Raw genomic sequence first — 180,492 nt, 5'->3', positions numbered from 1 at the left:
GGCCAGGTGGTCACTCGCGTACCCTCGTAAGGTCTACCGCTGACAGCGGCGCCTTTCGGCCTGCCCGCCTTCGAGTGCCGGGTGTGGGTCAGGCTGCCTCGTCGCGGTGGCACCGACGACCGATCGCCGCAAGACCAGGAGAACGACTGCCGTGAGCAAGGGCAAGCGCACTTTCCAGCCGAACAACCGTCGTCGCGCGCGGACTCATGGGTTCCGGCTGCGGATGCGGACGCGCGCGGGCCGCGCGATCCTGGCGGCCCGCCGTCGCAAGGGCCGCAACCAGCTCTCCGCCTGACGACGTCACAGCCTGCGACGACGGGGCGCGGCGTGTTACCAGCCGACGCTCGTCTGCGGCGTAGCGACGAGTTCCGTGCCGTGATGAGGGGCGGCGTCCGTGCCGGGCGCCGCCGTTTGGTGCTGCACCTGCTTCTCTCTCACGGCGAGAGCAGCAAGGCGGGCTTCGTCGTGAGCAAGGCCGTGGGCAACTCCGTCGTCCGTCACCGAGTCACACGGCGACTCCGGCATCTTGTCGCGCAAAGGCTCGGAACCTTACCCGAGGGCAGTGCGTTGGTCGTTCGAGCACTACCTGCGGCCGCCACCGCATCGAGTACGGAACTCGGTGCGGACATCGATGCGGCACTGAGGCGGTTGGGACTGTCGTCCCCCCGCGACAACACTGGATCAACGGCGTGAACAGAGACCAGCCGGCCGGCGCTCACCCGGTCGAGGAACACGACACCGCCGCGCCGAACCGGCCGACGCCGGTGGCGTGGGTCCTGCTGCTGCCGATCCGCTTCTACCGCAAGGCGATCTCCCCGTACCTTCCCCCGATGTGCCGGTTCTATCCGAGCTGTAGCACCTACGCGGCCGAAGCCCTCACTCGCTTCGGAGCCGCCCGCGGCACATACCTCGCCGTGCGCCGGTTGCTGCGCTGCGGACCGTGGACCCCACCGGGGCGAGACCCGGTTCCCGAGAAGTTCAGCTTCCGGTACCAAGGCCCTGGTATGTCTACCGAGGAGTAGCTCTAGTGCTCGACTTCATCTACTACCCTGTGTCGGCCATCCTGTGGTTTTGGCACAAGGTGTTCGGTTTCGTCTTCGGTGAAGACAACGCCATCGCCTGGATCCTGGGCATCGTCTTCCTGACCTTCACGGTCCGCGGGCTGCTGTTCAAGCCGTTCGTGAACCAGGTGCGGTCGATGAAGAAGATGCAGGACTTCGCGCCTGAGGTCAAAAAGATCCAGAAGAAGTACGCGAACGACCGGCAGCGCCAGGCGATGGAGATGCAGAAGCTCCAGAAGGAGCACGGCGTCAACCCGCTGGGCAGCTGCCTGCCGATGCTGCTGCAGATCCCGGTGTTCATCGGTCTGAACTGGGTGCTGCGCAACTTCACCCCCGGTGCGGAGTCGAACTACGTCTTCGGTGCCAAGGACGTCGCCTCCTACGTCGACGCTCAGATCTTCGGTGTCAACCTCGGCGACGCCATCAACCACCTCGGGATGATGGGCGGCAGTGGCGAGCCCGGTTGGCACTGGGACGTCGCGCCGGTCGCCGTGCCGTTGATGATCGTGGCCAGCATCGCCACGCACTTCACCGCCCGCCACTCGGTGGCCAGGCAGAACCCCGCGTCGGCGACTCAGCAGACCGCGGTCATGAACAAGCTGACGCTGTACATCTTCCCCGCGGGTGTTCTCGTCTTCGGTGCCTTCTTCCCCATCGGTCTGTTGATCTACTGGCTCGCCAACAACATGTGGACCCTGGGCCAGCAGCGCCTCGTCTACACGCGGATCGACAAGGAAGAGGAAGCCAAGAAGCAGGCCGCCAAGGAGAAGCGGAACACCCTCGCACCGAAGCCGGGTCAGAAGCCGCAGGCCGGCCAGAAGCCCCAGGTTGGTCAGAAGCCGCGGCCGGGCCAGAAGCCCGCGCAGAAGCAGGCCTCGAAGTCGACCCCGCAGTCGACGCAGTCGAAGCAGCAGAACTCCAGCGACAACACCAAGAACGGCAAGTCCCCGAAGGGCAGCGGCAGCAGCGTGCGCGGTGGCGCCTGGGCGAAGAACGGCGGGAATCAGCAGAAGCCCGCAGGCCAGGGCAAGAAGGCACAGGGACGCAAGCGGCGCTGACCCGGGGCTGGAAGGAGAGACGACATGTCCGATACGGCCGAGGTGGTCGGCGCGGGGCAGAGCGACACCGCGCCCGCGGCGGTGAACGACACGGACGACAACGAGGATCTGTTGGTCCGTGAGGGCGATATCGCCGGTGACTACCTGGAGCGCCTGCTCGACATCCTCGATTACGACGGGGACATCGACCTCGATGTCGAGGCGGGCCGCGCGGTGGTGAGCATCGACGGCGGTGACGACCTCGACAAGCTGGTCGGCCCGCGAGGCACGGTACTCGAAGCGCTCCAGGAGCTGACCCGCTTGGCGGTGCAGCAGGAGACCGGCACGCGGAGCAGGCTGATGCTCGACATCGCCGGTTGGCGCGCGGCGCGTCGTGAGGAACTGCGCGAGCTCGGGCGCTCCACCGCGGAGTCGGTCCGTGACTCCGGTGAGCAGATCCGCCTCCAGCCGATGAGCCCGTTCGAGCGGAAGATCGTGCATGACGCGGTGGCGACCGTGGACGGCGTCACGAGTGAGAGCGAAGGCGAGGAGCCGAAGCGCCGGGTCGTGGTGAAGCCCGAGTAGCGTTTCCGGCACTCATTCGCGGACAGCGGCCCGTCAGGCGAGACCTGGCGGGCCGCTTCGCGTTTCACGTGAAACACGGGCTGTCCGCGTGGCGGGGCGGCCGCAGGGGACAATCGACGCCAGCCTGTTTCACGTGGAACGGCCGTCCGGGAGGAGTGTCATTGGAGTCTGAAGGCGCTGAATCCACGATCCCGTCGGAGGCGCGGCACGTCTTCGGGGAGCGCTTGGCGCTCGCCGCCGAGTTCGTCGACCTGCTCGCATCACACGGAGTGGAGCGAGGCCTGATCGGCCCGCGAGAGGTGGACCGGCTGTGGGAACGCCACGTGCTCAACTCGGCTGTGCTCGGTGAGCGCATCCCGGAAGGCGGTCGGGTCGTCGATGTCGGCTCCGGTGCCGGCTTTCCCGGAATACCTCTCGCCATCGCGCGTCCCGATCTCGATATTGTTCTCCTCGAACCCATGGCTCGCCGCGTCGATTGGCTCACCGAGGTGGCCGAGGCGCTTTCTCTCTCGGTGAGCATCGAGCGTGGCCGCGCGGAGGAGAAGGTGGTGCGACGCCGGATCGACGTTGCCGATGTCGTGACCGCCAGGGCGGTCGCGCCGTTGGCTCGGCTGGCTGAATGGTGCATGCCGCTCGTCCGTCCCGGCGGCTCGCTACTCGCGTTGAAGGGACAGACGGCGGCCGAGGAGATCGAACGGGATCGCTCCGCCGTCCGCAGGGCCGGAGGCGGCGAGCCCAGGATCGTGCGGTGTGGTGCGGGAGTTCTTGGGACGCCGACCACCGTGGTTGCCATCGAACGGGTGGAGTCGGGGTCATCCGGAGTTGCGCGGAAACGCGGACGGAAGAAGCACTGAGAGGATTGGCTCAGCGAATGACGATCAGTACGGAGCGGCGGATGTTCCACGTGAAACAGCGCGGCACGGCGGCGGTACGGGGTGGTGTGCGGTGAGCTCCTCCCCCGACACCGGCCTCGGCGGCACCCCGATCGCCGAGGAGGCAGTGCGCGCGGCGCGCGTCCTTCACCCCGACACGAACTTCATGCCCCGGCCGACTCGGCGACGTGTCATCACGGTGGCGAATCAGAAGGGCGGAGTCGGCAAGACGACGAGCACGGTGAACCTCGCGGCCGGCCTCGCGCTCCACGGTGTGCGAACCCTGGTGATCGACCTCGATCCCCAGGGCAACGCCAGCACGGCGCTCGACGTGGACCATCGCTCCGGAACACCGTCCGTCTACGAACTCCTGCTCGGCGAGGTGTCGCTGGTCGACGCGGTCCAGGCGAGCACCCAGTCGCAGGACCTGCTCTGCGTTCCCGCGACGATCGACCTCGCCGGTGCCGAGATCGAACTCGTCTCCATGGCGCAACGCGAGGCCCGCCTCAAGGAAGCGCTCACCAGGGAGGCGCTCGACACGCTCGGGGTCGACTACGTCTTCATCGACTGCCCGCCGTCGCTCGGCCTGCTGACCGTCAACGCCCTCGTGGCCGCACACGAGGTACTCATCCCGATCCAGTGCGAGTACTACGCGCTGGAAGGTCTGGGGCAGCTTCTGAACAACATCGAGCTGGTGCAGCGACATCTCAACCAGACGCTCAGCGTCTCGACCATCCTGCTGACGATGTACGACGGGCGTACGAAGCTGGCCGACCAGGTGACCCAGGAAGTCCGCAGGCACTTCGGTGACGTCGTGTTGCGCACCGTGATCCCGCGGAGTGTGAAGGTGTCGGAAGCGCCGGGCTACGGGCAGACCGTGCTGGCCTACGACCCGGGTTCCCGTGGAGCGATGAGTTACCTGGACGCGGCGCGTGAGGTCGCCGAGCGTGGATCGAGCAGGGAGCGACGACAATGAGCGAACGCAGAGGTGGACTGGGGCGCGGCCTGGCCGCGTTGATCCCCACGGGTCCCACCGACTCCGGCGACGGCGGCGGCAGGGGCGGTACCAACGGCATCGCCGCGAAGCAGTCCGACACGGGCTGGTTCGCCGCCAACGGTGCGGTGACCGCCAAGGGGGGTGAGGTGTCCGGCGCGGTCTACCGCGAGGTGCCCGTCGAGGCGGTGAAGCCGAACCCCAAGCAGCCGCGGCAGGTTTTCGACCAGGACGCTCTGGCGGAGCTCGAACACTCGATTCGGGAGTTCGGGCTCATGCAGCCCATCGTGGTCCGGCACCTGACGGGTGACGAGTACGAGCTCGTCATGGGTGAGCGCCGCTTGCGTGCCGCGCAGCAAGCGGGGCTCGACGTGATCCCGGCCATCGTCCGCAGCACCGCCGACGAGGCGATGTTGCGTGACGCGCTGCTGGAGAACATCCACCGCGTTCAGTTGAACCCGCTGGAGGAGGCCGCTGCCTACCAACAGCTTCTCGACGAGTTCGGTGTGACGCACGAGGAGCTGGCTTCTCGCATCGGCCGGAGCCGTCCCGTCATCACGAACACGATCCGGCTCCTGCGGCTCCCCCTGCCGGTGCAGCGCCGGGTGGCGGCCGGGGTGTTGTCCGCAGGGCACGCCCGCGCTCTGCTCTCGTTGGACGACGCTGACCGTCAGGAGGAGCTCGCCGCGCGGATCGTGGCGGAGGGACTCTCGGTGCGAGCCACCGAGGAGGCGGTCACGCTCGCCAAGGGCGAGTCGAAGCCCAAGCCGAAGAAGGCGGCCCGCAAGCCGATGAACATGCCGGGTGTGGACGCGCTGGCCGAGCGGTTGTCCGACGCCTTCGACACGCGGGTGAAGGTGGATGTCGGCCGCCGTAAGGGGCGCATCGTGGTCGAGTTCGGTTCGGTGGACGATCTCGAACGAATCGTCGCCCTGATGGCCCCGAACCAGGCGAAACGGACACTCAAAACCGATGACCGATGACACCGGGACGTTTCGTCACGGTGACGGTTTACGGATCGGCCGTGGAAGCGACTGCGGCCGATCAACTCCCCCGCTGAACGGCCCGCTGCACGAGATCGACGAACACCGAGCCGAGTGAGGTACCCGCGGCCTCGAACGCCATCGGAACCGTGGACGTCTCGGTGAGCCCGGGCGACGAGTTCACCTCCAGGAAGAAAACGGTGCCGTCCTCGGCGACGATCGCGTCGGTGCGGGAGATGTCGCGCAGACCCAGCAAGGAGTGAGCACGTACGGCGAGCTCCTGCACCGCCTGTGCCGTCTCGTCGGGCAACCGCGCGGGCGCGAAGAAGTCGGTGAGTCCCGCCGTGTACCGCGCCGTGTAGTCGTAGACACCACCCTCCGGGACGATCTCCACCGGCGGCAGTGCCTCCGTTCCCCCGTCCCGTTCGACCACGGCTACCGCGACCTCGACACCGTCCACGAAGCGCTCGGCGAGCACCGTGTCGCCGTAGGCGAAACAGCCCACCATCGCGGCGGGCAGGTCGGCCGCGTCCCGGACCACCTGCGCGCCGAGTGCCGAGCCGCCCTGGTCCGGCTTGAGGATGAGGGGAAGGCCGAGGCGTTCCACCATCGCGTCAAGCACCGGTTGAGCGCCCAGCTCGCGGAACGTGCTGTGCGGCAACGACACCCACTCGGGCGTGGCGAAGCCCGCGTTCTGGATCAGTGCCTTGGCGATGGGCTTGTCCCACGCCTTGCGGCACCCGCGGGAACTGGTTCCCACGAACGGCACACCCACCATCTCCAGAACGGTCTGCACCGAGCCGTTCTCCCCGGACCCGCCGTGCAGGGCGACGACCGCGGCATCCGGCTTGTCGTTGCGCAGGCGGTCGAGCAGTCCGGCGTCGGTGTCCCACTCCTGCACCGTGAGGCCCTGGTCGCGCAACGCAACGGACAGCCTGCGGCCTGACCGCAACGAGACGTCTCGCTCGTGCGACAGTCCGCCTGCGAGAACGGCGACAGTACCCTCGACCAACGCGGGACTCCTCGGGTTGCTGGAACGTGTGGGTGAAAGGGATACGCGCGGCCGCGCCGCCGCGACGTCAGGCCGTGTCGGGACCGGGGAACTGCGGACCCGACACCGCGCGGGTGGACACGCTACCGAAGGTGCGCATGAGTTCCATTTCGGACTCCAGCACACCGGCGAGCCTGCGGACACCCTCGCGGATGCGCTCGGGGGTCGGATAGCAGTACGACAGCCGCATCTGCCTGCTGCCGAAGCCGTCGGCGTAGAAGCCGGTGCCGGACGCGTACGCGACACGAGCCGTCACCGCTCGGGGCAGCATGGCCTTGGTGTCGACGCCCTCCGGCACGGTGACCCACACGTAGAAGCCGCCTTCGGGCCGCGTCCACGTGCACCCGGCGGGCATGTGCTGCTCCAGCGCCGCGAGCATCGCGTCGCGGCGCTCGCGGTAGTTCTCCCGGAAGGTCTTGATCTGACCCTTCCAGTCGTGGGTGGAGAGGTACTTCGACACGACGAGCTGGTTGAGCGTCGGCGGGCACAGGGTGGCCGATTCGGCTGCCAGCACCATCTTCTCGCGCACGGCGTGCGGAGCGAGCACCCAGCCGACGCGCAGGCCGGAGGCGAACGTCTTGGAGAACGACCCGAGGTACACGACGTTCTCGGGTGCCATCGAGCGCAGCGACGGGTAGGTCTGTCCGTCGAACCCCAGCAGGCCGTACGGGTTGTCCTCGATGATGAGGACGTCGTGCTCCGCGCAGATCTCGACGATCTCCGCGCGCCGCTCGACCGAGAGTGTCACGCCCGCGGGGTTGTGGAAGTTCGGGATGGTGTACAGGCACTTGACCCGACGGCCCTGCTTCTCGGCCTGCGAGAGTGCCTCACGCAGGTTGTCGGGCACCAGCCCGTCGTCGTCCATGGCGACGTGCACGACGTTCGCCTGGTAGGCGGCGAAGGAGCCGAGCGCGCCGACGTACGACGGCCCCTCGGCGATGACCACGTCACCGGGGTCGCAGAACAGCCGGGTCACCATGTCCAGACCCATCTGCGAACCGACGGTGACCACGACGTCGTCGGGGTGCGCGGAGATGCCCTCCAGCGCCATCACGTCGCAGATCTGCTCGCGCAACACCGGCACGCCCTGCGCGGAGCCGTACTGCAGCGCCACGAGCCCGTCCTGCGCCACGACCTCCGCCATCTGGTTCGACAGCGAGTCCAGCGGTAGCGCCGCGAGGTTGGGCATACCGCCTGCCAGGGACACGACCTCGGGACGGCTGGCCACCGCGAAGAGCGCTCGGATCTCGGAGGCCGTCATACCGGCGGTGCGCGCGGCGTAGCGGTCGATGTGTGGATCGAGGTTCTGCCGACCCGGTTCGGAACCCGGCCGTGCCGGTTGCGGAGGCTGGGAGGAAGTCATGGACACATCGCTTCCGCTTCGTGAAGGTTGCATGTCGTTCGGGGCGTCCCCGCTGAAGGCGTGAGTCGAGTGTAACTTCAGTCCCTCGTCGGCTCCCGGGCTTGGCGGGGCTTCTCACAGACCCATATGCTCATGCGGGGCTTTCGGCGGTCGACGCGCGCTGCGCGGGCCGCGTTCGACCATGGTTCTCTTTCTTTGGGAGGTTCGGTGTCGCGACGCGTCGTCGGCGTCACGCTGGACAACCTGGAGCAACTCCCGCGCAAGTGCAGACGCTGCGTGTACTGGGAGGTGGCTCCGCACCTGAAGGAGCAGGCCGAGCAGTTCGGCGAGACCGAGGTGGAGAAGGAAGCCTGGGTGTCGTCGGTGCTGCTCGAGTGGGGCTCGTGCGGGCGGATCATCTACAGCGGCGAGCTCCCGGTGGGGTTCGTGCTGTACGCACCGCCGAACGCCGTGCCCAGGTCAGGTGCCTTCCCCACCTCTCCACCGGGTGCGGACGCCGTACTGCTGACGGCGTTCCACGTCCTGCCCGAGTTCCGTGGCAGCGGGCTGGGGCGGGCCCTGGTCCAGGCCGTCGTCGCAGACCTGACGCGCCGTGGCGTGCGGGCCGTCGAGGCGTTCGGGGACGCGGCTCCGGAGAACGCGGGCGACGAGCACGTCTGCGTCGTTCCCGCCGCGTTCCTGCGGAGTGTGGGGTTCAAGACCGTGCGCCCTCACCACCGCTGGCCGAGGCTGAGGTTGGAACTGCGAGCGGGCATCTCCTGGAAGGCCGACGTCGAGGCCGCTCTGGAGAAGTTGCTCGGGCAGGTCAGTGTGACGACCGCTGAGCCGAGCCCCGTCCGGACATAGCGAAGTTACCCACAACCTGTGGATAACTTGGCGAGTTATCCACAGGTTGTACACAGGTGGGCTGTATCCATCCACAATTTCACCCACCTGAGGTGGACAACTGCGGTGGTTACTCGGCCCTGAGCAGTTCGTGGGCGAGAACGTCGGCGAACGTGAACGTGCCCGTGGGCTGGTCGTTCTCCCCCAGCAGGTACAGCCGCTTCACGGCGATGAGGATGCCTTCGGCCACCACGTCGCGGAACGCCGGGTCCGAAAGCCGCTTCCGGTCCTGGTCGTTGGTGAGGTAACCGATCTCCATGCGCACGGCCGGGCAGCGGGTGCGGGTGAAGATGTCCCACGTCTTCGGGTGGGTGCGGCAGTCGAGCATGCCCGTGCGCGCTGCGAGTTCCCGCTGGATGTAGCCGGCCAGCAGCTCCCCCACCGTGGACGTCGTGCCGTTGCCCGTGCCGAAGTGGAAGCTCGCCACGCCCTGTGCGTGCGGCGAGCGGTTGCCGTCACAGTGCAGCGACAGGAACAGGTCCGCACCGGCGTCGTTGGCGAACTGTGCCCGCTGCAACTCCGAGGGGCTGTGGTCCGGGCCACGCGAGATCAACGCTTCCATGCCCGTGGCCTTCATCCGGCCTTCCAGCCTGCGTGCGAGGTCCCAGACGATGGTCGACTCGTTGACCCCGCCCACCGACACACCCAGGTCGGGACCACCGTGGCCGGGGTCGATGACGATGCGTTTGCCCCGCAGGCGGGGTCCGGCCCTCCGTAGGTGCTCCTGCTCGCGCAGGAAGACGGGCCGGCCACCACGCGCGCGTGGCGAAAGCTGTCGCAACGCCCGCACGGTCGCCGGACCGCAGATGCCGTCGACCACCAACCCGTAGTCCCGTTGGAAGTTCTTCAAAGCCCGTTCGGTCTGAGGTCCGAACCCGCCGTCAGGTCGGCCCGCGTCGTACCCGAGTTCGGTCAGCCGCTCCTGCAGGGCGAACACGTCGTCGCCGTGCACGGGGGACGACACGAGATACGCCAGCGGCCTGCTGCCGAGGTGGTAGGTCGAGCCGCGTAGCGCTCGGTAGGTGGCGGGGCCGACCACCCCGTCCGTGATGAGCCCGCGTTGCTGTTGAAACGCGCGGACGGCGTGCTCGACCGACAGGTCGAAGAACGGTCCGTTTCCGTTCACCTCGTTGCTGGACGGAAGGAGTTCCAGCGCCGACAGCATGGACCTGATCTCGGCGACTTCCGGTCCGGTGTCGCCGCGGCGGAGTACCCGCATGCACTCCTCGCTATTCCTTGGGCACCTAGTGCGCTCGTGGTTCGTGCAGATTTCGTGGGCCTGGGGCCTTGCCCTCTCTATTGTGCCGTGAGGACGGAGCGTGAGGACGAAGGGCTACTTCGTCTCGTAACCCACACGGATGGCCGAACGAAAGAAAACCCGGGAGCGCCACCGGATGGGCGCATCCCGGGTTTTCGAGGCTGCCGGGCCTGATGGTCGGGTCCTACTGCAACACGTCCGCGAGGTCGGCCAGCAGGGCCGCCTTCGGCTTGGCACCGACGATCTGCTTCACCGGCTTGCCGCCCTGGAAGAGGATCATGGTGGGGATGGACATGACCTGGTAGTCCCTGGCCGTGTTCGGGTTCGCGTCGGTGTCGAGCTTCGCGATCCGGAGCTTGTCGCCGTGCTCGGCCGCGATCTCCTCCAGCACCGGTGCGACCATCTTGCACGGTCCGCACCACGTCGCCCAGAAGTCCACGAGGACCGGCTTGTCGTGGGTCAGCACCTCGTCAGCGAACGTGGCGTCGGTCACCGCAACGGTGTTCGTCATCATCTCTCCTGTCGTGGTCGGGGTCAGTTGGCACGAGCGGCGTATCCGCCGCCGACGAGTTCGGTGCTCTCGTTCGCCTCGGCGACATCGGCGTTCTCGGCGAGCCAGCGCTCCGCGTCGATCGCGGCCGAGCAACCCGAACCCGCCGCCGTGATGGCCTGCCGGTAGGTGCGGTCCACCAGGTCGCCTGCGGCGAACACGCCGTCGAGGTTGGTGTAGGAGCCGCGGCCCTTCGCGAGCACGTAGCCGTCCTCGTCCAGCTCCACCTGGCCGCGCACGAGGTCGCTGCGCGGGTCGTGGCCGATGGCCAGGAAGAAGCCCGTGACGTCCAGGGTGGACTCCTCGCCGGTCACGGTGTCGCGGAGCTTGACCCCGCTCACCTTGCCTTCGCCGAGCACCTCGGTGACCTGCGAGTTCAACTGCCATTTGATCTTCTCGTTGGCGCGGGCCCGCTCCAGCATGATCTTGGAGGCCCGGAACTCGTCGCGGCGGTGGATGATGGTGACGCTGCGCGCGAACTTGGTGAGGAAGGTCGCCTCCTCCATCGCCGAGTCGCCGCCACCGACCACCGCGATGTCCTGGTCTCGGAAGAAGAACCCGTCACAGGTCGCACACGACGAGACACCGCGGCCCAGGAGGTTCTGCTCACCGGGGACGTGCAGGTACCTCGGCGCCGCTCCCATCGCGAGGATCACCGCGCGAGCCGCGTACCGCTTGCCGTGGGCGGTGACGTACTTGACCGGCCCCGTGAGCTCCAGCTCCTCGACGTCCTCCTGCCGGAGGTCGGCGCCGAAGACCTTGGCCTGCTCCCGCATCTCCTCCATGAGATCGGGGCCCTGGATGCCGGAGCGGAACCCGGGGTAGTTCTCGACCTCGGTCGTGGTCATCAGCGCGCCGCCGTACTGCGTTCCTTCGAACACCAGCGGTTCCAGCTGCGCACGGGCCGCATAGACCGCGGCCGTGTAGCCCGCGGGGCCGGACCCCACGATGATGAGGTTTCGAATGTCTTCCGTCACCTACGCCCTCCGCTTCGACGCCGCTGGATCACTGCCTACTCACCCTGGTCAACAGCATCGTAGGCGGGACTGTTCCCGGCATCTCACGTGGCGGAAGGCGACACGTGTCTCCTTCAACCCTGTCGGCCGACGGTCTCGTCCATCAGCAGGCCGGGGTTGCCGGGCCCGCAGTCGGGGGCCAGCGCCAGCAGCCTGAACTGGCCCAACTCCCCCGTGGTGAGCAGCACGACGACGGCTTCGTCCCCGTCGACGGTGACAGGGCGGAACCCGACCGGCTGCACTGCGGAGTCGATGCCGTTGGCCTCCAGGCACGCGTCGAGCCGCTGCTCGCCGCCCAGGGGGCCGAAGTCGCGGACGTTCACGATCTGCCCGACGGCCGCGGAGAGGTTCCCACTGTCGACCGGCAACGGGGGTGCGCCGCCGACGTCGGACGACTGGGACGGCGGGGACGGCTGAGCCAGCTCGCTTCCGTTCCGGTCGCCCGTGCCGGGGATCACCACGAGTGCCGCGGCGACCACGGCTGCCGCCGCGGTCAGCAGGCCCGCGCCCCAGCCGAGACGCTTCTTCCGCCTCGCGCGCGCGGCGTCGAGACTCACCACGGCACCTGAGCCCTCCGCGGGCGGCTGTGCCTGCGCTGCTGGCTGTGCCTGCGCTGGTGACGCCTGGGTCTGCCGTTCCCGCTCCAACGCGGCGTCGATGCGGCTCGCCACGTCAGCGGGCATGGGTTCGACGTCCAGGGCGGCGAATCCGGAGAGGTCGGCCCTGGTGGACTCCAGCGCCTCGATGATCGCCCGAGCGTCCGGGTCGGCGTTCACCCGCGGCCACAGTTCGGCCGCCTCCCGCTCGTCCAGAGCCCCCGCGTGCAGGTCGGCGAGCACGTCGACAGACCATGGGGGACCGACGAGCCCGCCATGCCCCCTGCTCTCGTCCGTCATCGTCCCTCCCCGTGTTTGCTTTCGTGAGTTGGGACGTCACCCTCGTTGCTCGGGTTCCGTAGATGACCAAGAAGTTTTGCGAGCTTCGCCCTTCCCCGGGCGCAACGACTCTTCACGGTTCCCTGCGCGATTCCCAACAGTTGTGCCGTCTCGGCGACGGAGTACCCCTCCACGTCAATCAACACGATGGGAGCTCGCTGCTCTTCCGGCAACTGGTCGAGTGCTTCCTTGATGACCATCCGGGTCTCGCGTTCCGACATCGAGTCGCGCGGTACGGCGGGCTCGTGGTGGGAGGTGTCCGGCAACGGCACCGTGGGCCGGGCCTGCCTGCGTCGTACCCGATCGAGGCAGGCGTTGACCACGATCCGGTGCAGCCACGTCGTCACCTGGGACTCGGCACGGAAGTTGGAGGCGGCGCGGAACGCGGAGATGAACGCGTCCTGGAGTGCGTCGGCCGCTTCCTCGGGATCACGGACTGTGCGCAGGGCCACAGCCCACATCCGGTCGCGATGTCGCCGGACGAGCTCGTTGAAGGCGTGGGGATCTCCAGCCGAGTGCGCGGCTATCAGATCGGCGTCCGTGGGCGCTGCAGCGGTCACTCGCCAGAGCGTACTAAGTTGATGACCCGCTGTTCAGGCCGGACCTCGTGCACCGACCGGGAGCGCGCCGTCATTTCGACGGTAGGAACGACACTTCCGCGAGCCGGGACTGGAACTGGCCTTCCTCGCCCGACAGGGTCTTGATCCACACGATGACGTACTGGCTGGACGCGGAATCGTCGAGGTCGAGCTCGGTGGTGTCGCCCTTCAGCGTGCCCGAGGCCACCGTCCGCGTCTCGTCCAGTGAGGGTTGCGGCGAGTCGGCGACGCGGATCTCGACCTCCGTACCGGGAGTGTCGGAGACGACCCGCACACCGCCCAGATCGATCGGCTGGTCGAAGGCGGCGAGCAGTCCCACTCCCGTCTTGAAGGCCGGGAACTGCTGCATGTACTCGTCGGTCTGCCAGGCGGTGCTCTCGTCACCGTCGACGGCGTTGGGGGCGTCCGCCTCGCCGTCACCCTCGCCCTCGGGGTTGTAGACGCTCACCTCGGTGGGCGCGACCGGCTCGCCCAGCGAACCGCCCTGGTCGCCACCGTCACCGCCGTCACCACCGTCACCCTCGCCCTGACCGCCCTGCTGCTGGGTGGTGCTCTGCTCGGCGAGGTTCACGGGCGGGCCCGACGGCGGGTCGTCGCGGAAGAAGCTGATGGCCATCATGCCCACCCAGGCGAGCGCCATGACGGCCGCGATGACGAGCGCACTCACTCCGAGCGCGAGCTTGCGCCGGCGAGCGGCGTCCTTGACCGGCTTCTTGGTGGTCCACACCGTGCCGTCGGGATCGACGTTCTCCGACGGCTTGCGGGTGCGCTCCTCGGCCGAGGCCACCTTGTCGAGCACGCGCAGGATGGCGGCGCTGGTGCGGATGCCACCCTGTCCGCCGTCGGAGACCGTGCGCACCGCCAGTGCCGACATCTCCTGCGGCACCCGCGGTTCGAGCACGTGCGGCGGGACGAGTTGTCCGCTCGGGTCGCGGGGCGCCGGCGGGATCGCGGGCGGGCCACCCGGAAGTGCCCACCGCCCGGCGAGCAGCAGGTACAGCACGGCTCCGAGAGCCTTCACGTCGTCGCGCAGCGTGGTCTGCGGTGGTGGGGCGGGGAAGGCGAGGCGGAGCCTGCCGTCCGGGGTGACCCGGAGCCGCTGCGGGTGGTCGATACCGAGCACGAGTCCCGACTGGTGGGCCCGCTCGACGGGCTCGGCCAGCGCCTGCACCATCCTGGCGGCGGTGCTGGGTGGGATGCGCTTCTCGTTGACGAGGTCGATGAGGTCGGTACCTTTGGTCCACTCGGACACGACGATGCCCAGAAGTCCCTCGCTGGAGCTGATGCCGTTGCCGAGCGTCAGCACGTCCAGCACCCGCGCGACGCTGGGATGCGTGAACTTCGCGGTGTGTGCCGCGCGTTCGAGCGTTCTCCGGCCCTGCCGGGCCGCTTCCACGTCGGCGGGGTCGCCGACGAGGATCGTGAGGGCGACGTCTCTGCGGAGCTGGCCGTCGCGGGCTCTCCACAGGTGGGCGCCGCCGCGTTCGTCGACGCCGAACTGGGCGAGCAGGCGGTAACGGCCGTCGCCGACGACACCCCCGGGTGCCAGCGATCCACCGTGTGTTCGGATGCCCACTCGGTCGCCCTCCCCCTGCCGATTCGCCTCGCACAGTGCTTGGAACGAGGGTACGTGAACGGCGCCGGTGACCGTGTGGCATCCGTGCCGAGCGGGTTAACCGCGACGAAGCAAAGCGGATATTCGACGCGTGACGGGCGCGAGCTCGTCGACCTTCAGCGCGATCAGCACGCCGAACGACACCGCGATGCCGACGACACCCTGGAGGACGAGGGTCACCCACGCCTTTCCGATGGCACCGAAGGCGTCGGGAACGGGCAGTGCCACGAGCGCCGCCGCGAGTGCCCCGAGGCCGCTCGCCACCACGGTGAACAGGATGACGCCGAGCACTCGCCTGCTCCGCAGGTTGCCGAGCTTGACCCACAGCCACACCTGGCCCATGACGGCACCCACCACGAAGACCAGCGAGTTCACCATCATCACGCCGAGCACCACGTTGACGGGGTCGAGAATCGACGCGGCGAGGTACAGCAGCGGGATCTTCACCGCCGTCATCACGCACATGATGAGCGTCGGCGTGCGCGAGTCCTTCATGGCGTAGAACACGCGCATCTGGAGCATCACGAGCGCGTACGGCACCAGGCCGAACGCCGAAACGGCCAGCGCCTGGCCGAGCCGCTCCGCGTCCTCCACCGAGCCCTTGCCGAGCGCGAAGAGGGCGACACCGATCGACGGACCGGCCACCGCCATGACGGCGGACACGGGCATCAGCATGATCGTGGTGATGCGTGAGCCGTACGACAGGTCGCCGACGAGCTTGCGGTGGTCGTTGTCGGCGGCGGCCCGGCTCATCTTGGGCATGAGCGCGGTCAGCAACGACACCCCGATGACGCCGTAGGGCAGCTGGAACAGCAGCCACGCGTTGGAGTAGATCGACGGACCGCCTGCCGCGCCGCCGGTGAGCACGCGGGTGTTGACCACCATGCCGATCTGGCTCACCGCCACGTACCCCAGAATCCAGGCGGCGAGCCCGCCGAACTCCTTGAGCCGTTCGTCGATGCCGAAGCGCCACTTGAACCGGAACCCGGAACGGCGCAGCGCGGGGACGAGGAACATGGCCTGGGCCACCATCGCCGTGAGCACCCCGATGCCCAGCACGAGGACCTGGGGCTCCGTCATGCGGGTCGGCACGATGGTCGGATCACCCGGCACCAGCGCGAACGTCCCGATGGTGGCGAAGATGACGAGGTTGTTGATCACCGGTGCCCACTGGGCGGGGCCGAAGATCTGCTTGGCGTTGAGGACGGCCGACAACACCGCGAAGAGTCCGTAGAACAGCAGGCCGGGCAGCAGCAGGTAGGCGAACCACGTCGCCAGTTGCGGGTCGGCGTCCCCACCGTCGTCCATCAGCAGCCCGGTCAGCCACGGTGCGCACGCGGTCGAGACCACGGTCCCGACACCGAGCACGGTGATGGCCAGCGTCAGCAGTCGCTGGGTGTACGCCTCACCACCGTCCTCGTCGTCCTGCGACCGCACGAGCAGTGGCACGACCACACTGGTGAGCACACCGCCGAGCAGCAGCTCGTTGATGATGAGCGGCAGCGTGTTGGCGACGGTGAACGAGTCGTAGAGCACGCCGAGCGTGGCGACCCACGCCAGCATCACCTTCCACGCGAAGCCGGTGATGCGGCTGGTGAGCGTGGCGATGGCCATGCGGCCGCTCGCCTTCGCCAGCGACGGCGCCTTCTGCTGGTCGTCCTTCGGGCGGTCGAGCTGGACCTCGGGAAGCCGTTCCCCGATCGGTTCCGCCGCGATGCGCGGCATCATCCGGGTCGCGAGCTCGTCGTAGGGCCGCAGTACGTCGGGGTCGGCCGCGGGCCAGCGCACTCCCGGCGGGATACCGCGCTCCCTCGGGATGAAGAGCGTGCGTTCGCTGTCGGCCGGCGGTACGGGTCGCCTGCGCTGTGACTCCTGTCGCCACGGCCTCATCGGCTGGCGGCGTGGCTGCGGTGAGCGACCACGCCGGGGAGCGACCGGAGTGGGCCGCTCGTGCGGGACACCGGCGTGCGGCGGCCCGGGAGGGTTCGGGGGATGACCGCCGGGCGGGCCGTGCCCCGGCGGCGGCACGGGCGGCGCCGGACGTTGTTGCGCGGGCGCGGGCGCGGGCGGCGGTCCGCCCTGCGGGGGCCGGCCGGCCGGGACGCCCTGCGGCGGCCCCGACGGAACTGACGGAACCGGCGGAGCCTGGGACGCAGCGCCCTGACCGCCCTGACCGCCCTGTGGCCCCGGCGGAGGTGGCGAGGGCAGGTGCCGGGTATGCGCAGGCTGGGCCGGCTGTGGTGCCTGCGGTGCTTGTGGTGGCTGTGGTGGCTGTGGTGGCTGTTGTGGGGCCCTGCCGGGAGGCGGCGGTGTGTTGTCCCGCCGGTCCGGTGGCTGGTACCGGGGCAGCGGCCCGTTCTGTGGTGGTTGGGGCGCAGGCCCGGGCCGCCGAGGAGGCACGCGCTCCGAACGCGCGGGCCCGCCCCCACGCTCGGGCGGGTTGCCCGACTGTTCGTCCAACGCGTGCCCTATCCGTCGGTGGTCAGCTTCGTCGATTCAGGGTAGACGGATTCGCGGCATGAGCTCAGCCGCGTTCCTCCCCACGGGTCTTCACCCGACGGTATATCTGTCGCCCGGAGAGGAACACCAGGGCGGCGCCGGCAGTGGCGGTCAGCACGACCGTGACCACGCCGAACTCGGTGGACATGAGTTCCATGCGGGCGGTGTGCCCCAGCGTGGTGCCGCCGGGCGTGGCCAGCGACACGTTCACCATGAAGCGGCCCGATCGCAGCGTCTCGGCCGGGATGAACCGGCTGACACTGCTGTTGGCGGCCAGTGGCGTGTCCTCGATCCTCGACGGCCGCAGGCCCGGGCTGTTGGTGAGCTTGATGCGAACCGTCACCGCGACCGGAAGGTCGTTGCGCAACGTGACCGGAAGCGGACTCGATCCCGAGGCCAGCGACACCGGTTGTGACGGTGTGGTGACGGTGACCCTGCCGCTGAGCTGCCGCACCTCGCTCGCCGCGGCCTCGGTGGCGTCGCGTCGGCCACGGGTGTCACGCCACGACGCCGACGTCGCCCGGATCACGGCGTTGTGCAGTGGCCTGAGCAGGTTGACCGGATCGTACTGCCGGGTGGGGTCGACGGACATCGCGCTGCTGAGGTCGGCGACGGTTTCCTCCACCCGCGACAAGGTGGCGAGCACGTCCTCCGGCAGCTCGGTGGGCTCGGAGGCCCCGTTCCGGTGGCCGCCTCCGGGGAGCCCGGTCCCGCTCTGCGCGCCCTCGGCCGTACCGGCTTCGAGTGCCTCGGACATGGACACCAGGTGCACCAGTTGCCTGCTGTGGAGCTGGGTGAGCGAGTCGAGCATCGCGCCGAGATCACCCTGGGTGACGTTCCAGTCGTGCGGGGGCGCGACCAGGACGGTGCGGCCTTCGGCTTCGTCGGACAGCCCGCCGCGCAGCGCGATGGCGGCGACGGCGTTCTGCGTGGCGACTCCCGGTTGTTCCCCTGCCGTGTCCGAGCCGCGCGCGGACGCGTGCCCGAACCCGGCTGCCACGAGGGAGTCATACGTGGCGACCCGGACACCGAGGTCGGGATGGTCGCCCGCCTCCAGGTCACCGGGCCCGGTGATCACCGTCGTGGTGCCCGCGTCGGCCGCGGCCCTGACGGCGGTGGGCGTCAGCCCGCCACGGGGCCACAGCACACCGGGTGCCGGTTCGAGCCGCAGCAGGTCGAGAATCGTCGCGCCGTTGGTGACCGCCTCCCCGACCAGGTCGAAGTCGGTCTCGACCTCCGCGAGCGCGCTGAGGTCGGCATCGGCGTACGGGATCTCGACGACGCAGTGGTTGGCCACCAGGGCGCGGAGGTCGTCGAGCCATCGGCGGGCGCTCTCACTGCCCTTGCCCTCGACGGTGCCCGACCCGGTGCGGACCAGGTAGCCCCGCGTCATGGCGTTGACCGTCTCCAGCAGGTCGGGGTCGACCGCGAAGCACAGCGACCCGAAGAGAGCCGAGTCGGTACGCCTGCTCTCGGCGGCGGCCACCACCGCGTGCAGCCGCCCGCCCTGCGCGAGTTCGCCCGCGAGGGTGTCGTCGGAGAGCACGACCTTCCCGTCGTGGGGGGCGGAGACCACCTTCGGTTCGCGCGCCGCGATCGGCCACAGCACCGACACGGACGCGGGCGTGCTCCCGCTGACGTCACCCAGCACCGGCAGCAGCAGGTTCACGGCGGCGAGCCGGGCGGGGCCTCCGTACGCCGGTGTGCCGTTGACGTTGAGCAGCAGCGGATACACCCCCGGCTGCGTCAACCCGAGCTGGGCGAGCGGAGCCGTGATGCGGAGCTGGGCGCTGTCGCCCGGCCCCAGCCTGCGGGGCACTCCCACCCACTGTGACCTGCCCGATTCCGACGGCGGGGGCTCGGCCAACGTCTGCGCGAGCTGCGCTGCCGTGGCCTGCCGCTGCCCGACCTGGATGCGGCTCACGATGTCCGACACGGGCCGGTCACCGACGTTGGTCACGGTGGCGACGACCCTGACCTCGGTGTCGCCGGTGCCCACCAGGCGGGGGGTCAGCTCGTCGACCCGCACCCGCAACAGCCGCTCCGAACCCGAAGGCTGGGCGAGGGCCGAGGGCAGACCCGCCGAACCCGGCGAGCCGGGCGCGGCGAACAACGCCTGCCCGGCGAGGAACAGCAGTGCCAGACCGAACGCGGCGAGCTTTCTCACGGCTTGCACTTCCCGTCGCACATCAGCCCATCAGTCCCCATCAGTCCCCATCAGTCTTCGCGTCCTTCTCGAAGAACTCGCGTGCTCTGCGCACCAGCTTCCGCTCGTCCGAGTAGGCGAGAGTCGAGTCGAGCTCGGTCAACGGAACCCACGCGACCTCGGTCACCTCGACGTCCTCGTCGGAGAGCTCACCGCCGTCGGCCTCGAGCAGGAAGTGGTGGACGGTCTTGTGGACCCGGCGTCGTTCGGCGACGAACCAGTAGTCGATCGTGCCGAGTTCTCGCAGTACGTGGGCCGAAATTCCGGTCTCCTCCTTCACCTCACGCACTGCGGTCTGCTCCGTGGTCTCGCCGTCCTCGATGTGTCCCTTCGGCAGGGACCACAGCAGTCTGCCGTGCCGGTCGAGCCGGCCGATCAGGACCGCATGGCGTCGCTGGCGGTCCACGACGAGGCCACCCGCGGACGTCTCGTTCACCGTGGTCAGCCGTGTCCTACGGCGGCGCCGGGACCGGCGTCCCGGTTTCGAGCCGCCGGAGCGACCGGCCGATCCAGGCATGCTGCGATGCTAGAGCAATCGACACGTCGCCTACCCTGGCTTGGCGTGTCCATGTCGATCCGGCCGTGTAGTAAGGGGAACCCTTGGGCAGTCAGACCACGGTGAACGAGCGCAACAGCAACGCGTCCGCCGCGCGGCGGCTGACGGAGGCGAAGCGCAACGCCGTCGCCGAACTGATGCGTGTCTCCCCGATCGCCGATGAGCTCGCCACCTCCTTCGCCGCCGCCGGACACCGCCTTTACCTCGTGGGCGGGAGTGTGCGGGACGCGCTGCTCGGCCGCCTCTCCACGGACCTGGACTTCACCACCGACGCCCGGCCCGAACAGGTGCAGCGCATCGTGTCGGGGTGGGCCGACGCCGTGTGGGACACCGGGATCGAGTTCGGCACGGTGGGGGCCGCCAAGCACGGCACGACGTGCGAGATCACCACGTTCCGCGCCGACACCTACGACCGGGTCGGCAGGCGCCCCGAGGTCGCGTTCGGCGACACCATCGAGGGCGACCTCGTGCGCCGCGACTTCACGGTCAACGCCATGGCGGTGGAGGTGGCGACGAAGTCGTTCGTCGACCCGCACGACGGGCTCGCCGCGCTCGCGCGGCGGACGCTGGACACGCCCGCGACGCCTGAGGAGTCCTTCGCCGACGACCCGCTGCGCATGCTGAGGGCCGCGCGGTTCGTCTCGCAGCTCGGGTTCGAGCCCGCGCCCAGGGTCGTGAAGGCCATGACCGACATGGCGGGCGAGATCCGCCGCATCACCGCGGAGCGGGTTCAGGCCGAGCTGTCGAAACTTCTCGTCGGCCGCGACCCGCGCAAGGGCATCGAGCTCATGGTGGAGACGGGGTTGGCCGACCACGTACTCCCCGAAGTGCCCGGCATGCGTCTCGCCATCGACGAGCACCACCAGCACAAGGACGTCTACCAGCACTCGCTGACCGTGCTGGAGCAGGCGATCGACCTGGAGACCAGCCACGAGCCGCGGTTGGAGCCCGACCTGGTGCTGCGGCTGGCGGCGTTGTTGCACGACATCGGCAAGCCCGCCACCCGGCGCTTCGAGCCGGGCGGGGGCGTGAGCTTCCACCACCACGAGGTGGTGGGCGCCAAAATGGTGCGCAAGCGTTTGCGCGCTCTGCGGTACCCGAAGGACGTCATCAACGACGTCTCCCAGCTCGTGTTCCTGCACCTGCGTTTCCACGGCTACGGGCGAGGCGAGTGGACGGACTCCGCCGTGCGCCGGTACGTCACGGACGCCGGCCCCCTGCTGTCCAGGCTGCACAAGCTGGTGCGCGCCGACTGCACCACCCGCAACCGGCGCAAGGCCGCCGCGCTCCAGCGTTCGTACGACGACCTGGAGGCGCGTATCGCGCGCATCGCCGAGGAGGAGGACCTCGCGCGGGTCCGGCCCGACCTCGACGGCAACGAGATCATGCGCATTCTCGGTCTGGAGCCCGGACCGCTCGTGGGCAGGGCCTGGAAGCACCTCAAGGAGCTCCGGCTGGACCGGGGGCCCCTCGACCACGACGAGGCCGTGGCCGAGTTGCGCCGATGGGCGGCCGAGGTGGGGATCGACGTCCCCGGCGAGTAGACCCATGCCCTCTAGCTCAGCGGTTCCAGGGCTCCGCTCTCGACGTGCTGGCCGACCGCCCGAGGCAGCAGGTAACCCACGCCTCCGCCGGGCAGCGGACCCCAGGGGCGCAGCACTCCGCTGAGCACTCCGATCGGCCGCACCACGCGGTAGCGGCGCCGTTCGGACTCCCGCTCGAAGGTCAGTGACGTCTCGGCGAACGGCGTGTCCTGTGGGTGCACGAGGTTGCCCGCGTCGTTGCCGTATCGGTCGACCACGGTCCCCGCCGGAAGGGTGAGCAAACGCTTGCGCCGGTAGAACGGCAACGGAGGTTCGCCACGAAGCGGCAGGATCGGCCAGTCGGTGGCGTGCTGCGGGTCCTCCGCGTCGGAACCACCGGGAGCACTGGCGGCACTGTCGGATGCCGGCTCGGGCCGGGCGCGGCCGGGAAACAGCAGCAGCGCGCCGAGCATGGCCTCGGCCGCGGCCTGCACCCGGCGGAAGTAGCGCGGTTCGACGGGCTCGCCCTCGGAGTGGAGCGCGACCTCCCATCCCCGCGGGGTGCGGCGCAGGCACCACACGCCGTCGACGGCTTCGCCGATTCGGTAGGCGCTGTCGGCCACGCCGAGTTCGGCGAGGCGCTCCCGCAGCATCCGCAACACCTCCGAGGCCCGCAGGGCCCGCTCCGGTTCCTCGCCTCGGGCGACGCGGCTCACCGGGTCGGCCGAAGCGAGATCGCGCGTGGACTGAGGGGGCCGGGGCGCGCCGAGGACGTCCGCCTCCGCGGTGGCCCGCACCTGAGGCTCGACGTAGGGCACCGCGAAGCCGCTCGCGTGGATGTGGTCGAGCAGGTCCGGCTCGGGAGGCACGCCGTACTTGCGCAGGTAGTGCGGCACGGCGGCGGGCCAGATCCACGTGCCGTCGGTGTGGAACGCGTCGGGCACGTTGGGGGGGCCCGGCACGAAGAGGTCGGGCAGCGCGCCCGGCTTGGTGTGTACCACCGGAGCCCGGTACAGGTAGTTCAGGATGTCGCGCACCTGCTCCGGGGGCACGGGCGCACGGTTCACCACCGGCTTCTCCCCCGGGGCGTGGCCGTCGACCACCCTGGCGTGCCGGAACCGCACGTCCAGCGGCAGCCCCGCCTTCGCGGCGAGCCATCGCGGCACGTTCTCCCTGGGGAAGTACCGGAGCTCCACGTCGTAGCTCGCGGCCGTCCTGCGGTCGTCGGGGCCCAGCCGCCACGCGGGTTCGGTGTCGGAGTCGTAGTCGAAGTCGAAGTTCGACGCGGAGTCGAGGGTGTAGGTGCCCTGGAACCACGTGCCCGCGTCGGGCTTGTACATGGCCGAGCGGAGCTGGGAGAACAGTTGTCCCAGTTGGGGCGGAGCCGACAGGGCCACGATCACGTCGTCGGCGACGGCCCTGACCTCGAGCTCGGAGTAGTCGCCGATCTGCCGGAACTGTGCGGCGACCCGTTGCCAGCCTGGGGGGAGGAACGAGCGCAGCGTGTGCCCGACGGCCCGCAACAACAGGTCCACGTCCCCGCTGCCGGGTTCGCTGCGGGGAGTGTTGTCGTCGGAGAAGTCGTGCCGTTCCTGCCACAGCGCGGTCAGCGCCTCGTCCTCGTCGGTGGTCGTGCTGAACCCCGAGAGCCCGAGGTCCTTCGCGACGTCCTCGTCGGTGCCCGCCCAGCGCAGCGTCAGCTCCGCCTCGGCGGAACGCGGCTCGATGCGGTACGGCTCGTCGTCGTAGAGGCAGTAGGTGTGCAGGGAGAAGGTGGCTGGCGCCTCCTCGGCCGACACCACCCTGGCAGGCCTGCCGTCGGACGTGGCATCGAAGCCCTCGGGCGTTTCCTCGCCCTCCGGGACGACGAGCAGAACGGTGCCGTCGGTGGTGGAGCGGTTGGCGCGGAAAATGCGACCGTCCCACAGCGCGTACAACGCATCGGGCCGGTCGGCCACCTCGACTCTGTAGCGCACGGTTTCCCCCTCGATCAGTGTGTCCCCCGTGACTTCACACGCTTTTTACCGTGCCTCGGGGTCGCGGTGTAGCAGGGTGCCGCGGATGTGAGCAATGAGTTAGCCCGGACCTCAACCTATCGGGCACGCCGGGCGCGCTTCGGCGTCGGTCTCGGGGGCTTCGGCGGACTCGGCGGACTCGGCGGCGGGCTCGAAGGACCCGGTGGCGCGAGCTGCCCGGTCGGCGGGTCGAGTTCCCGCGGCCTGCCGATTCCCGCCGCGTGGACGAGGTCGAGGACGGTCCTGGCCAGTTCCGCCGGGTCGGTCCGGTCGAACACCTCGGGCACGAACTCCAGGTCGCTGAGTTCACCGTTCGGGCCGATGGTGGCGCTCACGAGGCCGTCGGCCGAGGTGACGGTGATCGCTGCCGTGTTGCCAGCCGTGGTCACGAGCGAGGAGCCTAACGCTTGCCCGGGTTGCGCCGATGCGGCGATACCGTCCCCTCGGCGGGGGCACGGAGTGGGATCATGGAGAACGTGAGCGCAGACGCCATGGTGGAGCCGGGGACACTGTTGGTCGCTGCCCCCACGATGTTCGATCCCAACTTCCGCCGGACGGTGGTGTTCGTGATCGACCACCGTGCCGAGGGCACGCTCGGCGTCGTGCTGAACCGGCCCAGCGAGGTGGGTGTGCACGAGGTGTTGCCGCACTGGGGTGACCACGTCGCCGAGCCGCGGTCGGTGTTCGTGGGCGGGCCGGTGGAGAAGAAGACCGCGTTGTGCCTCGCGGCTCTCCGTACCGGCGAGACGGCGGCCACGGTGCCGGGAGTGATCGCGGTTCGAGGCCCGGTCGCGCTCGTGGACCTCGACTCCGATCCCGACCTGCTGGCCACGAAGGTGCGCGGGCTGCGGGTGTTCGCCGGGTACGCGGGGTGGGACGCGGGGCAGCTCGCCGGTGAGATCGAGCGTGGCGACTGGCTCATCGTGCCCGCGTTGCCCGGCGACGTTCTCGCGACGCCGATGCGCGACCTGTGGGGGCACGTGCTCCGCAGGCAGGGGCTGCCGACCGCGCTGCTGGCCACGCACCCGGGAGACCTCCAGCGCAACTGACGTCCCTCGCTCGACAGTGCGGGGGATTCCTGACAGCGCTTATGTAAGCCCTGTTACAGTGCTGTCATGAACTCTCCCGATCCCACCGGTGAAGAAGGCTTCTGGCGGCCACTACGGCGGCTCCAGGACGTCATGGACGACGAGATCGCGCGGCTCTACGCCGAGCGCGGCGTCTCGGTGCGGCCCCGGCACACCATGCCGCTCATCCGGCTGGGCAGGCGCGGGCCGATGACCATCCGGGAACTCGCCGAGGCCGTCGACGTCACCCACTCGGCGATGAGCCAGACCATCGCCGTCCTCAAGCGGGACGGGCTGGTGAGCACCCGGCCCGGCACCGACGCGCGGACGAAGGTGGTGGAGCTGACCGACGCCGCCCGTGAGCTGCTGCCGTTCCTGGAGGCCGAGTGGCGGGCCACCGAGGAGGCGATCGCCGAACTGGACGCGGAACTGCCGTACTCGCTGGCCCGCGCCGTTCGTGACATGGAGCGGGCGCTACGCGCACGGTCGTTCCGCGATCGGGTCGCCGAGCGACTCGCCCGAACCGAACAGCGGCCGTCGTGAGCGTGCTGGAGCGTGTCCTCGACGTCCGGCCGCTGCGGACGAGCCCCGCGTTCCGTCGACTCTGGGTGAGCACGTCCTTCTCCACGGTCGGCCACCAGCTCGCCGTCGTGGCGGTGCTGGCGCAGTCCTGGGAGCTGACCGGCGACCCCGTTGCGGTGGGTGCCGTCGGCCTGGCCCAGGCGCTGCCGATGATGGTGGGCGGGCTCGTCGGTGGGGTGCTCGCCGACGCGCTCGACCGGCGTGGACTCGTGCTCGCGACCACTGCGGGGCAGGGGGTCGCCGCCGCCGGACTCGCCGCGCAAGCGTTTGCGCAGCTCGGTTCGTTCTCCTTGCTTCTGGCGCTGGTGGGGTTGCAGTCCGGCTGCGCCGCGCTCGGGGCACCGGCCCGGCGGACGTTCGTCGTCACACTGTTGCCGGGGCAGCAGGTGGGAGCGGGGCTGGCGTGGACGAACCTGAGCTTCCAGGCGGCGATGCTCGTCGGGCCCGCACTGGGCGGGGTCGTCACCGCGGCGTGGGGATCCGGTGCCTGTTACGCGGCCGACGCCGCGAGCCTCGTGATCGCCGCGTACGGCGTGCTGCGCCTTCCCGCCATGCGGCCCGCCGGGGAGACGCGCGTGCGACCGAGGACGGTGGTGCAGGGGCTGACCTTCGTCGCCCGGACGCCGGTGGTCGCGGGTGCGTTCCTCACCGACGTGTGCGCCACCGTGCTCGCCATGCCCATCGCGTTGTTCCCCGCGCTGAACGACGAGCGCTTCGCGGGCGACCCGAAGACACTCGGGCTGTTCCTTTCGGCCATCGCGGTGGGTGGCCTGGCGGCCGGATTCCTGTCCGGCTCGTTCACCAGGCTGCGTCGACTCGGGATCGTGCAACTCGTCGCGGCGGCGGTGTGGGGCGTGGCGTTGACTGGCTTCGGTCTCGCGACGCCGTTGTGGCTCGCACTCGCGTGCCTCGCGGTGGCCGGTGCGGCCGACACGGTCTCGGTGGTCTCGCGTGGAGCGCTCGTACAGCTCGCGACGCCGGACTCGCACCGCGGTCGCGTGAGCGGAGTGGAGTTCGTGGTGGGCGCGTCCCTGCCCGATCTCGGCAACTTCCGGGCGGGCGCGGTCGCGGGGGTCGCGTCACCGGCGTTCGCCGCGGTGTCGGGCGGGTTGCTGTGCCTCGCCGGTCTCGGCGCGTTGGCGGTGGGCAACAGGTCGTTACGCCGGTTCCGGACCGGGGCGCCGGAGCAGGAGCCCGACCCGGTGGGCTGAGCGTGCCGGCACTCGTCCCCGCTCGCCGCCGCGCGTCAGCGCAGGACGCCGCAGCCGCCTCCACCGCTGCACGCGCAACCGCCGCAGCCCGCGGGCTCGACGGGGGCGGGCACGGCGCTCGCGGCCCGGTGCCCGAGAACTCCGCCACCGGCCACGAGGACGAACACGGCGACCACGCCGAAGGTCGCGGCGAGCACCGCGCCGAGGGTGTCGGGCATCGCCAGCACGGCGGCACCCGCCAGCACTCCGACGGCTCCGGCGACCATCGTGGGCAGGCCCGCCACGCGGTTGGCCACGCGGAACGCCTCGTCACTGCGCATGGTGGCGTCGGTCCGCACTCCCGCGCCACGCGAGCGGGGAAGCTTCTCCCGCCAGCCGAGGAAACCGCCCCAACCAACCAGGACGCCGAGCAGTGCGGGAATCAACGCGAGCACGAACACGCCTTCAGAGGATACTGGCCCGCCGACCGGTCGAGGTGGTGTGCCGACGTGCTGTGGCCCACGGCACCGAAGACTTCGCCGACCTCCGGAAACCCCGGTGTGCAGGGCGGTTAGCATGTGAGGTGGTGAAGACAGCACGCTCGCTCCTCGACGGGCCGCGCTGACCGGCAGACCGGGTCGGCGCGGCGAACCCCTCACGCCTTCGGGCTTGAGGGGTCGCGTTGTTTTTGGAGGCGGGTTCGCAGGAGGATCACGATGACGGACGGAACCGAGGCGACCCCGGCACACCGTTACACGGCGGAGTTGGCGGCGCGGATCGAGAAGCACTGGCAGGACCACTGGACCGAGCACGGCACCTACCACGCACCGAACCCGGTGGGTGCGCTCGCGCAGGAGGAGCCGGTGCCGTCGGACAAACTCTTCGTGCAGGACATGTTCCCGTACCCGTCGGGGGCGGGCCTGCACGTCGGACACCCGCTGGGCTTCATCGGCACCGACGTCTTCGCACGCTACAACCGCATGGTCGGCCGTAACGTGCTCCACACGATGGGCTTCGACGCGTTCGGGTTGCCCGCCGAGCAGTACGCGGTGCAGACGGGCACGCACCCGCGCACCACCACCGAGGCCAACATCGAGCGGTACCTGGAGCAGATCCGCAGGCTGGGACTCGGGCACGACGAGCGCCGACGGATCGCGACCACCGACGTCGACTACTACCGCTGGACGCAGTGGATCTTCCTGCAGATCTTCAACGCCTACTACGACACCGAACTCGGCAAGGCCCGGCCGGTCTCCGAGCTCGAGAAGGCCTACGCGGAGGGGCGCCGCGCCACGCCGGACGGCCGGCCCTGGAGTGAGCTGTCGCGCAAGGAGCAGCGCGAGATCATCGACTCCCAACGGCTGGTGTACCTGTCCGAGGCGCCGGTGAACTGGGCTCCCGGCCTCGGCACGGTGGTCGCGAACGAGGAGGTCACCGCGGACGGCCGCACCGAGCGCGGCAACTTCCCGGTGTTCCGGCGCAACCTGCGCCAGTGGGTGATGCGCATCACCGCGTACGCCGACCGCCTGATCGACGATCTGGACCGGCTCGACTGGCCGGAGAAGATCAAGACGATGCAGCGGAACTGGATCGGCCGCTCGCGCGGCGCGAACGTCCGGTTCCCCGCCGGTGAGCACACGATCGAGGTGTTCACCACGCGCCCGGACACCCTGTTCGGCGCCACCTACATGGTGCTGGCGCCGGAGCACCCGCTGGTGGACGAACTGGTCCCCTCGGCGTGGCCCGGAAACGTCGACGAGCGGTGGACCGGCGGCGCCGCGACCCCCGCGGAAGCCGTGGCCGCGTACCGGCGCGAGACCTCGCGCAAGTCGGAGCTCGACCGTCAGGAGAGCAGGGACAAGACGGGTGTGTTCACCGGCGCCTACGCCACCAACCCGGTGAACGGCAAGCGGATCCCCGTGTTCGTCGCCGACTACGTGCTGATGGGCTACGGCACCGGCGCGATCATGGCGGTGCCCGCCCAGGACCAGCGCGACTGGGACTTCGCGACGAAGTTCGGGCTGGAGATCGTCCGCACGGTGCAGCCGAGCGAGGGCTTCGACGGCGAGGCGTTCACCGGCGACGGTGTGGCCGTCAACTCCGCCAACGACGAGGTCAGCCTGAACGGACTGGGCGTCGACGAGGCCAAGGCGACGATCACCGAGTGGCTGGAGCGGAAGGGCTACGGCGAGGGCACGGTCCAGTACAAGCTGCGCGACTGGTTGTTCGCCAGGCAGCGCTACTGGGGTGAACCCTTCCCGATCGTCTACGACTCCGACGGGACGCCGATCGCGCTGCCGGAGGACCAGCTCCCGGTCGTGCTGCCCGAGGTGGACGACTACTCGCCGAAGACGTTCGACCCCGAGGACGCCGACGCCGAGCCGGAGCCACCGTTGGCGCGGGCCACCGACTGGGTCGAGGTGAGGTTGGACCTGGGTGACGGGGAGAAGACCTACCGCCGCGACACCAACGTGATGCCGCAGTGGGCGGGGTCGTGCTGGTACCAGCTTCGCTACATCGACCCCGAGAACGGCGAGCGGTTCGTCGACCCGGAGAACGAGCGCTACTGGATGGGGCCGCGCCCCGAGGAGCACGGCCCCGGGGATCCGGGTGGTCTGGACCTGTACATCGGTGGTGTCGAGCACGGCGTGCTGCACCTGCTGTACTCGCGGTTCTGGCACAAGGTCCTCTACGACCTGGGCCACGTGTCGTCGGAGGAGCCGTACCGCAGGCTGTACAACCAGGGCTACATCCAGGCCTACGCCTACACCGACTCGCGTGGTGTCTACGTCCCGGCCGACGAGGTCGTCGAGCGTGACGGCAGGTTCTTCCACGACGGCCAGGAGGTGAAGCAGGAGTACGGCAAGATGGGCAAGAGCCTGAAGAACGTCGTGACTCCTGACGAGATCGCCGAGGACTACGGCGCGGACACCTTCCGCTTCTACGAGATGGCGATGGGGCCGCTCGACGTGTCACGACCGTGGGCCACCAAGGACGTCGTGGGCGCACACCGGTTCCTGCAGCGTCTGTGGCGGCTGGTGGTGGACGAGGCCACCGGCGAGGTGCGGGTGGACGACACCGAGTTGACCGACGAGGACCTGCGGCAGCTTCACCGGACGATCGCCGGGGTCAGGGAGGACTACGCGAACCTGCGGTTCAACACGGCGGGCGCGAAGCTCATCGAGTTGAACAACCACGTCACGAAGAGGTACGGCTCGGCGAAGGCGACGCCACGCGCGTTGGCGGAGCCGCTGGTGCTGATGCTGGCTCCGATGTGCCCGCACGTCGCGGAGGAGTTGTGGAGTCGGCTCGGCCACGGGGACACGCTGGTGCACGGGCCGTTCCCGACGGCGGACGAGAAGTACCTGGTGGACGAGACCGTCGAGTATCCGATCCAGGTCAACGGCAAGGTCCGGTCGCGGGTCTCGGTTCCGGCGGACGCGGACACCGAAGCCGTGAAGAAGGCGGCGCTGGCCGACGAGAAGATCGCGGCGCTGCTGGAGGGTACGGAACCGCGCAAGGTCATCGTGGTGCCGGGCCGCCTGGTGAACGTGGTGAAGTAGCGGGCCGGGCGCCGCCGGCACCGATCACTCGGGGGGCTACGTGACCGATGCCGGCGACCCGATGCCCGCGCTCCCTCTCCGGGAGTTCGGACACATTCCGCACTGCGGCGGTGGTGCCAGTGAAGAACTCCTCGTGGTGGTGTTGTGACGCACCGGCACTAACTTCACCCTATCGGGTTACCGTCGCGAGCTCTCGTCTGCCTGTCGTTCCGGCGGCTGTGAAAGTTACAAAGAACTTCACATCCACACAACTCGAAACGCGGTAGGGCACCTCACCCGTGGACGATGCCGGGAATGTCGGCGGCGCGGCCCCCTTCCGTGGCACTCTTGCTGGTGTGACTGCACAGGTGCTCGTCGTCGGATCCGCCAACGCCGACCTCGTGGTCGCGGCCGACCGTCGCCCGGCAGGCGGTGAGACCGTCCTCGGCGGTGACACGGAGATCCTGCCCGGTGGCAAGGGGGCGAACACGGCCGTCGCGGCGGCCCGGCTCGGTGCCGACGTCGCGCTCCTCGGCGCGGTCGGCGACGACGCGCACGGCAGCCTCCTGCTCGACTCGCTCAGGAAGTCCGGGGTGCGTACCGACCTCGTGCGCGTGGTTCCGAGGCCCACCGGGCTCGCGTTCATCACGGTGACGCCCGACGGCGAGAACTCGATCCTCGTCTCGCCCGGCGCCAACCGGGCGCTACGTCCCGAGGACGTGACCTCCGCCCTGCCAGGGGCAGAGGTCATGGTGGTGTCGATGGAGATCCCGCTCGCCACGGTCGAGCACGCCGTCAACACGGCGGCCGCGGCGGGCACGAGGACGATCCTCAACCTCTCCCCCGTCGCGTCCGTCCCCGAGCCCACGCTTGCCGTCGTGGACCTGCTGCTGGTCAACCAGCACGAGGCCGCCTGGCTGCTCGGGGGTTCCGAGGACACGGCGGTGCGGACCTCCGAGTTGCCAGGGCTCCTCGATCTCGGGCCGCGGGGCGCCGTGGTCACCTCGGGCGCGCGGGGCGCCGTGGTCGTCGAGGCCGACGGGTTGACCGAGGTGCCCTCGCCCAGCGTCGACGTCGTCGACACGACCGGAGCCGGTGACGCCTTCGCCGGGGCGTTGGCCACCGCGCTCTCCGGTGGAGCAGCGCTTACCGACGCGGTCGAGCAGGCCGTGCGGGTCGCGGCGTTCTCGGTCACTCGCCGGGGTGCCCAGCCGTCCTATCCAACCGTCGCCGAACTAAGGTGAGCCAGATGCGTGAACCGCAGCTCTCCGGGGTCGGAGTGAGCCCCGGCCGCGCGAGTGGACCCGTCGTCAAGGTCACGGAGTCGATCGAGGAACCGGCGAGCACACCGGCTCCCGACGACCCGCACGCGGAGGCCGCGCGGATCGCTCCCGCGGCGCAGACCGTGGCCGCTCGCCTCGAGACGACGGCGGCCGCCGCGAGCGGGGACGCCGCCACGATCCTCACCACCACGGCGGCGATGGCCGCCGACCCGGCCCTGGTCAGTCAGGCCGAGCAGCTGGTGACAGCGCAGCGCATCCCGGCCGCGAGGGCGATGTACGAGGCGGCGAACAACTTCGCGACGGCGCTGGCGTCCGCGGGCGGCTACATGGCCGAACGGGTGCGCGACATCCACGACGTCCGTGACCGCATCATCGCCGAGCTGCTCGGCATCGAACCGCCCGGTGTGCCGACCCTGGAGCGCCCGAGTGTGCTCTTCGCTCGTGACCTCGCTCCGGCGGACACCGCTTCGCTGGACCCGGAGCGGGTGTTGGCCCTCGTCACCGAGGAGGGCGGACCCACCAGCCACACCGCCATCCTCGCGCGCTCGCTGCGGATTCCCGCCGTGGTGGCGGTCAAGGGCGCACTCGCCTTCGAGGCGGAGGCCGTGGTCGTCGACGGCGTCACCGGCGAGGTGAAGGCCGTCGACCCGGACGCGCCCGTCGTCACGTCGACGGAGGCCGCCGGGATCGACTGGAACGGCGTGGGCGCCACGTCGGACGGCCACCGGATCAGGGTGTTCGCCAACGTCGGCGCACCCACCGACGCGCTGGCCGCCGCCGAGGCCGGGGCCGAGGGCGTCGGCCTGTTCCGCACCGAGTTCTGCTACCTGGACGTCGACGCCGAACCCTCCGTCGCCGGCCAGCAGGCCGCCTACGCGGCCGTGCTCGGACCGTTCTCGGGCAAACCGGTCACCGTGCGCACGCTCGACGCGGGTGCGGACAAGCCGCTGGTGTTCCTCTCGCAGGAGGACGAGCCGAACCCGGCGCTCGGCGTGCGCGGCATCCGGGTGTCGTTCGAGCGCACCGGCGTGCTCGAACGGCAGCTCGAAGCCATCGCCGGTGCGGCGGAGGAGTCGAAGGCGGACGTCTCCGTGATGGCGCCGATGGTGGCCACCGCGGAGGAGGCGGCGTGGTTCGCCGACCGTGTCCGGGCGGCGGGCCTGTCGCGGGCGGGCGTGATGATCGAGGTGCCTTCGGCCGCGCTGACCGCCCGCGAGGTGTTCGACGCCGTGGACTTCGTGTCGCTCGGCACGAACGACCTCGCGCAGTACACCTTCGCCGCCGACCGGCAGCTCGGGGCGGTGGCGATGTTGAACGACCCGTGGCAGCCCGCGTTGCTACGGCTCATCGCCCTCGTCGGTGAGGCCGCGAAGGAGAAGGGCAAGCCCGCGGGCGTGTGCGGCGAGGCGGCCGCCGATCCGCTGCTCGCGCGTGTGCTCGCCGGTCTCGGCATCACGAGCCTGTCCATGAACGCGGGCTCGGTGCGTGCGGTGGGCGCCAGTCTCGCGTCGGCGACGTTCGCCGACTGTGAGCGTGCCGCCCGGGCCGCACTGGCCGCGCCGACGGCCAACGCCGCGCGCGTGGCGGTGGCGGAGGCTCAGTAGGGCACGCCGCCGGCCGATCGGCACCGCCCGCAGGCAGGGGGAACTCCCAGGCGCCCAACACTTTCGCCCGCCGAAGGGGCGTCAGCGATGGCCCAGCACGTTGACCACCCGGCCGTTGGGGTCACGGACGAAGAACCGTCGCACTCCCCACTCCTCGTCCTGCAACGGGTGGACGATCTCCGCGCCGCTCTCCCGCATGGCTGCGTAGGCCGCGTCCACGTCTTCCACTTCGACGCTCATGTCCGGGATGACCGGCGCTGTCCTGTCGCTCGACATGAAGCTGGCCTGCGCCGCCGGATTGGAGCGGGACGCGAGCGTCATGATCCAGCCGTGGTTCATGACCTCCTCGAACCCCAGCAGGCCGTAGAACTCCCGGCTTTCCTCCACGGACTCGGACTGGATGTTGGGCACGACACGGCGAACGGTCATCGACGACTCCGAACGAGGGAACGGATTCTCAACACTCACAGGAGTACTATGGCGCGAAACTCACCGTAAACACCCTGGACCCAGGGGCTAGGAGAACAGTCCCTTGCGCGGATACCGCACGCTCAACGAGCCGCCGTGCAGGCGGCCGGTGACGACGTAGCGCGGGCTGCCGGCGTTGCCTCGGGTCTTGTCGCCGACCGCGGACCACTTGATGTCGTGCAACTCGTTGAGGTCGATGCCGGCGTGCTCGGGGACGACGATGGTCACGCCGCCCCACTTGACGTCGAGTTCGATCCGCACGACGTCACTGGTCACCTGCGCCTGGGTGAAGTCGAGCCGGGTGTCGGCGTAGCGGTTGCGCACCACCAGCGACGAGGGAACGACCCAGTGGCCTCTGCGCACCAGCGTCGAGCCGTGCGCGCGGACGACGAGCGGTTCGCCGGTCGCCACGGTCGCGGCCGCGTACGGTGTGGGCGCGACCGCCGGGCCGCCGACGGTGCCGAACGCCGGGACGGCGTCGGGATGCACCAGCCCGGGCAGGTCGATGAGCACGTCGTTCAACTCGCCCCGTGTACGCGCGGCGTAGGCGACGTCGGCTCGCTCACTGAACTCGTCCAGGTCGAGCATGCCCCGGCCGATCGCCGTCTTCAGCAACTCGACCACGTGTTCGCGCTCCGTGTCGGACACGCGCAGCCCGCGCAGCCTGCGCTGCTCCTCGGTCACGCCGTCGTCGGTGTTCGGTCGACCGTTCTCAGCCCGTTCCTCGTTCACACCGACGATGCTAGGCAGCGCAAGCCCTCCCGAGATCAGGGAGAACCCTGAAACGGGCCCGGAGTCGTCAGCCGTCGCGGTCGAGTCCGTGCTCGATGGCGTAGCGGGCCAGCTCGACGCGGTTGTGGAGCTGGAGCTTCCGCAGCGTGGACTGCACGTGGTTCTCGACGGTTCGGTGCGAGATCACGAGCCGGTCTGCGATCTGCTTGGCCGTGAGCCCCTTGGCGACGAGCCGCAGCACTTCGGTCTCGCGCTCGGTGAGCCGGGGCGGCGGATCGCCCGGCGTCGGCGCGTCGGCCATGCGGCGGTACTCCCCGAGCACCATGCCCGCCAGACCCGCCGTGAACACGGGGTCGCCCTCGGACGTCCGGCGCACGGCGTCGACCAGTTCGGCCACCGAGGCCGACTTCACGAGGTAGCCCGAGGCTCCGGCCTTCACGGCCTGGAGGACGTCGTTGTGCTCTCCGCTGGCCGACAGCACCAGCACCCGGGTGTCCGGGAGTTCGCCGGTGATGACTCTGGTCGCGTCGACGCCCGAGGTGTTGCCGAGGTTGATGTCCATGAGCACGACGTCGGGTCGCACGGCCCGCGCGATGCGCGTGGCCGCGTCGGCGTCGGGGGCGGTGGCCTTGACGTCGAAGCCGTGCTCGGTGAGGTCCCTGGCGACACCGTCGCGCCAGATCGGGTGATCGTCGACGATCATCACCGAGACCGTCATCTGGCTCTCCTTCCTGGTCTGGGCCTCGGGACGCGAAGCTCCCATTCGGTGCCTTCACCGGGTGCGGTCTCGAGCGTGCACGTTCCGCCGAGCTCGGTGACCCGCCCTCTGATCGACTTGGCGACGCCGAGATGCCCTTCCGCGAGCGCCTGTTCGAGCCTTCCGGACGGTATTCCGGGACCGTCGTCCCTGACCGTCAACACGATCTCCTCCCCCAGGTCTTCGAGCAGAACCCAGGCCTTCGCCGAGGGCCCCCCGTGTTTGTCTACGTTGGACAGTGCTTCCCTGACGGCCGCGACGAGCTCGCCGACGACGTGCGACGGCATCGTGACCTCTCCCGCGGGCGCTGCGATCTGCACGCGAGAGGTGGACAGGAGCTGGAGCGCCGAACGCAGGTCGGCCGTGTCGTTCTCCGAGGTGCCCGGAGGTTCCGTGGTGACGAGTGCCCGCAGCGCGATCTCCTGCTCACCGGCGAGCCGGGCGAGCTCGGCCGCCTCACCCCCGAGTTCGGAACCCCGCCTGCGCACCCGCGCCAGCACCTGCAACACGCTGTCGTGGATGGACCTGGCGAGTCGTTCGCGCTCGGCCGTGGCGGCCTCCGTACGCATGGCGCGTGCCAGCGCCGCCTGCGAACGCCGGGCGGTCGTGGCCGTGACCCCGAGCAGCAGACCACTCGCGGTCAGCAGGACGCCGTCACGCGCCACGTCCAGGTTGATCTCCAACCTCGCCACGGCCGTACACGCCGTCATGACCACCCCCGCCACGACGCCGCCGACGGCACCGAACCGCACCCCGGCCGTGAGCGGAGGCACCGCGGCCCACACCGTGGTCACCAGCGGAGCGAGCTCGGCGTACTGGGCGTCGGAGAGCACGAACGGCGAGGTGAGCATGATGCCGCACGTGACGGCCACGTCGCCGACCACGAACCACGGGGAGCGCCCCCAGCAGCGCGCGTAGCCGAGACTCGTCACGCAGGTCCAGGCGGCCATGCAGCCGAACGCCGTCCACGCCAGCAGGGGACGGACGTAGCCGTCGAGGTGCACCAGGACCGCACCGAGGGCGAAACCGAGTGTCACCCAGCGCAGGACGATGGCGCCGTACCACAGCGGTGTCGCCGGATCACGCAGAGACGGCGATGTGGTCATACCCGGTCAGGCTCCCGGTGTTCGGATTCCGGATCCGCTTCCGGATCGTCCTTGGAGATGGAGGCGGTGGAGGCACTGTCGGGGTCGCCGAGCACGTCGACGGCCTCCGGCTGCGGCTCGCGCTCGCGCAACAGCGACTTGATGCCCGAGTTCAGGACGGCGAGCAGCGGCACCGACAGCAGCGCTCCCGGGATGCCCGCCGTCGTCATGCCCACCGTGATGGCGAGGATGACGGCCAGCGGGTGCAGGCGTACGGCCCTGCCCAGCAGCAGCGGTTGCAGCACGTGACTTTCGACCTGCATCACGCCCACCACGATGGCGAGCACGATCAGCGCGGTGACGAACCCGTTGGTCACCAGCGCCACCAGCACGGCGACGGCACCGGTGACGACCGCGCCCACGATGGGGATGAACGCGCCGAGGAACACCAGCGTGGCCAGCGGGAACACCAGCGGCACGCCGACGATCCACAGGCCGATGCCGATGCCCACACCGTCGACGACGGCCACGGCCGCTGTGGCCCGCACGTAGCTCACGAGCGAGGCGAACCCCCGCCGGCCCGCCGTGTCGAAGCGGTCGCGCACGGGTTCGGGCACCCCGCGCATCAGGAAGTTCCAGATCTCTCCGCCGTTGACGAGGAAGAAGATCAGCACGAACAGGGTCAGCAGGAAGCCGGTGAGGATCTCGCCGACGGTGCCCGCCGTGGTGAGTGCGCTGTCCGCGATGCTGGCCTGGTTCTGCTGGAGGAACTCCACCGCGTTGTTGACGAAGTCCACTATCTGCGTCTCGCGCAGGTGGAGCGGCCCGTTGACGAGCCAGTCCTCCACCTGGTCGAGGCTGCGGTTGAGCTGTTCCTGGAGTTCGGGCAGGCCCGCCGTGAACTCGGTGATCACGAACGTCAGCAGGCCGCCGAGCGCACCGAGCCCACCGATGAGCACGACCGCCGCCGCGAGAGGCCTCGGCATCCGCAGCTCCGTGAGTCGTTGCACCGCGGGCGCGAGCAACGCGGCGAGCAGCAGTGCGATGGCCACCGGCACGACCACGAACGAGAGGTAACCGATGACCCACGCGACCACGTAGAGGGCCGCCACGACGACGAGGAACCGCCACGAGAGGGCGGCACTCACCCGTAGTCCTTTGGGGACCCAGCCGGTGATGTCCGTGTCCTCGGACAGCATCGGCCCTTTTCGCTTGCCGCGGCCGTTACGGCCCCCAGTTCCGTGCACCGACTCGCTCACGAAGCAACCGTATCGGTTCCGTCTCGTGCCGGGGTCGTGACTCACTCGCCATGACGGGGAACGTCAGTCGAGCTGCAAGGAGCGTTTCGCCAGGCCGAACCAGTAACCGTCGATCACCGTGCGTGGAGTGGGTCCGGTGGTCTGCGCGCCGAGCGCGACGAACAGCGGCGCGAAGTGTTCGGTGCGCGGGTGCGCGAGCGAGGCACCGGGCGCCTTGTTCTCGAAGTCGAGCACGGCGTCGACGTCTCCCGCGGCGAGGGTCTCCGCGCCCCAGTGGTCGAACTCGGCCGACCACGAGGGCGGAGGTCCGTCGACACCGGTGCGCATCGCGCTCAGGTTGTGGGTGAAGAAACCGCTGCCGATCACCAGCACGCCCTCGTCGCGCAGGGGCGCGAGCTTGCGGCCCAGGTCGAACAGCTCGGTCGGGTCGAGCGAGGGCATCGAGACCTGGAGCACCGGGATGTCGGCGGACGGGAACATCTCGACGAGTGGCACGTAGGCGCCGTGGTCGAGGCCGCGAGTGGGATCGCGGTGCACGGGTGTGGTGGTGCTACGCAGCAGGCGCTCGACCTTGGCGGCGAGGTCGGGTGCCCCAGGTGCCGGGTAGGTCACTCGGTAGTACCGCTCGGGGAATCCCCAGAAGTCGTAGACGAGCGGCACGGTGGTGGTGGCCCCGATGCTCAGTGGCGCCTCCTCCCAGTGCGCGGACACGACGAGGATCGCCTTCGGCCGGGGCAGGTCCGCGGACCAGCCTGCCAGTTCCCTCGTCCAGGTCGGGTCGTCGGCGAGCGGGGGTGCGCCATGGCTGAGGTACAGGACGGGCATGCGGTCGGCCATCACAGCTCCCAATATTGAACTTTCAACAAATATGATACCGCTGCGCTGACCTGTTCGCCAGCTTCGGTCCGCGCCTACCATGAGGCATGGTCGGGAACGTCCTGATCTACCTCGGCGTCGTGGTGGCCCCCACGCTGGTCTTCTCCGCCGCGCTGGCCGTACCGCGCTGGCTCGCGGCACTCCGGCGCCGGAGGGTACGGACTCCGGCGCCGGCCCACCCGCCCGTCGAACGACTGGCGGCGGACCTGCGCCGGGTCCGTCGGACACTCGCCTGCTTCGGTCCCGGAACACCCGTCGTCCGGCGCAGAGCCGCGACCGCCGCCTACGACGCCCTGCTCGCGCAGGCGTGCGAGTCCGTCGGTGTCCCCCAGCAGCTCGACGAAGTCGCCGAGGGCATCGAACGGGACGTCGAGCGCCTGCGCGTGGAGCAGGCCCTGTGCGACGCCGGAATCGTGCTCTCGTGAGGCGTCCTCAGCGCTCGGCTCGCGCGGTCCGGTTGTCGTACTTCCTCACCGCGAACTCGTACGCCTCCACCAGCAGCGGACGCACCAGGTCGAACGTCGCGGGGCTCGGGTTCACCACACCCACCCAGTACTGCGACGCGTAGAACGGGTGCGGCATGAGCACGTCCCTGGCCGTGTAGTCGGCCTCGGTGACGAGGACCCCGTCCGCGTCGCGCTCGGTGGGCGCGGGTCCGAACCGTTCGACGTAGCTCGCCTTGGTGAGCCCGATGTTGAGCCGGTACGCGCCGTCGGCGTCCAGCCGGGACACGGTTTCGTAGTGATCACCTGTCACGACGGTGGCGAACGGCAGCGTGCGAGCGATGTCGACGTCGCCGTCCGGCCCGTAGAAGCAGAACGTGTCACCGGCGTTCTCGACGATGTGGACCCCGTCGAACGACTCGACGATGTGGCGCACAACGGATTCGGCGGTCACGGCATTCATGCGAAAGAAGTCCCTTCGAAGAGCGGTTTTCCTACCCTTCAAGTGTGTCATTGAAGTGCTTTTTGGGACTTTTCCGAGAAAGTGCTGGGATTATGCCGGAAAACTCTCAAATCGGAGTGCCGCGTGCCGCGAGCTTCTCAGCGTTGGGCACCCCACAGGGAGAAGTCCCGGGTCAGGTCGTCGCCGGGGCGCGTGTCACCGTCGCGGGGAAGGACTCCGGACGTGGGCACGGCAGCGTTTCGACCCCGAGGGAGCACCAGCGGGCGGTGGACGAGTGCGGGGCGGTGATCACGGCCGCCTCCGCCGTCACGGCCTCGGTTGGGCCAGAACGAAGTCAGCCCACCAGAGCGGGCTGCCCACTTCGGGGTTTTCTCCCGTCGCAGCGGCCTGTGGACCCGGAACGGCGACCGGAGCCGAGGTGCTCCCGCGAGGCGGCTCACTCGGTGGCGAGGTCGGTGAAGCGGCTGTAGTGGAGCTGGTGCGCCACGCTGATGGTGCTCGTCGGACCGGCACGGTGCTTGGCCAGGATCAGGTCCGCCTCGCCCGCGCGCGGGTCGTCGCGCTCCCAGGCGTCGGGGCGGTGGATGAGCATCACCATGTCGGCGTCCTGCTCCAGCGATCCGGATTCACGCAGGTCGGCGAGCATCGGGCGCTTGTCGGTGCGCTGCTCGGGACCACGGTTGAGCTGGCTGATCGCCACCACGGGCACCTCGAGTTCCTTGGCCAGCAGCTTCAACTGCCGCGAGAACTCCGAGACCTCCTGCTGCCTCGACTCGACGCGCTTGCCCGAGGTCATCAGCTGCATGTAGTCGACGACGATCAGCTTGAGGTCGTTGCGTTGCTTGAGCCGACGCGCCTTCGCCCGGATCTCCATCATCGTCAGGTTCGGCGAGTCGTCGATGAACAGCGGCGCCTCGCTGATCTCGCTCATCCGGCGGGCCAGCCGCGTCCAGTCGTCGTCGGTCATGCGGCCACCGCGCATGTCCGCGAGCCTGATCTTCGCCTCCGCCGAGAGCATGCGCATGACGATCTCGGTCCGGCTCATCTCCAGCGAGAAGATCACGCTGGTCATGCCGTGCTTGATGGAGCAGGAACGCGCGAAGTCCAGTCCGAGTGTGGACTTACCGACACCCGGGCGGGCTGCGATGATGATCATCTGGCCCGGGTGCAGCCCGTTGGTCACCTCGTCGAGGTCGGTGAACCCCGTGGGAATGCCCTGGGACACGCCGCCCCGGGACGCGATCGCGTCGATCTCGTCCATCGTCGGCTGGAGCAGTTCCTCCAGTGCGACGTAGTCCTCGCTGGTGCGCCGTTCGGTGACCTCGTAGATCGCCGACTGTGCCCTGTCGACGACCTCGTTGACGTCACCGCCGTCGCTGCTGTCGGCTCCGTAGCCGTACTGCACGATGCGGGTGCCCGCTTCCACGAGCCTGCGCAGGATGGCCTTCTCGGCCACGATCCTCGCGTAGTACCCGGCGTTGGCGGCCGTGGGCACGGTGGCGATCAGCGTGTGCAGGTACGGTGCGCCGCCGACCCTCGCCAGTTCGCCCCTGCGCTCCAGTTCCGCCGACACGGTGATCGGGTCGGCGGGCTCGCCGCGTCCGTAGAGGTCGAGGATGCAGTCGTAGACGGCCTGATGGGCGGGACGGTAGAAGTCACCTGGCCGCAGCACCTCGACGACGTCGGCGATCGCGTCCTTGGACAGCAGCATGCCGCCGAGCACCGACTGCTCCGCCGCCGTGTCCTGCGGCGGCTGGCGCTCGAACCCACCGTGCTCGGCAGTGAACGCAGGGCTGCGGTCGTCGGTGATCGCCACTGCTGCAGGCACCTCCTGGAAGGTCGACACATGGTCGAACACCCGTTCGACAGTCTAGAGCAGGACGGAGTGGGGAGCGGGCGTCGCGGCCCGTGTTTCGCGTCCGCACGGGCACGCTAGATCGCTCGGAAGGACTATCGCAATCCAGCCTGTGGATAGAACTGTGGATAACTTGGGGATGACTGGCCCGAACTAACCACAGGCTCGCCGAAAGCTGTGGACAGACTGTGGACAACTTGTGTCCGGTTTAAGAAAAGCCCTGTTCAGGCCCTGTGGATAACCTGTGGAGAACTTTGTGGGGGAATTATCGGCGTGTCGCGCGAAAAGCACCCATCGGCGTGTCGCGGCCCGGAGCGTCTGACGCCCCGGGCCGCAGCTGTGGACAAAATGACCCAGCGTTGCGTGACGACACGCTGGGCTGAACGGGTGGGGTGAAATCAGGTGGCCGGAAGACGGCTCTGTGCGGAACGTAACCGGTCGGCGAGGAGCTGTGGAGAAGCCGGCGAGAAGGCGATGGCCGGTTCCCCGCTGCCCGGAACCTCCTCGGTGAGCCAGCGGCCCTCCGCGGTGTCGATGTAGTTCACGGGGCGTTCGGCACGCTCCCGCCTGCCGCCGCGGTTGCGGGCGGCGACGTACAGGCTGCCGCCGCCCAGCCTCGGCAGTCCGAGGATGCGGCGCATCTCGGCAACCTCGGTGCTCGCCGCGCTGCGCCGCCCGGTGGACATCACCGAGAAATCGCCGCCGTCGAACTCACGCTGCTTCGCGCCGCCGGAGAGTTCGCTCTTCGAAACGCGCATGGCATGACCCCGGCCCGGGCCGAGGTTCGGCAACTGCGCGACGAAGTTCTCCATCAGCTCGTTCGGGTGGACGGACCCGAGTGCCACGGTGTTCGCGTCCGAGTTCCGAACCAGAACGAACGCCTCACCGGACGCCGTCCCCGCCAGCACCGTGTAGTTGAGGGCCTGCTTCTCGATGCCGCCGTTGATCCACGCGTAGTACTCCAACGCGGGGCGGGCGATCGCTTCCACCGTGGCCGTCAGTCCGGGGTGCACACTCCGGCCGTCGTGCAGTCCGAGGCGGGCCAACTCGGCGTCGGCCCGCTCGTCGGCCAGTTTCCTGCCGCGCTCGTCCTCCCACGTCGGTGTGCTCGCCAGCACGGTGTGGGGTTCGGCGCCGGTGCGGCGAATGAGGGTGAGCATGGTGGACGTCGACATGCTCACCTGCTGTTCCAGCACGGTGTTTCCCGTTCCTTCTTTCCTGGACGGACCCCGAGAGGGGCTACTCGCCGATGACCGGGGGCGCGGTGAGCTCGTCGCTGCCGAACAAGGAGTCGCCGTCCTCCTCGATCAGGTACTTCCGCTGGTGCTCCTCGTCCTCGGCTCCCTGGCCCCGGCCGCCGGCTCCGCCCATGGCACCCATCGGCATACCTCCCATGCCGCGCGCGCCGGCCCCGGCCGCTGCCGCGCCGCCCATCGCGCCACGACCTGCCAGTCCCGACGAGGCGCCCGGTGCCGCGGCGCCGCTCGCGGCACCCGGCCCGGCTGCGCCCATCGCACCGCCGACGCCCATCGCACCGCCGGCACCGAGCGCGCCCGGGCCGCCGGCGCCGCTGAAGCCACCGCCGCTACCACCCGGACCGAGGCCGCCACCGGGGCCACCTCCGGTGGACAGGTTCGGCGAATAGCCCCCGCCACCGGTGCTGAAGTCCGGAACGGTCGTCTTGGGCACGGTGAAGTTCGAGGCGCTCGTGCTGTCGTCGTACTGGCCCGGGGTGTACTGGTAGCCGGGCCCGCCGCCACCGGCGTAGGAGCCGCCACCGCCGGGGTAGGAGCCGCTGGGCACGCTGCCGCCGGGGTACGGACCACCACCGATACTGCCGCCACCGGCACCGCCGCCGGGGTAGGAGCCCCCGCCGCCGGGGTAGGAGCCGCTGGGCACGCTGCCGCCGGGGTACGGACCACCACCGATACTGCCGCCACCGGCACCGCCACCACCGCCGGTGCCGCTGCCGTCGACCTCGACGTCACCGAACTCGCCGTCGACGGTGCTGTAGTTGGGCATCGACTGGGCGTTGGAGCTGCTGGCCGCGTAGTAGGCGTTGTAAGCCTCGACGTTGGCCTGAGCCATCGCGTTGTACTGCTGGATGGCCCGGTCGGTGTCGGTCTCCCACGGCGTGATGTCGTTGAGGAAGTCGCTCTCCGGCGGCTGGGCGGGCACCGGCTGCACCTGCGACATCACCGTGTTGAAGGCGTCGAGCTGCGAGGCCATGGTGTTGTCGCTCTCGTACAGCTTGATCTGCGAGTCCTCCAGCCACTGCTTCAGCGGGTGGGCTCCGGCCTTGGCGGCCTCGGCGGAATCGCCCTGCCACGCCTCGTCCATCCTGCTGGCCAGGGCGTCCATCTCGCCGATCCGCTCGCCGAAGCTGTTCTTCAGCGTGGAGGCGGAGTCCCGGCCGGTCATCAGCGAGCTACCGTTGTCGCCCGCCCGGAGCTGCTCGTAGATCTGGTGCGCGTTGAGCTGGCGGCCACCGGCATCCGCCGAGTAGTCGCCGGCCTCGTCCTGCGTCATGGCGCCGTAGGCGGCGCCACCGCTCACGACACCGGCCACGATGGGAACCAGGAACAGTGGCATTCGTGATCAACCCCCCAGGGTGGTGATGGCGGCTTCGGCGACGTCGGCGGCCAGCCCGCACGACGCCTCGGCGGTCTTCGTCGAGGCGAGATTTGTCATGACGTGGAGAACTTCGCGTTCGTTGACGCCGATCCACAGGTCACAGATTCCCGAGTCCCTGCTGTCGAGGAGACTCGCGTAGACGGCGGGATACCCAGCGATCTCAGTGGGCTCGAAGTACTCGTTGGACTCCTTGTCCGCGTAGAGGGCGCTCAGACCGTTACCGTTCTCGGCGATGACCGTGAGGTCGACGGAGTCCAGGCTTCCTTCGGGGCGCTCCCAGCGACAGGCGCCGCTTTCCAACCCTTCGTTCGGCCTCGGCTGCCCTTCGGTGAGCCCGAGCTGGTCGAGCTGGGACGACGAGAGTGCTTGACACGGGTCGGTCACGAGGGATGCGGCGTCCAGCGGGTTCGACACCTTCGGAGCCTCGCCTCCGGTGCCCGCCGTGGAGGACGCGGGTGTCTCGGCCGGGCCGGGGAGACTCGGTGGGTTCGCCGCGGAGTCGTCACCGCAGGCGGTCAGCACGGACGCGGCGGTGACGAGTGCGAGTACCGAGACGGCGCGGGCCGTGCGGTTCATACCTCCATCACTCCCGAGCCGACGCTGTTGATGTCCTCCTGCGACTGTTCCTCGCGGGTGGTGATGCCGTCGCGGGCGTTGCGCAGCGCCTCTATGTACTTCTGGACGTAGTCCATCATCTTCTGGGTCGCCTGCAGGAAAGCGCGGCCCGAAGGGTTGGCGCACGCGGTGAAGTCCTCGCTTGCGGGCTCGGCACCCGGCGGCCGTACGAGAGCCATGTCCTGCGCCCGCCGGTAGTCGTCGTTGAGCTTTCCGTGCAGGTCCTCCCACTGGCGGATGACGTCGTCGATCTCCTCGCGAGAGAACTTGTAGCCACCACTGCTCGGCGCGGGAGCGCCCGCGACAGCGGGTGCCGCGACCGAGATCATCCCCCCGGCGGCTTTGCCGATCCCGGAGCCGCCGTCCACTGCTACGTGCACCATGCCCTGTCCCCTTCAACGCCTTGCGGTGAGAAGCAGTCTGCTCAGGGCGGCAGAAGCACGTCAAGCGCTGTTGTCGCCCGTAACGTCCGACGTGACGGTGGGCGCTCAGGTTCCCCCCTCGGGTCTCAAAACGGCAACGGCGGGATCCCGCGCACGGGATCCCGCCGTCGACGTCGGACAGATGTGGTCCTTACTGGGGGACGACCTCCAGCCGCAGGTCCACCGTCACCTCGGGGTGCAGGCGGGCCCGGACCTGGTGCTTGCCCAGCGTCTTGATGTGCTGGCCGGCGTCGATGATCCGCTTGTCGAGCTTCGGACCACCGGCCGAGGAGATCGCGCCGACGATGTCGGCCGCGGTGATGGAACCGAAGAGCTTCTTCGAGCCCTCCGCCGCCTTGCCCTTGACCTGCACGGTGCCGAGACCCTCCAGGGTGGAGCGGATCTCCTTGGCGTGGTCCAGGTCGCGGATGCGCCGCGCCTCCTGCACCCGCCGGATGGTGCGGATGTTCTTCTCCGCGCCCTTCGTCGCCGTGATGGCGAGGCCACGCGGCAGCAGGTAGTTGCGGGCGTAGCCGTCCTTGACCTCGACGATGTCGCCGGGGCCGCCGAGGTTCGCCACGTCGGTCGTCAGGATGATCTTCGCCATGTCTGACTTCCTCCTCAGCGAGCCGTCGACGTGTAGGGCAGCAGTGCCATCTCGCGCGAGTTCTTCACCGCGGTGGCGATGTCGCGCTGGTGCTGGCTGCAGTTGCCGGTGACCCGGCGCGCACGGATCTTGCCGCGGTCGGAGATGTACTTCCGCAGCATGTTGGTGTCCTTGTAGTCGATCAGCTCGGGGTGACCCTGCTTCTCGGCCTTGCAGAACACGCAGACCTTCTTCTTCGGCTTGCGAACTGGTGGCTTCGCCACGATGTACTCCTGGGGAACGTCGGTGTGGTTGGTTCGGGTCGAGGCTGCCGAGCCGTCAGAACGGCGGTTCGTCGGAGAAACCGCCCGAGCCGCCCGTCGGAGGTGCGGAGCCCCACGGGTCGTCGGCCGGAGCGCCACCGCCGCCGCCGAAGCCGCCGCCGCCTCCGCCGCCTCGGCTGACCTTGTTGACCTTCGCCGTGGCGTAGCGCAGTGAGGGCCCGATCTCGTCGACCTCGAGTTCGACGACCGTGCGCTTCTCGCCTTCCTTGGTCTCGAACGACCGCTGCTTGAGCCTGCCCTGCACGATGACCCGGGCGCCCCTGGTGAGGGTCTCGGCGACGTTCTCAGCCGCCTGACGCCAGATGTTGCAGCGCAGGAACAGCGCCTCGCCGTCCTTCCACTCGCCGGTCTGGCGGTCGAAGGTCCGGGGCGTGGACGCGACGGTGAAGTTCGCGACCGCCGCGCCGGACGGCGTGAACCGCAGTTCGGGGTCGGCGGTGAGGTTGCCGACCACAGTGATGATGGTGTCTCCGGCCATCGGTTATCAGGCCTTCGCGGCGGCCTTGGCGGCCTTCTTCGCGCCGCGCGGAGCGCGCCTGCGGACGACCTTGGTGCGCAGCACGGTCTCCTGGAGCGACAGCTGCCGGTCGAGTTCCTTCACCGCGTCCGGGTCGGTGTAGAGGTCCAGGACGGCGTAGATGCCCTCGGCGTGCTTGCCGATCTCGTAGGCCAGCCTGCGGCGGCCCCACACGTCCACCTTCTCGACGTTGCCACCAGACGAGCGGATGACCTGGAGGAAGTTCTCCAGAGTCGGCGAGACGGTGCGCTCGTCGAGCGACGGGTCGAGGATCACCATGACCTCGTAATGGCGTGACACAACCACTCACCTCCTACGGGCTTGAGCGGTCACGGACTGTCCGTGACAGGAGGGTTGTCGACCACAGAGTCTAACCGGGGTTTGTGACCAGGCCGTTTCCGCCCCTCGGCGAGCGAGTACGGGGTTCAGGCGGCGCGGCGCACGACCCAGCTACGCACGAGCCCGGCGGTGACGGCGGCCAGGGCCACGACGGCGAGCAACATCGGGAGCTGCACCGCCTGTTGCCGGTCCTGCGTGGCGAGCGCGTCGGCCTCGCCGGCGTCGCGCACGTCGGCCGCCCCGTGTGTGCTGTTGCCCGTGTTGCCGTCGACGACGCCGTACCTGGGTGTGGTCAACTCGCCGGGCAGGCCGCTCGCCGGGCCGTAACGCAGGTCCTCGGGAACGGAGATCCCGGCACCCGGTGCCTCGGCGACCGGGATGCCGCCGTAGTCGCGGCGCTCGGCCGTGACGTCCCCCGTGGTCTGGAGGCCGCCGTCGGGCAGGGAGGCTCGACGGCCGTCATCGCTGCCGCCGACCGTGCCGGACCCGGGGGCGTCGCCGCGGGAGTCGTCCGCCGAGCCGCCCGCCTCGCCCGACGGCTTCTCCTTCGAGGGCCTGGACGCGCTCGGGGCGGTGTGGTTGGTGGCTTCGACGGTCATCGAACACGCCTGCGCGACCCGCGTGGCGATGGTGTCGAGCGTCGTCTCCTGCGTGGAGGGCAGGGCGCCGAGACCGGCCTTGCCCTCCAGCGCGTCCCGGACGGCCGCGCCGATCACTTCCCCGTCGATGGCACTGGTGCGCCGGTCGGGAACGGTGCCGACCTCGACGTGTTCGTCCTCCATCTCCCTGGCGAGGTGGTTGGGCCAGATCGTGAGGTGGTGGATGACCACGATGGTCCTGGCCTCCTCGGCGCCCTGCCGCACCAGCTCGGACACGGCGGCGCCGTCCACGACCACGACGTCACCGACCCGGCCGCCGACCACCGAGGTGCAGCTGTCCGCCGTCACGGTGGCGGCCGAGGCCGTGCCCGCGGAGAGGACCGCCGCACCACCGATCACGGCCGCGGCCGTGGTGGCGGCGAGCGTTCGGCGAGCCACCCGGGTGAGAGTGGTGGAGCCGATTCGCACGGATGTCCTCCCTTGTCGGTGATGCGTCGATGAGCACAACGACGTGGACCCGAGGAAGGTGACGCGTCGGATCACAGTGACCTGGACTACATCCCCGGCCCGAGCGGCGCCCGTCAGCGCAGCAGCGTCCGCCGTGCCCACGTGTGGGCGAGCGCGGCGGCCACGAGCACCACCGACAGCACCGCGAGCAGCAACGGCAGCCGCTCGACGGCCTTGACGTCGTGCGAGGCGCGCGAGTCGTGGGGCGCGGCGCTGAACGTGCTCCCTTCGGCCTGCTGGGTGGGCGGTGCGTCGATGGCGCCTGGCGCGCGGTCGACGCTCACCCCTCCCCAGCCGCCGCCCACGGCCCCGGTGCCCGGAGGCGAGCCGGCCGGATGGGACGTCGGAGCTGCTTCCGAGACGTTCTCGGGGGCCGTGGTTTCCGGAGCGGGGAGCGAATGGGGTGCTTCGGTGCCCGCGTTCAGATCATTTTCGTCAAATTCATCCTGCGGTGTGTCACCCGGATTGGGAGAAGTTGTTTCTTCGTCGCCGAGAACGGGTCCGAAGAGTCCGTCGACGGTGTCCTTTCCGGTCTCGCAGACACCACTCAGGAGATCGACCAAAGTGTTCTTTCCACCGAGGTGGAGGGTGCTGGACAGCGAGACCGACAGGCCGCTGTCGTCGGGGTCGCTCTCGGTGTCGGTCGGCCGCTCGTCGGGGTTCTCCGACGGTGGTTCGTCCTTCTCCTCGGACGGTCTCGTAGCGCAACTACCTGCGGAGACGGGGTCCAGTTCCCGTGCTGCCGCGCTGCCTGGAAACACCAGCCACGCCGCTGCCGCCAGCGCCAGTCCCGTGGAGCCGATGCGCCTGATGTGCCGATACCCGCTTTCCATGAGCCGTGTCGCCCTCACTCTCGGGTGCGGTCCCCGTCCCGCCCTATTTCCCGTTGATGTGATCTTGGTCAAATGTCTGGGACACGGTCACGGTACTCGATTCCGCGAGCCGGGAATCGTTACCCTCGGGTGATGCAGATCGGCGCGCACGTTCGTGATGACGATCCCCTGACGACTGCTCGGGAACGAGCCGCGGAATCGGTGCAGTTCTTTCTCGCCGACCCGCAGAGCTGGAAGAAGCCGCAGCCGCACCCGCAGGCGACCGAGCTGGCCGACGCGGGCGTCGCGGTGTACGTCCACGCGCCGTACGTGCTCAACGTGGCCTCGCTCAACAACCGCATCCGGATCCCCTCGCGCAAGATGGTCGCCCAGCACGCCGCGGCCGCTGCCGAGACGGGGGCGCGGGGACTGATCGTGCACGGCGGGCACGTGCGCAGGGGCGAGGACCCCGCCGAGGGCTTGGCGAACTGGCGCAAGCTCTTCCAGCGACAGGAGGAGCAGGGCGGGTTCGGCGTGCCCGTGCTCATCGAGAACACGGCGGGCGGCGAAGGCGCCATGGCCCGCGACCTCGACGTGCTCGCCCGGTTGTGGGACGAGGTCGCCGACTTCGGCGCGGGGTTCTGCCTGGACACCTGCCATGCCCACTCCGCGGGCTGGGACCTGTCGGAGACGGTGGAGCGCGTGCGCGCGATCACGGGACGGATCGACCTCGTGCACCTCAACAACTCACGCGACGGCCACGGCTCGCAACGTGATCGCCATGCGAACGTCGTCGGTGGCGAGGGCACCATCGACCCGGAGCTGCTCGTCGCGGTGGCGCGGGAGGCCGGTGCGCCGGTGGTCGTGGAGACGCCCCAGGAGGGTCAGGCGGCCGACATCGAGTTCCTGCGCGCGAGGCTGTGATCGCCGCGCTCGGGCCTCTCCCCGCCCTGCCGTCGCCGCGGCCTGAGCACCACGGAGTCCTCGGCGCCGTCCAGTACACCACCGGTGGGATCGTCCGTGCCCGCGACCCGCACCAGGTCACGCGAAGGCCGGTAGATCTCCCGCAGGACGAGTACACAGAGCAGTACCACCACGATGTCGCGCACGACCACCGTGCCGAGGAACCAGCCCTCCGGCAGGCCCTTGTTGCCGGTGCCGAGGTAGTAGAACATCCGGGGCGCCCACACGAGCGCGTCGACCACCATCCAGCCGAGCAGCAGCCGCCAGCGCGGCAGTGCCAGCACGGCCAGCGGCACGAGCCACAGCGAGTACTGCGGGCTCCACACCTTGTTGGTGAGCAGGAACGCCGCCACGACGAGGAAGCACAACTGCGCCACCCTGGGCCTGCGAGGAGCCGAGAGGCCCACGTAGGCGATGCCCGCGCACAGCGCGAGGAAGAGCGCCCCGCTCACCGTGTTGAGCACCGTGGGAGCTTCACCGGGCGCGAGTGGCCCGTCGAAGCCCTGCCAGCCGGTGAAGTACGAGACGACGTTGTACAGCGAGTCCGGGTCCATGTCCCGCTGGGTGTTGAGACGGAAGAACTCCGACCAACCCTCGCGCAGGAACAACATGAAGGGCAGGTTGATGACGCCCCACGTGAGCACCGCGGTACCCGCGGTGCTGCCCCACGCCTTCATCTTCCCGGCCCGCAGGCACAGCACGAGCAGCGGGCCGAGGAAGAACAGCGGGTAGAGCTTCGCCGCCGCCCCGACACCCAGCAGCACTCCGGCGAGCACCGGTTTCCTGCGCGACCAGGCGAGCAGGCCCGTGGCCGCCGCGGCGGTGGCGAGGGCGTCGAAGTTCGTGAACGCGTGTACCACCACGAGCGGTGACACGGCCACGATGGCGGCGTCCCACACCCGGCGCCGCGCGGTCCGGGCGACCGCCCACACGGTGACGAGCCACGCCGCCGACAGGAAGAAGGCCGTGATGTTGAAGTACACCGCCACGGGCAGGGCACCCGGCAGCCAGCCCGACTCGGCCGCGGCGGTCCAGCCGTGTGTCAGCTTCGCGTTGACCCACTGGAACAGGCCACTCAGTACCGGGTACTCCATGTACCGCACCTGCTCGTGCTCGGTGCCCTCGTTCTCCACCCAGCTCGTGGCGTAGGGGAAGGAGTCGGGCTCGTCGAGCCGTTCGGCGGTGTAGAGCGGGACGATGTCGGAGTAGCACATCGCCACGTACTGCCTGCCCGACCGCCAGTCGAGTTCGGCGTCGCCGTCGTCGGTGACGTACTGCTGGATGCACGCGGCCTTACCGAACCAGCCGGCGGTCAGGGCGAGGACGGCCAGCAGGAGGCACACCCGCAGCGGTGTCCAGAACCAGTGCCTGCCCACAGCGGCGTGCGTGCCCAGCGGTCCGCCCAGGGGGCGGGTGGCCGCCTGGGCGAGTGGGTCGGACCAACTCGGCACCTCCCGCTGCGTGGCGTCCAGCGACGCGGTGTCGGGCGTCGGGGCAGAAGGCGGGCCATGGATATCGCTGGACACGTCGCGAATGTTACGTGTCGCTGCTCAGGGGGTTATGGCCCCGTCGGCTACTCCTCGCCGCCCCCTCTGCCGTTGTTCTGGTCACCGAACCAGTCCCCCCAACCGCCGCCTGGCTCTTCGGGAGGCCCGCCGGGGTTCGAGTAGCCGGGGTCCTCGTCCTCCGACTCGGGAGGCGTGTTCGATGACGAGCTGGTGTTGTCGGGGGTGTCCGTGGGCGGCGTGGTGGTCGACTCCTCCGTGGGCGGCGTGGTGGTCGACTCCGTGTTCTGCTCCGGCTGTTCGGGAACCGGTGTGGTGGGGATCTTGCCGATCGGCTCCACCTCGGGGAACTCCAGGAGCGGCTTGCCCTCGTGGTAGGTGTCCATGAACAGCTTCCAGATCTCGCCCGGAAGCCCGCTGCCGTAGACCCGGTTGCCCGCGGCGTCCCGGATGGGCTCGTTCCTGCCCGTGCCCACCCACACGGCGGCGGAGATCTGCGGACTGTAGCCCACCATCCAGGCTTCGGCGTTCTCATCGACCACGGCGCCACCCGGGTCCACGTACTGGTGCGTACCGGTCTTGCCCGCGCAGGCGCGTCCGCCCGCACAGGTCAGTTCGGAGTACTCCAGCACGGGGATGAGCGACTTGGTGACGTTGCCCGCGATCTGCTTGCTCTCGGCCGGGTCGCTGGAGAAGGCGGGCTCGCCCTCGGTGGCGACCTCCGAGGTCTCGTCGAAGACGATCTCTCCGTCCGCTGTGGTCAGCTTCGCGACGAAGTGCGTCTCGTGCCGCATGCCGTTGTCGGCGAACGTGGCGTAGGCGGCGGCCATGTGCAGGGGCGAGACCATCGTGTCGCCACCGCCGATGGAGATGTTGCCGTCGAGGGTCGGCATGGTGGGCTTGCTGTCGACTCCGTTGCCATTCTCGGGGATGCCCGCCGCCATCGCCGCGTCGACGACGGCCTGCGGTCCCACCTCGTTCACGACGATGTCGTAGAACACGGTGTTGATGGAGCGCTTCATGGCCTCTTCGACCGTGCAGTTGGTGCCGCAGCTTTCGTTGCCCGAGTTCCGCACCTTGCGGTCGCCGAACATCCTCGGCGAACTGCCGTCGTAGGTCTCGCCGAGTCCCTTGCCCTCCTTCAGCAGGGCGACGAGGTCGAACGGCTTGAACGACGAGCCCGGGTTCCGTTGGGCCGACGCCCAGTCGTACTGACCGCCCGCCACCTCGGAGTCGTACGGACCACCGTAGTAGGCCCGCACGCCGCCGGTCTTGGGATCGACGGCGACGAGAGCCTCCATCAGCTTCGAATCCTCGCCCTCCATGACCTGTTCGACGGCTTTCTCGGCGGCTTCCTGGGCCTTCTGGTCGATCGTGAGGTAGACCTTGTAGCCGCCGGCCTGCAGCTTCTCCTCCGGATAGCCCTTGGCCTCGAGTTCCTGCTTGACCTTCTGCTGGATGAACAGTTCGGGGCCACTGATGGCCTCGGGCCTGGAGTCCTCCAGCGGGATGAGTTCGGGCAGCTTCGCCGCGTCGCGCTCGGCCTTGGTGAGCCAGCCGTTGGCCACCAGCTGGTTCATGACGTAGTCCCAGCGTTGCTGACGGACCTCCGGCTTCTCGGAGCGGCCCGGTTGCTGGATCATGCCGGCGAGCAACGCGGCCTCGGAGACGTTGATCTCCTTGGCCGACTTCCCGAAGTACGCCTGTGACGCGGTCTCGATGCCGTACGCGCTACGGCCGAAGAAGATCGTGTTGAGGTAGGCGGTGATGATCTCTTCCTTGGACTGCTCGTTGCTCATCTTGAACGCCTTGACGAGCTCGGTCCACTTACGAGTGAGCGAGTACTCCTCGTTCTCCGTAGCCTTCTTGATGTACTGCTGGGTGATGGTGGAACCGCCGCCGACACCGCCGGTGGCCTGGTTGTACACCGCGCGCAGGATACCGCTGATGTCGAAGCCCGGGTTCGTCTCGAACGTGGCGTCCTCGGCCGCGTAGACGGCGCGCTTCACGTGGTCCGGGATCTCGTGGGGCTTGAGCAGGATGCGGTTGCCGCCGTCGGGCGGGACGTCGCGGCCCATCTCGGTCTTGCCGTCGGCGTAGTAGTAGGTGACGACCTTGGACTGCTGTTGGGCGACGTCCTCCGGCGAAGGCACGTCCACGAGGAAGTAGGTGATGGCGAACGCGGTGGCGGGCAGCACGAAGAAGAAGGCCACGAAAGCGTAGAGACTGCGCCGGATGATCTTCCAGCGGCGCTTGCGGCGTTGCGCCGGGGTGAGGGCGGCCTTGCCCTTCCGCTTCTTGCCGCCACCTTCACCGCCGTCACCGCCGTCACCACTGTCGCCGTCCACGTCGTCGAGGCCGGGTTCGTAGTGGCGGTCCTCGACGCGTTCGCCGCTGTCGAAGCCGTCGTCGTCGAACTGGTCGTAGGCGCCGGGGCCTTCGGTGGTGCCGTTGTACGCGCGGTGGGTGATGAGCTCGGGTTCCCGCTCCGAGACTCCGGAGGCCGGCGCTCCGGCGCCCGCTGCCGCGCCGGCCGCGGCGGGTCCCCCGGGGCGTTCGCCCGGTCGCCGGGGTGGACGTTGCCCACCGGGAGGCGCGCTCGGCCTATCGGCCGCCCTGCGGTGGGCCACCGCTCGCGGAACGCGCGGTCGACTGGGGCGGCTGCCTGCGTCCGGCGGGGGGCAGGGGGCGTTCACCCGGCGCGCCCTGGGGGCGGGGGCCACGGCCTGCGGGTCGCTGGTCCGGACCGCCGGGTCGCGGCTGCCCTGCCTGAGGCGGCTGTGACGGCTGTGGTGGGCGTTGCGGGTTCTGAGGAGGACGCTGCCGCTCCGGTTGCCGCGCACCGGTCGGTGGAGCGCCCTGGGGCGGCCGCGGGGGCCGACCCGGCTGCGCCGGTCGAGGGGGACGGCGTTCCGGAGGGCGAGGTGCGCGCGGGCGGTCGTCGCTCGCCGGCCACTGAGGGCCGGCGGACCTGCCGCCCGGCCCCTCGGCGCCGGGCCACCGCGTCTCGCCCGGTTCGTCCTCCGGCCAGTGATGGTTTCCCTGGTCGTTCACTCAAGACCCTCCCAGATCGGCGCCTGCTGACACGCCGTTCTGCGAACCGAACCTACGTGCGCCTGCGGCAACGAGTGTGGCAACAAGTGTGCAGCCGGTGTCGTGTGTCACTGACCTGCGGTCCTCCGGGACGGCGGATTCGGGGCTCCGGTTCCGAGGACGTATGACTTCACGAGATGGTTCCAGCCGCACGACCGGCACACCTCGACCACATAGACGGTGAACTCGCTGAAACGGTTCGCCATCCGGTCGAGTTCCTCCGGCGCCCTGGCCGACCCCGCCGCGTGCCGGAGCTCGTCGCCGTAGACCCAGGCGACGTTCGTCAGCGCGGTTTCCCTGCACACCGGGCACGCCGTCGGGCTGGGGGTTCCGTGGAACCGAGCCGCCCGAAGCAGGTACGGAGTGGCATCGCAGACGTCAAGGGTGCTGACCCGGCCCGAGTAGTACTCGGCCAGCACCGCACGGCGCTGGAGCGCGTAGTCGACGACCTGCCGCTGGTTTCGCACCCTGACAGCGTACGGCTTCTTGCCGACACGAGGGCGCGGGACGGGCGGCCCGACGCTGGGTAACGGCCCGGACACGCCGATGTTTCGATAACGATTCGATGAACAGTGCGCCTGATGTAGGTGGGGTGGAGGTTAGCTGCACCACTTCGATGTATCGGCGCGATATAAATGCGCGCTAGGTTGGGTACTCGGTACGTGGCGGCCCCATGACACCAACGCCGGGGGTCGCTCGGAACGTTCCGTGAGGAGGTGCACTGTGCTGGAGCTCGCGATCCTCGGGCTGCTGCACGAGGCGCCGATGCACGGATACGTGCTGCGCAAGCGTTTGCACGAGACGCTCGGCATGTTCCGCACGTTCTCCTACGGCTCGCTCTACCCGACCCTGCGGAGGCTGCTTCGCGCAGGGCTGATCGTGGAGGAGTCCGCTGAGGTGACCACCGGCTGGAACCGGCGCGCCAAGCGCGTCTACAAGCTGACCGCCGAAGGCAAGGAGCGGTTCTCCGAACTGCTCGCCGACGCCGGTCCGCAGACCTGGGACGACGAGGGCTTCGGGGTCCACCTGACCTTCTTCTCCCGGACTCCGGCCGACGTGCGGATGCGAATTCTCGAGGGCAGGCGCCGCCGCGTCGAGGAGCGTCGCGAAGGCCTTCGGGCAGCGTTGGCCAGGGCCGAGGAGAAGATCGACCGCTACACCCGTGAACTGCACCAGCTCGGGCTGGAGGCCAGTGAGCGGGAGGTGCGCTGGCTCAATGAGCTCATCGCGCACGAACAGGCCGAGCAGCGGGGACAGCAGGGCTGAACCGGATCGCCGCCGCTCGGCATCAGTACCCAGCAATGACTAGTAAGGAGATACCGGCATGGGCGAGAACCGCCGCGTAAGGGTGGCCATCGTTGGCGTCGGCAACTGCGCGGCGTCGCTTGTTCAGGGGGTCCACTACTACCGGGACACCGACCCGAGCTCGCGCGTGCCCGGGCTGATGCACGTGCAGTTCGGCGAGTACCACGTAGGGGACGTGGAGTTCGTCGCGGCCTTCGACGTCGACGCGAAGAAGGTGGGACAGGACCTCTCCGAGGCGATCCTCGCCAGCGAGAACAACACCATCAAGATCTGCGACGTCCCGCCGCTCGGCGTGACGGTGCAGCGCGGGCACACGCTCGACGGGCTCGGTCGGTTCTACCAGGAGACTATCCAGGAGTCGGACGAGCAGCCGGTCGACGTCGTGGAGGCGCTGCGCGCCGCGGAGGTGGACGTCCTGGTGTCGTACCTGCCCGTGGGTTCCTCGGAGGCGTCGAAGTTCTACGCGCAGGCCGCGCTCGACGCGGGAGTGGCGTTCGTCAACGCCATCCCGGTGTTCATCGCGTCCGACCCCGAGTGGGCCGCCAAGTTCGAGGAGGCGGGCGTGCCGATCGTCGGTGACGACATCAAGTCGCAGGTCGGCGCCACCATCACCCACCGCGTGCTGGCGAAGCTCTTCGAGGACCGCGGTGTCCAGCTCGACCGCACCATGCAGCTCAACGTGGGCGGCAACATGGACTTCAAGAACATGAAGGAGCTGGAGCGGCTGGAGTCCAAGAAGATCTCCAAGACGCAGGCCGTCACCTCGCAGATCGAGCGGGACCTCGGCAAGGCGAACGTGCACGTGGGTCCGTCCGACTACGTGCAGTGGCTCGACGACCGCAAGTGGGCCTACGTGCGGCTGGAGGGGCGCGCGTTCGGTGACGTGCCGCTGAACCTCGAGTACAAGCTGGAGGTCTGGGACTCGCCGAACTCGGCGGGCATCATCATCGACGCGGTGCGCGCGGCCAAGATCGCGAAGGACCGCGGTATCGGCGGCCCGCTGCTGTCGGCGTCGTCCTACTTCATGAAGTCGCCGCCGAAGCAGTACGACGACTCGACCGCCCGCGACGCCGTGGAGAGCTTCATCCGGGGTGACGTGGAGCGCTGAGCGGCGCCCGCGCCGGGACCGAAAAGGCCGAAGGAAGGCCGAAAGAAGGCCGCTGCCGCCGGAAGGCGGTGGCGGCCTTCGGCTTTTCGAGGCTGGGCGTCCCCGTGGTTGTCGTGTGAGGGAGCCTACGGTCGGTTTTAGTTAGCATCACTAAGCAACTTTGTTAGCCTGGGGCGAGTGAGTACAGGTCACCACCCCAGCGTGTTATCCGCGGTCAAGGGACAGCCCAAACAGGTGTGGATCACCGCGTTCGCGGCTGTCATCGCGTTCATGGGCATCGGCCTCGTCGACCCGATCCTGCTGTCGATCGCCGAGGGGCTGAACGCCACGCCCTCGCAGGTCACCCTGCTGTTCTCGTCGTATCTCGGTATCCAGGTGCTCGCGATGCTGGTCACCAGCGCGTCGAGCGCACGGTTCGGGGCGAAACGGACGGTGCTCGTCGGCCTCACCCTGATCGTGCTCGCCACGCTCGCCTGCGGCCTCGCGGGCGACATCGAACAACTCATCGGCCTGCGAGCCGTGTGGGGACTCGGCAACGCGTTCTTCATCGCCACCGCGCTTTCGGTGATCGTCGGTGCGGCCACCGGCGGCCAGGCCGGCGCCGTCCTGTTGTACGAGGCGGCGCTTGGGCTCGGGCTCGCCGTCGGCCCGCTGCTCGGCGCGGTGCTCGGCGACATCTCCTGGCGCGGCCCGTTCTTCGGCACGGCCGCTCTCATGGCGATCGCCCTGATGTTGTGCGCGGTGTTCCTGAGGCGGGACGCGCACGAGCGGCGTCCCCGTGTCCGAATCAGCGATCCGTTGCGAGCCCTGCGCCACCGTGGGCTGCTGCGCGTGTCGATCGGCTCGGCCTGCTACACGGCGGCGTTCTTCACCGTGCTCGCGTGGTCACCGTTCGTTCTCGAATGGGGCGCGGTCGCGATCGGGCTCGTATTCTTCGGCTGGGGCGTGTGTGTCGCGGTGGCCGGTGTCGTGCTGGCTCCTCGGCTGGCCGCGCGGTTCGGTGAGGCGAACGCCACTGTGGTGTCGGTGCTCGCCTACGGGGTGCTGATGCTGGTGATGCTCGTTCCCGCCAAGCCGTTGCTCGTGGTCGCGATCGTGGCGAGCGGACTGGTGTCCGGACTGCTCAACACGCTGTTCACCGGGACGGCGATGTCGATCAGTGACGCACCACGGCCGGTGGCCAGTGCCGGCTACAACTTCTGCCGCTGGCTCGGTGGCGCCGCCGCCGCGACGCTGGTCGGGCACATCGCGGAGTGGTTCGCCTACGACCACGCGCCGTTCCTCGTCGCCGCGGTGTTGTGCGTGCTGGCGGGCGGGGTGCTCGCGGCCCGACGGAGCGCGCCGGAACCCACCGTGGCCGCCGAGCACGTGTGACCCACGATCGTGGACCAACAGGTTTAGGCCGTTTGTTTGATGTTCACCGTCAGGCATACCGTGGCTTGCTTTGCACACCTAACGTCACCGGAGCTTGCCCTGATCGAGTGATGGAGGCCGTGTGTCCACTGAGCCGAGACGACTGCTGCCCCTGCTGAGCTCTCACCGTCCTGGCCGTTCGGCCGTCACGTGCGAGTACCGCTGTGGCAACGCCTGCGCGCACCCCGCGCCCAACACCTCCGACAACAGCTACTTCGGTGACATCGCCAAGAACGTGGTGTCTCGGCGCGGGGCGTTGAAGGCGACGGCGGTGATGTCGGCGACCGCGGCCGGGTTCGCGGCGTTGTCGGGCACGGCCGCCGCCGAGGCAGGCGTTCCCGCCGCGCTCGCCGGGCGTGGCAAGGAGAACGGCCACGGCAGGCCGTCGCGCCCCGTGCCGGGTACCGACTTCACCCCGGTCGCTCCCAACACCGCCGACGCGGTGACGATCCCGGACGGCTACGACCAGGAGGTCGTGATCCGGTGGGGCGATCCGGTGCTGCCGGGTGCTCCCCGGTTCGACTTCCACAACCAGACCGCCGAGGCGCAGGCCAGGCAGTTCGGGTACAACAACGACTTCGTCGGCCTCATCCCGCAGGACTCCTCGGGGTGGCGTCACCTCATGGTGGTGAACCACGAGTACACCACCGAGACGCACATGTTCCCCGCGGGCACCTACGACCCCGACAACCCGACCGAGGAACAGGCGCGCATCGCGTGGGCGGCGCACGGCCTTTCGGTGGTGCAGACCGTCCGCGATCCGCGAGGCGGCCTGCGTGTGGTGCCGAGCCGGTACAACCGGCGGATCACTCTCGACACCGAGTTCGAGGTACGTGGTCCGGCCGCGGGTTCGGACCACCTGAAGACGTCGGCCGACCCGACGGGGCGCGTCGTGCGGGGCACGATGAACAACTGTGCGGGCGGGGTCACCCCGTGGGGCACCGTGCTGTCGGGTGAGGAGAACTTCAACCAGTACTTCGCCAACGCGAACTCGGTGACCGACCCGGTCGAGGCCGAGCGGCTCCGCCGTTACGGGATGGGCGGCGCCGCGACCAACCGCAAGTGGGAGCGGTTCGACAAGCGATGGGACATCGCGCAGGAACCCAACGAGCCCAACCGGTTCGGCTGGGTCGTGGAGATCGACCCGCACGACCCCAACTCGAAGCCGATCAAGCACACCGCGCTGGGGCGGTTCAAGCACGAGGGTGCCAACGTCAAGATCACGAAGGACGGCCGGGTGGCCGTGTACTCCGGTGACGACGAGCGCTTCGACTACATCTACAAGTTCGTCTCCAACGGCAGGTACAAGCCGGGCCGCAGCGCACACGCCCGCAGGCACAACTCCCGCCTGCTCGACGACGGCACGCTGTACGTCGCGAAGTTCACCGGCGACAGCCCGAGCAGCGAGATCGACGGCAGCGGCGCCCTGCCGTCCGACGGGGAGTTCGACGGCAGGGGAACGTGGATTCCGCTCGCCAGCGGCAACGTCTCGCACGTACCGGGTATGACCGCCGAGGAGGTGTACGTCTTCACGCGACTGGCGGCCGACAAGGTGGGTGCCACCAAGATGGACCGCCCCGAGGACATCGAACCGAACCCCGTCAACGGGCGCGTCTACGCGGCACTGACCAACAACAGCGACCGCGGTGCCGCGGGCAAGGGAGCCGCCGACGAGGCCAACCCGCGCAACGGCAACCGCAACGGCCACGTGCTGGAGTGGGATGAGGACCGCGGCGACGCGGCGTCGACGACGTTCTCGTGGCGGCTGTTGCTGGTGTGCGGTGACCCCGCTGCCGCCGACACCTACTTCGGCGGGTTCGACAAGAGCCAGGTGAGCCCGATCTCCTGCCCCGACAACGTGGCGTTCGACAGGTACGGCAACCTGTGGATCTCCACGGACGGCAACGCGCTCGGCTCGAACGACGGGCTGTTCTCGGTGCCGGTCGACGGCCCGAGGAGGGGTCAGGTCAAGCAGTTCCTGACCGTCCCGATCGGCGCGGAGGCGTGTGGCCCGGTGGTCACCTACGACGTCGTGCTGGTCGCCGTGCAGCATCCCGGCGAGGGCGGCACCCCGGAGAACCCGGAGTCGCACTGGCCGGACGGCGGCTCCGCCCAGCCGAGGCCGTCGATCGTCGCGGTGTGGAAGAAGGGCCGGTGGGGACGTTCGGGACGGATCGGCTTCTGACGCCTGAGACACCCACGCGGTGAGGGGTCGGTCGGCACACGCGTCTACCGTGGACGCATGGCTGACCGACCCCTTGCTCTTGTCACAGGTGCCACCCGCGGCATCGGCGCGGCCGTGGCCTCCGCCCTCGCCCCCACCCACCGGGTGCTGCTCGGTGGCAGGGATGCCGAGGCGCTGCGGGCGCGAGCGCGGGAGCTCCCCGGGGCCGAGCCGTGGCCTGTGGACCTCACCGACGCCGAGGCGCTGCGGGAGGCCTGCGAGCGCATCGACGCCCTCGATGTGCTCGTGCACTCGGCGGGTGTCGCGAAACTCGGCTCGGTGGCGGAGTCCGAAGCCGCCGTGTGGCGGGAGAACCTGGAGGTCAACATCGTCGCCGTGGCCGAACTGACGCGGCTGACACTGCCCGCCTTGCGTGCCGCCAAGGGCCACGTCGTCTTCGTCAACTCGGGCCAGGGGCTCGCCGCCCGCGCGGGCTGGGGGCCGTACGCGGCGAGCAAGTTCGCCGTCCGCGCCTACGCCGACGCGCTGCGGGCCGAGGAGGAAGGCCACGGTGTCCGGGTGACGAGCGTGTACCCGGGGCGTACCGACACCGAGATGCAGCAGGCCGTGGTGAACCACGAGGGTGGCGAGTACGACCCGGAGAGGTACCTGCGCCCGGAGTCCGTCGCCGCGGCCGTGGCGGCCGCCGTGACCGCGAGCCCGGACGCGCACCTGACGGAGTTGACGATCCGGCCGAGGCCGGTGCGTTAGGACTTCTTGAACTGTGTGAAACGGATGCGGTTGCCGAAGGGATCGCGCAGGCCGCAGTCCGTTCCGTACGGGCGTTCGGTGGGTTCCTCGGTGAACTCGACGCCCCGCTCCCGCAGGGTCTCGTAGGTCTTGTGGCAGTCGTCCGTGCTGAGGATGAGCCAGCCCCCCATCGCTCCCTTGGTGACCAGGTCACGGACCTGCCGCGCGGTCTCCTCGGACATCGCCGGAGCGCCTGGCTGCTCCAGCAGGATCTGCCGGTCACGGTTGCCCGGGACGCAGACGGTCAGCCAGCGCATGAACCCCATGTCGATGTCTGCGGTGATCTCGAGGCCGAGCTTGCCGACGTAGAACTCCAGGGCCTCGTCCTGGTCGAGAACGTAGATCTGTGACTGCGTGATGGCGTTGAACATGTCCATCACGCTACGGCGGGACCGACCGGAGAACTTCTCCGAAACTGCTCTGTTGGATCGGTCAGTCGCGTGGCCGTGTCCACGCCATCATGAAGCACGTCGGGATGACGGCCGCGGCCGCTTGCCTGCGGTACGTCCTGGGTGAGTGGCCGACGATGTCGCGGAACGTCCGGCTGAAGGTGCCCAGGCTGCCGAAGCCGACCTCGAAGCAGATCTCCGTGACACTGCGGTCGGTCTCCCTGAGCAGGAACATCGCGCGCTCCACGCGGCGGCGTTGCAGGTATCGATGCGGTGTCTCGCCGAACGTGGCCCGGAAGGTGCGCGTGAAGTGCGCTTCGGACACGTGCGCGATCCGGGCGAGCGCCGGGACGTCCAGCGGCTTCGCGTAGTCGCGGTCCATGGCGTCGCGGGCCCGGAGCATGCGGCGGTTGGTTTTCTCCCTGCCATCCATGGCGCGGCTCACAGCGTCATCTCACCACGTCATCTCCCACGTGACCACGGGTGCTGTGCCACTGCGTCGTACCCGTCACTTGACTCCTCACCCACTTTGGTGACATGGTTACCCACATGACTAATGAACCAAAGTGGTTCGTCGGGCGGGGAGCTTGATGGAAGACGGCCGCCCGCTGTTCCTCCAGATCGCGGAACAGCTCGAGGACGCGATCATCGACGGCTCCTTGCCGGAGGAGAGCCGAGCGCCGTCCACCAACGAGCTCGCCGCGTTTCACCGGATCAATCCCGCGACGGCCGCGAACGGCATCAACAAGCTCGTGGCCGACGGGCTGCTCTACAAGAAGAGGGGGGTCGGAATGTTCGTGACAGCCGGGGCGCGCGAGACGTTGCTGCTGCGGCGCCGCAACGCGTTCGCGGAGAAGTTCATCGCGCCGTTGCTCGCCGAGGCTCGCCGACTGGGGATGGACGCGGAAGACCTGAAGAAGATGATCGACAACTGGAAGGACGACGCATGACCGTGGCCAGCCTGCGGGGGGTGACCAAGCGCTACGGCTCCACCACCGCCGTGTCCGACGTGTCCTTCGAGTTGCGGGAGAACCGCATCCACGGCCTGCTGGGCCGCAACGGCGCGGGCAAGAGCACGGTGATGCGGATGCTCACCGGCCAGGACCTGCAAAGCGACGGCACCATCGAGGTGTTCGGAGCCTCGCCGTACGAGAACGCCGACGTGCTGCGTCAGGTCTGCTTCATCAAGGAGTCGCAGAAGTACCCGGACATCTTCCGCGTGCGGCACGCGTTCGAGGCCGCGAGTCTCGTCTTCCCCAACTGGGACGCCGACTTCGCCGCGGAACTCGTCGACGAGTTCCGTCTGCGTACCAAGCAGCGGATCAAGAAGCTCTCCCGTGGTCAGCTCTCGGCCGTCGGCGTGATCATCGGACTGGCCGCCCGCGCGCCGCTGACGTTGTTCGACGAGCCGTACCTCGGGTTGGACGCCGTGGCCAGGCAGTTGTTCTACGACCGGCTGCTCGCCGACTACGCGGAACATCCCCGCACGATCGTGCTGTCCACGCACCTCATCGACGAGGTCGCCGACCTCATCGAGCACGTCATCGTGATCGACTCCGGGCGCATCCTCATGGACGACAGCTCCGAGGTACTGCGTTCGCAGGCCGTCACGGTGACCGGTCCGGCACAGGAGGTGGAGCGGTTCGCGGCGGGGCACACCGAACTGCACCGGGAGCAGCTCGGCGGGATCCTGCGCCTCACCATCCAGGGCTCGGTCCCGCCGCAGGAGGCGGAGAACCTCCAGATAGAGCCCGTGTCACTCCAGCAACTCGTGGTCCGCGCGACCCAGACGGCCGGCCGTGAGCGGGCGCTCGCGGGCGCTACGAACGGTAAGGAGGCCCGGTGATGGGGCAGCTCGTGCGGGTGGCGAGGATCCAGCTCGTCAACGCGTTCTCGGTCCTCGTCCTCCCGATGTTGATCGTCACTCTCGTACTGTTGGGCAACGTCCTGCTCGCCGGGCTGTTCGGCACCGACGGGGGGTTCGCGACCGGCGGCCTCATGGCGCTCTACGTCACCATGCTGGTCGTCCACCTCCAGACGATGACGCAGATGTTCCCCTTCGCCCTCGGCCTCTCGGTGACGCGGAAGGCGTTCTTCGGTGCCACGACGCTCGTGGTGCTCGGTCAGGCGGCGGGCTACGGCGCACTGCTCACGGCGGGCAAGCTCGTCGAGGAGGCCACCGACGGCTGGGGAGTCGAGCTCACGTTCCTCGCGTTGCCGTTTTTGAGCCACGACAACGTGCTGCTGCAGTTCCTCACCTACACGGTGCCGCTGGTGACGTTGTCGTTCCTCGGCGTCTGGGTCGGCATCGTGTTCAAGCGCTGGAACCAGTTGGGTGTGTGGGCGCTGGCGGTCGCCTTCGGAGCGCTGGGCGTCGGACTCGTGCTGCTGTTCGAATGGCAGGACTGGTGGGGCGAGCTCGAACACTTCTTCACCTCCCAGCCCGCCATCGCGTTCCAGGCCGGCTACCCAGCCGTGATCACCTTGCTGTTCGCCGGTGCCGCCTACCTGACGACGCGTCGCGCCGTGCCCTGACGGGTTGCGGAAAGGGGGATCAGCGCAGGTGGGCGGCGGCTTCGGCCACGTCCGCCTGCGCTTTGGCGCGGTCGATGCGGGTCGGCTCGCCGTCCGCGACCACCCGCTCGCCCGCGACCCACACGTCGGTGACCTTCCGCGAACCCGCCGCCCACACGAGGTTGGCGAGCAGTTGTTCGTCGGGAACGTCCAGCCCGGTGGCGAACGCGGGATCGTCGACGTCGACGTGCACGAGGTCGGCCCACCGGCCCGCTTCGAGAGCGCCGATGTCGTCGCGGCCGAGAGCGGCCGCGCCGCCCCGGGTGGCGAGCAGCAGGGCGTCGGCGGCGCCCACCGCAGTGGCGTCCGCTGTGGACAGTCGCGCGAGCATGGCGGCGAGCTGCACCTCCTCCCAGAGATCGAGGTCGTCGTTGCTGGCGGGGCCGTCGGTTCCGAGCCCGACCGCGACCGACGCGGCTCGCAGGTCGGTCAGCCGGGCGATGCCGGAGGCCAGCTTCGCGTTCGAGCCGGGGCAGTGCGCCACTCCGGCGCCGTTGCGCGCCAGTAGCGCGATGTCGGCGTCCGACAGGTGGACGGCGTGCGCGGCGAGCAGCCGGCCCCGCAGCAGGCCCACCTTCTCCAGCAGGGCGGGAACGGAGCCGTGTTCGGCGCGCTGCGCGGTGTCCTCGTCGGCGGCCTCGGCCACGTGGATCTGCACGAGCGCCCCTCGTTCGTCGGCCGAGGAGGCGACCGCCTCCAACGCCTCGACGGGCAGCATGTAGGCCGAGTGCGGGGCGTAGGTGAGCTCGACACGGTCGCCGTCGCCGAACCGCAGGCCGTCGGCGTCGATCCAGCGTTCGGTCTCGGCCAGCATCGCCTGCCACCGCAGCCCGGGCAGCTCGATGATCGGCGCTCCCAGCACGACACGCGCACCGGTGGCCAGCACGGCGGCCGCCATCTCCTCGGCGTGGAAGTACATCTCCGCGCTCGTGGTCACTCCCCGGCTCAGCATCTCCACCGACCCGAGCGTCATGCCCGCCCGCACGTCGCCGGGCCGCAGCTTCGCCTCCGCGGGCCAGATCACCTCGCGCAGCCAGCGAAGCAACGGGAGATCACCACCCATGCCGCGCAGCAGCACCATGGGGCTGTGCGCGTGGGTGTTGACGAGCCCGGGCAGCAGGATGCCGTTCAGGCGGCGGGTCTCGGAGGGAGCCCGCGAGCCGGTCGGTGCCGTCTCGGCGGGGCCGCAGTAGGAGATCCTTCCGGAGTCGTCGACGTCGACGACTCCGTCCCGCACGACGGAGCACGTGGGATCGGCGGGCAGTACGACGGCGGCGTGGAGTCGGAAGGCCATGCGCCGATCGTAGGGGACTACGCGCCGTCCATGATCCCGTTTCGCCACGCCCACGCCGCGATCTCCACACGGTTGCGCACCCCGAGCTTGTTCTGCACCGAGGCGAGATGGGTCTTCACGGTGGACAGCGACAGGTACAGCTCGGCGCCGATCTCACCGTTGGTCAGTCCCCGCGCGGCCGCCCGCACGACGTCGAGCTCCCGTGGTGTCAGCTCCACTGCGGGTGTGGGCCGGTCCGTCACCCGGTTGGTGCCGAAGTGCCTCAACAGGCGCACCGTGACCTGCGGCGACACGAGCGCGTCACCACGGGCGGCCGCGCGCACGGCCTCGATCAGCAACGCGGGCCCGGCGTCCTTCAGCAGGAACCCGGAAGCGCCGCCCTGCAACGCCGCGTGCACGTACTCGTCGAGGTCGAACGTGGTGACGACCACGACCTTGAGCGGGTCGGCCACGTCGGGCCCCGCGAGCTGCCGGGTCACCTCCAGACCGTCGAGTCCCGGCATACGGATGTCGAGCAGGCAGACGTCGGGGCGCAGTTCCCGAGCCTGCCGCACGGCCTCCACCCCGTCGCTGACGTCGGCGACCACCTCGATGTCGTCCTGCGCACCGAGAATCATCCGAAAACCCGCGCGCACCATGTCCTGGTCGTCGGCGATCAGTACCCGGATCACTCGCCGTCCTTCCTGCCTGCCTCGCCCGTGGGTGGGATCAGTGGGAGCACAGCCTCGACGAGCCAGCCGCCCTCCGGTGACGGCCCCGCCGACAACCGGCCGCGCAGGAGGTCGACTCGTTCCCGCATGCCGACCAAACCGTATCCGGAGTCCTCGGACGGCCGTGTCGCTCGGGTCTGCTCCGCGTTGCCGGTGCCGTCGTCGGTGATCCGGATGCGGAGTTCTGCGCCCACCGTGCCGACGGTGACGACCGCCCTGCTCGCCCCCCTGGCGTGTTTGCCGACGTTGGTCAGCGACTCCTGCACCAGCCGCAACGCCGACCGTGCCACCTCGGGTGGGAGGTCGTCGGGCACGTCCACGGTGAGTTGGGTCGGGACACCGTGGTTTCCGGTGTCGACAAGTCGACGCAGGTCCGCGGCGAGATTCGTGGTGGCCTGCTCGCTGAACTCGCTGGCACCCGCGGGCGCGTCACCGCGCATGCTGCGCACCAGCCTGCGCATGGCCGTCATCGCGTCGGTTCCCGCCCGCTCGATCTGGCCCAGCGCGTCGACGACCACGGCCGGGTTCCGCTCGGCGAGCATCCTCGCCGCCTGGGCCTGCACCACGATTCCCGTGACGTGGTGAGCCACGACGTCGTGCAGCTCGCGGGCCAGGGCCATCCGCTCGGCGGTCTGGGCGTCGCTCACGGCGGTGGCGACGACCTGCGCGCGTTCGGAGTCGCGGGCGCGGAGGAACATCCCGAGGGCCACGCAGATCCCCAGCAGCAACAGGGCCGCCACGAACATCACCCGCAGGCCCTGGAAGTTGGGCGTGTTCGCGCTCGTGACCAGGGCGACGGCCACGGACTGGAGCGCGATGAGACCTGCCGCCCGGGTGGGTGTCTCGTGGCGCACGACCAACACGACCACGGCCATGCCGCTGACGATCTGGCTGAAGGGCATGCCGTAGAGCTCGGCGTAGGTGTGGCTCGCGCCGGTGAACCAGAGGACGCTGCCCGCGATGATCACGAGCGCGCTGTAGTACGCCGCCGCCCACGCCGGGATGCGAGAGGCCAGCAGCGCGACCACGGCCGTGCCGAAGGAACACAGCAGCACGAAGACCCCGAAGCCGTGCGCCGACGCGGCGTAGAACGTCTCCAGGAACAGGACGGTCGCGAGCACGCTGACCAGGGGCCACTGCTGCCGCATCAGTGCCGTGAAGGTGCTGCGTTCCCGGCGCCGCCGCCGAGGCCTGCGCTGGTAGGTGCCCGCCAACACGGTCAGCAGGAGCAGGACGAACCCGGCGAAGATCGTCGCCGCGAGCTGACCGTCGTAGATCCACAGATGGGCCCGCACCACCGCGGCCATGGTGGTGGCGAGCACGAGCGCGGCGGTGACGGCCGTCGCCGCGAGCGGGGAGAGCGTCAGCACGGCGTAGTACACGAGCTCCACACCCGCGACGGTCTCGGCGAACGTGATGTCCTCCAGCAAAGCCGTGTACGAGACGGTGCCGGTGGTCGAGATCAGAGCGCTGGAGAGCAACAACACGGCGGCGCCGGTGAACCCCGCGGGCAACGGTCTGCGGTGGGCCCACACGGCGCATGCCGAAAGCGCCACGATGCCCGGAAACAGCCACAGGTCCTGGCCGAGAGGGCCGACGGAGTCGAAAGCGGACGCGGCGATGATCACCAGATCGCACAGCACGGCGGCGAACAGCACGATCCCGGGAAGGCCGAGCCGTTTCGAGGCGAGCGCGGTGAGTTCGCGGGCTGACCGAGTGGGCACGCCTCGACGGTAGAGCAGCCGAGGGCGTGCCCAGCGCGGCCATCCGGCCATCTTCACCTCGGTCGATCGGCCGAGGCGTACGGACCCGCTTCCACCCGTCCGTCCGAGGTGGAGAGACCCCGCTCGGCGGGAGGCTTCCAGGCATGCGTTCGGACACACAGATCCAGGTGCCCGGTGGACCGGCCGGTCCCGGGGCCGGACCCGTCCTCGTCGGGCGGGGACTGACCAAGACCTACGGCGATCAGCGTGCCCTCGACGGGGTGAGCATCGAGATCGGCGTGGGAGACGCCGTGGCGATCGTCGGGCCGTCGGGGTCGGGCAAGAGCACGTTGCTGCACGTGCTCGCCGGCATCCTGCCCGCCGACACCGGTGAGGTGCTCCTCGCGGGACGTCGCATCGACCAGCTCGGCGAGGGCCCGCGCAGCGAACTGCGTCGCAGGGAGTTCGGGTTCGTCTTCCAGTCCGGCATGCTCGTGGCCGAGCTGACCGCTGCCGAGAACGCGGCACTGCCGCTGCTGCTCGGCGGTGCGTCGCGGGCGTCGGCGATGGCCACGGCACAGGAGTGGCTCGGCAAGCTCGGGCTGGGCGGCAAGGAACAGCGGTTGCCGGGGCAGTTGTCCGGGGGTGAGGCGCAGCGCGTGGCCATCGCGAGGGCGCTCGGACACCGGCCGAGCGTGATCTTCGCGGACGAACCGACCGGCGCGCTCGACAGCCGCACCGGGGCGGAGACCATGCGGGCACTGCTCGACGCGGCCTCCGAGACCGGCGCGGCGGTCGTGGTGGTCACCCATGACCGCGACCTCGCCGAGTCGATGCCGCGGATGGTGTCCATGCGCGACGGCAGGGTGCAGTTGTGATCGCGTTCCGCATCGCCCTGCGCGTGTTGCGCCGTGATCGGCGCACGAGGACGTCGGCGATCCTCATGGGGGTGGGAGTCGCGGTCGCCACCGGGCTGATGCTCGTCCTCGTGTCACTGCCGGGCGCCGCGCAGGCCCGCGTCGACCGGGCCGCGTGGCAGGAGCCGTCCGCCGCCGACTTCGTGGGGGAAGCCGGCGAGGCCGTGATGTCGCTGACCATCAGTGAGGACTCCTACGACGACCGCACGATCACCCGGGTCGACGTCGCCGCGCACGGCGACGCGTCGGAGATCGCGTTGCCGCCCGGCATCGAGCGTTTCCCCGCGCCCGGAGAGGTCCTCATGTCACCCGCGCTGCGTGAGCTCAGCGCCGGACTGCCCGCCTCGGTGCTCGCCGAGCGTTATCCGGGCGAGGTCGTCGGACTGCTCGGTGCCGAGGCGTTGACCCATCCCGACCAGCTCGCCGTGCTCGTGGGACACACCGAGGACGAGCTGGGGAGCATGGCCATGCAGGTCGGCGGCTTCGCCGAGGCGGGGGACGCCTGGGACCCGACCCTGGACCTCCTCGCGGGCGTGGGCGTGGTCGTGCTGCTGGTGCCGAGTCTCGTGCTGGTGGCCTCCGCCGCACGGCTCACCGCGTCCCGCCGGGAACAGCGCCTCGCGGCGTTGCGACTGGCGGGTGCGACACCGCGTCAGGTGGTGGGCATGGTCGCGGGTGAGAACGCGATCGCCGCGGTCGGAGGTGCCCTGCTGGGCTGGGCCGTGAGTCCGCTGGCTCGGTGGGCGGCGTCCCACGTGCCGTGGGAGGGGGGCACCTGGCAGGCGAGCGACTTCGTCACCTCGCCCGTTCTGACCCTCGCCGTGGTCGTGACGATCCCGCTGTTGGTGCTGCTGGCCGCCGTCGTCGGCCTCTGGCGGGTGGTGCGGACCCCGCTGGGCGCGGCCCGCAGCGAGCGTCCCCGCCGACCGCACTGGGTGCGGCTGCTGTCGCTGCCCGTTGCCGCGGTGGTGTTCTTCGTCCTCCTCCGGAACATCTCCGACGCACTCGGGGTCCTGCTGTTGGTCGGCGCGCTGGCGCTGATCATCGCATCGTCGATGCTCATCGGGCCGTTCGTGACGGCGGCGATCGGGTCCGTGTTCTCCCGTGCCTGGCGCAGGCCGTCGATGCTGCTGGCGGGCCGCAGGCTGCGGCACGACCCGAAGGGGGCCTACCGGGCGTCCGCCGGTGTGGTGCTGGCGGTGTTCACCGGCTCGATGGCGCTGACGGTGTTGCCGTCGATCGAGACACTCGCCGGATCGTCGTCCCCGTTCCGCGACTCGGCGCTGTACGTGAACGCGTACGACGACGCCGCCTCGGTCGCCGAGCGCACGAACGCCGCGCTCGCCCGGTACGGGATCGAAGAGCGCGCGGAACAGATCTCCGTCGTCGAGCTCGCACTAGACGGCCGGTCACAGGAGGCCTACGTCGTCGAGTGCGAGAGCGCGCGGCGACTGCTGCGCGTCGACCCGGGCGATGCCTGCGACGCGGAGCCGGGCGTCTACGTCACGGGGATGTCGGAACCCGTGGAAGACGCGACCGTGGCCAATTTCGGGGAACCCGGAACCCCCCTCGCGGAGGGAACACCGGCCTACGAGATCCGCGCCGACACCGACGGTTCCACGATGCCGCCGCTGATCGACCCCGCGGTGTTGCCGTCCGGCATGGAGCCCACGCAGGCGATCGTCGCGGTAGCCGCCACTTCCGAGACCGCCGACGTCGTCCGGACGGCGCTAGGCCGCGCCGGGAACGGGCTCGAGGTCCAGAGCGTCCCCGACCTGCTCGCCTCACAGCAGGCGCAGCTGGACGACCTGCGCCGCGTCACCGTGATCGGACTCATCGCCGCCGCGCTGCTGAGCGGATGCAGTGCGGCCATCACCACCGCGGGTTCGGTGATGGACCGGCGCCGTACCTTCGGGGCCCTCATGGCGGCGGGGACCCCCGTGCGCGTGCTGGGCAGGGCGTTGCGGACGGAGGCCGCCATGCCCGCGCTCGTGGCGACGATCGGTGCGGGTGTGACGGGTGTCGTGGTCGGTGGGGGCCTGGCCTGGTTGTTCACGGCGTCGACGCCCGTGGTCACGCCGTGGGCGCTGGCACCCGTGGTGCTCGGTATCGGCACGGCGCTGATCGCCGCGTCGGTGTGCACACCCGCGCTGAAACGGGTGAGCGGCGAACCGCTCTCGGACGACTAGGTCCGCCGCGCCGTGAAGGCCGCCTGTACCTCAGGTGGCCTTCACGGCGTTTCGGGCAACTTCTCGAAGATCAGGTCGCGACTCTCGCGGCCCTCGGAGCGGGCCCGCTGCTCGAACTTCGTCACCGGGCGGAAGTCCGGGCGCGGCGCCCAGCCGTCGTAGCGGTTACGCAACGTCGGCTCCGCCGAGCAGACCTCCAACATCTGTTCGGCGTAGTTCTCCCAGTCGGTGGCCAGGTGCAGGGTCGCGCCCGGGGCCATCCGCGATGTCACCAGCCTCACGAACCCCGGCTGGACCAGCCTGCGCTTGTGGTGTCGTTTCTTCGGCCAGGGGTCCGGGTAGAAGATCCGCACCCCGGACAGCGACTCCGGGGCCACGTGCTCGGTGAGCAACACGACGGCGTCCCCGTGGAACAGGCGCAGGTTCTCGACCCCGAGCTGTTCGGCCCTCAGCATGAGCTGGCCGAGCCCGGCTTCGTACACCTCCACGGCGACGTAGTTCGTCTCCGGGGCCGCGGCCGCCAACTGCGAGGTCGCCTCGCCCATGCCGGAGCCGATCTCCAACACCACGGGCGCCTGCCTGCCGAACCACTCGGTGAAGTCGATCGGACCGTCCGGAAGGTCGGCCACCGCCCGGCCCCACGACGGCCACAGGCGCTCCCACGCCCGCTGTTGGCCGACCGTCATTCGTCCGCCGCGCTTGACGTAGCTGACGACGCTGCGCAGTCTCGGCTGGTGCTCGCTTCCCACGAGCCGCACGATAGCCGTGCGGTGCGGCTCTCAGCGCAGCGCCTCGAGTTCTCCCACCGAAGCCCGAAGCCCGGAGACCCCAGCCACCGCCACCGGTTCCGGGGGCAGGCCGAGGTGGGCGGGCAGGACGTCGATCCAGCCGTCGTGCCGGTCGGTCGGTGAAACGGTGGTGGGAAAACGATGTCCCGAAACGGCACGCTCGGACGGCAGGAACTCCCAATAACCGGATTCCCCGTCGAGTCCCCACGGCACGTATTCCCAGCCCGGCCGTTTCGACAGGAACGTGTGAACGCGGTCCTCGATCCGGAAACCGTCGGCCCGGCAGCGAAGTCGCCCCAGCGCCACGGCTCGCAGCCACCACGGCGAGGGAACGGGGCGGGAACGCGCGCGCATCATCCGGTACAGCCTCAGTACGTCCACTTCCGGAGCGCGATGAATCCACGCATTGCGCCATTCGTTCGGAGCCACCGCCGTCGGGTGATGAAAACCCTGTTCGATGGCCTCCGCCCATTCGAGTTCCGCCATCGGTTCGAGGTGAGGAAATCGTGTCGCCGTCAAGGGGCACCTCCGGGCTGTTCCTGACGCCGAGGTACCCACTATGGCGTGTCATCACCTGCCGCAGCCGCATGGAGTGGGTGCGCTCACAGTCATTTTACCAGCGATTAACCCGTTCGGTGCGCGAAAAAGGTGGTGGGTGCGAACCCCCGCTTCGCACCCACCACCTTTCATTCCGGTTCCGGTTTCAGGCGTCCCGTTTGTTGGTGGTCACGATCGCCACGAACAACAGCACCACGGCGAAACCCGCGAAGTACGCCAGCGCCCATCCCGGGCTGAGCGGCGAAGTCGACAACGGCATTCCCATGGCAGCCGCTCCACCGCTCGACTCGCCGTCGCCGGTCAGGAACTTTTGCGCCGTGTTGAACGGCAGCCACTTGTAGACGTCGTCACCGATCTCGGGAATGAGTTGGACCATGCTCTCGGCGGCCAGCGTGTAGATCATCAGCAACGAGATCGCTCCCGCGCTGTGCCGCACCAGCAGCCCGACGGCCACGGCGATCACCGCGGCGACCGCGAACACGACGCCCACGCCCGCGACGTTGACGATGTCGGCGGTGCTGTCGAGCGCCAGGTCGGCCTCCGGCGCGAGCACCAGTGAGAGACCCCACGACGAGAACGCGGTGAGTTCCCCGATCAGCAGCGCGAGCAACGCCACCACGACGGCCTTGGCCACCAGGACCGCCGTGCGGTTGGGCACCGCCTGGAACGTCGTGCGGATGGTGTTGAAGCGGTACTCGGTGGTCACCGACAGCGCACCGAGCACCATGATCACGGCCAGTCCGAACTGGTAGCCGTACTGCGTGACGGCCACGGTGGCGGGGAATTCGTCCGTGGCGCTGCCCACCACGAGTGCCGTGAAGGAGCCTGCCAGCACGATGCTGGCCACCGCGCACCACCACGGCGACCGGGTGGAGAGCAGTTTGATGCGTTCGACCGCGAGCAGTGTCATCGTCCTTGCCTCGTCAGTTGGCCGGTCAGTGGGCAGTGGTGGTGAGCTGGTGGGCGTCCTCGGCCGCCGTGTCCGCTCCCGTGTCGGCGTGGTACTCGACCGCGTCGCCGGTGATGCGCATGAACGCCTGTTCGAGCGAGCCGCGCTGCGGGGTCAACTCGTGCAGCACCACGTTGTTCTCGCACGCGATCTCGCCGATGCGTTCGATGTCCACTCCGGACACGAGCAGGCCGCCTTCCGCCTCGGTGAGGTGGGCACCCTGGGCGCGCAGAACCTTGTCGAGCACGTCGAGTTGCGGGCTCCGTACCTTCACGGCCGAGCCGGACGCCCGCGAGACGAACTCCTCGGTGCTGGTCTGCGCGATGAGTTTGCCCTTGCCCACGACCACCAGTTCGGACGCGGTCAGTGCCATCTCCGACAGCAGGTGGCTGGACACGAAGACGGTGCGGCCCTCTCCGGCGAGGCGCTGCATGAACCGGCGGATCCAGAGGATGCCCTCCGGGTCCAGACCGTTCACCGGTTCGTCGAACAGCAGCACTTCGGGGTCACCCAGCAACGCGGTGGCGATGCCGAGCCGCTGCGACATGCCGAGCGAGAACCCGCCCGCGCGGCGGTCGGCCACCGAGGTGAGACCGACGGCTTCCAGCACCTCGTCGACCCTGCCGCGCGGGATGCGGTTCGACTTCGCCATCCAGGTGAGGTGGGCGCGTGCCGACCGGTTGGGGTGCACCCACTTGGCGTCCAGCAGCGCCCCCACCGTCCGCAGTGGATGACGAAGTTCCCGGTAGCGCTTGCCCGCGATGCGCACCTGGCCGGACGTGGGTTCGTCGAGTCCGAGGATCATGCGCATGGTCGTGGACTTCCCCGCGCCGTTGGGGCCGAGGAACCCCGTGACCTTGCCCGGCGAGACGCTGAAGGAGAGGTCGTCGACGGCGAGCGTCTTCCCGTATCGCTTGGTGAGGCCCTGTGCCTCGATCATCAGTCCTCCCTGGTCGCGCCCGTGTGATTCACAGGATGCCCGAGCAACCCGTGCCGAGGACTCGGTGATCCCCCTGACCCGACCCTGAATTCGTGTCCGCACTTCCCGTACGAGTGTCCGCGTCGTGCGATGCGAACACGCGTACGCAGGCTGCGGACACGATGTTGCGAGGGTTATTGAACGATGCTTCAATAACTTCTCGTGGCGAGACCTCGGACCGTCGACCGGCAACGGTTGCTCGATGCCGCGGCAGCGGTCATCGCGCGGGAAGGACCCGGGTTCACCCTGGCCCGGGTCGCCGAGCAGGCCGGGGTCTCGGTCGGCAGCGTGGCCGGGCACTTCGGGTCCAAGCACGGCCTGCTGGTGGCTCTGAGCGAGTCGGCCACCGAGCGGACGGCCGTGCTGCTGCGGGAGGCGGCCGACGCGGCACCCACCCCGCGTGACGCGGTGCGCGCGGCGCTCGTGGCGTTGTACTCGGGCCTCGGAGACGCCGTCTCGGCGGCGAACCACCTGGCCCAGTTGGGGGTCGACCTGGCCGATTCGACGTTGCGGGAACTGCTCGCCCGGCACTACGCCACTGTCGAGAACGTGCTGTGCGACGTGCTCCGCGGAGCCATGAAGGACACGGAGAACACGGAGTACGCGGGAGGCTGGCGCGGGCCGGAGCCCGGCCACGCGGCGCGCGTGCTGCTCGCCGTGGCGAACGGCGCCGCGATCGACTGGTCGATCCGGCCGCGCGGCGACCTCGTCACACGCCTGAACCAGGACATCGACGCGATCACGAGGAGTTGGTGGGCATGACCACGGCAGGCGAGTTGCACGGCAGGGTGGCCGTCGTCACCGGAGCGACCCGGGGGTGCGGTCGCGCGATCGCGGTCGAACTCGGCCGCGCGGGCGCCACGGTGTTCGTCACGGGCCGGAGCACCCGCGGCAATGCTTCCGTGCTGGGCAGGCCGGAGACGATCGAGGAGACCGCCGAGGGTGTCGACGCGGCGGGCGGCCGTGGCATCCCCGTGCGCTGCGACTTCACGTCCGTCGCGGACGTCGACGCCCTCGCCGGGCGGGTGGCCGCCGAGGGCGGGCTCGACATCCTGGTCGACGACGTGTGGGGCGGCGACCGCTACGCCGATCACACCAGTCCGTACTGGGAGTCGGATCTCGGCGACGTCCTGACGCTCATGCGCAACGGGCTGGACACCCACCTGATCGCGCTGCACCGGCTGCTGCCGCTGCTCGTGCGGCGACCCGGCGGGCTGCTGGTGGAGGTCACCGACGGCGACGACGACACCGTCCACGGCGCGGCGCTGCCGTACTACCTCGTCAAGTGCGGGGTGCGGGCGATCGCGAGGGCGATGGCGCCCAAGCTCGCGGAGCACGGCTGCACGGCGCTGGCGGTGACGCCCGGCTTCATCCGTTCGGAGGCGATGCTCGATCTCTTCGGTGTCACCGAGGACAACTGGCGCGACGCGGTCACCGACGAGCGGCCGGAGTTCGCCGTGTCGGAGACGCCGTACTACCTGGCGCGTGGTGTCGCCGCGCTGGTGGCCGACCCCGACGTCGGGCGGTTCGCCGGGCGGACGCTGGCGTCGTGGACGCTGGCGCACACCTATGGCATCACCGACGTCGACGGCAGCAGGCCGGACTTCGGACGTTACTTCGCCGAGGTCTTCCAGGCCGGTCGTGATCCGCTCACGGTGGACCCCGCGCCTTACCGCTGAGCTGCTGGTCCCGTGAAAGGATGCCCCCGTGACACAGGGGGCAGCAGTGAGCACGACGGAGCAGGGCGGCAGGCTCGCGGGACCGGTCGGACCGCTGTCGGCGTCGGTGGCCAATCTGTGCCGCCGGTTGCAGCCGCAGGTGTCGCCGCGTACGGCGGCGGGATTCACGCAGGTGTTGCGCCGACTCGGCGCGCCGCTGCAGGTGGCCGTGGCTGGACGCATCAAGTCGGGAAAGTCCACGCTCGTCAACGCGCTCATCGGCAGGAGGGTGGCGCCCACCGACATCGGTGAGTGCACGCGCCTGGTCACGCGTTTCCAGTACGGCACCGTCGACCGCATCGAGGTGGTCTTCAAGGACGGCCGCAAGCAGGTGCTGCCGTTCGCGCCGGACGGCATGATCCCGGCGGAGCTGGGCGTCGACATCGACACGGTCTCGCACATCGAGGCCTACCTCACCAACGCGGCACTGCAGCACATGACCGTGATCGACACGCCGGGGCTCGGTTCGCTCGACGCCGCGTCGGTCGCGCGCACCGAGCACCTGCTGAGTGCCGCGCGCGGCGAGGGTGGTGACGGTGACGGCGGTGACTGGGCCGACGAGGACGAGGCCGTCGGCGAGCTCGACGAGACGTCGCGCAACGCGGTGGCGGGTGCCGAGGCGGTGCTCTACGTGATGACGCAGGGACTGCGGGCCGACGACGAGCAGGCGCTCGCGGCGTTCACGGCCGCCACGGCGAGCCGGGAGGCGGGCCCGGTCAACGCCATCGCGGTGCTGAACAAGGCCGACACGATCGTGGCCGAGACGGTGGAGGGCGCCGAAGGGGACACCTGGCGGGCCGCGACACTGCTGGCGAGGAAACAGGCCGACATGTTGAAACCCCGGGTGGCCGACGTGCTGCCCGTGATCGGGCTGCTCGCCGAGTCGGCGGAGTCGGGGCAGTTCACCTCGGCCGACGCCGAGGCGCTGCGCCAGGTCGCGGAGCTCGACGACGACGCGCTCGACGTCATGTTGCTGTCGGCGGACATGTTCACGAGCTGGGAGTGCGACGTTCCCGCGGGGGTGCGGGCCCGGCTGCTGGAGAAGCTCGACCTCTACGGCATCCGGCGCGCGGTCGAGGCTGTGCGCGAGCAGCCCGACATCACCGCGGGCGCGCTGCGGCGGTTGTTGCTCGACGCCTCCGGGCTCGCGGCCGTGCGCGCGAGGTTGAACACCGTGTTCGCCGCGCGGGCGGACGGCATCAAGGCCGCGGCGGCGCTGGCCTCGGTCACGGCGCTGGCCCACGCGGCGGGTAACGCGGCGGAACGGCAACGGGTGCACGACGCCATCGAGGTGCTGCTCGCCAAACCGGAGGCCCACCAGTTGCGGGTGCTCGAAGCGTTGACTCTGGTGGCGTCGGGAGCGGTGGAGATGCCGGAGGACCTCACGGAGGAGGTGCTGCGGGTGGGCAGCAACGCGGACATCGCGGCGCAGCTCGGCAAGCCCGGCGGCTCGCACGCCGAACTCGCGACGTACGCGTTGGAGCGGGCCGGGTGGTGGCGGTCGTTCGCCTCGTTCGGTGCGACACCGGCGCAGAGCCGGGTCGCGCACGTGGTCCACAGGGCGTACTTCCTCATCTGGCAGCAGTTGAAGGCTTCGGGAGAAGGCCGATGAGCGCGGAACCGACGCTTGAGGACGGTGGACTCGGCGGAACGCCCGGTGCCCTCGAAGAGGACACCCCCACGGGGCGCATCCGGCCTTCCGCACACGACTACTCCGACAGCATGACACCGGGAACCGCGCCACGGCCCGCTGCGTCGAACCCGGGCGTGGAACCCGTGGGACTAGCCGCGCCGATCGACCACCAGCGGGCGCTCGCAGACCGTCACGCACTCATCCAGCTCTGTCTCTACGCGATGGACCGGGCCCGCAGCGGTGGGGTCGCCGAACGCATCGAGCAGGGGCTCGCCGGCATCGGGGTGCACGCCATGCGGCCTGACGGCCAGCGTTTCGACCCGTCCGTGCATGAGGCGGGAGGTGCGGTGCCGACCGACGACGTGACTCTCGAGGGCACCGTCGCGGAGACCGAGGTGGTGGGGTTCGTCGACCACGACCGCCTGCTGCGGGCGCCGGTCGTCACCGTGTACACCCGCCGCTGACGGCTTCGCCGTCCGATGCCTCGGGGTCTCAGACGGTGCCGCGATAGGGTTTCGGCTCGTGAGCACGGCACCTTCGATCGGCAAGCCGAGCCTGCCCGCGCAGGTGAGGAAAGCGCGTGAGTCGCTGCTCGCGTTGTTGCGGGACCTCGATCCGCGGACGGCCAAGTGGGTGGAGGACCAGCGCGGCGCGAGGACCGCGAAACCGTCGGTCGTGGTGGTCGGCGAGACCAACCGGGGCAAGAGTTCGCTGGTCAACGCTCTCTTGGCGAAGCCGGGGCTGTCACCGGTCGAGGCCGAGGTGGCCACGGCGACCTACCTGGTGTTCGAGCATTCCACCGAATGGCAGGCGAAGGCGTGCTACCCGGGTCAGTTGGCGCCGGTCGGTTTCGAACTCGACGAGCTCGACCGCTGGGTGTGCGCGCGTCGTGAACTGCCGGAGGGGCAGCTTCCGCCCCGCTACGTCGAGGTGAGCGGCCCGGTGCCGTTGCTGGAGCGCATCAGCGTGGTGGACACGCCCGGGGTCGGCGGACTGGACTCCGCCCACGGTGAGCTCGCCATGGAGGCGGCGGCGGGAGCCACCGCGCTGCTGTTCGTGGTCGACGCCTCGGCTCCGTTCACGGCGCCGGAGCTGAGTTTCCTGGCGACGATGGCCGACCGCGTCGAGACGGTCGTGTTCGCCCTGTCGAAGACCGACCAGTTCCGGGGCTGGCGGCAGATCCTGGACGCCGACCGGGAGTTGCTCGCCGAGCACGCACCGAGGTTCGCCGACGCGCCGATCCACCCGGTGTCGGCGCGGATGTTCGAGCTGGCGGCCAAGGCCCCGAGCGAGCAGGCCGCGGCCATGCTGCGGGAGAAGTCGGGTGTCGCCGAGTTGCAGACCGCGTTGCAGGAGCTGTTGGTGGGGCGTTCGGTGATGCTCGGCGAGGCGAACACACTGCGGGCGCTGTCGAGTGCGCTGGGCGAGCAGCAGGTGAGACTGGCCTCCCAGGAACGGGCGCTGACCTCGGGGGAGTCCGAGGCGAACAAGCTCCGTCAGCGCCGCGACCAGCTCGTCTCCGACCGGCGCTCCTCCACGAAGGGCTGGCAGCTCCGGATGCGCGGCGAGGTGCAACGCGCTCGCGTGGAGCTGGGGCACGAGGTCAGCAGGCGGATGCGCGAGGCGCAGGCGCACTTCCGGCAGCGCATCGACGCGGCGAACCGGGAGGATTTGGCCGCGCTCCCGCAGCAGGTCGACGCATCCCTGCAGTCGGTGTCGCAACGCGTGTCGGGTCTGCTCGCGCAGCGGATCAACCAGGTCACCGAGGCCGTGCTGGCCGATCTGTTCTCGCCGGAGGAACTCGCCGTGATCCGGGGGCAACTGGCGCGCGGGGTCGGGCCCTTGGTGGTGCTTCGGCCTCCGGACAAGCGCCCGCCGACGGCCGAGGACAAGCTGCTCGTGTTCATGGGTGTCTCCGGGGGCGCGGGCGCGGCCAAACTGGTGGCGGCGCCGTTCGTCAGCGCGGCCCTGTTCACCCCGGTGGTGCTTCCGGCCACGATCGTGATCGGGCTGGGGGCAGGCTGGTGGATGGCACGCACCCGCCGCCACGCCGCGGACAAGCAGCATGCCAAGCAGTGGCTCATCGAGTCGATCGCGGAGGCCCGCTCGATGCTCGACCAGCTCGTCGCCGAGCAGCTCATCGAGGCCGAACAGCAGCTCGCTCTCGCGTTGGACGACGCGCTGAGCAGGCGCATCGAGGCGATCGAGGCCGAGCTGAAGGAACTCGACACCACGATCAAGCTGGACGAGAAGGAGCGGGCACGGAAGCTGACCCAGGTGTCGCGCCGGGCCAAGGAGGTCCGCGAGGGTGTGCAGCAGGCCGAAGCCTTCCTCCACCGCATCAGGGCGTTGCGGGACCGGCCGCGGCAGGACTGAGCCGGCCGTCGGAGCCGTCGCCGGCTCCGACGCTCTTGGTTCGGGAACCGAATGTGCCTACGGTGAGTCCTAGCAGAGAACACAGGAAGCCGTGCCCTGACCGGAGGGGGAGTAACACCAGTGTGGGCTGAGGAGAGTGGTGGGACCGAGGCCGCCGGCCCCGGGGGAACGTCCGACGACATGCTGATCACCGTCGAGGGCGAGGAGTACTCGGCGGAGATCAACTTCGACATGGACGAGGACGGTGTCGACGACACCGCGGTCATCCAGCACGCGGACGGGTCGCTCCAGGCGTTCGTCGACACCGACGGTGACGGCGACGCCGACGCGTACCTCGCGGTGGACGAGTCGGGGCAGACGACGGCGTTCGCGGAGTACGACGACGCGAGTGGTGACTGGGTCGGCGAGGCCGGCGACGTTTCGGGAGGCGCTCCCGCCGGAGATGACAGCGCCGACACGCAGACCAGCACGGGTGGCACGATCACGGCCGATCTGGGCGACGGGGACGTCGAGGTCGGTCCCGCCACGGTGGACACCGACCAGAACGGCGTGAACGACACCGCCGTGGTCACCACCGACGACGGCACCACGCTGGCCTTCACCGACACCGACGGCGACGGTGACGCCGACGTCGCGGTGGAGATCGACAACCACGGCAACGCGGTGACCTACGAGCACTCCGGGGACGGCGAGTGGGTCGAGATCGACAGCGTCGGTCCGGCCGGTGCGGACGGCTCCGACGGTGCCGACAGCGCGTGGGGCGGGCCCCAGCCGCTGGAAGGTGTCGCACGCATCGACTCGACCACGGGGCAGTGGATCAGCCAGAACTGATTCGCCCGAAAAAAGCGACAAAAAGGTGGTTCGTGGAGGCTCGGCGCGACGCGCGTCGAGCCTTTTTCTGTTTTCCGGGCGTTCCGGAACATCTTTCACACTTGCCCGATTCAGCCGAAACTGAATCGATCACCTTATCGTTCTTGTGAGAGAACCGACTCTTCAGGACCACTGTTCCTCCGTGTCAGACCGCTACTCTCGGGGCATCCCAAATGCCAGCACACCGCTTGTCGGTGCGCTTTGAGCCATTCGGTCGCCGGCAACGGAGCCCGCATCCGGACGCGCGAGCTGCGTCCGGCGTGTGGGCTTTTGTCGTCGAAGACAGGAGTAAGAGATGACTGCAGTAGCCATCCCCGGTCTTGAGAAGGCGCCAACGACACACAGCGGCGTGCTCTCCTGGGTTCGGGAGGTCGCCGAGCTCACCACGCCCGACCGGGTCGTGTGGGTGGACGGCTCCGACGAAGAGGCCGAGCGCATCAACGCCGAGCTCGTCGAAGCCGGCACCTTCGTGCCGCTGAAGGCCAAACCCAACTCCTACTGGGCGGCCTCCGACCCGAGCGACGTCGCGCGTGTCGAGGAGCGGACGTTCATCTGCTCCGAACGGGAGTCCGACGCGGGGCCCACCAACAACTGGATGGACCCGGAGCGGATGAAGGCCACGATGACCGAGCTCTACCGGGGCTGCATGCGTGGTCGCACGATGTACGTCATCCCGTTCTGCATGGGTCCGCTCGGGGCCGACGACCCGAAGCTCGGCATCGAGATCACCGACTTCGCCTACGTCGTCGCGTCGATGCGGGTCATGACGCGGATGGGCAGGGCCGCGCTGGACAAGTTCATCGCCCCCGACGGCACCGAGCGCGAGTTCGTGCCCGCGTTGCACTCGGTCGGCAAGCCGCTGGAGCCGGGCGAGAAGGACGTGCCCTGGCCCTGCAACGACACGAAGTACATCAGTCACTTCCCCGAGAGCCGCACGATCTGGAGCTACGGCTCCGGCTACGGCGGCAACTCGCTGCTCGGCAAGAAGTGCTACTCGCTGCGCATCGCCTCGGTGATGGCCCGCGACGAGGGCTGGCTGGCCGAGCACATGCTGATCCTCAAGCTGATCTCCCCGGAGAACAAGGCGTACTACGTCGCGGCGGCGTTCCCCAGCGCCTGCGGCAAGACCAACCTGGCGATGCTCCAACCGACCATCCCGGGCTGGCGTGCCGAGACGCTCGGTGACGACATCGCGTGGATGCGCTTCGGCTCCGACGGCAGGCTGTACGCCGTCAACCCGGAGTTCGGGTTCTTCGGTGTCGCGCCCGGCACCGACGACCACACCAACCCGAACGCGATGAAGACCATCGAGAAGGGCAACACGGTGTTCACCAACGTGGCCCTGACCGACGACGGCGACGTGTGGTGGGAGGGCATGTCCTCCAGGCCCGAGCACCTGACCTCGTGGAAGGGCGAGGACTGGACGCCCGCCGACGGCGAGGCGGGCGAGCCCGCCGCGCACCCGAACTCGCGCTACTGCACGCCGATGTCGCAGTGCCCCATCCTCGCGCCGGAGTGGGACGACCCGCAGGGCGTGCCGATCTCGGCGATCCTGTTCGGCGGTCGCCGGGCCACCACGGTCCCGCTGGTGAACGAGGCCCGCGACTGGCAGCACGGCGTGTTCATGGGCGCCACGATGTCGTCGGAGAAGACGGCCGCGGCCGCGGGCAAGGTCGGCGAGGTGCGCCGCGACCCGATGGCGATGCTGCCGTTCCTCGGTTACCACGTCGGTGACTACTTCCAGCACTGGCTGGAGATCGGCAAGCACGCCGACAACGCGCAGCTTCCCAAGATCTTCTACGTCAACTGGTTCCGTCGCGGTGACGACCGCCGGTTCCTGTGGCCGGGCTTCTCCGAGAACTCCCGCGTGCTCAAGTGGATCATCGAGCGGATCGAGGGCAAGGCTTCGGCGCAGGAGACTCCGGTGGGTTTCGTGCCGAAGGCCGAAGACCTCGACCTCGACGGCCTGGAGGAGCCGCTGGCCGACATCCAGGCCGCGCTGGACGTCGACCCCGAGGAGTGGCGCCAGGAGATTCCGCTCATCGAGGAGTGGTTCGACAAGATCGGCCGTGACAAGGTTCCGTCCGCGCTGCTCGACGAACTGGAAGCGATGAAGCAGCGACTGGGCTGAAGTCGCGTCAGGACACCCGGAAGGCCGCCGTTCGCTCATCGCGAAGGTGGCCTTCCGGTGTCTTCCGGTCCTCTACCGTGCTCGTGTGGCAGACAACGAGCACAAGCCGTTCCGCTTCGGTGTGAACCTGATGCGGTTCACCACGCGCGACGAGCTGGTCGACAGAGCACGCGAGGCCGAGCGACTCGGTTACGACGTCGTGTGCGTGCCCGACCACCTGGGCGTTTCCGCGCCTTTCCCGGCGCTGGCCCTCGCGGCGCAGGTCACCAGCCGGGTACGCCTCGGCACCTTCGTCCTCAACGCGGCTTTCTACAACCCGGTGCTGCTGGCCCGAGACGTCGCGAGCACCGACCAGCTCGTCGACGGCAGGCTGGACCTGGGGCTCGGCACCGGCTACGTCAAGGAGGAGTTCGACGCGGCGGGGATTCCGTTCCCGAGTCCAGGCGCGAGGATCGACCACCTCAGGCACACCATCGCCGAGCTTCGCCGTACCTTCGCCGAGCTGGAGCCCGCCCCGGCGCAGCGCCCTGCTCCGCCGCTCCTGCTGGGCGGGCACGGCGACCGCATGTTGCGGCTCGCCGCGCGGGAAGCCGACATCGTGGGGTTCACGGGCATCTCGTTCCAGCCTTCCGGTCCGGTCCTCGCGGACGCCGACGAGCTGGACGAGCGGGTCGAGTTCGTGCGTAAGGCGGCGGGCGAGCGGGCCGACGAGCTGGAGTACAACCTGCTCGTACAGCGGGTCGTGGTGACCGACGACCGACGCGCCGCGCTGGATGACCTCGCCCGCGAGTTCGGGGAGGTGTCGGCGGAGTGGTTGGGGCGGCTGCCGTACCTGCTGGTGGGCACGCTCGACGAGATCGCCGAACAACTGCGTGCCCACCGTGCGCGGTACGGCATCAGCTACTTCACCGTGCTGGACGACGGCCTGGCCGACTTCGCCGCGGTGTTCGAGCGGCTGCGCTGACCACCCGGCCCGCTCAGTCGAACAGCCCGACGAGCTGGTCCACGGCCAGGTAGGCGAACAGCGCGAGGCATACGGCCAACAGCGTGTTCGACACCCAGCGGGACCGGCCCTCAGGCACGACGCGACGCGAGTTCAGCAGCACCAGCAGCGTGCCTGCGAGGAACGGCATGAACAACGCGCCGAGGGCACCGTAGGCCACGGTCAGCTGGAACGGGCGGTCGAGGAACAACAGCGCCATCGGCGGGAACGTCAACCACACCAGGTAGCCGCGGAACACGGGACTGCGGTCGCCGGCCTTACGCGCGTAGTCGTCGAGGTCGAGCTCGGCATCCTCGGTGCCCTTGATGTGCGCGGGCAGGCGCCAGGTACGCCACCAGTCGGCGAACAGCAGGCTCACGCCGTTCCACACCCCGATCAGCGAGGTGAACGACACGGAGAAGAAGCCGATCAGGAAGGGGATGCGCGCCCACTGCCCGTAGTCCTGGGCGAGTTTGTCGCCCAGGTACAGCAGGCCCTCGTCACCGGACACGATCTCCTGGTGCAGCAGGAGTTCCGCACCGACGACCAGCATGGCGACGACGAAAACGCCCGTGGTGACGTAGCCGACCGCGTTGTCGAGCCGCATCATGGACAGCCAGCGCGGCGAGTGCCAGCCCTTGGCGATGGTCCAATAGCCGTACGCCGCCATGGTGATGGTGCCGCCGACGCCGCCGACCAGGCCCAGGACGTACACCAGCGACCCCTCGGGGAGCGTGGGCACCAGCCCCTCGCTCGCTTCGAGCAGGTTGGGCGCCACCAGCACCGCGGTGCCCACCACCGTGACGAACATGATGCCGACGAGCACCGTCATGATCTTCTCGATGACGGCGTAGCGCCCGAACCACACGAGTACGAAGCCGAGCACACCGCAGATCATCGCCCAGTACCGCACCGACAGCCCCGGCATGAGCGCGTTCAACGGCAGCCCCGAGGCCGACATCGCCGTGGCCCCGTAGACGAAACCCCACACAACGGCGTAGGCGCCGAAGTAGACGAGCACCCACCTGCCCAGGGTGCGCCAGCCCGCCAGCAGCGTCTGTCCGGAGGCGAGGTGCCAGCGACCGACGGCCTCACCGAGCGCGAGCTTGAAGACGGTGCCCAGAACGACCGCCCACAGCAACGTGTACCCGTAGCGGGAGCCCGCCACCATGGTGGCCACCAGGTCCCCCGCGCCGACACCCGTCGCGGCCGCCATGATGCCCGGACCGATGTGGCGCAGGCGCTCCCGCCAGTTCAGGGGAACGCGGTCGGACACGTCGTCATGACGCATGTCGTTCGGCATGCGAGCACGCTAAACCGGCGAGGGGGCTCCCGGAAAGCCCGTGTGTGTGATCTTGCTCTGCTTGTGTCCTAGCTGGGCAGCGGGCTGTTCTTGACGCCCCGCAGCGACGAGGTGACGGGCACGTCGGTCTCCAGGTAGCAGGTCAGTGCGTTGAATCCCAACCGCCACGCGGACTCGTCCGGCCAGCGCCACGCCGCCGCCACGTCATCGCGCTGTGCACCGAGGTAGTCGATCACGGCTTTCCCGCACGCCTCCTTCGCGGCGGCGTCGAACTCCTTCTCGCTGGGCAACGGGTCGGTGTGCTCGCCCATCGGCACCAGCGCCACCGCCTCCCCGCGGTGTGGCCGGTCGCACGTCGTCAGCGCGGGTGGTTCCTCCGACGGCGTGGTGAGCGAGCAGAGACGGTAGGTGTGCACGCCGTCGCCACGGAGCGCGTTGCGGATGGAGCCGGTCCGTTGTTTGGCCACGTCGGCCTTGTCGAGTTCGACGACACCGCAGCGGTACCAGCGCTCACCGCGAGCCCAGGCGTCCTTGCCCGCCCAGACCAACCACGCGGACAGAGTGGTGAGGTCGTAGTCGTCGCTGCCGAGGTAGTTGGCCGCCTCCTCGCGGCAGGAGGGGAACACCGCGGCGAAGATCTCGTCGCGTTCGGGTGGTTCCTCGGCCATCGCGCCACCGAACGTGCCCGACGCGGTGACCTCCACGGTGTGTGGCTCGTCGCAGTCGACGGGAGTCGGTTCGTCACCGTCGATGCACTGACCCGGAGCCGCCACGGAGGTGTCGTCGGTGCCGTCGGTGCCGTCCACCCCAGCGGCCCCGGTCTTGTCCGAGGGGGACGGCGGGGTGGTGGCCGCGTCGGTGTTGCCCGCCGCCGCGTGCGTGGTGGGCGGAGCCGCCGCCGTTCCCTCGACCTCGGTGGCACACGACGTCACCGCCACGGCGACCAGCAACGTGGCTCCGGCTAGCACTAACCCCTGTCTGGACATCGAGACGACTCTACCGAGCGGATCATGCGGACATTCGAAGTCGGCACCACTTCTCGTCGGGCGGCCTGAGAAGTGCGGTGACGAGGCGACACCGGGACGAGAACACGCCCGCGAAAGGTCTGGTCCCAGGAAAGGTCCGGACCCGGGAATGGCATGGACGACATTGGAAACCCCGTGATGCTGCCAGGTCGGGGGTCCGCCAGCATCACGGGGTCACCGGGTCTATCGACCCCGGGTCCGGCCGCGTTACATCTAAACCTAGATGTAGTGTGGATCACACTTGTGGGTTACTTGGAATGGGATGAACCACGTATAACCCCGGTTTCGCCGCCATGAGTCGAACATACGCGCGACCATGGCGTGCATGTCCGCAAAGCGCTCCGGTGTCGACCGTGCCCGTGCCTTCCTGCTCACCCACGCCCGCCCGCTGGAACGGCGGCTTTCCGAGGTGGTGCTGACCGAGGTGGCCCGGCCCGAGGCGGCGCTGGCCGTCCTCGACCTGCTCCGAGGCCACCGCAACGCCGACGGTGGCCTCGGGCACGCACTCGAACCGGACGTTCGGGCGCCCACCAGCCAACCACTGGCCGTCGATTTCGCGCTCGACGTGGTGGAGCAGGTGCTGGACTCGCCGACCGGAGACGTCGACGAGGTACGCGCCGCCTGCCGGTCGTTCGCCAGGAGCCTGGTGCCGTACCTGGAGTCGGTGACGACGCCCGATGGCGGCGTGCCGATCGTCGTCGATTCGGTCGCGGAGTTCCCCCGTGCGGCCCACTGGGGCGACGGCCGGTTCCCCGCGGGTCTCAATCCGACGGCGGGAATCGCGACCAGGCTCCGCAAGGCGGGGATGACGGCTCCGTGGCTGGACGCCGCCGACGAGTTCTGCCGGTCCCGCATCGAGTCGCTCACCGAATGGGACGGTCACTCGATGCTGAACGTCGTGACCTACCTGGGTGGTGTGGACGACAGGGGGTGGGCGGCGCGGCAGCTCGACGTGGTCCAGGCGCGACTGGCGGACCTCCCCCACTTCAACCTGTATCCGGCCGAAAAGTACGGCGTCACGCCGCTCGACGTGGCACCCCGGCCGGACGACCCCGGTCGTGCGCTGTTCCCCGCAGCGGCCGTCGAGGCGCACCTCGACTTCTGTGAGGCGGCCCAGACCGACGACGGTGGGTGGGAACTGTCGTGGGAGCCGCCCGGACCCGCTGCGGAGCTGGAATGGCGTGGAGTGTTGGCGGTGCGCAATGCCCGGTTGCTCCTGTTGAACGGTCGGGACTGAAGGCGACGAGCGTTCGTACGAAATTGGTTCACCCGTCACCTCGTCGTGCGACGGTGCGTGGGGAGGTTGATGCGCATGATCCGACGACGCAGACTCGTTGTCTTCGCGGCTGCCCTCGTGGCCTTACTCGCGGGTGGGCTCGCCTCACCCGCCGCCGCTCACCCGCACCGCGGTGGACCACACCGTTTCGACATCCAGGCGCACCGGGGCGGGCTCGGGCTCACCGTGGAGGGCACGCTCGCCGCGTTCTCCCGTGCGATGGAGCTCGGAGTGACCACCCTGGAGCTCGACATCCAGATCACCCGCGACGGCCGGGACGTCGTCACACACGACCGGAAGATCAGCGCGGTGAAGTGCCGGGACACGCGTCCGGCATGGCCCGGCGACCCGCAGTACCCGTATGTGGGCTCCTACGTCAAGGACCTGACGTTCGCCCAGGTGCGCACGCTCGACTGCGGTTCGCAGCGACTGCCGGACCGCCCCGGTCAGGAGCTCTCGCCCGGCGCCAGGATGCCGACGCTGGCCGAGGTGTTCGCTCTCGCGCGCGAACACCGGGCTCACCGGATCAGGTTCAACATCGAGACCAAGGTGGAGGCGGCCGCCCCCCACGAGACCGCGCCGCGTGAGCAGTTCGTCGACCGGGTGGTTCGTGAGGTCGCCCGCTCGGGCTTCGCCCGTAACGTGACGATCCAGAGCTTCGACTGGGGTGCGCTGATGCAGGTGAGGCGGAAGGCGCCGTGGTTGCCCGTGGTGGCTCTGACGCAGCCGGAGTTCCTCCAGGTCGGGCAGCCGGGTAGGTCACCGTGGCTCGGAGGTCTCGACATCGACGACTTCGACGGCAGTCCGGTGAGGGCGGTGGCGTCGTTCGGTGCGTCCGCACTGTCCCCCGTGCACGGCAACCCCCAGGGCGGGGCCGTGGGAGACGACGACTACGTGCCGTTCACCACGAAGGAGCTGGTCGCCGAGGCCCACGCGGCCGGCCTGAAGGTCGTCCCGTGGACGGTGAACGACGAGGCCACCATGCACAAGCTCATCGACGACGGGGTGGACGGGATCATCACCGACTACCCGGACCGGCTGCGAAAGGTGGTGGCGGAGCGGGGCTTCAAGCTGCCGAAATCGTATCCCCTGCGGGGAAGGCACGGATGAAGACGGGCGGGAGTGGGTAGCTCCCTGACGGTGAGTTCCTGAGAGACCGGACTTTCAACAAGGAGGTCGCATGATTCTCCGTCGGGTGGCACGCCCACTCCTCGCCTCGATCTTCATCATGGGCGGTGTCAACGCGCTGCGGCAGAAGGAAGGCCATGCCGAGGCCGTCAAGCCGTTCCTCGACAAGGCCGCCGACAAGACCGTCAGGCGCAAGACCGGGGAGTCCCCGGAGTCGCTGCCGGGCGACCCGGTGACGATGGTGCAGGTGGACGCGATCACGAAGATAGCCGCGGGTGCCATGCTCTCGCTGGGGGTCCTGCCCCGGGTCGCGTCGGCGCTGCTGCTGAGCAGCCTGGTGCCGACGACGCTCGCCGCGCACGCGTTCTGGGAGGAGAAGGACCCGGAGAAGCGGCAACAGCAGCTCATCGAGTTCCTCAAGAACGCGGGGCTCGCGGGCGGGCTCATGCTGGCGGTCGCCGACACGGGCGGCAAGCCCTCGCTCGGCTGGCGGGCGCGTCACGCGGCCGAGGAGGCGAGCCACCACGTGCAGGGTGCCGCGGGTGTCGTGCAGCGCAGGGCCGGCATGGCGGCCACGAAGACGAGCATGGCCACCGAGAAGGCGGCCGCCAAGGCCGCCAAGGCGAGCAGCAAGGCGGGCAAGGCGGGCAAGGCCACGGGCATGGTCGCGGGTGCCGCGAAGGGCAAGGGCAAGGCGGCGAAGGCCGTGAGCCTGCCCGCCTCGGCCGCGGCGATGAAGAAGGCCGCCAAGTCCGCGAAAGGCGGCAAGCGCAAGCGCGGCCGCATGTCGTCGATGGCGCACTGACGGCTCAGGCGGACGCCCGGCGGTACCGGGCGGTGGCCAGCGGCGCGAAGATCGCGACGATGGCGACGCAACTGAGGATCGCGTAGAGGGCGGCGTTCTCGGCGGGCCAGCCGGAGGGCTCCGGCCAGCCTGCCGGGCTCGTGTTGCCGAACAGGTCCCGGGTCGCGTTGACGGCGGCTGTGAACGGGTTCCAGTCGGCGATGGTGCCCAGCACACCGGGCAGGCTCTCCTGCGGCACGAACGCCGACGAGATGAACGTCAGCGGGAACATCCAGATCAGCCCCGCGCTGTTGGCCACCTCGACGCTGCGTGCCACCAGCCCGATGTAGGCGCCGATCCAGGACATGGCGAACGCGAACAGCAGGATCATGAGGTAGCCGAGCACGGCGTCGAACACCCCGCTGTGGATGCGCCAGCCGATGAGCAGCCCGCACACGGTCATGACGACGAGCACCACCACACTGAGCACCTGGTCGGCGGTGGTGCGTCCCACCAGGACCGCGAGCCGGGACATGGGCAGTGAGCGGAACCGGTCGATGATGCCCTTCTGCAGGTCGTTGGCGAACCCGATGACGGTGTAGGAGGAGTTGAACGCGACCGTCTGCGCGAAGATCCCGGCGATCAGGAACTCGCGGTACTCCGCGCCACCGCCACCGGGACCGCCGATGGCGTCGCCGAAGACGTAGGCGAACAGCAGCACGAACATGATCGGGAACGCGGTGGCGCCCAGCAGCCAGTCGGGGTTCCGCCGTACGTTCATCACGTTGCGCCAGGTGATGACGGCCGAGTCGGAGACGACCTTGGTGGCGTTCATGGTGCCGGGTCCTCCTCGGTGGCGTGTCCGGTGAGCGACAGGAAGACGTCGTCCAGGGTGGGGCGGTGCAGCGCGACGTCACCGATCGTGACGCCTCGCGAGTCGAGCCGCCGCAGGGCCTCCACCAGGGCGGAGGCCCCGGTGTCGACGAACACCGACAGGCTGCCCGCGTGCCCGTCGACCACGGGTTCGCTCGTGCCGACCTCCTTCAGCACGCGGGCAGCCGACTCGACGTCGGTGTGATCGGTCACGACGAGTTCGAGCCGCTCGCCGCCGATCTGGCCCTTGAGCTCGTCGGCGGTGCCGCGCGCGATCACCCTGCCCCGGTCGATGACCACGATGGAGTCGGCCAGCCGGTCGGCCTCCTCCAGGTACTGGGTGGTGAGCAGCACGGTCGCGCCGGTGGCGACGAGCTGTTCGATGACCTCCCACATGCCGAGCCTGCCGCGGGGGTCGAGCCCGGTGGTCGGCTCGTCGAGCACCACGACCCTCGGCTGGGCCACGAGCGCCCCGGCGAGGTCCAGCCTCCGTCGCATGCCGCCCGAGTAACCCTTGGCGGGCCGGTCGGCGGCGTCGGAGAGCTGGAACCGGTCGAGCAGCTCTCGGGAGCGCTCCTTGGCCCGCCGCTTGGTCAGCCCGTACAACCGGCCGATCATGTAGAGGTTCTCCGCGCCGGTGAGGTTCTCGTCGACGGCCGCGTACTGGCCCGACAGGCCGATGGCCTGCCGTACGGCGTCGGGCTCGGTGAGCACGTCGTGGCCCGCGACCATCGCCTCCCCCGCGTCGGGTTTGAGCAGGGTGGTCAGGATGCGCACCATGGTGGTCTTGCCCGCGCCGTTGGGCCCGAGTAGCCCGAGCACCTGTCCGGTGGGGATGTCGAGGTCGACACCGTCCAGCGCCCGCGTGGAGCCGTAGGTCTTCACCAGGCCACGAGCGCGGACGGCGACATTGCCGTCCGTGTGGGGCATACGGTCAGCCTAGAAGCGTGGGCCGACACTCGCCGGGTCTGTGATCAGCGCTGATCGCGCGGCGCCTGCGTGAGGGCCGCCTTTTCGTCGCGTCGGAGGAAGGCGGCCCTCACGTGACCTCGTCAGCGCTCCAGGATCGCGGTGATGCCCTGACCGCCTGCGGCGCAGATGGAGATCAGCCCGCGGCCCGAGCCCTTCTCCGCCAACAGCTTCGCGAGTGTGCCGACGATGCGTCCGCCCGTCGCCGCGAAGGGGTGTCCCGCCGCCAGCGAGGAGCCGTTGACGTTGAGTTTCGACCGGTCGATGCTGCCGAGCGGCTCGTCCCGGCCCAGCCGCTCCTTGGCGAACCCCGGGTCCTCCCAGGCCTTGAGCGTGGCGAGGACCTGTGAGGCGAACGCCTCGTGGATCTCGTAGAAGTCGAAGTCGGCCAGGGCGAGGCCCGCCTTGTCGAGTAGGCGCGGCACCGCGTACGCGGGTGCCATGAGCAGGCCTTCGTCACCGTGCACGTAGTCCACGGCGGCGGTCTGCGAGAGCGTCAGGTACGCCAGCACGGGCAGGTTGCGTTCCTTCGCCCACTCCTCCGTGGCGAGCAGGACCACCGACGCGCCGTCGGACAGCGGTGTCGAGTTGCCCGCCGTCATCGTGCCCTCGCGGCCCCCGAAGACGGGCTTCAGCTTGGCCAGCTTCTCCGGCGTCGAGTCGGGGCGCAGGTTCTGGTCCCTGGTCAGCCCGAGGTAGGGGGTGAGCAGGTCGTCGAAGAACCCGCGCTCGTACGCGGCGGCGAGGCGCTGGTGGCTCGTGGCCGTCAACTCGTCCTGGTCGGCGCGCGAGATGTCCCACGCCTTGGCGGTGAGGGCTGCGTGCTCACCCATCGAGAGCCCGGTGCGCGGCTCGGCGTTGCGCGGGATCTCCGGCACGAGGTGGCCGGGGCGGATCCTGGCGAGGAGCTTGGCGCGCTCCCCGGCCGACTTCGCGGCGTTGAACTTCACGAGCAACCTGCGCAGCCGGTCGTTGACCGCTAAAGGCGCGTCGCTCGTGGTGTCCACGCCACCCGCGATGGCGGAGTCGAGCTGCCCCAGCGCGATCTTGTTGGCGACGTTCACGATGGCCTGGAGGCCCGTGCCGCACGCCATCTGCACGTCGGAGGCGGGCGTGGTGGGTGCGAGCGAACTGCCCAGCACCACCTCGCGGGCGAGGTTGAAGTCCCGTGAGTGCTTCAGTACCGCACCGGCGGCGAACTCGCCGATCTGCTCGTTCTGCAGGGAGAACCGGCTGACCAGACCGTCGAGAGCGGCGGTGAGCATGTCCTGGTTGGAAGCGTCGGCGTAGGGGCCGTTCGATCGGGCGAAGGGGATGCGGTTCGCGCCGACGATCGCGACCCTGCGGACCGTGGGGGCGTTCGACTCGGGCTTCGCTGCGGACTTCGACGCGGGCACTGCCTTGTTCCGGCTCGATCGCGCCCGGCCGGACTTCTGCGCTTGGCTCATGGCTCTCGCCTTCCCTGGTCAGCGTTCTCGGAACCCATCGAGAGTGTAACCTACTCGCCGGTAGGTTAGGCTGGCGCTGCACACTGGGCACGGGAGGCAACCGATGGCTGACAAGTACCAGCAGTTCACCACGACACCCCTCGGCAAGTTCGTCACGTCGAAGCTGGGGCTGCCCAAACCACCCGTGCTGCGGCGCTACCGTCCCGGCCAGCCGCCACTCGATGGTCCCGCACTCCTGGGCGCGGCGCCGGACGGCAGGCTGGAGAAGGCGCTCACGGCCCAGCTCGACGCGGCGGGCATCGAGATCGTGCGCGCCCCGGCCGACGGGAAGCGCTACGGCGCACTGGTGTTCGACGCCACCGGCATCACCGAACCGACCCAGCTGCGCGAGCTGTACTCGTTCTTCCACCCGGTCGTCCGGGACATCGCCCCGTCCGGCCGCGTGGTCGTGCTCGGCACCCCGCCCGAACTCGTGGAGGGCCGCGAGCGCATCGCGCAGCGCGCGCTCGAAGGCTTCACGCGCACGGTGGGCAAGGAACTCAAGGGTGGCGCCACCTCCCAGCTCGTCTACGTCGCCGACGGCGCGGAGGAAGCGGCGGAGTCGACCATGCGGTTCCTGCTCTCGGCGAAGTCGGCGTTCGTCGACGGCCAGGTGATCCGCGTCGGTGCGGCGGGCACGAAGACCGCGCAGGCGCCGGCGGACTGGGCCAAGCCGCTCGACGGCAAGGTCGCGCTGGTCACCGGTGCCTCGCGGGGTATCGGCGCGGCCATCGCGGAGGTGCTGGCCCGCGACGGCGCCCACGTCGTGGCGCTCGACATCCCCGCACAGGGCGGTGAGCTGTCGGCCGTGGCCAACCGTGTGCGCGGCTCGGCGCTGCAACTCGACATCACCGCCTCCGACGCGCCGCAGCGACTCGCCGACCACCTCACCCAGCGGCACGGTGGCGTCGACATCGTCGTCCACAACGCGGGCATCACCCGCGACAAGACGCTGGCGAAGATGTCGGAGTCCGCCTGGGACTCGGTGCTCACCGTGAACCTCGCGGCCCAGCTCGCCGTCAACGACAAGCTGCTCGCCGACGACGTGCTCAGGGAGAACGGCCGGATCGTCGGCGTGTCCTCCATCGCCGGTATCGCGGGCAACGTCGGGCAGTCGAACTACGCGGCCAGCAAGGCCGGTGTCATCGGCATGATCGATGAGGCCGCACCTCGGATGGCCGAACGCGGCGGCACGATCAACGCCGTGGCGCCGGGCTTCATCGAGACCCAGATGACCGCCAAGGTGCCGATCATGATCCGGGAGTTCGGCCGCCGGCTCTCCAGCCTCGCGCAGGGCGGTCTGCCCGTGGACGTCGCCGAGACCATCGCCTGGTACGCCAACCCCGCGTCGGCCGCCGTCAACGGCAACGTCGTGCGCGTGTGTGGCCAGGGCTTCCTGGGGGCCTGACACATGACGGTGAAGGAACTGACCAGCTCGCCGAGTCTCGCGACGCTGTATCCGAAGGCGGCACTCGGGGGCCTGCGCAAAACCACGGGCGACACGCTTCCGGACACCGAGTACGTGCGCGGGGGTGTCATCGTCGACCCGGCGCACCTCGCCGCCTACGACCACGTGTGCGGGTTCCGGTTGACCGACGAGCTGCCCGCCACCTACCCGCACGTCCTCGCCTTCCCGCTCCAGATGGCGTTGATGACGGAGCCGGACTTCCCGTTCCCGCTGCTCGGCATGGTGCACGTCGCCAACCGCATCACCCAGCACCGGCCGGTGCGTCTCGACGAGAGGTTCACGCTGCGGGTGCGGGCGGAGAACCTGCGACCGCACGACAAGGGCACGCAGTTCGACGTGGTCAGTGAGCTCCTGCCGGAACTCGACGCGACGGATACCCCGGTGTGGACGGACGTGAGCACGTACCTGCGGCGTGGGGGCGAGTCGGGGTCCTCGCCGGAGAAGAGGACGGAACTGGCGCCACCGTCACCGAGTGCCGTGTGGACGGTGCCGGGCGACGTCGGTCGCCGCTACGCGCAGGTGTCGGGCGACCGCAACCCCATCCACCTGCACAGGCTGACCGCGCGCGCCTTCGGGTTCCGCTCGGCCATCGCGCACGGCATGTGGACGAAGGCCCGCTGCCTGGCCGCGTTCGAGGGCAGGCTGCCGGACGCCTACACCGTCGACGTGCGGTTCCAGGTGCCGGTGTTCCTGCCCGCGAAGGTGGCGTTCACGACGTGGAGCACGGGCGAGGACGGCTGGTCGTTCGAGCTGTGGCACGCCCGCAAGCCGAAGCCACACCTGCGGGGCACGATCACCGCGTGACCGCGTGACCGCGTGACCGCGTGACCGCGGAACCCGGGACGCGTTCGGTGATTTCCCTGATGTGTCCGGTGTGGTCTCCCTCGTAGCGTCGGCCGTATGACAGGAAAGCGGACGGCGCGCGCCGTCGTGGGTGTCGCCGTGGCGGCACTCGTGGCAACGATCGCTCCCACCACCGCCGTGGCCGAGGAGCTTCCCGACCCGGTGCGGTACGAGTTGCCACGCCCCAGTGGTCCGTACCAGGTCGGGGTGATCGAGCTGCATCTGGTGGACCGTTCACGAGTGGACCCATGGGTTCCGGACAGTGTCCGGGAGGTGATGGCCACGGTGCGCTACCCGGCTGTCCGGGGTACGGGCGAGCCCGCGCCGTACCTGACACCGGGTGCGGCACGCGCCATGGCCGAGTCGGACGCCGCGCAACTCGGAATCAACCCCGAGGTACTCGACTACACCTTCGACACCCACTCCCGTGTGGGCGCACGTGCTCTCGGTGGTGACCGGCCGGTGGTCGTCTACTCGCCGGGTGCGGAAATGCCGCGTTCGCTGGGCACCGCGCAGTTGGAGGAGCTCACGAGCCGGGGTTACGTGACGGTCGCGATCGACCACACGCACGAGGCGACAGCGGTGGAGTTCCCCGACGGCCGGGTCGCCGAAGGAGTTCTCGGGGAATGGGAGCTGGACACCGCGAGAACCATGATGGACACGCGTGTCGACGACGTGCGGTTCGTGCTCGACCAGCTGGAGGTGCTGGCGCGGGGCGGAAACCCGGACGCGGCCGACCGGCCCCTGCCACGGGGGCTGGGACGAGCGCTCGATCTCTCGCGCGTGGGCATGTTCGGGCACTCCGGCGGGGGTTTCACCACGGGTGAGGTCATGCTGGACGACCGGCGAGTCGACGCGGGTGCGAACCTCGACGGCAGCATGGCGTACTCCCAGGAGCACTTCGCACCGGTCGCCCGGGAGGGTCTCGACCGGCCGTTCCTGCTGATGAGCGCCGGAGACCACAGTGAGGCGAACGACCCGTCGTGGCAGGAGTTCCTGCGCAACCACCACGCCTGGCTGTTGCGGCTACACCTGCCGGAGGGCGAACACTTCAGCTACACCGACCACCAGGTACTGCTTCCACAGCTCACCGCTCACCTCGGAGTGGACCCGACCCTGACCGCCCGGATCATCGGAACGGTCGACGGTGAGCGGAGCATGCGTTCGCAGGTCACCTACCTGACGGCGTTCTTCGACCGGCACCTGCGCGGCATCCCGCAGTGGTTGCTCGCCGGGCCGTCCCCGGCGCATCCGGACGTCGAGTTCCTTCGCTGACGCCGGACGTCACTTCGGTTGTTCGGTGGGGCGCCACACGTCGCCCTCCACCAGGTCGTTGAACCCGAGCCACGTGAGGTTCATCAGCCACGACGCGAGCACACCGTCGGGTACGTCGGGGTGGTCGAGCCACCAGTCCGCCAGCGACTCGGCCGCCCCGACCAGTGCCGCGGCCATGCCCTCACCGGAGGACTCCGCCTGCGAGGCGAGTCCCCGCTCCGTTCCCGCCGACACCACGAGGTCCCTGACCAGGGCGACAGCGCGACCGCGCAGGGCGACGATCTCCTCGGCGAACGGGCCGCCCGCGGTGAGGGCGTGACGGTGCAGCACGATCCACGACTCGCGGTAGGCGGCCACGAAGCCGTAGAACGAGCGCAGGCCGTGCCAGAGCTGCATGTCCGGCGGGACGTCGACGCGAATGCCCTCGCGCACGGCGGCGAGCAACCGGCTCGACTCCCGGCGCACGCAGTGGCCGAACAGCTCCTCCTTCGCGCCGAGGTAGCTGTAGATCATCGGCTTGGACACGCCCGCGACGTCCGAGATCTCGTCCATCGAAGCGAGGTGGTAGCCGTACCGGGAGAACACCTCCACCGCGGCGTCGAGAATCTGCTTCTCCCGGACCGCTCGGGGGAGTCGTTTAGCCCGTTCGGGCGAGCGCTGTACGTCCTGCGCCACCAGCACCTCCTGTTGTCCGGCCAAACCTACCTGAGCAGGACGTTCAGGGAGAGAACACGGGTTGCCCGGCCGGTCACTCCGATTCGATGACGGGGCGCTGCGGAGGGTCGCGCCGGTCGTCGCGGGAGGTGTCGACGACCTCGCTGTCCACGACGATCACGCGGCCGGACCGGTGAAGGCCTCCCCCGAACCCACGAGGCGTCACCGGGCCGCGGCGTTCCAGCCGTTTCAGCCACGCCCGACGCACGAGAGTCCGGGTGGGCGGCAGCAGCAATGCAAGGCCCGCGACGTCGCTCACGAAACCGGGCACGAAGATCAACAGGCCGCCGAGGCCGACGAGCATGCCGTCGGTGACCTCGTTATGCGGTGACCGGCCCGCTCTCGCCGTGTCCATCACCGCCCGTGCGGCCTTGCCACCCTCCCGCCTGGCGAGCCAGGAGCCGACGAGTGCGCCGGCGAGCAGAAGGCCCAGCGTGGCGAGGAAACCGATGAGCGACGCGACAGCCCAGATCGCGGCGATCTCGGCGATCACCCAGAGCAGGAATATGGCGGCCATGTCAGGTTCAACGCGTGGGGCAGGCGATTTGCTCCCGGGCCGTGGTTCTAGCCTCCCCTCGTGCGCAGTATCGACAAGGTGGCGTGGCTCCGGATCGAGGGTGGCCGCGTCCTGGCCGCCCGCTCCCGGGGCAGAGACACCTTCTACCTGCCCGGCGGCAAGCGGGAACCCGGCGAGTCCGACGTCGACACGCTGGTCCGTGAGGTCGCGGAGGAGCTCTCCGTCACCGTCGTGCGCGGTACGGCGTCGCTCGTGGGGACCTTCGAGGCCCCCGCGCACGGCCGCGATGCCGACGTGGTGGTGCGCATGACGTGCTACACCGCCGACTACGAGGGCACGCTCGCGCCGAGCAACGAGGTCGAGGAGTTGCGCTGGCTCGGCCACGCCGACGCCTCACTCGTGTCACCCGCGAGCCGGCTGGTGCTCGACCACCTGCATGCGGAGTCCCTGATCGGCTGACCGGCGACATCGCGGATCGCTAACCTCACGGTGTGTGGAGCTGGCTCGGTCCCGTCCTGGCCGCCTCGGCGGCGTTGGTGTGGGTGGTCCTGCTGTTCCGGCGGGATCTGCTCGGGTCGGTGTTGCGCTGGCTCACGCTCGCGACCGTGGTGGCCGTGGCCACCGGCGGTGGTCTGTTGTGGTTGCTCGGCTGGCCCTCGCTGCCACCGGCCGAGAGGTTCACCACGGCGGACCTGCTGGAACTGCTCAAGATCGCGCTCGCGGTGGTGGCCGGGCTCGGCGGTGTGGTGCTGCTCGCGGCCAACCTCCGCAGGCAACGGGTCACCGAGGCCGAGCACGAGCTGGCCAAGGCTCGTGACGACCGCGAACGGGAGCACAGCTACAACGAGCGGTTCGGCGCGGCGGCCGAGCAGCTCGCCCACGAGAGCCCGGCTGTGAAGCTCGCGGGACTCTACGCCATGGCGGGCCTGGCGGACGTCTGGGAGAGCAACCGGCAGGTCTGTGTCGACGTCGTCTGCGGGTACCTGCGTTCGCTCGGCAGCAGGCCGGACGGCGGTGAGGGCCAGGTCTGGGACGCGGCCATGACGGCGATCAGGAGGAAGCTCCGGGCGGACGGCGAGTGGCCGAACGTGTCGATCGATCTCTCCGGTGTGCATTTCGTGGACGCCGACTTCACCGGGCTCGCGACGACGGGGGACGTCACTCTGGACGGCGCCACCTTCACCGGTCGGCGGACCTCCTTCGAGGACTGTCGCTTCACCGGCGGGTTCTCGGTGACGGAAGCCCGTTTCGACAGCGAGTTCACGACGTTCGAGAGCGCGGTGCTGGGAGGTGGTGAGCGGGCGACGCGGGCCAACCTGGAGGACGTCGTCTTCGGCGGTCAGCGACTGTCGTTCGACTTCGCGCGGCTGGCCTCGGGAACGTCGTTCGCCTACACGCGGTTCGCGAGCGCCTTCGTGTCGTTCCGGGCGACCGCCTTCACCGGCGAGGTCAGCTTCGAAGGCACCTCCTTCTCGCCGATCTACACGAGCTTCCACCTCGCCCGCTGGGAGGACGGCCGCACCCGGTTCGCGGAGGCGGAGTTCTCCGGGGAGAAACTGGAGTTCACGGAGACGACCGTGCAGAACGCCGATCTCACGTTCACCGATTGCCTGTTCTCCGGTGTGCATGTCAACTTCGAGGACACGCTGCTGCGTTCACGCTCGCTCAAGTTCCTCCAGTGCGAGTTCGAGGACTGCTCGCTCGACTTCCAGCTCGCCCACGAACACCCCACCTTCGGCACGATCCACCTCAGCCACCTGGACATCGAGCGCTCGACTCTTCGGAGGTGCCGGATCGACTTCAGGAGGATGCGGGGTCCGGCCTCGGCGAGGTGGGAACACACGCTCGCCAGGATCCGGGGCGGTCTGTTCGAGGAAGTCGAGATCGTGAGAGACGAGGACTCGGTGTTCTCGCTGTTCCCGTGGGTTCGTCTCGCCGGTGTGAGGTTGGTGAACACGGTGTTCCCCGACGAACTCGTCCGCGGGCTCCGGTTCGTCGAGGAGACTGTCTCGGCGAACCGGAGCGACGGCGTCAGTGGGTGATCAGTACGTGATCGCCACGGCCGGATCGGCCAGCAGCGCGCCCACGTCGGCGAGGAACTGCGAGCCCTGCTGCCCGTCGATCACGCGGTGGTCGAAGCTCAGCGAAAGCTGCATCACCTTGCGCACCGCGAGTTCGCCGTCCACCACCCACGGCATGTCCCTGATCGCCCCGAGCGCCAGGATGGCCGACTCGCCGGGGTTGATGATCGGGGTGCCGGTGTCGACGCCGAAGACGCCGACGTTGGTGATGGTGAACGTGCCGTTCAGCATGTCCTCCGGCGGTGTCCTGCCGTCCCGGGCCGTGGTGGTCAGCTCACCGATGGCGCGCGCGAGTTCCACCAGCGACTTTGCGTCGGCGTCGCGGACCTTGGGCACCACGAGACCGCGCGGCGTGGCCGCCGCGATACCGAGGTGCACGTAGTCCTTGTAGACGATCTCGCCCGCGCTCTCGTCCCACACCGCGTTGACGTCCGGCGTGCGCTTGGCCGCCAGGCACACGGCCTTGGCCGCGAACACCAGCGGGGTCAGCTTGACGTCGGCGAACTCGGGCGTGCGCCTGAGCTTGTCGCGCAACTCCATCATCGGGGTCACGTCGACGGTGAGGAACTCCGTGACGTGCGGCGCGGTGTACGCGCTGTTCACCATGGCCTGGGCGGTGGCCTTGCGGACCCCGCGGATGGGGACGCGACGTTCGCGGGAGGCCGGGTCGTACGACCCGCCCGGCGCTGACACGGCCGGTGCTGCCGAGGCAGTCTCGGTCGCGGTGACACCTTCCGCCGCGCGGCGCACGTCCTCGCGGGTGATGATCCCGCCGTCCGCCGACCCCGTCACCGTGCGCAGGTCGACACCGAGTTCCTTCGCGAGCTTGCGCACCGGCGGCTTCGCCAGGGGCACGTACGCGGCGGGTGCCGTGCCGGGCACGTCTTCGGGAGCCTGCCTCGGCCTGACCACCTGCACGGCCCGCACCGCCTCGGCGGGTTCGGGGGATTCGGCGGTGGGCTTCGGCGATCCCGCGGCCTGCTTGCGCGGCCTGCGCTTGGCCGACGACGCCTTGGACCCGTAACCGACGAGCGGCTTCATCTCCTCCTCGCCTGCCGCCTCGTTCGACGCGGCCTCGGCGGGGGCGGACCCGTTCACCGACGGGCTCGCCGTGCCGTGCGGGTCGACGTCCACCGTGAGGATCGGCGTGCCCACCTCCACGGTCTGACCCGGCTCCACCAGGAGTTCGGTGACCACACCGGCCCACGGGATCGGCAGCTCGACGGCCGCCTTCGCCGTCTCGATCTCCACGACGACCTGGTTGACGGCCACCTCGTCGCCGGGCTTGACCTTCCAGTCGATGATCTCGGCCTCGGTCAGTCCCTCCGCGGTGTCGGCGAGGGGGAACTGCTTGTACTCGGGCATGCGTTCCTCCTCACCAGTCCAGCGCGCGGTCGACGGCGTGGAGCACCCGGTCGAGATCCGGCAGGAAGTGCTCCTCCAGCTTCGCAGGCGGGTACGGCGTGTCGAAGCCGGTCACCCGCAGCACGGGTGCCTCCAGCGAGTAGAAGCACTCCTGCTGCACGCGGGCGGCGATCTCGGAGGTCAGCGACGACTCCGCCGACGCCTCGCTCACCGCGATGAGCCTGCCGGTGCGGCGCACCGACTCGAACACCGGTTCCAGGTCCAGCGGCGACAGCGTGCGCAGGTCGATGACCTCCAACGAGGTGCCTTCCTCCGCGGCCGCGTTCGCCGCGTCGAGGCACACCTGCACCGAGGGGCCGTACGCCACCAGGGTGGCCGCCGTGCCCTGCCGCACGGTGCGCGACGCGAACAGCGGGTCCGGTGTGGCCGACGGGTCGACCGGCGCCTTGAGCGCACCCGAGTGGTAGAGCCGCTTCGGCTCGAACAGCAGCACCGGGTCGTCGCACTGGATGGCCTGCTGGATCATCCAGTAGGCGTCGACCGGGTTGGAGCACGACACGACCTTGAGGCCGGGGATGTGCGAGAACAGCGACTCCGGCGACTCGGAGTGGTGCTCCACCGCGCCGATGCCGCCACCGAACGGCACCCGGATCACCACGGGCACCTTGATGGCGCCCTGGGTGCGGTAGTGCAGTTTCGCGAGCTGGCTGGAGATCTGGTCGAAGCCGGGGAAGATGAAGCCCTCGAACTGGATCTCACACACCGGCCGGAACCCGCGCACGGCGAGTCCGACGGCGGTGCCGATGATGCCCGACTCGGCCAGCGGCGTGTCGAGCACGCGGTGCTCACCGAAGTCCTTCTGCAAGCCGTCGGTGATGCGGAAGACGCCGCCGAGCTTGCCGACGTCCTCGCCCATCACGATGACCTTGTCGTCGGCCTCCATCGCGGCACGGAGTCCCGCGTTGAGGGCCTTGCCGATGGTGAGTTTCTGCACGTTCGCGGCCGCCTGGGAGTCTGTGGTCGTGGGCTTGGCGGGCTTCACGGGCTGGGTGGGCGCGGCCATCAACGATCACCTCCGTCGGCGAAGCCGGAGAGATAGGACAGGTATTCCTCGCGCTGGGCCTCCAACTGCGGTGACGGCTCCGCGTAGACGGCGGAGAAGATCCGCTCGGGCGGCGGGTCGGGCATGTTGAAGCAGTGGTCGCGCAGTTCGGCCGCGAACCGGTCGGCCTCGGCCTGCACCTCGTCGAAGAACGCTTGATCGGCGCCTCCGGTGCGGGACAGGTGTGCGCGCACGCGCTCGATCGGGTCCTTGAGCTTCCACGCCTCCAACTCGTCCGAGAGCCGGTAGCGCGTCGGGTCGTCGGTGGTGGTGTGGGCGTCCATGCGGTAGGTGAACGCCTCGATCAGCACCGGACCGTTTCCCCTGCGGCATTCGTCGAGCGCCCAGCGGGTCACCGCGAGACACGCGAGCACGTCGTTGCCGTCGACGCGGATGCCGGGGAAGCCGTAGCCGCGGGCGCGCTGGTAGAGCGGGAGCCGCGACTGGCGCTCGGTGGGCTCGGAGATCGCCCACTGGTTGTTCTGGCAGAAGAACACCAGCGGCGCGTCGTACACGGCGGCCCACACGAAGCCCTCGTGGACGTCACCCTGGCTGGTGGCACCGTCGCCGAAGTAGCAGATGGTGGCCTCGGCGTCGGGCTCGTCACCGACCTTGCCCTCGAACTTCTGCCCCATCGCGTAGCCGGCGGCGTTGAGCACCTGGTTGCCGATCACGATGGTGTACGGGTGGAACCGGTGCGCCTGGAAGTCCCAGCTGCTGTGGTCGGTGCAGCGGAAGATGCCGAGCAGGTCCCTGAAATCGACACCGCGGGCGTAGGCGACGCCGTGTTCGCGGTAGCTGGGAAACGCCATGTCCTGCGGCTTCAGGGCGCGGCCGGAGCCGATCTGGGCGGCTTCCTGGCCGAGGAGCGGGACCCAGATGCCGAGCTGGCCCTGCCGCTGCATGGCGTTGGATTCGCGGTCGGCCCGCCGGACGAGGACCATGTCGCGGTAGAGACCGCGCAGTGCCTCGGCGTCGACGTCGGCGACGTAGGGGTCGAACTGCGCCGATGACAGGCGTTCGCCTTCGGGGGTGAGGAGCTGGGTGAGTTCAGCTCCGCCTTCGGTGGTCGCTCGCAAACCCGCTATCACCTGTTCCGGGGACGGTTGCGCCGCTGTCGCGGCCGTTCCGGCGCCAGACTGCGGGCGCGTCCACTGTTCTGGGGACGACATCGCATCTCCTTGGTGTCGTGCCGCACGGCCGCTTGTGGCGGCCTGCGGCGCGCCGCCGGCCACCGGATGCGCAACTGGGTCCGCAGCGCTGGGTGTCCGTCGGCGGTGACGGTTCACGCGCTCATCCTGGCATGGAAACCCCCGTCGTGGAGAGCCCTCGAAGCCGATTTGTTCCCCTCGCACTGTTGCTGAGCTGCGCAAATGCTTGGAAGGCCGATCGTGCAACCGCCAAAAGTCGCATCTGCGAGCAACGACCGGACCAGTGTTGTCGCCGCCTTCGTGACGGCGGGTGGAACGGGGTTTTCGATCGGGTCAGCACAACTCGGCGGGGGAATGTGACGCCTGTCACCAGTGAGGGCGGGTGGCACGATGGGGCGCGTGGAACTGGAAAGCGTGAAGAACTCAGTCCGGCGGACGTGGGCGGACGACGTCCTGCCCAGCCTGTCGACGCTCGTCTCGATCCCGGCGCTCTCGCCCGTGTTCGACCCCGAGTGGGCCGAGACCGGTCACCTCGACGCCGCCGTGGAGCACGTCAAGGCGTGGTTCGCCGAGCGCGACCTTCCCGGCGCGCGGATCGACGTGGTGCGGCTGCCCGACCGCAGCCCCGTGCTGCTGCTCGACGTGCCCGCCACCGAGGGCGCCGAGGACAAGGGCACCGTCCTCATGTACGGGCACCTGGACAAGCAGCCTCCCGTCGGCGGCTGGTCCGAGGGCCTCGGGCCGTGGACACCCGTCGTGCGCGACGGCCGCCTCTACGGCCGGGGCTCGGCCGACGACGGCTACGCCGGATACGCGGCCACCACGGCCCTGACGGCCGTGCGTGAGGCGGGCGGTTCCCACGCGCGGACCGTCGTGCTGCTGGAGACCGGCGAGGAGTCCGGAAGCCCCGACCTGCCCGCCTACCTCGACCATCTGGCCGAGCGGCTCGGGCGCGTCTCGCTCGTGGTCTGCCTCGACTCCGGCGGCAACGACTACGAGCGCCTGTGGCTGACCACGAGCCTGCGTGGACTGGCGCAGGTGCACGTCACCGTGCGGGTCCTCGAAACGGCCCAGCACTCGGGCATGGCGAGCGGCATCGTGCCCAGCTCCTTCCGCGTGCTGCGCACCCTGCTCGACAGGCTGGAGGACTCGGCGACGGGCGAGATCAAGATCGCCGAGTGCAACGTCGAGATCCCGGCCAACCGCGTCGCTGAGGCGAGGGCCACCATCGAGGCCGTGCCGGGCGCGATCCTCGACACCACGCCGTGGCACGGCTCCACCCGGCCTGTGGTCGACGACGAGGTGGAGCTGCTGCTCAACAACAGTTGGCGGCCCACTCTCTCGGTCATCGGAGCGTCGGGGATGCCCGAACCGGCCGAGGCGGGCAACGTGCTGCGCACGAGCACCACGCTCGCGCTGAGCTTCCGCCTCCCGCCGACCGCCGACTCGAAGGCCACGCTGGAGGCGATCAAGAAGGCGCTGACCACGGACGTTCCGTACGACGCTACTGTGGAGCTGTCGGGCATGGAGGCCGCGGACGGCTGGAACGCGCCCGAGCCGGCCCCCTGGCTCGCGGAGGCGTTGGCGAAGGCCAGTGACGAGATCTTCGGTAAGCCGTGGGGCACCGTCGGGCTCGGCGGGTCGATCCCGTTCATGGGATTGCTCGGTGAGAAGTACCCGGAGGCGCAGTTCGTGGTCACCGGGGCGCTCGGTCCCGACTCGAACGCCCACGTGCCCGACGAGTGGCTGCATCTCGACCACGCGCAGCGGGTGACCGAGACGATCGCCACGGTGCTCGATGCGCACGCGCGGAGCTGAGTGACGACTCTCGCAACGGGTCTGTAACGAAGCTGATGCTGCGCATTAGCGCATTTAGGTGGCAGGATGCATGGACTGCCGGTATTGGACTACGAGGAGTGACATCGTGGCGCGTCGATTCACCAGGGCGCTCACCCTGCTGCCCGCCCTCGCCCTCGCCGCTACCGCGGCGAGCTGCGCGGAGGAGGTCAACACAGGCGGAGACAGCCAGGCCGGTGGTGAGATCACCCTGATCAACGAGGGCACGTTGACGACGTGCACACACCTGCCCTACAAGCCGTTCCAGTTCACCGAGGGTGGCAAGACGGTGGGCTTCGACGTCGACCTCGTGGACCTGGTGGCGGAGGACCTCGGCGTCAAGCAGGAGGTCTTCGACACCTCGTTCGAGAGCATCGAGTCGGGGGCCGCGCTGGACACCGGGCAGTGTGACCTCGCCGCCGCCGCCATGACCATCAACGACACCCGTAAGAAGGTCATGGACTTCTCGGAGGGCTACTACGACGCGAACCAGGCGTTGCTGGTGAAGAAGGGCTCCGGCATCACCGACCTCGCCGACCTCAAGGGCAAGGTGCTCGGGGTCCAGCTCGGCACCACCGGCGAGGAGTACGCCGAGGCGCACAAGGAGGAGTTCGGCTACACCACCCGGCAGTTCGAGGACCTGGCGCTGCTGGAGACGGCGGTGAAGACCGGTCAGATCACCGCGGGGATCAACGACAACTCCGTGCTCTACGACTTCGTCAAGAGCAACCCCGACGTGGAGGTCACCACCGAGTTCGAGACGGGTGAGGAGTACGGCATCGCCGTCCGCAAGGGCAACGGCGCGCTCCTCGCCAAGATCAACGAGGTGCTCGACGCCGCGAAGCAGGACGGCCGCTACGACGAGATCTACGAGAAGTGGTTCGGTAAGAAGCCGGAGAGCAAGTAACCGGAGCGAGCCACTTCGCAAGATCACAAGGCGCCGGTGAGGGTCTGACACGAACGGGTTACCGTTTCAGGCCCTCACCGCGCTTCGAACGAGGAGTTTCGTCATGGCGATGTCGCGGCGTAAACGCGCACGGCTGATCCGCGGTGTCCAGTACGCCGTGCTCGTCCTTGCCCTGGTGCTGCTGGGAGTCCTGGCGGACTGGGGGACGATCAAGAACGCCTTCTTCAACGTCGACGCGGCGGCGACCCAGTTCCCCGCGATCTTCACCGACGCGCTGGTCAACACCATCGTGTACACGGCGCTGGGCTTCGCGCTGGGGCTCGGCATCGGCATGGTGCTCGCGTTGATGAAGCTGTCGTCCGTCGGCCCGTACCGCTGGCTGGCGACGCTGTACATCGAGTTCTTCCGAGGCATCCCGGCGCTGCTGGTGTTCATCGCCCTCGGCTACGGCGTGCCGCTGGCGTTCGGCATCCGCTTCGACATCTACTCCACCGCGGCCATCGCGTTGGGTCTGGTCGGTTCCGCCTACATCGCCGAGACGCTGCGCGCCGGTATCCAGGCCGTCCCGCACGGCCAGATCGAGGCGGCGCGGTCGCTGGGGATGTCGCAGGCGAGGACCACGATGACCGTGGTGATCCCGCAGGCGTTCCGGATCATCCTGCCGCCGCTGACCAACGAGCTGATCCTGCTGACGAAGGACTCGTCGCTGATCTACCTGCTGGGTCTCGCGCGGGACGAGTACGAGCTGGCGAAGTTCGGCAGGGAGGGGTTGAACGCGACCGGCTCGCTGACCCCGATCCTGCTCGCGGGCCTGTGTTACCTCATCATCACGGTGCCGCTGGGATACCTGTCGCGTTACCTGGAACGCCGCAGTGGCCGCAAGGAGGAGCAAGGGTTGAAGGTGACGGCCTGATGAGTGATCTGATCGTCGAGGTCTCGGGTCTGCACAAGTCCTTCGGTCGCCTCGAGGTGCTCAAGGGCATCGACCTGGAGGTGCGGCGCGGTGAGGTCGTGTGCATCATCGGGCCGTCCGGTTCGGGCAAGTCGACGCTGCTGCGGTGTGTGAACCTGCTGGAGGAACCGAACTCGGGCACGGTCGTGGTGAACGGGTTCGAGCTGACCGACCCCGACTGCGACCTCGATCGGGCGCGCCGCACGGTCGGCATGGTCTTCCAGGGGTTCAACCTGTTCGGGCACCTGTCCGTGCTGGACAACCTGACCATCGCGCAGCGGAAGGTGCTCGGGCGGGACAAGGCCGAGGCCGAGCGCGTCGCGATGGAGAACCTCACCAAGGTGGGGCTCGCGGAGAAGGCCGGCTCGATGCCCGCGCAGCTCTCCGGTGGGCAGCAGCAGCGGGTGGCCATCGCCCGGGCGCTGTCGATGGACCCGGCGGTGATGCTGTTCGACGAACCGACGTCGGCGCTCGACCCCGAACTCGTCGGGGACGTGCTCAGGGTGATGCGGCAGCTCGCCGACGAGGGCATGACGATGCTGGTCGTCACGCACGAGATGCAGTTCGCCCGCGAGGTCGCCGACACGGTGCTGTTCATGGACGGCGGCGTGGTCGTCGAGCAGGGCCCGCCGCAGCAGGTGATCGGCGACCCGCGTGAGGAACGCACGCAGAAGTTCCTGGCCCGCGTGCTCAACCCGGTCCACGTGGAGGACTAGACCTCGCACCGTGCACGCCGTGCGTGGAACTGACCACGCACGGCTGTCGTCTCACAGAAGGCGGCGGGTTCTGCCCTGCCGTTTCCGGGGGTCGTGAGCGAGGGAGGTGAGCGGTGCCGACGATACGGTGGCGCCCTTCGGCGGGTGGGTCGGACAACCCCGAGGGTGACAGCCAGGTGCCCGTCGACTTCGATCCCTTCGACTCCAACCCACCCGAGGCGGCGGTGGTGGACGCCGAGGAGCTGCTCAGGCCGTTGCTGGAACAGGACGGCCGGGGGCTGCTGCGCTGGCGTCGGCAGGCGACGAACGCGCCGATCCTGCAGGTGGAGAACCGCTTCGTCAGGGGCAGGCTCGACCTGCGGGCGGCGGACCTCGGGGTGTTGTTCCGCTTCGAGAACTGCCGGTTCGAGTACCCGCCCGACGTGCGGGAGGCGAACCTGCTCGGCCTGTCGTTCTACCGGTGCTGGCTGCCCGGGCTCAAGGCCCGCAACTTTCGCAGCCGCAACGACCTCAGGCTGGTCCGGTGCCGGGTCGAGGTGGACGACGACAGTGCGGAACGTGGCACCGACGTCCTCACCACCCGAACCGACAGGGGAGTTCCGAACGCGGCGGTCAACCTCACCGACGCCGTGGTGGACGGCACGGTGATCCTCACCGGTACGCGGATCAACCATCCCGGTGGCAAGGCGTTGCAGGCGGACCGGCTCATGGTCACCGGAGCCCTGCTCGCCTACCGGCTCACCACCGACGGCGAGGTCCGCATCCCGGGGTTGAGAGCCGGCGGTAACGTCAACTTCTCGGGCGCGCGACTGCGGAACCCGAGGGGGTTCGCCCTCAACGGCAACGGCATCGCCGTTTCGGGAAGCCTGTTGTGCGAAGTGGACAACTACCGGCCCGGTGATCCCCGGCCCTTCACGGTCAACGGCATGGTGTACGTGCCGAGCATGCGGGTGGCGGGTGACCTCGTGTTCCGGGGAGCGCGGTTGGAGGTCGACCCGTCGGGCGAGATCGTCGTGGACGCGTGGAAGACCGGCGACTGGTACGTCGATCCGCACCCCGCGTTCATCGCCGACCGTATGTACGTCGACGGCAACGTCGAGATGGGCGACGGGCTGCGCGCGACGGGGACCCTGCGGATGGTGAACACCCACATCGGAGGGTCGCTTCGGCTGGCGGGGGCGGAGGTCGCCGTGCGGCGCAACGTCGAGCCGCCGTACATGGACCGTGCCATCCACCTCGACGGCAGCGAGATCAACGGTGACCTCGAAGGCAGCAAGATGCGCACCGAGGGGCAGTTCCGGCTGGCCGACGTGACGGTGCGCGGCAACGTGTTCGTCAGGGACGGCCGCCTGTCGCACCCGTCGCGCGACGTGTTCTCGGCCCGGCGCAGCCGGGTGTCGGGCAACCTCATGCTCAGCGCGTGCACCATGAAGGGCACCATCCGGCTGCAGGGCATGACGGTCGGCGGCAGTATCGACCTGCAGAACACCACCGTGACGGAGCCGGAGCAGGACGAGTCCGCCCAGTGGGCCGTGGACCTGCGTTCGGTGCAGGTCGCCCGCAGCGTCCTCATGCACAGCCGCGCCGACGGCTCGTTCGAGAGCGAAGGCGGTGTGACGCTCGACGGCGCGGTGATCAAGCGCAAGCTCTGTATCGCGGGTGCGGTGCTCACGGCGGGCAAGAACGGTCTCGCGTTCGAGGCGGGCGACACCATCGCCGAGGAGTTCGAGCTCACTCCCGCGGAGGTACCCGAGGGGAGGGTCTCGCTGCGGGGGGCGCAGTGTGGAACGCTGCACGACAACGAGCAGCTCTGGTATGCCACGGGCGGGGTCGAGCTGGAGGACTTTCGCTACGAGGCCCTCGACAGTCCCATCCCGCTCAAGGACGACCAGCAGATCGAGTTGCGGCTGAAGTGGTTGCGCCACGCCATGCGCGGGTACCGGCCCGGCCCGTACGACCAGCTCGCCACGATGCTGCGGGCCTGCGGCAACGAGGAGCACGCCGACACGGTCCTGATGCGCAAGCAGCAGTACCGCTACGAGTCGCTCGCCACCGGCTACGGCTGGTTCTTCGGAGCCGGGGTGCGGCTGTGGAGCTGGCTGCAACGATGGATGGTCGGCTACGGCTACCGGCCCGTGCGGGCGCTCGCGTGGTTGCTCGCGTTGTTGGTGCTGGGGAGTCTCTGGTTCGGACTCGGCAGCGACGACTGCGCCGTGGACGCCGACCGGTTCGTCGTGATCGGTGAGCGCTGCGCCGTCAACGTCGACGACACGGGCCTGGAGTGGAATCCCGTGCTCTACACCGTCGACCTGCTGGTGCCCATCGCCGACTTCGGCAACAAGGGCCGGTGGCACATGGCGGGCGCGGACAAGTGGGTGTCCACGGGGTTCATCGCGATGGGGTGGGTGCTCGTCACCACGGTGGCGGCCGGTGTCACCAGGACGTTGCGGCGCACCAGCCCCAACTGAGGGAGCCCGGGCCCGAATCCGTAACGCCGTACGACGCGGGGGCGATCACGCCACGTGTCCAGATCGTGTGTCCGTGAATCCCACAGGCGCTTCGCCACGCCGTTCGTCGCCGCCGCTCTCGTGGCCGTCTGCGTCACCGGCTGCTCGGGCAGACAGGCCGTGCCGTCGACGTCCTCCGACCCACGGTCGCCGTCGCAGACCCCGACCGTGACGCTCACCGAGCCGGCGGGAGGCCCCACCCGGACCCGGTGAAGCGCGTCGCGGACGCCCGCCGTGCCGACCGCTCAGGGAAGAGTCCGCGGCGAAGCGTCGGCTCACGAGTCCTGGCCGGGACTCGCGGTGGTCAGCCCCAGGTACCTCGCCGAGGCGAGCAGGCACCGGTCGTAGGTCACGAAGGTGAGTTCCTCCGAGCCCAGGTTGATCACCAGCGCTCCTCGTCACGGTCGGTGGTGAGCGCGGCGGCGACGTCGACCGTGGCATCGTGCTCCGCCGGCGCCGTGATCGGGCTCCGCACGGTGGGTGCGGTTGCCCGCCCGGCGGTGACGAGTTCGCGCATCGGGATCGTGTCCAGGGAACAAACGTAGAACGATGTGTTCCACACGACGGTTCGAACCGGCTGCGGGTTCGTGACGATCGACTCCGGCGGGCCACCCCCCGGAAGGCCGTGCAGGGCCGTGTTGTTGACTCCCGGTGTGAGTGTTGAGCAGTCGAAGCCCCGTGCCCGGGTGCGGGCACCAGAGCTGACCGGCGACGCCTGGTGGAACACCGGCGGCGAACCGCTGACACTCGCCGGGCTGCGCGGCAAGATCGTTCTACTGGACTTCTGGACCTCCGGGTGCGTCAACTGCCTGCACGTCCTCGACGAGCTGCGCCCCCTGGAAGAGGAGTTCGCCGACGTGCTCGTCACCGTGGGCGTGCACTCCCCGAAGTTCGTCCACGAGGGCGGACGGGACTCCGTGGCCGCCGCCGTCGCGCGTCTCGGCGTGGACCATCCGGTGGTGAGCGACCCGGACATGAGCCTCTGGCAGCAGTACGCCGTGAAGGCGTGGCCGACGCTCGTGGTCGTCGATCCCGAGGGCTACGTGGTGCACGTCGCCGCCGGTGAGGGCCACGGCGACGCCCTGCGCCGGGTGATCGGCGAGCTCGTGGCCCTCCACGAGCGCAACGGCACCCTGCGCCGGGGCGAGACCGACCTGCGTGAGGTGGCGCGTGCCGACACCGACGGCCGTGGCCACCTCGACGGCCTGCGGTTCCCGTCGAAGGCCGTGGTGACGGCCGAGGGGCGGGTGCTGGTCGCCGACACGGCCAACCACTCGGTCGCGGAGTTCGCCTCCGACGCCGAGACCCTGCTTCGCCGCTTCGGTGATGGCCGGAGGGGCGCGGTGGACGGCGCGTTCGACGTCGCCCGTTTCGCGGAGCCGTCGGGGTTGACCCTCCTGCCCACCCATGTCGCCGACGAGGTCGGTTACCACCTGCTCGTCGCCGACACCGCCAACCACCTGCTTCGGGGCGTCGACCTGCGCACCGGCGCGGTGCGCACCGTGGCGGGAACCGGGCGGCAGTGGCGCGACGGTGACGACTCCGGCCCGGCCCTCGGCGTCGACCTGACGAGTCCGTGGGACGTGCGCTGGTGGGACGCCGCGAACGGGGTCGTGGTGGCGATGGCGGGCAACCACACGCTCAGCCTCTTCGATCCGGTCGAGGGCACGATCTCGCGGTTCGCGGGCACCACCGTGGAAGGTCTGCGGGACGCCTCCGCCGCTGAGGCTTTCTTCGCGCAGACCTCCGGGCTGGCCGTGACGGGCGAACGGCTGTGGCTGGTGGACGCCGAGACCTCGGCCCTGCGGTACGTGGAGCGTGACGGCGGCGACGCCGGTGACGCCGGTGGGTTCGTCGTGCGCACCGCCGTGGGGCAGGACCTGTTCACCTTCGGTCACCGTGACGGTGCCGCCGACTCGGCGCTGTTCCAGCACCCGCTGGGTGTCACCGTGCTGCCCGACGGCGCGATCGGCGTGGCTGACACCTACAACGGCGCGGTGCGGCGGTTCGATCCCGTCACCGGAGAGGTCACCACGTTGCTGCGCGATCTCGCGGAGCCGTCCGGCCTGGTCGTCACCGACGGCGGGGTGCTCGTCGTGGAGTCGGCCGCGCACCGGCTGCGTCCGCTGGAGCGCGGCGGCGAGGACGGGCTCGGGGGTGAGGTCGTGGACGGCGCCGAGCTGGCCGTGCGACGGCCTCCCACGGTGCTCGCGCCGGGGCAGGTGCGGTTGGCGGTGACGTTCGTGCCACCGCCGGGAGAGAAGCTCGACGACCGGTACGGTCCTTCCACCCGCCTCGAAGTCAGTGCCTCACCGCCGGAGCTGTTGCTCGACGGCGGGGGCGTCGGCACCGAACTCGAACGCACCGTCACGCTCGCCGACGGCGTGGAGGGCGGGGTGCTCCAGGTGGTGGCGCAGGCTGCGAGCTGTGCCTCCGACGCGGAGCATCCGGTGTGCCGGATCACCCGGCAGGACTGGGGTGTCCCCGTTCGGGTCGAATCGGGCGGGGCCGCGGGATTGCCTCTCGTCATGGCGGGAACTCCGGCCGAGTAAGCAGAGGTCGGTACCGGGAACCGTTTCCTTACCGCGACGTAGCATGAATACCGTGTCAGAAACCAACGGCCCACTCGCATCGGACGCCAAACTCGAAATCCAGATGCTGCACGACCGCGTGCTCGTGCGCATGCCGTCGGAGGACGGTGAACGGCGCAGCACCGGTGGCATCGTGATCCCGGCGACCGCCCAGGTGGCGCGGCGGCTCTCCTGGGGCAACGTGCTGGGAGTGGGCAACAACGTACGCAACGTCAAGGTCGGCGACCGCGTGTTGTTCAACGCCGAGGACCAGCTCGAGGTCGAGATCCAGGGCAATGCGTACCTCGTGATGCGGGAACGCGACGTTCACGCGGTCGCCAGCGAGCGGACGGAGCACGGCACGGGCCTCTACCTGTAGGCGGCATCCGGGAGGCGTCCGTGGGTGGTCCTGACGACGGCGAAAGATCCACCTCCGAGACCGACACCGACATCGATCTCGTCGACGAGTTCCCTCCGGCGGAGGTGACCCGTACCGACGGTTGGACTTCTCCCGGAATCCGCTGGCGACGTGGTGTCGGCAACGCCCTGGTGGCACTCGGCGCCGTCACCGGGTCGCTCGCCGTGGTGTACGTGGTCGACCTGGTGGTCGGTATCGGTGACGTGCCCCGCGGCGTCACGGTAGCCGGTGTGGACATCGGCGGACTCGACAGGCGGGACGCGGAGGCCGAACTCCGCCGCGAACTCGGCCCGCTCGTGGTGAGGCCCGTGGAGCTGCGCGCCGGTGGGATCGACGTCTCGCTCGATCCCCGGGAGGCCGGGCTCGGTGTGGACTGGTCGGCCACCGTCGAGCGGGCGGGGGAGCAACCGTGGTTGCCGTGGGCGAGGCTTGCCTCGCTGTTCGGTGACCGGGAGGTGCCGTTGGTGACCACTGTCGACGAGGGCGCCGTGAAGGCCGCGCTGGGCCGTCTCGCGCAGGAGCGTGTCAACCGCCCCGCCATCGACGGAGGCATCGCTCTGAAGCCCGTCGAGGGTGTTCACGACGACGGCGGTGTGCTCCCCCAGGCGATCGAGCCGAAGGTGGGCACGAGGGTGTCCGACCTGAACGCCGCCGTCGCCGCCGTCCGGGTCCACTGGCCGCACGCCGAGCGCATCGACCTTCCCGTGGAGGTGCTGCGGCCGAGGCTGACGGCGGAGGCCGTGCACGCCGTGTTGGAGGACACCGTGCGGCCGTTGCTGGCGGGTCCCGTGCTGGTCCGCGGCGACGGGATCGACTCCGTGTTGCTGCCCGAGGACATCCGCCAGGCGCTCGGCTTCGAGGTTCGCGGCGACGGTGACGGCGCGACCCTGGGCGTGACACTGGATCACGCGGTGTTGAGCAGCGCCGTACAGAGTGAGTTGGGGGTCACCGAGCGTCCCGCCAGGGACGCCTCTCTCGTGTTCCGCAACGGGACGCCCGTGGTGGTGCCCTCGGTGCGCGGCACGCGCATCGACTGGGAACGCACCTTCGCCGGGTTGGCGCAAACGCTTGCCACGGCACCGGCGGACCGGCGGGAGGTCACGGTGCTCTACGACGCCGTGGAACCGGCCGTCACCACCCAGGACGTCCACGCACTGGAGGTCAGGGAGGTCGTCGCCACCGCGACGACGAGCGGGCACGCACCCGAGGAACTCGCGGGAGCGGATGTCGCGACGGGGGCGTTGAACGGTGTGGTGGTGAAGCCGGGCGAGACGGTGGAGCTGGAGGCGTACGCCGCTCCTCCGCCGTGGCTGGCCGTGGTGGAGGAAGCGGCGAGGCGGGCAGGCCTGTCGGTGGCCGAGGGCCATCGGATCACGAACGACACCGAGACGGCCGTCGCCGTCCACGTCCGGTCGACGGCGACGACGGTGCGAGTCACCCTCTGGGGCACCCGCCCCTGACAGCCGTGTCCGCGGGTTGTGCACGCGTGTCCGCGGTTCGCGTACGCCTTTCGGGCCACGGACGACTCGGCCGGTCGTCGACGAGCAGTGCGCTCGCGACGACCGGCCGAGTCGAGAACGTCTCAACGAGACACTCCACTACCGGATCTCATGCTCGGATGTGCCTGCGCGGGTACATGCCCGCCACCAGCGAGACGCCGATCGCGGCGACGACGAGCTGCGTGATGAACTCCAGCCAGTCCCAGCCTTCCGTGTCGGCGTACCCCAGGCCTCTCGCGATAGCCGTGCCGAGGAACGCGGCGGCGATACCGACGAGGATCGTGAGCCAGATCGGAATGTTCTGCTTCCCCGGAACGACCAACCTGGCGAGGATCCCGAGCACCAGACCCACCAGAATCGCGGAGATGATTCCCGAAATCGCCATGGTGTCTGCTCCTTCAACACTGGGTCATTGACCCGAATGAGGTACCCACCTTTGTTGATCGCCAACCACACGCACACGAGGGGCCACCTCCCGCACCCGAGTGTGGTGGAAGGTGGCCCCTCGTGGTCAGGCTGCGCTGAGGGCGCTCAGAACGCCGCTTCGTCGACCTCCATGAGGTCGTTGTCGGTGGCCTCGACGATGGCGCGCCGGGCGGAGAGCTCCGGCAGCACGTTCTTGGCGAAGAACGACGCCACGGCCAGCTTGCCCTGGTAGAACGGCACGTCCTTGCCCGAGGCGCCTGCGTCCAGCTTGGCCTGGGCGATCTCGGCCTGCTTGAGCAGCTGCCAGCCCACGAGCAGGTCACCCGCCGACATCAGCAGCCGCACGGTGTTCTGGCCGACCTTGTAGACGTTGGTGACGTCCTCCTGCGACGAGGTCAGGTAGCCGATCATCGTCCCGAGCATGCCCTGGACGTCGTCCAGCGCCTGCTTCAGCAGCTCGCGCTCCTTCTTGAGCCTGCCGTTGCCCGCCTCGGACTCGATGAACTTCACGATCTCGCCCGCGATGTAGCCGAGGGCCTTGCCCTTGTCGCGGACGATCTTCCGGAAGAAGAAGTCCATCGACTGGATGGCGGTCGTGCCCTCGTACAGCGAGTCGATCTTCGAGTCACGGATGTACTGCTCGATCGGGTAGTCCTGCAGGAAGCCCGAGCCGCCGAGCGTCTGGAGCGACTGCACGAGCTGCTCGGTGGCGCGCTCGGAGCCGACGCCCTTGACGATGGGCAGCAGCAGGTCGTTGACGCGCTCCGCGAGGTCGAGCGAGTCGGCGTCGCCCTCCTGGGTCCACACCTGGTCCTGGAAGGAGGCGGTGTAGAGGTACACCGCGCGCAGGCCCTCGGCGTAGGCCTTCTGGAGCATGAGCGACCGGCGCACGTCGGGGTGGTGCGTGATGGTGACGCGCGGGGCCGTCTTGTCGGTCTGCCGGGTCAGGTCCGGGCCCTGCACGCGCTCCTTGGCGTACTCCAGCGCGTTGAGGTAGCCGGTGGACAGCGTCGCGATGGCCTTCGTGCCCACCATCATGCGGGCGTACTCGATGACCTGGAACATCTGCGCGATGCCGTCGTGCACCTCGCCGAGCAGCCAGCCCTTGGCAGGGACGCCGTGCTGGCCGAAGGTGAGCTCGCAGGTGGTGGAGACCTTCAGGCCCATCTTGTGCTCGACGTTCGTGACGAACGCGCCGTTGCGCTCACCGAGCTCACCGGTGACTGAGTCGAAGTGGAACTTCGGCACGAGGAACAGCGACAGTCCCTTGGTGCCGGGCTTCGGCTCGATGCCGGGGCCCTCGGGACGGGCCAGCACCAGGTGCATGATGTTCTCGGTCATGTCCTGGTCGCCGGAGGTGATGAACCGCTTGACACCCTCGATGTGCCAGGAGCCGTCCTCCTGCTTGACGGCCTTGGTACGGCCCGCGCCCACGTCGGAGCCGGCGTCCGGCTCGGTGAGCACCATGGTGGCGCCCCAGGCGCGGTCGATCATGATCTGGGCCCAGCGCTTCTGTTCCTCGGTGCCGTTGCGGTCGAGGATCATGGCGAAGTTCGGGCCGGCCAGGTACATGTACAGCGCCGGGTTCGCACCGAGGATCAGTTCGGCGGCGGCCCACTGCACCGTGGGAGGAAGGCCGAAGCCGCCGAGGTTGTTCGTGAGGCCGAGCCGCCACCACTCGCCGTCCCAGAGCGCCTGGTAGCTCTTCTTGAAGGACTCCGGCAGGGTCGCGGAGAAGGTCTTGGGGTCGTAGACCGGCGGGTTGCGGTCGGCGTCGACGAACGACTCGGCGAGCGGGCCGACGGCGAGGTTGTTCAGCTCGGACAGCACACCGCGCGCGGTCTCCTCGTCGGATTCCGCGAGCACTCCCTTGCCGAGGCGTTCCTGCACGCCGAGGACCTCGAAGAGGTTGAACTCCAGGTCTCGGACGTTGCTCTTGTAGTGGCCCATGTCGTCACTCCGTACGGGTTGTTCGGCACTCCGGCTGGGCACTCCTGTCGCCGACAGGACACGCGGTCAGCGTGACCAGCACTGCCCTACTGGCCGGTAACATAAGGATACTACCAGTCGGTAATAGAATGCGAGAGTCCCGACGGTGCTGTGATGCGGATGTCGCAGCGCCGAACTCCGGGCGAACGCGGAGGTCGATCGGCGCGCGTGACTCAGGGGTGCGGTTGACCCTTCACGCCCGACTGGTCGTGGTTCGCGGGAGTGACGACAAGCAGCCCGGAGCGGAACGCCTTGGTGACGGCGTGTGTGCGATCGCGTGCCGACAGCTTGCGCAGGATGCTCTTGACGTGGGTGCGGACAGTCTCCACCGACAGGAACAGCGTGTCGGCCACGGCGGAGTTCTCCATACCCTCGGCGATCAGTTGCAGCACCTGGTACTCGCGTCGGGACAGCGGCATGTGCGGTCGCTGGGCGACACCTGCCTCACCGGCCCGTTGTGCGGGCACCAGTGGTGCCAGCGCGGGATCGGTGTAGTGGCGCTCGACGTAGGTGCGGCGGATGCCGTCGGTGAGCTGGCGGGGCTCCACCGACCGGGGCAGCGCGCCGTGCACGCCCGCGTTCATCATCGTGTCGAGGTAGGCGGTGGTGCGGTGCGTGGCGTCGACGAGCACCACGATCACCAGCATCGGGTGCCCATCGGCCAGCAGTCGGGTGAGGTGACCGTGTGGGTCGATCGCCGAGTCGACCAGCAGGACGTCGGGGCGAAGCTGCTCGCACATCTGGATGCCGGAGTGGTGGCTGCCCGCGTGCCCGCCCCATCGCAGTCCGGGCGTCCGGCTGATGACGGCGCTGAGTCCGTCCCGGAAGATGGGCACCGAGTCCACAGCGGCAACGGTGAGCGTGCGGGTCGCCCTGTCCAAGCCGTATGCGCCGCGTGCGGCATGTGCGCCGTGTGCCATCCCGTCCTCCCTCCGCACGCCCGCCCCCACGGCGTGCCGCTCCCCTGGATGGGGTATTCCCGCTGGGCTGAAGTGGTTACACCGAACCACAAGAGTTACACCGGGTAGTGCGACGCTGTGGGCATGAGTGTGCGCCGTCTCGTTCGGGTACTACCCGTACATGACTGCACACGTGATCGCCGTGGCCGTCGACTGCGAGGACGCGGAGACGCTCGCGATGTTCTGGAGAGAGGCTCTCGGCGCGCCGCCCCCGCGGCGCTGGCGGGACGCCGACGGCCTGACCTACGTGCAACTCGACTCCCAGCCCGTACTGGTGTTCCAGCCCGTGCCCGAACGCAAGGCGGTGAAGAACCGGCTGCATCTCGACATCGCCCCCGCGTCGGGAAGCCAGGCCGACGAGGTGGAACGGCTGGTGGGCCTGGGTGCGAAGATCCTGGACTCCGCCGATCGTCACCCGTGGGTCGTGCTCGCCGACCCCGAGGGCAACGAGTTCTGCGTGCTGTCCCCGCGCTGACCTCGACTGCTGGCGTCTACTGTGGCGCCGTGGATCTCTCGGCGGGATGGGACTGCGCGGCCACGCTGGTCGACGGTCGCTGGATCGAGCGGTGACCGCGCCGCCCCGAAGTCGTGGCGCAGCTCCGGCGAGAGGCGTCGCTGCTGCCGTGGTTGGCGCCCCGCCTCCCGCTGCGGATCCCGGTCCCGGAACTCACCGGCGGCGCGGCTGTGGTGTCCCGGCACGAGCTCGTGCCCGGGGAGCCGCTCGCCGCCTTCACACCGACGAACGGTCGGTGTCTCGGTCGGTTCCTCAAGGCCCTTCACGGCTGTTCCGTGGACGACGCGGTGCGGCACGGTCTGCTGCCCGCGTCCGAGGCCGCCCTCGACCTGGCCGACGACCTGACGCGCTTCCGGCAGACTGTGCTCCCGCTGGTGCCGGCCGAGTGGGAGAGCGAGGCGCGAGCGGTGCTCGACCGCGTCCACACCTTCCCCTTCGACACCGTCGTCCACGGTGATCTGGGCCCCGAACACGCGCTGACCAGCGGCGACGTGATCACGGGTGTCATCGACTTCGGCGACGCCCGTTGCGGGGACGCCGCGATGGACTTCTCGTGGACGCTGCACGGCACGCCCGAGGCGTTCGCCGACGCGGTGGCCGAGGAGTACGGCGTCACGCCCGCCCAGCGGGAACGCGCCGCGGTGTGGCACCGGCTGTCACCGTGGTACGAGGTGTCGCGCGGGCTGCACGTCGACGACCCCGACATGGTCCGGGACGGACTACACGGGCTGGTGAGCAGGCTCCGGACCCCCTAGGCTGTGACGAGCCACACAGAAACGGCATCAAGGGGGATGGCGTGCAACTGGCTCTGATCTTCGTCGGCGTCGTTCTGATGCTCATCGCGGGCGCGGCAACGGTTGTGTACGAAGATCAGCGGGAGGCGCGCCGACGCGATCGGCGAAGGCGTGAGCGGTTGGTACGGCTCGGCGAGGCCGAGGCACCACCGCGAGCGGCGTGGTCCGAGCGGTTGCCGATGTCCGGCCTGCGACGCCCGCCTTCCTGATCCGCCGCAGCAACACGGCCAGGGTGGCCCCTGCCCAGCCGAGTACGGCACCCGCCGTGTTGGCCAGCAGGTCGTCCACGTCGAAGATGCGGTAGGGCAGCGGCGCGGTGCCGAAGTTGGCGGTGAGCTGTGTGATCTCCACCAGCAGCGAGACACCGAACCCGGTCAGCGTCGCGAACCGCGCTCCTCGCTTCCACAGCAACACGGCGAACACGCCCAGCGGCACGAACAGCAGCACGTTCATCGCCAGTTGCTGAAAGGTCTGGGTGAACAGCGCGTGGGCGTGGGAGAGCCCGTGTTTGTCGAGTTCGGTGCCCACGTCGGCGATCCACTGGAACGGCACGAGCTGCACGGTCTGCGTCAGTTCCGGATCACCCGGCGCGGGCAGCGGCAGCAGTACCACGGCCAGGGCGAGGCAGGTGTACAGCGTGACGGCGCCGGTCGTCACCACGCGTCGGCCGTCGACGCGGCCGAACCTGGCGTGGTGACTGACGAGCTGCGGCACCAGCAGTACCGCCCACACGACCACGAACGCACCGAACCCGTACGTCAGCGCTGTCTCCTGTGCCGAAGTCATGACCCGACGCTATGGCCGGCGTGGGGTGGCCGACCTCGGCCGACGGGACCGTCTCGCCTCGTCGCGTCGGCCATTCGGCCGATGGCCGCTCGCCGAACCCCGGCTTTGCTGAAACCATGCGGGGATGCCGAACTGGGATGACGTGGTGGAGTTGGCGACGCGGCTTCCGGGCGTCGAGATCTCGACCTCCTACCGCACCCCTGCCGCGAAGGTCAGGGGGAAGACGTTCCTCCGGCTCCGCACGGAGGCTGAGGGCTGGCTGATGCTGATGTGCGAGCTGGAGGAGAAGGAAGCCATGCTCGCCTCCGGCTCTCCGGCCTTCCACACCACTGCCCACTACGACGGGTACGGGGCGATCCTGGTGGACCTCGCCGAGATCGACGAAGCCGAGCTCGGCGAACTCGTGGAGCAGGCCTGGCGGCTCAAGGCGCCGGCGCGCCTGCGCAAGGAGATCGACGGGTGAGGGTCGCCGGTCAGCCGGTGGCCACGTGCGCGGCGAACCACGACACGTAGCGGCGCTGCCACGGCACCTCGACGGCGCGCCGGTGATAGTGGGCGCGGGCCCAGCTGACGGCGTCGCGGGGGGAGAGCCCACTCAGCGTGGCCAGGCATGCCATGGCGGTGCCGGTGCGGCCGATCCCGCCGTGGCAGGCGAGTTCGACGGCCGCGCCCTCGGCAGCCCGCTTGTGCAGGGCGAGGAGCTTCTCGGCCGTGGCGGGCCAGTCGGCGGGCAACATCCCGTCGCGCCAGAACACCCAGTCGTGGGGCCACGTCAGCGAGGGCTCGTGGCGGGCACGCAGGCGACCTCCGCCCAGGTACAGGCCGTAGTCGGGCACCTCGCCGTCGGGCAACGGGTGCCGAAGCCCGCGACCGCGCACCCACACGCCGTCGGGCAACCGAGTGGCCTTGCTCAGTGGAGTCGTCACCTCCGCGATTATCCCGACTCGAAGGGGCAGCTCGGAACTTCGGAAGAATTTCCGTCGGGATGTCGAAAGCCGAGGTCGTCGTTCGACGTGTCGATGAAGGCCGCGAAGGGTGCGCGACATCGAGACGAAGGAGAGCACACGAATGCGCTTCATGCTGATCCGCAAGGCCGACGCCGACACCGAGGCGGGCGTGCTGCCCACCGAGGAACAGCTCGCGGCGATGGGCGCCTACAACCAGAAGCTCGCCGACGCGGGTGTGTTGCGCGGTGGGGAGGGACTGCACCCCAGCGCCAGGGGCGCGCGGGTGAAGTTCTCGGGCGGCGAGCCCACGGTGCTGGACGGTCCGTTCGCCGAGACCAAGGAGTTGATCGCCGGCTACACGATCATCGAGGTGGCCTCGCACGAGGAGGCCGTCGAATGGGCCAGGCAGTGGCCGTCGATCGACGCCGGTGGCGAGGTGGAGATCGAGATCCGGCGCATCTTCGAGGCCGACGACTTCGGCGAGGAGTTCACGCCCCAACTCCGGGAGCAGGAGGACAAGCTCCGCGCCCAACTCGCCCAGGAGTAACCCGCCAGCCGTGTCCGCAGGTTGCGAACGCGTGTCCGCAGCTCCCGTACGTGTGTCCGCACTTCCGGTACCCGGAGGTGCGCGGAGCTGCGGACACGGCGGTCACCGCAGACTCACCGACACACCCTCGCTGAGAGCGGAGTCGTGCGGTTCGGTCCACTCCGAATTCCGTGGTGCCAACGGACCCGAGGTGGCTACGGTCCTCGCATGACTGTGTCGCTTCTGCCGGTGACTCGGGACAACGTTCGGGCGGTGTGCGAGTTGCGGTTGGCCGAGGGACAGGAGCATCTGGTGGCTCCCGCCGCCTACACCGTGGCCGAGGGCAACTACGAACCGGACGCCGTTCTGCACGCGATCCACCTCGACGACGTTGTGGTCGGCGTGCTTCTGGTCGAGGTCGAGACCGGGGTGCCGTACCTGGTGCGGTTCATGGTCGATGCGTCGTATCAGGGCAGGGGCGTCGGTCGGCAGGCCGTGGAACTGCTCGTCGAGGAACTGCGCGGCCAGGGCTGGGTTTCGGTGGAGACCACCTTCGTGCCCGGCGACGGCAGCGCGGAGGGATTCTGGCGCCGCTGCGGTTTCCGCGACACGGGTAGGACGAGGTACGGCGAGCCGGTGTACGTCCGAGACCTCACCGGCGAGGTCGCTGAGCCGGTGCCGCCGTCTCCCGGATGAGAGCCTCGTCCTCGGCCCGGTGTTCGGGGTCGGCTACCTCCGAGGCCGCCCCGGCGAACACCGACCAGTCGCCGGGTGCTCCGATCTGCCACCGACAGTGGTCCACGATGGTGCGTGCCCCCGCGAGCGGGTCTGCGAGCGCCGCTGACACGGAGCCGACGTCCGAGTCAACGGCGCCGCCACTTCGGGTCGCGCCCTGTGAGGCCGATGACGCGGTCCAGCAGCGGCGCGTCGGCGGAGACCTCGACGGCCGGGCCGAACAGTCCCTCCACCGGCCCGGCGGCGGCGATCGCGTTCACGTGCTCGTGGACGGCGGCCAGGACTTCGGGCTCAGGGGCGTAGAACTGGCCGGTGGCGCGAGCCAGGTCCCAGCCGTGGACCACGACCTCGGTCAAAGCCACCATGCCCGCTTGCGCGCCGGGCATCTCGACGCCGCCCGCCTTCGTCGTTCCTTCCCACGCAACGGGTTCACGCCATGCCTGGGCGAGTTCCTCCAGCCGCCGAGGAATCCGCTCGCGCCAGTCGTCCGGCAGGTTCGCGCCGTCCGGCGCGGGGGCCTGGTCGGCTGACGGTCCGGATTCCTTACGCGCGGCGAGAGTGAACGCGATCGTGAGGCCGTCGAGGTGGTCGAGAAGGTCGGCCACGGTGTAGCGCTCACACGGAGTCGGTGCGGCGAGTTCTGTGACCTGCGGCAGAAGATCCGCGACCACACGTACGGCGGAGTTGAAGTCGGTCGTCATGGTCGCCAGTGGTCATCGGCTCCACGTACCGAGCTGCGCGGGTGGGCGTGCGGAGAAATGGACGTTGCGCGCGCACTCGGCGGCGACGCCGTCGACGAGCGCGGCGTTCACCGGTTCGGTGAGGGCGGGGTGGCTGAACACCACGCACTCGACTCCCGCGCTGGCGTGGGAGGAGTGACGATAAGGGTGGGACATGTAGCTCCTTGTGGGATGACGAAAGGGAATGGGGGCGAAACGGCTCCTTGCCGCTTCGGTCGGGGACGTCGTCCGGCTGGTCAGCGGGTGGGCCACGTCCTGTTCGCTCGCTCCAGCGCTGAAGCGACGTCCTGGAACGCGCTTCCGCTGTCGTACTGCTGGACGACGACGCCGGCTACGCCGGCTAGCACGCGCGTTCCGCGCTCCGTGGCCCTGACCAGATCCACCACCAGGTTGGCGGGCAGTTGCGCAGACGCGGACGGTCTGCTTGTTCCCGTGGCCTGCCAGGCATCGTCGAGATGGTCCAGCGCCTCGATCAAGTCCCGCCACACCCGTAGTTGGTTCGTGTTCTTCTCGGGTTCGGCGCCGGAGGCAGGGCGTCGCGCACCCGCTCCGTGGGCGGGCCTATTCACGTTGGTTCCCCTGCCGGATCGCCTCGACACTCGCGATGGAGTCGAAGGCCGCCGCCGATCGCAGCTGTGCCCGGCCCGTATCGCCGGGGGCGTCCGGCGGCACGACCAGCAGACTCACCCTCCGTGAGTCGGACCCGATCACGACCACCGTGTGCGGGTCCATCGTGGTGAAGCCTTCAAGCCGTACCACGCGACCGTCCACAGCAACCCTACGGGCGGCAACGCTCCAGGTACCGAGGTGGTAGGAGACGCGACTGACGGCGCCCACCCAGGGCGCGAGGGCCGAGCAGAGCTCTGGGAACTCCGTCGTGGGTTCGGTCGATCGCGGCCACCATGCCCCGTCGACGTAGCCGCGGGCCGCGCCTACCGATTTCATCTCCAGTCGCACGGTGTGACGTCCGCTGGTGTGGCGAGGTGTGGAACCTGACTGAGCCGAGATCATCTCGGCGCTCCCGTCTCCGACCCGACGAGGGGTCGAGGTGGATGTTCGCCCGAGGCGGCACTCGCAGATCGTGGGTACTCGATCGCCTCCGACACTGTCAGTCTACGCCTGGTATCGCCGTGCGACCCCGAGCGGCCACAGGCGGCCGTGAAACCCGGCCCTAGCGCGGAGAGTCGTAGCATCGACGGTTCGTTCGCGAGAGCGGGTTTCGCTGCGGGCCAGAGCGAGGTCACAGGTGCATGGGCCTATGACGCCGGTCGCCGAACCGGTGCGTTGCCGACGGTGCCGCGCAGGACTTCTCGCGGGCGGCTCAGAGCTTCCGCGCCTGCTCGTTCAGCCATTCCTGGGAGTGCCCCTCGGCCCTGCGCTGGTGGTCCAGCTCGATGAGCCTGGCCAGCGGCGACCCCTCGGGAGGTGCTTCGTCGGTCACGGTGAGGCCGGTGACGATCTCGGCGAAGCGGAGGCCCTCGGTCTGGCGGTCGCTCATGGTCGTCATCCTACGGCGAAGAGTTCGACCTCGACCGTGCTGTGGTCGTCGACGCCGGAAAGAAGAAACCCCCAGGCCCTCTGACCTGGGGGTTTCTCGCGAGAGCGGATGACGGGAATCGAACCCGCGTTCTCAGCTTGGGAAGCTGATGTTCTACCATTGAACTACATCCGCAGTGGCTCCAGCATACACGGCCGCGATCACCGAACGGCAAGCGGGTGGTTCCCCCTTTCAGGCTCGGCGCCTTCCTTGACGCTCGGAAGGTGAAGTGACAACACTTGTTGTCATGACGGCTGAGGAGCGGCTGCCGGATCCGGAGCTGTTTCGCGAGGGTGGCTTCCGGCTCGCCACCCGGCTGTTCGCGCCCGGCGACATTCGGGGCACCGAACGGCAGCGGCGGCGGCTGCGCGAGTTCGCGCAACTGGAGGACCCGCTCGCCGACGCGGTGGTCGAGATGATGCGGTCGTTGCCGCGTGGTCGTGGGCGCGCGTTGTTCAACGAGGCAGCCGAGCGGGGGGTCGACAGCCTCGACGATCCGCCGCGCCAGCTCGTCGACTTCTTCCGCGACGTCGAAGCCACGCCGTACTGGGTCGACCAGCGTCGGCTCGACCGCGGCGCTCGGGCCATCGTGCGCACGGGAGTGCTCAGTCTCTTCCCGCTCGGTGACATGGCCCTGATGGGCGGCTACCTGGCCTCGCGCGCCACGAAACCGCTCGTCGGAACGGGCGCGATCGAGTACGCGGCGAGTCGGCGACTGATCGAGACGAGTCGCTGGTGGCTCGACGTCACCACGCCGGGCGCGTTGCGGGTCGGTGCCGTGGGGTACGCCTCCGCGTTGCGGGTCCGGCTGGTGCACGCACACGTCCGGGCGGCGATGAACAGCCGCGACGACTGGGACTACTCCGCCTGGGATCGACCGATCAACCAGGTGCAGACGGCGGGCACGCTACTGCTGTTCTCGCTGGTGTACGTCGTGGGCATGCGGGTGCTCGGAGTGCGCTACACCGAGTCGGAGCGGGCCGACATCATCCACCTCTGGCGCTACGTCGGGTGGCTGATGGGCATCGACGACGAGCTGCTGCCCGCCACCGAGGACGACGCCTGGCGCCTGCTGTGGCTGCTGGCGGTCACGGAGTTCGTGCCCGACGAGGACTCGCGGCGGCTCGCGGCGGCGCTGCTGCGTTCCCACGCCGACGTGGGCAGGGACCGCGGCCCGCTGGGGAAGGTGCTGAGCGAGCTGTCCGTGCGCGTCCACGGTTCGATCAGTCGCCTCGTGCTGGGCAAGACCAACTCCGACTTCCTCGGGATTCCGGATGATCCGCTGGCGCAGGCCGCCGTGCTGACGGCCGCTGCGGGCAACTTCGCCGCCGAGACCGTGCGGCAGCGCGTGCCGGGGGCGACGCTGGTGCAGGAACGGCTCGGTGCGCTGGCGCGGCAGCGCTACGCAGAGCAGCTCGACCGGCTCGTCGGGCGCGACCGTACCTACGCCCGGCACATGCGGACGTCCACCGAACCCGCCGCCTGACGGCTCTCATCCGCTGCCCGGTTAGGGTGAAGCGGTGCTGTTGAGTGACCGTGAGCTTCGCAAGGCGCTGGAATCGGGACGGCTCGGGGTCGACCCGTTCGATCCGGTGATGGTGCAGCCGTCGAGCATCGACGTGCGGCTCGACCGTTTCTTCCGCGTCTTCGACAACAGCAAGTACACCCACATCGATCCGCAACTGCGTCAGGACGAGCTGACGTCGCTGGTGGAGAAGGACGGCGACGAAGACCCGTTCGTGCTGCACCCCGGCGAGTTCGTGCTCGCCTCGACGTTCGAGCTGTTCACACTGCCCGACGATCTCGCTGGGCGACTGGAGGGGAAGTCGTCGCTGGGCCGGCTCGGTCTGCTGACCCATTCGACGGCCGGGTTCATCGACCCCGGGTTCAGCGGTCACATCACGCTGGAGCTGTCGAACGTCGCCAACCTGCCCATCACGTTGTGGCCGGGGATGAAGATCGGGCAGTTGTGCCTGTTCCAGCTCACGAGTGCGGCCGAGCACCCCTACGGTTCGCCGGAGGCGGGGTCGCGGTACCAGGGGCAGCGCGGGCCCACGCCCAGCCGGGCGTACCTGAACTTCGACCGCGTCGACACGCGACGCTGAACCCCGTGGTCGGGTGACGCGGGCGGGTCACGCGGAGTCAATGACGAACAAGTCACAGTTTGATAAATCCCGCGTTGGTGGTAACTTCTCGCCCCGTGTCCACGCCAACCTCGCGAATCCGGTCGCTGCTGGTAGCAGCCAGTGTGCTCGTTGGTGTGACCGTCGCTGCCGGTAGTCACCTGCTGTGGTCGGACCCGGATGACCCCGAGCGCACCTCGTTGGCTCTCGACCGCGACCCCTCCCGAGCCGGTGGCGCCGAGGCGGCAGGTGTGGCGCCCTCGACCTCCTCCCCCACCACCAGCGCCTCGCCGACCGAGGAACCGGCTCCCACGACCGCCACCGAGCCGACGAGCACCACCCCCGAAGAAGAGGACTCGCCGGAGTCGTCGTCACCGCCCCCGTCGTCCTCCTCTTCCCCTTCCGACGACTCGACCACCACGGACGACTCCTCCGGCGACGCGGCACCCACGGTGGCCCGCGACGGGTCCCAGGATTCCGGCGGTACCGGTACCAGGCAGCGTGTCGTCGAGCTCGTCAACGCCGAACGGGCCGAAGCCGGCTGTGCGACCGTGCGCGTCGACGACCGGCTGGTCGAATCGGCGCAGGCGCACAGCGACGACATGGCGGCGGGCGGCTACCTGTCCCACACCTCCCAGGACGGCAGGTCGTTCGACGAGCGGATCGAGGCCGCAGGCTACCCGGACCCGGCCGCCGAGAACATCGCCATGGGAATGTCCACAGCGGACGCCGTCATGCAGGCGTGGATGAGCTCCGAAGGGCACCGCCGCAACATCCTCAACTGCGAGATCGCCACGATCGGTGTGGGCGTGAACCCCGACGGCTGGTACTGGACACAGAACTTCGGTTACTGACCGACCCTCGCGCGGTCCACGATCGCCTCGACGGCGACCCCGCGAGGCAGCGTTCCGAACGCGACACCCCAGTCACCGCCGAGGCGGGAAGCGCAGAACGCGTCCGCGACGGCTTCGTCACCGTGCCTGACGAGCAGCGAGCCCTGAAGCACGAGCGCGAGGCGTTCCACGAGCCGTCGCGCGCGGAACTGGGCCTCGCTCGGGTCGCCGAGGTCGCGGCGCACCGCCGAGGCCGCGGCGTCGAGACGGGAGTCCGCCCCCTTCGCCAGGTCGACCTCCGCGAGGAACGCCTCCACGGACTCGGGTTCCCTCGTCATCGCGCGGAGCGTGTCGAGCGCGGCGACGTTGCCGGAACCCTCCCAGATGGACGACAGCGGCGACTCCCGGAACAGCCTCGGCATACCGGACTCCTCGACGTACCCGTTGCCGCCGAGGCATTCGAGTGCCTCGGCCGCGTGTGTGGGGCAGCGTTTGCAGACCCAGTACTTCGACACCGGCAGCGCCAGCCTGCGGAACGCGGCCTCCCGCGCGTCGCCCGCGACGGCCCTGTCGCCTGCTCCGGCCAGGCGCAACGCCAGCGTGGTGGCGGCCTCCGCCTCCACGGCCAGATCGGCGAGTACGTTGGTCATCAGCGGTTGCCGGTCGAGCGGGACGCCGAAGGCCGACCGGTGCCGTGCGTGGTGCACGGCTCGCACGGTGCCGTACCGCATGGCGGCGGCACTGCCGGTGACGCAGTCCAGCCGGGTGTTGTTGACCATCTCGATGATCGTGCGGACTCCCCGGCCCTCCTCGCCGACGAGCCAGCCCACGGCCCCGTCGTACTCGACCTCCGCCGAGGCGTTCGAGCGGTTGCCGAGCTTGTCCTTGAGCCGTTGCAGGTGGATGGCGTTGCGGGAGCCGTCGGGAAGGACCCGGGGCAGCAGGAAGCAGGACAACCCGCCGGGAGCCTGCGCGAGGGTGAGGAACACGTCGGACATGGGTGCCGAGGTGAACCACTTGTGCCCCGTGAGGACGTAACCGCCGTCCCCGGTGGGCACGGCGCGGGTGGTGTTGGCGCGGACGTCCGAGCCGCCCTGCTTCTCGGTCATGGACATGCCCGCGATCAGCCCGCGTTTGGTGCTCGGCGTACGGAGTCCGAAGTCGTAGTGCGGTGCGGCGAGCAGCGGTTCGTAGTCGGCGGCCAGTTCGGCGTTGTGTCGCAGCGCGGGCACGGCCGAGTACGTCATCGAGACGGGGCACGTGTGGCCCGGTTCGACCTGGCTCCAGACGTAGAACTTCGCCGTGCGCGCGACGTGCGCTCCGGGCCGGTCCTGCCTCCACGGGGCCGCGTGCAGCCCGTGTTCCACCGCCACGGTCATGAGGTCGTGCCAGTGGGGGTGGAACTCCACCTCGTCGATGCGCCTGCCGACGCGGTCGTGCGTGCGAAGCACGGGCGGGTACTCGTTGGCCAGCCTGCCCCACTCCTGCACCCGCTCGGTCCCGGCGAGGACGCCGAGCTCCCGGACGTCCGGCTCGGCCCAGCCCGCTCCCTCCCTGCGCAGGCTCTCCAGCAGGGCGGGATCGTCGGACACGTCGTGGCCGACCAGTGGCGGGACCTGGTTGGTGACCTCATGGGTGGGTGCCATCGCGGGCTCCTAACGCGCGGAGGGTGAAGGTGCAGAGCTGTTCGACGGCCTCGGCGTCACCCGACGTCAGGGGGCCGATGAGCACTTCGGCCGCCGCGCCGACCAGCGCGGCGGCCGTTCCGGTGGCGTCCTGCGGGGGCAGCTCCCCCGCGCTGACGCCGTCGGTGACGCAGCGGGCGATGACGTCGCGGAACGCCTGGCGGAACACCAGGCGGCGCTGCTCCACGGGAGCGTCGACGGGCTCGGCCAGCAGGGCGTAGGCCAGCCGTGGAACCCGCAACGCGCGCCAGGCGAAGGTCCGCACGACGGCGAGCACCCGGTCGGCCGCGTGCTCGTGTGCCTCGGCCGCCCGTTCGACGGCCTGGACCTCGCGGGTGACGACGTGGGTGAACAGCTCCGCCACGAGCTCGGCCTTGCCCGGGAAGTGCCGGTAGACGGTGCCGGTGCCGACGCCTGCCCGCTCCGCCACCGCCGCCATCGAGCACCCGGTGTAGCCGCGTTCGGACAGCAGCTCCACGGCGGCGTCGAGGATCACGCCGCGAGTCGCGTCGAGTCTCGCCTGCACAGCGGGGGTGCGCCGGTACACCACGGGAAGAAGTGAAGCACTGATTCCGCGCTTCGGGCAAGGGGCGGAATCGGCTTGCCACCCGCTGCGACGATCGTGGGCATGGGACGTTCCTTCGACGAGCTGGTGGCCGAGGCCGAGGCCGCGCCTGTGGACGGCTGGGGATTCGCGTGGCTGGAGGGGCGGGCGACCGAGCAGCGCCCCTCGTGGGGTTACGCACGCGCGATGGCCCGCCGCCTGGCCGAGGCCACGGCGGCACTCGACATCCAGACCGGAGGCGGAGAGGTACTGGCGGAGGCGCCCACCTTCCCGCCCACGATGGTGGCCATCGAATCGTGGCCGCCGAACGTCGCGCGGGCGGCGGAGCGACTGCATCCGCGGGGCGCTGTCGTGGTGGCCACGTCGGATGAGCCGCCACTGCCGTTCACCGACGCCGCGTTCGACCTGGTGACGAGCAGGCATCCGGCCACGGTGTGGTGGGCCGAGATCGCCCGTGTGCTCCGCCCCGGCGGCACCTACTTCGCCCAGCACGTCGGTCCCGGCACGATGTGGGAGTTGGTCGAGTACTTCCTCGGCCCGCAGCCCGAGGCGAAGCTGGCCCGGCACCCGGACCGGGAGAGCGCGGAGGCCCGGGCGGTGGGACTGGAAGTCGTCGACAGGCGTTGCGAGCGGCTGCGCGCCGAGTTCCACGATGTCGGCGCGGTGGTCTACTTCCTGCGCAAGGTGGTCTGGACCGTTCCGGGGTTCACCGTCGCCGCTCACCGTGAGCGGTTACGCGAGTTGCACGACCGGATCGAGCGCGAGGGGACGTTCGTGGCGCACTCCACGCGGACGCTGTTCGAGGCGCGTAAACCGTGACCCGGCCCGGGGTCAGAGCCGGTGCAGACCTTCGAGGACCCGGTCCAGGAGAGCCCGCTCGGGCCGGCCCCCCGGGTTGGACGGTGCCGCGTGCACCCTGACGAATCCCGTGTCGGCGAGGTCGCTGATCAACACTCGTGCGACCCCGAGTGGCACCGAGAGGTTCGCGGCGATCTCCGCGACCGACACCGGTTGGGCGCACAGCAGCCCGAGCTTGCGGTACTCCGAGCCCGGTTTGTGCAGCTGCCACCGCGCGTGCGGCTCGGCCGAGACGAGGGTTTCCACAGCGAGGTCCGAGCGCGCCCTGGTACGGCCCTTGGTGAGCACGTACGGCCGTGCGCGCAGCCTGCCGACGGCGGGGTCGTCGTCCTCGGCGAACGCGTCACGGGCCGACATCACCACGCGTTCCGGGCGGGGACGCCGTGGCCCCGCGGGCGGTCGCCAGGAGTCGGTGGTGGAGTGGGTCTCGGCCGGGAAGTCGGCATCGAAGTCGACGTCGTCGAAAGCCGGGGCCTGCTCGTGCGCTGCCCCGAGTTCCTCGTGGTCCGGCCTACCCGCGCGATCCTCGCCTTGCATGTTGCTGCCTTGACCTCGCTCCGTTATTTGTGCGCGAGGTCGTCATGCTAGCGCGTCCGGGGGGCCGGAAGCGGGATCGCGAAAAATAATAATCGGAGATTTTCCGCGATCCCGCCCGATCGGTTACTACTTGTCCTCGTCCGGTTGCACCGTGCCAGTGCCGACCTCGTCGGTGGGCAGGTCGGCGCGTCCGTCGGCTTCGGCCTCACCGCCGGTCGCCGAGGCGGAGACACCAGCCGCCACCGGCTGTCCCCGCTTGACGGCGGACAGCAGGAGCTGCGCGACGTCGACCACCTCGACGTTCTCGGCGGCCTTGCCCTCGTTCTGGCGGGCGGTCACGCCGTCGGTGAGCATCACGCGGCAGAAGGGGCACCCGGTGGCGATCTTCGACGGTGCCGTGCCCAGCGCCTCGTCGACGCGCTCGACGTTGATGCGCTTCCCGATGCGCTCCTCCATCCACATGCGGGCACCGCCGGCACCGCAGCACATGGACCGGTCGGCGTGCCTCGGCATCTCCCGCAGCGACGCGCCCGACGCGCCGACGAGCTCGCGCGGCGCCTCGTACACCTTGTTGTGCCTGCCCAGGTAGCACGGGTCGTGGTAGGTGACGTCCTGCGCGATCGGGGCCACCGGGGTGAGCCGCTTCTCGCGCACCAGCCTGTTGAGCAGCTGGGTGTGGTGCACGACCTCGTACGTGCCACCGAGCTCCGGGTACTCGTTGGCGAGCGTGTTGAAGCAGTGCGCACAGGTGACGACGATCTTGCGCTTGCTCTGCTCGACACCCTCGAACACCGAGTTCAGCACCTCGACGTTCTGCTGCGCGAGCATCTGGAACACGAACTCGTTGCCCGCTCGGCGAGCGGGGTCGCCGGTGCAGGTCTCCTCCGGGCCGAGCACCGTGTACTTGACGCCCGCGATGTGCAGCAGCTCGGCCACCGCGCGCGTGGTCTTCTTCGCGCGGTCCTCGAAGGCGCCCGCGCAGCCGACCCAGAACAGGTACTCGGCGTCGCCCAGCTCCCCGTCGAAGACGGGCACCTCGAAGTCGAGATCCTCGGTCCAGGCCAGCCGGTCGCGGGCGTTCTGGCCCCACGGGTTGCCCTTGTTCTCCAGGTTCTTGAACATCCCGTTCAGCTCGCTCGGGAAGTTCGACTCGATCATCACCTGGTAGCGGCGCATATCGACGATGTGGTCGACGTGCTCGATGTCCACGGGGCACTGCTCGACGCACGCGCCGCAGGTGGTGCAGGACCACAGCACGTCGGGGTCGATCACGCCGCCGCCACCGTCACCGTCGCCGGTGCCGACGAGCGGGCGCTCGGCCTCGGCCAGCGCGAGCACGTCGATACCCGCGTACGGGTTGTCGCCGGTGAGGCCGACCTCCTCGCCCGTGACGTCCTTCTTCCCGCCTGCCAGCAGGTACGGGGCCTTGGCGTAGGCGTGGTCGCGCAGCTGCGTGATGACGAGCTTCGGCGACAGTGGCTTGCCGGTGTTCCACGCCGGGCACTGCGACTGGCAACGGCCGCACTCGGTGCAGGTGGAGAAGTCCAGCCAGCCCTTCCACGTGAAGTCCTCGACCTTGCCCGCGCCGAAGACGTCCTTCTCGGGGTCGGCCTCCTCGAAGTCGAGCGGCTTGCCACCGCTCATCATCGGTTTGAGCGCGCCGAGCGCGACACCGCCGTCGTCCTCACGCTTGAAGTAGATGTTGAAGAACGCGCTGAAGCGGTGCCAGGCGACGCCCATCGTGAGGGTGCGGCCGACGACCAGCAGCCAGATCATGCCCGACAGCAGCTTGAGCAGCGCCATCACCGACACGGCCGCGGTGCTGGTGGGCAGTATCGCGGCGAGCGGCTGGGTGACGAAACTCGTCCACAGGGCCGGGTCCTCGATGCCGCTGGAGATCTTGAAGGCCTTGACGCCGAGGATGCCGAGACCCTCGATGATCACCACGGCCTCGACGAAGTACGCGTGCTTGAAGTTCGACCCGGCGAAGCGCGACTGCCGGTCGGCACGGCGGGGGTGGTTGAGCTGGCGGATGATCGCCAGCGCGACACCGCCCAACACCGTGCCGAGACCCAGCAGTTCGAGCAGCAGTTGCCACGGGGCCCAGTGCCCGATGATCGGCCAGGCGAAGTGGGGGACGAAGACCTCACCGTATGCCTCGAACAGGGCCAGCGAGCCCAGCAGGAAGCCCCACATGACGAGCCAGTGCCACGGGCCGACGTGGCGGAACTTGTTCATGCGGGTGTGGGCCGCGAACTCCTTGATCAGGGTGCGCAGGCGGGGCCAGAACGGGCCGTTGCGGGTGGAGTCCGGCTGGCCGAGCCGAATGATGCGGACCTGGCGGAGCACGCCGGAGACGAACACGGACCAGGCGACGACGCTGACGAGAACGCCGATCACGCCCATCGTGATCTGAAGTGCACCCATGTTCGGGGCCTTTCGGTTCGAGAGCTTCGCGGTGGGTCGGGGAAAGGCTAATGCTTCGTACTGATGAGTAACCTACTGCCCTTGGCCTAGTCCCGCTGATGTGGCGCACGACTCGCGATGTATTGGGACGTTCGTTCAGGTATTTTAACAGCCATGAGCCCATATGTCCTGTTGGCGGCGGCCATCGCCGCGGAGGTGACCGGCACGGTTTCGTTGAAGTACGCCGAGGGCTTCACGAGGCTGCTGCCTTCCGCCGTGGTCGTCGTCGGCTACGGGACGGCCTTCTACCTGCTCGCCCAGGTTCTCAAGGCCGGGCTGCCGGTCGGCGTCGTCTACGCGATCTGGTCGGCGATCGGTGTCGCTCTCGTGGCCGTCATCGGCGCCGTCTTCCTCGGTGAGCGCATGAACTTCACGATGGTCGTCGGACTGGTGCTCATCATCGGGGGGGTCGTGCTGCTGGAGTTGGGAGTCGGCAAGTGAGACAACACGTCGACGGCCGTAAGGCCCGGGGCGAGAAGCGCCGCAACGAGATCATCGAGGCCACCCTCCGCGTGATCGAGCGCGACGGCGTCGCGGGCGTCACCCACCGCACCGTGGCCAAGGAGGCGGGCGTTCCCACCACGTCGACGACCTACCACTTCGCGTCGCTCGACGACCTGCTGATCGCCACGCTGATCACCTGTGCCAGGGACATGGCCACCGAGGTCTACTGGATGATCGACCGAGCGCGCTCACGGGGCAGCCGGGGAGCCGAGGAGGTCGCCAACCTGCTGGCCGAGGCCCTCGGTCCGCGCAGGGGGCGCACGATGGCCGAGTACGAGCTCTACCTGCTGGCGGCACGGCGGCCGGAGCTACGGCCCGCCGCGCGGCGCTGGCTCGACGTGCTGACCTCGATGGTGCGCCACGACGACGAGGTGGCGTTCCGGGTGTTCCTCGCCGGTATCGACGGCCTGTTGATCCAGGGATTGATCGACGACGAGCCTCCCACCGCCGAGGAACTGCGGCCGGTGGTCGACTACCTGCTCAGGCCACGCTGACACGGTCGGTGGTGTTCGCGGTGGGCTCGTGCCGATGCCCTGATTCGCCCACCTGTTCAGATCGCGCTGACGCTCGCCGGGCCCGCACCCGCGGAACCGGCGAGCACCCGCGCGATGCGCGTGGCTCCTTCGGAGACGAAGTGTTCGAGCTGGCTCCTCCGGACCGCGTACTCGGTGACCGGCACGGAGAAGGCCACCGCGCCTCTGACCCGGTTGTCGGGGCCGCGCACCGGAGCGGACACACAGGCGAGCTCGGGCTGGAACTCCTCGATGTCCCTGGCCAGGCCCGAACTCCTCACCTCGTCGAGTTCGCGGCTCAGGTCCGCGAGCCGCACCCGCGTGCGCTCGGTGAGTCTCGGCATGCCGGCCCCCGCGAGATAGTCGCGGCGTTGTTTCGGAGTCAGTGTCGACAGCAGCACCTTGCCGAACGCCGTGGCGTGCGCGGCCTCGTGGAAGCCGAAGTCCAGCGGGCGGGCCCTGGGGTAGCGGGCGGAGTCGGCGACCGCCGCCACGACCACGTCGGTGTCGCGCAACACCGTGTAGTAGGCGGCGGCCCGCGCCTGCCTGTGCAGGAGCCCCAGTTCCTCCCGCACCACGTCGTCGACGTCCAGCTCCTCGCACAGCCGCTGGTACAGCGTGCCCATCTTGTACCCGAGACCGAATCCCCGGCCGTGGCCGAGGCGCACCAGGTAACCGTCGTGCACGAGCGTGTTGAGCAGGTGGTAGGTCGTCGAGAGGGTGAAGCCCGCCCGGCGGGCCACGGCCTTGGCCGAGACACCGTCGCCCTCGGAGGCGACGATCTCGAGCACGCGCAGGGCGCGCCTGGCCGAGCCGATCAGCCCACGTGGTGCAGAGCTGCTCACCGACCCACCTCCGGCTGAGAAAGGGCGCTCGCTCGGGCGTCCAGCATACGGACTCCGGTGGCCGGGGCGGGACGGAAATCCGAAGGCGGTTCCGCCCCGCCCGAGCAGGCCGCCGAAAGGGGTCAGCCCTCGTTCTCGTAGACCGGCGTGAGCGTCGCGCGGGCGAGGGTGTGCCCGAACATGTTGAAGCCGAGGAACGCCGGGGTGGCCTCCTCTCCCACCTCCAGCGACTCCACGTCGAGCGCGTGCACGGCGAAGATGTAGCGGTGCGGGCCGTGGCCAGGGGGCGGGGCCGCCCCGACGTACTGCCGGGCACCGCTGTCGCCCTTCAGGGTGCGGGCTTCCCCGGGCAGGCCGGAGCCCTGCGCGTCGCCCGCGCCGGACGGCAACTCGGTGACCGAGGCGGGGATGTCGAACACCGCCCAGTGCCAGAACCCGCTTCCCGTGGGCGCGTCCGGGTCGAAGCAGGTCACCGCGAAACTCTTCGTCTCTTCGGGGAAGCCCTCCCACGCCAGGTGGGGCGAGACGTCCTCGCCGCCGGCGCCCATCATGCCGCTGCGGTGCGGCACGGGCAGCGTCTCGCCGTCGGCCACGTCCTTGCTGCGCAGCGTGAACGACGGCACGGGCGGCAGTGCGTCGTACGGGTTCGGGGCCGAGCCCGCTCGGGTCATGAGGTCCTCCGGTTTCTCGAAGTGGTACGGCGGGTGAGGCACAGGCTAGCGACTCACGGTGGGGGACGCCCCAGGGTGAGGTCGGGGGCTTCCCCGATGTTCCCGGCCCGCTCCACGCCATAACGTCGGTGACGCAGCGAAGTTGAGCCGGAAGGGCTGAGACGGGATGAACGGCGGGATGAACAAGGTGGGACTTGCGCTCGGTGGTGCCGTGCTCGTCGTGGCGGGGGTGGCCATCGCGTGGGGCTGGGAGGGGCCGCCGACGAAGACCGAGCGCACTGACCGGGTGGAGGCCGCCGTCCAGCACGTGGACATCGACAACGACTCGGGGCAGGTCTTCGTCACCTCCGCCGACGTGACCGAGACGGTGGTCGAGCAGCGCATCACCTACCGCGGTGACGACCCGGGCCGGACGTTCCGGGTGGACGGCTCCACGTTGCTGCTGCACGGCTGCGGGCCCGACTGCTCGGTGGGGTACGAGGTGACGGTGCCGCTCGGTGTCGAGGTGACGGGGCGGGTGTCGTCGGGCGACATCGTCGTGGAGGGCACCGGCAACGTCGACGTACGAGCGAACTCGGGCAACGTGGAGCTGCGGCTTCGCGGCGCGGAACGCGTGTCGGCGGTGGTCGACTCCGGTGACGTGGACGTCGACCTCGACGATGTCGCGGAGGTCGAGGCCAGGGCGAGCTCGGGCAACGTGGACCTCGATCTCGTGGGGGTCGACGTCGTGCGCGCGGAGGCATCCAGCGGTGACATCACCGCCACGGTGCCCAGGGGCGCCTACCGGGTGAGGGCCTCCACGGACAGCGGGCACCAGGACGTCAGCGGGGACGACCCGAACGCGGAGCGAGTGCTCGAACTCACGACGTCGAGCGGCGACGTGACCGTGCGGGGCACCTGATTTTCGGGAAGCCGGGAACATCGGACGGGGGGCCTTCGTTGGGACAGGCAGGAACCTTGAGTGAAGGACGCTCAACTCCGGATTGACGACCCGAAGCCTGTCCGGATAAAACTTGAGTGAGCCTCACTCAACTTCGCTGATGGGCGCACATCGCCCACACAGCCACAGGCAGCACCAACGCAGGAGGGAAAGACACCATGGCGCGCACGGTCGGGATCGACCTGGGTACGACCAACTCGGTCGTCGCGGTCCTCGAGGGTGGTGAGCCGACGGTCATCGCGAACTCGGAGGGTGCCCGCACCACCCCGTCGGTCGTCGCCTTCGCCAAGAACGGCGAGGTGCTGACGGGACAGCCCGCCAAGAACCAGGCGGTCACCAACGTCGACCGCACCATCCGCTCGGTGAAGCGGCACATGGGCACCGACTGGAAGACCGACATCGACGGCAAGCAGTACACGCCGCAGGAGATCAGCGCGCGGGTGCTGATGAAGCTGAAGCGGGACGCGGAGGCGTACCTGGGTGACGAGGTCACCGACGCCGTCATCACCGTTCCCGCGTACTTCGAGGACGCGCAGCGCCAGGCCACCAAGGAGGCAGGCCAGATCGCGGGCCTCAACGTGCTGCGCATCGTCAACGAGCCCACGGCCGCCGCGCTCGCCTACGGTCTCGACAAGGGCGAGAAGGAGCAGACCATCCTGGTCTTCGACCTCGGTGGCGGTACGTTCGACGTGTCGCTGCTGGAGATCGCCGAGGGCGTCGTCGAGGTGCGGGCCACCAGCGGTGACAACCACCTCGGTGGCGACGACTGGGACCAGCGCATCGTCGACTGGCTGGTCGAGAAGTTCAAGGCCTCGCACGGCATCGACCTGACCAAGGACCGGATGGCGCTCCAGCGCATCAAGGAGGCCGCCGAGAAGGCCAAGATCGAGCTGTCGAGCTCCAGCACGGCCAACATCAACCTGCCGTACATCACGGTGGACGCGGACAAGAACCCGCTGTTCCTCGACGAGACGCTGTCGCGGGCCGAGTTCCAGCGCATCACCTCCGACCTGCTGGAGCGCACCAAGGCTCCGTTCAACAACGTGGTGCGTGACGCCGGCATCTCCGTGGCCGACATCGACCACGTCGTGTTGGTGGGTGGCTCCACGCGGATGCCCGCCGTCTCCGAGCTCGTCAAGGAGCTGACCGGCGGCAAGGAGCCCAACAAGGGCGTGAACCCGGACGAGGTCGTCGCTCTCGGCGCCTCGCTGCAGGCCGGTGTGCTCAAGGGCGAGGTGAAGGACGTCCTGCTGCTCGACGTCACGCCGCTGTCGCTGGGCATCGAGACCAAGGGCGGGGTGTTCACCAAGCTCATCGAGCGCAACACCACCATCCCGACCAAGCGCTCGGAGATCTTCTCCACGGCCGACGACAACCAGCCGTCGGTGCAGATCCAGGTCTTCCAGGGTGAGCGTGAGATCGCGGCCCACAACAAGAAGCTCGGCAGCTTCGAGCTGACCGGCATCCCGCCCGCACCGCGCGGCGTGCCGCAGATCGAGGTCACCTTCGACATCGACGCCAACGGCATCGTGCACGTGACCGCCAAGGACCTCGGCACGGGCAAGGAACAGAGCATCAAGATCACCGGTGGTTCCGCCCTGCCCCAGGAGGACATCGAGCGGATGGTCAAGGATGCCGAGGCCCACGCGGAGGAGGACCGCAAGCGGCGCGAGGAGGCCGAGACCCGCAACCAGGCGGAGACGCTGGTCTACCAGACCGAGAAGTTCGTCAAGGACAACGACGAGAAGCTGCCCGAGGACCTCAAGGGCAAGGTCAAGTCGGCGATCGACGAGGCCAACGAGACGCTGAAGGGCACCGACACGGCCAAGATCAAGGAGGCTGTGGAGAAGCTGAACTCCGCCTCCCAGGAGCTGGCCACCGCCCTGTACGCCAACACGGGCGCCCAGGCGGGCGGTGCCGGCGCAGGTGACGGTGCCGCCGGTGGCACGTCGTCCGAGGGTTCCTCGGCCAAGGCCGACGACGTCGTCGACGCCGAGATCGTGGACGAGGACGACAAGGACAAGAAGTGACCGAGCGCCAGTCCGAGTCAGCCGACGAACGGGAACAGGAGCCAGTGGTCGTGCGGGACCGTCGAAAACTCGATCCCGAGACCGGTGAGCTGCGCGCCCAGGACGGCGCCGAGGCTGTCGCCGAGGAGGCTCAGGAGGTGCCCGCCGCGGAGGCGGACGCCTCCGGGCCTGCTGCGGACACGGCCGACGAGGCCACCGGAACCGTTGTGTCCGAAGCGGAGAAGGAGCTGGAGAAGCAGCTCCAGGAACGCACAGCCGACCTGCAGCGGGTGCAGGCTGAGTACGCCAACTACCGCAGGCGCGTCGAACGTGAGCGCGACGCCATGGCGGAGAGCGGCAGGGCCACCGTGGTGGGCGACCTGCTGCCGCTGCTCGACGACCTGGAGCGGGCCGAGGCACACGGTGACCTCACGGGTGCGTTCAAGGCCGTGGCGGACAAGTTGGTCGGCGTGCTGGAGAAGGCCGGACTCGAACCCTTCGCCAGGGAGGGCGACGAGTTCGATCCGACGGTCCACGAGGCCGTCCAGCACGACACCTCGCCCGATGTGGACGGCCCCACGGTGACCACCGTCCTGCGACGCGGTTACCGGTTCGGCGACCGCGTGCTGCGGGCGGCCCTCGTGGGCGTCACCGACCACGAACCCGCGCCCGCGGCCACCGCCGGTGGTGAGGAAGCGGCCGGTACACCGGCGAACGGCGAAGCGCCGGCCGGCGACACCGATGAGAACGCACGCTGACGCGACGTCGAAGGGAGGGGACGCCTGATGAGCGCGAGGGAATGGCTCGGTAAGGACTTCTACCGCGAGTTGGGCGTCTCCTCCGACGCCCAGGCCGACGAGATCAAGAGGGCGTACCGCAAGCTCGCCAGGGAGAACCACCCGGACGCCAACCCCGGCAACGCCGAGGCCGAGAAGAAGTTCAAGGCCGTCTCCGAGGCCTACGGTGTGCTGTCGGATCCGGAGAAGCGCAAGGAGTACGACGAGGCGCGCAGGTTGTTCGGCTCCGGCACTCCCGGCGGCTTCGGGTTCCCGCCACCGGGTGGCGGCACCGGAGGGGTCAACATCGGTGACATCTTCGGTTCGGCCGCAGGCGGAGGTTTCGGCGGGCTCGGTGACATGCTCGGCAACCTGTTCGGCCGTCGGGGCGGTGCCGCGACGTCGACCAGGGGACAGCGTGGGGCCGATGTCGAGACCGACGTCCGCATCGACTTCACCGAGGCGGTGCGGGGCGCCACGCTGCCGTTGCGGTTGTCCAGTCCCGCCACGTGCGGTACGTGCGGCGGCAACGGCGCACGGCCGGGTACGCAGCCGAGGACGTGCTCGGTCTGCAACGGCGCCGGCCTGGTGAACCGTAGTCAGGGCGCCTTCGCGTTCTCCGAGCCGTGCCGTGAGTGCCGTGGCCGTGGCACGGTGATCGACGACCCGTGCCCCGAGTGTGCGGGCGAGGGTGTCAGCACCCGCACCCGCACACTGACGGTGCGCGTGCCCGCCGGTGTGGACGACAACCAGCGCATCCGGCTGGCGGGGCAGGGTGAGCCGGGGCGCGGCGGCGCGCCCGCGGGTGATCTGTACGTTCGCGTGCACGTGAACCCACACCCGCTGTTCGGCCGTTCCGGCAACGACCTGACCATCACGTTGCCGGTGGAGTTCTCCGAGCTCGCACTGGGTGCGACCGTCACGGTGCCGACGCTGGACTCGAAGGTCTCGGTGAAGGTCCCGGCGGGCACCGGCAGCGGCCGGGTGCTGCGGGTGCGGGGCAAGGGCATCACCAAGCGAGACGGCACGCAGGGGGACCTTCTCGTCACCTTGCAGGTGGTGGTGCCCGCCAAACTGGATGACCAGGCGGCACAGGCTCTGCGAGACTACGCCGAGGCGGTCGCGAAGCACGACCCGCGGCCGGAGATCACCGCACTGTTGAGAGACAGGGAGTGAGGCTCCGATGTTCGGTTCCGGTCCATCCATCGGGTTGCCACACGGGGCTGACGAGGACACCCCGGTCTTCGTCATCTCCGTGGCGGCACAGTTGTCAGGGCTGCACGCCCAGACGCTCCGGTCGTACGACAGGCTGGGCCTGGTCAGCCCGGGACGGGCGGCCGGAGGCGGACGGCGCTACTCCATGCGTGACATCGCCCAGCTGCGGGAGGTGCAGCGCCTTTCGCAGGAGGAGGGCGTCAATCTCGCCGGGATCAAGCGCATCATCGAACTGGAGAACGAGGTCGGCGAGTTGCGGCAGCGTGTCGCCGAGCTGACCGAGGAACTCGCCGCGGCCTACGCGGCGGCGGAGCAGGCGGCCGCCGCCGTGCACGCCTCCTACCGCAGGGACATCGTTCCCGTCCGCAGGCAGAACGCACTGGTGGTGTGGCGTCCCCAGCGGTCGTGAGGCACGCGGTCACGCGGTGAGGAACGGGTCGTAGGAGATCTGGCTCGGGTGCACGCCCGTTCGCAGCAGCGCGGTCACGGTGGCCTCGATCATGCCGGGCGGACCGGACACCAGGATGTCGTGTTCCTCCCACGGTCCCCAGCGACTCACGACCTCGGCGAGTGTGCCCTGCTCGACGTCCGGAGCAGTGGAGGCGTCCTCCACCACGGGCCACACGGTCAGCCAGGGATTGCTGGTGGAGAACGAGTAGAGCTGGTCGAGCGCGTAGAGGTCGTCCCAGTGTCGCGCGCCGTAGAGCAGGGTGATCTCCGGGTTGTCGACCCAGCGACCCAGGTCGTCGATGATCGCCTGGAGCGGTGCGACGCCCGTGCCGCCCGCGACCATGAGAACCGGTCGGCCCGACTCGCGGTCGACGTTGAGGCAGCCCATCGGGGCGCCGAACTTCCACACGTCACCGGGCTGGGTGTGCCCCACGACGGCGCGGGACACCCAGCCGCCCTCGACCGCGCGCACGTGGAACTCCAGCGAGCCGTCCGCCCTGGGGGCGTTCGCAGGCGAGAGGCATCGCCACAGGCGGGGCCGTTGTGGGGTCTCGACGCTGACGTACTGCCCCGCGCGGTAGGGGATGGCCGTCTCGAGTTCGACCCGCACCAGCGCGAGATCCCAGCTGAGCCGGTGGTGTTCGGCCACGGTGCCCACCCAGTACGGTGGCTCGACACCGTCGGCCTCGGCGTCGGCCGCCGCTTCCTGCATGGCCCTCGCCACGAGCGTGTAGGCCTCCGCCCAGGCCCGTTCGACCTCGGGGGTCCAGGCCGGACCCAGGCAGTGCTTCAGCGAGCCGAGCAACGCGGTACCCGCGGCCTCGTAGTGCGCGGGAGCCAGCCCGAACTTGCGGTGGTCCCTACCGAGCTGGCGCAGCACGGGCACCAGGTCGTCGGGCCGGTGCACCGACCGCAGCACGCGGAGCAGGGCGCGCACGGCGCGCCCGTTCTCCGCCTGCATGCTCACGGGAAAGAACTCCCGTGCGGACGGCGAGAGGTGGAACAGGAGGCGGTAGAACTCCTGTTCCACCTCTTCGCGGTAGGGCTGGGCGAGCTGCCAGCTCCGCTCGATGTTCTCGACGAGGTTGGTCACGGCGGGCGGCGCTTCGCGAGGTGGGGCCAGTTCGGGAATGGGACTGATCCGGTTGTCTGTCATCAGCCCGCCTCACAGCGTCCGCGCCGAGCGCGAGTAGTACGCACTGCCACGCAACACCCTGGCTCCTTCTGTCACACCCGACGAGTCGTCGACAACAGTAAGTCTGCCGGAGAACCGGCGACATCCGGTGGAGGAGGACCCACACACGGGTCGACCCCCGAGGTCGTCAGCGACCGGTGTGGCCGAGCAGGACGGCCTTCGGGGGTCGATCGCCGTCGGGTGCCGAGCGGTGAGGAGACCTCAGCTCTTCACCTTCTCCACCTTCTTCACCTCACCCGAACGCAGCTTCGCGGCGAAGTCCTTCACCTCGTTCTTCACCACCGGCACGAGCAGGTACAGGCCGATGATGTTGAACAGTGCCAGCAGGAACAGCACGGCGTCGGCGAAGGACAGCACGCTGCCCAGCGTGAGCACGCAGCCCGCGACGATGAACAGGCAGAAGATCACCTGGTACACGCGCTCGCTGACGCGGGACTTGCCGAAGAGGAACGCCCACGCCTTCTGGCCGTAGTAGCCCCAGGTGATCATCGTGGAGATCGCGAAGAGTGCCACGGCGATCGTGAGGATGTAGGGGAACCAGGGCAGCACGGTGGCGAAGGACTCGGACGTCACGGTGACACCGTCGGCGGTCTCGCCGTTCTGTACGTACGCGAGCTTGGCGTCCTCCCAGAACTGGGTCTTGGCGATCACGATCGTCAGCGCCGTCATGGTGCAGACGACCACGGTGTCGATGAACGGCTCCAGCAGGGCGACGTAGCCCTCGGTGATGGGGTTCTTGGTCTTCACCGCGGAGTGGGCGATGGGAGCGGAGCCCAGGCCGGCCTCGTTGGAGAACGCCGAACGCTGGAAACCGACGATCAGGGCACCGATCGCGCCACCGACGACGCCTTCGGCGCTGAACGCGCCGGAGATGATCTCACCGACGGCGGCGGGAACCGAGGTGAAGTTGACGAGGATGACGATGAGACACGCGGCGATGTAGATGATCGCCATGGTGGGCACGAGGCGGCTCGTCACCGCGCCGACCGACTTGATGCCGCCGATGATGACCATGCCGACGAGGATCGCCAGGATCACGCCGAAGACGAACGCCGCGCCGTCGCCGCCGAGGAAGCCCTCCTCGCCACCCGTGACGTCACGGAGCTGGGCGAAGGTCTGGTTGGCCTGGAACATGTTGCCGCCCGCGAGCGCGAAGAACAGCAGCATGATCGCCGCCAGGACCGCGAGGACCTTGCCGAGTCCGGCACCGAAGCCGTTGTTGAACCGTTCGGCGAGACCTTTGCGCAGGTAGTGCATCGGGCCGCCGGAGACGGTGCCGTCCGCGTGCACCTCGCGGTACTTCACCCCCAGGGTGCATTCCACGAACTTGGTGCACATGCCGAGCAGGCCCGCGACGATCATCCAGAAGGTCGCGCCCGCGCCACCGATGGTGACCGCGACACCGACACCGGCGATGTTGCCGAGACCGACGGTGCCGGACACCGCCGAGCTCAGTGCCTGGAAGTGGTTGATCTCGCCGGGCTCGTCCTTGTCGGTGTACTTGCCGCGCACGATGTCGACGGCGAGTTTGAACTTCCGGAACTGGACGAAGCCGAAGTAGATGGAGAACACCGTGGCGGCGAGGACCAGCCAGGCCACGATCCACGGGAACGAGATGCTCCCGATGGTGACCTCTCCGAAGACGAAACCGGACAGGGCGTCGGTGACGGGTTGGAAGACGCTGTTGATGTTCTCCTCGACGGAACCGAGGAAGCCCTCCTCGGCCGCGAGGACCTGGGTAGTCGAGTCTCCCGCGTCGGCCGGTGGACCTGACGAGGCGGTAACGCTGGTGATAACAGCCATGGTCCGGTAGTTGACCCCAAAGGGTGGCCTGTGACAAGGGTAACAAGCCATCTGTTACCCATTGTTACCGCCAAACTCCACGATCGTGGCCCCTTGAGTGGAACAGGCTCAACTTTTCTGACGTTAATGATGTCGAAGAGGGTCTTCACACACACCAGAGGTGAGGGATGGACGCTTTCAACCCGACCACGAAAACGCAGCAGGCGATCTCGTCGGCGGCGCAGGCCGCCACCATGGCGGGTAACCCGGAGATCTCGCCCGCCCACCTGCTGGGCGCGCTGCTGTCCCAGAGTGACGGGCTGGCCTCCCCCCTGCTCTCGGCCGTGGGTGCCGACGTCGACCTCGTCCGCAAGGAGCTGGAACCGATCACGTCGGCACTGCCGTCGGCCACGGGGGCCACCGTCTCGTCGCCGCAGTTCGACACGTACGCCGTGAAGTCGTTGACCCACGCCCAGAAGCTCGCCACCGAGTTGGGCGACGAGTACGTCTCCACCGAACACGTGCTCGTCGGGCTGGCCGCCGAGGGCGGGCCGGTGGCGAGTCTGCTGAAGCGGCACGGGGCCACACCCGACGCGCTGCGGGACGCGTTCACCAAGGTCCGCGGTTCGGCGCGGGTGACGACGCCCGAGCCCGAGGGCACGTACAAGGCGCTGGAGAAGTACGGCGTCGACCTCACCGAGCGCGCCAGGGCAGGCGAGCTGGACCCGGTGATCGGCAGGGACGCCGAGATCCGCCGGGTCGTGCAGGTGCTGTCGCGGCGGACCAAGAACAACCCCGTGCTCATCGGCGAGCCCGGCGTCGGCAAGACCGCGATCGTGGAGGGGCTGGCCCAGCGCATCGTCGCGGGCGACGTGCCCGAGTCGTTGCGCGGCAAGCGGGTGGTGGCCCTGGACCTCGGTTCGATGGTGGCGGGCGCCAAGTACCGCGGTGAGTTCGAGGAGCGACTGAAGGCCGTCCTCAAGGAGATCAAGGAATCCGACGGCCAGGTCGTCACCTTCATCGACGAGCTGCACACGATCGTCGGCGCGGGCGCGGCGGGCGGCGGTGACTCCTCGCTCGACGCGGGCAACATGATCAAGCCGATGCTCGCGCGTGGTGAGCTGCGCATGGTCGGTGCCACGACGCTCGACGAGTACCGCGAGCGCATCGAGAAGGACGCCGCACTGGAACGGCGTTTCCAGCAGGTGTTCGTGGGCGAGCCGTCGGTCGAGGACGCCGTGGGCATCCTTCGCGGTCTCAAGGAGCGCTACGAGGTCCACCACGGTGTGCGCATCACCGACGCCGCGCTGGTGGCCGCGGCGACGCTGTCCGACCGCTACATCACGGCCCGGTTCCTGCCCGACAAGGCCATCGACCTCGTCGACGAGGCGGCTTCGCGCCTGCGCATGGAGATCGACTCACGCCCCGTCGAGATCGACGAGGTGGAGCGCGCGGTCCGGCGCATGGAGATCGAGGAGATGGCGCTGTCCAAGGAGGACGACCCGGCCTCGCGTGAGCGTCTGGAGGCACTGCGGGCCGAGCTGGCCGAGCGGCGGGAGGAGCTGAACGCGCTGACCGCGCGGTGGCAGAACGAGAAGGGCTCCATCGAGCGCGTCCGCGAGCTGAAGGAGCAGTTGGAGCAGCTCCGGGGAGAGGCCGACCGCGCCGAGCGCGACGCCGACCTCGGCCGGGCGGCCGAGCTGCGGTACGGCCGCATTCCGGCGCTTGAGAAGGAGCTGGAGGAGGCCACCCGCGCCACCGAGGAGAAGGCCGCCGACGTGATGCTCAAGGAGGAGGTCGGCGCGGACGACGTCGCCGACGTGGTGAGCGCCTGGACCGGGATCCCCGCCGGGCGGCTGCTGGAGGGCGAGACCGGCAAGCTGCTGCGCATGGAGGACGAGCTCACCAAGCGGGTCGTCGGCCAGCCCGACGCCGTGCAGGTCGTGTCGGACGCGGTGCGCCGCGCCCGCGCCGGCGTGGCCGACCCGGACCGGCCGACGGGATCGTTTTTGTTCCTCGGGCCCACGGGTGTGGGCAAGACCGAACTCGCGAAGGCGCTCGCGGAGTTCCTGTTCGACGACGAACGGGCGATCCTGCGCATCGACATGAGCGAGTACAGCGAGAAGCACTCGGTGGCCCGGCTCGTGGGCGCACCTCCCGGCTACGTGGGCTACGACCAGGGCGGCCAGCTCACCGAGTCGGTGCGCAGGCGGCCGTACTCGGTGGTCCTGCTCGACGAGGTCGAAAAAGCTCACCCGGACGTGTTCGACGTGCTGTTGCAGGTGCTCGACGACGGCAGGCTCACCGACGGTCAGGGCCGCACGGTCGACTTCCGCAACACCATCCTGGTGCTGACATCGAACCTCGGTTCGCAGGCCATCGCCGACCCGACGCTGTCGGACGCGCAGCGCAAGGACTCGGTCATGGCCGTGGTGCAGCAGCACTTCAAGCCGGAGTTCCTCAACCGGCTCGACGACATCGTGGTGTTCGGTGCGCTCGACACCGAACAGCTCGCCGCGATCGTGGACATCCAGGTGGGACGGCTCGCCAGGCGGCTGTCGCAGCGCAGGCTCACGCTCGACGTCACGCCCGCCGCGCGCGAGTGGTTGGCGATCAACGGGTACGACCCCATCTACGGGGCCCGGCCGCTGCGCAGGCTCGTGCAGTCGGCCATCGGCGACCGGCTGGCGAAGAAGCTGCTGGCCGGGGAGATCCGCGACGGCGACACGGTGCGGGTCGACACGCCGACGCTCGACACCGCCGACGACGTGTTGCAGGTCTCCCGCGTCGAATGATCGAAAATGGTCCGAACGGGTACGCCCGACACGGCCCGCTGATCTTGGTCGGCGGGCCGTGACGGCTACCCTGTATCGCCGTGGGTATTCCAGCGTGGATCTGGTTCGTCATCGCCGCCGTCGCCGCGGTCGCCGGGCTCGGCCTGTTGACCGCCGACCGGGCGCGGGAGAGTTCGCGTAACCGCGAGCGGGCACGCTGGGCGGAGCTGCGGGGCTGGCAGTACGTCGAGGAGGACGAGCGGCTGCCTCGCCAGTGGACGGGCGGCGCGATCGGCTACTTCGGCGCGCAGGGCGCCGTGAACGTCGTCGCGGGCTCCACGTTCACCTCCGACGGTCGCCGCCCGGTGTTCGTGTTCGACATCGAGGCCGACAACGTCATTCCCGCGGTCATCGTGGCCGTGCGCTGCAACCGGGTGCACCCGGTGCTGCTGGAGCTCTGGCTCGCGAGCGTGCCGTTCCAGCGGGCTGAGATGCCGGAGCTGCTGGGTCCGGTGGGTCAGCGGTACGCGTTCGCCGACGACCTCACCGCGGCCCGCGCGATGATCAGTCAGGACCTCGTGGACTCCGCGGACGCGTTGGGCGGAGACGTCGGCGTGGCGTGGCTGGAGGGCGAGTGGGTGCTCGCCAGCGTCGCACCGAACGTGGGCCCGTCGAGGCTGGAGCGCCTGCTGCGGGATCTCGGCGAGATCGCCGACATCGTCGACCCGTTCGACGACGAGGTGGAGCGGCCGAGCCTGACGAGCGGGGTGGGCGGTCCGTCCACGACCGACGCCACCGCCGAGGAGGCCCCGAAGGACTAGGGCTTGTTCCACGCTTCCCGCGTGCCAGCCGCGCGGGGAGCTTTCGCGCGGCCTCAGCCGAGTTCGAGCGTTCCCGAAAGCTGCACGCGGTCGCCGAACGGTGGTTCGTCGCCGACGGCGGTCTGCGGTTGCGGCACCGGCAACGGGTCCGCCGCCGCGGGTGCCTCCTCGGTGCGGGACTGGTCGACGGGCTCGTGCCACGAACCGTCGGGTACCGAGGGAGCGGGTTCGAGGTCGAGACCGGACAGGTCGAGCGTCCCGGTGAACCGGCCCCCGTCCTGGATCGACAGTTCCCGGTAGATCAGCGTGTGCTCCACGGGCTGGGAGCCCGCGGTGAATCCCTCGGCGTAGGAGTGTGCGTCGAGGCCCGGGACCGGCGGTTCCTGCGGGACAGCGGTGTTCGGGGCTTCCAGGGCCGCTGTGAAGCCGCGAACGAACGACAGGTAGTCGATGTCACCGTTCTCCATGTGGCTTCATTCCTCTGTCGGGTCAGCCCCGCGGTCACTCCGGTCGAAAGATACTGCCTGCCGTCCCCGGCGTGATCTCCAGGGCGGTACTTTCAGACCATGCCAGTCGCACTGATCACAGGAGCGACCGCCGGAATCGGGGCGGCGTTCGCAAGCAGGCTCGCCGCGCGGGGTCACGACCTCGTGCTGGTCGCACGCGACGAACGCAGGCTGGCCGAGCAGGCGCAACGCCTTCGCGACACCCACGGCGTCGGGGTGGAGGTCCTGCCCGCCGACCTGTCGACGCGCGACGGGATGGCCGTGGTGGAGCAGCGGCTGGCCGATCCAGGCGTGCACATGCTCGTCAACAACGCCGGACTCGGGCTCGCGGGCGAGCTCTGGACCACGTCGATGGAGCAGCTGCAACACCAGCTCGACGTCAACGTGACGGCCGTTCTGCGGCTCACGCGGGCGGCGCTGCCCGCGATGCGGGAGCGTGGTTCGGGAGCGATCGTCAACATCTCGAGCGTGGCCGGGTTCTTCTCCGGCCGGGGTTCCACCTACACGGCGAGCAAGGCCTGGGTGACGTCGTTCTCCGACGGTCTCGCCTCGGCACTGCACGGCTCCGGGGTGCGCGTGATCGCGGTCTGCCCCGGCTTCACCGACACGGAGTTCCACGAGCGGGCGGGGCTGGAGAAGAGCGGGCCGAAGGCGTTCTGGCTGTCGGCGGAGCGGGTGGTGGACGAGGCTCTCGCCGACCTGCGGCGCGGACGCGTGATCTCGGTGCCGAGCAAGCGCTACAAGGCCGTGGTGGCCGTGGGCCGGTTGCTGCCGAGGGAGCTGGTGCGCAGGCTCGGCGGACGTTTCGGCGGACGCGACCGCACCTAGTGAGCCTGTTTCCGCGAACACGCCGCTGAGGCGGACCCCCGCACGGAAACCGGTCGTGTCAGACTTGGTGTCCGTGGCGAACCCTTCCCCTTCACTCGACCAAGAGGCGAAGATCGAACTGGCTCGGCTGGTCAACGAGCTCTGTGTGGTGCACGGCAAGGTCACCCTGGCGTCCGGGGTGGAGGCCGACTACTACGTCGATCTGCGTCGGGCCACGCTGCACCACAGGGCGGCTCCGCTGATCGGCAGGTTGTTGCGTCAGCTGACGGCCGACTGGGACTTCGTGGCCGTGGGCGGACTCACCCTGGGGGCCGACCCCGTGGCCACCGCCATGCTGCACTCGGCTGCTTCCGACGGTGTGGTCCTCGACGCGTTCGTGGTGCGCAAGTCGCTCAAGGAACACGGGATGCAGCGCCGCATAGAGGGCATGGAGGTGGCGGGTCAGCGGGTCCTCGCGGTGGAGGACACCTCGACCACCGGTGGCAGCGTGCTCACGGCCGTCGACGCGTTGCGCGAGGCGGGGGCCACGGTCGTCGGCGTGGCCACCGTGGTGGACCGGGCGACGGGGGCCAAGGAGGCGATCGAGGCCCGCGGACTGCCCTACCGGTATCTGCTCGACCTCGACGATCTCGGTCTCAGCTGAGAAAAGGCCGTCGTTTTTCGACCTTGTCGTGTGATCCACCTGTCCGTTTCGGAGTACCGTTGCCCCTGATCAGGGGGATTCGACACGGACAGGTGGCCGATGCTGGGGTTTCTGACGACGCTGACGACGGGGGTCCACTTCCTGGCTCTGCTCTACATCGGTCTCGGCGGATTCCTCGCGTGGCGCTGGCCGAAATCGATCTTCGTTCACATCTTCTTCGCCCTGTGGGGTGTCGCGGTGAACGTGCTGCCGCTGTCGTGCCCGCTGACGGAGTTGGAGGACTATCTGCGGGAACTGCGTGGCCTGGAGCCGCTGCCGGGCGGGTTCAACGAGTACTACATCTACGACACGTTGTTCCCCCGCGACGTACTGCCCGTGGTGGGTGTGGGAGCGCTGGTGCTCGTGGTGTTCTCCTACGTGGGTGCCTACGTGCGCTGGCGGGCCCGTAGCGTCTCGCGGTCGTCGGACGCGAGCACAATGGCGGGGTGAACGGTCGGGCGATCCAGGATTCGGCAGGCTCGCGAGAGCAACCCGTGGAGGCGGTGGGGCCAACGGAGTGGACCCACCGGGACGACGTCGGTGTGGGCCCGTGGGAGGGGCCGTGGCCCACGGACGACCGTTACGACCCCGAACTGCTGGAACACGGTGACCGCCGAAACGTCGTCGACTTCTACCGCTACTGGCGGCGCGAGGCGATCGTGGCGGACATGGACGCGCGCAGGCATCCGTTCCACGTCGCGATCGAGAACTTCCAGCACGACCACAACATCGGCACGGTGGTCCGCACGGCCAACGCGTTCGCCGCGAAGGCGGTGCACATCGTGGGCAAGCGCCGGTGGAACCGGCGGGGCGCGATGGTCACCGACCGGTACCAGCACCTGCACCACCACGCGGACGTGTCCGGACTCGTGCGGTTCGCGGCCGAACACGGGCTGACGGTCGTGGCCGTGGACAACACTCCGGGGGCGGAGCCGATCGAGACGGTGCGGTTGCCGAGGGACTGCGTGCTGCTGTTCGGTCAGGAGGGGCCGGGACTGTCCGAGGACGCGCAGCACGCGGCGTCGCTGGTGGTGTCGATCGCACAGTTCGGAACCACGCGCTCGATCAACGCGGGAGTGGCAGCGGGCATCGTCATGCATTCGTGGGTGCGCCAGCACGCCGATCTCTCGACGGCGTGGTGACACCTTCCACGGAGGAGGCTTCCCCGCCGCCGGGGGGGGGCTCCGAGGTTCCCGCCGATGGGTCCGGCAGGAACCGGTCATTCCACGCCGAGACCTCGGAGCGGTGTGGCTCGCCGCTCCATACTCGCTCTGCCGTGAGTGAGGAGGGGCCTGTGGAAACCGTCGAGGAGCTCAGGAGCAACCGGCCCACCGAGGTCGTCGCCGCCCGATGGACGGCGGTCGTCGCCGTCGTGCTGTGGGTTCCCGTGAGTGGGAACATCTTCGCGGCTCCCACGCTGGCGGTCTGTCTGATGTTCCTGTTCGTGTTCGGCGCGTTCGGGGTGGTCAAAGGTCGTGAGGCCGGACGGGTCATGGCGACGGTGGCCGCCGTGTTGCTGAGCGTGCTCTTCCTGCCGTTCTGCTGGACCGTGCTGACCCACGGCGGGGACGGCTACAGCGTCGGGTACGCGTTGCTCGCCCTGGCCGCGATCCTGCTGGCAGGAGGCTCGGTATGGCTGATGTATCGGCCTCGCGCCAACCGCTACGTCCACCTGGTCGGTGTCGCCCTGCGCCGGACGTCGTGAGCCGACCCGTGTTGGTGGTCGGGCGCTGGTGTGCCGTTGGCCCGGATGCGGCGAGGCCTCCGGTGGATGGGTGACGACCGAGAAAGCCCGCACCACCGGGAGACCTCGCCCGGCCCGATCGCCGGCACCGCGCCGCGCTCACCGAGTCGCGTCGATCGCCGCGGCGACACCGTCGAGGATCAGTTCCAGGCCGAAGTCGATGTCGTCCGGCGGCTCACCGGCTGGTTCGAAGACGTTGCTCGCGAACAACCTCGCCGCGTCCGGGAAGCGTTCGGCGTCGACCAGTGCTGCCAGCGCCCTGCCGTAGTCCCGCTCCGCCTGGCTCTGACTGACACCGGTGCTTCCCTCGAACTGCCGGGTGAGCACGATCGCGTTCCGCAGATGACCGCTGACCACGTTCAGCACACCCAGCTGCGTGCCCAGGTCCAGTCCGGTGTCGCGAAGGACCCGCAGCATGGCGTCCGTCCAGCTGATCCCGTTCGGCCCGCGCGGAGGACCGGTGATGGGCATGTCGGCCAGCCACGGGTGTTCGGCGTACCGCGTCCGGACTGCGGCCGCCCACTGCCGGACGCCGTCGCGCCACCCCACGTCCGCACCCGGTTGCGGGGCAGGACCGATGGCATGGTCGAACATCAGCTCGGCCAGCTCACCCTTCGAGCCGACGTACCGGTACAGGGACATCTTGGTGACGCCAAGGGTCTGCGCGACCTTCTGCAGCGTCACGCCGTCCAACCCGTCCTGATCGGCCAGGTCGACCGCGGCGCCCACCACGCGGTCGACGTCCAGCTCAGCCGGTCGCCCCAGCCGTGACGAGGCCGGGAGCCGCCAAAGTCGACGCAGGTCAGCGGGCACGTCCGCGTCAGTCATGGACCACCGTCCATTTAGTTTCCAATGGATAGTATCCTTAGGATATTATTCATGAGAGTAGGGGAACCACATGGTCGTACAACCCACCGTGGCAAGAGCGCGGGTGCATGATGTCGACGCCCTGAGGGGCTTCGCGCTGCTCGGCATCTTCCTTGTCAACATCACCTTCATGGCGTCGGGCTATCCCGGAAACCTCGTGACCGACCCGGCGTACTCCTCGACTCTCGACGATGTCGTCCGCGGACTGTCGTCGGTGTTCGTGGACATGAAGTTCTACCTCCTGTTCTCGTTCCTGTTCGGCTACAGCTTCACCCTGCAGATGGAGGCCGCGGCCCGCGCGGGCGCGGACTTCGCGCCACGCATGCTGCGCCGGACCGCCGGCCTGTTCGCGCTGGGCGCACTGCACATCGTGCTCCTGTACGGCGGCGACATCCTCACCACCTATGCGGTGGTCTGCCTGATCCTCTTCTGGATGCGTGCCGTCAGCGACCGGACCGCGATCCGCGTCGCGGCCGCGGTGTACGGCGTGGTGCTGCTCAGCACACTGGTCAGCGGGCTCTTCCTGGACAGCTCGGCGTTCCTGCCCTCCGGCGCCGAGGCGCTGACCGCCGCCGAACAGTCGACCCAGGCGCTACGTGGCGACTGGGGTGACGTCATCGGTGAACACGTCGGCGGGCTCACCCTCATGGCGGTCCAGGCCGTCTCGCTGCAGGGACCGACCGCGCTCGCCATGTTCCTGCTCGGCATGGTCGCGGGCCGCAGGCGACTGCTCGCCCGAGTGCGCGGCGACGAGCCGGTACTTCGCCGGATCCAGTGGATCGGTTTCCCGGTCGGAATCGCCGGCGGAGTGCTCTACACGATCGGCGGCGGCAACGGTGACACCCTGGCCGTCACCGCGAGTGTCGCAACCGCGCCCCTGCTGACCGCGGCATACGTGGCGACCCTGCTCCGCATGATGCACAACCCGCGCACCGCGTACCTCCGCGCCGCGCTCGCGCCGGCCGGGCGCATCGCGCTCACCAACTACCTCGGCCAGTCACTCGTCGGTCTGCTGGTCTTCACGGGCGTCGGCCTCGGCGCCGCGGGTTCCTTCTCACCACTGGCCACAGCCGGTCTGGCGGTACTCGTCTTCGTGGTCGAGCTGACGGTCAGCGCGTGGTGGCTACGGCGGCACCAGTACGGCCCTGCCGAATGGGTTCTCCGCTGGATCACCACCCTCCAGCGCCCGGCGTGGCGCTCGACCAGCTGAGCACCCGCGGTTCCCGGCCCTGGAACACGCGCTACCCCCTCGGCGGACAGCCGCACGACTGGCGGTGACACAGCGTCGGGGGCAGCCGCACGGTCTCCGGTGGCCGGTCGGGGTCGCGCAGGCGGTTCAGTAGCAGTCGGACCGCCGACCTGCCGATCTCGGCCACGGGTTGCGCCATGGTCGTCAGCGGCGGCTCGACGAGGTCCGCCCACTCGGGATCGTCGTAGCCGACGACGGCGAGGTCGGTGCCGATGCGCAGGCGCCGCCGCCTGGCCTCGTGGAGCACGCCGACCATCATGGCGTCGTTGGCCACGACGACGGCCGTGACGGGTTCGGGCAGGTCCAGCAGCCGGGCGAGTGCGTCGGCGCCTCGGCGTCGTTCGGAGTGCCCGCAGGCCACGAGCCCGGCGTTCCACGGCAACCCGGCTCTGCCGAGGCCGAGCCGGTAGCCGAGGGTTCGTTCGTCACTGGTCGCGAGCCCCTCGGCACCGCTGACGAGTCCGATGCGCCGGTGGCCGTGCGCGGCGAGGTGCTCGGTGAGCGCCGAGGTGGCCTGGATGTTCTCCGCGCCGACCTGGTCGAGGTCGCTTCTGGGACTGAGCCGGTCGACCAGCACGGTGGGCGTGCCCACCGACCTCAACTCGGACAGCACTCCGCCGTCGCCCGGCACCGGAGTCAGCAGCAGCCCCTCGACCCGGCGGGCCCGCAGGGCCCGCACGATGTCCTGTTCCGTGGCCACGGTGTCGTGGGTGTCGGACAGCAACACGGTGTACCCGGCGGCCGCGGCCTCCCGTTCGATGGCCTGGATGAGGGTGGCGAAGTACGGGTTGGCCAGCAGCGAGATCGCCACCCCGATCGAGCGGGTGCCGCCTGTGACGAGGGAGCGGGCGATGACGTCGCCGGTGTATCCGGTGCGGGCGATGGCCTCCAGCACGGCCTCGCGGGTGTCCGGGGCCACGGGGCGGGTGCCGTTGACGACGTGCGAGACAGTGGTGATGGACACACCGGCAAGCTCGGCGATGTCACGTTGGGTGGGCCTTCGGGACGGCGGCATGGTTCGCTCCTCCCGGGTGTCGGATCGCGCCGCCAAGCGTTTGCGCAAACGCTTGCAGGGGAGCATAACCCTTGCTTACCGTGCGTTGCAGGAATTGAGGCAGGAGGTCATTCGACGGTGAGCGTGCTGCTGGCGGGTCTGTGCACCGTCGATCTCGTGCAGCGCGTGGAGCGGTTGCCCGTACCCGGGCAGAAGGTGCAGTCCGGTGGGGTCGCGGTCGCCGCGGGCGGCCCCGCCGCAGGCGCCGCGGTCGCCGTCGCCGCGCTCGGCGGCGAGGCGTTGCTGCTCACGGTGCTCGGCCGTCATCCCCTCGCCGAACTCGCGCGCGCCGATCTCGCCGAGTGCGGGGTCACCGTGCTCGACGCGCTGCCCGAGTGGGGCGAACCGCCTCCACTCAGCGCGGTGGCCGTACGCGAGCACGACGGCGAGCGCACCGTCGTCTCCCACAACGCCGCCGCGGTGGACGCCGCGAACCCGGAGGCGCTCGCCGCCTTCGACGCCGACGCGTGCGCTGCCCTGCTGGGGGGAAGCCGTCCTGAGGCCGTGCTGGTGGACGGCCACTACGCGAGGCTCGCCCTCGCCGCCGTCTCGTGGGCGAAGGCTCACGACCGTCCCGTCGTGGTGGACGCGGGCAGCTGGAAACCCGTGTTCGCCGAGGTGTTCGGCCTCGCCGACGTGGTGGCCTGTTCGGCCCGGTTCACGGCTCCCGAAGGCGCGCTCGACCGGGTCGGAGCCGTGGTCACCACGGCGGGCCCGGACCCTGTCCGCTGGCGCGACCGGGAACGCTCCGGCGAGGTCGCCGTGCCGACCGTGGACGCACGGGACACCCTGGGGGCGGGCGACGTGTGGCACGGTGCGTTCACCTCCCGCGTCGGGCTTTTCGACATCGAAGAGGCGATCGAGTTCGCCAATGCCGTGGCCTCGGAACGGGTCCGGCACGTTGGACCCCGAAGCTGGATCGGCCCGGTCAGGGCGATGATGGGAGAGAGATGACGTCGTTCGACGAACTACTGGACCGCGCCCACGCGCTCGTGGAACGGGGTGAGCGCACGCTGCTGGGCATCGCGGGCGCTCCGGCCTCGGGCAAGACCACGCTGGCGTGGCGACTGGCCGACGCGCTGGGCGCGCAGGCCGCCGTCGTGGGCATGGACGGGTTCCACCTCGCCCAGGTGGAGCTGAACCGGCTCGGCCGGGCCGACCGCAAGGGGGCACCCGACACGTTCGACGCACACGGCTACGTGCACCTCGTCCGGCGTCTCGCGGTCGGCGAGGAGCAGGTGTACGCGCCGGAGTTCCGCAGGGAGATCGAGGAGCCCATCGCCGGTGCCGTGCCGGTGTCGACGAACGTCCGTCTCGTGATCACCGAGGGGAACTACCTGCTGCTCGACACCGAGCCGTGGAGTGAGTTGCGCTCGCTGCTCGACGAGGTGTGGTTCCTCGAACCGGACGAGGACGACCGGATCGCGAGGCTCGTGACGCGGCACCGCAAGTTCGGCCGGTCCCTCGTGGAGGCCCAGCAGCGTGCCCGTGGTTCCGACCAGCGCAACGCCGACCTCATCGCGCCGACGGCGCGGCGGGCCGACCTCGTGATCAAGGACATGGAGCTGCCGTACTTCGCCGTGTGAAGGCCGGTGCCGGGCGGGTCAGGCGCTGGCCGTCTCCGTCCGGTCCTCCACCGGCTTGCGCATCTCCTGGCGGTAGCGCCACGCGCCGTAGGCGGTGCCGAACACGAAGAACGCCACGCTGCCCCACACCAGCACCGTGTTGAGCCACGGGATCGACGTCAACAGACCCGCGGCGTAGAAACCGACGAGCACGAGCGTGGGCACCCACAGGATCGCGCCCGCGGTGGTGGCGAGCATGAACCGGCGGGAGTTCATGCCCGCCGCCCCGGCGATGAGCGGCGCCAGGGTGCGGACCCAGGGGATCCACCGTGCCGCCACGATGGCCAGGAATCCCCTGCGATCGAGGAATGCCTTGGCGCGGTCGAGGTTCTCCTGGTTGAGCACCCTGCCGCCGCGGCGGGCGATGAACCGGGTGCCGGTCTGCTTGCCGACGTAGTAGCCGACCTGGTTGCCGACGACGGCGGTGACGAGGGCGACGCCCGAGAGCGCCCATGCCTGGACCTCGGCCTCGTGCTGGGCGAGTACCACGCCCGCCGCGAACAGCAGGGAGTCACCCGGTAGGAAAAGCCCGACGATCAGCGCACACTCGATGAACACGAAGCTGAGGACGATGACCCACACCAGGAGCGGGCCTGCTGTCGTCAACCAGTCGAGTCCGACCGCCGTGGCTTCGGCGTTCACTGCATCCACGTCGGCAGCGTACGTGCCGGACGAACGCGGTGGTGAAGTGCAGCGAGATCGACACGATGGACGTGCCGCGTCGTTACGCTGCGGTGTACCGACGCGGCACGTGGTTCAGCCCATCGCGGCCGTGGCGCTGTCCGCCTCCGGGGTCCTGTCGGTCCTGTCGCTCCCGCTCTTGGTGGGACCACCTCCGGCGAGAGGGATCTCCTTGAGGAACAGCAGCACGACGAAGGCCAGCGCCGCCACTCCGGCACCGAGGTAGAACACCGAGCTGATCGACTCGGTGAACCCGACGAAGAACGGCTCGGCCTGCTCGACCGGGAGCCGTTGCAGGAACGACGAGTCCTCCATGACGTTCCCGCCCACCGAATTCATGGCACCGGCGGGCAGGCCCGAGTCGGCGAACGCGCGGGCGATGTTGTCCGTCAGCGTGCTGAACACGATGGAGAGGAAGACCGCGACCCCGAGTGTGCCGCCGATCTGGCGGAAGAACGTCGCCGACGCGGTGGAGACGCCCATGTCACGACGCGGTCCCGCGTTCTGCACGGCGATGATGAGCGTTTGCATGCAGTTGCCCAGACCGAACCCGATGATGGCCATGACCACCATCGCCTTCCACACCGGCGTGTCCCACTCGATCTGCGCGAACAGCACCATTCCGATGGTCATGAGCGCGGTCCCGACCAGCGGGAAGATCTTGTAGCGGCCGGTGCGGGAGGTCAGCTGACCGGACAGCACCGACGCCGACATGGTGCCCACCATCAACGGCAGCATCAGCATGCCCGACGCGGTGGGCGAGTAGCCCTGAACGATCTGCAGGTACTGCGGGATCAGCGTGATGGAGCCGAACATGGCGATGCCCACGATGACGCCACCCGCGATCGCGACGCTGAACGTCCGGTTGCGGAACAGCCGCAGCGGGATCAGGGCCTCGTCGCCCATCCGCCGTTCGACGGCGAGGAACAGCACGAGCCCCACCGCGCCGACGACGTAGCAGGCGAGCGCGGCCTGGGAGCCCCAGCCCCACTCACGGCCCTGCTCGGCCACCAGCAGCAGCGGCACCAGGCACACCACGAGAGCGAGCCCGCCCCACCAGTCGATGCGGTGGTCGTGGCGTGTGTGCGGGACGTTCAGCACCTTGGCCACCACGAAGAGCGCCAACGCGCCCAGCGGGACGTTCACGAGGAACACCCAGCGCCAGCCCTCGAAACCGAAAACCGGGTCGAGCCCGGCGAAGAAACCGCCCAGCACCGGCCCGAGGACCGTCGACGTGCCGAACACGGCGAGGAAGAACCCCTGGTAGCGGGCGCGTTCTCGCGGTGGGACGAGATCACCGAGGATGGTCAGCGCCAGTGACATGAGCCCGCCCGCGCCCAGTCCCTGGACGGCGCGGAACGCGGCGAGTGTGTACATGTCCTGCGCGAAGGCCGCCGCCAGCGAGCCGGCGACGAAGATCGTGATCGCCGCGAGGTAGAACGGCTTGCGCCCGTAGATGTCGGAAAGCTTGCCGTAGATGGGCGTGGCGATGGTGGCCGTGATCAGGTAGGCCGTCGTGATCCACGCCTGCATGCTCAGCCCGTGCAGGTCGTCGGCGATCGTGCGGATGGCCGTGCCCACGATCGTCTGGTCCAGCGCCGCGAGGAACATGCCGGTCATCAGCCCGATCAGGATGACGACGATCTGGCGGTGGCTGAGCGCGGGTGTCTCGTCCTCGTGCGGGTGACTCCCGGGTCTGGCCGGTAAGTCACGTTCCGTTGCGGTCATGTGCATTCCCCCTTGTCGGTGCGTCGCGCCGGGTCCGCCAGCGGATCACACGTCTCGATGCGGTCGTTGAGTCGGAGCAGCAGGGCGTTGAGGGTGCGGCGGTCGGAGTCGGTCCACTCCTCGAGAACTCGTTCCAGCCACTCGTTGCGCTTCCTACGGTTGGTCTCGAAGACGCGCAGGCCCTCCGGGGTGGCCGCCAGCAGTGAGGCTCGTCCGTCGGCGGGGTCGGCCAGGCGCTCGACGAGGCCGTGGTCGACGAGCGCGCTGCTCTGCCTGCTGATGGTGGAGATGTCCGAGTGCAGGAGGTCGGCGAGGCGACTCGCCCGCTGCGGGCCCTTGTCGACGAGGTGGAACAGGATCGCGTAGGCCGCGCTCTCCAATCCCTCCGGCCCCGCCTTCGTGATCCGGGTCTTGACGCGGGCGCCCAGCCTCACGAGCCGGATCAGCTGCGTCGCCAGTTGGTCGGTGCTGCCGTCGGCGTGGTGGGGCTGGGGGTGTCGTGGTTGGGTGACCATGGGAGTCGTCTCGTCCGAAAAGGTTGACCGATACAAGCAATCTGGTTCAACGATCCCGGTGGCGGCGGTCATCCGGCAACCGAGAATCCTGTGGGGAGGAACACGGCGGGAGCGGGAGTTCTTCCGGAGGCACGTCAGAGATTCACGCGTCAGGCGTTAGCGTTAGTGCATGAGCAACGCCCTTCTCGACCGCCTGCGTGCCGAACTCGGTGGCGAAGCCGTGGTGACGGACTCCGACGTCATGGCGACCTACTCCCGCGACCAGATGCCGCTCGCCCCCGCGGGTACGCCCCTGGCCGTGGTGTCGCCCGAGGACGCCGAGGGCGTCCGCGCCGCCGTGCGCGCGTGCGCCGAGGCCGGTGTGCCGGTGGTACCGCGGGGCGCGGGCAGTGGGCTGTCCGGTGCCGCCAACGCCGTCGACGGCTGCGTCGTGCTCGTCACCACCAAGCTCGACCGGATCGTCGAGATCGACCCGGACAACCGGCTCGCCGTCGTGCAGCCGGGAGTGGTGAACCAGGCACTGCGCGACGCCGTGGCGAAGCACGGCCTGTTCTACCCGCCCGACCCGTCGAGCTACGAGTGGTGCACGGTCGGCGGCAACCTCGCCACCAACGCGGGCGGCCTGTGCTGCGTGAAGTACGGCGTCACGGCCGACTTCGTGCTGGGGTTGGAGGTCGTCCTCGCCGACGGTTCGGTACTGCGTACGGGCAGGCGAACGGTGAAGGGCGTCGCGGGCTACGACCTCACCCGGCTGTTCGTCGGCAGCGAGGGCACGCTCGGGGTGATCACCGAGGCCACGCTCTCGTTGCGTCCGTTGCCGCAGGCACCCGCCACGCTGGTGGCCGCGTTCCCCTCGGCGTCCGCCGCGGGCGCGGCCGTCAGCCGGATCGTGCGCGAGGGCGTGGTGCCGTCGCTGCTGGAGATCATGGACGCGGCGACGATCGACGCCGTGCAGACCTACCTGCGCACCGACCTCGGCACCGGCTCGCAGGGGGGCGCCCTGCTGCTGTGCCAGTCCGACACGGGTGGCGCGCAGGCCGCCGCCGAACTGGCCGCCGTCGAGAGCAGCTGTCGCGACGCGGGCGCCGAGATGACCTACCACACCACCGACCCGGGCGAGGGCGACCTGCTCATGCGTGCCCGCAGGGTGGCGCTCACGGCGCTGGAGAGCATGGGGTCGTGCATGACCGACGACGTGTGCGTGCCGAGGACGCGCATCGCCGAGCTCGTCACCGGGTGTGAACGCATCGCCGACGACGTGGGCCTCACCGTGGCGGTGGTGGGTCACGCGGGCGACGGCAACATGCACCCCACGGTCGTCTACGACCCCACCGCCGAGGGTGAGTTCGACCGGGCCAAACGCGCGTTCGACGCGATCCTCGACCTCGGGCTCTCGCTCGGCGGCACGGTGACCGGGGAACACGGGGTCGGCAGGTTCAAGCAGGAGTGGCTGGCGCGGGAGATCGGCGCCGTCGGCCTCGACGTCCACCGCCGTATCAAGCGGGCACTCGACCCGGGCAACCTCTTCAACCCCGGGTCGATGTTCTCGCTCTGACGCTCACAACAGGGTGACCAGGCCGACCACCGAGCCGACGGCCAGTCCGATCGAGGCGGCGAGGATGAGCACCCAGAGGGCGGGCAGCCGCTCGGGTTCGAGCCGGTGACTGCCCCGAGAGCCTGCCGTGGGGCGGGCTTCCGTGGCGGGCGCCGTGGGGTGGGCGTCCAGCGGCTCGTCCTCCGCCGCGCCGGAGAGCAGTCCGTAGCCACCGGAGAAGTCGGCCACGGAAGCCGGGCGCCCGGCGGGCGTGGCGGGCCGTGCGGACGGCGTCGGCTGTGCGGGCTGGGCGGTCGGCGTCACGGGTGTCGCCGGTGGTGCGTACTGTGCCTGCGCGCGCAACGCCTCCGCAAGCAGGCGCTCCGGGTCGTCGCTCATCGCCGCTCAGCGTAGTCCCGTGACGCGGTGCCGACCGGGCACCCACGGCGAACCAGGACCACTCAGGACCGCGTGGGTGGGTTGCCGACCCACTCGCCGTGCCGGAGCACTCCCGCGACCCGCAGGTCGTCGTCGAGCACCACCAGGTCGGCCAGCAGGCCGGGCCGCAGCGCCCCCGTCTCCGCGTCGATGCCCAGCAGCCGCGCGGGCCGGGTGGCCGTGGCGGCGACGGCGTCGGCGATGCCGAGCCCGGCGCCGTGGACGAGGTTGCGGAACGCGGCGTCCATGGTGAGCGTGCTCCCCGCGAGCGAACCGCTGCCGGGCAGCGTGGCCACGCCGTCGGCGACCTCCACGTCGAGGCTGCCGAGCCGGTACGTCCCGTCGGCGACGTCGGTGGCCGACATCGCGTCGGTGACCAGCACGGTCCTCGACGGGCCCGCGTGCCGGGCCGCGAGCCGCAGCACACCGGGGTGGACGTGCACGAGGTCGCAGATCAACTCGATGGTGACCCGTTCGTCGTCGAGCAGCGCCCCGACCGGACCGGGTTCCCTGTGGTGCAGGGGACGCATGCCGTTGAACAGGTGCGTGGCCACGGTCGCGCCGGCGTCCACGGCGGCCCTCACCTGCTCGGCCACCGCGTCGGTGTGTCCGATCGCCGCGATCACACCCGACTCGGTGAGCTGCCGCACGGCCTTGACACCGCCCGTGAGCTCCGGTGCGAGGGTGACCATGCGGATGTTCCCCCTGCCGGCTTCCAGCAGCGCGCCGACGGCTTCGGTGTCGGGCTCCCTCAGCACGGTGGGGTCGTGTGCGCCGCACCGCGCCTCGGCGATGAACGGACCCTCCAGGTGGACCCCGACGAGCTCTCCGTCGGTGACCAGTTCGGCGAGTGCGGCGAGTTGGTCGGTGAGTTCGTTCACCGGTGCCGACACGAGACTCGCCATGAGACTGGTGGTGCCGTGCCTGCGGTGGGTCGCGATCGCCGTGGCGGCTTGGTCGGCGTCGGCACTGGTGAACGAGCCACCGCCTCCGCCGTGGCAGTGGATGTCGACGAACCCGGGCACCACGTGTGCGCCGGAGAGGTCGAGGTGCCTGCCCTCCGGAGGGGTTCCGGTGCCCACCGCGCTGATCCGCTCGCCCGAGACGGCGAGCCAACCGGATTCGAGCGTTCCGTCGGGGCAGTGGATGCGGCCGCCGGTGAGGACGAGGTTGTGGGTGCCGTTCACGATCACATCTTATTGGTCCAGACCAAGGCGGGCCATCGCCTCCGGAGTGATACCGCCCGCGCTCGCGGGTCAGTGGCCTCTCGGACGGTGGCCGTCGTTCATCGCGCGTTGGAGTGCCTCGAGGGCACGACTCGCCGTGGACTTCACGGTTCCCCTCGAGATACCCGCGGCTTCCGAGATCTCCGCCTCGGACAGGCCGCCGTAGTAGCGCAGCACCAGGACCTCGCGCTGTCGTGGGGGCAACTTCGACAACGCGGCCACGACCGCTTGGTGCTCGGTGGACAGCATGGCGAGACTCTCGGCCGACCGCGCGTTCACCGCGTGTGGTGGCACGTAGTCGCGGGCTGTCTTACGCCTGCGCAGCACACTGCGCGAGCCGTTGACGACGGCGGTCCGCAGGTACGACACCGCCGCGGCGGCGTCCCGCAGCTTCCCCCAGTTGCGGTGCAGCCCCGTGAACGCCTCCTGCACCACGTCCTCGGCCGTGGCCGGTTCGTCCACGAGGAGGATCGCCAGGCGCACGAGCCGCATCCGGTGCTGCCGGTAGAGGTCTTCGAGGGTGAGCGGCCCCGGGCGCTGCACCCGTTGCACGGGCGCGTCCAACGTGCGCAGGTGAGAAAGGGTCTGCTCGACGTTGCGCTCGACACTGCGCTCCACTCCGCGCGCGCCGCCATGGCGTCGCGTCGGTTCGGCGCTGCCGTGCATCCGAAACCTGCCCATCCTCGACGACTACTCCCTGCGCAAGAGCGTATCGGCTGCTGGCCCGTCCACCCAACGTACGGGCGAAGACGAAAGGAACGTCCGAACGGCGACGCCTGCTCCCGGCCCCCGGGAGCAGGCCGTAGCGTGTGCGGCATGGCTTGGTTCGTGGTGGAGCAGACGTACGTGCCGGAGAGGTTCGCCGCCGTGCGGCCCCGGCACCGGGAGTACCTGTCGTCGCTGGTGGCCGACGGCACGGTGGCCGTCGCCGGGCCCGTGGACGGCGACACGGGCGGCATGGTGATCTACCAGGCGCGCGACCGGGAGGAGCTCCAGCGGATCATCGACGCCGACCCGTACCACCTGGAGGGCGCCATCGCCGAGCGCACGGTCCGGGAGTTCATCCCCGTCCTCGGGGCCTGGCTGAAGGATCGGTAGCCGGGATCAGTAGCCGCCGAGCTTGGTGTGGTCCCAGCTGACGATCTTCGTCGGCGTGCACACGAGGCCCACCCGCTTGGGGGCCTGGGCGGCGACGAGGTCCCGCACGGCGCTCGCCTCCGCACCGGGAGCGCGCGCCGACGCGAGGTCGACGCCGATGCTCGTCACCTCGGCGAGGTCGGTGACGAGTTCGACGTCGCACTCCATGGACACGCCGCGGAGCTCGTCGTACGACTGTCCCGACTCCACCAGCAGGGTGGCTCGCGGGTCACGGCGGAGGTTCACGACCTTCTGTGACCGCGCGTAGGTCCAGGACGCCAACCGCAGCGGCGGAGTGGCGACGGGGTCGGTATCGCGCACGACGTACCACAGCGGCACGAGGTGGGGCCTGCCGTCCGGGCCCAGCGTCGCGACGGTGACCGTGGTGTCGACGGCGCGTGCGGCGACGTAGCTTACGAGTTCGTCGCCGCTCATGCGGATGGCCTCGCGCCGGGAGGGCATCGCGGCCTTACCTCCGGGCCGCTTCGGCCGCGGCCCGGCCGCCGTGGCCGGTGATCGCCGCCTCCCGCGCGCCACGGCGGGCGATGTCGGCCAGTGCCGCCTCGTCCGCCTTGGGAACCCGGAACCGCGAGCCGAGCTCGACGACGGGCGGCAGGAACGTCCGGAACAGTTTCAGCGCTCCGACCCAGCGGGGAACGTGGATCGTCCGGGCCCTCCTCCTGACACCCGCCTGGAGGCGGTCGAGCGCGAAGTCGAGCGGGTAGGTCCTGCCGATGGGGCCGGGCATCGAGTTGCGCAACTTGCCGAACACGGGGTGCGCGTCGGCGCTGTCCACGAGGTCGGTCCTGATCCACGTCGGGTGTGCGACGCCGACCTTGACGCCGAGGTGCGCCACCTCCGCCCGCAGGCTGTTGCAGAACGCCTCGACACCGGCCTTCGCCGCCGCGTAGTTGGCCATGCCGGGGGCGTGGGTGATGGCGGCCAGCGACGAGATCGCGAGCAGGTACCCCTTGCGGTCGACGACGTGCGGCAACGCGACGCGGAAGGTGCGCCACACGCCGAGCAGGTCGACCTCGATGACCCGTTCGAACGCCTCGGGGTCGACGGAGCGCACGAAGCCCGTGGTGGCGATGCCGGCGTTGGCGATGACGACGTCGATGCCGCCGAAGTGCTCGACGACCCCGTCCACCGCGCTCTGCAGCGCCTTCCAGTCGGTGACGTCGGCCTGCCAGGAGCGCGCGGCCCGGCCGATGCGATCGGCCACCCGCTGCTGCTCGTCGGCTTCCAGTCCCACGAGCGCCACCTTCGCGCCGTCGGCGGCGAGCCGCTCCGCGAGTCCCGCGCCGATGCCTCTGGCGGCTCCGGTGACGAGCACGACCTTGTTGCGCACGTTCCTCGTGGTCCACCAGGTGGGCAGCGACGTCATCGGGTGCCTCCAGGAGTTGCCGGTCTGCACGGACGCCTCGCAACTTACTCGAAGTAGGCTACTCCACGGTAGGGTGGAGTAGCGGAATGATCACATCGGATGCGCCGTTGCCAGTGGCATGACAGTGAACCTGGGTTCGATCGGCATCTGGCACGTCCAACCGCATCTCGACGCCGAGTTCGCGGTCGATGCGGAGCGGCTGGGCTACGGCGCACTCTGGCTCGGTGGTTCGCCACCGGCCGACCTGGCCGCCGTCGAGACGCTGCTCGACGCCACCGAGCGCATCGCCGTGGCCACCGGCATCGTCAACATGTGGCAGGCCGACCCGGTTGAGCTCGCCCGCTCCTACCACCGCATCGAGGCCAGGCACCCCGGCCGGTTCCTGCTGGGCGTCGGCGTCGGCCACCGCGAGGCGACACAGGAGTACCAGAAGCCCTACGACAAGATCGTCTCCTACCTCGACGTCCTCGACGCCGAAGGCGTGCCCCGGCAGGCGCTCGTGCTCGCCGCACTCGGGCCCAAGGTGCTGCGGCTGGCCGCCGAACGCACGGCGGGCGCGCACCCGTACCTGACCACGCCGGAGCACACCCGCCGCGCCCGGGAGATCCTCGGCGGCGGCGTGCTGCTCGCGCCGGAGCAGAAGGTGGTGGTCGACCCCGACCCGCAGCGGGCTCGCGAGAGCGGCCGGGCGATGGTCTCCCACTACCTCCAGCTCACGAACTACGTCAGCAACCTCCGCAGGATCGGGTGGACCGACGCCGACCTCGCCGACGGCGGCAGCGACGCGCTCGTCGACGCGCTCGCCGTGCACGGTGACGCCGCCACCGTCGCCCGAGGGGTGAGAGCCCACCTCGACGCGGGCGCCGACCACGTCTGTGTCCAGGTGCTGCCGCACGAGGCGGATCCACTTCCCGCCTACCGCGGGATCGCCGAGGCCCTCGGGTTGATCGATCAGGGCGCGAAGGGGTAATCCGGCTCACCGCGCGACGGCGTCGCGGCTCGTAGGATGCGGGCAAGGGAGGCGTTCCGCCCGCTCAAGGGCGGGACGGCCGTCCGGCAAGCGCCCGCTTCCGAGGAGGACAACGATGCCCATCGCCACACCCGAGGTCTACGCCGAGATGCTGGACCGGGCCAAGGCGAACGAGTTCGCGTACCCGGCGATCAACGTGACCTCGTCCGAGACGCTCAACGCCGCGCTGCGTGGCTTCGCCGAGGCGGAGAGCGACGGGATCATCCAGTTCTCGACCGGTGGCGCCGAGTTCGCTTCGGGCCAGAAGGTGAAGGACATGGTGACCGGGGCGCGGGCGCTGGCCGAGTTCGCGCACGTCGTCGCCGAGAAGTACCCGGTGAACGTCGCCCTGCACACCGACCACTGCCCCAAGGAGAAGCTCGACGGGTTCGTCAACCCGCTGATCGAGGTTTCGAAGGAACGCGTCAAGCGGGGTGAGAACCCGCTGTTCCAGTCGCACATGTGGGACGGCTCGGCCATCGACCTCGACGAGAACCTCAAGATCGCCGCCGAGCTGCTCGAACGCGCGGCCGAGGCGAAGATCATCCTTGAGGTGGAGATCGGTGTCGTCGGCGGTGAGGAGGACGGGGTCTCCAACGAGATCAACGAGAAGCTCTACACCGCCGAGGGCGACTTCCTGAAGACCGTCGACGCGCTCGGCGCCGGTGAGAAGGGCCGTTACCTGCTCGCCGCCACCTTCGGCAACGTCCACGGTGCCTACAAGCCCGGCGCGGTGAAGCTGCGTCCCGACGTGCTCAAGCGGGGCCAGGCCGTGGCGGCCGAGAAGCTCGGCCTGCCCGAGGGGTCCAAGCCGTTCGAGCTCGTCTTCCACGGTGGTTCCGGCTCCCTGCTGGAGGAGATCCACGAAGCCGTGTCGTACGGCGTGGTGAAGATGAACGTCGACACCGACACCCAGTACGCGTTCACCCGCCCGGTGGCCGCGCACATGTTCACGAACTACGACGGCGTGCTCAAGGTGGACGGCGAGGTCGGCAACAAGAAGACCTACGACCCGCGCAGCTACCTGAAGAAGGCCGAGGAGTCGATGGCCGCGCGCGTCGTGCAGGCCGCCGAGCACCTCAAGTCGGCGGGCCGCAAGCTCTGAAGGTCACGCCACTCGTGAGGCGGGCCGTGCGTCATGGCGCACAATGACGTCATGACGCACGGCAACCTCCTCGAACCCGAGCCCACCCGCCTTCCGGAGCGCCCCGAGGCGCAGGCCGCACTCGACTCCGACACCGACCCGGCCGACGTCGCGGCTGAGCACCCGGACTTCAGCGAGGCGTGGGCCGCTCTGGCGGAGCGGGCCCTGGCCGACGGCGACGTCGTGGCCGCCTACGCCTACGCCCGCACCGGCTACCACCGGGGGCTCGACCAGTTACGCAGGGCGGGGTGGAAGGGCTTCGGCCCGGTGCCGTGGTCGCACCGTCCCAACCAGGGCTTCCTGCGTTCCCTCGCGGCTCTCGCGCGCGCCGCGCAGCGCATCGGCGAGACCGACGAATACGAGAGGTGCTCGAAGTTCATCGCCGACTCCGACCCCGAGGCTGCGAAGGCGACCGGCCTGGCGGAGTAGCCGCACAACCGAAACACGGTGTGTCCGCAGGTTGTGCACGCGTGTCCGCGGCTCAGCAGCGGTCGAGCATGTCCTCCAGCGTGGCCTTCTCGTCCTGTTCCACCGTCAGCTTCCAGGTGTGCTTCACGTCGATCCAGTGGATCGCGTAGGTGCACCAGTAGCTCTCCAGCGGCGGCTTCCAGTCCTCGGGGGCCTTGTCCCCCTTGGCCTGGTTGACGTTGTCGGTGACGGCGAGAAGGTTCACGCCGTCGAGGTCGTTGGCGAACTGCTCGCGTTTCTCGTCGGTCCAGGCGTCCGCTCCGGAGCGCCACGCCTCGGCCAGCGGTACCACGTGGTCGATGTCGACGTCGGCCGGATCGGTCCAGGTGTCCCCGTCGTACGGGCTCGTCCACGAACCCGAGGTCGGGCGGCACTCCTCGTCCACCTTCACGTCGGTGCCGTCGCGCTTGAGCACCACTTCGCGGGTGTTGCAGCTCTCGCCCTGCTCACTCCAGTGCGGGAACCGGTCACGGTCGTAGCCGTCCATGTCGCCGTCCGGGGCCACGACGAGCTCGGTGAGCTGTTCGCGTGCCGTGTCCTCCTCGGCGGAGGCGGGACGGCTGATCGGGGATTGTCTCGCACCGGAGCCGGCCTCACCGTCCGCCTCGGCGCCGAACTGGACGGCGGAGCACGCCCCCAACAGGGAGACACCTAGTGTGATCGAGACGATACGGAGGGTGCGGAAAGAGGTCACGCCTCGACTGTGTCCGATTCGGGTGAACAGTTCAACACGTTCGGTCGACGTCACACGGGAGGACCAGCGGGGGCCTTCCCGGCGAAAGGCCCCCACTCGATCAGGGACTCACGAGTCGAGCAGGCGGTCGCAGGTGTTCCTCGGCGTCTTGCCCTCGATCATCCCGGAGAGCCACGCCACCGCCTGCGGGTAGGCGCGCAGCATGCCGCCGATGTGCGACGGCACGTACGACGTGGTGAACTGCACGGTCCCGCCCCGCTCGCACCAGTCCACCGCCATCTGCCTGCCCTGGCCGTAGGGCACGATGTCGTCCAACCTGCTGTGGAGCACGAACACGGGAACGTCGGGGGCGCGCTCACCGATGCGCTGCTCCCCCACCGCCGAGGCGTACGGCTCCTCGTCGAGGTACTCCTCCAGCGCCCGGCCGTCCTTGGTCAGCTCCGAGGTCCGCAGGAACGCGTACTTCAGGATGGCGTCCTCGGTGCAGGCCTCGGCGATCTCACCCATCAGCCGCTTGCCCTCGTCGTTCACGACGTCGTCGAGGTTCACCTCGGGGTAGGCGGCGTCGAGGCTCAGCAACGAGAACCCGAGGAACCCGGCCGCGTAGTGGCCGTCGAGCACGGGCGCGACCTCCGCGAGGTTCGCCGGGGGAGCGCCGGCGTAGGCGCCCTTGATGTCGAGTTCGGGGGCGTAGTCGTCGACGAGCTCGGCCGCCGCGGCGGACGCGCCGCCGCCCTGCGAGTAGCCCGCGAGCACCACCGGACTGTCGGCGGACAGGCCGGACCCCGGCACCCGCTGGGCCGCCTTCGCCGCGTCCAGCACGGCGTGGGCCTCGGAGGCGCGGTTGACGTAGGTGTGCATGCCGGGGGTGCCGAGGCCCTCGTAGTCGGTCACCACCACGGCGTAGCCGAGCGCGAGCAGGCCCGTGACGAAGGGGCCCTCGTACTCCAGGCCCAGTGCCAGTTTCTTCGACGGCGCGCAGTCGTCGCCGACGCCCTGAGTCCCCGGCGCGTAGCTCACGAGGGGGCGTGGACCCTCGCCCCGCCACTCGCGTTCGGGCACCAGCAGAGTGCCGGTCACGGCGTTCGGCTCGCCGTGAGTGTCGCTGCTGCGGTACATCAGCCGGTACACGTCGGCGTCCGGCTCGATGAGCCTGAGCGGATCGAGGTAGAACTCGCCGTCCTCGTACTTGAGCACGTCACCCCTCTCGCCCGGAAGCGGCGTCGGCGGGGTGTAGAAGTCGTCGGCGGCGGCAGGTTCGGCGTGTGCGGTGTGGCCTGGTGTCGCCACGGTGAGTCCCGTCACCGCGGTGGTCGCTGCGGCGAGTGCGGCAAGGAGGCGGCGGCTCCGACCGGGTGGACGCATGGGCGCTCCCTGTGAATTTTTCGACAACACTGTCCCCGGTCGGATTCTGTTGGGACAACAGGCGTTGTCAATGTGGTGCCGAGGTATTCCGCCACCTGCTACGAAGCCGCGGCACCGGTTTGCTCACCGCACGACAAAAAATCACGGACGGACGAGCCGCAGCTCCTGCGTGTGCCGGTACCAGGTCCAGCGCTCCATCGAGCGTGGGTGGGCCACCCCGTCCGAGATCGGGACCACCGGGTCGCAGGCGAGCTGGAACGCGCGGCTCTCGTAGGTCGTCCTGCGGCGCCGCAGCCGCCCCCGGGTCACGGTGACCACCAGGCCCGCCGGCCCCGCGTGCACCTCGAGTGACCGTGCGTCACCGCGCAGCGCCACGGTGTCGTCGCAGTAGCCGATGCCCCGCACGGGGGCGATCACGCCGCGTCCCACCAGCACGCCACCCACGTCGTCGCGCACCAGCGGCACCGGACGGTCCACGCCGGTCAGCGCGAGGTCGAGTGCCTTCGCCGGGTCGGTCGGCAGCCCCCACAACGACGCCACCGCGGATTTCCGGTCGGTTGGCACGAAACCCACGGTGGTGGAGGGCAGGAGATCCTTGCGCAGCAGCCGCAGCACGACGGCGGCCAGGTCGGCGTCCGTGCCCGCCACGACGACGGCCTGGCCGAGCAGCGGGTCCACGTCCTTCTTGCCGGGCCGCGCGGGCAGCACCTCGATCCTGACGCCGTTTCGCGCCGTGTCCACGTCCGTTAGCGAATCCGCCGCGTTCCCGCAAGCCAACACCAGTCCACTCACGCCCTGCTCCTCGGTTAGGCTCATGCACCGGCATCTTGATGCGTGTCATCCGTCCCGCCCGACGGTCAGACCTCGAATACCAGGAGTGTTACATGCCGGCCATCGTGCTCGTCGGTGCCCAGTGGGGCGACGAAGGCAAGGGCAAGGCCACCGACCTGCTCGGCGACCGCGTCCAGTGGGTCGTTCGTTACCAGGGCGGCAACAACGCCGGTCACACGGTCGTCCTCCCTGACGGCCAGGACTTCGCGCTGCACCTCATCCCGTCCGGCATCCTCACGCCCGGTGTCACGAACGTGATCGGTAACGGCGTGGTGGTGGACCCCGGTGTACTGCTGGACGAGCTGGCCGGCATCGAGGCGCGGGGTGTCGACACGTCGAAGCTGCTGATCTCCGCCGACGCGCACCTGATCATGCCGTACCACGTGGCCATCGACAAAGTCACCGAGCGCTACCTCGGCAAGAAGAAGATCGGGACCACCGGACGTGGGATCGGGCCCTGCTACCAGGACAAGATCGCCAGGGTCGGCGTGCGTGTGCAGGACCTGCTCGACGAGAGCATTCTGCGGCAGAAGGTCGAGGCCGCGCTGGAGTACAAGAACCAGGTGCTGGTCAAGGTCTACAACCGCAAGGCACTCGACGCGAACGAGGTCGCCGACACCGTGCTCGCCCAGGGCGAGAAGTTCGCCCACCGTATCGCCGACACGCGACTGGAGCTCAACAAGGCGCTGGAGCGCGGCGAGACCGTGTTGCTGGAGGGCTCCCAGGGCACGCTGCTGGACGTCGACCACGGCACGTATCCCTTCGTCACCTCGTCCAACCCGACGTCGGGCGGCGCGAGCGCCGGTTCCGGCATCGGGCCGGGCCGCATCACCACGGTGCTGGGCATCCTCAAGGCGTACACGACCCGGGTCGGGTCGGGTCCGTTCCCGACCGAACTGCACGACGAGGCGGGGGAGAACCTCCGCAAGGCCGGTGGCGAGTTCGGTGTCACCACGGGGCGGTCGCGGCGCACCGGCTGGTTCGACGCGGTCATCGGCCGTTACGCCGTGCGGGTCAACGGCATCACCGACTACTTCCTCACCAAGCTTGACGTGCTCTCGGGGCTGGAGCGGGTGCCGGTGTGCGTGGCCTACGAGGTGGACGGCGAGCGCACCGAGGACATGCCGATGACCCAGACCGGTGTTCACCACGCCGTGCCGGTCTACGAGGAGCTGCCCGGCTGGCAGGAGGACATCAGCGGCTGCCGTGCCTTCGACGAGTTGCCCGCCAACGCGCGGGCGTACGTCGAGCGGCTCGAGGAGCTGATGGGCGCCCGGATCTCGGCCATCGGGGTCGGTCCCGGCCGTGAGCAGACGATCGTGCGTCACCAATTCGCCTGACTGAGGCGAGACCTGCGGACACGCCACCGCCGAAGGCGTGTCCGCAGGCTACGCACGCGTGTCCGCGCTTCCCGCACGGTGTTCGCGGTTCGCGGACGCCGTTTCAGCGCCGGTCGCCGCGGGTGGCCTCCACCGCGATGTCGGGGTGGTCGGCGAACACGCCGTCGATGCCGGTGGCGAGGAAGGCCTCGTACTCGGCGAAGACGTCACCCCACGCCGCCGGGTCGTCGGACGAGCGCAGGTCGGTGGGCAGGAACTCGTTCTCCGCGCGGAAGGTCCACGGGTGCACTTCCAGACCCACGCGGTGGGCGTCGGCCACGAGCGTCGTCGGCTCGCCCAGGCTGCCGTCGGCCTTCCTCGGGATGACGCGGTCCTTGGCCGGGCCGAGTCCGTCGGCGTAACGCGCGACCTCCGCCAGTCCCTCCCGTGTCAGCAGGTCGTCGTAGGTGCGCCGATCACCCGAGTGCACGAAGTCGTACGGCGCTCCCGACGCGCCCACGAGCTGCACCAACGGCACTCGCAGTCGCCTGTCCAGCTCCTTGAGGTTCGACACCTCGAACGACTGCACGTACACCTTGGCACGCGGGTGGTTCAGGCCGTTGCGGGTGAGCGCCTCGACGAGCGCGGGTTCCAGGGCGAGACCCTGTTCGGCGAAGTACGTCGGGTGCTTGGTCTCGACGTAGAGGCCGATGGCGCGGCCCAGCTCACGTGACAGCCGCCGCGACAGATCCACGACCTCCTGGAACGTCGGGATCTCGAAGCGGCCGTCGTACACGGTGTTGTTGGGGCGCAGCTCGGGGATGCGCTCCACGGCGCGGAGGGTTTTGAGTTCGGCGAGGGTGAAGTCCTCGGCGAACCAGCCGGTGACGGGCTGTCCGTCCACGATTTTGGTGGTCCTGCGGTCGGCGAACTCGGGGCGCTGCGCGACGTCGGTCGTGCCACCGATCTCGGGTTCGTGCCTGGCCACGAGCACGCCGTCGGAGGTGGTGACGAGGTCGGGCTCGATGTAGTCGGCGCCCATCCTCGCGGCGAGTTCGTAGGCCGCCAGCGTGTGTTCGGGCCGGTAACCGGACGCGCCCCGGTGTCCGACGACGACGAACTCGTCGTTCCCCTGCCGTCCCTGTGCCTGCCGTGCTTCCTGTGCGGGCTCGGCGCCCGCAGGAGCGACGGCGCCGAGCACCGCGAGCCCGCACAGGGCCAGCAGCGCCAGTCTCTTCCGCATCGTCTGCCCTTCCTCGTGTCGTCCTGTGACGCCTGACTCTGAGCACCGTTCGCGACGATGGGGCCACCGGCCGGGGACCGCAAGGGGACGTACCGGTGAACGGTGGCCGATGGGCGCCGCTTACGCTTTGCACGTGCGCGTCCTGGTTATCGGCTCCGGAGCCCGTGAGCACGCTCTCGTACTCGCCGCGTCCCACGATCCGGCGGTGACGGCGCTCGGCTGCGCGCCGGGCAACGCCGGAACGGCCTCCGTGTCGGAGACGCTCGGGGTGGATCTCGCGGACCCCGCGGCGATCGCCGAGCTGGCGGTGTCGTGGAAGGCCGACCTCGTGGTCATCGGCCCGGAGGTGCCGCTGGTGGCCGGCGCGGCCGACGCGGTGCGCGCCGCCGGAGTGCCCTGTTTCGGCCCGGGTGCGGAGGCCGCGCGCATCGAGGGCTCGAAGTCGTTCGCCAAGGAGGTCATGGCCGCGGCCGGTGTGCCGACGGCCCGCAGCGAGGTGGTCGACAACCCCGCGCACCTCGACGCGGCGCTCGCGCGGTTCGGCCCGACGTGGGTGGTCAAGGATGACGGCCTTGCCGCAGGCAAGGGCGTGGTCGTCACTGACGACCTGGAGCGCGCTCGCAAGCACGCGTTGATGCTGCTGGACGGCGGGCACCCGGTGGTGTTGGAGTCGTTCCTCGACGGCCCCGAGGCCTCGTTGTTCTGCCTCGTGGACGGACGAACGGTCGTCCCGCTGCTTCCCGCGCAGGACTTCAAGCGCGTCGGCGACGGCGATGCGGGTCCCAACACCGGCGGTATGGGTGCGTACGCGCCGCTGCCGTGGGCGCCCGCGGACCTCGTCGACGAGGTGGTGGCCACGGTCGTGCAGCCGGTGGTGGACGAGCTGGCGCGTCGCGGCACGCCGTTCACCGGCCTGCTGTACGCGGGGCTGGCGCTGACCTCGTCCGGCCCGCAGGTGATCGAGTTCAACTGCCGGTTCGGCGACCCGGAGACGCAGGTGGTGCTGGCGTTGCTGCGCTCGCCGCTCGCCCGACTGCTGCACGCGACGGCCACGGGCACGCTGGCCGAGCAGCCTCCGCTGGAGTGGGCCGACGGCGCGGCGGTGACCGTGGTCGTGGCCGCTGACGGGTATCCGGGCAAGCCGCGCACGGGTGACGTCATCGCGGGCAGTGAGGCCGAGGGGGTGCTCCACGCGGGAACGCGGCGCCGGGAGGACGGTGCCGTGGTGTCGAGTGGGGGCAGGGTGCTCTCCGTGGTCGGTGTCGGCCCGGATCTCGCCGCCGCGCGCGAGCAGGCGTACGAGCGGGTGGGCAGGGTTCACCTCGCGGGTTCGCACCACCGCTCCGACATCGCGGCCAGGGCGGCGCGGGGCGAGTTGTCGGTTTCGGCCCGTTAGCGTCTTCGCCGCCGTTCACCGGCGCGTTTCCCTTCGCGAATTGGCGCCGAACGGCTCCTTTCGCTATCGCATTCTCAGTCCATGTTCAGTCCTGGATTGGTAGCCTGCTCGCAGAGTTGGCTGGCTACAGGCCGTAGCAGGGGGTGCGCAGTGTCAGGACAATCCGCGAAGACGCCGTGGGCGTCCCTGGAGCCGGACGGTGACAGGGGTGACGGGGGCGCTCCAGTCGCTCCAGGCGCGGTACCAGCAGCCCCCGAGGTGCCGGGTGTGCCCGTCGTCAAGGACATCACGGTGTCCCCCGACAAGATCGTCGCGGTGGCCGACGTGATCGAGGAACAGGCCAAGGCCCTTGAACGCAAGATCATCGAGCACGTCGACGCGTTGAGTTTCACCCCACCCGCCGGCGACATCGTCTCGCAGGAGGCGGCGGAGGCCTGGAACACCGTCGTCAGCAGTGGCGAGCACTCGTACCGCAACCGGGTCCTGGCCTACGTCTACGGACTTCACAGCCTCGCCGACCAGCTCCGCGCCGCAGGGCGCAGGTACCTCACCGACGACGAGGACAACGCGGCCACGGTGCGGGACGCCGGAGGCAGCTAGCCGCTGCCGGCCCACCGGCTGTCGGTGGGACCGCGCCGTCCGGCAGTACGCCACGAGAACGGAAAACGCCCGCCACCCAGAGCCCGCCAGACGCCGCCAGACAAGGACGCGAGATGAACGACGTCGACATCGTGGCCCAGGCCGCAAGGATTCGCGATCACCGGTTCACCGGCTACACCAACGCCATGCTCGCCGACGAGATCGAGCTGATGCGCTCCGGGCAGGGCGTCTCGGGGCTGTCCGAGGCGGTCGCCGCGCTGAAGGCGGTGGCTCGGGCCCTGGAGGACACCGACGACACGCTGCGGACCCAACTGGCCGGACTCGGAATCGAGTGGGAGAGCGACGCCGGCCGGGAGGCGGCTTCGGCCGTGCACAGCGAAGCGGACTTCTCCCGTGAGGCGGGCGAGAAGGTGAACGACTCGGCCGAGCGGGTCTTCGCGCAGGGCGAGGCGTTCAACCGAGCGGTGCACTCGTTGCCCGATCCCGCGGTACTGCGGGCGCCCGTCCCCGAGCCCGGTATCGCGGATTTCGCCTTCAGCCTGCTCGGTTTCGAAAGCGACCACGTGCGCAGGCTGGAGCAATCCCTCGAAGCCCGCGAGCAGGCCATCCAGGCGCTCGACACCTACGCGAGGCAGAGCGGGGAGAACCTCCTGGGAGTCCCGGAGCTGGGTCCGCCCGAGCGTCTCGTCGCGAAGGTGCCCGAACGGGTGCCCGAGTCGATCGACGCCGGTGGCGGACCGCGCGGTGCCACGTCGGCGGCGAACGCCTCGGCGGTGCCCGTGTCCCCCGGCCCCACGGCTTCGGGGCCGTCTGCCGCTACCTCGTCCACGCCGTCTCCGTCCTCCGCCCCCGTGGGTGTCGTCACGCCCTCGTCCGTAGCGGCGTCCTCCCCCGAGGCACCGTCGTCCGGCAGGGCCACGGGCAGTGGCGGCAGGTTCGTGGCACAGCCGAGCCCGGCTCCGTCGCCCAGTGGCACCACACCGAGTGGTGCGGCTCCGCCCTCGGCGGGCACCGTCGTCCCGCCTGCGGCAGCGGCCGGTGCCGCAGGAGTCGTGGGCGCGGGGCGCGGAACGGACTCCCCGCGTGTCCGGCAGGGCGCGGCCGGTCAGGCGGTGCCCGGAGCGTCCGGAGGTCAGGACACCGGTGGCGCGGGCCGGTCGGCACGCCCGACGCCGGTGGGTGGGGGCTCACCCGGTGCGGTCGGTGCGGCACCGCACAGCGGAGGGGGTGCCGTGGGCAGGCCCGCTCCGGCCCCGCTCGATGCCCAGCTCGCGCGCGGCCTGACCAGCGGAGCGGTCGCGCCCACGCCGAGCCCCGCGTCCGGGGGGAGTGCCGACGACACTCCCCGGTCCACTCGCGACGGACTGTCGGTGAACGACATCGGTGGCGGTATCGCCGCGCTCGGAGCAGGTGGTGTGGCCGGAGCCCTGAGTAGTGCCGAGCGCTCGGGCCGAGGGGTGGGGCGCAGTGCCCCCGGTGCCCAGGTTTCGCCCCGTCCCCTGTCGGTCGGTGACCTGCCGGAGGAGGAGGCGAGAGTCCAGCGCAGCTCTGAGCGACTGAATCCGGGCGCCTCCACTCGCCGGGACACCTTCCTGGAGAAGGCGGTGCCCGGAGAGGGCGAGGAGGGGGAGCATGTGCGACGGTTCGCGGTCGAGGACGACGACCTGTTCACCGACCAGCGCATGGTCGCCCCCGACGTGATCGGTGATGACGGTTCGGACGGTCGATTGTGAGCACAGTGGCAGGTGACAGCGTCGTTCTCTCGACGCTGGAGTTCGACCTGCTCTGGGAACACCTCCACCTGCCACGCCGCCACGTCGCTCTCGATGTCCCGAGCCCCGGAGCCACTCACAGTGAGCGCGCGCGTCTCGTGGACGAGGCGTGGGGCGCTCTGGCGGCCAGGGGGCTCGCGCGCGGCCGAGAGGTGGCGCTCGAGGTGGGAGACCTGCTGCACTTGCTGGCCAGGCCTCGCACGAGCGTCGATGTGTGGATCTGGGCCGACCGGCGGATCACGGCGCTGGCCGGCAGTTCCGGTAGCCAGGCCGTGCTCGGCGTCGTCGACAACGACGAGGTGTGGCTGATCCCGTCGCGCGACTCGGCGCTGGCGTCCGCCGCGGTGTCGGTGGCGGGTGAGTTGCCTCCAGGGGTGGGCTGCTCGGTCAGCGTGCCGCACCAGGTGCTGGTGGAGGCCGACGCCGAGGCCCGAGGTGACGCGAAGGCGCTCGTGCCCGCGCTGGAGGACCGCGGGGTCGAGCTGTGGCAGGCGCAGGAACTCGCGGGCATGTTGCTCGGCATGGTGGCGCGCGGACAGTTCGGCGCGCAGCGGCTCGATCGTGACGGTCGTGTGCGCAGGGCGGGCAGGGTCGTGGCTTTCCACGACACCGACGCGGGCCGGTACCTGTTCCAGGTGGCTCCTGGCGGCGACCGGCGCGACTGGGCCACTGTGACACCTGCGGACAACGCGTTGCTCGCGGAGCGGGTGTGGGAGTTGCTCGACGAGGTCTGAGCGAACCTGGAACCGGCGGAAGGCCTTTCGCGTCGTATCGAGGCTTGGCGCTGACTGCCGGATGGGTGTGCCAAGGGGAGGACAGAAACGTGCCGGTGTATGACGCCGAATCGATGACCATCACGGCGCAGCGGGTCGACCGCATCGCCGAGGACTTCCGTGCGTCGATGGACAAGATCAAGGGAATCCAGGGGGAGAACCCCTTCGGTGACGTGGAGGACCCGGACAACCCCGACCCGGTCGCGGGCACGGTCGGACGGTTCACAGACGGCATGCGGTCGGAGTTCGACGCCGCTGCCAGCCGGGTGAGTGCCGCCAGCGCGGCGCTGCGTGACGCCGTGGGCGCGATGTCCGAGGCCGACGCCGTGGCCGCCGACAACCTGACGGCGAGGGATCTGTGATGACGGGCGCGGGCATTCCGGCGGAGTGGGCCGAGGTCGAGACCAAGGCAGCGCGGGTCGACAAGGTCAAGCCGGGCGAGATCCAGGAGGTGGCCCGTCAGTTCGACGAGGCGTCGCGCAACGCGGGAGACCACACGGCCGACCTGACCAACGCGGCGGCCCCGCTGCGTGACGGCGGGGTGTGGTCGGGCCCGGCGGCCGACGCGTTCTTCGACTACGTGCACAAGATCGCCGAGGCGGGCAACAAGGTCCGGGACAAGCTCGACGAGGTCGCCGCGGAGCTGACAGCGTTGCAGGAGACGCTGGCCAACATCAAACAGCAGATCGAAAGCATCGCCGACGACGCCAAGAAGGCGATCGACACCCGGAACGACCAGGCACAACGGCAGGCCGACGCGGCGAACGCCGCGATGCGGGAGTACGAGAACGGCAACCGCGAGCAGCCGCCTTCCCCGACGGCCGAGGAGATCATCAGCAAGGCGGGCGAGGAGAACAGCCGCACGGCCACGGACGCGGCCAAGCAGATCGACGAGCTGCTACGGCAGTCGAACGACGCCATCAAGCGGGCACAGGAGCTCATGAAGACCGAAGTCGGTGACGGTTTTTCCAGTGTGCCGGAGCCAGGCTCCGCGCAGTCGCAGCAGTCGGCCACGGGCGGCATCACCGGGGGCGGCGGCTCCGGTGGCGGCGCGGGAGGCGGAGGCGCGGGCGGTGGCGGGGGTGCCGAAGGCGGCGGCCTCGCCGGGTACGGCCCGAGCGGGCCTCCGCCCACCAGCGGCCCACCGCCGGGCAACGTCGAGCAGTGGATCCGGGAAGCCATCAGGATCCTCCAGGCGAACGGCATCCCGGTCACCGAGGACAACATCGACGAGATCTGGACGATCATCGAGAAGGAGTCGGGCGGCAACCCGCACGCGTTGAACGACTGGGACTCCAACGCCGCGAAGGGCACGCCGTCGAAGGGGCTGATGCAGTGCATCGACCCGACGTTCGACGCGTACAAGCTCCCGGGCCACGACGACATCTGGAACCCGGTGGACAACATCATCGCGGGCGTGCGTTACACGTTCGACCGCTACGGCGGATTCGAGGGGCACCCGGGGCTGAAGTCGATGGCGCAGGGCGGCGCCTACCAGGGCTACTGATCTCGGCCGCAGGTGCCGTGCGGTGGGCGAACAGTACTCGGAGTCCCCGCCTAAGGTGGCGGCATGGTCAATTCGGGACGTTTGCCGGGGCCGTCGAGTCGAAGTGACGTGGCGCCGTTCCACGTCATGGAGGTCCTGTCGGCCGCGAAGGAGCGGCAGCGCACACACGGCGACGTCATCGCGTTGTGTGCCGGGCAACCGACGTCGGGCGCGCCGCGTCCGGTGCTGGAAGCCGCACAGCGGGCCCTGCGGGACAACGACCTCGGCTACACGCCTCAGCTCGGCATTCCCGAGCTGCGTGAGGCCATCGCGGGGCACTACGCGCGGTGGTACGGGCTGGCCGTCTCGCCGGACGACGTGATCGTCACCACAGGGTCGTCCGGTGGGTTCCTGTTGTCGTTCCTCGCGGCGTTCGACGCCGGGGCCCGCATCGCGATGGCCCGGCCCGGCTATCCCGCCTACCGCAACCTCCTGTCGTCCCTCGGGTGTGAGGTCGTGGAGTTCGACACCGACGTGAGCACTCGTTTCCAGCCGACGACGGAGCTGCTCGACGGGCTCGGCGAGCTGCACGGTGTGATCGTCGCGAGTCCCAGCAACCCCACGGGCACCGTGTTGCCCGCCGACGAGCTGGTGGCGATCGCACGCTGGTGCGACGAGCGGGGCGTGCAGCTCGTCAGCGACGAGATCTACCACGGCATCAGCTACGAGGCGCAGGTTGGTTCCGCGTGGCAGACCTCGACCGAGGCCGTGGTGCTCGGTTCGTTCTCGAAGTACTTCGGGATGACGGGCTGGCGGCTCGGTTGGGCGCTCGTGCCGCAACGGCTGCACCGCGCCGTGGACGTGCTCACGGGCAACTACAACATCTGCGCGCCCGCGCTCGCGCAGCAGGCGGCGGTGGCCGCGTTCACCGACGACTCGTACGCGGAACTCGACGCGAATGTGGCTCGCTACCGCGCCAACCGCGACCTGCTGTTGGAGGGCCTCGCCGACATCGGGCTCGGCAAGGTCGCCCCGGTGGACGGCGCGTTCTACGCCTACGTCGACGTCTCCGAGCACACCGACGACAGCCTCGCGTGGTGCCGGAGGCTGCTGGACGACACGGGCGTGGCGATCACGCCGGGTGTGGACTTCGATCCCGTGCACGGCGGACGTTTCGTCCGGTTGTCGTTCGCGTGCTCGCGAGCCGAGTTGGCGCAGGCGGTACAGCGCATCGGTGGGTGGCTGTCGCGGCAGGGCGGACAGTAGGGCACAACCCGGAGATGTCCCTGATTGTCCGCTCGGGTTGCGGCGCCGGGACGGCGGATCGTGACAGTCTGGGAGTCGGACAACCGACAGCACGTGCAGCGGAGGGGATCATGTTCTGGAAGATCGTCGGCGGTTTGCTCCTCGCGTGGGTGGCCTTCATGGTGGTCGGCGCCGTCGTCGGCTTCCTGGTGGAGGCCGTGTTCTGGATCGCCGTGATCGGCGGTGGGGTGTTCCTCGGTGCCGCGGCCTACGGAGCGATCAAAGGCGACAAGCGCAAGCAGCTGAAGTCCTGACCACCGCTTCAGCCGGCCAGTACCCGGCGGGCGTGGTCGGCTCCCTG

General features: G+C 69.6%; 180 protein-coding genes, 1 tRNA gene and 1 pseudogene (1 of these 182 only partly in view). 92 read left to right on the top strand and 90 right to left on the bottom strand.

Going from position 1 to position 180,492, the window contains the following annotated elements; translation table 11 throughout:
* Nucleotides 1–151: 151 nt before the first annotated feature.
* The 8 genes from rpmH to SACCYDRAFT_RS25315 all read left to right on the top strand — a co-directional run bounded on the left by rpmH (nucleotide 152) and on the right by SACCYDRAFT_RS25315 (nucleotide 5,532).
* Nucleotides 152–295 carry a 50S ribosomal protein L34 gene (rpmH, locus tag SACCYDRAFT_RS26175; protein WP_005460632.1) on the top strand — a complete coding sequence of 48 codons (144 nt, stop codon included), beginning with the start codon at nucleotides 152–154 and terminating at the stop codon, nucleotides 293–295.
* A 32-nt stretch (nucleotides 296–327) separates the two neighbouring features.
* On the top strand, nucleotides 328–693 hold the full coding sequence (rnpA, locus tag SACCYDRAFT_RS26170; RefSeq protein ID WP_005460631.1) for a ribonuclease P protein component: 366 nt from the start codon (nucleotides 328–330) through the stop codon (nucleotides 691–693).
* A complete protein-coding gene (gene yidD / locus SACCYDRAFT_RS25340; protein ID WP_005460630.1) occupies nucleotides 690–1,022 on the top strand; it encodes a membrane protein insertion efficiency factor YidD in 333 nt (110 codons plus the stop codon). Before rnpA ends, yidD begins: the two co-directional genes overlap by 4 nt.
* A gap of 5 nt (nucleotides 1,023–1,027) precedes the next feature.
* Nucleotides 1,028–2,119, top strand: a complete 1,092-nt coding sequence (gene yidC, locus SACCYDRAFT_RS25335; protein ID WP_005460629.1) for a membrane protein insertase YidC — start codon at nucleotides 1,028–1,030, stop codon at nucleotides 2,117–2,119.
* Nucleotides 2,120–2,143: 24 nt separating this feature from the next.
* Complete coding sequence (locus tag SACCYDRAFT_RS25330) at nucleotides 2,144–2,683, top strand: Jag family protein (RefSeq protein ID WP_005460628.1); 540 nt, start codon at nucleotides 2,144–2,146, stop codon at nucleotides 2,681–2,683.
* 161 nt (nucleotides 2,684–2,844) lie between these two features.
* The gene (gene rsmG, locus SACCYDRAFT_RS25325) at nucleotides 2,845–3,537 is read left to right on the top strand and encodes a 16S rRNA (guanine(527)-N(7))-methyltransferase RsmG (protein ID WP_005460627.1); all 693 of its coding nucleotides are present in this window, start codon (nucleotides 2,845–2,847) and stop codon (nucleotides 3,535–3,537) included.
* 91 nt (nucleotides 3,538–3,628) lie between these two features.
* Complete coding sequence (locus SACCYDRAFT_RS25320; RefSeq protein ID WP_005460626.1) at nucleotides 3,629–4,531, top strand: ParA family protein; 903 nt, start codon at nucleotides 3,629–3,631, stop codon at nucleotides 4,529–4,531.
* Nucleotides 4,528–5,532: a ParB/RepB/Spo0J family partition protein gene (locus tag SACCYDRAFT_RS25315; RefSeq protein ID WP_005460625.1), complete on the top strand. Its 1,005-nt coding sequence runs from the start codon at nucleotides 4,528–4,530 to the stop codon at nucleotides 5,530–5,532. The genes SACCYDRAFT_RS25320 and SACCYDRAFT_RS25315 overlap by 4 nt, the downstream gene beginning before the upstream one ends.
* Before the next feature lie 61 nt (nucleotides 5,533–5,593).
* On the opposite strand, the gene SACCYDRAFT_RS25310 is transcribed toward SACCYDRAFT_RS25315, so the two are convergent.
* Nucleotides 5,594–6,544, bottom strand: coding sequence for a D-alanine--D-alanine ligase family protein (locus tag SACCYDRAFT_RS25310; protein WP_005460624.1), 951 nt, complete (start codon nucleotides 6,542–6,544; stop codon nucleotides 5,594–5,596).
* A gap of 67 nt (nucleotides 6,545–6,611) precedes the next feature.
* Nucleotides 6,612–7,946 (bottom strand): aminotransferase-like domain-containing protein, encoded by a 1,335-nt coding sequence (locus SACCYDRAFT_RS25305; RefSeq protein WP_005460623.1) that lies wholly within the window; start codon nucleotides 7,944–7,946, stop codon nucleotides 6,612–6,614.
* A gap of 207 nt (nucleotides 7,947–8,153) precedes the next feature.
* Between SACCYDRAFT_RS25305 and SACCYDRAFT_RS25300 the strand changes: the two genes are divergently transcribed.
* Complete coding sequence (locus SACCYDRAFT_RS25300) at nucleotides 8,154–8,792, top strand: GNAT family N-acetyltransferase (RefSeq protein WP_005460622.1); 639 nt, start codon at nucleotides 8,154–8,156, stop codon at nucleotides 8,790–8,792.
* A 109-nt stretch (nucleotides 8,793–8,901) separates the two neighbouring features.
* Here the strand turns inward: SACCYDRAFT_RS25300 and SACCYDRAFT_RS25295 are convergent, their stop codons facing one another.
* The 9 genes from SACCYDRAFT_RS25295 to SACCYDRAFT_RS25255 all read right to left on the bottom strand — a co-directional run bounded on the left by SACCYDRAFT_RS25295 (nucleotide 8,902) and on the right by SACCYDRAFT_RS25255 (nucleotide 20,026).
* Nucleotides 8,902–10,050 (bottom strand): N-acetylmuramoyl-L-alanine amidase, encoded by a 1,149-nt coding sequence (locus SACCYDRAFT_RS25295; protein WP_005460621.1) that lies wholly within the window; start codon nucleotides 10,048–10,050, stop codon nucleotides 8,902–8,904.
* Nucleotides 10,051–10,273: 223 nt separating this feature from the next.
* A complete protein-coding gene (gene trxA / locus SACCYDRAFT_RS25290) occupies nucleotides 10,274–10,600 on the bottom strand; it encodes a thioredoxin (protein WP_005460619.1) in 327 nt (108 codons plus the stop codon).
* A 23-nt stretch (nucleotides 10,601–10,623) separates the two neighbouring features.
* Complete coding sequence (gene trxB / locus SACCYDRAFT_RS25285) at nucleotides 10,624–11,616, bottom strand: thioredoxin-disulfide reductase (protein ID WP_005460617.1); 993 nt, start codon at nucleotides 11,614–11,616, stop codon at nucleotides 10,624–10,626.
* A 113-nt stretch (nucleotides 11,617–11,729) separates the two neighbouring features.
* Complete coding sequence (locus SACCYDRAFT_RS25280; RefSeq protein WP_005460615.1) at nucleotides 11,730–12,551, bottom strand: hypothetical protein; 822 nt, start codon at nucleotides 12,549–12,551, stop codon at nucleotides 11,730–11,732.
* Nucleotides 12,548–13,150, bottom strand: a complete 603-nt coding sequence (gene sigM / locus SACCYDRAFT_RS25275) for an RNA polymerase sigma factor SigM (protein WP_005460613.1) — start codon at nucleotides 13,148–13,150, stop codon at nucleotides 12,548–12,550. Before sigM ends, SACCYDRAFT_RS25280 begins: the two co-directional genes overlap by 4 nt.
* Nucleotides 13,151–13,220: 70 nt before the next feature.
* Nucleotides 13,221–14,765 carry a protein kinase family protein gene (locus SACCYDRAFT_RS25270; protein WP_005460611.1) on the bottom strand — a complete coding sequence of 515 codons (1,545 nt, stop codon included), beginning with the start codon at nucleotides 14,763–14,765 and terminating at the stop codon, nucleotides 13,221–13,223.
* 96 nt (nucleotides 14,766–14,861) lie between these two features.
* Nucleotides 14,862–16,694 carry a murein biosynthesis integral membrane protein MurJ gene (murJ, locus tag SACCYDRAFT_RS25265; protein ID WP_005460609.1) on the bottom strand — a complete coding sequence of 611 codons (1,833 nt, stop codon included), beginning with the start codon at nucleotides 16,692–16,694 and terminating at the stop codon, nucleotides 14,862–14,864.
* Nucleotides 16,695–17,328: 634 nt separating this feature from the next.
* Complete coding sequence (locus SACCYDRAFT_RS25260) at nucleotides 17,329–19,470, bottom strand: DUF6049 family protein (protein ID WP_005460607.1); 2,142 nt, start codon at nucleotides 19,468–19,470, stop codon at nucleotides 17,329–17,331.
* A gap of 40 nt (nucleotides 19,471–19,510) precedes the next feature.
* The gene (locus tag SACCYDRAFT_RS25255) at nucleotides 19,511–20,026 is read right to left on the bottom strand and encodes an NUDIX hydrolase (RefSeq protein WP_005460605.1); all 516 of its coding nucleotides are present in this window, start codon (nucleotides 20,024–20,026) and stop codon (nucleotides 19,511–19,513) included.
* A gap of 83 nt (nucleotides 20,027–20,109) precedes the next feature.
* Here SACCYDRAFT_RS25255 and SACCYDRAFT_RS25250 point away from each other — a divergent pair, with 83 nt between their 5' ends.
* Nucleotides 20,110–21,609, top strand: a complete 1,500-nt coding sequence (locus SACCYDRAFT_RS25250; protein WP_005460604.1) for a CCA tRNA nucleotidyltransferase — start codon at nucleotides 20,110–20,112, stop codon at nucleotides 21,607–21,609.
* A gap of 11 nt (nucleotides 21,610–21,620) precedes the next feature.
* On the opposite strand, the gene SACCYDRAFT_RS25245 is transcribed toward SACCYDRAFT_RS25250, so the two are convergent.
* Both SACCYDRAFT_RS25245 and SACCYDRAFT_RS25240 read right to left on the bottom strand, forming a co-directional pair.
* Complete coding sequence (locus tag SACCYDRAFT_RS25245) at nucleotides 21,621–23,564, bottom strand: TNT domain-containing protein (RefSeq protein WP_005460602.1); 1,944 nt, start codon at nucleotides 23,562–23,564, stop codon at nucleotides 21,621–21,623.
* A gap of 116 nt (nucleotides 23,565–23,680) precedes the next feature.
* Nucleotides 23,681–23,992: a YbaB/EbfC family nucleoid-associated protein gene (locus tag SACCYDRAFT_RS25240; protein WP_005460601.1), complete on the bottom strand. Its 312-nt coding sequence runs from the start codon at nucleotides 23,990–23,992 to the stop codon at nucleotides 23,681–23,683.
* A 78-nt stretch (nucleotides 23,993–24,070) separates the two neighbouring features.
* On the opposite strand from SACCYDRAFT_RS25240, the gene SACCYDRAFT_RS25235 reads away from it, so the two are divergent.
* From SACCYDRAFT_RS25235 to SACCYDRAFT_RS25225, 3 genes are all read left to right on the top strand, one after another.
* Nucleotides 24,071–24,652, top strand: a complete 582-nt coding sequence (locus tag SACCYDRAFT_RS25235; protein WP_005460599.1) for a YqgE/AlgH family protein — start codon at nucleotides 24,071–24,073, stop codon at nucleotides 24,650–24,652.
* A gap of 66 nt (nucleotides 24,653–24,718) precedes the next feature.
* The gene (locus SACCYDRAFT_RS25230; protein WP_005460597.1) at nucleotides 24,719–25,213 is read left to right on the top strand and encodes a MarR family winged helix-turn-helix transcriptional regulator; all 495 of its coding nucleotides are present in this window, start codon (nucleotides 24,719–24,721) and stop codon (nucleotides 25,211–25,213) included.
* Nucleotides 25,210–26,463, top strand: coding sequence for an MFS transporter (locus tag SACCYDRAFT_RS25225; protein WP_005460595.1), 1,254 nt, complete (start codon nucleotides 25,210–25,212; stop codon nucleotides 26,461–26,463). The genes SACCYDRAFT_RS25230 and SACCYDRAFT_RS25225 overlap by 4 nt, the downstream gene beginning before the upstream one ends.
* Nucleotides 26,464–26,498: 35 nt before the next feature.
* Here SACCYDRAFT_RS25225 and SACCYDRAFT_RS25220 read toward each other — a convergent pair whose 3' ends face one another.
* Nucleotides 26,499–26,903 carry an SdpI family protein gene (locus SACCYDRAFT_RS25220; RefSeq protein WP_043536918.1) on the bottom strand — a complete coding sequence of 135 codons (405 nt, stop codon included), beginning with the start codon at nucleotides 26,901–26,903 and terminating at the stop codon, nucleotides 26,499–26,501.
* Nucleotides 26,904–27,158: 255 nt separating this feature from the next.
* On the opposite strand from SACCYDRAFT_RS25220, the gene leuS reads away from it, so the two are divergent.
* From leuS to ptsP, 3 genes are all read left to right on the top strand, one after another.
* Nucleotides 27,159–30,005 carry a leucine--tRNA ligase gene (gene leuS, locus SACCYDRAFT_RS25215; protein WP_005460591.1) on the top strand — a complete coding sequence of 949 codons (2,847 nt, stop codon included), beginning with the start codon at nucleotides 27,159–27,161 and terminating at the stop codon, nucleotides 30,003–30,005.
* Nucleotides 30,006–30,340: 335 nt separating this feature from the next.
* Complete coding sequence (locus tag SACCYDRAFT_RS25210; protein ID WP_043536916.1) at nucleotides 30,341–31,228, top strand: ribokinase; 888 nt, start codon at nucleotides 30,341–30,343, stop codon at nucleotides 31,226–31,228.
* Nucleotides 31,229–31,233: 5 nt separating this feature from the next.
* Nucleotides 31,234–32,871: a phosphoenolpyruvate--protein phosphotransferase gene (ptsP, locus tag SACCYDRAFT_RS25205; protein ID WP_005460582.1), complete on the top strand. Its 1,638-nt coding sequence runs from the start codon at nucleotides 31,234–31,236 to the stop codon at nucleotides 32,869–32,871.
* A gap of 81 nt (nucleotides 32,872–32,952) precedes the next feature.
* Here the strand turns inward: ptsP and SACCYDRAFT_RS25200 are convergent, their stop codons facing one another.
* The 6 genes from SACCYDRAFT_RS25200 to SACCYDRAFT_RS25175 all read right to left on the bottom strand — a co-directional run bounded on the left by SACCYDRAFT_RS25200 (nucleotide 32,953) and on the right by SACCYDRAFT_RS25175 (nucleotide 38,009).
* Complete coding sequence (locus SACCYDRAFT_RS25200; protein ID WP_005460580.1) at nucleotides 32,953–33,300, bottom strand: VOC family protein; 348 nt, start codon at nucleotides 33,298–33,300, stop codon at nucleotides 32,953–32,955.
* Between the two features lie 87 nt (nucleotides 33,301–33,387).
* On the bottom strand, nucleotides 33,388–34,071 hold the full coding sequence (locus SACCYDRAFT_RS25195; RefSeq protein ID WP_005460578.1) for a DUF1707 SHOCT-like domain-containing protein: 684 nt from the start codon (nucleotides 34,069–34,071) through the stop codon (nucleotides 33,388–33,390).
* A 67-nt stretch (nucleotides 34,072–34,138) separates the two neighbouring features.
* Nucleotides 34,139–34,789: a response regulator gene (locus SACCYDRAFT_RS25190; protein WP_005460576.1), complete on the bottom strand. Its 651-nt coding sequence runs from the start codon at nucleotides 34,787–34,789 to the stop codon at nucleotides 34,139–34,141.
* Nucleotides 34,786–35,934, bottom strand: coding sequence for a MacS family sensor histidine kinase (macS, locus tag SACCYDRAFT_RS25185; protein ID WP_005460574.1), 1,149 nt, complete (start codon nucleotides 35,932–35,934; stop codon nucleotides 34,786–34,788). Before macS ends, SACCYDRAFT_RS25190 begins: the two co-directional genes overlap by 4 nt.
* Nucleotides 35,931–37,112: an AI-2E family transporter gene (locus SACCYDRAFT_RS25180; RefSeq protein WP_005460572.1), complete on the bottom strand. Its 1,182-nt coding sequence runs from the start codon at nucleotides 37,110–37,112 to the stop codon at nucleotides 35,931–35,933. Before SACCYDRAFT_RS25180 ends, macS begins: the two co-directional genes overlap by 4 nt.
* 123 nt (nucleotides 37,113–37,235) lie before the next feature.
* Nucleotides 37,236–38,009, bottom strand: a complete 774-nt coding sequence (locus tag SACCYDRAFT_RS25175) for a dioxygenase family protein (RefSeq protein ID WP_005460570.1) — start codon at nucleotides 38,007–38,009, stop codon at nucleotides 37,236–37,238.
* A gap of 86 nt (nucleotides 38,010–38,095) precedes the next feature.
* Between SACCYDRAFT_RS25175 and SACCYDRAFT_RS25170 the strand changes: the two genes are divergently transcribed.
* Nucleotides 38,096–38,473, top strand: a complete 378-nt coding sequence (locus tag SACCYDRAFT_RS25170) for a hypothetical protein (protein ID WP_005460562.1) — start codon at nucleotides 38,096–38,098, stop codon at nucleotides 38,471–38,473.
* A gap of 7 nt (nucleotides 38,474–38,480) precedes the next feature.
* On the opposite strand, the gene SACCYDRAFT_RS25165 is transcribed toward SACCYDRAFT_RS25170, so the two are convergent.
* From SACCYDRAFT_RS25165 to SACCYDRAFT_RS25110, 12 genes are all read right to left on the bottom strand, one after another.
* Entirely contained in the window at nucleotides 38,481–38,954 is a 474-nt protein-coding gene (locus SACCYDRAFT_RS25165) for a DUF6194 family protein (RefSeq protein WP_005460560.1), read from the bottom strand.
* A gap of 436 nt (nucleotides 38,955–39,390) precedes the next feature.
* The gene (gene dnaB / locus SACCYDRAFT_RS25160; protein WP_005460558.1) at nucleotides 39,391–40,770 is read right to left on the bottom strand and encodes a replicative DNA helicase; all 1,380 of its coding nucleotides are present in this window, start codon (nucleotides 40,768–40,770) and stop codon (nucleotides 39,391–39,393) included.
* Nucleotides 40,771–41,207: 437 nt separating this feature from the next.
* A complete protein-coding gene (locus tag SACCYDRAFT_RS25155) occupies nucleotides 41,208–42,005 on the bottom strand; it encodes an ESX secretion-associated protein EspG (protein WP_043536914.1) in 798 nt (265 codons plus the stop codon).
* Nucleotides 42,006–42,048: 43 nt separating this feature from the next.
* Nucleotides 42,049–43,401, bottom strand: coding sequence for a hypothetical protein (locus SACCYDRAFT_RS25150; protein WP_005460554.1), 1,353 nt, complete (start codon nucleotides 43,399–43,401; stop codon nucleotides 42,049–42,051).
* A gap of 6 nt (nucleotides 43,402–43,407) precedes the next feature.
* Nucleotides 43,408–44,019 carry a DUF3558 domain-containing protein gene (locus SACCYDRAFT_RS25145; protein WP_005460552.1) on the bottom strand — a complete coding sequence of 204 codons (612 nt, stop codon included), beginning with the start codon at nucleotides 44,017–44,019 and terminating at the stop codon, nucleotides 43,408–43,410.
* On the bottom strand, nucleotides 44,016–44,441 hold the full coding sequence (locus tag SACCYDRAFT_RS25140) for a hypothetical protein (RefSeq protein WP_005460550.1): 426 nt from the start codon (nucleotides 44,439–44,441) through the stop codon (nucleotides 44,016–44,018). Before SACCYDRAFT_RS25140 ends, SACCYDRAFT_RS25145 begins: the two co-directional genes overlap by 4 nt.
* A gap of 190 nt (nucleotides 44,442–44,631) precedes the next feature.
* Complete coding sequence (gene rplI / locus SACCYDRAFT_RS25135) at nucleotides 44,632–45,087, bottom strand: 50S ribosomal protein L9 (RefSeq protein WP_005460548.1); 456 nt, start codon at nucleotides 45,085–45,087, stop codon at nucleotides 44,632–44,634.
* Nucleotides 45,088–45,101: 14 nt separating this feature from the next.
* Nucleotides 45,102–45,350 carry a 30S ribosomal protein S18 gene (gene rpsR, locus SACCYDRAFT_RS25130; RefSeq protein ID WP_005460546.1) on the bottom strand — a complete coding sequence of 83 codons (249 nt, stop codon included), beginning with the start codon at nucleotides 45,348–45,350 and terminating at the stop codon, nucleotides 45,102–45,104.
* Between the two features lie 55 nt (nucleotides 45,351–45,405).
* A complete protein-coding gene (locus tag SACCYDRAFT_RS25125; protein ID WP_005460541.1) occupies nucleotides 45,406–45,888 on the bottom strand; it encodes a single-stranded DNA-binding protein in 483 nt (160 codons plus the stop codon).
* A 6-nt stretch (nucleotides 45,889–45,894) separates the two neighbouring features.
* A complete protein-coding gene (gene rpsF, locus SACCYDRAFT_RS25120) occupies nucleotides 45,895–46,227 on the bottom strand; it encodes a 30S ribosomal protein S6 (protein ID WP_005460540.1) in 333 nt (110 codons plus the stop codon).
* Nucleotides 46,228–46,352: 125 nt separating this feature from the next.
* Entirely contained in the window at nucleotides 46,353–47,333 is a 981-nt protein-coding gene (locus SACCYDRAFT_RS25115) for a hypothetical protein (RefSeq protein ID WP_005460539.1), read from the bottom strand.
* 113 nt (nucleotides 47,334–47,446) lie between these two features.
* Nucleotides 47,447–48,205, bottom strand: coding sequence for a hypothetical protein (locus SACCYDRAFT_RS25110; RefSeq protein WP_005460538.1), 759 nt, complete (start codon nucleotides 48,203–48,205; stop codon nucleotides 47,447–47,449).
* A gap of 132 nt (nucleotides 48,206–48,337) precedes the next feature.
* Here SACCYDRAFT_RS25110 and SACCYDRAFT_RS25105 point away from each other — a divergent pair, with 132 nt between their 5' ends.
* Complete coding sequence (locus SACCYDRAFT_RS25105; protein WP_005460537.1) at nucleotides 48,338–49,108, top strand: deoxyribonuclease IV; 771 nt, start codon at nucleotides 48,338–48,340, stop codon at nucleotides 49,106–49,108.
* Here SACCYDRAFT_RS25105 and SACCYDRAFT_RS25100 read toward each other — a convergent pair.
* The 3 genes from SACCYDRAFT_RS25100 to SACCYDRAFT_RS25090 form a co-directional block, all read right to left on the bottom strand.
* Nucleotides 49,069–50,673 carry a glycosyltransferase family 87 protein gene (locus SACCYDRAFT_RS25100; RefSeq protein WP_005460536.1) on the bottom strand — a complete coding sequence of 535 codons (1,605 nt, stop codon included), beginning with the start codon at nucleotides 50,671–50,673 and terminating at the stop codon, nucleotides 49,069–49,071. The genes SACCYDRAFT_RS25105 and SACCYDRAFT_RS25100 overlap by 40 nt on opposite strands.
* Before the next feature lie 47 nt (nucleotides 50,674–50,720).
* Nucleotides 50,721–53,282 (bottom strand): transglycosylase domain-containing protein, encoded by a 2,562-nt coding sequence (locus tag SACCYDRAFT_RS25095; protein WP_005460535.1) that lies wholly within the window; start codon nucleotides 53,280–53,282, stop codon nucleotides 50,721–50,723.
* A 531-nt stretch (nucleotides 53,283–53,813) separates the two neighbouring features.
* On the bottom strand, nucleotides 53,814–54,212 hold the full coding sequence (locus SACCYDRAFT_RS25090; protein ID WP_043537538.1) for a DUF5318 family protein: 399 nt from the start codon (nucleotides 54,210–54,212) through the stop codon (nucleotides 53,814–53,816).
* A gap of 256 nt (nucleotides 54,213–54,468) precedes the next feature.
* On the opposite strand from SACCYDRAFT_RS25090, the gene SACCYDRAFT_RS25085 reads away from it, so the two are divergent.
* The 5 genes from SACCYDRAFT_RS25085 (at nucleotide 54,469) to SACCYDRAFT_RS25065 (ending at nucleotide 60,506) form a co-directional block, all read left to right on the top strand.
* On the top strand, nucleotides 54,469–55,011 hold the full coding sequence (locus SACCYDRAFT_RS25085) for a PadR family transcriptional regulator (RefSeq protein WP_005460533.1): 543 nt from the start codon (nucleotides 54,469–54,471) through the stop codon (nucleotides 55,009–55,011).
* 58 nt (nucleotides 55,012–55,069) lie between these two features.
* Nucleotides 55,070–56,158, top strand: coding sequence for an inositol-3-phosphate synthase (locus SACCYDRAFT_RS25080; protein WP_005460532.1), 1,089 nt, complete (start codon nucleotides 55,070–55,072; stop codon nucleotides 56,156–56,158).
* A 177-nt stretch (nucleotides 56,159–56,335) separates the two neighbouring features.
* Nucleotides 56,336–57,532 (top strand): MFS transporter, encoded by a 1,197-nt coding sequence (locus tag SACCYDRAFT_RS25075; RefSeq protein ID WP_043536911.1) that lies wholly within the window; start codon nucleotides 56,336–56,338, stop codon nucleotides 57,530–57,532.
* Nucleotides 57,533–57,653: 121 nt separating this feature from the next.
* Nucleotides 57,654–59,756 (top strand): PhoX family protein, encoded by a 2,103-nt coding sequence (locus SACCYDRAFT_RS25070; protein WP_005460530.1) that lies wholly within the window; start codon nucleotides 57,654–57,656, stop codon nucleotides 59,754–59,756.
* 57 nt (nucleotides 59,757–59,813) lie between these two features.
* Nucleotides 59,814–60,506: an SDR family oxidoreductase gene (locus SACCYDRAFT_RS25065; protein WP_005460529.1), complete on the top strand. Its 693-nt coding sequence runs from the start codon at nucleotides 59,814–59,816 to the stop codon at nucleotides 60,504–60,506.
* Here SACCYDRAFT_RS25065 and SACCYDRAFT_RS25060 read toward each other — a convergent pair.
* Together SACCYDRAFT_RS25060 and SACCYDRAFT_RS25055 are read right to left on the bottom strand one after the other, a co-directional pair.
* Nucleotides 60,503–60,916: a VOC family protein gene (locus SACCYDRAFT_RS25060; protein ID WP_043537537.1), complete on the bottom strand. Its 414-nt coding sequence runs from the start codon at nucleotides 60,914–60,916 to the stop codon at nucleotides 60,503–60,505. The genes SACCYDRAFT_RS25065 and SACCYDRAFT_RS25060 overlap by 4 nt on opposite strands.
* Nucleotides 60,917–60,977: 61 nt before the next feature.
* Complete coding sequence (locus SACCYDRAFT_RS25055; RefSeq protein ID WP_005460527.1) at nucleotides 60,978–61,367, bottom strand: helix-turn-helix domain-containing protein; 390 nt, start codon at nucleotides 61,365–61,367, stop codon at nucleotides 60,978–60,980.
* A gap of 157 nt (nucleotides 61,368–61,524) precedes the next feature.
* Here SACCYDRAFT_RS25055 and SACCYDRAFT_RS25050 point away from each other — a divergent pair, with 157 nt between their 5' ends.
* The 3 genes from SACCYDRAFT_RS25050 to SACCYDRAFT_RS25040 are packed head-to-tail and all read left to right on the top strand — an operon-like array spanning nucleotide 61,525 to nucleotide 63,469.
* A complete protein-coding gene (locus SACCYDRAFT_RS25050; RefSeq protein WP_005460526.1) occupies nucleotides 61,525–61,884 on the top strand; it encodes a GntR family transcriptional regulator in 360 nt (119 codons plus the stop codon).
* The gene (locus SACCYDRAFT_RS25045) at nucleotides 61,881–62,780 is read left to right on the top strand and encodes an ABC transporter ATP-binding protein (RefSeq protein ID WP_005460525.1); all 900 of its coding nucleotides are present in this window, start codon (nucleotides 61,881–61,883) and stop codon (nucleotides 62,778–62,780) included. The genes SACCYDRAFT_RS25050 and SACCYDRAFT_RS25045 overlap by 4 nt, the downstream gene beginning before the upstream one ends.
* Nucleotides 62,780–63,469 (top strand): hypothetical protein, encoded by a 690-nt coding sequence (locus SACCYDRAFT_RS25040; RefSeq protein WP_005460524.1) that lies wholly within the window; start codon nucleotides 62,780–62,782, stop codon nucleotides 63,467–63,469. The genes SACCYDRAFT_RS25045 and SACCYDRAFT_RS25040 overlap by 1 nt, the downstream gene beginning before the upstream one ends.
* Nucleotides 63,470–63,488: 19 nt before the next feature.
* Here the strand turns inward: SACCYDRAFT_RS25040 and SACCYDRAFT_RS25035 are convergent, their stop codons facing one another.
* The 3 genes from SACCYDRAFT_RS25035 to SACCYDRAFT_RS25025 are packed head-to-tail and all read right to left on the bottom strand — an operon-like array spanning nucleotide 63,489 to nucleotide 67,287.
* Nucleotides 63,489–64,802, bottom strand: coding sequence for an amidohydrolase family protein (locus SACCYDRAFT_RS25035; protein ID WP_005460523.1), 1,314 nt, complete (start codon nucleotides 64,800–64,802; stop codon nucleotides 63,489–63,491).
* 17 nt (nucleotides 64,803–64,819) lie between these two features.
* Entirely contained in the window at nucleotides 64,820–65,473 is a 654-nt protein-coding gene (locus SACCYDRAFT_RS27230) for a response regulator (RefSeq protein WP_005460521.1), read from the bottom strand.
* Nucleotides 65,470–67,287, bottom strand: coding sequence for a sensor histidine kinase (locus tag SACCYDRAFT_RS25025; protein WP_005460520.1), 1,818 nt, complete (start codon nucleotides 67,285–67,287; stop codon nucleotides 65,470–65,472). Before SACCYDRAFT_RS25025 ends, SACCYDRAFT_RS27230 begins: the two co-directional genes overlap by 4 nt.
* Before the next feature lie 92 nt (nucleotides 67,288–67,379).
* Between SACCYDRAFT_RS25025 and SACCYDRAFT_RS25020 the strand changes: the two genes are divergently transcribed.
* Both SACCYDRAFT_RS25020 and SACCYDRAFT_RS25015 read left to right on the top strand, forming a co-directional pair.
* On the top strand, nucleotides 67,380–68,093 hold the full coding sequence (locus tag SACCYDRAFT_RS25020; protein ID WP_005460518.1) for an ABC transporter ATP-binding protein: 714 nt from the start codon (nucleotides 67,380–67,382) through the stop codon (nucleotides 68,091–68,093).
* Nucleotides 68,090–70,321, top strand: a complete 2,232-nt coding sequence (locus tag SACCYDRAFT_RS25015; RefSeq protein WP_005460517.1) for an FtsX-like permease family protein — start codon at nucleotides 68,090–68,092, stop codon at nucleotides 70,319–70,321. The genes SACCYDRAFT_RS25020 and SACCYDRAFT_RS25015 overlap by 4 nt, the downstream gene beginning before the upstream one ends.
* Before the next feature lie 41 nt (nucleotides 70,322–70,362).
* Here the strand turns inward: SACCYDRAFT_RS25015 and trmB are convergent, their stop codons facing one another.
* The 4 genes from trmB to SACCYDRAFT_RS24995 form a co-directional block, all read right to left on the bottom strand.
* The gene (gene trmB, locus SACCYDRAFT_RS25010; protein ID WP_085979204.1) at nucleotides 70,363–71,070 is read right to left on the bottom strand and encodes a tRNA (guanosine(46)-N7)-methyltransferase TrmB; all 708 of its coding nucleotides are present in this window, start codon (nucleotides 71,068–71,070) and stop codon (nucleotides 70,363–70,365) included.
* A 30-nt stretch (nucleotides 71,071–71,100) separates the two neighbouring features.
* The gene (locus SACCYDRAFT_RS25005; protein WP_005460515.1) at nucleotides 71,101–71,628 is read right to left on the bottom strand and encodes a hypothetical protein; all 528 of its coding nucleotides are present in this window, start codon (nucleotides 71,626–71,628) and stop codon (nucleotides 71,101–71,103) included.
* A 184-nt stretch (nucleotides 71,629–71,812) separates the two neighbouring features.
* Nucleotides 71,813–72,577 carry an ABC transporter permease gene (locus SACCYDRAFT_RS25000; RefSeq protein ID WP_005460514.1) on the bottom strand — a complete coding sequence of 255 codons (765 nt, stop codon included), beginning with the start codon at nucleotides 72,575–72,577 and terminating at the stop codon, nucleotides 71,813–71,815.
* Between the two features lie 25 nt (nucleotides 72,578–72,602).
* The gene (locus SACCYDRAFT_RS24995; protein ID WP_005460513.1) at nucleotides 72,603–73,556 is read right to left on the bottom strand and encodes an ABC transporter ATP-binding protein; all 954 of its coding nucleotides are present in this window, start codon (nucleotides 73,554–73,556) and stop codon (nucleotides 72,603–72,605) included.
* 201 nt (nucleotides 73,557–73,757) lie between these two features.
* On the opposite strand from SACCYDRAFT_RS24995, the gene SACCYDRAFT_RS24990 reads away from it, so the two are divergent.
* The 8 genes from SACCYDRAFT_RS24990 (at nucleotide 73,758) to SACCYDRAFT_RS24955 (ending at nucleotide 83,287) form a co-directional block, all read left to right on the top strand.
* Nucleotides 73,758–74,357 (top strand): TetR/AcrR family transcriptional regulator, encoded by a 600-nt coding sequence (locus SACCYDRAFT_RS24990; RefSeq protein WP_005460512.1) that lies wholly within the window; start codon nucleotides 73,758–73,760, stop codon nucleotides 74,355–74,357.
* On the top strand, nucleotides 74,354–75,274 hold the full coding sequence (locus SACCYDRAFT_RS24985; RefSeq protein WP_005460511.1) for an SDR family oxidoreductase: 921 nt from the start codon (nucleotides 74,354–74,356) through the stop codon (nucleotides 75,272–75,274). The genes SACCYDRAFT_RS24990 and SACCYDRAFT_RS24985 overlap by 4 nt, the downstream gene beginning before the upstream one ends.
* 46 nt (nucleotides 75,275–75,320) lie before the next feature.
* Entirely contained in the window at nucleotides 75,321–76,925 is a 1,605-nt protein-coding gene (locus tag SACCYDRAFT_RS24980) for a dynamin family protein (protein WP_232283742.1), read from the top strand.
* Nucleotides 76,922–77,410, top strand: coding sequence for a nucleotide exchange factor GrpE (gene grpE, locus SACCYDRAFT_RS24975; protein WP_005460506.1), 489 nt, complete (start codon nucleotides 76,922–76,924; stop codon nucleotides 77,408–77,410). Before SACCYDRAFT_RS24980 ends, grpE (SACCYDRAFT_RS24975) begins: the two co-directional genes overlap by 4 nt.
* A 58-nt stretch (nucleotides 77,411–77,468) precedes the next feature.
* Nucleotides 77,469–79,322, top strand: a complete 1,854-nt coding sequence (locus SACCYDRAFT_RS24970) for a dynamin family protein (protein WP_005460505.1) — start codon at nucleotides 77,469–77,471, stop codon at nucleotides 79,320–79,322.
* A gap of 120 nt (nucleotides 79,323–79,442) precedes the next feature.
* Nucleotides 79,443–80,153, top strand: coding sequence for a hypothetical protein (locus SACCYDRAFT_RS24965; protein ID WP_005460504.1), 711 nt, complete (start codon nucleotides 79,443–79,445; stop codon nucleotides 80,151–80,153).
* Between the two features lie 334 nt (nucleotides 80,154–80,487).
* Entirely contained in the window at nucleotides 80,488–82,323 is a 1,836-nt protein-coding gene (locus tag SACCYDRAFT_RS24960) for a phosphoenolpyruvate carboxykinase (GTP) (protein ID WP_005460503.1), read from the top strand.
* Nucleotides 82,324–82,408: 85 nt separating this feature from the next.
* A complete protein-coding gene (locus SACCYDRAFT_RS24955) occupies nucleotides 82,409–83,287 on the top strand; it encodes a TIGR03621 family F420-dependent LLM class oxidoreductase (RefSeq protein WP_157606561.1) in 879 nt (292 codons plus the stop codon).
* 13 nt (nucleotides 83,288–83,300) lie between these two features.
* Here SACCYDRAFT_RS24955 and SACCYDRAFT_RS24950 read toward each other — a convergent pair whose 3' ends face one another.
* On the bottom strand, nucleotides 83,301–84,608 hold the full coding sequence (locus SACCYDRAFT_RS24950; RefSeq protein ID WP_005460501.1) for an Nramp family divalent metal transporter: 1,308 nt from the start codon (nucleotides 84,606–84,608) through the stop codon (nucleotides 83,301–83,303).
* Between the two features lie 68 nt (nucleotides 84,609–84,676).
* Nucleotides 84,677–85,594, bottom strand: a complete 918-nt coding sequence (locus tag SACCYDRAFT_RS24945; RefSeq protein WP_005460500.1) for a septum formation family protein — start codon at nucleotides 85,592–85,594, stop codon at nucleotides 84,677–84,679.
* A gap of 364 nt (nucleotides 85,595–85,958) precedes the next feature.
* Between SACCYDRAFT_RS24945 and SACCYDRAFT_RS24940 the strand changes: the two genes are divergently transcribed.
* From SACCYDRAFT_RS24940 to SACCYDRAFT_RS24930, 3 genes are all read left to right on the top strand, one after another.
* Nucleotides 85,959–86,870: a hypothetical protein gene (locus SACCYDRAFT_RS24940; RefSeq protein ID WP_043537535.1), complete on the top strand. Its 912-nt coding sequence runs from the start codon at nucleotides 85,959–85,961 to the stop codon at nucleotides 86,868–86,870.
* Between the two features lie 75 nt (nucleotides 86,871–86,945).
* Nucleotides 86,946–88,019 carry a glycerophosphodiester phosphodiesterase gene (locus tag SACCYDRAFT_RS24935; RefSeq protein ID WP_005460498.1) on the top strand — a complete coding sequence of 358 codons (1,074 nt, stop codon included), beginning with the start codon at nucleotides 86,946–86,948 and terminating at the stop codon, nucleotides 88,017–88,019.
* Nucleotides 88,020–88,089: 70 nt separating this feature from the next.
* Nucleotides 88,090–88,842 (top strand): DoxX family protein, encoded by a 753-nt coding sequence (locus SACCYDRAFT_RS24930; protein WP_005460496.1) that lies wholly within the window; start codon nucleotides 88,090–88,092, stop codon nucleotides 88,840–88,842.
* A gap of 4 nt (nucleotides 88,843–88,846) precedes the next feature.
* Here the strand turns inward: SACCYDRAFT_RS24930 and SACCYDRAFT_RS24925 are convergent, their stop codons facing one another.
* The 3 genes from SACCYDRAFT_RS24925 to SACCYDRAFT_RS24915 form a co-directional block, all read right to left on the bottom strand.
* Nucleotides 88,847–89,656, bottom strand: a complete 810-nt coding sequence (locus SACCYDRAFT_RS24925) for an ABC transporter permease (RefSeq protein ID WP_005460495.1) — start codon at nucleotides 89,654–89,656, stop codon at nucleotides 88,847–88,849.
* Complete coding sequence (locus SACCYDRAFT_RS24920; RefSeq protein WP_005460494.1) at nucleotides 89,653–90,624, bottom strand: daunorubicin resistance protein DrrA family ABC transporter ATP-binding protein; 972 nt, start codon at nucleotides 90,622–90,624, stop codon at nucleotides 89,653–89,655. Before SACCYDRAFT_RS24920 ends, SACCYDRAFT_RS24925 begins: the two co-directional genes overlap by 4 nt.
* 122 nt (nucleotides 90,625–90,746) lie before the next feature.
* Nucleotides 90,747–92,111, bottom strand: coding sequence for an acetyl-CoA C-acetyltransferase (locus SACCYDRAFT_RS24915; protein WP_005460493.1), 1,365 nt, complete (start codon nucleotides 92,109–92,111; stop codon nucleotides 90,747–90,749).
* 103 nt (nucleotides 92,112–92,214) lie between these two features.
* Here SACCYDRAFT_RS24915 and SACCYDRAFT_RS24910 point away from each other — a divergent pair, with 103 nt between their 5' ends.
* From SACCYDRAFT_RS24910 to SACCYDRAFT_RS24900, 3 genes are all read left to right on the top strand, one after another.
* The gene (locus SACCYDRAFT_RS24910) at nucleotides 92,215–93,558 is read left to right on the top strand and encodes a 3-oxoacyl-ACP reductase (RefSeq protein WP_005460492.1); all 1,344 of its coding nucleotides are present in this window, start codon (nucleotides 92,215–92,217) and stop codon (nucleotides 93,556–93,558) included.
* A gap of 3 nt (nucleotides 93,559–93,561) precedes the next feature.
* Nucleotides 93,562–94,422 carry a MaoC/PaaZ C-terminal domain-containing protein gene (locus tag SACCYDRAFT_RS24905; RefSeq protein WP_005460491.1) on the top strand — a complete coding sequence of 287 codons (861 nt, stop codon included), beginning with the start codon at nucleotides 93,562–93,564 and terminating at the stop codon, nucleotides 94,420–94,422.
* 96 nt (nucleotides 94,423–94,518) lie between these two features.
* A complete protein-coding gene (locus SACCYDRAFT_RS24900) occupies nucleotides 94,519–95,736 on the top strand; it encodes an alpha/beta hydrolase family protein (RefSeq protein ID WP_005460490.1) in 1,218 nt (405 codons plus the stop codon).
* A gap of 9 nt (nucleotides 95,737–95,745) precedes the next feature.
* Here the strand turns inward: SACCYDRAFT_RS24900 and SACCYDRAFT_RS24895 are convergent, their stop codons facing one another.
* Nucleotides 95,746–96,411, bottom strand: coding sequence for a TetR/AcrR family transcriptional regulator (locus SACCYDRAFT_RS24895; protein WP_005460489.1), 666 nt, complete (start codon nucleotides 96,409–96,411; stop codon nucleotides 95,746–95,748).
* Nucleotides 96,412–96,484: 73 nt separating this feature from the next.
* Nucleotides 96,485–96,967, bottom strand: coding sequence for an FxsA family protein (locus SACCYDRAFT_RS24890; protein WP_005460488.1), 483 nt, complete (start codon nucleotides 96,965–96,967; stop codon nucleotides 96,485–96,487).
* Nucleotides 96,968–97,027: 60 nt separating this feature from the next.
* Here SACCYDRAFT_RS24890 and SACCYDRAFT_RS24885 point away from each other — a divergent pair, with 60 nt between their 5' ends.
* Together SACCYDRAFT_RS24885 and SACCYDRAFT_RS24880 are read left to right on the top strand one after the other, a co-directional pair.
* Entirely contained in the window at nucleotides 97,028–97,426 is a 399-nt protein-coding gene (locus tag SACCYDRAFT_RS24885; RefSeq protein WP_005460487.1) for an NUDIX hydrolase, read from the top strand.
* A gap of 32 nt (nucleotides 97,427–97,458) precedes the next feature.
* A complete protein-coding gene (locus SACCYDRAFT_RS24880) occupies nucleotides 97,459–99,009 on the top strand; it encodes a pentapeptide repeat-containing protein (protein WP_005460486.1) in 1,551 nt (516 codons plus the stop codon).
* On the opposite strand, the gene SACCYDRAFT_RS24875 is transcribed toward SACCYDRAFT_RS24880, so the two are convergent.
* From SACCYDRAFT_RS24875 to pdhA, 3 genes are read right to left on the bottom strand one after another with little or no spacing between them, the layout of a single operon-like run.
* The gene (locus SACCYDRAFT_RS24875) at nucleotides 99,010–100,413 is read right to left on the bottom strand and encodes a dihydrolipoamide acetyltransferase family protein (RefSeq protein ID WP_005460485.1); all 1,404 of its coding nucleotides are present in this window, start codon (nucleotides 100,411–100,413) and stop codon (nucleotides 99,010–99,012) included.
* A gap of 10 nt (nucleotides 100,414–100,423) precedes the next feature.
* Nucleotides 100,424–101,476 (bottom strand): alpha-ketoacid dehydrogenase subunit beta, encoded by a 1,053-nt coding sequence (locus tag SACCYDRAFT_RS24870; protein WP_005460484.1) that lies wholly within the window; start codon nucleotides 101,474–101,476, stop codon nucleotides 100,424–100,426.
* Entirely contained in the window at nucleotides 101,476–102,687 is a 1,212-nt protein-coding gene (gene pdhA / locus SACCYDRAFT_RS24865) for a pyruvate dehydrogenase (acetyl-transferring) E1 component subunit alpha (protein WP_005460483.1), read from the bottom strand. The genes SACCYDRAFT_RS24870 and pdhA overlap by 1 nt, the downstream gene beginning before the upstream one ends.
* Nucleotides 102,688–103,056: 369 nt before the next feature.
* On the opposite strand from pdhA, the gene SACCYDRAFT_RS24860 reads away from it, so the two are divergent.
* From SACCYDRAFT_RS24860 to SACCYDRAFT_RS24840, 5 genes are all read left to right on the top strand, one after another.
* Entirely contained in the window at nucleotides 103,057–104,484 is a 1,428-nt protein-coding gene (locus SACCYDRAFT_RS24860) for a M20/M25/M40 family metallo-hydrolase (protein WP_005460481.1), read from the top strand.
* A gap of 106 nt (nucleotides 104,485–104,590) precedes the next feature.
* The gene (locus SACCYDRAFT_RS24855; RefSeq protein ID WP_005460479.1) at nucleotides 104,591–105,409 is read left to right on the top strand and encodes a basic amino acid ABC transporter substrate-binding protein; all 819 of its coding nucleotides are present in this window, start codon (nucleotides 104,591–104,593) and stop codon (nucleotides 105,407–105,409) included.
* Between the two features lie 103 nt (nucleotides 105,410–105,512).
* Nucleotides 105,513–106,322 (top strand): amino acid ABC transporter permease, encoded by an 810-nt coding sequence (locus SACCYDRAFT_RS24850; RefSeq protein WP_005460478.1) that lies wholly within the window; start codon nucleotides 105,513–105,515, stop codon nucleotides 106,320–106,322.
* Nucleotides 106,322–107,077 carry an amino acid ABC transporter ATP-binding protein gene (locus tag SACCYDRAFT_RS24845; protein ID WP_005460476.1) on the top strand — a complete coding sequence of 252 codons (756 nt, stop codon included), beginning with the start codon at nucleotides 106,322–106,324 and terminating at the stop codon, nucleotides 107,075–107,077. Before SACCYDRAFT_RS24850 ends, SACCYDRAFT_RS24845 begins: the two co-directional genes overlap by 1 nt.
* 113 nt (nucleotides 107,078–107,190) lie before the next feature.
* Nucleotides 107,191–109,545, top strand: coding sequence for a translocation/assembly module TamB domain-containing protein (locus SACCYDRAFT_RS24840; protein ID WP_005460475.1), 2,355 nt, complete (start codon nucleotides 107,191–107,193; stop codon nucleotides 109,543–109,545).
* A gap of 421 nt (nucleotides 109,546–109,966) precedes the next feature.
* Here the strand turns inward: SACCYDRAFT_RS24840 and SACCYDRAFT_RS27225 are convergent, their stop codons facing one another.
* Nucleotides 109,967–110,101: a hypothetical protein gene (locus tag SACCYDRAFT_RS27225; RefSeq protein WP_005460472.1), complete on the bottom strand. Its 135-nt coding sequence runs from the start codon at nucleotides 110,099–110,101 to the stop codon at nucleotides 109,967–109,969.
* Between the two features lie 118 nt (nucleotides 110,102–110,219).
* Here SACCYDRAFT_RS27225 and SACCYDRAFT_RS24825 point away from each other — a divergent pair, with 118 nt between their 5' ends.
* From SACCYDRAFT_RS24825 to SACCYDRAFT_RS24815, 3 genes are read left to right on the top strand one after another with little or no spacing between them, the layout of a single operon-like run.
* Nucleotides 110,220–112,136, top strand: a complete 1,917-nt coding sequence (locus SACCYDRAFT_RS24825; protein WP_005460470.1) for an NHL domain-containing thioredoxin family protein — start codon at nucleotides 110,220–110,222, stop codon at nucleotides 112,134–112,136.
* Nucleotides 112,137–112,179: 43 nt separating this feature from the next.
* Nucleotides 112,180–112,533, top strand: coding sequence for a GroES family chaperonin (locus SACCYDRAFT_RS24820; protein WP_005460469.1), 354 nt, complete (start codon nucleotides 112,180–112,182; stop codon nucleotides 112,531–112,533).
* A 20-nt stretch (nucleotides 112,534–112,553) separates the two neighbouring features.
* Complete coding sequence (locus tag SACCYDRAFT_RS24815; protein WP_005460468.1) at nucleotides 112,554–114,032, top strand: peptidoglycan binding domain-containing protein; 1,479 nt, start codon at nucleotides 112,554–112,556, stop codon at nucleotides 114,030–114,032.
* A gap of 148 nt (nucleotides 114,033–114,180) precedes the next feature.
* Here SACCYDRAFT_RS24815 and SACCYDRAFT_RS24810 read toward each other — a convergent pair whose 3' ends face one another.
* The 3 genes from SACCYDRAFT_RS24810 to SACCYDRAFT_RS24800 all read right to left on the bottom strand — a co-directional run bounded on the left by SACCYDRAFT_RS24810 (nucleotide 114,181) and on the right by SACCYDRAFT_RS24800 (nucleotide 117,406).
* Complete coding sequence (locus SACCYDRAFT_RS24810) at nucleotides 114,181–114,456, bottom strand: GlsB/YeaQ/YmgE family stress response membrane protein (RefSeq protein ID WP_005460466.1); 276 nt, start codon at nucleotides 114,454–114,456, stop codon at nucleotides 114,181–114,183.
* A gap of 146 nt (nucleotides 114,457–114,602) precedes the next feature.
* The gene (locus SACCYDRAFT_RS24805) at nucleotides 114,603–116,447 is read right to left on the bottom strand and encodes an acyl-CoA dehydrogenase (protein ID WP_005460465.1); all 1,845 of its coding nucleotides are present in this window, start codon (nucleotides 116,445–116,447) and stop codon (nucleotides 114,603–114,605) included.
* 212 nt (nucleotides 116,448–116,659) lie between these two features.
* Nucleotides 116,660–117,406 carry a response regulator transcription factor gene (locus tag SACCYDRAFT_RS24800; protein WP_043536902.1) on the bottom strand — a complete coding sequence of 249 codons (747 nt, stop codon included), beginning with the start codon at nucleotides 117,404–117,406 and terminating at the stop codon, nucleotides 116,660–116,662.
* Between the two features lie 160 nt (nucleotides 117,407–117,566).
* Between SACCYDRAFT_RS24800 and SACCYDRAFT_RS24795 the strand changes: the two genes are divergently transcribed.
* Nucleotides 117,567–117,920, top strand: coding sequence for a VOC family protein (locus SACCYDRAFT_RS24795; RefSeq protein WP_043537533.1), 354 nt, complete (start codon nucleotides 117,567–117,569; stop codon nucleotides 117,918–117,920).
* Nucleotides 117,921–118,030: 110 nt separating this feature from the next.
* Nucleotides 118,031–118,714, top strand: a pseudogene (locus SACCYDRAFT_RS24790) (phosphotransferase); the annotation flags it as partial.
* A gap of 81 nt (nucleotides 118,715–118,795) precedes the next feature.
* Here SACCYDRAFT_RS24790 and SACCYDRAFT_RS24785 read toward each other — a convergent pair.
* Complete coding sequence (locus SACCYDRAFT_RS24785; protein ID WP_005460461.1) at nucleotides 118,796–119,539, bottom strand: VanZ family protein; 744 nt, start codon at nucleotides 119,537–119,539, stop codon at nucleotides 118,796–118,798.
* 124 nt (nucleotides 119,540–119,663) lie between these two features.
* On the opposite strand from SACCYDRAFT_RS24785, the gene SACCYDRAFT_RS24780 reads away from it, so the two are divergent.
* Nucleotides 119,664–120,002 carry an MmcQ/YjbR family DNA-binding protein gene (locus SACCYDRAFT_RS24780; protein ID WP_005460460.1) on the top strand — a complete coding sequence of 113 codons (339 nt, stop codon included), beginning with the start codon at nucleotides 119,664–119,666 and terminating at the stop codon, nucleotides 120,000–120,002.
* 10 nt (nucleotides 120,003–120,012) lie between these two features.
* Here SACCYDRAFT_RS24780 and SACCYDRAFT_RS24775 read toward each other — a convergent pair whose 3' ends face one another.
* Nucleotides 120,013–120,465 carry a protein-tyrosine phosphatase family protein gene (locus SACCYDRAFT_RS24775; protein WP_005460459.1) on the bottom strand — a complete coding sequence of 151 codons (453 nt, stop codon included), beginning with the start codon at nucleotides 120,463–120,465 and terminating at the stop codon, nucleotides 120,013–120,015.
* 142 nt (nucleotides 120,466–120,607) lie between these two features.
* On the opposite strand from SACCYDRAFT_RS24775, the gene SACCYDRAFT_RS24770 reads away from it, so the two are divergent.
* Nucleotides 120,608–121,033 (top strand): YciI family protein, encoded by a 426-nt coding sequence (locus tag SACCYDRAFT_RS24770; RefSeq protein WP_005460457.1) that lies wholly within the window; start codon nucleotides 120,608–120,610, stop codon nucleotides 121,031–121,033.
* 207 nt (nucleotides 121,034–121,240) lie between these two features.
* Entirely contained in the window at nucleotides 121,241–121,708 is a 468-nt protein-coding gene (locus SACCYDRAFT_RS24765) for a GNAT family N-acetyltransferase (RefSeq protein WP_005460456.1), read from the top strand.
* A 167-nt stretch (nucleotides 121,709–121,875) separates the two neighbouring features.
* Here the strand turns inward: SACCYDRAFT_RS24765 and SACCYDRAFT_RS24760 are convergent, their stop codons facing one another.
* From SACCYDRAFT_RS24760 to SACCYDRAFT_RS24740, 6 genes are all read right to left on the bottom strand, one after another.
* Nucleotides 121,876–122,448, bottom strand: a complete 573-nt coding sequence (locus SACCYDRAFT_RS24760) for a TIGR03086 family metal-binding protein (RefSeq protein WP_005460454.1) — start codon at nucleotides 122,446–122,448, stop codon at nucleotides 121,876–121,878.
* A gap of 12 nt (nucleotides 122,449–122,460) precedes the next feature.
* Nucleotides 122,461–122,643 (bottom strand): hypothetical protein, encoded by a 183-nt coding sequence (locus SACCYDRAFT_RS26540; protein WP_005460453.1) that lies wholly within the window; start codon nucleotides 122,641–122,643, stop codon nucleotides 122,461–122,463.
* An 80-nt stretch (nucleotides 122,644–122,723) separates the two neighbouring features.
* Entirely contained in the window at nucleotides 122,724–123,056 is a 333-nt protein-coding gene (locus tag SACCYDRAFT_RS24755; RefSeq protein WP_005460452.1) for a hypothetical protein, read from the bottom strand.
* Nucleotides 123,049–123,432, bottom strand: a complete 384-nt coding sequence (locus tag SACCYDRAFT_RS24750) for a DUF5994 family protein (RefSeq protein ID WP_043536900.1) — start codon at nucleotides 123,430–123,432, stop codon at nucleotides 123,049–123,051. Before SACCYDRAFT_RS24750 ends, SACCYDRAFT_RS24755 begins: the two co-directional genes overlap by 8 nt.
* A gap of 376 nt (nucleotides 123,433–123,808) precedes the next feature.
* Entirely contained in the window at nucleotides 123,809–123,985 is a 177-nt protein-coding gene (locus tag SACCYDRAFT_RS24745) for a hypothetical protein (RefSeq protein ID WP_005460450.1), read from the bottom strand.
* 103 nt (nucleotides 123,986–124,088) lie between these two features.
* Nucleotides 124,089–124,159: transfer RNA gene (locus tag SACCYDRAFT_RS24740), tRNA-Gly, on the bottom strand.
* Between the two features lie 112 nt (nucleotides 124,160–124,271).
* On the opposite strand from SACCYDRAFT_RS24740, the gene SACCYDRAFT_RS24735 reads away from it, so the two are divergent.
* The 3 genes from SACCYDRAFT_RS24735 (at nucleotide 124,272) to SACCYDRAFT_RS24725 (ending at nucleotide 127,001) form a co-directional block, all read left to right on the top strand.
* Entirely contained in the window at nucleotides 124,272–125,510 is a 1,239-nt protein-coding gene (locus SACCYDRAFT_RS24735; protein ID WP_005460449.1) for an oxygenase MpaB family protein, read from the top strand.
* Nucleotides 125,511–125,544: 34 nt separating this feature from the next.
* On the top strand, nucleotides 125,545–126,129 hold the full coding sequence (gene dcd / locus SACCYDRAFT_RS24730; protein WP_005460448.1) for a dCTP deaminase: 585 nt from the start codon (nucleotides 125,545–125,547) through the stop codon (nucleotides 126,127–126,129).
* A gap of 95 nt (nucleotides 126,130–126,224) precedes the next feature.
* Nucleotides 126,225–127,001: a CAP domain-containing protein gene (locus SACCYDRAFT_RS24725; protein WP_005460446.1), complete on the top strand. Its 777-nt coding sequence runs from the start codon at nucleotides 126,225–126,227 to the stop codon at nucleotides 126,999–127,001.
* Here the strand turns inward: SACCYDRAFT_RS24725 and SACCYDRAFT_RS24720 are convergent.
* Both SACCYDRAFT_RS24720 and SACCYDRAFT_RS24715 read right to left on the bottom strand, forming a co-directional pair.
* On the bottom strand, nucleotides 126,995–128,626 hold the full coding sequence (locus SACCYDRAFT_RS24720) for an acyl-CoA dehydrogenase family protein (RefSeq protein ID WP_005460444.1): 1,632 nt from the start codon (nucleotides 128,624–128,626) through the stop codon (nucleotides 126,995–126,997). The genes SACCYDRAFT_RS24725 and SACCYDRAFT_RS24720 overlap by 7 nt on opposite strands.
* Entirely contained in the window at nucleotides 128,610–129,215 is a 606-nt protein-coding gene (locus tag SACCYDRAFT_RS24715; protein WP_005460442.1) for a TetR/AcrR family transcriptional regulator, read from the bottom strand. The genes SACCYDRAFT_RS24720 and SACCYDRAFT_RS24715 overlap by 17 nt, the downstream gene beginning before the upstream one ends.
* A 78-nt stretch (nucleotides 129,216–129,293) precedes the next feature.
* Here SACCYDRAFT_RS24715 and SACCYDRAFT_RS24710 point away from each other — a divergent pair, with 78 nt between their 5' ends.
* Nucleotides 129,294–130,049: a class I SAM-dependent methyltransferase gene (locus tag SACCYDRAFT_RS24710; RefSeq protein ID WP_043536897.1), complete on the top strand. Its 756-nt coding sequence runs from the start codon at nucleotides 129,294–129,296 to the stop codon at nucleotides 130,047–130,049.
* A gap of 12 nt (nucleotides 130,050–130,061) precedes the next feature.
* On the opposite strand, the gene SACCYDRAFT_RS24705 is transcribed toward SACCYDRAFT_RS24710, so the two are convergent.
* Together SACCYDRAFT_RS24705 and SACCYDRAFT_RS24700 are read right to left on the bottom strand one after the other, a co-directional pair.
* Nucleotides 130,062–130,625 carry a DUF742 domain-containing protein gene (locus SACCYDRAFT_RS24705; protein ID WP_005460440.1) on the bottom strand — a complete coding sequence of 188 codons (564 nt, stop codon included), beginning with the start codon at nucleotides 130,623–130,625 and terminating at the stop codon, nucleotides 130,062–130,064.
* 126 nt (nucleotides 130,626–130,751) lie between these two features.
* Nucleotides 130,752–133,052 carry a (Fe-S)-binding protein gene (locus SACCYDRAFT_RS24700; protein ID WP_005460439.1) on the bottom strand — a complete coding sequence of 767 codons (2,301 nt, stop codon included), beginning with the start codon at nucleotides 133,050–133,052 and terminating at the stop codon, nucleotides 130,752–130,754.
* Between the two features lie 153 nt (nucleotides 133,053–133,205).
* Between SACCYDRAFT_RS24700 and SACCYDRAFT_RS24695 the strand changes: the two genes are divergently transcribed.
* Entirely contained in the window at nucleotides 133,206–133,532 is a 327-nt protein-coding gene (locus SACCYDRAFT_RS24695; protein ID WP_005460438.1) for a DMT family transporter, read from the top strand.
* Complete coding sequence (locus tag SACCYDRAFT_RS24690; RefSeq protein WP_005460437.1) at nucleotides 133,529–134,089, top strand: TetR/AcrR family transcriptional regulator; 561 nt, start codon at nucleotides 133,529–133,531, stop codon at nucleotides 134,087–134,089. Before SACCYDRAFT_RS24695 ends, SACCYDRAFT_RS24690 begins: the two co-directional genes overlap by 4 nt.
* A gap of 56 nt (nucleotides 134,090–134,145) precedes the next feature.
* Here the strand turns inward: SACCYDRAFT_RS24690 and SACCYDRAFT_RS24685 are convergent, their stop codons facing one another.
* Nucleotides 134,146–134,952 carry an IclR family transcriptional regulator gene (locus SACCYDRAFT_RS24685; RefSeq protein ID WP_005460436.1) on the bottom strand — a complete coding sequence of 269 codons (807 nt, stop codon included), beginning with the start codon at nucleotides 134,950–134,952 and terminating at the stop codon, nucleotides 134,146–134,148.
* A gap of 122 nt (nucleotides 134,953–135,074) precedes the next feature.
* A complete protein-coding gene (locus SACCYDRAFT_RS24680; RefSeq protein ID WP_005460435.1) occupies nucleotides 135,075–135,623 on the bottom strand; it encodes a YbhB/YbcL family Raf kinase inhibitor-like protein in 549 nt (182 codons plus the stop codon).
* Between the two features lie 178 nt (nucleotides 135,624–135,801).
* Here SACCYDRAFT_RS24680 and SACCYDRAFT_RS24675 point away from each other — a divergent pair, with 178 nt between their 5' ends.
* From SACCYDRAFT_RS24675 to SACCYDRAFT_RS24655, 5 genes are all read left to right on the top strand, one after another.
* Complete coding sequence (locus tag SACCYDRAFT_RS24675; protein WP_043537530.1) at nucleotides 135,802–136,524, top strand: DUF4097 family beta strand repeat-containing protein; 723 nt, start codon at nucleotides 135,802–135,804, stop codon at nucleotides 136,522–136,524.
* 197 nt (nucleotides 136,525–136,721) lie between these two features.
* Nucleotides 136,722–138,593, top strand: coding sequence for a molecular chaperone DnaK (gene dnaK / locus SACCYDRAFT_RS24670; RefSeq protein ID WP_005460433.1), 1,872 nt, complete (start codon nucleotides 136,722–136,724; stop codon nucleotides 138,591–138,593).
* Entirely contained in the window at nucleotides 138,590–139,330 is a 741-nt protein-coding gene (grpE, locus tag SACCYDRAFT_RS24665) for a nucleotide exchange factor GrpE (RefSeq protein WP_005460431.1), read from the top strand. The genes dnaK and grpE (SACCYDRAFT_RS24665) overlap by 4 nt, the downstream gene beginning before the upstream one ends.
* A gap of 27 nt (nucleotides 139,331–139,357) precedes the next feature.
* Nucleotides 139,358–140,524, top strand: coding sequence for a molecular chaperone DnaJ (dnaJ, locus tag SACCYDRAFT_RS24660; protein WP_005460429.1), 1,167 nt, complete (start codon nucleotides 139,358–139,360; stop codon nucleotides 140,522–140,524).
* 7 nt (nucleotides 140,525–140,531) lie between these two features.
* A complete protein-coding gene (locus SACCYDRAFT_RS24655) occupies nucleotides 140,532–140,972 on the top strand; it encodes a heat shock protein transcriptional repressor HspR (RefSeq protein WP_005460427.1) in 441 nt (146 codons plus the stop codon).
* Nucleotides 140,973–140,981: 9 nt separating this feature from the next.
* Here the strand turns inward: SACCYDRAFT_RS24655 and SACCYDRAFT_RS24650 are convergent, their stop codons facing one another.
* Nucleotides 140,982–142,169 (bottom strand): FAD-binding oxidoreductase, encoded by a 1,188-nt coding sequence (locus tag SACCYDRAFT_RS24650; RefSeq protein WP_005460425.1) that lies wholly within the window; start codon nucleotides 142,167–142,169, stop codon nucleotides 140,982–140,984.
* 240 nt (nucleotides 142,170–142,409) lie between these two features.
* Nucleotides 142,410–144,011: an alanine/glycine:cation symporter family protein gene (locus tag SACCYDRAFT_RS24645; RefSeq protein ID WP_005460423.1), complete on the bottom strand. Its 1,602-nt coding sequence runs from the start codon at nucleotides 144,009–144,011 to the stop codon at nucleotides 142,410–142,412.
* A 167-nt stretch (nucleotides 144,012–144,178) separates the two neighbouring features.
* Between SACCYDRAFT_RS24645 and clpB the strand changes: the two genes are divergently transcribed.
* On the top strand, nucleotides 144,179–146,785 hold the full coding sequence (clpB, locus tag SACCYDRAFT_RS24640; RefSeq protein ID WP_005460421.1) for an ATP-dependent chaperone ClpB: 2,607 nt from the start codon (nucleotides 144,179–144,181) through the stop codon (nucleotides 146,783–146,785).
* 80 nt (nucleotides 146,786–146,865) lie between these two features.
* The gene (locus SACCYDRAFT_RS24635; protein ID WP_005460419.1) at nucleotides 146,866–147,585 is read left to right on the top strand and encodes a type III secretion system chaperone family protein; all 720 of its coding nucleotides are present in this window, start codon (nucleotides 146,866–146,868) and stop codon (nucleotides 147,583–147,585) included.
* A 53-nt stretch (nucleotides 147,586–147,638) separates the two neighbouring features.
* Here SACCYDRAFT_RS24635 and SACCYDRAFT_RS24630 read toward each other — a convergent pair whose 3' ends face one another.
* On the bottom strand, nucleotides 147,639–148,052 hold the full coding sequence (locus tag SACCYDRAFT_RS24630) for a hypothetical protein (protein WP_005460418.1): 414 nt from the start codon (nucleotides 148,050–148,052) through the stop codon (nucleotides 147,639–147,641).
* A gap of 99 nt (nucleotides 148,053–148,151) precedes the next feature.
* Here SACCYDRAFT_RS24630 and SACCYDRAFT_RS24625 point away from each other — a divergent pair, with 99 nt between their 5' ends.
* The 5 genes from SACCYDRAFT_RS24625 (at nucleotide 148,152) to SACCYDRAFT_RS24605 (ending at nucleotide 151,306) form a co-directional block, all read left to right on the top strand.
* On the top strand, nucleotides 148,152–148,919 hold the full coding sequence (locus SACCYDRAFT_RS24625; RefSeq protein ID WP_005460416.1) for an SDR family NAD(P)-dependent oxidoreductase: 768 nt from the start codon (nucleotides 148,152–148,154) through the stop codon (nucleotides 148,917–148,919).
* A 55-nt stretch (nucleotides 148,920–148,974) separates the two neighbouring features.
* Nucleotides 148,975–149,562, top strand: coding sequence for an orotate phosphoribosyltransferase (gene pyrE / locus SACCYDRAFT_RS24620; protein ID WP_005460415.1), 588 nt, complete (start codon nucleotides 148,975–148,977; stop codon nucleotides 149,560–149,562).
* A 99-nt stretch (nucleotides 149,563–149,661) separates the two neighbouring features.
* Nucleotides 149,662–150,051 (top strand): DUF2784 domain-containing protein, encoded by a 390-nt coding sequence (locus tag SACCYDRAFT_RS24615; protein ID WP_005460413.1) that lies wholly within the window; start codon nucleotides 149,662–149,664, stop codon nucleotides 150,049–150,051.
* A complete protein-coding gene (locus SACCYDRAFT_RS24610; RefSeq protein ID WP_043536895.1) occupies nucleotides 150,048–150,743 on the top strand; it encodes a TrmH family RNA methyltransferase in 696 nt (231 codons plus the stop codon). Before SACCYDRAFT_RS24615 ends, SACCYDRAFT_RS24610 begins: the two co-directional genes overlap by 4 nt.
* Nucleotides 150,744–150,895: 152 nt before the next feature.
* A complete protein-coding gene (locus SACCYDRAFT_RS24605) occupies nucleotides 150,896–151,306 on the top strand; it encodes a hypothetical protein (protein WP_005460410.1) in 411 nt (136 codons plus the stop codon).
* Between the two features lie 138 nt (nucleotides 151,307–151,444).
* Here the strand turns inward: SACCYDRAFT_RS24605 and SACCYDRAFT_RS24600 are convergent, their stop codons facing one another.
* Nucleotides 151,445–152,173 (bottom strand): TetR/AcrR family transcriptional regulator, encoded by a 729-nt coding sequence (locus SACCYDRAFT_RS24600; RefSeq protein WP_005460408.1) that lies wholly within the window; start codon nucleotides 152,171–152,173, stop codon nucleotides 151,445–151,447.
* Between the two features lie 70 nt (nucleotides 152,174–152,243).
* Here SACCYDRAFT_RS24600 and SACCYDRAFT_RS24595 point away from each other — a divergent pair, with 70 nt between their 5' ends.
* Nucleotides 152,244–153,422 (top strand): DUF418 domain-containing protein, encoded by a 1,179-nt coding sequence (locus SACCYDRAFT_RS24595; protein WP_005460406.1) that lies wholly within the window; start codon nucleotides 152,244–152,246, stop codon nucleotides 153,420–153,422.
* A gap of 31 nt (nucleotides 153,423–153,453) precedes the next feature.
* Here SACCYDRAFT_RS24595 and SACCYDRAFT_RS24590 read toward each other — a convergent pair whose 3' ends face one another.
* Nucleotides 153,454–154,476, bottom strand: a complete 1,023-nt coding sequence (locus SACCYDRAFT_RS24590) for a LacI family DNA-binding transcriptional regulator (RefSeq protein WP_005460404.1) — start codon at nucleotides 154,474–154,476, stop codon at nucleotides 153,454–153,456.
* 117 nt (nucleotides 154,477–154,593) lie between these two features.
* Here SACCYDRAFT_RS24590 and SACCYDRAFT_RS24585 point away from each other — a divergent pair, with 117 nt between their 5' ends.
* Nucleotides 154,594–155,469 carry a PfkB family carbohydrate kinase gene (locus SACCYDRAFT_RS24585; RefSeq protein WP_005460402.1) on the top strand — a complete coding sequence of 292 codons (876 nt, stop codon included), beginning with the start codon at nucleotides 154,594–154,596 and terminating at the stop codon, nucleotides 155,467–155,469.
* Nucleotides 155,466–156,101 (top strand): nucleoside/nucleotide kinase family protein, encoded by a 636-nt coding sequence (locus SACCYDRAFT_RS24580; RefSeq protein WP_005460400.1) that lies wholly within the window; start codon nucleotides 155,466–155,468, stop codon nucleotides 156,099–156,101. Before SACCYDRAFT_RS24585 ends, SACCYDRAFT_RS24580 begins: the two co-directional genes overlap by 4 nt.
* 18 nt (nucleotides 156,102–156,119) lie before the next feature.
* On the opposite strand, the gene SACCYDRAFT_RS24575 is transcribed toward SACCYDRAFT_RS24580, so the two are convergent.
* The 3 genes from SACCYDRAFT_RS24575 to SACCYDRAFT_RS24565 form a co-directional block, all read right to left on the bottom strand.
* Nucleotides 156,120–156,791: a DedA family protein gene (locus SACCYDRAFT_RS24575; RefSeq protein WP_198284965.1), complete on the bottom strand. Its 672-nt coding sequence runs from the start codon at nucleotides 156,789–156,791 to the stop codon at nucleotides 156,120–156,122.
* 105 nt (nucleotides 156,792–156,896) lie between these two features.
* Nucleotides 156,897–158,549 carry an MDR family MFS transporter gene (locus SACCYDRAFT_RS24570; protein WP_005460393.1) on the bottom strand — a complete coding sequence of 551 codons (1,653 nt, stop codon included), beginning with the start codon at nucleotides 158,547–158,549 and terminating at the stop codon, nucleotides 156,897–156,899.
* The gene (locus tag SACCYDRAFT_RS24565) at nucleotides 158,546–159,064 is read right to left on the bottom strand and encodes a MarR family winged helix-turn-helix transcriptional regulator (RefSeq protein WP_005460392.1); all 519 of its coding nucleotides are present in this window, start codon (nucleotides 159,062–159,064) and stop codon (nucleotides 158,546–158,548) included. The genes SACCYDRAFT_RS24570 and SACCYDRAFT_RS24565 overlap by 4 nt, the downstream gene beginning before the upstream one ends.
* Before the next feature lie 169 nt (nucleotides 159,065–159,233).
* Between SACCYDRAFT_RS24565 and SACCYDRAFT_RS24560 the strand changes: the two genes are divergently transcribed.
* Nucleotides 159,234–160,619, top strand: a complete 1,386-nt coding sequence (locus SACCYDRAFT_RS24560) for an FAD-binding oxidoreductase (RefSeq protein WP_005460391.1) — start codon at nucleotides 159,234–159,236, stop codon at nucleotides 160,617–160,619.
* Nucleotides 160,620–160,622: 3 nt separating this feature from the next.
* Here SACCYDRAFT_RS24560 and SACCYDRAFT_RS24555 read toward each other — a convergent pair whose 3' ends face one another.
* The 3 genes from SACCYDRAFT_RS24555 to SACCYDRAFT_RS24545 form a co-directional block, all read right to left on the bottom strand.
* The gene (locus SACCYDRAFT_RS24555; RefSeq protein ID WP_005460390.1) at nucleotides 160,623–160,997 is read right to left on the bottom strand and encodes a hypothetical protein; all 375 of its coding nucleotides are present in this window, start codon (nucleotides 160,995–160,997) and stop codon (nucleotides 160,623–160,625) included.
* Between the two features lie 62 nt (nucleotides 160,998–161,059).
* Nucleotides 161,060–162,229, bottom strand: coding sequence for an N-acetylglucosamine-6-phosphate deacetylase (gene nagA / locus SACCYDRAFT_RS24550; RefSeq protein WP_005460389.1), 1,170 nt, complete (start codon nucleotides 162,227–162,229; stop codon nucleotides 161,060–161,062).
* Nucleotides 162,230–162,292: 63 nt separating this feature from the next.
* Nucleotides 162,293–162,928 carry an RNA polymerase sigma factor gene (locus SACCYDRAFT_RS24545; RefSeq protein ID WP_005460388.1) on the bottom strand — a complete coding sequence of 212 codons (636 nt, stop codon included), beginning with the start codon at nucleotides 162,926–162,928 and terminating at the stop codon, nucleotides 162,293–162,295.
* A 150-nt stretch (nucleotides 162,929–163,078) separates the two neighbouring features.
* Here SACCYDRAFT_RS24545 and SACCYDRAFT_RS24540 point away from each other — a divergent pair, with 150 nt between their 5' ends.
* Entirely contained in the window at nucleotides 163,079–163,360 is a 282-nt protein-coding gene (locus tag SACCYDRAFT_RS24540) for a YciI family protein (RefSeq protein WP_043536892.1), read from the top strand.
* A 6-nt stretch (nucleotides 163,361–163,366) separates the two neighbouring features.
* Here the strand turns inward: SACCYDRAFT_RS24540 and SACCYDRAFT_RS24535 are convergent, their stop codons facing one another.
* Together SACCYDRAFT_RS24535 and SACCYDRAFT_RS24530 are read right to left on the bottom strand one after the other, a co-directional pair.
* Nucleotides 163,367–163,861, bottom strand: coding sequence for a pyridoxamine 5'-phosphate oxidase family protein (locus SACCYDRAFT_RS24535; protein WP_005460384.1), 495 nt, complete (start codon nucleotides 163,859–163,861; stop codon nucleotides 163,367–163,369).
* 7 nt (nucleotides 163,862–163,868) lie between these two features.
* Nucleotides 163,869–164,786 carry an SDR family oxidoreductase gene (locus SACCYDRAFT_RS24530; protein ID WP_005460383.1) on the bottom strand — a complete coding sequence of 306 codons (918 nt, stop codon included), beginning with the start codon at nucleotides 164,784–164,786 and terminating at the stop codon, nucleotides 163,869–163,871.
* Between the two features lie 118 nt (nucleotides 164,787–164,904).
* Between SACCYDRAFT_RS24530 and SACCYDRAFT_RS24525 the strand changes: the two genes are divergently transcribed.
* From SACCYDRAFT_RS24525 to SACCYDRAFT_RS24515, 3 genes are all read left to right on the top strand, one after another.
* Complete coding sequence (locus tag SACCYDRAFT_RS24525; RefSeq protein WP_005460382.1) at nucleotides 164,905–165,756, top strand: LLM class F420-dependent oxidoreductase; 852 nt, start codon at nucleotides 164,905–164,907, stop codon at nucleotides 165,754–165,756.
* A 115-nt stretch (nucleotides 165,757–165,871) separates the two neighbouring features.
* Complete coding sequence (gene fbaA, locus SACCYDRAFT_RS24520) at nucleotides 165,872–166,900, top strand: class II fructose-bisphosphate aldolase (protein ID WP_005460381.1); 1,029 nt, start codon at nucleotides 165,872–165,874, stop codon at nucleotides 166,898–166,900.
* 51 nt (nucleotides 166,901–166,951) lie between these two features.
* Nucleotides 166,952–167,368 carry a DUF3151 domain-containing protein gene (locus SACCYDRAFT_RS24515; protein ID WP_043537527.1) on the top strand — a complete coding sequence of 139 codons (417 nt, stop codon included), beginning with the start codon at nucleotides 166,952–166,954 and terminating at the stop codon, nucleotides 167,366–167,368.
* 52 nt (nucleotides 167,369–167,420) lie between these two features.
* Here SACCYDRAFT_RS24515 and SACCYDRAFT_RS24510 read toward each other — a convergent pair whose 3' ends face one another.
* From SACCYDRAFT_RS24510 to SACCYDRAFT_RS24500, 3 genes are all read right to left on the bottom strand, one after another.
* Nucleotides 167,421–168,101 carry an HNH endonuclease family protein gene (locus SACCYDRAFT_RS24510; RefSeq protein ID WP_005460377.1) on the bottom strand — a complete coding sequence of 227 codons (681 nt, stop codon included), beginning with the start codon at nucleotides 168,099–168,101 and terminating at the stop codon, nucleotides 167,421–167,423.
* A 108-nt stretch (nucleotides 168,102–168,209) separates the two neighbouring features.
* Nucleotides 168,210–169,466 (bottom strand): lipase family protein, encoded by a 1,257-nt coding sequence (locus SACCYDRAFT_RS24505; protein ID WP_005460375.1) that lies wholly within the window; start codon nucleotides 169,464–169,466, stop codon nucleotides 168,210–168,212.
* Between the two features lie 141 nt (nucleotides 169,467–169,607).
* Entirely contained in the window at nucleotides 169,608–170,258 is a 651-nt protein-coding gene (locus tag SACCYDRAFT_RS24500) for a hypothetical protein (protein WP_005460373.1), read from the bottom strand.
* 92 nt (nucleotides 170,259–170,350) lie between these two features.
* On the opposite strand from SACCYDRAFT_RS24500, the gene SACCYDRAFT_RS24495 reads away from it, so the two are divergent.
* Nucleotides 170,351–171,637 carry an adenylosuccinate synthase gene (locus SACCYDRAFT_RS24495; protein WP_005460371.1) on the top strand — a complete coding sequence of 429 codons (1,287 nt, stop codon included), beginning with the start codon at nucleotides 170,351–170,353 and terminating at the stop codon, nucleotides 171,635–171,637.
* Between the two features lie 103 nt (nucleotides 171,638–171,740).
* Here SACCYDRAFT_RS24495 and SACCYDRAFT_RS24490 read toward each other — a convergent pair whose 3' ends face one another.
* The gene (locus SACCYDRAFT_RS24490; RefSeq protein WP_005460366.1) at nucleotides 171,741–172,859 is read right to left on the bottom strand and encodes a glycerophosphodiester phosphodiesterase; all 1,119 of its coding nucleotides are present in this window, start codon (nucleotides 172,857–172,859) and stop codon (nucleotides 171,741–171,743) included.
* 133 nt (nucleotides 172,860–172,992) lie between these two features.
* Between SACCYDRAFT_RS24490 and purD the strand changes: the two genes are divergently transcribed.
* From purD to SACCYDRAFT_RS24450, 8 genes are all read left to right on the top strand, one after another.
* A complete protein-coding gene (purD, locus tag SACCYDRAFT_RS24485) occupies nucleotides 172,993–174,255 on the top strand; it encodes a phosphoribosylamine--glycine ligase (RefSeq protein ID WP_043537526.1) in 1,263 nt (420 codons plus the stop codon).
* Between the two features lie 267 nt (nucleotides 174,256–174,522).
* A complete protein-coding gene (locus SACCYDRAFT_RS24480) occupies nucleotides 174,523–174,855 on the top strand; it encodes a hypothetical protein (RefSeq protein ID WP_005460362.1) in 333 nt (110 codons plus the stop codon).
* Nucleotides 174,856–174,968: 113 nt separating this feature from the next.
* Nucleotides 174,969–176,588, top strand: coding sequence for a PPE domain-containing protein (locus tag SACCYDRAFT_RS24475; RefSeq protein WP_005460361.1), 1,620 nt, complete (start codon nucleotides 174,969–174,971; stop codon nucleotides 176,586–176,588).
* Nucleotides 176,585–177,361 (top strand): ESX secretion-associated protein EspG, encoded by a 777-nt coding sequence (locus tag SACCYDRAFT_RS24470; protein WP_005460359.1) that lies wholly within the window; start codon nucleotides 176,585–176,587, stop codon nucleotides 177,359–177,361. Before SACCYDRAFT_RS24475 ends, SACCYDRAFT_RS24470 begins: the two co-directional genes overlap by 4 nt.
* Before the next feature lie 89 nt (nucleotides 177,362–177,450).
* On the top strand, nucleotides 177,451–177,762 hold the full coding sequence (locus SACCYDRAFT_RS24465) for a hypothetical protein (RefSeq protein WP_005460358.1): 312 nt from the start codon (nucleotides 177,451–177,453) through the stop codon (nucleotides 177,760–177,762).
* Nucleotides 177,762–178,907 (top strand): transglycosylase SLT domain-containing protein, encoded by a 1,146-nt coding sequence (locus tag SACCYDRAFT_RS24460; protein WP_005460357.1) that lies wholly within the window; start codon nucleotides 177,762–177,764, stop codon nucleotides 178,905–178,907. The genes SACCYDRAFT_RS24465 and SACCYDRAFT_RS24460 overlap by 1 nt, the downstream gene beginning before the upstream one ends.
* Nucleotides 178,908–178,970: 63 nt before the next feature.
* Complete coding sequence (locus SACCYDRAFT_RS24455; RefSeq protein WP_005460356.1) at nucleotides 178,971–180,152, top strand: aminotransferase class I/II-fold pyridoxal phosphate-dependent enzyme; 1,182 nt, start codon at nucleotides 178,971–178,973, stop codon at nucleotides 180,150–180,152.
* A 110-nt stretch (nucleotides 180,153–180,262) separates the two neighbouring features.
* Entirely contained in the window at nucleotides 180,263–180,445 is a 183-nt protein-coding gene (locus SACCYDRAFT_RS24450; RefSeq protein ID WP_005460355.1) for a hypothetical protein, read from the top strand.
* 8 nt (nucleotides 180,446–180,453) lie between these two features.
* Here the strand turns inward: SACCYDRAFT_RS24450 and SACCYDRAFT_RS24445 are convergent, their stop codons facing one another.
* Nucleotides 180,454–180,492, bottom strand: the 3' portion of a protein-coding gene (locus SACCYDRAFT_RS24445) for an HAD family hydrolase (protein WP_005460354.1). The gene runs 543 nt beyond the window's last position; 39 of the gene's 582 nt are visible here — the last part of the coding sequence; the start codon falls outside the window, past its right edge; the stop codon is at nucleotides 180,454–180,456.

The organism is Saccharomonospora cyanea NA-134 (genome assembly GCF_000244975.1).
Classification (GTDB): domain Bacteria; phylum Actinomycetota; class Actinomycetes; order Mycobacteriales; family Pseudonocardiaceae; genus Saccharomonospora; species Saccharomonospora cyanea.
This window is presented reverse-complemented; position numbering and strand designations above follow the sequence as displayed.

Excerpts from the sequence above, each read along its gene's own strand:
- SACCYDRAFT_RS24530 (WP_005460383.1), bottom strand. The coding sequence starts at position 164,786 with ATGACGTCGCTGCCCACCTGGTGGACCACGAGGAACGTGCGCAACAAG.
- SACCYDRAFT_RS24985 (WP_005460511.1), top strand. The coding sequence starts at position 74,354 with ATGACCACGGCAGGCGAGTTGCACGGCAGGGTGGCCGTCGTCACCGGA.
- SACCYDRAFT_RS25000 (WP_005460514.1), bottom strand. The coding sequence starts at position 72,577 with ATGACACTGCTCGCGGTCGAACGCATCAAACTGCTCTCCACCCGGTCG.
- SACCYDRAFT_RS24750 (WP_043536900.1), bottom strand. The coding sequence starts at position 123,432 with ATGAAATCGGTAGGCGCGGCCCGCGGCTACGTCGACGGGGCATGGTGG.
- SACCYDRAFT_RS25060 (WP_043537537.1), bottom strand. The coding sequence starts at position 60,916 with ATGTTCAACGCCATCACGCAGTCACAGATCTACGTTCTCGACCAGGAC.
- SACCYDRAFT_RS24770 (WP_005460457.1), top strand. The coding sequence starts at position 120,608 with ATGCGCTTCATGCTGATCCGCAAGGCCGACGCCGACACCGAGGCGGGC.
- SACCYDRAFT_RS24910 (WP_005460492.1), top strand. The coding sequence starts at position 92,215 with ATGGCTGACAAGTACCAGCAGTTCACCACGACACCCCTCGGCAAGTTC.
- SACCYDRAFT_RS24600 (WP_005460408.1), bottom strand. The coding sequence starts at position 152,173 with ATGACTGACGCGGACGTGCCCGCTGACCTGCGTCGACTTTGGCGGCTC.
- SACCYDRAFT_RS24560 (WP_005460391.1), top strand. The coding sequence starts at position 159,234 with ATGAGCAACGCCCTTCTCGACCGCCTGCGTGCCGAACTCGGTGGCGAA.
- SACCYDRAFT_RS24450 (WP_005460355.1), top strand. The coding sequence starts at position 180,263 with ATGTTCTGGAAGATCGTCGGCGGTTTGCTCCTCGCGTGGGTGGCCTTC.
- SACCYDRAFT_RS24845 (WP_005460476.1), top strand. The coding sequence starts at position 106,322 with ATGAGTGATCTGATCGTCGAGGTCTCGGGTCTGCACAAGTCCTTCGGT.
- SACCYDRAFT_RS25050 (WP_005460526.1), top strand. The coding sequence starts at position 61,525 with ATGGAAGACGGCCGCCCGCTGTTCCTCCAGATCGCGGAACAGCTCGAG.
- SACCYDRAFT_RS24930 (WP_005460496.1), top strand. The coding sequence starts at position 88,090 with ATGATTCTCCGTCGGGTGGCACGCCCACTCCTCGCCTCGATCTTCATC.
- SACCYDRAFT_RS24760 (WP_005460454.1), bottom strand. The coding sequence starts at position 122,448 with ATGACGACCGACTTCAACTCCGCCGTACGTGTGGTCGCGGATCTTCTG.
- SACCYDRAFT_RS24515 (WP_043537527.1), top strand. The coding sequence starts at position 166,952 with ATGACGCACGGCAACCTCCTCGAACCCGAGCCCACCCGCCTTCCGGAG.
- trxA (WP_005460619.1), bottom strand. The coding sequence starts at position 10,600 with ATGACGAACACCGTTGCGGTGACCGACGCCACGTTCGCTGACGAGGTG.
- SACCYDRAFT_RS25235 (WP_005460599.1), top strand. The coding sequence starts at position 24,071 with ATGGAGAACGTGAGCGCAGACGCCATGGTGGAGCCGGGGACACTGTTG.
- murJ (WP_005460609.1), bottom strand. The coding sequence starts at position 16,694 with ATGAGGCCGTGGCGACAGGAGTCACAGCGCAGGCGACCCGTACCGCCG.
- dnaK (WP_005460433.1), top strand. The coding sequence starts at position 136,722 with ATGGCGCGCACGGTCGGGATCGACCTGGGTACGACCAACTCGGTCGTC.
- SACCYDRAFT_RS24655 (WP_005460427.1), top strand. The coding sequence starts at position 140,532 with ATGTTCGGTTCCGGTCCATCCATCGGGTTGCCACACGGGGCTGACGAG.
- SACCYDRAFT_RS24710 (WP_043536897.1), top strand. The coding sequence starts at position 129,294 with ATGGGACGTTCCTTCGACGAGCTGGTGGCCGAGGCCGAGGCCGCGCCT.
- SACCYDRAFT_RS24705 (WP_005460440.1), bottom strand. The coding sequence starts at position 130,625 with ATGCAAGGCGAGGATCGCGCGGGTAGGCCGGACCACGAGGAACTCGGG.
- SACCYDRAFT_RS25025 (WP_005460520.1), bottom strand. The coding sequence starts at position 67,287 with ATGGCCGGATGGCCGCGCTGGGCACGCCCTCGGCTGCTCTACCGTCGA.
- SACCYDRAFT_RS25040 (WP_005460524.1), top strand. The coding sequence starts at position 62,780 with ATGGGGCAGCTCGTGCGGGTGGCGAGGATCCAGCTCGTCAACGCGTTC.
- SACCYDRAFT_RS24540 (WP_043536892.1), top strand. The coding sequence starts at position 163,079 with ATGGCTTGGTTCGTGGTGGAGCAGACGTACGTGCCGGAGAGGTTCGCC.
- fbaA (WP_005460381.1), top strand. The coding sequence starts at position 165,872 with ATGCCCATCGCCACACCCGAGGTCTACGCCGAGATGCTGGACCGGGCC.
- SACCYDRAFT_RS24875 (WP_005460485.1), bottom strand. The coding sequence starts at position 100,413 with ATGCCCGAGTACAAGCAGTTCCCCCTCGCCGACACCGCGGAGGGACTG.
- SACCYDRAFT_RS25280 (WP_005460615.1), bottom strand. The coding sequence starts at position 12,551 with ATGACGGACGAGAGCAGGGGGCATGGCGGGCTCGTCGGTCCCCCATGG.
- SACCYDRAFT_RS24735 (WP_005460449.1), top strand. The coding sequence starts at position 124,272 with ATGACGGCTGAGGAGCGGCTGCCGGATCCGGAGCTGTTTCGCGAGGGT.
- SACCYDRAFT_RS24700 (WP_005460439.1), bottom strand. The coding sequence starts at position 133,052 with ATGGGTGCACTTCAGATCACGATGGGCGTGATCGGCGTTCTCGTCAGC.
- SACCYDRAFT_RS27225 (WP_005460472.1), bottom strand. The coding sequence starts at position 110,101 with ATGCGCGAACTCGTCACCGCCGGGCGGGCAACCGCACCCACCGTGCGG.
- SACCYDRAFT_RS25255 (WP_005460605.1), bottom strand. The coding sequence starts at position 20,026 with ATGCCTGGATCGGCCGGTCGCTCCGGCGGCTCGAAACCGGGACGCCGG.
- SACCYDRAFT_RS25315 (WP_005460625.1), top strand. The coding sequence starts at position 4,528 with ATGAGCGAACGCAGAGGTGGACTGGGGCGCGGCCTGGCCGCGTTGATC.
- SACCYDRAFT_RS24475 (WP_005460361.1), top strand. The coding sequence starts at position 174,969 with ATGAACGACGTCGACATCGTGGCCCAGGCCGCAAGGATTCGCGATCAC.
- SACCYDRAFT_RS24900 (WP_005460490.1), top strand. The coding sequence starts at position 94,519 with ATGACAGGAAAGCGGACGGCGCGCGCCGTCGTGGGTGTCGCCGTGGCG.
- SACCYDRAFT_RS25045 (WP_005460525.1), top strand. The coding sequence starts at position 61,881 with ATGACCGTGGCCAGCCTGCGGGGGGTGACCAAGCGCTACGGCTCCACC.
- SACCYDRAFT_RS24950 (WP_005460501.1), bottom strand. The coding sequence starts at position 84,608 with ATGCCGAACGACATGCGTCATGACGACGTGTCCGACCGCGTTCCCCTG.
- SACCYDRAFT_RS24695 (WP_005460438.1), top strand. The coding sequence starts at position 133,206 with ATGAGCCCATATGTCCTGTTGGCGGCGGCCATCGCCGCGGAGGTGACC.
- macS (WP_005460574.1), bottom strand. The coding sequence starts at position 35,934 with ATGACCACATCGCCGTCTCTGCGTGATCCGGCGACACCGCTGTGGTAC.
- SACCYDRAFT_RS25330 (WP_005460628.1), top strand. The coding sequence starts at position 2,144 with ATGTCCGATACGGCCGAGGTGGTCGGCGCGGGGCAGAGCGACACCGCG.
- SACCYDRAFT_RS25150 (WP_005460554.1), bottom strand. The coding sequence starts at position 43,401 with ATGCCACTGTTCCTGGTTCCCATCGTGGCCGGTGTCGTGAGCGGTGGC.
- SACCYDRAFT_RS24645 (WP_005460423.1), bottom strand. The coding sequence starts at position 144,011 with ATGGCTGTTATCACCAGCGTTACCGCCTCGTCAGGTCCACCGGCCGAC.
- SACCYDRAFT_RS24495 (WP_005460371.1), top strand. The coding sequence starts at position 170,351 with ATGCCGGCCATCGTGCTCGTCGGTGCCCAGTGGGGCGACGAAGGCAAG.
- rplI (WP_005460548.1), bottom strand. The coding sequence starts at position 45,087 with ATGGCGAAGATCATCCTGACGACCGACGTGGCGAACCTCGGCGGCCCC.
- SACCYDRAFT_RS24455 (WP_005460356.1), top strand. The coding sequence starts at position 178,971 with ATGGTCAATTCGGGACGTTTGCCGGGGCCGTCGAGTCGAAGTGACGTG.
- SACCYDRAFT_RS24630 (WP_005460418.1), bottom strand. The coding sequence starts at position 148,052 with ATGGAGAACGGTGACATCGACTACCTGTCGTTCGTTCGCGGCTTCACA.
- SACCYDRAFT_RS24905 (WP_005460491.1), top strand. The coding sequence starts at position 93,562 with ATGACGGTGAAGGAACTGACCAGCTCGCCGAGTCTCGCGACGCTGTAT.
- SACCYDRAFT_RS24850 (WP_005460478.1), top strand. The coding sequence starts at position 105,513 with ATGGCGATGTCGCGGCGTAAACGCGCACGGCTGATCCGCGGTGTCCAG.
- SACCYDRAFT_RS24625 (WP_005460416.1), top strand. The coding sequence starts at position 148,152 with ATGCCAGTCGCACTGATCACAGGAGCGACCGCCGGAATCGGGGCGGCG.
- SACCYDRAFT_RS25295 (WP_005460621.1), bottom strand. The coding sequence starts at position 10,050 with ATGCGGGTACTCCGCCGCGGCGACACCGGACCGGAAGTCGCCGAGATC.
- SACCYDRAFT_RS25020 (WP_005460518.1), top strand. The coding sequence starts at position 67,380 with ATGCGTTCGGACACACAGATCCAGGTGCCCGGTGGACCGGCCGGTCCC.
- SACCYDRAFT_RS25105 (WP_005460537.1), top strand. The coding sequence starts at position 48,338 with ATGCAGATCGGCGCGCACGTTCGTGATGACGATCCCCTGACGACTGCT.
- SACCYDRAFT_RS24680 (WP_005460435.1), bottom strand. The coding sequence starts at position 135,623 with ATGACCCGAGCGGGCTCGGCCCCGAACCCGTACGACGCACTGCCGCCC.
- SACCYDRAFT_RS24925 (WP_005460495.1), bottom strand. The coding sequence starts at position 89,656 with ATGAACGCCACCAAGGTCGTCTCCGACTCGGCCGTCATCACCTGGCGC.
- SACCYDRAFT_RS25035 (WP_005460523.1), bottom strand. The coding sequence starts at position 64,802 with ATGGCCTTCCGACTCCACGCCGCCGTCGTACTGCCCGCCGATCCCACG.
- SACCYDRAFT_RS25145 (WP_005460552.1), bottom strand. The coding sequence starts at position 44,019 with ATGAACCGCACGGCCCGCGCCGTCTCGGTACTCGCACTCGTCACCGCC.
- SACCYDRAFT_RS24890 (WP_005460488.1), bottom strand. The coding sequence starts at position 96,967 with ATGGCCGCCATATTCCTGCTCTGGGTGATCGCCGAGATCGCCGCGATC.
- SACCYDRAFT_RS24675 (WP_043537530.1), top strand. The coding sequence starts at position 135,802 with ATGAACAAGGTGGGACTTGCGCTCGGTGGTGCCGTGCTCGTCGTGGCG.
- dnaJ (WP_005460429.1), top strand. The coding sequence starts at position 139,358 with ATGAGCGCGAGGGAATGGCTCGGTAAGGACTTCTACCGCGAGTTGGGC.
- SACCYDRAFT_RS24490 (WP_005460366.1), bottom strand. The coding sequence starts at position 172,859 with ATGCGGAAGAGACTGGCGCTGCTGGCCCTGTGCGGGCTCGCGGTGCTC.
- clpB (WP_005460421.1), top strand. The coding sequence starts at position 144,179 with ATGGACGCTTTCAACCCGACCACGAAAACGCAGCAGGCGATCTCGTCG.
- SACCYDRAFT_RS24650 (WP_005460425.1), bottom strand. The coding sequence starts at position 142,169 with ATGACAGACAACCGGATCAGTCCCATTCCCGAACTGGCCCCACCTCGC.
- SACCYDRAFT_RS25230 (WP_005460597.1), top strand. The coding sequence starts at position 24,719 with ATGAACTCTCCCGATCCCACCGGTGAAGAAGGCTTCTGGCGGCCACTA.
- SACCYDRAFT_RS24935 (WP_005460498.1), top strand. The coding sequence starts at position 86,946 with ATGATCCGACGACGCAGACTCGTTGTCTTCGCGGCTGCCCTCGTGGCC.
- SACCYDRAFT_RS24820 (WP_005460469.1), top strand. The coding sequence starts at position 112,180 with ATGAATACCGTGTCAGAAACCAACGGCCCACTCGCATCGGACGCCAAA.
- SACCYDRAFT_RS24860 (WP_005460481.1), top strand. The coding sequence starts at position 103,057 with ATGGGGCGCGTGGAACTGGAAAGCGTGAAGAACTCAGTCCGGCGGACG.
- SACCYDRAFT_RS24810 (WP_005460466.1), bottom strand. The coding sequence starts at position 114,456 with ATGGCGATTTCGGGAATCATCTCCGCGATTCTGGTGGGTCTGGTGCTC.
- SACCYDRAFT_RS25170 (WP_005460562.1), top strand. The coding sequence starts at position 38,096 with ATGGTCGGGAACGTCCTGATCTACCTCGGCGTCGTGGTGGCCCCCACG.
- pdhA (WP_005460483.1), bottom strand. The coding sequence starts at position 102,687 with ATGTCGTCCCCAGAACAGTGGACGCGCCCGCAGTCTGGCGCCGGAACG.
- leuS (WP_005460591.1), top strand. The coding sequence starts at position 27,159 with ATGACGGACGGAACCGAGGCGACCCCGGCACACCGTTACACGGCGGAG.
- SACCYDRAFT_RS24795 (WP_043537533.1), top strand. The coding sequence starts at position 117,567 with ATGACTGCACACGTGATCGCCGTGGCCGTCGACTGCGAGGACGCGGAG.
- SACCYDRAFT_RS24915 (WP_005460493.1), bottom strand. The coding sequence starts at position 92,111 with ATGAGCCAAGCGCAGAAGTCCGGCCGGGCGCGATCGAGCCGGAACAAG.
- SACCYDRAFT_RS24615 (WP_005460413.1), top strand. The coding sequence starts at position 149,662 with ATGCTGGGGTTTCTGACGACGCTGACGACGGGGGTCCACTTCCTGGCT.
- SACCYDRAFT_RS24960 (WP_005460503.1), top strand. The coding sequence starts at position 80,488 with ATGACTGCAGTAGCCATCCCCGGTCTTGAGAAGGCGCCAACGACACAC.
- SACCYDRAFT_RS24785 (WP_005460461.1), bottom strand. The coding sequence starts at position 119,539 with ATGACTTCGGCACAGGAGACAGCGCTGACGTACGGGTTCGGTGCGTTC.
- SACCYDRAFT_RS24570 (WP_005460393.1), bottom strand. The coding sequence starts at position 158,549 with ATGACCGCAACGGAACGTGACTTACCGGCCAGACCCGGGAGTCACCCG.
- SACCYDRAFT_RS25180 (WP_005460572.1), bottom strand. The coding sequence starts at position 37,112 with ATGCTGTCCGAGGACACGGACATCACCGGCTGGGTCCCCAAAGGACTA.
- ptsP (WP_005460582.1), top strand. The coding sequence starts at position 31,234 with ATGCGTGAACCGCAGCTCTCCGGGGTCGGAGTGAGCCCCGGCCGCGCG.
- SACCYDRAFT_RS24765 (WP_005460456.1), top strand. The coding sequence starts at position 121,241 with ATGACTGTGTCGCTTCTGCCGGTGACTCGGGACAACGTTCGGGCGGTG.
- SACCYDRAFT_RS24745 (WP_005460450.1), bottom strand. The coding sequence starts at position 123,985 with ATGAGCGACCGCCAGACCGAGGGCCTCCGCTTCGCCGAGATCGTCACC.
- SACCYDRAFT_RS25200 (WP_005460580.1), bottom strand. The coding sequence starts at position 33,300 with ATGACCGTTCGCCGTGTCGTGCCCAACATCCAGTCCGAGTCCGTGGAG.
- SACCYDRAFT_RS24870 (WP_005460484.1), bottom strand. The coding sequence starts at position 101,476 with ATGGCCGCGCCCACCCAGCCCGTGAAGCCCGCCAAGCCCACGACCACA.
- SACCYDRAFT_RS24800 (WP_043536902.1), bottom strand. The coding sequence starts at position 117,406 with ATGGCACACGGCGCACATGCCGCACGCGGCGCATACGGCTTGGACAGG.
- SACCYDRAFT_RS24545 (WP_005460388.1), bottom strand. The coding sequence starts at position 162,928 with ATGCACGGCAGCGCCGAACCGACGCGACGCCATGGCGGCGCGCGCGGA.
- SACCYDRAFT_RS24780 (WP_005460460.1), top strand. The coding sequence starts at position 119,664 with ATGCCGAACTGGGATGACGTGGTGGAGTTGGCGACGCGGCTTCCGGGC.
- SACCYDRAFT_RS24595 (WP_005460406.1), top strand. The coding sequence starts at position 152,244 with ATGGTCGTACAACCCACCGTGGCAAGAGCGCGGGTGCATGATGTCGAC.
- SACCYDRAFT_RS24945 (WP_005460500.1), bottom strand. The coding sequence starts at position 85,594 with ATGTCCAGACAGGGGTTAGTGCTAGCCGGAGCCACGTTGCTGGTCGCC.
- SACCYDRAFT_RS24555 (WP_005460390.1), bottom strand. The coding sequence starts at position 160,997 with ATGAGCGACGACCCGGAGCGCCTGCTTGCGGAGGCGTTGCGCGCGCAG.
- SACCYDRAFT_RS25055 (WP_005460527.1), bottom strand. The coding sequence starts at position 61,367 with ATGGATGGCAGGGAGAAAACCAACCGCCGCATGCTCCGGGCCCGCGAC.
- SACCYDRAFT_RS24580 (WP_005460400.1), top strand. The coding sequence starts at position 155,466 with ATGACGTCGTTCGACGAACTACTGGACCGCGCCCACGCGCTCGTGGAA.
- SACCYDRAFT_RS25175 (WP_005460570.1), bottom strand. The coding sequence starts at position 38,009 with ATGGCCGACCGCATGCCCGTCCTGTACCTCAGCCATGGCGCACCCCCG.
- SACCYDRAFT_RS24920 (WP_005460494.1), bottom strand. The coding sequence starts at position 90,624 with ATGCCCCACACGGACGGCAATGTCGCCGTCCGCGCTCGTGGCCTGGTG.
- SACCYDRAFT_RS25140 (WP_005460550.1), bottom strand. The coding sequence starts at position 44,441 with ATGGTGCACGTAGCAGTGGACGGCGGCTCCGGGATCGGCAAAGCCGCC.
- SACCYDRAFT_RS24720 (WP_005460444.1), bottom strand. The coding sequence starts at position 128,626 with ATGGCACCCACCCATGAGGTCACCAACCAGGTCCCGCCACTGGTCGGC.
- SACCYDRAFT_RS24460 (WP_005460357.1), top strand. The coding sequence starts at position 177,762 with ATGACGGGCGCGGGCATTCCGGCGGAGTGGGCCGAGGTCGAGACCAAG.
- grpE (WP_005460506.1), top strand. The coding sequence starts at position 76,922 with ATGAGCGCGGAACCGACGCTTGAGGACGGTGGACTCGGCGGAACGCCC.
- SACCYDRAFT_RS25125 (WP_005460541.1), bottom strand. The coding sequence starts at position 45,888 with ATGGCCGGAGACACCATCATCACTGTGGTCGGCAACCTCACCGCCGAC.
- SACCYDRAFT_RS24940 (WP_043537535.1), top strand. The coding sequence starts at position 85,959 with ATGTCCGCAAAGCGCTCCGGTGTCGACCGTGCCCGTGCCTTCCTGCTC.
- SACCYDRAFT_RS25080 (WP_005460532.1), top strand. The coding sequence starts at position 55,070 with ATGGGCGAGAACCGCCGCGTAAGGGTGGCCATCGTTGGCGTCGGCAAC.
- SACCYDRAFT_RS25165 (WP_005460560.1), bottom strand. The coding sequence starts at position 38,954 with ATGAATGCCGTGACCGCCGAATCCGTTGTGCGCCACATCGTCGAGTCG.
- SACCYDRAFT_RS25110 (WP_005460538.1), bottom strand. The coding sequence starts at position 48,205 with ATGGAAAGCGGGTATCGGCACATCAGGCGCATCGGCTCCACGGGACTG.
- SACCYDRAFT_RS24505 (WP_005460375.1), bottom strand. The coding sequence starts at position 169,466 with ATGCGTCCACCCGGTCGGAGCCGCCGCCTCCTTGCCGCACTCGCCGCA.
- SACCYDRAFT_RS24995 (WP_005460513.1), bottom strand. The coding sequence starts at position 73,556 with ATGATCGAGGCACAGGGCCTCACCAAGCGATACGGGAAGACGCTCGCC.
- SACCYDRAFT_RS26540 (WP_005460453.1), bottom strand. The coding sequence starts at position 122,643 with ATGTCCCACCCTTATCGTCACTCCTCCCACGCCAGCGCGGGAGTCGAG.
- SACCYDRAFT_RS24565 (WP_005460392.1), bottom strand. The coding sequence starts at position 159,064 with ATGGTCACCCAACCACGACACCCCCAGCCCCACCACGCCGACGGCAGC.
- SACCYDRAFT_RS25065 (WP_005460529.1), top strand. The coding sequence starts at position 59,814 with ATGGCTGACCGACCCCTTGCTCTTGTCACAGGTGCCACCCGCGGCATC.
- SACCYDRAFT_RS25190 (WP_005460576.1), bottom strand. The coding sequence starts at position 34,789 with ATGACGGTCTCGGTGATGATCGTCGACGATCACCCGATCTGGCGCGAC.
- SACCYDRAFT_RS24525 (WP_005460382.1), top strand. The coding sequence starts at position 164,905 with ATGACAGTGAACCTGGGTTCGATCGGCATCTGGCACGTCCAACCGCAT.
- SACCYDRAFT_RS24590 (WP_005460404.1), bottom strand. The coding sequence starts at position 154,476 with ATGCCGCCGTCCCGAAGGCCCACCCAACGTGACATCGCCGAGCTTGCC.
- SACCYDRAFT_RS24535 (WP_005460384.1), bottom strand. The coding sequence starts at position 163,861 with ATGCCCTCCCGGCGCGAGGCCATCCGCATGAGCGGCGACGAACTCGTA.
- SACCYDRAFT_RS25305 (WP_005460623.1), bottom strand. The coding sequence starts at position 7,946 with ATGACTTCCTCCCAGCCTCCGCAACCGGCACGGCCGGGTTCCGAACCG.
- SACCYDRAFT_RS24805 (WP_005460465.1), bottom strand. The coding sequence starts at position 116,447 with ATGGGCCACTACAAGAGCAACGTCCGAGACCTGGAGTTCAACCTCTTC.